Source organism: Magnetospirillum sp. XM-1, from assembly GCF_001511835.1.
Lineage (GTDB): Bacteria > Pseudomonadota > Alphaproteobacteria > Rhodospirillales > Magnetospirillaceae > Phaeospirillum.
In genome coordinates this window covers 837,651-1,067,519 of record NZ_LN997848.1, presented here as the reverse complement: position 1 = coordinate 1,067,519, position 229,869 = coordinate 837,651, and the positions used below count along the sequence as shown (strand labels likewise).

Sequence of the window (229,869 nt, the reverse complement as noted above, 5' to 3'; positions counted from 1 at the left end):
CTGGCCTGGATCATTCCCGCCTGGGTGATGTTCGAGATCGTGCCCACCAAGCTGCCCCATTACGTGCTGCCCACCTTCCCCGCTTTGGCGCTGCTGATGGCCGTCGCCGTGGTGGGACGCGCCCCCGATCTGCTTTCCCGGCCGGCGAAGGTCTGGTACGGAATCTGGTGCCTGATCGGGCTGGTGCTGGCGGCGGCCGTGGTGGTCGCGCCGCAGCAATTCGCCATTTCCTTCCCGGTGATGAGCATTCCGTCGGCCCTGCTGGTGGCCGGCACGGCGCTGGCCGCCGGCTGGCTGGCCTTCAGGGAGCGGATGCGCCCGGCGGTGATGGCCCTGGTGCTCACCGCGGTGACCAGCTTCCAGGTGGTGTTCGAAGGGGTGCTGCCCGGCCTCGACTATCTGTTCGTCAGCCGCCAGGCCGCCGAACTGGTGGCCGAGCGCCCCCATCGCGGCGCGGTGGTGGTGGCCGGCTATGCCGAGCCCAGCCTGGTGTTCTATCTCGGCACCGACACGGTGCTGACCAGCGGCGAGGCCGCCGCCCAGCACCTGACCAACGGCCCGGCGGCGCTCACCCTGGTGTCCGACCGCGAGGAGGAGAAGTTCTATGCCGCCGCCGCCCGCATCGGCGTCAAGCCGGTGGTGGTGGGCGTGGTCAAGGGCTTCAACTATTCCCGCGGCAAGAAGGTGACGCTCACCGCCTATGCCGTGGAGGGAAGCGTGCCATGAGGGCCCTGGATGTCATCGTCCGCCAATGGGAGAAGGGTGGCGACCGCGTCGCCCTGGTCTGGGAGGAACTGACCGGCTTCCGTTCGTTCACCGCCGGACAGTGGGAACGCACGGTCCGCCGCCCCCGGACCTGGGGCACCATCTACTGCGCCCTGGTGGTGGTGATCGGCTATTTTCTCCTCGACCGGCCGCTGGCCCGCTTTCTCAAGGCCCGGGTGACCGGCGAGTTCGAGGGTTTCTGGAAGACCGTCACCCATCTGGGCCTGGGCGGGGTGTGGCTGTTTCCCGCCGGCATCCTGACGCTGGGCCTAATCCTGTCCATGCTGGCCGCACCGGTTGGCGAAAAGCGCGACCGCCTGCGCCGCGCCGCGTGGGTTCCCGGCTTCCTGTTCCTTGCCATGGCGGCGTCGGGCATCGCGGGCAACATCATCAAGGTGCTGGTGGGCCGCACCCGCCCGGCCATGCTGTTCGACAGCAACGTCTACGACTTCGTGCCGCTGACCCGGGGCTATCTCACCAATTCGTTCCCGTCGGGCCACTCCCAGGCCATCTTCGCCGCCATGACGGCGCTGGCCCTGATCTTCCCGCGCTACGACCTGGCCTTTCTCACCGTGGCGCTGCTGGTGGCGCTCTCGCGGGTGCTGACCACCGTGCATTTCCTGTCGGACGTGGTGGCCGGGGCCTGGCTGGGCGTCATGGTCACCCTGGCGCTGCATTCCCTGCTGACCCGGCGCGGCATCGACGTCCGCGTCCGCTTCGAGCGGGACAAGAAACTGGCGGAGTAAGGGCGCCCGCTGCTGCAGGCGCCCCTTTCCATTATCAATGCCCGCCCAGCCGGGCCTCCTGGGCATGCTCGTGGGCCTCGCCCACCGTGGCGTCGTGCTCGGCCGGGGTCTCGGGATGGGCCATCTGCTTGACGAGCAGCCCGCCCGCCGCGATCAGGCCGGGAATGGCGATGATGGTGAACATCTCGGCGAATCCCAGCTGACGCCGCGACAGCTCGGCCACCAGCATGGAGCCGACGATGCCGCCGAAGCGGCCCATGCCCAGCATCCAGGCCACCCCGGTGGCGCGCCCCGAGGTGGGGTAGAAGCCGGCGGCGAGCGCCGGCATGGAGGACTGGGCGGTGTTCATCAAGGTGCCCGCCACCAGGACCAGGACCACCAGGACGCCCACATTGCCCACCGCCTGGCCGATGGCGAAGATGAACAGCGCGGTGGCCACGTAGCCGGCGGCGATCACCTTGTTGCCGTTGGCGCGGTCCATCAGCCAGCCGAAGAAGATGGCGCCGACGCCGCCCAGGGGGAACAGGGCCGAGATCAGGGTGGCGGTCTTGGGGTCCAGGCCGGCATCCTTCAAGAGCAGCGGCATCCAGTTGATCAGGCCGTAGAAGATCACCAGCCCCATGAAATAGGCCAGCCACATCATCACCGAGCCCACCAGATAGCTCTTGGACAGCACCAGGCCCAGCCCGGTCTTGGCCGTGGCCGCCGCCTTGGGCGCCGCTTCGACCAGGACGAAGTCGCGGGCCCCGGCGGCAGAGGCCGAGATGCGGGCCAGCACCTTGGTGATGCGCTCGGCCGGCTGCTTGCGGGCCACCATGTAGCGGATGGATTCCGGCAAGGAAACGGCCATCAGCGCCACCAGGGCCAGGGGCGCGACGCCACCCAGCACCAGCACCGAGCGCCAGCCCCATTGCGGAATCATCCAGGCGGCAAGGAAGCCGCCCAGGGCGGCGCCCAGGGGAAAGCCCGCGAACATGGCGTTGGTGATCAGCGAGCGGCGATGGTCGGGGCAGTATTCGCTGATCAGGGTGACGGCGTTGGGCATGGCCGCACCCAGGCCGATGCCGGTGACGAAGCGCATGACCGTCAACTCGTCCAGACTGCCGGCATAGGCGCAGGCGAAGCTGGCCAGGGCGAACAGCAGGGTCGAGGCGGTCAGCACCAGCCGGCGGCCGAAGCGGTCGGCCAGCGGCCCGGCCGACAGGGCACCGGCCGCCAGACCGAACAGGGCGGCCGACAGCACCGGGCCCAGTGCCGGCTTGCTGATGCCCCATTCCTTGAGCAGGGAGGGCGCGATATAGCCGATGGCCGCCGTGTCGAAGCCGTCGAGCAGCACCACGAAGAAGCACAGCGCGAAAACCGTCCACTGATAGGGCGAGAAGCGGCTCTCGTTTAGAAAAGTCTGGATATTCAGTGTGTTGCTCTGGGTCATTCCTTGGCTTCCATCCGGTTTTCGGCCCGATTTCGGGCAAGAGGGGGGCGTCGGGCCTCGTAATGGGCCCTTGACGTCACTGCTTGTCTGGAGCGGGGATCAGTCCTCGAAGGGCAATCCCACGTAGTTTTCCGCCAGGGTGGTACGCCCGGCCAGGGAGTGGACGACGTAGTCCAGCTCGGCCTCCAGCGCCCGCTGCTCGAAGGGCGGCGTGTCGGGGAATTTGTGCAGAAGGTTGGTCATCCACCACGAGAAGCGCTCGGCCTTCCATACCCGGCGCAGACAGCGCTCGGAATAGCGGTCGATGCCTTCGTTCGAGCCGCCGTAATACTCGATCAGGGCGTGACCGAGATAGCGCACGTCCGAGGCCGCCAGATTGAGGCCCTTGGCCCCGGTGGGCGGCACGATGTGGGCGGCGTCGCCGGCCAGGAACATGCGGCCGAAGCGCATGGGCTCGGCCACGAAGCTCCGAAGCGGCGCGATGCTTTTTTCGAGCGACGGGCCGGTGACCAGATTGGCGCGGGCCTCGTCGTCGAGACGCGCGCGCAGCTCGTCCCAGAACCGCTCGTCGGACCAGTCCTCCACCTTCTCGGATAGCGGCACCTGGACGTAATAGCGCGACCGGGTCTTGGAGCGCATGGAGCACAGCGCAAAGCCCCGCTCGCTCTTGGCGTAGATCAGTTCGTCGCACACCGGTGGCGTGTCCGACAGCAGGCCCAGCCAGCCGAAGGGATAGACCCGCTCGAAATTGCGGATGGAGCCCTTGGGCACCGAGGCGCGGCACACGCCGTGGAAGCCGTCGCAGCCGGCGATGAAGTCGCATTCGATCTCGTGGCGCACCCCGTCCTTGAGGTAGGTGACGCGGGGCCGGTCGGTGTCGAAATCGTGGACCGCCACCTCCTTGGCCTCGTAGACGGTCTTCAATCCAGCCGCCGCCCGGGCGTCCATCAGGTCGCGGGTCAGCTCGGTCTGGCCGTAGATCATCACCTCCTTGCCGCCGGTCAGTCCGTGCAGGTCGATGCGGTGACGCTTAGCCCCGATCAGCAGCTCGATGCCGTGGTGGGGCAGGCCTTGCGCATGCATGCGCCCCCCCACCCCGGCCTCGTCCAGGAGGTCGACGCAGACCTGCTCCAGCACGCCGGCCCGGATGCGGCCCAGCACGTACTCGCCGGTATGGGCCTCGAGGATGATGGCGTCGATGCCGGCCTTGGCCAGCAGCTGGCCGAGGATGAGACCGGAGGGACCGGCCCCGATGATGGCGACTTGGACTCTCATGTTCGCTCCTTTTCCGGGCCCGCTTTCTGGCGAGCGGGCCCGGTATTCAAGCCTCTACACCGTCTCCATGGCCAGCAGGCCGGCGGCGGTGTTGGAGATGGGGATGTGGTAGTTGGTGTGGACGGTCCGGACCTTGTCGCCCAGCGCACCGCGGCAGGTGACCCAGTTGAGCAGCTCGACGCCCTGGGTGCCGGTCAGCTCGACGATGTCGGGGACGGAATACTGGCTGATCCAGTCGGGATCGGTGACCAGCTTGTCCATGAATTCCAGGTCGAACTTCTTGTTGATGAAGCCGGCCCGCTTGCCGTCCAGCTGGTGCGACAGTCCGCCGGTGCCCAGCACCACCACGCGGGCGTCGCTATCCCACGCCTCGATGGCCTTGCCGATGGCGCGGCCGAAGGCCAGGCAGCGCTTAGGGCTGGGCAGCGGGAACTGCACGGTGTTCTGGCAGATGGGCACGGTGCGGATGGTCTTAGGCCCGCGCTCCGGCCACAGCATTTCGATGGGCAGGGTGAAGGCGTGGTCCACCAGCATTTCCTGGCAGGTGGTGAGGTCGAATTCCGCCTCGATCAGCTGGTCGACCAGATGCCACGACAGGTCCACGTCTCCGGCGAAGGGGGCCACGGTGGGAATACCCCAGCCCTCGTCGGCGTTGTGGTACTCGGGGGCGGCGCCGATGGCGAAGGTGGGCATCTTGTCGAGGAAGAAGTTCAGGCCGTGGTCGTTGTAGACCACCACCGCCACGTCCGGCTTGACCTTGTCGAGCCAGGCCTGGACCGGCGGGAAGCCGTCGAAGAAGGGCTTCCAATAGGGCTCCTGCTGCAGGTTGCCCGCGATGGCGCGGCCCAAATAGGGCACATGGGTGACGTTGATGCCGCCGACGATCTTGGCCATTCCTATTCCCTCCCCGCGGCGACCAGCTTCGCCTGGAATTCTTCCTTGGTGACGCCGGTCTGCTGCGCGCCGACGTCCTGCATGTCCAGCTTGTAGATGCCGCCCAGCTTGGCGATGAAATAGGCGTTGCCGCCCGCCGCCAGCATGTCGAGGACCTGCAGGCTGAGGACCGCCTTCTTCTGCTCGTCGTTCAGGCTGAACTTGTCGCAATAGGCGGCCGGATCTTTCAGGAAGTCCTGGCGGTTGCGTTCGGAATTGAACGAGTAGCACATCTTGTTGAGCGCATAACCCTTGCGAGCCATATCCCCGTCGAAGATGGTCGTTCCGGGGATCACCCGTTTCGTCTTGGTGCTCATGTTTCGGTTCCCTCTCTAGAACTCTTCGGTGTCGATGTCGGCCTGGGTTGCCGCGTTGTAGCGGGTCCCGGTCACGGTGTTCTGATTGATGAGCCGGTCCAGCCGGGCGATGGTGTCCGCAGACAGGCGAATGCCGTCGGCGCCCAGGTCCTCGTCCAGATGGGCGGCGGATTTGGTGCCGAACAGGGCGACGATATGCTCGCCCTTGGCCAGGACCCAGGCCAGGGCCAGCTGGGCGGGGGTGCAGCCCATTTCCGCCGCGATGGCCTTGTAGCCGTCCAGCAGACGCAGATTGGCGGCGTAGGGTTCGGGCTCGAAGCGCGGCATCTGGCGGCGGATGTCCTTGGCCTCCAACTGCGTCGCCGGGTCGGTGAGCGCTCCGGTGAGGAAGGCGCGCGCCAGGGGACTGAAGGCGACGAAGGCGATACCCAGTTCGCGGCAGGTCTCCAGCACCTTGATCTCGGGATTGCGGGTCCACAGCGAGTATTCGCTCTGCACCGCCGCGATGGGATGGACCGCATGAGCGCGGTGGATGGTGGCGGCCGAGACCTCGGACAGGCCCAGCGCACGGACCTTGCCTTGCCGCACCAGTTCGGCCATGGCCCCGACGCTGTCCTCGATATCCACCTTGGGGTCCAGGCGGTGGAGGTAATAGAGGTCGATGATTTCGGTCCCCAGGCGCTTGAGGCTCTCCTCGCAGGTGCGGCGGATGGCGGCCGGGCTGCCGTCGATGACGCGCTTGCCGTCCACGCCGAACATGCCGCACTTACTGGCCAGGGTGATGCGGTGGCGGTGGGGGGCCAGCACCGGCCCCACCAGGCTTTCGTTGGCGCCGAAGCCGTACAGCGCCGCCGTGTCGAAGAAATCCACGCCGGAATCGAGCGCCCGATGCAGCAGCGCCACCGCATCCTCCTTGGCGGGCGGCGTGCCGTAGGCATGGCTGAGATTCATGCAGCCAAGGGCCAGGGCGGAAACGGTGAAGGGGCCGACGCGGCGCTGTTCCATGATGGGCCTACTTCAGCTGCTGCTCGAGGGCGTGGAGCGTGCGGTAGCAGGGCAGCACCCGGGCGACGGAGGCGTTGGGCTCGCGCCCCTCGCGGATGGCGGCCAGGAATTCGCGGTCCTGCAGCTCGATGCCGTTCATGGAGACGTCCACCTTAGTGACGTCGACGACCTTGTCCTTGCCGTCCACCAGATCGTCATAGCGGGCGATGTAGGTGCCCGTGTCGCCGATGTAGCGGAAGAAGGTGCCCAGCGGCCCGTCGTTGTTGAACGACAGCGATAGGGTGCAGATGGCCCCGGTGCTGCTCTTCAACTGGATCGACATGTCCATGGCGATGCCCAGTTCCGGATGAATGGGACCCTGGACGGCATTGGCGGCGACGATCTCGCCTTGCGTCTGATAGGCGAACAGGTCCACCGTGTGGGCGGCGTGGTGCCACAGCAGATGGTCGGTCCAGCAGCGGGGCTGGCCCAGCGCATTGATGTTGGTGCGGCGGAAGAAGTAGGTCTGCACATCCATCTGCTGGATGTTGAACTCACCGCCGGTGATCTTGTTGTGGACCCACTGGTGGGAAGGGTTGAAGCGCCGCGTGTGGCCGCACATGGCGACCTTGCCTGCCTTCTTCTGGGCCGCAACCACGGCCTCGGCGTCGGCCAGGGAATCGGCCAGGGGGATTTCCACCATCACATGCTTGCCGGCCTTGAGGCAGGCCATGGCCTGGGAGGCATGCAGCTGGGTCGGCGTGGTCAGGATGACCGCGTCCACTTGCGGAAGGGCAAGGGCATCGGCCAGATCGTGGGCCACATGGGCGATGCCGTACTTGGCGGCGATCTCCTCGGGCTTGTCTTCGGCCCGGCTGACCAGCGAGACGACATTGGCGCCGTCGATCACTTTCAGCGCGTCCAGATGCTTGACGCCGAAGGCGCCGGCCCCGACCAGGGCGATGTTGACGGGCTTGCTCATGGGTTCTCCAGGATCAGATGGCCGACGGCGGTGTTGCTGGCCGGCACGTGGTAGAAACGGTGGACGAGCTTGGGCGCCTTGCCTGGGGCCATGGCGCCGCGGGCGATCAGCCACATGACCAGCTCGATGCCTTCCGACCCGGCCTCGCGCACATAGTCGATGTGCGGCACCTGGGCCTGACCCTCCGGATCATTGATCAGACGGTCGAGGAAGGCGTTGTCGAAGTCCCGGTTGATCAGTCCGGCACGCGGTCCCTGCAACTGGTGGCTCATGCCGCCGGTGCCCCAGACCTGCACGTTCAAGGGCCGGTCGAAGGACTCGATGGCCTTCCGGATGGCCTTGCCCAGGGCAAAGCAGCGCCGCCCCGACGGCACCGGGTACTGCACCACGTTGACGGCGACGGGAATGACCGGACAGGGCCAGGACTCGGGCTGGCCGAACATCAGCGACAGCGGCACGGTCAGGCCGTGGTCCACATCCATCTTGTTGACGATGGTAAGATCGAAATCGTCCTGGATCACCGACTGGGCGATATGGGCGGCCAGTTCGGGATGGCCCTGGACCACCGGAACGGGGCGCTTCCCCCAGCCCTCGTCGGCGGGCTGGAACTCCGCCGCGCAACAGATGGCGAAGGTGGGGATCATCTCCAGGCTGAAAGCGGTGGCGTGGTCGTTGTAGACCAGGACGATCACGTCGGGCGTGTTGTCGGCCATCCACTGCTTGGAGGGCTCATAGCCGGCGAACAGGGGCTGCCAGTAGGGCTCGCCCGCCTTGCCCAGGTCCAGCGCCGCGCCGATGGCAGGCACGTGCGAGGTGTAGACGCTGGCGGTAACGCGGGCCTTGCCCGGCCCCGGCTTCGCCCCGGTCCGATCGGCGGTGCTGCGGTTGCCCTCGATGGAGCGCCCGCCGGCCAGCATCATGGCGCGGTATTCCTCCTCGCTCAGGCCGGTCATGGAGCCGGCCATCTGCTGGAACGACTTCCCGTCGGTGGCGCCGATCTTGGCCAGGAAGTAGATGTTGCCGCCCGCCGCGATACAGCGGTTGAGGTCGCGGGCCAGCACCGCCTGCTTCTGCTCCTCGGTCATGGGCCATTGATCGAGATAGGCGCGCTCGTCCGCCAAAAAGCGGGCGCGGTTCTCAGGCCTCATCAGCGACATGCAGAACTGGTTGAGGTGATAGCCCCGGCGCGACTGGTCGGCGTCGAAGATGGTGGTGCCGGGAATGTCGAGATAGGGCTTGTCGAGCGCCATGGTCACTCCTCCGGCCAGTAAAGGCGCATGGGATTGTCCACCAGCAGCTTCCGCTGAAGCTCCGCCGTGGGCGCGATATGGGGGATGAAGTCCACCAGCAGCCCGTCGTCGGGCATGTGGTCCTTGAGATTGGGATGGGGCCAGTCGGTACCCCACAGCACCCGGTCGGGGAAGGTCTCGACGATGCGCTTTGCAAAGGGCACCACGTCGGCATAGGCGGCGCGCTGACCCCCCAGGGCCTTGGGCCCGGTCACCGACAGGCGCTCGGGACAGCTGACCTTGCTCCACACATTGGGGTAGTCGCGCATGAACTTGACGAACAGTTCGAATTCCGGCCCGTCCACCGGCTTGGTCACGTCGGGGCGGCCCATGTGGTCAACCACGACGGTGGTTGGCAGCGCCGTGAAGAAATCCCACAGCTCGGGCAAATCCACCGCCTCGAAATAGATCACCACGTGCCAGCCCAACGGCGCGATGCGCGCCGCGATCTCCATCAGCTCGTCCTTGGGCGTGAAGTCCACCAGCCGCTTCACGAAGTTGAAGCGCACTCCCCGCACCCCGGCTTCGTGCATCTCGGCCAGCTCGGCATCGGTGACGGAACGCTTCACCGTGGCGATGCCGCGCGCCTTGCCCTGGGAGGCTTTCAGCGCGTCGACCATGGCGCGATTGTCGGCGCCGTGGCAGGTGGCCTGGACCACCACGTTGCGGGCGAAGCCCAGATGGTCGCGCAAGCTGAACAGCTGATCCTTGGACGCGTCGCACGGCGTGTACTTGCGCTCGGGCGCGAAGGGAAACAGGTGGCCGGGGCCGAAGACGTGGCAATGGGCATCCACAGCGCCCGGCGGCGGGGTGAAGGCGGGCTTGGAGGGGCCGGCATACCAGTCGAGCCAGCCGGGGGTCTTCTCGAAGGTCATGACTTGTCCTTCTCAAAAGCGATGATGCGGTCGGCTTCGATCCGCCAGTCGCCCGAACGCGCGAAGCCGGCGGCGGATTTGGGGCCGAACACGCCCTCGTCGGCCAGATCGGCAACCCAGGCCTGGCGCTCAGCGGTGCCGGCGGCGGAAAAGGGGTCGAGCCCGGCTTCGCGCACCGTGCGGGCCACTTCACGCACTTCCTCGGCGCGGCGGCGGCCGTGTTGGATCACCCGCTGGAAGAAATAGGCGCCCAGCTTTTCCCACTCCATGGCGGGGAAGGTCTCTTCCAGCGAAGCGATCACCGCATCCTCGACGCCATAGGCCCGGGCGGTGGTGAAGCTTTCGATCACCATGGCCTCCAGGCCCTTGATCATCACGGACCGGCACATCTTGGTGGCGGACGCCACGCCCAACCGGTCCGACGCCACCTTGGGCGCGAAGCCCAGACCGCTCAGCAGCAGTTCCAGCCCCGCAGCCTCGGGACCGCCCAGCAGCAGCGGCACCTTGATGCGATAAGGCGGCACCGAGGTCATCACCGCGCCTTCGACGAAGCGACCGCCAGCAGCAGTGACCAGTCCCGCCGCCTCGATCTTGGCCTTGGGCGAGGCCGAGTTGAAATCCAGGAACCACGTCCCGGCCCGAATCCCCGGCGCGCAAGCCGCCGCCACCGGCACCGCCTGCGACGCGGTCACCGCCGAGATCACCAGGGTGGACAGGGCCGCCAGTTCGGCATGGCCGCCGGTCAGTTCCACCCCGAAGCGGGCGGCGTGCTCCACCAGTTCACCACCGGCCGGACCATTCAGCTTGATGTCGTAGGCCAGGACACGCATGCCCTGGGCCCGCAGATCCTCAGCGAGGATGCGGCCGACCTCGCCATAGCCGATCAGGCCGATGGAAAGATCAGTCGACATACTTGAGACCCGCCTTTTCCAGGGCTTCGCGCATCTTGTACATGTCGAGGCCCAGTTCACCGGAAGCCAGGCGCTGGCGCTTGGCCGCCTCGTTGTCCTCGCGGGCCTGGGCCGCGTCGGCGGCCTGTTGCGCGATGGCGGCAGGCACCACCACCACGCCGTCGTCGTCGGCGACCACCACGTCGCCGGGATTGACGCTTGCTCCGGCGCAGACCACCGGAATGTTCACCGAGCCCAGCGTGGCCTTGATGGTGCCCTTGGCGCTGATGGCCTTGGAGAAGACGGGGAAGTTCATGGCGGTGAGGTCCTTGACGTCCCTCACCCCGGCGTCGATCACCAGACCGACGGCGCCACGCGCCCGGAACGAGGTGGCCAGCAAATCGCCGAAGAAGCCGTCGGTGCAGTCGGCGGTGATGGCGGCGACCACCACGTCGCCGGGCTGAATCTGCTCGGCCACCACGTGCATCATCCAGTTGTCACCGGGATGCAGCAGCACGGTCACCGCCGTGCCGCACAAATGCGCGCCGGTGTAGATGGGACGCATATAAGGCTTCATCAGCCCGACCCGGCCCATGGCTTCGTGGATGGTGGCGACGCCGAATTTCGACAGTTTCTCCACCGCCGCCTTGTCGGCCCGGACGATGTTGCGCTTGACGATGCCGAGGTTGTTCATGGGTACGTTCCTTTCATTGCCTCAATCGCCGGCGCTTCGCTTGGCTTTCGCGGCATAAGCCGCGGCGCGCTTTGCGCTTGCCGCCTCGCCGTCGGCTCGTCGGTTCACAGCCCCTTTGCCTTGAGCGCCGCGTCGAGACGGGGATAGACCCGCCTTGCATTGCCCTCGTAGACCTTGAAGCGGTCTTCCGCCGACAGGTTCAGCGTCGCCTCGATGTAGCGCTTAGTGTCGTCGTAATAGTGCCCGGTCTCGGGATCGATACCGCGGACCGCGCCGATCATCTCGGAGGCGAACAGGATGTTGTCCACCGGGATCACCTTGGTCAGCAGGTCGATGCCCGGCTGGTGGTAGACGCAGGTGTCGAAGAAGATGTTGTTGAGCAGGTGGTCGCGCAGCAGGGGCTTCTTCAGCTCCTGCGCCAGGCCCCGGAAGCGGCCCCAGTGATAGGGCACCGCGCCGCCGCCGTGCGGAATGACGAACTTGAGGTCGGGGAAGTCCTTGAACAAATCCGAGGTCAGGCACTGCATGAACGCCGTGGTATCGGCGTTGAGGTAATGGGCGCCCGTGGTGTGGAAGCAGGCATTGCACGAGGTGGATACGTGGATCATGGCCGGCAGGCCGTATTCCACCATGGCCTCGTAGATGGGGTACCAGTGGCGGTCGGACAGCGGCGGCGAGGTCCAGTGCCCGCCCGACGGATCGGGATTGAGGTTGATGGCGACGAAGCCGTATTCCTTCACGCACTTCTCGATCTCTGGGACGCAGGTCTTGGGGTCCACGCCCGGACTTTGCGGCAGCATGGCCGCGCCGATGAAATTGTCGGGGAACAGCTTGGCCACACGGGCGCACAGCTCGTTGCAGATAGCGGCCCAGGTCGACGACGTCTGGAAATCGCCGATATGGTGCGCCATGAAACTGGCCCTGGGCGAGAAGATGGTGAGGTCGGAACCGCGCTCCTTCATCTTGGCCAGCTGGTTGGTGACGATGGTTTCGCGCAGATCATCGTCGCTGATCTTAAGTTCCGCGACCTTGGGCGCCTGGGACGAGTCCTTGAGGCCGGCGATCTGGCGGTTGCGCCATTCCTCCAGCGCCTTGGGCGCGGTGGTGTAATGGCCGTGAATGTCGATGATCATGCGGGTTTTCCTTCCCAGACGGAGGCGGGGATCATCACCTCGCCCTTCATGAGCAGCCTTGCGGTGCGCAAAAGCGCGGCGCGGACGACCTTCTGCGGGTCTTGCGGATCGAGCTCCAGCTCGACGCTGAACTCGCCGGTGGGATGCTCGACGGCGATGGTCTTCGCCGCGCCGTCGGGCACCTTGGCCAGGCCGTCGGCGACGCTGCCCTCCAGCACGCAGGCGGTGGCCACCGTCACGGCGGCCAGCACGCCGATGGCGTCATGACAGACATGGGGAATGAAGCAGCGGGTTCCCACCGCGCCACCCGCACTCGGCGGGGCGATCAGGCACATCTTGGGGTAATTCTTCTCGGCGACGTTGCCCAGGCCCATCAGGTGGCCGGCCAGCAGACGCAGCCCCTCGATGCGGGTCTTGAGCTCGGTGTCGGCATTGAGGGATTCGACGCTTTCGGCGCCGGTACGGCCCACTTCCGTGGCGCGGAACAGCACCATGGGCATGCCGTTGTCGATGCAGGTGACCTCGATGCCGTCGATCAGGTTCTTGACCGAGCCGGTGGGCAGCAGGCCGGAACAGACGGAACCGGCGGTATCGAGGAAGTTGATGGCGATGGGCGCGGACGTGCCGGGCACCCCGTCGATGCGGGCGTCGCCATCGTATTCCACCCGGCCGCCGGGGGTCTGGACGGTGATGTCGCAGGCCATGCCGGTGTTGAGCGTGAGTACGCGCAGCGTGGTGGTCTCGCCCTGGGGTGCTGCCAGCCCACGTTCCAGCGCGAAGGGCACCACCGCGGCCAGCATGTTGCCGCAATTGGGCGTGGTATCGACCGTGTCCTTGTCGGGCTGCAACTGGGCGAACAGGAAGTCGAGATCGATGCCGGGCACCATGCTGGGCCGCACGATCCCCACCTTCGACGTCAGGGGATGGCCGCCGCCCAACCCGTCGATCTGGCGCGCATGGGGCGAGCCCATGATCGCCAGCAGCACCTTGTCCCGGAGCGCCGTGTCCGCCGGCAGGTCGCTTTCCAGAAAGAACGGACCACGGGATGTGCCGCCGCGCATGAACAGGCAGGGGATCGAGGTTTGCATCGGTCGGGCCTCCCAGCTTTCGACCTTGCCATGGTGACAAAATCGCGCCCGCCCACCAAGCCCCCCGGGGGCACTTTCAGCTATAGCAAATTGCTATAACTGGAACCGTTTCAGCCAATTTCGGTTTTGACCAAATCCCGCAACAGCACCATGGCGCGCCGCCCCAGCGGCGTGATCGGCTTGTGGGCGGAGACCGCCATGAACAAGGTGCTGGCCACCGAAGGGTCCACCAGACGGCGCAGGCTGAAATCGCCGGCGCGCCGCCACGAGGCCAGCGCCGTCTCGGTCAGCACCGCATGGCCGTGGCCGGCGGCCACCAGATCGAGGATGGAGGGGATGGACGACACCTCCATCACCACCTTGAGCCGCACGCCGGCGAAGGCCGCCTGGGTCTCCAGCAGCTTGCGCATGGCGTGCGAACGTTCGGGCAGGATCAGGGGATAGGCGCCCAGCTCGGCCCAGCGCAGGGTCCGGGAACTCTCGCCCGCCGGGCCGACCAGCCCCAGAGGTTCATCGAGCAGGCGCGACACCTCGATGGCCGGGTTGGGCTCGGGATTGTGGACCAGGCCCAGATCGACCCGGCCGGTGGCGATCCATTCGGTGACATGGGTGGACAGGCCCTCGACCACGGCGAGGCGGGCCTTGGGCAGGGTGGCGCGGAAGCCTTCCACCAGGGGCAGGATCAGGCGGCGTCCGATGCTGGGCGGCAGGCCGATGACGATGCGCCCCGCCGGCTCGCCGCGCGCCGATTCCATGTCCTCGGTGGCCCGCTCCACCGATTGCAGGATGCCCACCGCATGCTCGAACAGGCGCGACCCGGCCTCGGTCAGCGCCACGCCGCGCCCGGTGCGGATCAAGAGGTTGGTGGAAAGATCGGTTTCCAGCTGGCGCACCTGGCGCGACAAAGCGGGCTGGGCGATGTCCAAGACCATGGCCGCCTTGCTGAAGCTGCCCAGCTCGGCCACGCGGACGAAATATTCCAGCTGCTTGAGGTTCAAGGGGGCCTCCGGACTCAACCGTCCGGCCATGATCTCATGCGCCGCCCCCCGGAGCAAATCCGGGGGGCGGCCAGAGCGTCAAACCTAGGCGACCTTCTTCTCGCGCAGGAAGGCGGCGATCTTGCCGTCCTCGTGGCGGATATGGTCCTTCAGCCAGCCGGCGACGAACTGGAACAGCTTGCCGGTGGCGCCCTCCTTGCCGGCCTCCACCTCGCGCTTCAGGCCTTCGAACTTGTCGAAGAACTCGCGGTGGCGGCGGCGATGCTCCTCGATGCCCGGGAAGGCGTTGCGGGTCATCACCTCTTCCTCGTCCTTGAAGTGGGGCTCGAAGGACTTGGCCACCTGCCCCAGGATGCCCTGGATGGCGGCGGCGCCGTTGCCGCTCATCATCTCGCCGTAGAAGCGGTTGATTTCGGCGTACATATCCTGGTGATGCCGGTCGATGGAGGCCACGCCGGTGTTCAGCGCGTTGTCCCATTCCAGGATCTTCATGTCGGCCTTGTCGGCGCGCACCTGATGCAGGAAGCGGGCGACCTCGGCGCGCAGATACTCGGCCTGCTTGGACAGGTCGGTGGCCGATTCGCTGATCTGCTCGGCGGCGTGGCCGGTCTCGCGCGCGGCCTGTTCCACCGAATTGATGTTGCTCGACACCTCGGCGGTGCCGGCGGCGGCCTGTTCGACGTTGCGGGCGATCTCCGCGGTGGCGGCGGTCTGTTCCTGCACGGCGGAGGCGACCGAGGCGCTGATCTCGCCCATCTCCGAAATGACCTTGGAGATGGTGTCGATGGCCTTCACCGCGTTGCCGGTGCCTTCCTGAACCGCCTTGATCTGGCTGGCGATCTCGTCGGTGGCCTTGGCGGTCTGGTTGGCGAGGTTCTTGACCTCGTTGGCGACCACCGCGAAGCCCTTGCCGGCGTCGCCGGCCCGCGCCGCCTCGATGGTGGCGTTCAGAGCCAGCAGGTTGGTCTGGGCGGCGATATCGTTGATCAGCACCACCACCTCGCCGATGCGGCCGACATTCTCGGACAGGGCGCGGACCTGCGACGTGGTGTTGTCGGCCTCCTGTTCGGCCCGGCTGGCGACGGCCTGCGAGCGTTCCACCTGCTTGGCGATTTCCGAGATGGAGGCGGCCAGTTCCTCGGTGGCGGCGGCCACCGTCTCGACATTGGCCGAGGCCTGGGTCGCCGCCGAGGCGACGGTGGTGGCCTGGGCGCTGGTCTCGTGGGCGGTGCCGGCCATCTGGCTGGACGCGCCCTGCAGCTCGGTGGCGGCCGAGGTCACCGTCTGGACCACCTTGCCGACGCTTTCCTCGAAGGTGTCGGCCATGTGATGGAGCGCCGCCTTGCGGTCGGTTTCGGCCTTGGCCTTGTTCGCCTCCTGCTCGGCCTGCAGCTTGTCCATCTTGAGGGTGTTTTCCTTGAAGATCTCCATGGCCTGGGCCATGGCGCCGATCTCGTCGGTGCGCTCGCGCGCCGGGATGTCGACGGTCTTGTTGCCCTTGGACAATTCGGTCATGGCCCCGGTCATGGCGGACAGCGGCACGACGATGGAGCGCGCGATCAGCCAGGACAGCAGCACGGCCAGACCCACGGCGATGGCCGAGCCCGTCCAGGTGATGGAGGAACTGCGCGACATGGCGGACTCGGTGTCCTCCTTCTGGTGATGCATGGCCTCGTCCTGGGACTTGACCGTCTGATCGGCCAGGTCGGCGAACTGGGCGGCCATGGCGGCCATGTCCTTGAACACCAGGGTGTCCAGCGCGTGGGTGGCGACGACCACCTGGGCGAAGGCGGCACTATAGGCCTTGGCGTTGGCCTCGGCCTCGCCGGCCAGGCGCTTGCGCTCGGGGTTGCGCAGCCGCTTGGTCAGCGCCTCAGCCTCCTTGACGAAATCGGCGACCTCCTTCTCGGCCACCTTGACCAACTCGTCGCTGGGATCGGCCAGATACTTGATGGCGTTGACCCGGGCCAGCATCAGCGATTCCTGCGCGATTCCGGCCAGGGCGGCCGCCTCGTAATCGCCGTCGTCCATGGCGGTCTTGATGATCTGGGTCAGATCCTTGCGCGCCGCCACGCCAACCACGTTCATGCGGCCCTCAACCAGATCCAGCTTGCTCTTGCGCAGGTCGGCGACCTTGTCGAAACCGGCCATGTAGGCGGTGAACAGCTCCTGCATCTTGGTCAGGCTGGCCTTGCGCCCCGGATCGGCGGTCGCGGCAATGGCTTCCGGCAGGGTCTTGGCGATGGCCGGCTGAATCCGGCGGATCTGCTCCAGGGTCTTGGGGTCGGCATTGTCGGCGAAGACGATGACGTTGCGGCGGATATTGGCGAAGTTGCCGTTGACGCTCAACACCCGCTGGGCGTTGTCGGAGACGCCGGCATATTTGTCGATTTGCGTTTTCGATGAACCCAGGGTAGAAATGGAAATTCCAGCGAGCGCCAAAAGAAGCAGGACAATGAGGCCGAAACCTGCGTAAATCCGTCCGGAAACGTTGAGATTAGCCATGGTCTGATTCCCCAAATAGAGGCGTCGGCCCCGCCTAATTGCATATGCGGCGACAAATACCTAGCTGTGAAGTCTCAGGAGGTTGCCCACTCGATCTGAACCGAGGAAGCTGAAGTTGCGACACTTTGGCTATCCCAGGAGGATCGAATGGGCATCCACAAGAATGCGCTGCTGACCCCGGCAGGTCGAGGAATTCTGGTGCGGCGGGTTTTGGACGAAAAGCTCACCCCCATGGCGGTGGCCACCGCTATGGGGGTGAGCTCGCGGACCGTTCGCAAGTGGGTCAAACGTTTTAAGAGTGAAGGGCTGTGCGGCCTTCAGGATCGGTCATCGCGTCCGCACCGGTCCCCGACACGAACGCCCGTGCCCCTTGCCGAGCAAATTGCGGTGCTACGGCGCCGGCGCCTGACAGGCGAGCAGATCGGGGCCTTGGTTGGGCGGTCCAAGGCGACAGTCTTCCGCATCCTCGGTCGCCTGGGCATGAACCGCCTGAAGTCACTGGAACCGGCTCCGCCGATTGTGCGCTACCAACGCGACGCGCCGGGGGAAATGATCCACCTCGATACCAAGAAGCTGGGGAAATTCAGGGCGGCCGGACATCGCTTTACCGGCGTCCGCACTGCCATGGGCAGAAGCCGCGGGATCGGCTGGGAGTGCGTCCACGTCTGCATCGACGACGCTTCCCGCGTTGCCTTCAGCAAGATCATGGCCGATGAAAAGCAGGAAACCGCCGCCTCCTTCCTGGAGGCCGCCCTGGCCTATTACAAGACCCTGGGCGTGACCGTCCAGCGCGTCATGACCGACAACGGCTCCTGCTACAAATCCAAGGTGTTCCGCGAGGCTTGCGCCCGACATGGCCTTAAGCATATCCGCACCAGGCCCTACACGCCCAAAACCAACGGCAAGGCTGAACGTTTCATCCAGACCGCGCTTCGCGAATGGGCTTATGCCCAAGCCTACGAAACATCAGACCAGCGCGCCGAAGAACTGCCGCGATGGCTCCACCGATACAACTGGCATCGGCCTCATGGTAGCCTCAAGGCGCAGACACCCATCAGCCGAATCGGTCTGACCGGGAACAACCTCATGCGACTCCACACCTAGCCTTTTAGCATAAGCCCTGGCGCGCATAAGGGTAATCCGTGAATTTGCGTATTTTGGAACTAGATGAAACAAAGCTTCATAACATATAAGTCATACACCTCTTTAAGCCCAAACACCTTCTCCCCATGTGGGTAATCACCGGCACAAGCGGGAGGGGGCCATGCGGCGGATCTATCTGTTCCCGATCATCGCGATGTTCTGGACGGGCGAAGCCGCCGCCCAGTGCAGCCCCGCCCCCCGTGCCGACCTCAGGGCCTGCGACTTCTCGGGCGCCATGCTGGAGAACGCCGATTTACGCGGCGCCAAGCTGGACGGAGTGCGTTTCGCCAAGGCCAACCTGAAATGGGCCAATCTGGCCGGGGCCAGCCTGAAGGGGGCGGTGTTCGCCGGGGCCGACCTGTTCCACGCCACCTTCGACGGAGCGGAAATGGGCGGGGCCGACCTCAGCGACACCTACCTGTTCGGCGCCAATCTGATCGGCACCAAGCTGATGGGAGCCGATTTCAAGGGCGCCTATCTCAAGGACGTGCTGATGGAGCGGGCCGATTTATCGGGGGCCAGGCTGTCCGGCGTCTACATGCTGCGCGGGGTGTTCGAGGAAGCCCGGCTGGTGGGAGCCGACCTGTCGGGGGCCGACATGACCGGCGCGGCGGCCGAAGGGGCCGATTTCACCGACGCCAACCTCAAGGGCGCGCGGCTGTCGGGAGCCTCGGCGCGCTTCGCCCGCTTCGTGCGGGCCGAGCTGGACGGGGCCGACTTCGCCAAGGCCGACCTGCTGCACACGGTGTTCGACGAAGCCCGCCACGTGCCGCCGGGGGTGACCGAGACCCTGGCCATCCTGTTCGCCGCGGAGGAAAGGCGGTAGGACGAAAGCGGGCGGGACGCCCGCGCTCCGGTTGGTTGGAGCGCGGGCGTCCCGCCCGCACCGATCATTCCGCCGCCGGCTTGGCCTGCTGGGCGGCGTTGCCCGGTTCGGTGTGGTAGATCTCGGCGCCCTCGGCCACGAACTTCTCGCTCATCTCGGCCATGCCCTGTTCGGCGGCGAAATCGCGCACCTCCTGGCTGATCTTCATGGAGCAGAATTTCGGGCCGCACATGGAGCAGAAATGGGCCAGCTTGGCGCCTTCCGCCGGCAGGTGCTGGTCATGGAAAGCCAGCGCCTTCTCCGGGTCCAGCGACAGGTTGAACTGGTCCTTCCAGCGGAACTCGAAGCGGGCCTTGGACAGGGCATTGTCGCGCACCTGGGCGCCGGGATGACCCTTGGCCAGATCGGCGGCATGGGCGGCCAGCTTGTAGGTGACCACGCCTTCGCGCACGTCCTGCTTGTCGGGCAGGCCCAGATGCTCCTTGGGCGTCACGTAGCAGAGCATGGCGGTGCCGAACCAGCCGATCATGGCCGCGCCGATGGCCGAGGTGATGTGGTCGTAGCCCGGCGCGATGTCGGTAACCAGCGGCCCGAGGGTGTAGAACGGCGCCTCGCCGCACAGCTCGATCTGCTTCTCGACGTTCTTCTTGATCTTGTGCATGGGCACGTGGCCGGGACCCTCGATGATCACCTGGCAGTCGTGGGCCCAGGCCTTGTGGGTCAGCTCGCCCAGGGTCTCCAGCTCGCCGAACTGGGCGGCGTCGTTGGCGTCGGCGATGGAGCCGGGCCGCAACCCGTCGCCCAGCGAGAAGCCCACGTCATAGGCCTTCAACAGTTCGCAGATGTCCTCGAAGTGGGTGTAGAGGAAGTTCTCCTTGTGGTGCGCCAGGCACCACTTGGCCATGATCGAGCCGCCGCGCGACACGATGCCGGTGGTCCGCTTCGCCGTCAGCGGGATGTAGCGCAGCAGCACGCCGGCATGGATGGTGAAATAGTCCACGCCCTGCTCGGCCTGCTCGATCAGGGTGTCGCGGAAGATGTCCCAGGTCAGCTCCTCGGCCTTGCCGTCCACCTTCTCCAGCGCCTGATAGATCGGCACGGTGCCGATGGGAACGGGGCTGTTGCGGATGATCCATTCGCGGGTGGCGTGGATGTGGCGGCCCGTCGACAGGTCCATGACGGTGTCGGCGCCCCAGCGGGTGGCCCACACCATCTTCTCCACCTCCTCCTCCACCGAGGAGGCCACGGCGGAATTGCCGATATTGGCGTTGATCTTGGTGAGGAAGTTGCGCCCGATGATCATGGGCTCGGCTTCCGGGTGGTTGACGTTGGCCGGCAGCACGGCGCGGCCGCGCGCAATCTCGGCGCGCACGAATTCCGGGGTCACCTCGTCGGGGATGTCGGCGCCGAAATCCTCGCCGTCGCGCACCACCTGGGCGTGCAGCTCGGCCCGCTTCATGTTCTCGCGGATGGCCACGTATTCCATCTCGGGCGTGATGATGCCGGCCCGGGCATAGGCCAGCTGGGTCGGCGCCTTGCCCGCCTTGGCGCGCAGGGGGCGCAGGCCAAGGGCGGCGCGGTCGAACACCGGCACGCCGATCACCTCGCCGGGCTTGAGGCCGTCATCCTCGGGCTTGTGGGCCCGGCCCTCGTAATGCTCGACGTCGCCGCGTTCCAGGATCCACTTTTCCCGCAGGCGCGGCACGCCCTTGGTGATGTCCACCGACAGCGCCGGATCGGTATAGGGGCCAGAGCAGTCGTAGACCCGAACCGGCGGCTCGCCGCAGCCCGGCGTCTGGTCGATCTCGCGCATGGCCACCCGGATGTCGGGGCGCGACCCCTCGACGTAAATCTTGCGCGAACCCGGCAGGGCTCCGGTGGTGATCTTCAGGGCGGACTCGGACATCGGCGTGCTTCCTCGCTTGGGCGGCGGGCAGGGTCCGGGCGAAAGGCGGGCGGAAGCTTGGATAAGGTCCGATCCCTTCGCCGGAATGACCCGGATCAGGTTCCAAGGGTCGCCGGCACATGGACCGGCCTCTCAGCCCCCTAAAGGGCTCCCCTTCGGAAAGATGCAAAGATTGGGCTTGTCCCGCCCCGGAAGTCAAGCTTTGCAAGACCTTACTTTACCGCCGGGATTGGTTAATCCAGGGTCTGGCGGTACTGCTTCATGGCCAGTGCGGCGCTGGCCAGCACGAAGGCGATGATCGGCCACATCTCGGGCCAGATCTCGGCCACGCCGTTGCCTTTCAAGAGAATGCCGCGCACCACGCGCAGGAAATGGGTCAGCGGAAAGATCTCGCCGATCCACTGGGCCCAGACCGGCATGCCACGGAACGGAAACATGAAGCCCGACAGCAGAATGGAGGGCAGGAAGAAGAAGAAGCTCATCTGCATGGCCTGCAACTGGTTGCGGGCCACGGTGGAAAAGGTGAAGCCCACCGTCAGGTTGGACGCGATGAACAGCAAAAGCGCCACGGTCAGAAGCGTCAGGCTGCCCATCAGCGGCACCCCGAACATCCAGCGGCCCGAGGCGACGATGACCACCACCTGGACATAGCCCACCCCGATATAGGGCAGGATCTTGCCGACCATCACCTCCAGCGGCCGTACCGGCATGGCCAGCAGGTTTTCCATGGTGCCGCGCTCGCGCTCGCGCGTCACCGCCAGCGCCGTCATCATGACCATGGTCATGGTGAGGATCACCCCCATCAGTCCAGGCACGATGTTGTACTGGCTGATGCCTTCCGGGTTGTAGCGCCGGTGGACGCGCAGATCGACGGGATCGGGCTGCGCCTTCAGGTGCGCCAGCGGGCCGGCAAGTTCGGCATCGAAGACGTTGCGTACCAGCGCGGCGGCCGCCGCCACCGCGTTGGAGGCGGACGCCGGGTCGGTGGCGTCGGCCTCCAGCAGCACGGCCGGCCGCTCGCCGCGCGCCAGGGCGGCCTCGAACCCGGCCGGTACGGTCACCACGAACTGGGCATCGCCGGTGGCCAGCCAGCGCTCGGCCTCGGCTTCGGAGCGGACCTCGCCCACCACGCGGAAATACGAGGAATTGCCCAACCCCGCCACCAGGGCGCGGGCGAAGGGGCCGGCCTCCTGCACATTGACCAGGGTGGGCAGCGCCTTGGGATCGGAATTGATGGCATAGCCGAACAGCACCAGTTGCAGCAGCGGCACCAGCACCATCATGGCGAAGGTCAGGCGGTCGCGGCGCATCTGGATGACCTCCTTGACCATCACCGCCATCAGCCGCGACCAGGAGAAGGACCCGTTCATCGGAAATTGTCCTCCGCCTGGCCCATCAGGTGGATGAACACGTCCTCCAGGCTGGGCTCGGTGCGGCTCCACACCAAAGAGGGCTGGTGGCGCCAGGGCGCGATGGCGGCTTCCAGGGCGGCCCCGTCGGTGCCGCTCACATGCAGCGCGTTGCCGAAGGGCGCCGCCATGGCGATGCCGGGCCGCCCCTCCATGCTGGATGCCAGCCGGTCGGCGCCGTCGCCTTCCACCAGCCAGGTCACCAGGCCCGAGCCCTTGATCACCTCGGCCACCGTGCCGCGCACCATCAGGCGGCCATAGGCGAGATAGCTGATCTCGTGGCAGCGCTCGGCCTCGTCCATGTAATGGGTGCTGACCAGCACGGTCATGCCGTCGGCAGCCAGCCGGTGGATATGGTCCCAGAAATCGCGCCGCGCCTTGGGATCGACGCCGGCGGTGGGCTCGTCGAGCAGCAGCAGCTCGGGCTCGTGCAGCACGCAGGCGGCCAGGGCCAGACGCTGCTTCCAGCCCCCCGACAGCGTCCCGGCCAGCTGGCGGCGACGCTCGGCCAGACCGAGACCTTCCAGCGCTTCGTCGACCCGCTGCCTGCGGCGGTCCAGGCCGTAGACGCGGGCGACGAAATCCAGGTTCTCGGCGATGGTCAGGTCCTCGTAGAACGAGAACTTCTGGGTCATGTAGCCGACCCGGCGCTTGATCTCGTCCGCCTGTGTCCGGATGTCGAGGCCAAGGCAGGTGCCCCGCCCGGCATCGGGGGTCAGCAGGCCGCACAGCATGCGGATGGTGGTGGTCTTGCCCGAACCGTTGGGCCCCAGAAAGCCGAAGATGCGCCCCTTAGGCACCAGGATGGAGAAGTCGCGGACCACGGCGCGGCCCGAAAAGCGCTTCTCCAGCCCCTGGACGTCGATGGCCGCCGCGCCGTTCACTTGGCCGGCACCACGACGTCCACCGGCTGGCCGGGATTAAGCGCCAGCCCGGCCGCCCTGGCCTCGACGCGGAACACCAGCTTGTCGCGGCTTTCCACGGAATAGATGACCGGGGGCGTGTATTCCGCCTGGGCGGCGATGAAGCTCACCTTCGCCTCTCCGGCGGCGCAGCGGTCGCAGCCATAGCCGATTGCGTCCCCCACCTTCAGCGCGCCCAGCCGGGGCTCGGGCAGAAAGAACACCAGCTTGACGTTGCCCGGCGGCAGCAGCGACACCACCGGCTGCCCGGCGGGCACGAACTCGCCGGGGCGGTAATAGACCTTCTCCACCAGTGCGTCGGCGGGGGCCAGGGGGGCAAGGTCGGCCAGACGCTTTTCCGCCTTGGCCAGTTCCAGACGCTTCTGGCCCACCAGGGCGTCCTGCGCCGCGATCTCGTCGGGCCGGGCCCCTAAGAGCGCGGTGCGGTACTCGGCTTCCAGGCGGCGCACCTGGGCGCGGTCGCGCTCCAGCGCCGCCCTGGCCTCGTCCAATCTGGCGCGCGAGGCGAAGTCGTTGCGCGCCAGCACGTCCTGGCGCTTCAAGGTCACCTCGGACAGCCTGAGCGCCGCCTGGGCCTGGGCCTTCTGCTCGGCGATGGATTTCAGTTCGTCGGGCCGCTTGCCCTTGTGCAAATCGGCCAGCTGCGCCTCGGCCCGCTCCAGATCGGCCCTGGCCTGATCGCGGGCGGCGCGCTCGATGACGGTATCCAGCGCGAACAGCGGCGCGCCGGCCGCTACCCGATCACCGTCCTTCACCATGATTTGGGCCAAAAGACCGGACCCGGTCGGGCCGATTCGCACATATTCGCCCTCGGCATAGCCCTGCAGGCGCAGGGGCTCGGCCACGGCAAGGGTGGGCAGCAGGCAGAGGAGACAGGCGGCCAGGGCTTTCATGCCGCCAGAATCTTCGGGCAAGCCCCCACTGTCAATCGGGCTTACGCCGCTGCCTTTTCCCCGATAGCCACCAGGGTGCGCTCCAGGCGCGCGCCCTCCGGGTCGGCCAGGGCGGCGGCACGGGCATTGGCCAGCGCGTCCAGGGCGAAGGCCAGCGGCCAGCGCCCGGCGGCCGCCGGGGCGATGACGCCATCGCGGATACGCTGGAAATTGGCGGTACCGCGTCTCCAGGTCTCGCCATAGCCCTTGATCAGGCGGGCGCATTCGGCGACTTCGATGCCGAGAGCGGGCGACAGGCGGGCGGCGGCGGCCAAGGCGGCCAGCCAGTCCTCGATTCCCGCCTGCTCCTGGGTGAAGCGGTGGGAGAAGCGCCGCCAGGGCTTGAGGCCCGCCAGCAGCCGCAGCGAGGCATAGCCCAGAATGCCGTTGGCATTGACCTGACGCCCCCAGGCCACCTTGTCGGCCCAGCCGCCCCGGTGGGCGGCATCGAGAATGGGCCGGGCCAGGAAGCCGGGCAGCAGGGCGCAGACCTCTTCCAGGCCGGGCTTGAGGAAGTCCTTGACCACCACCGGCTGGCCGGGGCGGGCGGCGATCTCGGCACGGATACGCTCCAGGCGCTCGGGCGCTGTCTTCAGGCGCGCCACATGGATGACGTCCTCGAAGCTCATGCGCACCGCCAGATATTTGGCGGCGCGGGCCAGCACCGCCTCGTCGCTGGTGGCGGCGGCCAGGGCCTCCAGCCGCTCGGCGTAAAGCCGGGCGTAGCGGACATCCTGATAGGCGACCAGACGCTTCACCCCTTCCTGGGCCACGGCGCGGGCGCCCGCCGGCAGGACGTCGAGCCGGGCGAACACCGCCTCGGCCCCCGCCACCTCGGCATGGGGGCGCTTGTGGGAGGCGGGCGGCGCGGCGGGAACCTCGCCCCGGGCCGCCGCCAGCCCCAGGCGGAAGCCCTTGAGGTTGCTTTCCACCGCCTTGCCCGAGGCGACAATCTGCTCTTCGAAGGTCTCAGGCGGAATGGGCAGACGGCCGCTGCCCGCCACCGCGCCCAGCAACACGGCGTTGATCACGCAGCCCGCCGATCTGGCCGCCTGCTCCATGTCGAACAGCAGGCGGTCGCTTGTGCCGGCGGCGATGGCGGCCAGCAAGTGCTCGGAATCATAGCGGCCGTCGCCCATCTCCATCTTCTCGGCCATCGCGTGGACCCGGTGGGTCGAGGCGATCAGATGGGTGCGGTCGGGGCCGGACCAGCCCCGCGTTACGCTGCGCGCCGCCTCCATCAGCTCGGTGGCGACGATCAAATCCACCTCGCCCACCGACGGCGACAGGGCCAGGATCGGCTCGGCATCGCCCAGCTCGGCCAGGGGCGTGGGGAAGATCTCGACGTAATAGGTGGTGGCGCCGGTGCGCTGGGCCACGCCCGGCACCGAGGTGCTTTGCACCGCGAGGCCCGAGGCGTTGGCCGCCTCGACAATCCAGTCGGTGAGCACGCCGCCGCCCTCGCCGCCCATGGCGGCGACGACCAGGCACAGGGGACGGGTCGCGACGTTCATGCCGCCCTCCTTCCAAACGAGAACAAATTGACAACAATGTCGTTGGCGGCTAGGCTTTGCCCATCAACGCCACCACTCCGTCCAGCAACAGGCCGCCCCCGTCGGGCGGCCTTTTTCATTGGAGAGCCGCCATGCCGAACCCTTACGACCCCGCCCAGCCCCGCGACGATCACGGCCGCTGGTCCGAGACCGCGTCCGAGCACGGATATGTGGTCAAGGACATCGACGCCAAGATGGCGAAGGCCATCGCCGGCGGTAAGCAGGTAGGCGAAAGCAAGGAATGCGTCGCCCTGGTCAAGCATCTGGCCCCCGAAGTGGGCCGTGCCGCCGACTGGCACGAAGGCCCTCCCATTCTGAGCTACGGCAATCCGCCGCTGGAACGCGGCACGCCCATCGCCACCTTCGAGAACTATCGATATCCGAACCGGGCCAGGGGCAATCATGCCGCCATCTTCCTGGAATACGGCCTCCACGAGGGGCAGACCGGGATGTGGGTGCTGGACCAGTCGAACGGGCTTGAGCCGGATCGACGGCATATTCCGTTCCGGGGCCGAGCCGAACGGTACTCGGTTATCAAACGCAAGTGAGTGTGGCAGCATGATGATGGAGACATCGCCATGCTGCGTTTTCTGTCCATGCTTGTCCTCATCCTCACCACCACTCCGGCGTTTCCCGGGGTGGTGGAATGCCCACTGAAGGATCCCGAGAACCCCACGCACATATTGAGTGGGGCGGGAAGCAATGCCGGCGACGAAATGGATGCCGACGTCGTGCGGCGAGGAGACATCTGGCATGAAACCGAATACCTGGAAAAATGGCATGTGAGGGACGCCAAACTGACCTGTTCCTATCGCGGTCCCCAGGGCCGTGGCCGCAGTATCGTTCTCAAGGTCCCCGGCCTGATGCTCCGCTGCGACTACTTGGCCCAGGACGTCCTGAAACCCCAGCCCGTGGAGCCCGGCACCGGCGGCCCCGTCGAGACCCGCTTCCTGCGCGTCTGGTGTACGTCGCGCCCCTAGATTCATGCCCGCGCCCTCCCCTGCATCCAGCCGATGACCCGGCGGCGCAAACCGTCCAGCCAGAGGTCGAAGCGGCTGGGGTTCTGAATCACCTCGGCCCGCCAGAAGGAGGGACAGAGTGCTGCGGCGTGGGCCACCTCGCCGCACAGCCCGCAGCCGACGCAGGACTGGATCACCGAGGCGACCGGATCGTCCCGCAACGGGTCGGGGTTGGGCTTGATGGTCAGCGACGGGCAGCCCGACAGCCGGATGCAGGCGTGGTCGCCGGAACAGATGTCGTCATCGACGCCATAGCGCACGCGCACCACCCGTTCCCCCGCCTTCAGCTTGGCGGCGTCCTCGGCCTTGACGCGGCGCTGGCGGGCCAGCTGGCATTCGCCATCGGCGATGATGACCCGCAGGCCCTTGCCCGCCCCCTTGATGGCGTCCTTGAGCGTCTCGCGCATGGTGGCGACCGAGTAGGAGCGCACCTTGCGCAGCCACTTCACCCCCATGACCTTCAGCGTCGCCTCGATGTCCATGGGGGTTTCGTTGCGATGTCCCTCGGCCAGGGTCGAGGGCATGAATTGCTGCCCCGTCGCCGAGGTGTAGCCGTTCTGCAGGATGACCAGCACGCCGTCGCCCTTGTTGAACAGGTTGCCGGCCACGCCCGAGATGATGCCGTTGTGCCAGAAGCCGCCATCGCCCATCACCGCCACCGGCCGCTTGCCGGTGACCGCGCCCACCGCCGCCGAGGAGGCGAGGCTCATGCCGAAGCCTAAGATGGAATTGCCCATGGAGAACGGCGGCAGGGTGCCGAAGGAATGGCAACCGATATCGGCGGAAACGTGAGTCTGGCCCACCTCCTTCTGCGCCAGCTTCAAGGCGCTGAACACCGGACGCTCGGGACAGCCGGTGCAAAAGCCGGGCGGGCGGCCGGGTAAATCCTTGTCCAGCAGGGTGGAGGCCGCCTTGCGCCGCGCGTCAACCTGATTGACGATGGCCTGGGCCGGTTCGGAGCCCAGGAATTTCGCCAGCCCGGCGGCCAGCACGTCGGCGGTGTACTCGCCGGCCTGGGGCAGGCAGTCCTTGCCATGAAGCTCCGTCTGGATGTCGGCCTGGCGCATCATCAGCGACAGGGTCTGTTCCAGGTATTCCGGCGTGCCTTCCTCGACCATCAGCACCGATTGCTTGCCGGCGCAGAACTCCGCCACCTCCTCGGGCACCAGCGGCCAGGTGACGTTGAGGCAGTAGATGGGGATCTGGGAATGACCCAGCGCGTCGGCGAGCCCAAGCTTGGCCAGGGCGCGCATCAGGGAATTGTAGAGGCCGCCCTGGACGATGATGCCCACGTCCGAACGGCTGCCGGGGAAGAGTTCGTTGAGTTGATGCTCGCGGATGAAGGCGCGTGCCGCCGGCAGGCGATGCGCCACCTTGGCCGCCTCGTGGGCGAAGGTGCTGGGCGGATGGGACAGCCGCCCATAATCGAAGGCGGCGGGGGCCTGCAGCGCGGCGCCCGGCTTGTTGGCCTTGGTCTTGAAGCTGCCGGTGACGTGGCAGGCCTTGATGCGCAACTCCACCATCACCGGGGTGTTACTGGCCTCCGACAGTTCGAAGCCCTTTTCCACCATATGGACGATGGTGGGCAGATGGGGGCGCGGGTCTAAGAGCCACAGGGACGACTTCATGGCGAAGGCGTGGCTGCGCTCCTGAATAACGCTTGCCCCGTCGCCGTAATCCTCGCCGATGATAATCAGCGCGCCGCCGATGACGCCGGGCGAGGCCAGGTTGGACAGCGCATCCGAGGCCACGTTGGTGCCCACCACCGATTTCCAGGTGACCGCGCCCCGCACCGGATAGGCCAGCGAGGCAGCCAGCAAAGCGGCCGCCCCGGCCTCGTTGGTGGCAGCCTCCACATGCACGCCCAGCTCGGCCAGCAGGTCCTCGGCGTCGATCAGCACGTCCATCAGGTGCGAGACGGGCGCGCCCTGATAGCCGCCCACATAGGTGACGCCCGATTGCAGCAGCGCCTTGGTCACCGCCAGGATGCCCTCGCCCCGGAAGGTCTCGCCTTCGCCTAAGCGCAGCAACCCGATTTCATGCTGGAACGACCGTTCGGCCATGCCGCCCTCCTGAAAGTCATTCCAAATACATGTAGGGACGATACATCAAGGAATCACCGCCCCAGGAACTTCGGCGCCCGCTTTTCCATGAAGGCCCGCACCCCTTCGGCATAATCGTGGGTGCGCCCCGCTTCGGCCTGGAGGTCGCGTTCCAGGTCCAGCTGGGCGTCCAGCGTATTGGCGCCGGACCGGGCCAGGGCCTTCTTCATGAGGGCGAGGCCCCGTGTCGGCTGGGACGCCAGTTGGGCCGCCATGGCCAGCACCTGGGGCAACAGCTGGTCGTCATCGACGCATTGCCAGATCATGCCCCACTGGGCGGCCTGCTCGGCCGTCACCTTGTCGCCCAGCATCATCAGCGCCGTGGCCCGGGCATTGCCCACCAGACGCGGCAGGGTCCAGGTGCCGCCCGAATCGGGGACCAGGCCCACCTTGCAGAAGCTCTGGACGAAGGCGGCGGATTTGGCCGCCACCACGATGTCGCAGGCCAGCGCCAGATTGGCGCCTGCGCCGGCGGCAACGCCGTTGACGGCGCAGATCACCGGCATGGGCAGGGCCTTGATGGCCCGGATCAGCGGGTTGTAGCGGGCGTCGAGCGATTCCCCCAGGTCGGGGGGCGGATCGCCGGGCTTGGACACCCGGTCGGACAGGTCCTGGCCGGCGCAAAAGCCCTTGCCCGCCCCGGTGATCACCAGACAGCGCGTGCCGTCCTCGGCCGCGTGGGCGATGGCGGATCGAAGCGCCCCATGCATGGCGACATTGAAGGCGTTGACGCGTTCGGGACGGTTCAGGGTGATGGTGGTGACATCGCCCGAGCGGGCGACCAGAACGGATTCGGTCATTATGCGGCGGCCTCCGCCAGTTGGGCGCGATAGGCTTCGAGGCGGGCCCGCATGGGACCGGGCATGGGAACCGCCTTCACCTTTTCCTGATCGGCGACGACGCAGACGAAGCTGGTCTCGAAGGCGACCACGTCGTCGCCGCGCTTGCCGATGGTGCGGAAATGGATGGAGGAGCCGCCCACCTTGTCGACCAGCACCGCGATGTCCACCCGGTCGCCGGGGCGTAAGGGGGCCTTGATCTCCATGCCGATCTTGACGAAGGGCGTGCCCAAGCCGTGCTCCTTGTTGATGGTGTACCAGTCATAGCCGATGACGTCGGCCATGAAGACTTCCAGCGCCTCCATGGCGTATTCCAGGAAGCGCGGCGTGTAGACGATGCGCGCCGCGTCCGAATCGCCGAAATGGACCCGGCGACGATGGACGAAGACGCCGCCCTCGATGGCCTCGATCTCTTCCAGCTCAGTAGGTTTCGACATGGTAGCGCCCTTCCTCGCGCATGCGCGGCCGCAGGCCCGCCCAGTCCAGGCCGTGCAGGCGGCAGATATCGGCGAAGGCCTCGTCGCAGCCCTGCTCCATGCCCTTCAGGCCGCAGATGAACACGTGGGTCTTGTCCGATCCCAGCAGGGCGGCCAGTTCGTCGGCCCGCTCGCGCAGCTTGTCCTGGACGTATTGCTTGGGCTGCTCGGGCACCCGCGAGAAGGCCAGGTTCACGTCGATCAGGCTTTTGGGCAGCTTCATCAGCGGCCCGAAATAGGGAAGCTCTTCCGGCGTGCGGGCGCCGAAGAACAGCATCAGCTTGCCCGAGGCATCCTGGGCATTGCGGCGGCGGCGTTCGGTGAAGCCCCGGAAGGGCGCCGCCCCGGTGCCGGTGCAGATCATGATGATGTTGGCATCCGGGTCGTCGGGCATCAGGAAAGCCTGGCCGAAGGGACCGGCCACGCTCACCTCGTCGCCCTTCTTCAGGTCGCAGACATAGTTGGAGCCGATACCGCCCGGCACCCTTTTCACCGTCAGCGCCAGATTGTTGAAGCCGGTGCGCTCGCCTTCCCGGGGGGACGCGATGGAGTAAAGCCTGATGTTGTAGGCGCGGCCCTTGGCGTCGGTGCCCGGCGGCACGATGCCGATGCTCTGGCCTTCCAGGAAGGGAAAGGCGTTGTGCGAGAAGTCGAGCACCACGTGGTGGATGTCGGATTCGGTGCCGTCGCCGGTGATGCGCATGTTGCCGGCGACCCGCGCGGTCACCGGCTTTTCGCGGGAATAGAGGTTGGTGTAGGGCTTGGCCGCGCTGGCGGGCGGCGGCACCGACGGCCCCGTCGTCGCCGTGGCGGCGGCCAGCAGGTCACTCACCTCCTCGGGGGCCAGGGCGGGCGCTTCGGCCTCGCCGGGGCCGGTCTCGCCCACCGGCAATTCCTCCCAGCCATACTGGTCGTCGATGCTCCAGGGCCTGGACACCAGCAGCCAGTTGTCGATGGCCCCGGTGGGGCACGGCGAGACGCAGGCACGGCAGAAATTGCACTTCTCGGCCATCACCACGTAGTTGTTGCGGTCGTGGGTGATGGCGTCCTGGGGGCAGGTTTCCTCGCAGGTGTTGCAGCGGATGCAGACCACCGGGTCGATGAGATGCTGGCGTTTGAGTTCCATGGCGGCGGCCCTTTCCGAATCTCCCTCCCCCGGCTTTGCTGGGGGAGGGGCGGGGTGGGGGCCCTCCTCCCAGCCTCCCCCCACCTGTGGCGGGGGGAGGGGTTTTGTCTTACGCAAACCGGACGTAGTCGAAGTCCACCGCCTGGTTGTTGATGCCACGGGCCGGCGGAGCGATCCAGTTGGCGAACTTGCCGGGCTGGGTCACCGCGCCGCCCATCAGCGACTGGACATAGGCCAGGTCGGACTGGGACGGCAGCCACTCGTCGCGGCGGCGTTCGAACTCTTCCGTCGAGATGACCTTGCCGGACGGATCGACCGCGATGTCGGAGAAGTGGCCGATGGCGCGGTTGAAGGCCAGGTGCGGCAGGGTCAGCCTGAAATCGATGCCGTACTTGGCGATGATCTTGTTCCAGCGCTCGACGCCCTTGGCCACGTCCTCGGCCCAGTCCAGGCGCAGACGCTCGTTGAGCGCGTTCAAGGCCGGGACCTCGATGGCCTGGAAGCCGCCGCTCACCGGATGGAGCACCGAGTAGGTGGTGTTTTCCAGCTGGTGGTCGTCGCCGATCTTGGTCTCCTCGAAGCGGCCCTTGAGGCCCATGTTGTACGAGGTCGCCGCGTTGGTGGAGACTTCGGCGCCGTAGAGGTCCGAGGTCACCGAGTAGTGGAAGTTGAGGTAGCGCTGGATGGTGGGCAGGTCAATGACGCCGAACTTGCGGACGTCGTCGGTGCGGTTCTCCTTCATCACCTGGCAGGCGCGCTCGATGATGCGGCCCACGCCGGATTCACCCACGAACATGTGGTGGGCTTCCTCGGTCAGCATGAAGCGGCAGGACCGCGACAGCGGATCGAAGCCGGATTCGGCGAGCGCGCACAGCTGGTACTTGCCGTCGCGGTCGGTGATGAAGGTGAACATGAAGAAGGCCAGCCAGTCGGCAGTCTTTTCGTTGAAGGCGCCCAGGATGCGCGGCTTGTCCTCGTCACCCGAGCGGCGCTGCAGCATCTCCTCGGCCTCTTCGCGGCCGTCCTTGCCGAAATGGGCGTGCAGCAGGTAGACCATGGCCCACAGGTGGCGGCCTTCCTCCACATTGACCTGGAACAGGTTGCGCAGGTCGTAGAGCGAGGGGCAGCACTTGCCCAGCAGGCGCTGCTGCTCCACCGAGGCCGGCTCGGTATCGCCCTGAACGGTGATCAGGCGGCGCAGCATGGCGCGGTATTCGCCGGGAACCTCCTGCCAGGCGTCCTCGCCCTTGTGGGCGCCGAAATTGACCTTGCGGTCCTTCTCCGGCGGCGCCAGGAAGATGCCCCAGCGGTAATCCTCCATCTTCACATGGCCGAACTGGGCCCAGCCGTCGGGCTCGGCCGAGATGGCGGTGCGCAGGTAGACCTCGGAAGTGGCGGTGCCCTCGGGCCCCATTTCCTTCCACCAGTCGATGTAGTGGGGCTGCCAGGATTCCAGGGCGCGCTGCAGCTTCCGGTCCTCGGACAGGTTGACGTTGTTGGGGATCTTTTCGGCGTAATTGATCGAGGACATGACGGTTACACCCTTTCCTGATTGTAGGCGGCACGCTTGCCGGTGCCGTAGAGCTTGAGCGCTCCGCCATCGCCGACGGCGTTGGGGCGCTGGAAGATCCAGTTCTGCCAGGCGGTCAAGCGGCCGAAGATCTTGGTTTCCATGGTTTCGGGGCCGGCGAAGCGCAGATTGGCTTCCATGCCGGTGAGCGAATCGGGCGAGAAGGCGGCCCGCTCCTCGATCATCAGACGGATCTCGTCCTCCCAATCGATGTCGTCGGGCGTGCCGGTAACCAGGCCAAGCTTGGCCGCCGCGGCGGCGTCCAGATCCTGGCCGATGGTGTCACGCGCCTTGGCGACACTGTCGGGCTCGCCCAGGAAGCGGGTGGCGAGGCGCGAGATGCCGTTGCCCATGGGCAGGCCTTCGAAGTTGAGGCCGGAGAGACGGATAGTCGCCTCGGGGGCGGGATTGTCCTCGAAGGTGCCGTCCAGCATGAAGGAACGGTCGGCGGCGAACAGGATCTCGGCGACGAAGCCGGCGAAGCAGGAACCGGGCTCGACCAGGGCGAACAGGGTGCGGCTGGTGACATCCAGCCTCTTCATGGTCCGCTTCCAGTAGAGCAGGGTTTCGCGCACCAGCCAGTCCGAAGCCCCGAACTTCTGCAACGCGGCGTCGTAGCCCATCACCAGACCGGCATCGCCTTGGGTGCGGAACACCCAGGTGGCGACGGTGATCTCGTTGGCGCGCAGGTGCAGGATGGCATCGTCCAGCTCGCGCGCCAGCGCCAGGGGATAGAAGTCCACGCCTTGGGCCTTGATGGCGGCCAGCCCCTCGGGACAGGCGGAATTCGGGCCCTTGATCGTGATGTTGGCGGCCCGCGTGTCGCGGTCGAAGACGATGTCGATGTGGGGGTAGCTGACGCGGTCGGCGTCGATGACGCGGGCGACGGGGATGAGCGTCACGCCCTTCTCGCCCGTCGGGCGGTCGGACTTGGCGGCCAGCTGGGCGGCGCGTTCATCCACGGCGGCCTTGAACTTCGACGAGGGGACCACCTCGTCCACCAGCCGCCACTCCACGGCGCGCTTGCCCTTCACGCCCTCCTCGATGGAGCAGAAGATGTCGGCCAGGTCGCGGCGGACCTTGCGCTTGTCCACCACGCGGGTCAGCCCGCCGGTGCCGGGCAGCACGGCCAGCAGCGGCACTTCGGGCAGCGAGACCGCCGTGTTGCCGTCGTCGACCATCATGATGTAGTCGGTGGCCAGAGCCAGTTCGTAGCCGCCGCCGGCCGCCGTACCGCTGACCGCGCACAGATAGGTCTGGCGCGAGTTCTCGGTGGCGTCCTCGATGGAGTTGCGGGTCTCGTTGGTGAACTTGCAGAAGTTCACCTTGTGGCCGTGGGAAGAGACGCCCAGCATCTTGATGTTGGCGCCGGCGCAGAAGATCTTCGGGTTGGCGGACGCCATCACCACGGCGCGCACTTCCGGATGCTCGAAGCGCAGGCGCTGCACGGCGTCGTACAGCTCGATGTCCACGCCGAGATCATAGGAATTCATCTTCAGCTCGTAGCCCGGCGCCAGGGTCGAAGCCGGGTCCACATCCATGGTCAGCGTCGCCACCGGGCCGTTGAACGACAGCTTCCAGTGGCGATAGCTCTCGGGGGAGGTTTGAAAGTTGATCATGGGCGTGCCGCCTCGGTTGGAATGACTGAATGCATTATAGTGCAGGTTTGGAATCGTTCGCAAGAGCAATTTGGTATTAAAGTACCGTTTTGCCGATTGCCTTGCATTATCCTGCATGTGGGGAGGCGCGCCTCGCTTGTCATCCCGAGCGCAAGCGAGGGATCTTTCAGCCGCTGGCGGCCGCCGATATCGGGTGAAAGACCCTTCGCCACCGGCTCAGGGTGACAAAACGATCAGAGCGCGACCACCGCCGCGCCCTCGGTCATGGCGTCGAGCATGGCCCGGCTGCCCTGGATGGCCGAGCGCTGCATGTAGAAGCGCAAGCCGCGAAGCCCACCCAGTTCCTCGCCGCCGCCGGCCCGGCCCGGTCCGCCGTGGACGCAATGGGGCATGACCACGCCGTGGCCGGAATGGCTGGACGCCACCGAACCATCCACCACCAGGACCCGGCCGTGATGGGTGGCGATAGCCGGAACGAAGGCGGCCAGGAAGGCCCCGTCGCCCGAGAACACCGAGGCCGCCAGCGAGCCGCCGCCCCTCCGGGCCAGTTCCACCGCCTGCTCGACGCCGTCATAGGGCATCAGGGTGGCGACGGGGCCGAACACCTCGATCTCGTGAATGGCCTTGGCGGCAAGGGGGTCGTTGCACAGCAGCAACGTCGGCGGTACGAAGCAACCACCATCGTCGTTACCGCCGCCCGCCACCACCTGGGCCTCGGCCTTCAGCCTGTCCAGCCCGGCCCAGGCGGCCTGGGCCTGGGAGCGGCTGACCAGCGGGCCCATGCGCACGCCCTCGGTACGGGGATCGCCCATTACCGCCTTGGCCAGGGCGGCTTTCAGCGCCTCGACCACCGCGTCGGCGCGGTTGCCCGGCACCAGCACCCGGCGGATGGCGGTGCATTTCTGCCCGGCCTTGACGGTCATCTCGCGCGACACTTCCTTGATGAAGGCGGCGAATTCGGCCGAATCGGGCGCAGCGTCCGGCCCCAGGGCACAGAGGTTCAAGGAATCCGCCTCCACCGCGAAGCGGATGTTGGAACGGATGACGTTGGGGTGCGAGCGCAGCTGCTCCGCCGTGTCGGCCGAGCCGGTGAAGGCCACCACGTCGCCGGGCTGCAAATGGTCCATCAGGTCGCGCCCGCCGCCGCACAACAGCGAGATCGCGCCTTCGGGCAGCACGCCGGCCGCCACCACATCCCTGACCATCTCGTAGGCCAAGAGACAGGTGGCGGTGGCGGGCTTGGCCAGGAAGGGCACGCCGGCCAGCAGGCTTACCGCCGCCTTCTCCCACAGCCCCCAGGAGGGGAAGTTGAAGGCGTTGATGTGGACGGCCACCTGGGCCGAACTGGTCCAGATATGGCGGCCGCGGAAGGCCTCGTCCTTGGTCAGCTGGTCGTCGGAGGCCTCGGCCAGAATTTTTGCCTCGCCCAGCTTGCGTCCGATGGAGGCGTAGTATTTGAGCGTGCCGATGCCGCCGTCCACGTCGAGCGTCGCATCCATCGCCGTGTTGCCGGAATTGGCCAGCGCGATGGCGTTATAGCGCTCGCGGTTCTCGGCCAGCACGCCGGCCACCGCGTTGATCAGCCCGGCGCGAGCGGCGAAGGTGAGCGCACGCAGCGCCGGTCCGCCCTTGGTCCGGGCATAGGCCAGCGCCTCTGCCATGTCCAGGCCGTCGCCGGACGCGGTGGCCAGCACCTCGCCGCTGACCGGGTCCTTCAACTGCGCGCCCGAACCGGCGCCGTCCTGCCAACGCCCGGCGAGATAGCTCTGCAAGCGGATCATGGGATCATCCTATGGATTTGACGAAGCGCGTGATGGCGGCGAGCGTCGCCACGGGCTGGTCCTTGTGGGGGGAATGGCGGCAGCCGTCGAGCAGCACCACTTCGGCGCCCGCCCCGGCCTTGGCCTCGATGGATTCGTATTGGACATGGCTGCCGTATTCGTCGTCACGGCCCTGGATCACCATCACCGGCACCCGAATGCCGGGCAGGAACTCTTCCAGGTTCCATTTCATGAAATCGGGATCGAGCCAGGCGCCGTTCCAGCCCCAGAAGGCGCAATCGACGTTGTCCCCATGCAGCTTCATCAGGCGTTGGCGCAGATCGCCGGTCTCGTACGCCACCTTGGCCTGGCGGATAGAGGCGACGCAGATCTCCTCGTTCATCACGTGGGGCGCCAGGCAGACCACGCCCACGATATCGGGGGCCTGGGTGCCGCCGGCATGGATCAAGGCGATGGAGGCGCCGTCGGAATGGCCCACCAGCACCACCGGCCCCAGGTCAAGGTGCTCGAGCAGATGGGTCAGCACGTCCAGGCCCTCGTGATGCATGTAGGTGAGAGGACGGGGCAGATTGACGGGACTGGACCGGCCATAGCCCCGGCGGGAATAGATGAACACCCCGCATCCCGTCGCCTCGGCCACCTGATCGGGGAAATCGCGCCAGATGCCGACGCAGCCCAGGCCTTCGTGCAGGAAGACCAGGGTGGGCCGTCCCGGCGTGCGGGGGTGGACCCAGCGGTATTCCAGCCGCTGGTCACCCATGTCGATCATGCCGTGCTGATGCTCACGCCACATGGGCTCGTCCTCACTTGGGCCGCGAGAAATCGATCTGCCCGTCGGGCAGCAGGTAGAGCACCAGGGCGGCGCCCTCGGTCAGGGTCGGACGGTGGGCGGTGTCGGGGCCATAGACCAGCCAGCCGCGCGGCGCGCCGTCGAACTTGGCACCCGGATCGATGGACATGATCATGTCGATCTCGCCTAGGGGGTGGCGGTGGCGCGGCCCCACCACATCCTTCATGTGGACCACGTCGATGGAAAAGCCCGACAATTCGGCGTCGGCCTCGGCGACCCTGCCGTAGCGGATGCCGCCATGCTCGTTCTCGCACATCCAGCCTTCGGCGATAGCCTTATGACAGGCCGCCTCGATGGACTTGAACACCTCACCGCCCTCGGGGAAGCGGGCATTCAGCACGCCCGCCAGGGAGTCATCGACCGGCAGCCCGGCGATGGAAGAGGTTACCTGCGCCACCAGCGCCTTGAATGCGGACTTGGACACGGCCGATCGCTCCCGTTGAGATGAACGACCGGAACTATATCACCTGAATTGCCGCCTTAGAAGCATTATAATGCATATAGCCGAACGGCAGAGACCTTCAGTTCGGGAATCTTCGCCACCGGGTCCAGCACCGGATTGGTCAGCAGGTTGGCCGCCGCCTCGGTGAAGCAGAAGGGCATGAACAGCGCGCCGGGCTCGAGCCGCGAATCCGCCGCCGCCACCGCCTGGATGCTGCCGCGCCGGCTTTCCAGACGCACCATGGCGCCCTCGTCCAGCCCCAGGCGGGCCATGTCCACGGGACTGACATTGACCGCCGGCACGCCTTGCAGGGTGTCGAGCACCCCTGAGCGCCGCGTCATGGAACCGGTGTGCCAATGTTCCAGCACCCGCCCGGTGGACAGCAGGAAGGGGAAGGCCGCGTCGGGAACTTCCGCCGGGGCGAGGCCCGAGGCGGGAACCAGCCGGGCCTTGCCGGTCTCGGTGGGGAAGGCATCGTCGAACAGGATGGCCTTGCCCGCCGGATAGGTGATGCCGCCTTCGCCTTCCAGCCGGTCCCAGGTGATGCCGGCGAGCGAGCCCATCAGGCCCCGCATCTCGTCGAACACGGCTTTGGGGCCGTCATAGCTCCAGGGCAGGCCCAGACGCCTCGCCATCTCGGCAATGATCCACAAATCGGGCCGCGCCTCGCCCGGCGGGTCGATGACCTGGCGGCCCAGCTGCACGTGGCGGTCGGTGTTGGTGAAGGTGCCGGTCTTTTCGAAGAAGCTGGACGCCGGCAGCACCACGTCGGCCAGCATGGCGGTCTCGGTGAGGAAGATGTCCTGGACCACCAGATGGTCGAGACCCGCCAGCGCGCCCCTTGCATGGGCGAGGTCGGGATCGGACATGGCCGGGTTCTCGCCCTCCACGTACATGCCGCGAATCTCGCCCTTTTCCGCCGCCTTCATCATTTCGACCACGGTCAGGCCGGGGACGGAATCCAGCGCCAGCCCCCAGCCGGCCTCGAAGCGGCCTCGCGCCGCCTCCATCCCCACCCGGCCGTAATCGGGCAGCATCATGGGGATCAGCCCGGCATCCGACGCGCCCTGGACGTTGTTCTGTCCCCGCAACGGATGCAGGCCGGACCCCGCCTTGCCCACCTGCCCGCACAGCAGGGCCAGCGCGATCAGGCAACGGGAATTGTCGGTGCCGTGGCTGTGCTGCGACACCCCCATGCCCCACAGGATCATGGCAGAGGCGGCGCGGGCATAAAGGCGCGCCACCGCCCGGATGGCGCCGGCATCGATGCCGCAGACCGGGGCCATGGCTTCGGGGGAATAGGCGTCGAGATGTGCGGCCAGCTCGGCGAAGCCGATGGTGCGCGCCGCCACGAAATCCTTGTCGTACAGCTCCTCGGCGACGATGACGTGCAGCAGGGCGTTGAGCAGCGCCACGTCGGTGCCGTTGTTGAATTTCAGGTGATGGCTGGCGAAGCGGGTCAGCGCCTGGCCCCGGGGGTCGAGGATCACCAGCCGCGCCCCCTTCTTCACGGCGTTCTTGATGAAGCTAGCCGCCACCGGATGGTTGGCGGACGGGTTGGCGCCGATCAGGATGATCACCTCGGCGTTTGCCACCTCAGCCACCGGCGCGGTGACGGCGCCCGACCCGATGCCTTCCAGGAGCGCCGCCACCGAGGAGGCGTGGCACAGCCGGGTGCAGTGGTCGACGTTGTTGGACTTAAAGCCGGTGCGCACCAGCTTCTGGAACAGATAGGCCTCCTCGTTGGAGCCCTTGGCCGAGCCCAGTCCCGCCAGCGATTCCTTGGGCAGCCGTTTGAGCCCCGCGGCGGCGAAATCCAGCGCCTCGTCCCAGGTGGCAGGGCGGAAATGGGTAAAGGGATCGGCCGGATCGATCAGTTCCTTGGGCGCGCCTTCCTTGCGGATCAGCGGCACGGTCAGGCGCTGGGGATGGCGGGAATAGTCGAAGCCGAAGCGGCCCTTGACGCACAGGCGTTCGTGGTTGGCCAGTCCGTCGCGTCCCGTGGCGGCGATGATCTCGTCGCCCGTCACATGGTAGGTGACCTGGCAGCCGACGCCGCAATAGGGACACAGGCTGTCGACGCTGCGCTCGGCCTTAACCGGGCCGCCCGCCGGCAGCAGCGCGCCGGTAGGGCAGGCCTGGACGCATTCGCCGCAGCCGACGCAGGAACTGGCCCCCATGGGATCATTGAAGTCGAAGGTGATGCGGCTCTCCGCCCCCCTTCCGCTCATGCCGATCACGTCGTTGACCTGCACCTCGCGGCAGGCGCGCAGGCACAGCGTGCAGTGGATGCAGGCGTCAAGCCGCACTGCCATGGCCGGGTGGGACGCGTCGAGGCGGATGGGAGCGGCGGTAGGAGCGAAGCGGCTCTTCGTCACCCCCACCTGCCCGGCCCAGCGCTTAAAGGCCGAGTCGGGATCGGGCGAGGCGTGATCGGCCAGCAGCAGCTCGAACACCAGCTTGCGCGCCTTCTCCACCCGCTCGCCCCGGCTGATCACCACCATGCCGGGGGAAGGCGTGCGGCGACACGACGCCGCCAGGGCGCGTTCGCCCTTGATCTCGACGACGCAGGCGCGGCAATTGCCCTCGGGCGCAAAGCCGGGCCGGTCGGTGTGGCACAGGTGCGGCAGCGTGTTGCCCAAACGCTTGGACACCTGCCACAGGGTCTCACCGTCTTCGGCCTCCACCTCGGCTCCGTCCAGGGTGAAGCGGATCATCTCGCCACCTCCGGGAAGTGACGCAACAGGCTCTGCCACACATTGGGCGCCGCCTGGCCCAACCCGCAGATGGAGGCATCACGCATCACGCTCGCCAGATCATGCAGCAGGTCCCGGTCCCAATCCGGCCGGGCCAGCAGGTCCACCGACTTGGCGGTGCCCACCCGGCAGGGGGTACACTGGCCGCAGCTTTCATGGGCGAAGAAGCGCGCAAGGTCCAGCGCCGCCGCCCGCAGGTCGTCGGCCTGGGAGAACACCACCACCGCCGCCGAGCCGATGAAGCCGCCATGCTCCTCGATGGCGCCGAAGGCTAAGGGCGGCGTCAGGTGGGCGGGCAAAAAGCCGCCCGAGGCGCCGCCCGGCAGATAGGCGGAGAGGCGATGCCCCGCTTCCATGCCGCCGCAGAATTCCTCGATCAGCTCGGTGATGGTGATGCCGTTGGGGGCGATCTTGACCCCCGGCTCGCTGACCCGGCCCGAGACGGAATAGGTGCGAAAGCCCTGGTGTCCGTTGCGGCCCGCACGAGCGAACAATTCCGCCCCCTCGGCCAGGATGCGGCTGACCCAGTAGAGGGTCTCGACGTTGTTGACCAGGGTGGGCCGTCCGAACAGCCCGACCTCCGCCACATAGGGCGGACGCTGGCGCGGGTAGCCGCGCTTGCCTTCCAGGCTTTCGATCAGCGCCGATTCCTCGCCGCAGACATAGGCGCCGGCGCCCCGGCGCAGGTGGATTGTCACGCCGCCGGGCAGCCGGCGAATCGCCTCGCCCAGGGCTTTATGCAGGTCTGCATACTCGTCGCGGAGATAGATATAGGCCTCGTCCGCCTCCACCGCCCAGGCGGCGACGAGCGTGCCTTCCAGGACACGGGCGGCGTGATGCTCCAGGAACCAGCGGTCCTTGAAGGTGCCGGGCTCGCCCTCGTCGGCGTTGACCACCACCAGGCGCGGCGCGGCTTGCGCCGCCACGCTCCGCCACTTGCGGGCGGTGGGAAAGCCCGCCCCGCCCATGCCGCGCAGGCCCGCCTTATCCAGTTCGGCCAGCGCCTCGTCGCGGGGCAACTCGCCCGACAGGCAGCGGGCCAGGACGGGATAATCATAGGCGGGCGACGCCGCCGTGACTTGGGCCGAAGCCAGGGCCGCCGCCACCTTGCCCCCGTCGGCCGCCCGCACCGGAACCTTGCCGGCCAGGGCGGCGGGGGCGTGGTCGCACAATCCCATGCAGGGCGCGTCCTCCACCGCCACGCCCTCGGGCAGGCCGTTCATGTCGAGGGGACGCATGGCGCAGGCCGGGCCGGTGCAGCGGCGCACCACGGCCTTGGGCGCCGTCTCGTCGTCACCCAGCAGACGGAAATGGGCGTAGAAACTGGCCACCTCCTGCACCTCGGCGGGGGCAAGGCGCATCTCCTCGGCCAGGGCGGCCAAGTGGCGGCGATGCAGGCCGCCGAAGCGATCCTGCAGCACGTGCAGGTTCTCGATCAGCAGGTCGCGGCGGCGGAAATCCGCGGGCAGCAGCGAGACGATCTCGGCCACGGATTGGGGCGAGGCGGCGGCGGGGCCGAGACGGCGGTGGGTGCGGGGGGCGGCGCTCATGCCATGCACTATAGTGCATGTGTGCGAAGAATCACAGTCCCAGATGCGGGGCGCACAGGCGCGACAATTCCTCGACGCTGTCGGCGATGGCGCGGCCCGAGGTGTTGAGCACCGCGTCGGCCCGGCCATAGAGATGGCGCCGGGCATCGAGGATGGTGCGCAGATCCTCCATGGCCGCCATCTGCTGGCCGGCGATGGGGCGCATGTCGCCCTGGCCCATGACGCGGCGCATGTGGTCCTCCGGGCTGGCCTGGACCCAGACGGTGAAGCACGATTGCAGCAGCAATTCGAAGGTGCGGGGCTCGGAGACCAGGGACCCACCGGCCTCCAGCACCATGGAGGGGTAGCCCTCCACCGTATTCTCCAGGGCGGAGTATTCCAGCTTGCGATAGCCCTTCTGGCCCATGGACAGCAGGATCTCGGTCATGTCCATGCCGGCCAGCTGCTCGATCACCGAGGTGATGCGCACGAAGGGCGCGCCGAAGCGTTCGGCCACCGCCTGGCCCAGCGTGGTCTTGCCGGCGCCGCGCAAGCCGATCAGCGCCACCCGGCGCTTGAGCTTCAAGCCCCGCTTGAAATTCTGGCGCAGCAGGACATAGGCCTCGGATTGCTGGTCGGGGCTCAGCTGGTCGAGGAACTTCTTGGCCAGCGGCAGGTCGGGGTGGCTGGCCTCGGATTCCGCCTCGATCATCTCGGTGATGGGGGTATCCATGGCCTGGGCCAGCAGCCACAGGATGTTGACGCTGACATTGGCCTGCCCGCCCTCCAACTGGGCGAGGTAGCGTTCGGAAATGCCGGCATGGTTGGACAGATCCTTGCGCGACATGCCGCGCCGGGCGCGGAAGCGCTTGACCCGATCCCCCAGCCGTCTGGCGAGAACGGCGAATTCCGCCTGTTCGACCATGTTTCCCGTACCCGAACCTCAGTTTTGCCCGACCTTCAGTGAAGCACGGGAGTGCCGGATTGGCTAGTGCCGACATGCATTATGATGCATGAAATAGGCATCTCACACCCGCCATAAACCGAACGGCACCACCTTGTTGCCCACGTCGTGGCCGATATCGGCGCGGCCGAGATAGGCGATGCCCGAGCGCTGGCACCAGGCCCGCGCCACCTCTTCCTCGCTTTGTCCGAAATCGGGCCGGTTGGGCGGAATGTCGGAACAGCGGCCCAGCTTCAGCCCCGCCACCCAGCGCATGGCCGGGTTGCCGGTCAGCTGGAACAGGTCGCGGTCGATGCGGTACATGTATTCCGAAACCTCCTCGACCATCAGCACATGGCCCGACAGATCGGGCTGCCAGGGCGTGCCCATCAGATGGCACAGAATGGTGAGGTTGAAGGCCGCCGCCGGCACTTCCGCCGACAGGGACGGCTCCAGCGCCTGAGGATTGCGCTCTACCAGGAAGGAGAGCGCCCGAGCCACCGCCGCCTCGCCGCCCGCGCGGATGACGTCCACCGGCATGGGACCGTGGGCGAGGCGGGTGAATCCCCTTCCATACAGCGCGCCCAGCAGCGAACCGGCGTCGGAATAGCCCATGTAGACCTTGTGGCGCGCCACCTCGCCCAGGGCGGGCAGCACGGCTTCGATCAGGCGGCAGGCGCCGTAGCCGCCGCGCGCGAACCACAGGGCGTCCAGGCTTTCGTCATTGGCGGTCTGGACGAAGGCGGCGGCGCGGCTTTCGTCGGAGCCGGCGAAATGGCCGCGGCTTTCGAAGCATTGGGGATGGAACACCAGTTCCACCCGCCCGCCGGGATAGAGGCGGCCGGCCAGCGCCGTCACCCGCTCGGCCACGTCGCGGTCGATGGCGGAGCCCGGCGCGACGACGCCGATCCTGGTCTTGCGCTCAGCCATCCCCGCCGATTCCCTTGCCGTGTGGAGCGGCGAATTGTAGCCTCCGCCTATGGAGCACGACACCCCCTATTTCTTTTGCGGCATCGGCGGCAGCGGCATGCTGCCCCTGGCCCTGATCGTCCATGCCCGCGGCTTCGCCGTCGCCGGGTCCGACCGCTCGCTGGATCAGGGGCGCCTGGCGCCCAAGTTCGAATACCTGCAAGGATTGGGCATCCGCCTGTTTCCCCAGGACGGCAGCGGAATCACCGATCCCGCCCAGGTGCTGGTCACCTCGGCGGCGGTGGAAGACAGCGTGCCCGACGTGGTGGCGGCCCGCGCCCTGGGCGCCGCCCACCTCACCCGGCCGCAATTGCTGGCCCGCCTGTTCAACGAGGCAAAGCTTCCCATCGGCATCGCCGGCACCAGCGGCAAGTCCACCACCACCGGCATGCTGGGCTGGATTCTGGAACGCTGCGGCCACCGGCCCACCGTGATGAACGGCGCGGTGATGAAGAATTTCGTCCGCCCCGAATCACCCTTTTCCAGCGCCCTGGTGGGCGATGGCCCGGCCTTCGTCGCCGAGGTGGACGAAAGCGACGGCTCCATCGCCAATTACACCCCTTGGATAGCGGTGGTGAACAACATCGCGCTGGACCACAAGTCCATGGAGGAACTGCGCCGCCTGTTCGCCGACTTCACCGCCAAGGCGGAAGTGGCGGTGCTCAACCTCGACAATGACGAGACGGCGGCGCTGGCCGCCACCTTGCCGGCGGACAAGGTCAGGACCTACAGCCTGTCCGACCAGGACGCCGACCTGCTGGCCCAAGACGTGACGCCCGCCCCCGACGGCATCGGCTTCAAGGTGCGCGAGAAGGGGGGCCAAACGGTGGCGGTCAGGCTGCTGGTGCCCGGGCGCCACAACGTCGCCAACGCCCTGGCCGCCCTGGCCGCCGCGCGGGCCGCCGGAGCAAGCCTGGAGGATGCCGCCGCCGCCCTGGCTGAATTTTCCGGCGTGCGCCGCCGTCTAGAGACGGTGGGGACCAAGGGCGGCGTCACGGTGATCGACGATTTCGCCCACAACCCCGACAAGATCGCCGCCACCCTTTCCACCCTGCACGACTGGCCGGGCCGCCTGCTGGTGATGTTCCAGCCCCACGGCTTCGGGCCGCTGCGCCTGATGAAGGACGAGTTCATCGCCTGCTTCGCCGAGCGGCTGGGCCCCGACGACCTGCTGGTGATGCCCGACCCGGCCTATTTCGGCGGCACCGTGGACCGCTCGGTAACCAGCGCCCACATCGCCGAGGGAATCGGGCGGCGCGCCCTGGCCTTGGGCGAGCGCGCCGCCTGCGGCGACTTCCTGGTGGAAAATGCCCGTCCCGGCGACCGCATCGTGGTGATGGGCGCGCGCGACGACACGCTGTCCCAGTTCGCCGCCGAGATCCTGGACCGGCTGAAGCCATAGAAAAAGGCGGGAAGGTAGCCTTCCCGCCTTTGTCGTCATGCCGTGAAGCGGGCTTACTTGGCGCCCATGATGTCCACGTAGGCGATGCCGGCGGTGGCGCCGATACCGATCTGGCCGCCCAGACCCACGGGAACCAGGACGAAGTCGTTGCCGACGCCGACCAGACCCGCCTGCGCCGCCAGGCCGACGCCCACGGTCACCGAGGCCTTGGCGCCGACGTAATAGCCCTGCAGGCTGTTCTTGTCGGTGGCGGTGCCGCCGATCACCAGGTAGGCCATGCCGTCCATGTGCTCGATCTCGAGATCGACGCCGAACAGGATGCCGCTCTTGCCGGTATACTTGGACGGGCCGCCGACGCCGTTGTACTCGCAGGTCACCGGATTGCGGGAATGGAGCACATAGGTGATGCCTGCGCCGGACTTGCTGCAGGTCAGCACGCCCAGCACCACGCCACCCTCGGCGCGGGCCTCATGGCCGAAGGCGAACAGCGCCGCCAAGGCGACAACAGTCGAAGCAATCCACTTTTTCATCGACCCCTCCATATTCTGTCTGTCCTGCGCCTTATGCGGAAGTCGAGCCAAGACATGTCCCCTCGACCCGACGGCACGGACCTCGGGGAGTATGGCATAGATTCCTGTTATGGGAAGTGGAATGCCTTGTCTGATTGTAACATTTACAAGTCAACTCTTGCTGCGCTGCGGCATGACTAGCCCTGGAAATTGAACCGCTCACCGATTCTGCAACCCCTTATCCAGTCGCGGCAGGCGGCGGCGGCGGCATGGCCCTCGGGTGGCGCCCAGGCGGCGAAATCGGCCTCGGTGGTCGGCTGGTAGGGGCCGGGCTTGACCTCGACCACCTGGGTTCCCGGCGCGCCCGACACCAGGGAATGCCAGGTGCCGGCGGGGATCTCCACCACGCGGGTCGCGTCATCGGCCAGTTCGATGCGGCGCTCGACCGCGCCGTCTTCGGCGAAGGTCAACAAAGAGCAGCGGCCTTGCAGCAGGATGAAGGTCTCGAACTGGGCGGGATGGCGGTGGGCGCGGATATAGGTGTCCGGCTCGAAGGCGATCACCATGCGCTGGACCGGATCCGCGGGCTCGCCGTGCAGGTTGAGGTTGAGCCGCCGACGCGGCAATTGGGCGGCCCTGGCGGAAAGCTCCGCCAATTCGGAAGCTTCGATCACCCTCATGAACGGGTCTCCCTTCGCTCGATCATCCTGAAGATGGGGGGCGCCAGCATGATCACCAGCACCACCCGGACCACGTGATGGGTGGAGACGAAGGCCACGTCCTGGCCCAGCGCCAGCGCCACCAGGCACATCTCGGCGATGCCGCCCGGTACGAAGGCCAGCAGCAGGACGCCGAAGGAAAGTTCGCTCCAGCCCGCCAGCAGGGCGGCGGCACCGGCCGACAGGACCAGCATGATGGCGGTGGCGCCGAGCGCCGGGCGGGCCATGACGGCCATCTCCTTCCACGACAGGCCGCGGAAGCGGCAGCCGATGGCGGCGCCCGTCACCAGCTGGGCCAGCACCACCAGCTCGGCCGGCGGCCGAAAGGCGGTCAGCCCGGCCAGATGCAGCCCGGCGCTGGCCATCATGGGCCCGGTCAGCATCCAGGCGGGCAGGCGGGCCAGATGGGCGAGGACGGCGCCGGCCACCGCCGAGCCCAGCATGACCAGGGCGTCCATGCCGCCCAGATCGGCGAGGCGCCCCATGCTCTCGCCCATGGGCACCGAATGGACATGGGCGATCAGCCGGTAGCCGAACGGCACGGTGAAGACGATCAGCAGGATGCGCAAGCTGTGGGACAGCGCGATGGTCCGCTCGTCGCCGCCCAGCGCGCCGCCGGTCAGCACCATCTCGTTGATGCCGCCGGGCGCGGCGGCGAAGAAGGCGGTGACCCGGCTCATGCCGGCGGCGCGCCGCAGATAGGCGGTGACCAGCACCGCCGTCGCCGCCATGGCCAGCAGCAAGACAATCAGGGAATCGCTCCACCGTCCGATACGCCCCAGCAGATCGGGGGAAAAGGCGCTGCCCAGCATCAGGCCGAGCACGCCGATCATCACGCTGCGCAGATTGGCCGGAATTTCCGGCTTCCATCCGCCGAGGGCCGCCAGAGTGGTAGCGGTCAACGCGCCCAGCATCCACGGCAGCGGCAGATCGATAAGGAAGAACAGGCTTCCCCCCGCCGTGCCCAGCCCCAAGGCGACGGCCCAGGACCTCACTCTCCTCATCACGGCAGGAACTGCTCGGTGATGATGCGTTCCTCCAGATTGTGCTCGGGATCGAACAGCAGGACCAGGTCGCAGGAGCGGTCCTCGCGCACTTCCACCTCGAGCACGTCGCGGGCCTCGGTGGAATCGGCCACGGCGCTGACCGGGCGCTTGCCCGCTTCCAATACCTCGAACACCACCTTGGCGGTGTGGGGCAACAGCGCGCCGCGCCAGCGCCGGGGGCGGAAGGCGGAAATAGGGGTCAGAGCCGCGATGCCGGCACCCAAGGGAATGATCGGGCCGTGGGCCGACAGGTTGTAGGCGGTGCTGCCCGCCGGGGTGGACAGCAAGATGCCGTCGCAGATCAGCTCGTCCATGCGGATCTTGCCGTCGATGCGGATGCGCAGCTTGGCCGCCTGCCGGGTCTCGCGCAGCAGCGAGACCTCGTTGATGGCCAGGGCGTCCACCTCCTCGCCCGAGGCGCAGCGCGCCTTCATGCGCAAGGGGTGGAGGATCACCTGCTCGGCCTTGGACAGCCGCTCGATCAGCCCGTGCTCGCGGTAGACGTTCATCAGGAAGCCGACGCTGCCCCGGTTCATGCCGTAGATGGGCACCCGGCGGGCCACGAAGCGGTGCAGCATCTCCAGCATGAAGCCGTCGCCGCCCAGCGCGACGATCAGGTCGGCCTCCTCGGGCGGCACGTGGGGATAGCGGTCTTGCAGGCGGGTCAGCGCCGCCTGGGCGGCCTCGGTCTCGGCGGCGACGAAGGCGATGGAATTGAAGGTCATCGTCCTCAGCGCTCCCCGCGCAACCGCTTGCCCATGTAGCGCCCCCAGGCCGACAGCGCCCGCAAGGGACGGCGGATGGGACGGCGGATCAGGTCCCAGGTGCTGGGCGCCACCGAGCGGCCCATCTTGTTGTTGTCGGTGGTGGCCGTGGCCTCATGGGCCAGATCCACCAGGAAACCGGCGGCGCGCACCCGGCGGCACCAGTCGGAATCCTCGCCCTCGGACCAGCCGAGATTTTCGTCCAGCGGCACCGAAGCCAGGATGTCGCGCCGGGCGATGAACAGCCCGCCGTCGATATAGGGCTCGCCCCGGTTCAGGAATTCATGATAGCGCGCCCGGGGGTAGTCGATGGGCACGTTGAAGCGCGTCGCCATGCGGTTGGGGTCGGTGGCGTCGGAGATGACGTAGTCGAGATAGGCGCAAGGCCGCCCCTTCACCTGGGTGAACACCGCCGGGGTTAGCACGTCGAACTCGCGCGGCAACGCCGCCAGGCAGCCGTGATCAAGGCGGATGCGGGCATGCAGCACCAGCACCTTGTCGAAGCGGAATTGGGTGGCCAGGAAGTTCTTCTTGGCCGAGATCAGGAAGCGCGGGCCGGGCGGGGTCTCGAACTCCACGTAACGCACATGGGGCCAGGGAGCCAGGAAGGCGAGGTCGCGCTTAGGCCCGCAGACCAGAATCTCGCCCGTCTCGGCGTTCAGTTCCGGCTGGGCGTGCAGCCCGTCCAGGCAGCGGGCCAGCGCCGGCAATTCGCCGTCATTGCCGGAAAAGATCAGCCCCGCCGACCAGCCTGCCTCGGGCAGCGGACGGGTGCGGGTGAAGGTGAACCGGAAGGATCTGGCATCCATCTCCACCAATTGGGCGTCGCCCGCCAGCACCTTGAACACCAGCCGGCGCACCTGGGCGAAGGGCATCTCCCAGGTCTCGGCCAGGGCCGGGCCGTCGTCCTGAACCACCAGGGTTCCGCCGGGCTTGGTGGCCCACAGGGCGTATTTCAGCGCATGGGGCAGCAGGTTGCGGCACTTGAAGCGGCCGGTGCGCAGCTCGACCGCGTCAAGATCGCGGCAATGCTTGGCTTTGACGAGGGTCTCGATGCTGTCGATGATCACGGCGGCGGCTTTTGGTCAAGGGACGGTCGGGTTGCGTGGGAACAGGGAATTTGCTATCCAAACCCAGCGGTTTATCCGCCAATCGATTTGCCGCGATGGCGGCATAAAGGTCAATCCCAATTCCGAGGTCCCATGGGCGCGCGGATTCTGGCTCATCGCGGAGCCTGGCGGCAAAAGGCCGAACAGAACCGCCCCGACTGCCTCGCCAGCGCCTTGCGGTCCGGGTTCGGCATCGAGACCGATTTGCGCGACCGTCTGGGTGAGGTGGTGGTTTCCCACGACATCCCTGGCGCCGACGCCCCCCTGCTCTCCCAGTGCTGGGGCGAATGGCTGGACCTAGCCTCGCCCGAACGCATCCTGGCGCTCAACGTCAAGGCCGACGGGCTGGCCGAGATCATGGCCCCGCTGGTGGCGGGCCGCGCTGGCGACTACTTCTTCTTCGACATGTCGGTGCCCGACATGCGCCACTATCTACGCTTCGGGCTTACCACCTTCACCCGCCATTCCGATGCCGAGCCGTCGCCCGCCTATTACGCCGCCTCGGCCGGGGTGTGGATGGACGAGCTGGAAAGCGAATGGATCAAGGCCGCCGACGTCCAGGCCCATCTGGATTCCGGCAAGCAGGTCGCCCTGGTGTCGGGCGAGCTGCATCGCCGGGATCACGGCCCCATCTGGGAGCTGGCCCGGCGCTTCCGCCATGACGACCGCGTGATGATCTGCACCGATCTTCCCGCCCAATTGCAGGAGTTCCTCGCGTGAGCCGCATCCGCGCCGTTCTGTTCGACCTCGACGGCGTCCTGGTGGACGCCCGCGAGTGGCACTGGGAGGCGCTGAACCAGGCGCTGCGCCTGTTCGGCTACGAGATCGGCAGAGAAGAGCACCTGACCACCTTCGACGGCCTGCCGACCCGCAAGAAGCTGGCCTATCTGCACGAGCACCGGGGCTTTCCCAAAGGACTGGCCGGGGTGATCAACGAGCTGAAGCAGGTCTACACCAAGCAGCTGATCGCCACCCATTGCTTCCCCGTCTTCCACATCGAATACGCGGTATCGCGCCTGAAGACCGAAGCCTACAAGCTGGCGGTCTGCACCAATTCCATCCGCGAGACCTGCGACATGATGCTGGGCCAGTCGGGTCTGCTGGACTATTTCGACATCACGCTCTCCAACCAGGATTGCGCCAAGCCGAAACCCGATCCCGACATCTACGTCACCGCCATGGCCCGCCTCGGCGTCGCGCCGGCCGAGACGGTGATCGTCGAGGACAACGATTACGGCGTGCAGGCGGCCACCGCCTCGGGCGCCCATGTGCTGCGGGTGGCCGACCCCAGCGAGGTGACCTATTGGAACATCCGCAGCCGCATCCGTCAGGTGGAGGCCGCGTCATGATCCAGATCCTCATGCCCATCGCTGGTTCCGCCCGGCCCTTCCACGAGATGGGCCAGAAATTCCCCAAGCCGATGATCGAGGTGCTGGGCCACCCCATGGTGGAATACGCCATCCGCTCGTCCAGGCCCGCCGGCGACCATCGCTTCATCTTCGTCACCAACGCCGCCGACCGCCAGGAATTCCACTTGGATTCGGTCCTGAAGCTCTTGGCGCCCGGCTGCACCATCGTCCAGACGGAACGGCCCACCGGCGGCGCGCTGTGCACCGCCATGCTGGCCGTGGACCATATCGACCGCGAGGCGCCCCTTCTGGTGTGCAACGGCGACCAGTGGACCACGAAGGGCATCCAGCCAGCCCTGGACGATTTCCGCGCCCGCGACCTGGATGTCGGCATCGTCACCTTCACCTCCATGCATCCGCGCTGGTCCTTCGTGCGCGTCGACGAGGACGGCATGGTGGTGGAGACCGCCGAGAAGAACCCCATTAGCAACCACGCCACCGTGGGGGCCTATTACTACCGCAACGGCGGCATGTTCATCCGCGCCGCCGAGAAGGCGCTGCTGAAGAACACCCTGGTCAACAACCAGTTCTTCATCGTGCCCTCCATCAACCAGCTGATCCTGGAAGGGGCGCGCGTCGGCCAGCACAAGATTCCCAATGCCGAGTTCCATCCGCTGGGCATTCCCGAGGACGTGTCGCACTTCCTCACCCACTTCCAGACCTCGCCGCTCGACCAATGACCAAGCCGATCACGATCGTCATTCCCATGGCCGGCGAGGGCTCGCGCTTCGCCAAGGCGGGATACGCCAAGCCCAAGCCGTTCATCGACGTGCTGGGCCGCCCCATGATCCGCCACGTCATCGACAACGTGGCCTATCCGGGCGCCGACACCCTTCTGATCGCGCGCAAGGCCCATTGCGAGGCCGAGCCCGGCGTGGTGGACGAGCTGAAGTCGGCCGGCATCCGCTTCCACCTGCTCGACGGCCTGACCGAGGGTACCGCCTGCACCCTGCTGGCCGCCTGGGACAAGATGGACCCCGACGCCCCCATGCTGGTGGCCAATTCCGACCAGTTCGTCGACGGCGGCGCGGCCGCCATGCTGGATGACGCCCTTTCGCGCGATCTCGACGGCTCCATCATGGTGTTCAGGTCCGAACCCCACCCCAAATGGTCCTACGCCAAGCTGGGCACCGACGGGCTGGTGGAAAAGGTGGCGGAAAAGGACCCCATCAGCGAATGGGCCACGGTGGGCCTTTACTACTTCAAGTCGGCGCGGGCCTTCCGCCAGGCGGCCGAGGCGATGATCCAAGCCAACGACCGGGTCAACAACGAGTTCTACACCTGCCCGGTCTACAACTACGCCATCCGGGCCGGAGCCAGGGTGGGCGTGTGGGAGATCGCCCAGAACGCCATGCACGGCCTGGGCACCCCTGAGGATCTGGACGCCTTCATCGCCCTGCGGACCTCCGCCTCCGCCTGATGCTGTTCAATTCGGCGCCCTTCCTGTTTGCGTTCCTGCCCCTGGCGCTCGCCGGGTTCTTGGGCATCCGGCAGGTGGGGGGATGGCGTCCGGCCATGGCCTTCCTGACGCTCGCCTCCATCGTCTTCTATGCCTGGTGGAATCCGGCCTATGCCTGGCCGCTGGCCGTGTCCATCGCCGCCAACTTCACCCTGGGCCAGGCCATCGCCCGGACCCGCGACACACGCTGGGGCGGCTGGGTGCTGGCGCTGGGCATCGCGCTCAACCTCGCCTTCCTGGGCGTGTTCAAATACGAGCGCTTCTTCGCCGAATCCGTCGCCCCGCTGCTGGGCCTGATGATCGAGGCCAAGGGCCTGAACCTGCCCTTGGGCGTGTCGTTCTTCACCTTCACCCAGATCGCCTATCTGGTGGACGTGCGGCGCAAGCTGGCCCAGGACGGCGACGCGCTCAGCTACACCCTGTTCGTCACCTTCTTTCCCCACCTGATCGCCGGGCCCATCATCCACCACAAGGAGATGATGCCCCAGTTCCGCCAGCCCCGCCGGCAGAGCTCGACGTCGGAAAATCTGGTGGCCGGCCTGTCGCTGTTCGCCATCGGCCTGTTCAAGAAGGCGGTGATCGCCGATTGGGTGGCGTCCTACGTCGCGCCGGGCTTTTCCGCCGCCGCCTCGGGCCAGGAGTTGAGCCTGGGGGCCGCCTGGACCTGCGCCCTGGCCTATACGGTGCAGATCTATTTCGACTTCTCGGGCTATTCCGACATGGCGGTGGGACTGGCGCGGCTGTTCGGCATCGACCTGCCGGTCAACTTCAATTCGCCCTACAAGGCCACCAACATCATCGAGTTCTGGCGGCGCTGGCACATGACGCTGTCGCGCTTCCTGCGCGACTACCTGTACTTCCCGCTGGGCGGCGGACGAAGCGGCCCGGTACGCCGCCACGTCAACCTGATGGTTGTCATGGCCCTGGGTGGGCTGTGGCACGGCGCCGCCTGGACCTTCGTCGCCTGGGGCTGCCTGCACGGGCTGATGCTGGTGGGCAACCACCTGTGGCGCGAAGTGCGGCCCCATCCGCCGGGGCAAAAGGAAATGATCGCCGGCTGGGTGCTGACCCAAGTGCTGGTGATCGCCGCCTGGGTGTTCTTCCGCGCCGCCAATTTCGACGCCGCCCTGATCGTGCTGAAGGGCATGGCGGGGCTGGGCGGCGGTGCGGCCAAGGTGGCCTGGGACGGTCTGGCCCTGTCGCTGGCCCTGCTGGCGTTCTGCGCCCTGGCGCCCAACAGCCAGCAGATCTTGCAGGCCACCGAGCCCGGGCTGGAGCCGGTGGAGCGGCCGCAGCGTTTCGCCTGGGCTCCCACCACCCGCTGGGCCTGGGCCTTGGCCGCCATGCTGGCCGTTTCCGTCATGACCCTGTGGCGGACCAGCGAATTCCTTTATTACCAGTTCTGACATGAGCCAGCCCCGCCCCCTCTCGCAGCGCCGTTTTCTTTTCACCCTGCTGGGCGGGGTGGTGGCGGTACTGGCGTTGGGCGCGGCTTTCAACTTCATCGTCGATCCCTATGCCAGCTTCCGCTGGGGCGACATCAAGGGCTTCAACGACCAGAAGACGCTCAGGCGCGACGGCGGCCGCGTCAACAAGGCGCTGATCCTGGGCCACACCAAATTCGACGTGCTGTTCTACGGCACCTCGCGGGGCGAGATGGGCTTCGACCCCCAATCCCCGGCCCTGGGCGGCGCGTTCGCCTTCAACGCCTCGCTGTCCGATTCCAACATGGCCGAGCTGGCCCGCGCCGCCCAATACGCCGCCCGCCACCAATCGCCCCGGCTGGTGGTGGTGGGCCTCGACCTGATGATGTTCGGCGAACGCACCGCCACCAGCGGCGATTTCGAGCGCTCGGGCTTTGCCGGCGCCTCGCCCTGGCCGGTCTATGTCCGCCGCCTGCTGGCCTTGCAGGCCTTCGACGATTCCGGCTGGGTGCTGTTCAGCTCGATCAAGCGCATGCGCCAGTCCTTCGCAAAGGACGGCAGCTACGACATCGGGGCGCGCAAGAAGAGCTTCGACCACCGGGCCGAGATGGGTTCCGTGCTGCGCGCCCAGCTGGCTCCGGCCACCACGGACAAGACCTATGCCGGCTTCCATTACGCGCCCGAGCGGATGGAGGATCTGAAGCACCTGCTGGCCGCCTTCGACAACGGCAAGACCCGGGTGGTGCTGGTGGTCACCCCCATCCACGCCAAGGTGCTGGAGGCCAAGGCCGCCGCCGGCCTGATGCCCGCCTGGGAGCAGTGGAAGCGCGATCTGGCCGCCATGGTGGCGACGTCCAGGGCCGAGCTGTGGGATTTCAGCGGCTACAACCAGGTCACCACCGAGGAGATCCCCCGGTCGCCGGACCAACGCATGCGCTGGTACTGGGACGGCTCGCACTTCACCAAGGCGGCGGGCGATCTGATCCTGGAGCGGGTGCTGACGGCCAAGGGCGACGACTCCTTCGGCATCCGCCTCACCCCCGACAATGTCGAGATGGTGATCGAGCGCATCCGCACCGAACGGGCGGCCTATGTCGCGTCGCACCCGGACGAGGTGGCCGAAGTGGCGGCCATCGCAGCGCGGGCCGGCCGTTAACGCATTCGGGGGCAATCGCCCGCCCGCGCAGCGGAAAAATTCAGCCGCCGGTGACGCTCATATGGCGGCCCACGGCGGGCTTGGCATCGCGGTCGATGATGAAGTCGTGGCCCTTGGGCTTCCTGGAGATGGCCTCGGTGATGGCGGCCTCCAGCAACTGGTCGCCCTCGCTGGCCCGCAAGGGGGTGCGCAGATCGGCGGCGTCCTCTTGGCCTAAGCACATGTACAGCGTGCCGGTGCAGGTCACCCGCACCCGGTTGCAGGTCTCGCAGAAATTGTGGGTCATCGGCGTGATGAAGCCGATGCGACCGCCGGTTTCGGCCACCCGCACATAGCGGGCCGGACCGCCGGTGCGGTAGTCGATGTCCGACAGCGTGAAGCGATGCTCCAGACGCTTGCGCACCAGCGACAGCGGCAGATACTGCTCGGTGCGGTCGGAATGGATGTCGCCCATGGGCATGGTCTCGATGAAGGTGATGTCGAAGCCGTGACGACCGCACCATTCCACCAGATGCTCGTGCTCGTCCTCGTTGCCGCCCTTTAAGGCCACGGTGTTGATCTTGACCGCCAGCCCGGCGGCCTTGGCGGCGAAGATGCCGTCCAACACCTGATCCAGCTTGCCCCAGCGGGTGATGGCCTCGAACTTGGCCGGATCAAGGCTGTCCAGCGAGACGTTGAGGCGCCGCACCCCGGCGGCGGCCAGGTCGTCGGCGTACTTGGCCAGCTGGGTGGCGTTGGTGGTCAGCGTCAGTTCGTCCAGCTCGCCCGATTTCACCAGGCGGCCCAGATTGGTGATCAGGCTCATGATGTTGCGCCGGACCAGGGGCTCGCCGCCGGTGAGCCGCAGCTTGCGCACGCCGGCGCGCACGAAGGCGCCACACAGGCGCTCCAGTTCCTCCAGCGACAGGATGTCGGCCTTGGGCAGGAAATGCATGTCCTCGGCCATGCAGTAGACGCAGCGCAGATCGCAGCGGTCGGTCACCGACACGCGCAGATAGCTGACCTTGCGTCCAAACGGATCGATCATGACGCATCCTCCATGCCCCTCGGCGGGGGCTTGCTGTAATGATATATATGCTGCCTGCGTCGAAAACGAGTCTTGGCGTTGGTCAAGACATCGATAAAAGGGAGGAGAAGTCCCCATGTCCCCGTCCCCCCAATCCAGCCAGCCGGCCATCGGCGCGGTGATCTACCCGCCCGGCAAGCCGCCGGAGAAGCTGCTGGCCGATTTCGCCGCCGAACTGGCGGCGCGCGGCTTCCGCCTGGGGGGATTGCTGCAGGACACGGCTCGCGACGAGACCGGCCGCAAGACCGACATGACGGTGACCGAGATCGACACCGGCCGCAAACTTTCCATCGGCCAGAGCCTGGGCAAGGCGTCGAAGGCCTGCATCCTGGATTCCCAGGCCCTGGCCGAGGCCTCGGGCTCGGTGCGCCGGGCCATCGAAAGCCATGCCGACCTGCTGTTCATCAACAAGTTCTCCAAGTCCGAGATGGAGGGCGAGGGCCTGGCCGGCGACATGCTGGCCGCCGTGGCCGAGGGCGTGCCGGTGCTGACCGCCGTGCCGGGCGTGCTGATCGAGGAATGGACCGAATTCACCGGCGGCCAGACCGAACTGATCGCGCCCAGCATGGCGGCGCTGTGGCGCTGGTGGGGGCCGGGACGGCTTTACGCCGACCTCGCCAACGGCGTCGAGGATTGCCCCGTCAAGCGGGTGGTGGTCGGCCTCAACTGGACCATGGTGGAGACGGCCACCGGCATCGGGCTGGCCCAGACGCCGGAACGCGGCACGCCCGGCTGCAACGCCACCAGCCATGCCGGCAAGCGCACCCAAGGGGGGCTGAAGGCCCTGGCCGGGCTGGTCCATTCCACCGATCCCTTCGATCAGGCCTTAGGCATGGCCGCCTGCAACGCCCATTACAACCGCTCCGACCTTCGGCTTCCCGACGGCAACGGCCTGGAAAGCTTCGGGGCCAAGGGCGGCGGCACCGTGGTGATCGGCGCCTTCCCCGGCATCCATGACCGCCTGCCCGGCGCCAAGGTCATCGACCGCAAGCCGGCGCCCGGCCAGTACCCGGAACAGGCGGCGGAATGGCTGCTGCCGGCGGCCGAAGCCGCCATCATCACCGCCTCGACGCTGGCCAACCGCTCGCTGCCCGGCCTGTTGCGCCTGGCCCGCTTCGCCCGGGTGGCGCTGGTGGGCCCCGGAGCGCCCTTGACCGACCGCCTGTTCACCTACGGCATCGAGGTCAGCTCCGGCCTGGTGGCCGAGGACCCGGACGGCCTGGCCCGCGCCGTCGCCGAGGGCGGCGGCGCCAAGGACCTGAAACGCCACTGCCGCCAGGCGACGGCGCGCAAGGCCGCCCCATGATCGCACTGTTCGGGACGAACAATTCCTGATACTTCCCTCAAGGGGCAAAGGGCAAAGGGACGAATTTGCGGATTTCCTGGTCACTGGGGGCCTGGCGGCCGATGATGCGGCAGATGGCCGATAGGGGAACGGTGGCGATCACCATCGACGACGCCCCCATGCCCGACACCACCCCGGCCATGCTCGACCTTCTGGACCACTTCGGGGCCAAGGCCACCTTCTTCATGAGCGGCTGTCGCGCCGCCGATGCGCCCGATCTGATCGCCGAGACCGTCAGGCGCGGCCATGCCGTCTACGCCCATGGCTGGGACCACGTCCGCCTCGACCGCGAGCCCACGTCGCGCTTGCTCGACGACATGGAGCGCTGTGAGGCGCTGCTTTCCGTCCACCGTCCCACGCCTCAGCCCTATCTGGTGCGGCTGCCCTATAACGGCGGGCGGCGCTCGGCCCGCATCCACCGGGCCCTGGCCAGGTGGCGCCCCGGCTGCGCCCTGGTCCATTGGGGCCCCAGCACCGAGGACCACATGACGGCCACCCGCTGCACTTCCGCCGACGACGTGGAAGCGGAATGCCGCAAAGACGTGGAGCGCCTGCTGGCCGATCCGCGCCTTGCGGGCGGCATCCTGCTCATGCACGACCAGCCCATCAACGAGCGCCCCGGTTCCCAGTTCAAGCCCGCCGTCACCGTCACCATGTTGCGCCTGCTGCTGGAAGGTCTCGCCCAGCGGTCCTTGCGCTCGGTCACCCTGCCGCCGCCGCCGCCCCAGGCGTGGTGGCAACGCTTCATCCTGGCCTGAAAGAGGGACGGTCCTTGCGCATTCTCCACACCATTCCGGGACGCAATTGGGGCGGCATGGAGCATCGCACCATCGAGCAGGTGCGCTGGCTGAAGACCCACGGCCATGACGTCTGGCTGGCCTCGCCGGCGGACGGCGAATCCTTCAAGCGCGCCCAGGCCGCCGGCCTGCCGGTGATCGACTTCGATTTCGACCGCCCCTGGAAGCCCGCCACCATCCGTGCATTGCGCAAGCTGCTGATCGAGAAGCGGGTCGAGGTGGTGGACACCCACGTGACCCGCGACGCCAAGACCGCGTGCGCCTGCCTCGACCTAGTGGCGGTGGTGCGCTCGCGCCACGTCAACCAACCCTTGAAGGGCGGCATGATCCGCCGCGCCCAATGGCGGCTGGGCGCCGACCACATCATCACCGTGGCCGAATGCACCCGGAGCCAATTGCTGGGAATCGGGCTGGCCGATCCCAAGCGCTCGGTCTCCATCGGCGGCTGGGCCGACGAACGCTTCTTCGACCTGCCCGATCCCATCGCCACCCGTGCCAAACTACGGGCGGAGTTGGGCCTTCCCGAGGACGCCTATGCCTGGGTCTGCGTCGGCATGATCCGCCCCGACAAGGGCCAGGACCATCTGCTGGCCGCCCTGGCCCTGCTGCGGGACAAAGGACTTACCCCCTGGCTGGCCATCGTCGGCTCGGCCACCAAGGAGTGCGCCGATTACGAGCGCGGCCTGCACGCGCAGTTGAGCGCGGCCGGGCTGGCCGGACAGGTGGTGTTCACCGGCTATCGCGACGACGTCTCGGAACTGATGCAGATGGGCGACGCGGTGGTGATTCCCTCTCTGACCGAGGCGCAGCCCCGCGTCGCCGTCCAGGCCTTCGCGGTGGGCAAGCCGGTGGTGGCCAGCAATGTGGGCGGCGTGCCCGAGATCGTGCTGGACCACCAAACCGGCCTGCTGGTTCCCCCCGCCGATCCCGGAAGGCTGGCCGAGGCCATGGCCCTGGTCATGACCGACCACGGCACGACGGCGCGCATGGCCGCCGCCGCGCGGTCCATGGCGGAAAAGGACATGCGCTTCGACAACCGCATGGCCCAGACGCTGGAGGTCTACCGCACCGCCATGGCCCATGCCCGCAAACGCATCCTTCCCCGCTTCAAGGGGGTGACATGAGACGCCGGATGATCTGCGGGCGGGACGCCCGCGCTCCAAACCGCCCCCCGTTCCAGGAGCGCGGCCGTCCCGGCCGCATTTCGCCATGAGCACGCTCACCGCCCTGGTGGTGGTCTGCAACGAGGAAAAGCGCCTGCCCGCCTGCCTGGACAAGCTGCGCTTCGCGGACAAGGTGGTGGTGGTGCTGGACAAATGCACCGACGGAACCAAGGACATCGCGCTGGCCTTCGGAGCGAAGATCGTCGAGGGGCGCTGGGACCTGGAAGGCGACCGCCGCAACACCGGCATTGCCGCCTGCGACACCGAATGGGTGCTGGAGGTGGACGCCGACGAGCACGTGCCCCCCGCCTTGGCCGAGGAGATTCGCCGCACCATCGCCGCCACGTCCTTCGACTGGCACGAAATCCCGGTGGACAATTACATCGGCGAGCGTCTGGTCCGCCACGGCTGGGGCGCTTCCTACGGCAAGGCCGCCTATCCCGGCCTGTTCAGGAAGAATGCCAAGACCTGGGGCCGTGACCGCGTCCATCCCTCGCTGGTTTGGCGGGGCAAGAAGGGGCCCATGCTGCACAACCGGCTGCAGCATTACGTGGACAAGAATATCTCGGACATGATCCGGCGGCTGGATTCCTATTCCACCGCCAAGGCCCGCGACCTGCGCGACCGGGGCGAGACCTGGGGCTCGACGGCGTCCAACATTCGCCGGCTGGTCTCGCGCTTCTTCAAATGCTATGTGCGGCGCGGCGGCTGGCGTGAAGGCGGCTACGGCCTGATCATCGCCATCTGCGCCGGGCTCTATCCCCTGCTGTCCCACTTCAAAGCAAAGTACGAGAAGGAATAGCGCCCATGGCCCGCATCGTCATGACCGACGACGGCATCACCTTCGACGGCGCGACACTGGAGGAGCGGCCGCTTGGCGGGGCCGAGACCTCGTTCATCGAGATGGCCAACGCCCTTGCCGCGCGCGGCCACGACGTGCTGGTCTGCAACAAGTGCGAGGGCGAACGCGTCCACCGGGGCGTCACCTGGCGGCCGCTGTCAAAGGGCGTGCCCGATAGCGCCGATCTCTACATCGCCAATCGCGGCGACAAGCTGATCCGCCTGTGCCCCGGCGCCCGGCGCACCATCTTCTGGATTCACAATCCCGCCGGCTATCTGATGAAGTGGCGCTATCAGTGGAAGCTGGCGTTGCGCCTGCCGGTGATCGTCTTTTCGGGGGCCAGCCACGCCTCCACCTATCCTTCCTTCGCCATGGCCGGCGGGCGGGAAACCGTACCCTATGGCCTGACCGACCTGTTCTGCCACGCCACAGAACGCGCCGAGCCGCCGCCGCCCCGCGTGGTCTTCACCTCCAATCCCATGCGGAGCCTGGACTGGCTGCTGGATCTGTGGGAGCGGCGCATCCGCCCATTGGTGCCCAATGCCGAGCTGCACGTCTTCGCCGGCACCGCTACCTACGGCGCGGCCGGAGCGGCCAAGGCGGACCGCATGGGGGTGGTGCTGGACAAGGCCGCCGCCATGGCCGCCCAGGGCGTGATCCTGCGCGGACCCGTGCCGAAGACCCAGCTGGTCGGCGAGCTGGCCGCCGCCCGTGCGCTGCTTTATCGCGGCGACATCGGCGAGACCTTCTGCTCGGCGGTGGCCGAGGCCCAGGCCATGGGCGTGCCCGCCGTGCTGGGCGACATCGCCTGCATGAACGAGCGGGTGATCGAGGGCGAGACCGGCTATTGCGTGAAGGATGATGAAACCTTTGTGCGTCATGCTGTGGCCATCCTCGGCGACGACGCGCTGTGGCGGCGCCTACACCACGCCTGCCTGGAACGGCAGCGCGCCTGGCGCTGGGATCAGGCGGCGGCCGAGTTCGAGCGTATCGGACGGTTGGGATAGGTTAGGCCCAAAGGGCCGCGCCGCTTATGCGGCGGGAGGCAAGGGCGCCCGCGCCCGCCCGCCGACTGAGGGCGATCCCAGTGATCGGTTGCGATCAGTGGGATCTGGTATAAGGGCTTCAAGCCGCGAAAGAGCGGAAAGGGGACGTCATGAAGTATGATCGCAAGCGGGTTCTGGTCACCGGCGGCGCCGGGTTCCTCGGCTCCCACCTCTGCGAGCGGCTGCTGGCCGAAGGCTGCGACGTGCTGTGTGTCGACAACTTCTTCACCGGCACCAAGGCCAACATCGCCCATCTGCTCGACAATCCCTATTTCGAGATGATGCGCCACGACGTCACCTTCCCCCTTTACGTCGAGGTGGACGAGATCTTCAACCTGGCCTGCCCGGCGTCGCCCATCCACTATCAGCGCGATCCCGTCCAGACCACCAAGACCAGCGTGCACGGCGCCATCAACATGCTGGGCCTGGCCAAGCGCGTGGGGGCGAAGATCTTCCAGTCCTCCACCTCCGAGGTTTATGGCGACCCCGACGTCCATCCCCAGCCGGAAAGCTATCGCGGCAACGTCAATCCCATCGGCCCGCGCGCCTGCTACGACGAGGGCAAGCGCTGCGCCGAGACGCTGTTCTTCGATTACTGGCGCCAGCACAAGCTGCGCATCAAGGTGGCGCGCATCTTCAACACCTATGGCCCGCGCATGCATCCCGACGACGGCCGCGTGGTGTCCAACTTCATCATGCAGGCGCTGCAGGGCCAGCCCATCACGCTCTACGGCGACGGCAGCCAGACCCGCTCGTTCTGCTATGTGGACGATTTGATCGAGGGATTCATCCGCCTGATGAACAGCCCCGACGACATCACCGGCCCCATCAACCTGGGCAACCCGCGCGAGATGACCATTCGCCAGCTGGCCGAGCTGGTGGTCAAGATGACCGGCGCCAAGTCCGAGATCATCTACAAGCCCCTGCCCGCCGACGATCCCATGCAAAGAAAGCCCGACATCACCCTGGCCAAGGCCGTGCTGAACGATTGGGAACCCAAGGTGGCGCTGGAAACCGGCCTGGAAAAGACCATCGCCTATTTCAAGGGCAAGATCGCCGGCTAGAACGCCGAAACGGAGGCTTCCTTGGCGATTCGGCCCAGGAAGCAGCGCCGCCAGGACTCGACCATCAGCGGCCGCCACAGCACCCAACCCAGATGGGTCTGGCCCGCCCGGAAGCGCCGGACGGCGCCGCGCCACCAGCCGACATTCCAGCACCCGGCGGCGGCGAAGGACGGATCCTCGATCACCCGCTCCGCCTCATCCACCAGTCCCTGGGCAAACCACGCGTCCTGGGGCGGCAGGAAACCCTGCTTGTTCCAGCGGGTCCGCACCGGTTCGGGCAGGATGCCCTTCATGGCTTCCCTCAGCAGCCGCTTGGTCTGGGCGTCCCCCATCAAGAGCCGGGGATCAAGCGACAGGGCGAATTCGGCGATACGATGGTCGCAGAACGGCAACCGCACCTCGCGTGAATGCGCCATGGAATTGCGGTCGCCATAGCGCAGCAGCACCGGCAGATGCGTGCTGAACGAATCCCGCATCAGCTCGGCGGCCAGGGGCGACCAGCCGACCGACGGCAAGGGCGAAGCGTTGGCCTCGGCCACCTGCACGGCCAGATCGGAGGTCAGGCCGAACAGCAGGTCGCTGCCCCCTCCGCTCCGGCAGGCCAGCCAGTGGCGCAGGCGCGGCGGCAAGGCCTTGGAGAAGGCCTGGCGCGGACTGTCCAACGCCCCGGGATAGCGGGCGCGGATGGCCGCCTCCTCGCCCCTGCGCTCCCCCATGGGCAGTCCGGCCAGATAGCGGGCGAAATACTGCTCGTAGCCGCCCAGGATCTCGTCGGCGCCCTGGCCGTCCAGCAACACGGTGACGCCCTGCTCACGGGCCAGCCGGAAAACGCAGTACTGGGCGTACTGGCTGGCGCTGCCCACCGGCAATTCGTTGGCCCACAGGAAATCGGGCAGGTCGGCCAGCAGGCCGGCGGCGGTGGGCTCGACCTGATGGACCGCCGCGCCCGCCGCCTCGGCCGTGTGGCGGGCAAACTCCCACTCATCGGCCCTGGTTCCCGGGAAACGGCCGGTGAAGACGTGATAGGACGCGTCCTCGCCCAACAGGCCTCGCGCCAGCATGATGATCGAGCCGGAATCCAGCCCGCCCGAAAGGCAGGACCCCACCGGAACGTCGGAACGCAGCCGCAGGCGCACCGAATCGCGCAGCAAGTCCCGAAACCGCGCCGCCGCCTCGTCCATGCCGATTCCGGCCAGGGCGGAATCGCGCTCCAAGGTCCAGAAGCGGTCGATCCGGTAGTTCAGGCCGTCAAGGTCGAGGGTCAGGCGTTCGCCCGGCAGCAATTGGAGGATGGCGGGAAACAGGGTGGCGCGCTCGTCGTCCAGCCCGGTCGCCGGACGATGGGCGAAACGCAGCAGGGGCAACAGGCTGAAGGCGCGGTCGACCTCGGACAGGGCCAGCAGCGCCTTGTATTCCGAGGCGAAGGCGAACAGGCCGGGCCGGGCGGCGAACAGAAACGGCTTTTCCCCGAACCGGTCGCGGGCGCAGACCATGATCCGGCGCCGCGTGTCCAGGATCGCCATGGCGAACATGCCGTTGAAGCGGCCGAAGCAATCGGCGCCCCACCGCCCATAGGCCGCCAGGACCACCTCGGTGTCGCTGCCGCCATGGAACGCCTCGCCCAGCGCCGCCAGTTCGGCCCTGAGCTCGACGAAATTATAGATTTCGCCATTGAAGACGATGACCAGCCCGTCCCGCTCCATGGGTTGGCGCCCGGCCGGACTGGTGTCGAGGATGGACAGCCGCCGATGCCCCAGCACCGCATGGCCGCCGCCGGAGGACCACAAGCCCCCGTCGTCGGGACCGCGATGGACAAGCCGGTCGGTCATGGCTTCGACCGCCCCGGTGTTCACCGGCCTGTCGGCGATGATGCCCGCGATACCGCACATAGAGGCTGAATCCCCAACTGATACAGGTCCCGTGTACTCCAGCCCCGGACGGCACGCAAGCCGCCCGGCAATTGCCCTTATTCCCCGGATCGGGTAAGGGTTGCCCCATGAAACGCCGCCCGCCCGCCACGCCCCGCGCCATCGCCGTCGATCTGCTGTCCGCCGTGCTCGACAAGGGCCGCCTGCTCGACGAGGTTCTAGACGATTCCCGCCTCGCCAGCCTGGACGAGCGCGACAGAGGCTTCGTGCGCATGCTGCTGGGCACCAGCTTGCGCCGCCTGGGCCAGATCGACGATCTGATCGCCCATTGCGTCGAAAAGCCCATGCGGGCCGGCGCCGCCTGGGCCGAGCACGCTCTGCGGCTGGGCATCTGCCAGTTGCTGTTCCTGGACATGCCCCCCCACGCCGCCATCTCCACCACGGTGGATCTGGTCAAGGGCGGCTCGCAGGCCGGCTTCGCCAAGCTTTTGAACGCCGTGCTGCGCCGCCTGGACCGCGAGGGACGCGAAAAGGTCGAAGCCCAGGACGCCGCCTTGCTCAACACGCCGGAATGGCTGTGGCGCTCGTGGGTCCGGGCCTATGGCGAGGAGACGGCGCGGGCCATCGCCAGCGCCCATCTGGCCGAGGCGCCGGTGGACATCACCGTCGCCGCCGACGGCCAAGGCTGGGCCGAGAAGCTGGAAGCGGAAATCCTGCCCACCGGCTCGTTGCGCCGCGCCGCCGGCGGGTCCATCGCCGCCCTGCCCGGCTTCGACCAGGCCGCATGGTGGGTGCAGGACGCCGCCGCCGCCCTGCCCGCCCGCCTGCTGGGCGACGTGCGGGGCAAATCCGTCGCCGATCTGTGCGCCGCGCCGGGCGGCAAGGCGTTGCAGCTGGCCGTCGCCGGCGCCCAGGTCACCGCCGTCGACAGATCGGGCAAGCGTCTGGTCCGCCTTGGCGAAAACCTCAAGCGCCTGGGGCTGTCCGCCACGGTGGTCGAGGCCGATGCCGGGGCCTGGACGCCGCCCCAGCCCTTCGACGCCATTCTGCTGGACGCCCCCTGCTCGGCCACCGGCACGCTGCGCCGCCATCCCGACGTGGCCCGGCACAAGACCCCCGCCGAGGTGATGAAGCTGGCCGGAGTGCAGGCCCGCCTGCTCCGGGCCGCCATCCCCATGCTGAAGCCGGGCGGCACCCTGGTCTATTGCACCTGCTCGCTGGAGCCGGAAGAGGGCGCCGAGCAGATCGCCGCCCTGCTGGCCGAGGGCGCGCCGCTCAAGCGCATCCCCATCCGGCCCGAGGAGGTGGGAGGCATGGCGGAACTGATCACCGCCGACGGCGACCTGCGCACCCTGCCCTGCCATCTTGCCGGGCAGGGCGGCATGGATGCATTCTTCGCCGCGCGTTTGGAGAAGATTTCATGAAGCGCTTCGTCCTCATCGACCGCGACGGCACCATCAACGTCGAAAAACATTACCTGTCCGATCCCGATCAGCTGGAGCTCTATCCCGGCGTGGGCAACGCCATCCGCCGGCTGAACATGCTGGGCCTCGGCGTGGTGGTGGTCACCAACCAGTCGGGGATCGCGCGCGGCTATTTCGACCTGACCCGGCTGGAGGAGATTCACGACCGCCTGTACCGCCTGCTGGAAGCGGAAGGCGCCATGATCGACGGGCTCTACATTTGCCCCCACGGCCCCGACGACGATTGCGCCTGCCGCAAGCCGCTGCCCGGCATGGTGACCCAAGCGGTGGCCGACCACCATTTCGACCCCGCCCAGTCGTTCATGATCGGCGACAAGGAAGTAGACGTGGAAATCGGCCATGCGGTCGGCGCCAAGAGCTTCCTGGTCCGTACCGGCCACGGGCACAAATTCGTCGAGGGCACCAAGGCCGATTACGTGGTGGACGACCTCCCCCAGGCGGTTGATGTCATCGAGAAGATGCTGGCATGCGCATCCTTTTCCTGACCGAGAATTTTCCGCCCGAAACCAACGCCGCCGCCACGCGGGTGTCGGAACGGGCGCTTTATTGGATTCGGGCTGGCCATGAGGTGACGGTGCTGACCTCGGCCCCCAACTTTCCCGGCGGCAAGCTGTTCGACGGCTGGGAGAACCGCTGGCGCCAGGTCACCGACCACCAGGGCATCCGGGTGGTCCGCGTCAAGACCTACATCGCCCCCAACGAGGGCTTCGCCAGGCGCATCATCGACTTCCTGTCCTTCATGGTCATGGCGGTGGCGGTCGGCCTGTTCGAAAAGCGCCCCGACGTGGTGGTCTCCACCAGCCCGCAATTCTTCGCCGCCGTGGGCGGCTGGGTCCTGGCCGGCTTGCGCCGCGCTCCCTTCGTCTTCGAACTGGGCGACCTTTGGCCGCGCTCCATCACCGCCGTGGGCGCCATGAAGGACAGCCCGGTCATCCGCGCCATCGAGGCCCTCGAACTGTTCCTTTATCGCCGCTCGGCCGCCGTGGTGGCCCTGACCCGGGCGTTCAAGGCCGACCTGGCCCAACGCCGCATTCCGGCCGAGAAGATCGCCGTGGTGATCAACGGCGTCGACCTGCCCCGCTACGCACCGCGCCCCAGGGACGAGGCGCTGGAGGCCGAATGGGGCCTGGGGGGCAAGTTCGTCATCGGCTATGTGGGCACCCACGGCATGGCCCACGGCCTGATCAACGTGCTGGACGCCGCCGAGCGGCTGAAGGACACCGCCCCTCATATCCGCTTCCTGCTGGTGGGCAACGGCGCCGAGCGCCAGATGCTGAAGGACGAAGCGGCGCGGCGCAATCTCTCCAACGTGGTGTTCGGCCCACCCCAGCCCAAGGACCGCATGCCCGCCGTGTGGTCGCTGTGCGACGTGGCGCTGATCCATCTGAAGGATTCGCCCGCCTTCGCCGAGGTGATCCCGTCCAAGATGTTCGAGGCCATGGGCATGGGCCTGCCGCTGCTGCTGGTGGCGCCCCGGGGCGAGGCGTCCCACATCGTCGAGGCCGACCGGGCCGGGCTGTTCGTGCCCGCCGCCGACCCGGACGGGCTGGCCGCCGCGGCGCGCCGCCTGGCCGACGACCACGCCGAGCGCAAGATTTTGGCCGAGGCCAGCCTGGCCGCCGCCTCGACCCACACCCGCGAGCGCCAGGCTGAACTGTTCATCCAGGTGCTGGATCTGGTCGTCGCCGGGCGCGGCCCCACCCAAGCCGGCACGGTCGAGGGCTAGAGTCCCTTATCTTTTCGTTGACGGGGAGGGGCAGCCTTGTCCACAACCCCATCCAGATACGTCGTTAGGAGCCCCGTTCCATGTCCACCCCGTCGTCGCGGATCGCCGTCATCGGCCTGGGCTATGTCGGCCTGCCGCTGGCCGTAGCCATCGCCCGCCACTTCCCCACCATCGGGTTCGACATCGACCAGGGCCGCATCGCCGAGCTGCACAAGGGCCAGGACCGCACCGGCGAGGTGGAGACCGCGCGCCTGCGGGCCAGCACCATGCGGCTGTCGGCCAAGTCCGAGGACATCGCCGGCCAGGACGTCTACATCGTCACCGTGCCCACCCCGGTGGATGCGGACAACCGCCCCGACCTGAAGCCGGTGCTGTCGGCCTGCCGCTCGGTGGGCCAGGCCATGAGGAAGGGCGCGGTGGTGGTGTTCGAAAGCACCGTCTATCCCGGCGTCACCGAAGATATCTGCGGGCCCGAGCTGGAAAAGCATTCGGGGCTCAAATGCGGCACCGACTTCTTCCTGGGCTACAGCCCCGAGCGCATCAATCCCGGCGACCGCGAGCACACCGTGGACCGCATCACCAAGGTGATTGCCGGCCAGACCCCCGAGGTGACGGCGCTGCTGGCCCGCGTCTACGGCTCGGTGACCACGGGCGGCGTGTTCCCCGCCGCCTCCATCAAGGTGGCCGAAGCCGCCAAGGTAATCGAGAACGCCCAGCGCGACATCAACATCGCCTTCATCAACGAGGTGACCATGATCTTCCAGAAGCTGGGAATCTCGGTCTACGACGTGCTGGACGCCTCGGCCACCAAGTGGAACTTCCTCAATTTCAAGCCGGGTCTGGTGGGCGGCCACTGCATCGGCGTCGACCCCTTCTACCTGGCCCAGTGCGCCCAGGACAACGGCCACCATCCCGAGATCATCCTGTCGGGGCGGCGCATCAACGACGGCATGGGCGAGTGGATCGCCGAACGGATTTCGGCCCAGCTTGCCGGCCCGTCGCGCATCCTGGTCCTCGGCCTGACCTTCAAGGAAAACGTCCCCGATCTCAGGAATTCCAAGGTGGTGGATGTGATCCGCGCGCTTCGGGCCAGGGGACACGCCGTGGACGTCCACGACCCCTTCGCCGACCCCACCGAGGCCGAGCACGAATATTCCGAGACCCTGATGCCCAGCCTGGAAGGCGCCCAGGGCTACGACTGCTTGGTGGGCGCCGTGCCGCATCAGCCCTATGTCGCCTTCTCGGACGAAAGCTTCGCCACCCTGGTGCGGGACGGCGGGCTGGTGGCCGACGTCAAGGGCATGTGGCGCGGCATGGACATCCCCGACACCCTCCGACTCTGGCGGTTATAGCCATTGCGCATCCTGTTCGTCACCGCCAGCCGCATCGGCGATGCGGTGCTGTCCACCGGGTTGCTGGCCCATCTGGCGGAGCAGCATCCCCGGGCCCGCTTCACGGTAGCCTGCGGTCAAGCGGCGGCGGGATTGTTCCAACCAGCCCCCTTCGTGGAGAAGGTCATCCCCATGGTCAAGCGCCGGCGCGCCGGCCATTGGGTCGACCTGTGGCGGCAGACGGCGGGAACCTACTGGCATCAGGTGATCGACCTGCGTGGCTCGGGCCTGGGCTGGCTGGTGCCGACGTTCAGGCGCAAGATCATCAAGTCCTCGTGGGAGCCCAGGCACCGGCTGCTGCATCTTTCCGCCCTGCTGGGCATCGACCGGCCGCTGGCGCCCGTCCTGTGGTCCACCCCTGCCCAGGAGGCCGAGGCCGCCCGGCTGATGGGCGACGGCCCCGTCCTGGCGCTGGGCCCCGGCGCCAATTGGGCGCCCAAGCAATGGCCGGCCGAGCGCTTCGCCCAGCTGGCCCGACAGCTGACCGGCGAAGGCGGCATCCTGGCCGGAGCCAGGGTGGCGCTGTTCGGCTCCGAGTCCGAGCGTCCGTCCCTTCGGCCCCTGATCGAATCCGTTCCGGCAGAGCGTCGCATCGACCTGATCGGCAAGGTGGACCTGGCCACCCTTCATGCCTGCCTCAAGCGGGCCAGCCTGTATGTGGGCAACGATTCCGGCCTGATGCACATCGCGGCGGCCTCGGGCACGCCGACGCTGGGGCTGTTCGGTCCGTCGTCGGAAGTGTTCTACGGCCCCTTCGGCCCCCGCTGCGCCTCGGTGCGCGGCCCGCGTTCGTTCGAAGACATTTGCCACGCCCCCGATTTCGACCACCGCCGCTCCGACTGCCTGATGCTGGACCTCGGCGTGGATCAGGTCGTCGGGGCCGTCGGGAGCCTGTGGGCGACGACACACCCGTAACCCATGGCAATGCCCGCTTGCATTGCTGTCGAACCTGTGGCTAGAACTGCCCCCAACCGGCCCTGACGCGACCCAGAGGTATTCCTTGTCTGAAGCCAATCAGTCCATCAAGGTCAGCGTCATCATTCCCGCCTACAACGAGGAAAAGACCATCGCCCAGGTGCTGGAGCGGGTGCGCACTCAGGCCGTTCCCGGCATCGAGCTGGAAATCGTGGTGGTCAATGACGGCTCCAAGGACCGCACCAAGGAGATCCTCGACGCGCGGCCCGAGCTGTACGACCGGGTGGTGCATCAGGCCAATGGCGGCAAGGGTGCGGCGGTCAAGGCGGGGCTGGCGGTGGCCGGCGGCGATTTCGTGCTGTTCCAGGACGCCGACCTGGAATACGACCCCGACGATTACGCCCGCCTGTTGAAACCGGTGCGCGATTTCGGTGCCGACGTGGTGATGGGGTCGCGCTTCGCCGCGCCCGAGTACACCAGGGTGTTCTATTTCTGGCACAAGATCGGCAACTGGGCGATCACCTTCCTGTTCAACGTGCTGAACAACACCACCTTCAGCGACATCTATTCCTGCTATCTGTGCTACCGCCGCTCGCTGGTGGACGGCGCGGCCTTGCGCACCATGGGCTGGGAGCAGCACGCCGAGATTCTGTCCAAGGCGGTGGCGGCGGGCCGGGTGTTCTACGAAACGCCCATCTCGTATCACGGCCGCACCTACGCCGAAGGCAAGAAGATCAAGGCCCACCACATCATCGCGGTGTTCGCCACCATCATCCGCGAACGCTTCGTCCGCTAGGGAGACCGATTGCATGTCCCACGACCACTACCACGACATCGAGCCGGTAACCGAGGAGGAGAAGCTCTCCTGGCCGCCCTTCGACAAGGTCGTAAAGCTGGAGAAGGCCTTCACCGACGCGCGCGGCACCATCCAGCCGCTGGTCGACCGGCTGATGAAGAGCGCGGTGCTGATCGAGTCCAAGAAGGGGTCCTTGCGCGCCAACCACTACCACAAGACCGACTGGCATTACTGCTACGTGGTGTCGGGCTCCATCGAGTACTGGCACCGCCCCACCGGCTCCACTGAGGAGCCGAGCAGGATGATCGTCAAGGCGGGCGAGATGATGTTCACGCCGCCCATGGTCGATCACGGCATGGTGTTCCCCGAGGATTGCACCTTCCTGACGCTGTCGCGCAATTCCCGCGATCAGGCCGCCTACGAGGCCGACGTGGTGCGCATCGACCTGCTGGCCACCGAGGGCCTGACCTCGTGGAAGCCGGGCGACAAGTAAGACCATGAGTCACCACCGCCGCGACACCTGCCGCCTGTGCGGCTCGAAGCGCCTGACCGAGGTGGTCAGGCTGGCCCCCACGCCGCCGGCCAATGCCTTCGTCCCGGCTTCGGACCTGGACAAGGCGCAGGAGCGCTTCCCGCTCGACGTGTTCTTCTGCGAGGATTGCGCCCATGTCCAACTGCTGGACGTGGTCGATCCCCGCGTGTTGTTCGAGCATTACGTCTACGTCTCAGGCACCTCGCCTGTCTTCGTGAAGCATTTCGAGGATTACGCCGCCTTCGTCATGGAGCGGTTCAAGCCGGTGGCGGGCGGGCTGGTGCTGGACATCGGCTCCAACGACGGCACCTTGCTGTCCTTCTTCCAGAAGGCCGGCATGCGGGTGCTGGGCATCGATCCGGCCCAGGAAATCTCGGCGGAAGCTACGGCGCGCGGCATTCCCACCATCTGCGGCTTCTTCGGGGCCGACAAGGGCACCGAGATCGCGGCCGCTCACGGCAAGGCCGAGGTGATCACCGCCAACAACGTCTTCGCCCATATCGACGACCTGTCGGGAGTGGTGGACGGAGTGCGCGGCCTGCTGTCGCCTTCCGGCGTGTTCGTCTTCGAGGTGTCCTATCTGGTGGACGTGTTCGAGAACACCCTGTTCGACACCATCTACCACGAGCATCTGGACTACCACTCGGTGGGTCCGCTGATCCGCTTCTTCGCCGCCAAGGGCATGGAGCTGGTCGAAGCCATCCGGGTCGGCTCGCACGGCGGGTCCTTGCGCGGCATCGCCCAGCTCAAGGGCGGCCCGCACAAGGTGGGCGCCTCGGTGGCCGAGGCGGTGGCGCTTGAGGAGAAGCTGGGCCTGGACAAGGCCGCGACGCTTTCCAAATTCGCCGCCGACATCGAGGCACTGGGCGCCGAGCTGAATGCCCTGCTGAAGACGCTCAAGGCCCAAGGCAAGCGCATCGGCGGCTTCGGCGCGCCGGCCAAGGCCACCACGCTGATGTACCATTTCGGCATCGGCCCCGAGTTGATCGACTTCATCATCGACGATTCGCCGCTCAAGCAGGGGCTCTATTCCCCCGGTATGCACATCCCGGTGGTGTCGTCGGCGGACGGCTTCGCCAAAAAGCCCGATTACCTGGTGATCCTGGCCTGGAACTTCGCCCAGGCCATCATCGGCAAGAACGCCGCCTTCCGCACCGGTGGCGGCAAATTCATCATCCCTATCCCCAAGGTCGAGGTCGTCTGATGGCCGAATTTCTACTGAAGTCCGATATCGCCGAGATCTGCGAGCGCCTGGGCGACACCGCCCACGACTTCGCCGGCAAGACCGTGCTGCTGACCGGCGGGCGCGGCTTTCTCGGCCGCTATTTCATGGAGATCTTCGCCTATCTCAACGCCCACGTGCTGAAGAAGCCGGTGAAACTGGTCGCCGCCGACAACCTGATCTCGGCGGGCAAGGAAGGCGCCAACGTCACCGATTATCCCCATACCGAGTTCCTGAAGCACGACGTGATTCAGCCGCTGAAGTGGAAGGGTGCGCTCGACTACGTCATCCACGCCGCCGGTATCGCCAGCCCGTTCTATTACCGCGCCCATCCGCTGGCCACCCTGGAAGTGGCCATCACCGGCACGCGGCGCATGCTGGAACTGGCCCAGGAGCACGGGGCCCGCTTCACCTTCTTCTCGTCGTCCGAGATCTACGGCGATCCCGATCCCAAGCACGTGCCCACGCCGGAAAGCTATCGCGGCCACGTGTCCTGCCAGGGCCCGCGCGCCTGCTACGACGAGTCCAAGCGGGTCGGCGAGACGCTGTGCTACATCTTCCACGGCGAGCACGGCACCAAGACCAATACCATCCGCCCGTTCAACGTGTTCGGCCCAGGCATGCAGGAGACCGATTACCGGGTGCTGCCCAATTTCGCCAGCCGTATCAAGGGCGGTTATCCGCTCAACGTCTATGGCTCGGGCAACCAGACGCGCACCTTCTGCTACATCACCGACGCCATGGTCGGCTTCCTGCTGGTGATTCTGCGCGGCGTGCCGGGCGAGGCCTACAACATCGGCAATCCCAAGCCGGAAATCTCCATGGTGGACCTGGTCGAGCGCATTTCCCAGGTGACCGGCAAGCCGGTGGCCCACAACGTCATCGAGTACCCGGATTCCTATCCCGCCGACGAACCCAACCGCCGCTGCCCCGACATCCGCAAGGCCAAGCTGCAGCTCAAGTTCGAGCCCAGCGTCGACCTCAACGAAGGCCTGCGCCGTTTCCTGACCTGGGCCGACGGTGTCTATACCGGCGAGCAGTAACACCCCTGTCCGCCTCGCCCTGATCGGGGCGGGGCGCTGGGGGCGGAACTATATCCGCACCATCGCCGGACTGCCCGGTACGGCGTTGGTGCGCCTGGCCAGTTCCAACCCGGACAGCCGCACCATTGTCCCGCCGGATTGCACGGTGGACAGTGACTGGCGCGCCGTCGTCACCGCCCCGGAGGTCGAGGCGGTCATCGTTTCCACTCCGCCCGCCAGCCATGCCGAGATCACCCTGGCGGCCATCGCCGCCGGCAAGGCGGTGCTGGTGGAAAAGCCCCTGACCTTGGATGTGGCGGAAGCCGAGACCATCGCCCGGGCGGCGCGAGATGCCGGTGTGATGGTCTGGGTCGAGCACACCCAATTGTTCAACCCCGCCTGGATGGCGCTCAAGGCCGCGTTGACGTCCATCGGTCCGATCCTGGCCGTCCGCTCGGAAGCCGGCAATCACGGCCCCTACCGCAAGGGCGGCGTCCCCATGCTGTGGGACTGGGGCTCCCATGATGTTGCCCAGATCCTCGACCTGATGGGCCGCGATCCGGATTCGGTGTCGGCCGCCTGGACGGCACGGGGAGAAAAAGAGGGGGGTGATGCCGGCGACGTAACCCTGACCCTCCGGTTCGGCTCCGTCGAGGCTCGGACCCGGCTGTGCAACACCATGGACAAGTGCCGGCGGCTGGCGGTTCATGGCGAGCGGGGCGTGCTGCTGTTCGACGACGTGGCCATGAACAAGCTTACCCGCCATCCGCCGTCACCGGGTTTCCCTTGGCCGGCGGGCATCGGAGAGCCCCTGGCGGTGGAGCCGGAAATGCCGCTGGCCCGCGCCGTCCGCCTGTTCACCCAGGCGGTGCGCGCCCCCGCCTCCGGTCCCAGTCCGCTGGACCTGGGGCTGCGGGTGGTCCGGGTGCTGGCGGCAAGCGGCTGAAGTCCCTTGTCCCGGCCCGGCCCGACGTTTAGTTAAGGACCGCCCTTCCATCGTCGTGGAACATCCGCCATGTCCAAAGAAGCCCCCGTGATCCTTGGCACGCGCCGGTTCGACATCCGGGATCAGGAGGTCTTCGCGCGGCTGTCCGGCGATGGCAACCCCATTCATATGGACGCCTTGGCGGCGCGGCGTTCCATCGTCGGCGACGTGGTGGTGCATGGAATCCACACGGTGTTGTGGGCGCTGGAGCAATTGGCCCAATCCCCCGCCTGCCCCGATGGCATCGGCAGCCTGGAAGTGCAGTTTCCCCACCCGGTCTATCTCGGCGAGGAGATCAGCCTGCGGCTGCGCCGCCACGATGGCGCCGATCTGCGCCTTGCCGTCGTGGCCGGCGACAAGGTTGCCGCCTCCATCCGCCTGGGCGGTGCGGCGCTGCCGCAAGCCTCCGACGAGGTGCGGGACTCTGTCCTGGCCCCGCCTGCCGCTCCCCGGGACATCGCCTTCGATGATCTTGCCGGTCAGCACGGCACCGTCCCCCATGTGGTGTCGGCCGATGACTTCGTCTCGATCTTCCCCACCGCCGCCGCCCGGTTCGGCGCGCCGGTCCTGCGGGATCTGGCGGCCTGCTCGCAACTGGTGGGGGTGTATTGCCCGGGGTTGCGATCGGTCTTTTCCCGCCTTGCCTTGCGCTGGCATCATCGCGGTCTGACGCCCCCCCTGGAATACCGGGTCACCGACACGGATTCCCGCTTCAGCATGGTCACCATGACGGTGGGCAACGGCGCCTTCGATGGCACCATCCAGGCGTTCTCGCCCCCGCCCCCGCCAAGCCAGCCGTCATTGGCCGATCTGGCCCGACACGTCGCGCCCGACGCCTTCGCCGGACAGACCGCGCTGGTGGTCGGCGGTTCGCGCGGGCTGGGCGAACTGACCGCCAAAGCCATCGCCGCCGGCGGCGGTCGGACCTGGGTGACCTATGCGGTGGGGCGAGACGATGCCGAGCGCGTCGTGGAGGAAATCCGCCGTTTCGGAGGAGAGTCCCAGTGCTTCGCCTACGACGTCACCCAGCCGGCGGCGACGCAACTGGCCGGGCTGGGGCCGAACCGTCCCAGCCATGTCTACTACTTCGCTACCGGCTACATCTCGCGCGCCCGGACCATGGCCTTCGACGCCGCCCTGCTGGAGCGTTTCATGGCCTTTTACGTCCAGGGCTATCACGCCCTGCTTCAAGCCTTGTGGGATGGGGGGGCCAGAGACGTGACCGGCTTCTACCCGTCGTCCGTCTTCGTCACGGAACGGCCCAGGGGCATGACCGAATACGCCATGGCCAAGGCCGCCGGCGAAATCCTGGTGGCCGACCTGGAAACCCTGTTTCCCGGCTATCGCTCCCATGGAGTCCGCCTGCCCCGGCTGCTCACCGACCAGACGGCCGAGATCCTGCGGCAGGGCCTGCCCCCGGCGATCGACGTGCTCCTGCCGGAATTGCTCGCCATTCGGGGAGGGGCTGCCAGGTAACCCCCCATGACCCTCGCCCCTCGGCAAGAGACGGAAAAACGCGCGTTTCCACCATCCGTTTGCCCCGGCCTGTCCGCGGCGTGATTGATCCATCGCACCCGGACATGGTATATACCCCCGCCCTGTCCGAACCCCATCCGCGAGGAAAATCGTGAATATTTACGAGAGGTTGACACCGATCTTCCAGGATGTGTTCGACAATGACGACGTGATCGCCACCCCCACGCTGACCGCCGCCGAGGTCGAGGGCTGGGACTCCTTATCGCATATCCGCCTAGTGGTCGCCGTCGAGTCCGAGTTCGGAATCAAGTTCAGTATCTCTGAGCTGACCGGCCTCAAGAATGTGGGCGCCATGGTGGCCTTGATCGAGGCGAAGACCTCCTGATGCCCCGCCGGTCGCCGTGACCAATCCGTCCACCCTGCCCTGGCTTGCGCCGCCGCCCGCCGATTTTCGCGAAAAGGCCCGGACGGCCGCCGATGGCCCCGCCTTGCGCGCCCTGGCCGGCTTCGCCCTCGATGCCAACAAGGCCGCCGCCCTGGCCAAGGCGGCCGACCGCCTGCGGCCCGGCGGCATCGCGGGTCTGGATCCCGTGCGCCTGGGCCTGCTGTCCAATGCCACCACCGACCTGATCGTTCCCGCCCTGGTGGCGGCGGGATTGCGCCACGGCCTGCTGCTCGACGTGGTGACCGGGTCCTATGGGCAGCTGTTCCAGCAGGCCAACGACCCCGAGTCCGAGATCAACCGGGCGCGGCCCGATCTGGTGCTGCTGGCGCTCGACCACCGCGGGCTGGGCCTTGCCGCCGGCCAGCCGGACGGCGTGACCCGCGCCCTGGCCGAACTAGATGGACTCCGCCGCGGCCTTGCTGCCCATTGCCGCGCCCCGGCCATTTTCCAGACCATCGCCGTCCCGCCCGAGCCCCTGTTCGGCAGCCTGGACGCCCGCCAGCCGACGACCCTGCGCCGCATGGCCGCCGACTTCAACGCCGGACTGGTGACGGGTCTGGAGAACGGTACCGACTACCTCCTGGATGTGGCCGGGCTGGCGGAATCCGTGGGCACCGCCCAATGGCATGACCCCGGACAGTGGTTCCTGGCCAAGTTACCCTTCGCCCAGGGCCTCGTCCCCCTCTATGCCGAACACGTCGCCCGTTTGCTGGCGGCCGTAAAGGGCCGGTCGCGTAAATGCCTGGTCCTCGACCTGGATAACACCCTATGGGGTGGAGTGATCGGCGATGACGGCCTGGACGGCATCGTGGTGGGCCAGGGCGACGGGCTGGGCGAAGCCCATCTGGCCGTCCAGCATCTGGCCCTGGAACTGAACCGGCGCGGCGTGGTGCTGGCCGTCTGTTCCAAGAACGACGACGCCAATGCCCGCCTGCCGTTCCGCGCCCACCCCGACATGGCGCTGCGCGAGGAGCACATTGCGGTCTTCCAGGCTAACTGGTCGGACAAGGCCAGCAATATCGAAGCCATCGCCCGCCGTCTCGACCTCGGTCTCGACGCCATGGTGTTGTTGGATGACAACCCCGCCGAGCGAGCCCAGGTGCGCGCCGCCCTGCCCATGGTGGCGGTGCCCGAGCTGCCGGCCGATCCGGCGCAGTTTGGCCGCATCCTGTCCTGGGCCGGCTATTTCGAGGCAGTGGCCTTTTCCGCCGACGACCGCAAGCGGGCCGAGCAGTACCGCGCCAATGCCGAGCGGGCCCAGTTGAAGGAGACAGTCCGCGACCTGGGCGACTACCTGGCCTCGCTGGAGATGACCCTTTCCGTCGCGCCTTTCGATTCCGCCGGACGCGGCCGTATCGCCCAGCTGATCAACAAGTCCAACCAGTTCAACCTGACCACCCGCCGCCGTACCGAGGCCGAACTTGCCGAACTGGCGGCCGATCCCTCGGTCTTCACCCTGCAGGCGCGCCTGGTGGACCGCTTCGGCGACAACGGCATGATCGGCGTGACCATCTGCCGACCGGCCGCCGCCGACTGGGAGATCGACACCTGGCTGATGAGCTGTCGGGTGCTTGGCCGCAAGGTCGAGAACGCCGTGCTGGCCGAAATCGCCGCGGCCGCCAGAGCTGCCGGCGTGGCGGGGGTGATCGGCCGCTTCATCGCTTCGGGACGCAACGAGATGGTGCGCGACCATTACGCCCGGCTGGGTTTCACGCCGCTGGGCGATCAGCCGGACGGCTCGACCCTGTGGCGGCTGGATCTGGCAGGGTGGCAGGCCCCGGCCCTGCCCATGCGCGTCGAGCGGCGGCCGGAGACGGTCCGATGAAGACCCTTCGCCTGTCCCCTGCCCTGTCCCTGGCCTGGCTGATGGTCAAGCTGGTCGTCGGGGTATTGCTGGCGGTCAATCTGGGGGAGGCGGTGGTCATTGCCTATCAGCAGTTCTAGCCGTGCGCTCGGCGCCCTGCTCTTGCTGCTGGCCATTGTGTCCGGCGCGGAGATGCTGGCCCGGACGGTGCTTTTCCCCCATTACCGGGCGCTGTCGCCCGATGTGGTCGGTCCCAACCCCTATTTCGGCACCTATACCCGGCCCAACCTGGCCGAGCGCCGGTTCAGCCCCGGCAATTTCGACGTGGTCAACCGGACCAATTCCTATGGCCTGCGCGGCCGCGAGCAGGGGTTCGAGGACGACCTGAACGGCATTTGGGTATCGGGGGAATCCAACGCCTTCGGCACCGCTCTCGACGACGACCAGATCCTTTCGGCGCGGCTTCAGCAGCGGGGCTACCACGTGGCCAATCTGGCCAACGAAGGCGGTGGTCCCGGCACCCAGTACCCGGTGATGCGCAAGCTGGCGGATCTGGGGTTCCGGCCTAAGATGGTGGTCTATGTCATGACCCTCAATGACGGCATCCAGGCCTATGGTCCGCTGGATGCCGAGCCGGCGGCCGTGCCCCTGCCCCTGGCCCATCAGACATTGACGGCCAGCATCGGGCGGCTTTTCCGCATCGAGATGATCAAGCCCATGGGCCTCAAGACCACCTTGCTCCGGTCCAGCGCCCTTTATTGCTGGATCAAGCTCAAAGCCACCGAGGCCCCGCTGGTGCAGGCGTGGATGACCCGGATCGGCGCGGTTCGCGACATCGATCTGGTGCCGAGCGGCAACCCCGACCTGATGCGGCGCGACCCTGGCCCCCTCGACCCGTTGTTCGACCAGACCGCCGACGCCGTCGCCCAGATGCGCGATCTGGTGGAGGGGCGGCTGGGAGCCCGCTTCATGGTCGTGCTGCTGCCCGCCCACCATGCGCTTTATCCGTCGCGCTTCGGGAAATACGCGGCCCATGCCGGGCTGGACCGCGCCCTCTATGATCCCGACCGACCCATACGGCGTCTGACCCAGGCGCTGGAAGCCCGCCACGTGGCCTGGCTGGATTCCACGCCGGCCCTTCGCGCCGCCGGCGACCCCCAACTGATCTTTCCCAATGACGGTCATTTCAACGCCAAGGGTCACGCCATCCTGGCCGATCTTGTGGCTGCGTTCCTGCCCCGGCCGGAGGCGCGCCCATGATCGGCCCACTGCCCCCCCTGGCTGCCGACGGCATCGGCTTCGCCAGCCTGGCCTCGCTGTGTATCCTGGCCGCATGGTACGCCCCGGCCGCCTTTCCCCTCGTCCTGGCCACGGCCAGCGCGGTGGTGGCGCTCAGTTGGCTGCACGGCCTCGATCTGGCCGTGCTGGCCGTCTTCCTGGTACCGCCCTACGCGGTCGCCCGCTGGACCTGGGGACGGCCCGAACGCGCCGACGGCAAGGTAATCGTCGCGGCCATCGCCCTCCAGACCGCCATGTTCCTGGTAATCAAGGGCTATCCCGGAGCCAGCCTGCTGCAGCCGTGGGCGCAGCCGGTCGCGGTGGTCGGAATTTCCTACATGCTGTTCCGCCAGTTGCAGCTGATGATCGATGCGCCCAATATGGGCGATGTGAAGCTGACCCCGTACCGCTACCTGACGTGGCTGTTGGCCTTCTGGACCCTGCTGGCGGGGCCGATCCAACGCTACGGCGACTTCGTCGCGGGCCTGAAGGGCGTCCACCGCCCCGGCCGCGACGAGGCCCTGGCGGCCGCCCACCGGGCGGTCAACGGCTTCATCAAGGCCTTCGTCCTGGCCCCCGTGCTGCTGGGACCGTCCAAGGTGACCCTGCTGGCGCGGCCGGGCAGCGACTGGCTCGATCTCGCCGTGATCTTCTACACGTTCCCGTTCTACCTCTACCTGAACTTCGCCGGCTATACCGACATGATGATCGGCATCGCCCGGCTTTGCGGCTTCACCACCCTGCCCGAGAATTTCAACGCCCCCTATCTGGCACGGAACTGCCAGGAATTCTGGGGACGCTGGCATATGTCGCTGAGCAGCTGGATTCGCGACTATCTGTTCGCACCGCTGTCGCTCGCCATCCACCGGCGGCTGCCGGCCAGGTTCCACTCGCTGGCCCTGGCCGCGGCGGTGATGATGACCTTCGTGGTGGTCGGCGCCTGGCACGGCACCACCGGCGCCTTCATCGTGTTCGGCCTGATGCATGGCGTCGGCGTGCTGGCGGTGGCGGTCTGGGACGGCCTGCTGAAGAAGCGACTGGGCCGGGCGGCGCGCAAGGCCTTCGTGGAAAGACCCTGGGTCCGTGTGACCGCCACCGTCCTGACCTTCCACTACGTGGCGGCGGCCATGGCGCTGGTCAACAACTCCCTGGAGGAGATCACCGTCAGCCTGTCGGCGTTCCTGCGCCTTTGACCCGCTCAAGAGCTGCGACGGCGCGGCGGCCGTAATCGGCCCAGGTGAAGCCGGCGACCACGGCGCGGCGGCCGGCGGCGGCCATGGCTTCGCGATGGCGGGGATTATCCAGGGCGCGGCGCAGCCCCGCTTCCAGAGCGGTACCGTCACCGGGGGCCACCAGAATGGGCAGGGCGTCGGGAACGTCCACGGCACCGGTGGCGGTGCTGGCCACCACCGGCAGTCCCGCCGCCATGGCCTGGAGCACCACCATGCCGAACCCCTCTTCCATAGACGGCAAGCAGAACAGGTCGGCGTCGGCGAAGGCTCGGACCAACGCCTCTCCCCGCAATGGCCCATGCAGATGCACCCGCTCGCCCGGCCATCGCGTCAACAGGGGTTGGAACGCGGACTCCACGGGGCCGACCAGATGCAGTTCGGCATCGCCACCCAGGCGCGCGAAAGCGTCCAGCAGCCAGGGCACGCCCTTGCGCACCCCCACCTGGCCGACGAACAGGATGCGCGGCGGCCCTGGACGGCGCGACGGCACCACGCGTGCAAAGCGCTCCAGGTCCACGCCATAGGGATTGACGGCCACCTTGGCCGCATCCACCCCTTGGGGGGCGAACGTGGCGGCGGCGGCGGACGAACCGGTGACCACCAGATCGGCGAGGGCATATTCCTCGACCTCGCGGGCCATCAGGCGCGGATCGATGCCGGCGAACCGTAGGCCCAGCCGGGCGTGGGCCTCGGCCAGCACGGCGTTCTGATGGACGATATGGGTCGAGCCGCGCTCGATCACCACCGCCATGCCGCGGCGGCGTGCCTCGCGCACCGCCTCCAGCGAGGCTCCACTCCACCCCACCAGGATATCGGCTCCTTGGGGCAGCGTGGCGGCGGCGAAGGCGCCGAAGCGGCGGGCGATCAGATGGTCGGGCGTGGCGACGCCCAGCTTGCCGCACAGGCGCCGCAGCGCCTCCAGCCAGGGCGCGGTGCGCAAGGCCACGCCCTCGGGCAGAAAGTGCCGCGCCACCATGGCGGGATAGGTGGTGGCCAATTGGGCCAGACAGCCGTGACGGGACAGTTCCCCCGCCAGCTCGAAGGCGTGGAAACGGCCATGGACACATAAGGCGACCTTCATCGCGCCCTCCCCGCCGCGCGGGTCAGCACCGCTTCCAGCTTCACGGCCTGGGCCGCCCAGGTGTAACCCGCCAGAACGCCGCGATCCACGCCGGTTCCCTGGGCAGTCCGTCCCCGCCAGGTGCGTTCCAGGGCCTGGGCCAGGGCCTCGGAATCCGGGCACAGGCTCAAGTCTCCGCCGCAAGTGGCGGCGATATCGACCGCTTCGGCGGTTTCGGTTGGAAAGGCGGCGATGGGGCGGTCGGCGGCCAGCAGTTCGAACACCTTGTGGTGGAACCAGCCGGGCTGGCCCACCATCCGGCCGTAAAGGTTCAGAAAGGCCTGCCGCTGCAGCCCGGCCAGATCTCCCAGGGCAATAAACGGCCGGATATCGAGACCGCAACGCCCCTTCAGGGCGGCGGCCTCCCGCCTGACCAGTTCATGCTCGCCACCGGCATAGGTGAACACGATTTCACGCCGCGCGTCGTCGGGCAGGTGGTCGAGAAAACGGCCGATCCCGGCCATCATGCCATCCAGCCAGCCATAGCTGCTGCCGGTGACAGTGATGCGGAACGGCAGGGAGGGCGGCGCCGGCGTCAGCAATTCTTCCGGAATCCCGCTGTAGATGGCGGTCTTTGGCAGGCGAAAATGCCGGCCGGAATTATCCAGGTGCCCCTGGGACAGGCCGGTACAGGCGGCGGCATCGGCGAAGCGCCGCGCCACCAGCCCGCTGACCGGACGGGGCACGAAGGCCTCCCACACGTCCTTGATGTCCATGACCCAGGGGCAGCGGGACAGGGCGGCAATTCCCCGGGCAATGGACCAGGCGTCGGTATTGCCGAACGTTCCCCAGGTCACCTCGGGCCGGAACACCTCGGCCAACAGGGGCCAATAGGCGGCGCTGCCTTCGCGCCAGTCGGTGAAGACCCCGCCATGACGCAGGTAATGCCCGGCCAGCACCAAACGGCGGAGCGGACGCGGCAGACCGCCGTTCCGCGCCGCCGCCAGCAGCGGCAAGGGGCGGGACGGGCATGCCAGAAGAAACGGCTGGCGCCAGTCGTGGACGGCCAAGGCTGCCGCCACATGCGCCGGATCGGCGGGAGGCTCGGTCGGATCAAGGGCGCCGGTCAGCAGAACGACCCGGTGACCCAGCTCGGCCAGGGCTGCAGCAAAGCGCGCCACCCGCACCGCTCCGATGACCGGCGCGTCGGGGTGATGGTGGTTGACCGCGACGATCCGCATCACCGCACGCTCCGCCGGATGGCAAGGCCGGTAATCAGGGTTGTCGCCGAAAGGACGGCCACCGCCGACATGACGATACCCAGCCTGGCCGCCGACGCATCGCCGGCCACCAGCAGGCAGCCCAAGCCGAAGATGACGTATTGCATCGCCCGCCCGGTCAGCAGCAGGGCGTTTTGGCGCTGCGCCAGACAATAGGCGCGCACCAACTCGAACATGCTGTAGCCCAGGACCACGCCGGCCATGGCCGCCATGACCGGTCCGGCCTCGCGCCAGCCCGCCCCGAACAGCCAGGGAATCACCACGTCGGCAAAGGTCCAGGCCCCCGCCGCGGCGCCGGCCAGCAGCAGGAACAGCAGGCCTCCGATCCGCACCAGGGTATGAAACGCGTCATGCCCCCCGACGCGGCAGAAGACGTTGCCGGCCAATCGCACCACCACCGGGGACAGAAGCTGGTGAGGCACCAGAGCGAGACGCTGCGCCTGAACGAACAATCCGGTACCGTGGGTGCCGCACAGCATGCCCACAGCCAGGGTCACCAGACGCTGGAACCCGCCGTCGACGATGCCGTCCAGCCACGGAACCCGTGTCGCGGTCAACAGGCCACGCCATTCCGCCAGACTGACCCACCGCAACGGCCAGCGGGGAATGGCGCCAATCCTCAACATCATGGCGAGACGCACCACCACCACCACCGCCTCGCGCAGATAGAGGCTGGCCACCCCCGCCCCGGCCAGGGCCAGAAGCAACGCCGCCGCGTGCCCGGTGACCTGCGAGCCGGTCTCGATGGCGGTCAGGTGGCGATAGGGCATGCCGCGTTCGAAGAAGGTGGTCACCGAGTTGAGCCAGTGACCCAGCGCCAGGGTCAGGATCAGGGGAAAGACCCACAGGGACGAGATGCCGACCATGGCCTGCCAGATCAGCATGAGGACCAGGGAAAACACCGCCTCGATGGCCATGGCCGAGTTGAGGCGGTAGCGGAAGTCTTCGGTGTACTCGTCATCCCGGGCCAGGATCGCCAGCGTGCCGAGGCAGGGGGAAAAGATGACCTGCACCAAGCCGACACTGGCAAGAGCCAGGGCGAAGCCGCCGAAATCGGCCGGCACTAGGAGCCGCATCAAAATCAGTTGACTGGCGAACCCCGCCAACGACTGCACCAAGGAACTGCCCATGAGCAGCGCACCGTTACGCAGGAACGCCCGGCCCAACCCCAACTCAGCCGGTCCGTTATCGGAGGATGGCTCAGCCCCGTGGTTCATCAGCGCCGCATGGTCTCGAACAGCCCGATCAGACGGTCGACGTGATCGGACCATTGCAGGTCGGACAGCACCCGCGTCCGGCCGTCCACGGCAAGCCGCTGGCGCAGGGCCGGATCGGCGTCAAGGGCTAGGACCTGCTTCAGCATCTCCTCGGGCCGGAAGGGCGTGGCGTAAAGGGCGCAATCGCCGCAAACCTCGCGCGCCACCGGCGTGTCGGCGACCACCACCGGCAGACCGGAACTCAGCGCTTCGGCCATGGGATGACCGAAAGTCTCGGCCACCGCCGGAAAAACGAAAACGTCGTGACTGTTGTAAAGCTCGGGCAGTTGGTGATACGGCACCTTGCAAAGGGTCAGCTTACCCGCCGCCGAGAGGCGCTCCATGGCCCGCAGGTCAAGGGCGCCGCCCGGCGAGTTGGCCGCGTCTTCCATCTGCATGGTAATGGTGGCATGCGCCCGGATGCCGGCCGCCTCCAGCCGCTCCACCAGACGGCAAACATCACCCGGCGACTTATGGGGGTAATAGACCGACACGTACAGCAGGCGAAGCACCCCATCCTCGCGCCATATGCGGGATCGCTCGTTCAGATTGAAGACGCCGTCCAGGGTGCCATAACGATTGACCACGACCTTTTCGGCGCTTTCCGGCTGCCATTGGGCCAGCAGATCCTTCATGGCCTGGGAGGGAGCCATCACCTTGTCGGCCCAGATCATGGACTGCAGCATCAGCTTGCGCCGCATGAAGCGCCATGCGGCCAGCTTGATCCCCTGGCTGGGGGCGACGAAATGGAGATAGAAGGGGTCGAACAGGCCCCCCTCCCGCATCAGCAGAAGCTGCGGCACCGGCGAGCGCCGTATGCCGAAATTGGCCGACGAGAACAAGACGTCGGGATTGACCCGCGCCACGACCTTCGGCCAGACCAGTTGCTCCCACAGCAGGCGATGGGTGGGGTTGTAATTGGCGACCGGGTGGCGGATCGCCTCGATTCCCTCGGGAAGATCGAATTCCGGCGAGACCGCCACCACCACCTTGACACCACGGTCACGAAGCGACTTCAGCATATTGCTGGTATAGGTGAGGATGCCGCCACGCTTGGCGGAAAAGGCGTTCATCAGGATTCTCATGACGGACTCTTCGCGGCGGCAAGCACCCGTTCGAGGACTTCCCCATGGCCGAGCCCCAGGTCGCGGACCCGGGCGCGGCCGGCGGCGGCCACGGCGGCGCGGCCCGCATCGTCGGCCAGCCAACGGCGGCACTGGGCCACCAGCTCGTCGTCATCGCCGAAATAGGCCGCCGCATACTCGGACGGCAGCAGGGCCGCCATCTCGTCCGACCGTTCGTGCATCATGAACGCTCCGCACGCAGGAATCTCGATGGATCGGGTGGTCTGCCGATCCCGGTTGAAATGCCGCAGAAAGCATAGGTTGATCTTGCTGGCGCACAATACCCGGACATAATCCTCGCCGTATACCGGCTTGTTCTCCACCACGAGTCCGGGATGGGCGCCGACCAGACCGCCCCAGCCATTGCCCCACACCCGACATGTCAGCCCCGCCCGGGCGAGACGGAGAAGACTGGCGGCGCGCGGCGCCTCGAAAGTGCCGACAAAGCTGATGTCGGCGCCGAAGCGCGCCCGCTCCCCGGCATTGATCGCCAGGGGCCGGTGAAGCGACGGGTCGTAGGAATTGTTGACGAACAGAACCCGCCGCGCGCCGCGCGCCGGCATCTCCCCGGGCTCGGCGTTGAACGACTTGGTGGTCACCCACAGATCGAACTGGGGAATGGCGGCCGCCAGCCAGCGGGTCAGATGACGGGGATTGACCATGTCATCTTCCGAAATCCACACCAGCGCCAGGTCGGGATTGGCGGCTTTCATCGCCTGCAGGGTGCGGCGGCGCACGGTGCGGGCATTGTCGAACAGGGCCAGATCGAACTGGCGCGCGTCCAGGCCCGCCAGGGCGGCATTGACGCCGGCCAGATCGAAGGGAACCCGCAGGCGATAGCTGATGCGGTAGGCCAACGACGGCGCCCGCTCGCAGGAATGCCCCTCGGGCGTCGAGGGCACGAAGCGCACCGAGTGGCCCAACTGGCGCAAAGCCTCGAGCCGCTGCAGCGAGCGCGAGCCCGGAACCGATTCGGCGACGAACAGGATTCTCATGCGGAGCCTCCCCGCTGTCCGGTCACATCTCCCAGGGCCTGCTGCAACCCCTTAAGATCGGCGTTGAAATCCCAGCCTTCGATCCGGCGGCGCGCCTGCCCGCCCAAGTCTTGCGCGTGCGGCAGGACCCAGCGCAAGGCATCGGCCAGGGCCTCCACGTCACCCGGCGGCACCATGGCCCCCACCTGCCCGTCCACCAGATCATGGGCAGCGCCGCATTGGGTGCTGGCAATGACAGCGGTACCGCAGGCCATGGCCTCGTTGATGGCCAAGCCCCAGGCCTCACGCTCGGCGGCCAGGACGAAAACATCGGCCAGGGCGTAAAGCGCCGGCATCTCGGTCTGATTGCGAAAGCCGAGGAAATGGACATCCTCTCCCGCCGCCGCCGTCAGTTCGGCCGCCATCTCACCATCTCCGACGAAGACCAGCACGGGGCGGCCCTCGTGCGTGGGAAAGGCCTTCCGCCAGGCGGCGAGCAACGTATGCGGGTGCTTGCGGCGGCTGAGTTTGCCAGCGTACAGCACCACTTGCCGCCCGTCCGGCAGACCGAGCCGCGCGCGCAGATCGGGCGGCGCGGCGGCAGCATGGCGGGCGAAGAAGGCGTTGTCGACGGCATAGGGTATGGAGAACACCCGGTCGGGCGGCACCCCGAGACGGGCGTAATAGCGGGCGTTGCAGCTGCCGATGGCGAGGAAGCCGCGGCACAGGCGGAACAGGGTCCCGAGAGCGGCGCGCTTGGCCGCACCCCGCCAGCCGGGGCCATCGGGCATGGCGCCGTCCCAGTTCTCCCCCCGCATCAGCACGGGGCGCCGCAGCAGCTTGGCGGCCAGCAGCACCGCCTTCATCCGCCAGCCCTGCCAACCGTGCAGCCAGACCACGTCGGCCGCCCGCAGCTCGCGGCCGAGGGTGGCGGGGTCGAACCGCGCATGCTCGTACCCCTCCAGCAGCGGCACGTCCCAGTGCACGACGCGGCCGAAGCCGGGGTCCATCGCCCCATCGGGATAACGCAGGAACAGCACACGCAGATGAATGCCGGCTTGGGCAGCGATCAGCCGCAGCAGGGGGGCCTGGTACTGGATGGGGTGGCTGACCACGTAGAGCAGGCGGATCACGGCTCGTCCCCCCACCGTCGCCGCCAGTTGTCCGCCAGCCCCTCCTCGAAGGCCGCCAGCCCGAACCGCTCCACCGCCAGAGCACGCGCCGCCCCCGACATGGCGTCCCGCGCCGGCCGGTCGGCGACGATCGCCGCGATACGCTCGGCCAGGGACTTTGCATCTCCTTGCGAGAACCAGCCGGTCTGCCCGTCGATGACATAGTCGTCGGGTCCGTATCCCCGGGCCGCCGCGACCACCGGTACGCCGCAGGCCATGGCCTCGACCCCGACGATGCCCAGCCCCTCCTGCGCCGAAGGCAGGGCGAAGACGTCCAGGCTCTGGTAGAAGGCCGGCAAGCCTTCCGCCGGAACATGGCCGAGGAACTCGACCTCGCCGGCGATTCCCAGCCGTCCGGCCAGGGCCGGCAACTCCGGCGGCGCCTCGCCGGCCAGCCGCAGCCGGACGGGCACACCGGACCGGCGCATTTCGGCCACCGCCTCGAGCAACAGCGGCACCCGCTTGCGCGGATCGCCCAACCGCCCGGCAAAGCCGATGGTGCCGGGCTCGGCCGGTCGGGCCGGGGGCGTGAAGGCGTCAGAATCCGTGGGAATTGGCAGCAGATGGGGGTCGGTGCCGCCCTGTCCGGCCAGGGTCCGGCAGGTGTATCGGCTCACCCCCATGACCGAGCAGAGGGGCGAGGCCAGGACCCGGCGCTGCTGGGCGAGGAGCAGGGGGCGGACCACACTACGGTCCATCAGGCGCCGCCCCCATCCCATGGCCTCGACCCGGTCCCTGCGATCGTCATCCACCGGACAGGCGCACCACAGCAGATGGGGAACATCGCACTCCACCAGGATATTGGCCACCAGCGGCGTCCCGCCGATGGCCAGATGCCGGTCGTGGCGGGCCACCAACTCCCGCCAGGGAGCCGAGATTGCGGTATAGGGGGCCTCCAGCTCGGGGAAGCGGCAGCCGATCGCATGACAGGCAAAGTCGTCCCAGCACCGGCCTTCTGCCTGTCCGGGCCGCGCGCCGCGGAACAGCCGCCAGGATGGAACCACCAGATCCGGGTGGTCGCTCAGCGTGGCGTAGTAGGCGACGGTCACCGTCCAGCCCAACCGGCGCAGGCGGCCGGCCATGATGGCGGCCTTGGCCGGCACGCCGCCCCGGAAGGGCGGAAGAGTCACCAGCAGCAGCGACCCGCGGCTCATGGTCAGCGGGCCGATTCTTTGAAAATCCCCGCCAACCGCTCGGCGCAGCGGACCCAGGAAAAGTCGGCGGCACGGCGCACGGCGCGCTCGGAAAGCTCTGCCCGCCGGGCCGGATCGGTCAGCAGGACCTCCACCGCCCGGCACATGGAATCCACGTCCTCGGGATCGAAATATTCCACGGCATCGCCGGCGATTTCCGGCATGGCGGTACGGTTGGAACAGGCCGTGGGCGTTCCGCAGGCCAGGGCTTCGACCAGGGGATTGCCGAAGGTCTCCACCGTCGATGGAAAGACGAAGATACGGCAGCTCTGATAGAGGCGGCACAGTTCGGACGGCCGGACATGGCCGAGAAAGGTGACCTTGTCGCCCACCCCCCGCTCGGCCACCGTGGCGTAAAGATCCGCCGCGTACCCGGTATCCAGCGGCTTGCCGGCGATGGTCAGCGTCAGGTCAGGATAGCGTTCCAGCAATCGGCAGAACGCATCGAGCAAGGTGTGGTAATTCTTCTGAATATAGATGTCGCCGACGGCCAGCAGCGCATTGCCACGTTCCCCGTTTCCCGGATGGAACTCAGGATTGATGCCGTGATTGACCACCGTGATCTTGGACTTCAGCCAGGTGAAGGGCCATCGGGTCAGGCTGGACACCGTGTAATTGGACACTGCCACGACCCGCCTTGCCACGAACATAGACACCAGGGTCATGAACGCCACCGCCGCCCAGTAGGCGATCTTGGTGGGGCGGGCTTCCTTCATGACCACCGAGAGGGAATTGCGGGCCAGCAGAATGCTGTGGCGCGCCATGAGCGGGCCATAATTAGCCGGCGAATAGACCACGTCGGCCTCTACGATCCGGGCCACCAGGGGCAGCACGAATTGCTCCCACAAGAAGGTGCGCGACATGCTCTCGCCGAACCGGAAGATGTGCAGGCGGGCAAAGTCGGCCAAGCCCTCGTACTGGTTCAATTGATTGGCATGCAGGACGAGGTGCAGTTCCAGTTGCGGATCTCTGGCCAGCAGCGGGACGATGTTGCTGAGATAGGTGAAGCCGCCGCCTGATTTCGAGTGCAGCGCATTGATCAGAACCCGCACGGAAAGACACCCTTCGAACGCATTGACTGTACGGCACAGGCGCACCTGCCCCAGAAAACGGGGCACCTTCCTCCGGCCGAGGACTCGGGATGACTGACGCGAATCCCTGATTTGTAGGGGATCGAACGCCCCAGCACAATGGGCATTTCACCCGCCTGGGGCGGACTTTCCCTGCGGAAACGGTGCCTTGGACGGCGCGGCGATAAAGCGCCGAAACTCCTCCAGGCTGATCCAGCCCAGCCTGGAGGCGTCCCTGATGCGGCCGTCATAGATGCTGCGATAGAACGAGCAGCCCCGGCAGCTTTCGGGGAAATCCCCCGCCTGCTGCCGTTCGATCAGCCCGGCATAGGCCCGGTTGTCGGCCGACAGGATGGTGGCCAGGCTGTCGCGGTTCAGATTGCCAATGATCAGATCGTCGCGCACGGCGCGGCAGGCGCAGGCGTTGACCCGTCCGTCCGCCAGGATCTGGACGTTGAAGAAGGGCTGGATGCACGCCCCGTTCTTGGGTACGAGGCGCCCCTGGATCAGCCGCATGTCGAGGCCGCCGAGATCCGCCTCGCTCACCAACCCGCCCCAATCGTCAAGATCGTTCTGCACCGCCACCGGCACCCCAAGCGACGCCAGCCGGCGAAGAAGGACGTGCAGCGGCCCGTCGTATGAAGCGTCCAGGCCATAGCCGCACTCGCTGCGCATGCACAAGGAAAGGCCGGGCAGGACGCCCCGGGCCCGCACGATGACCTCCAAGGTCGCCAGATTGTCGAGCAGGCGGCGAAACTGGACTTCGCCGCGTCCGGTGATGCGCTCGAACGTCGGAAGGTCATGGCCGTAAAGGCTGACCACGAACAGCTTCAGGCGCGGCATGGACAATATCTCATCCAGTTGGACCGCGTCGGCGCCGATGAGATTGGTGTAGAGCAGGATTCCCGCCTCGGACCCGGCCTGCCCGTCCAGGGCGGCGTCGAGCAGGCGGAGCTTGTCCAGGATGGACTTGTCCATGAACACGTCGCCGTTGATCGGCGTCAGGACGATGTCGGCGAAACCCATGGCCAGCGCCTGGGTTACGTAATCACGGAACCGGTCGATCTCCATTACCCGCCGGGGCCGCAACCCCAGTCGATAGGTGCAGAAGCTGCACTCGAGGTTGCAGTGACTGGTCGGCTCGATGAACATGTAGGTGCGCGGATGCGGGACGTGGCTGCGCCCCAGCAGGCGGCCGATGGCCGTGTGAAGGGCCGTGGTGACCGATAGCCGCAGGGAGGCCAGCAGGTTGACGGCTTTCATGGCGGCCGTTCAGGTCGAGCGGGCCAGGCGTGCCGCCAACCGCCGCCGCAATCCACCCAGATCGCCGGTGGCCGCCATGCGCCCCACCAGCCACAGACGCCGCAGCCAGACCAGGGCGGGATTGGCGCAGAAATCCAGCTGATAGCGCCAGGCCGCCAGGCCGTTGACCATCGCCCCCAGGACCGGATTGCTCCGTTCGCACGACCGCTTGGCCAGCCACCAGACCAGGGCGGTATTCCAAGGAATCAGGTAGATGCAGTTTTCCAGAATGGTCTTGCGGTCAAAGTGGGTGACGTCCGGCTTGTAGATCCAGTTATAGAGGGTGCGGTCCGCGACCTTGTCCTCGGTCAGGTCGGCGGCACTGATCAGGCCTTCCTTCAGGGCCCGCTCGGTCAGGGGATAATGCGGAAAATACTGCATAAGATACGTATTGAGCTTGAGCGGTTGGGGCATGGCGGCCAGCAGGCGGATGCTCTCTTCCTGGGCCTCGGCGGTATCGAAGGGATTGCCCAGGATCAGGTCGCACTGCACCTGGACGCCGCATTCGGCCAGCATGCGGGCCTTTTCCAGCAATTCCACGTTCTTGCCCGGGCGCTTCAGCACATCGGTACGAATCTCGTCGGATCCGGACTGGATGCCGAAATGCATCTCGTAGAGCCCGGCCTCGACCAGGGCGCGGACGTTCTTCTCCTTGATCAGCTTGGGAACCAGTTCGCAATTGAACGGCGGCCCGCCAGCCTGACGGTAGGCTTCGCTGAACTCCCGCGTCCAGTCGTCGAAGACTCCGAATACCTCGTCGTTGAAACTGGCAAAGCGTGCCTTGGGCTGACGGGCCATCCGGTCCATGACCTGGGCGATGACGTTGGCGGGACTGCGCAGCCGCACGAAACGTCCATTGCCGCGATTCATGGGAATCAGCAGTGAATTGACGCAGTAGCTGCACATGTAGACACAGCCGCGCCCGGCCATGACCAGGATTTCCTCAGCCTCCATCTCCGGGTCGCTCTCGTAGAGGCGACCGTATTCGATGAAGTGCATCTGCGGCTCGCCATAGGCCTCGAAGGGAATGAGGTCCAGGTCCTGGATCAGCATGCGCTGGCCCATGTCCACCGTCCGGCCTTCGGCATCCCGATGCCATAATCCCTGGATGCCCGAGAAATCCCGCGATCCGGCCCGCAGCCGCTCGAAGAGGTCGAGCACCACCAGCTCGCCCTCGCCCTTGCAGACGTAGTCGGCGTAGCCAAGCGCCTCGTCCGGCGAGATGGTCGGGTGCTTGCCGCCCGCCACCACCGGAGCATCGGTGATCTCGCGCACCGCCGCGATGACGCGCCGCGCCGCCGGCACATAGGGGGCCAACACGCTGACGGCCACCATGTCGGGGTCGATGCGGCGCAACAGCGCCTTCAGATAGCCGATCTCGTCTTCGGTGATGGGGGTATGGCGGTTGGTCAGATTGTCCTTGAAGAACACCGCGTGTGAATCGATCCCCGACTGGCGGGCCAACTGGTGGAAGCCGCGCACCGGAAACGACTTGAAGCAGTAAAGGGAAATGAACAGGACTCGCGGCCCGCCCGCCGGAGACGACGTCCAGGGCGGGGTGGCGGCAACCTTCGCCAATTGGGCCAGGGTCTGATCAGTATCGGAGGATACGGGCATCGACATGGAGGCTATATAGCCCATCGGCCCTGGAAATTCACCCAAAACACCCCGCCCGCTGACAGCTGGGCGAAAAGGCTTTCGGTTTACTTCCGCGTACCAACGCGATAGAACCGGGACCGTTCAGATTTTACCGGGAAGCACGGCGTGACCCCGAGTTTGCTGTTACAGGCGGGGCTGGGACCACTGCTCGCAGCGCATCCCCTCGCTTGCCTGGACGTGGGGTCGCGGGGCGGATTCGAGTCCGACCTTCTACCCATCGCCGGCGCCGTGGATGCCATTGGCTTCGAACCCGAGCCCGCCGCCTTCCGGGCCGTTTCCGGCCAGGGAAGCGGCCCCTGGCGGTCACTGCGCCATCTGCCCCATGCCCTGGCGGGAACCACCGGCGAACGAACCCTCTACGTCCCCCAGGATCCGGCAAGCTCGTCGCTGCTGCGCCACGACCCCGCCATCGCCGGCGCATTCGGCAAGCGGCATTTTTCCCAGCTCGATCATGCCGTCGCGGTTCAGACCCGCGTGCTGGACGACGTGCTCGACGAGGCGAACGTCACGAACCCCGCCTATCTCAAGCTTGACGTGGAAGGGGCGGAACTGGAAATCCTCGAGGCCGCCCCCAGGGCCCTCGAGCATCTGCTGACCGTCAAGGCCGAGGTTTCGTTTCTGCCCTTCCGTCACGGACAGCCCCTGGCCGGGGACGTGGAGGCATTCCTGCGGGGCCACGACTTCGTCCTGATGGACCTGATGCGTCCCCACCACTGGCGGGTCCACGGCTATGTGGCCCACCCCCAGGCCGCCGCTCAGACCATTCCCTATTCCCGCGGCCAGTTGGTCCAGGGCGACTTCCTGTTCTTCCGCTCGCCCGATTCCGTCCAATCCATGGAGCGCCGCCTGCAATTGGCGGCCCTGGCCATGGCCCACGGCCATTTCGATTTCGCCGGCCGAATTCTGCTGGAACCCGCCACGACCACCTGGCTGGCACGGACCCATGGATGCGACGCATCCGGGCTTCTCGACCGCTGCTCGCAAGCCTTCGGCCGGACGGTGTGGCGCCACAAGGCGGCACAGCACCTCCGCCGCATGGTGACCTTCGCCCGCTCGTGGACGGCGTTGTGGGGACGGCGCGCGCCATGACGCCGCCGGGCCTGTCGTCCGAAACCATAGCGGTCTGGCTGCTGGCCGCGGCGGCCTTCGTCTTTCCGTTCCTGGCCGTCGTCGCCCCCCTGGGCATCACGGTCGAACTGGCCATTCTGGGCACGGCGGTTCTGCCCTTTGTCATCCGCGTCCGGGCGTGGCGCCACCTTCCCGTCACCCTCCTGGCCCTGCTCGTCGCCCTGGTGTCATGGGCCGCCATCAGCAGCCTGTGGGCCGAGATGCCGCAACAGGCCGCCACCGCCACCCTGCGCCTCCTGGGAATTTTCCTGGCGGGACTGTCCAGCCTGGCCGCCGGGCTGGCGCTCGCCCCCACCGCGCTTCGACCGGTCCGCATCGCCCTGCTGGCGGGCTTCGGGCTGGTGGCCGCCCCCTTGCTGGCCGATCAGTTGGCGGGTCAGTTGCTCACAGACTGGACCGATCTGCCGACCCGCCTGACCGAGACGCATCCGGTCAAGCGGGGCATCGTCATCCTGGCCCTGCTGATCTGGCCGATACGCATCATGATGCGCCGCCGGTTCACCGTCCCGGTCCAGGGACTGGCCATCGCCGCCATGATCACCCTTGTGATGTTCGGCCACAGTTCCACCGCCAAACTCGCCACCGGCGCGGGCATCGCGGTCACCCTGGCCCTCATGCTTGCACCGCGCCGGGGGCCGGGCATGGTCGGCGCCCTGCTGGTGGCTGCCACCCTGGCCATTCCACTGGCAGCCTCTCACCTGCCGTCGCCCCGCCATACCTTCCAGCATTGGACCTTCCTGGCGCCATCGGCTCATCATCGGGTCACCATTTGGGGGTTCACCGCCCAGCGCATTGCCGAGCGTCCCATCCTGGGCTGGGGCATGGATGCCTCGCGCGGTTTTCCCGGAGGCGATCAGGAGGTGGTGGTGCGCCGCTATGTAGAGGGGGTAAGGGTCGCAGAACTGACCGAGCCCGTGCTGCCCCTTCACCCCCACAGTGCGGTGCTTCAGCTCTGGCTCGAGCTTGGCGCGGTCGGCGCGGTAATGTTCGGCGTCTTTCTCGTCTGGCTGCTGTCGCGCGTCGCGCGCCCGCCCGCCGCCCTAAGGGGAGACATGGCGGCAGCGGCCATGGCCGCCTTCATCATGGCGGCGGGAAGCTTCGGATTCTGGCAGGGATGGTGGCAGTCTTCCTTCTGGCTGACCGCAGTCTTCACACTTCTCGCCATGAAGGACGGCAGCGCCGCTGCCGGGCTGGACCATACTCTTTCCCCACCTGAACGGAACGAAAGCCTGCGACCATGAGGGAATGGCTGATCGAGCACCTGATCTGTCCCACCTGCCCCGGCGAGGTCGGGCTGTCCCTGTCCGTCACCGCACGCGAAGGCGACGACATCCTTGAGGGGGAACTGGCCTGCCCGGCCTGCGACGCCCGATTCCCCGTGCGGGGCGGTGTACCGCGCTTCACGCCGGCGGGGGCCGATTATTGCGGCAATTTCGGGTTCCAGTGGAATAAGTGGCGAGCTTTGCAGATCGACCGCCTCAGCGGCCACCAATTGTCGGCGGGGCGTTTTTTCGGAGACAGCGGCTGGGACCCGGCCTGGCTGGAGGGCAAGCTGATCCTTGACGCCGGATGCGGGGCGGGCCGCTTCTCCGACGTGGCGGCCTCGGCCGGCGCGCGGGTGATCGCCTGCGACCTTTCCTCCGCCGTCAACGCCTGCCGCGAGACCACCGCCGCCTGGGACGGGCGGGTCCAGCCCATTCAGGCGTCGATTTTCGACCTGCCGTTACGGCGCGGCATCTTCGACGGGGTGTTCTGCATGGGCGTGATCCAGCACACCCCCGACCCAAAGCGACTGATGAGCGGGCTGCCCGCCTTTCTCAAGCCGGGAGGGCGGTTGGCCTATAATTTCTACGAGGCAGATTTCTGGCCCTGGCTTCAGGGAATCAAATACGCACTGCGCCTTGTCACGCCCCATCTTCCCACCGGGGCCACCCTGGCGCTTTCGCGGGCCCTGGTCCGGGTGTTCTTTCCCCTGACGGCGGCTTTCGCCCGCCTTCCGGTGTTTCGGACACTGAACGTGATGATTCCCATCTGCCCGGTCCACGACAGCGTGCTGACGCCGGAGCAGCGCTATGCCTGGACGGTACTCGATACCTTCGACTGGTATTCGCCGCGCTATGAAAAGCGGCAGAAGCACAAGGAGGTCATCCGGCTGCTTACCGATGCGGGAATGACCGAGGTCACCGGGCGGGCGGGTGCGGTCATAGCCAGGGCCCCCACGAGAGGCTAGCGGATGAAGCCCGCATCGCCGCCCGCTGGTCCCGCCCTCATGGCCGCAATCGCGACGCTGGTTCCGCTGTCGCTTTGCCCCTTGTGGCTGGCGCTCCTGCCACCGGGCGGCTTCTGGCTGGCCCGTGGCCTTGCCGCCGTGGGCGGTGCGGCGACGCTTGCCGCCATGGCCCAAGGGCGGGACGCCGGGAACAGGCCTCCCCTTGTGCTGGTCTCGCCCGCCGTCATGCTGCCTCTACTGGCCCTGGTGTTCTACAGCCTGGTCCCCGCCTTTTACGTGGAATCGACGTTCGGCGGGCCGCTTCCCATTCCACCGGGCGTCCCCGCCCGGGTTCTGCATGAACAGTTCGGCTACTATGCCGCCTATGCCGCCGCCTCGCAGGCCGAGGCCTGGGTCCTGGCCTTTGCCTGCATCGGCCTGTTGCTTGCCATGGCCTTCGACCGGATCATCCCGCACCGCACCGAACCCGACCAGCCGTCACCGGCCCTCGGCTGGGGCCTCGCCCTGGTTTGCGGCGGCGGCGCGGCCTTTCAGGTGGCGAAGACGCTTTCCACCTTGGCCCTGGCGGACGTTCTGCCGCCCCTAGTGATGTTCGGCATGGCGCTGCTGAGTCAGGCGCCCATCCGGCGCGCGCCCTGGATCGCGGCCGGGCTGGTGGCGGGAGCGGCCTTGCTGTTCCCCTACCACATCAAGTCCCTGGTATTCTTTTCCGTGGCACTGCTGTTGACCGCCTTTTGCCGGTCCCGCGGATGGATGCGGATCGCCATCGCCGCAATGCTGCTGCTTTCCCCGATAGCGGGAGCCGGTGCCGTGATGCTGCCGCGTGGAGCCATTCCCAATCTGGCCGGCAAGATCGTCTACCGCCAATCCGAGACGGTGTTCTGCCTGGACTTCGCCCTGCGCGACGCGGCGGCGGGCGGCGGGGAGTGGCGGGCCGGGCCGTTCTACTTCGTCTCGGCCCTGGTTCCACGGATCCTGTGGCCCGACAAGCCGTCACTGTCCCACGGCGGGGCGTTCAGCGAATTCTGCGGGGTGGAGATTCCGGGGCATTCCGCCTCCATCACCTTGCTGGGCGAGCCGGCCTTGCGCGGCGGGGCATGGGGCATGGCGGCAGCCGGGCTGGTCCTGGCCGGCCTGTCGGCCGCCGTCATCGCCGCCTGGAAGCGCGGTGGCATGATCGTGACCGCCCTGGCCCTCGGGCTGACTCCCTGGCTGATCGATTTCGACCAGCATTTCGCCATGTACGTCGCCAATCTGGCCAAGGGGCTGCTGGCGACATTGCCCGTGGCCCTGGTGATCGGATACGTCACCCGGCGGCAGGCGGCGAGCCGCGCTTCACCCTGAGCCGGACCGTCACGCCCCGTCGCGGTCGCGGCCGGCCGATTCCAGCTGGCTGAGGCGCATATAGCTGATCTGGTCGGCGATGAAACCCTGCAACACCAAGATCAGGCCCGCCAGGACCAGGACCACGGAAAGGGACGGAAAGCCCAGGCCGTGCGCCAGGGCCAGAATCAGGCCATAGGCCAGGCCGACGCCGGCCAGTAACGCGCCCACGGGCAGGAATACCCTGAGCGGCGCGAACAGCATGATCATGCGCATGACCAGGATCAGGGCCTGCAGCCCATCACCCAGCACCACCTTGCTGGTGCCGATGCGGGGCCGGGTGGTCACCGGCTCGAAGGCGACGGGGTAGTCGCGCTGAATCATGATCATGGTCGAGGTCATGCTGGCGCTGTAGCGGTTGGGCAGCAACGACAGGTAGGGCAGGATGACGTCCCGGCGAAAGACCCGCAGACCGCAATTGAGGTCGGTCCCCGCCCCCAGGCCGAGGGACCAGGCCAGAGCCCTGATAATGGCCTTGCCGAAGGTGCGGAACCGGCTGGTGCCCGCCGGCCGCTGGCCGATGACGGCCACCACCCGCTCGGAATCCAGACGCCGCGCCATGGCGATCAGATTCTCCACCTTGTGCTCGTTGTCGGCGTCAAACCACGCGACGTAGTCGCGCCCGGCGGCGCGCATGCCGGCCTTGAGCGCCGCGCCGTAGCCCCGGTTGAACGGCTGGCGCAGCACCGTGATTCCCGCCACCGTGGCGGCGCGCTCTCCGGTCCGGTCGGCGCTGCCATCATCGACGACGATGATTTCGGCGTCGGGCAGAGCCTCGCGCAATCCCTGGAGGGTGGGAACGATGCCGTCCTCCTCGTTGTAGGCCGGGATGACGATACTCAGCCGGGATGACCAGGAAGATACGGGAAGAGAGGGATCAACGGACATGGGACAGCGTTTCCTTCCACGCCGCAAACGTCAGGATGGGCCACAGACCATACCCCAGGCTGCGCTCCCTGTCGCGGTGCTGGCGCCAGAGGCGGCGAACGGAATCCGGCCGCAGCCAGGGGGCCAGATTCTCGGCCCGCTCGTCGAGCAGAGTCCGGCACAGGGGCGCCAGGGATTGGCGCAGCATGCGGTCGATAGGCAGGTTGAATCCCTTCTTGCGGCCCTCGGTGACCTCGGGCGGAAGCCCCATCCCCGCCAGGGCACGGCGCAACGGCCGCTTACCCTGACCCAGGCCGGAATACAGAATTCCCGCGTCCATGCGGCCCGCCAGATCCATGATCGCCGTCGACAGAAAGGGCACCCGGATTTCCAGGCCGTGAGCCATGCTCATGCGATCCACCTTGACCAGCATGTCGGCAGGAAGGTAGTAGCGCTGATCGGCCAGCAGGCAGCGATCCATGATGGGTCCATCCTCCCCCATGGCCGCCGCATAGCCCGCCGACGGATCGGCGGCGGCTTCCCCGGCCAGGGCGGGGCCGCGAATCTCGTCCAGTTGGACATCGGGAATCAGGCGGCGCCATTCGCAATGGGGCTCCGGCGCGGCAAGCCCCAGCAGGAAACGCGACAGCACCGCCACGGGCGGCAATCTCCGCTCGTCGGCTCCGCCCAGATGGGCCAGGGACGCTCCCAGCCGGGCGGCGAGGCCTCGGGGAACCGCCGGGCGCAGCCAGCGCGCCAGGCGGCTGGCGCCATAGGTGGGATAGCCGGCGAAGAATTCGTCGGCACCGTCGCCTGACAGCGCCACCGTCACATGCCGGCGGATCTCGGCACACAGGCGGTAAAGGGCGAAGGCGCTGGAATCCGACAACTGGCCATCCAGATGGTGAACCATGGCCCGAAACGTCGCCTCGGCCCCCTCATCCACATCCACCGGCACGGGAGTCAGCCCGGCCCCCACCTGACGGGCGACCAGAGACGCCATCGGCGTCTCGTCGTGACTGCCCTCGGTGAAGCTGGCGACAAAGGCCGGCACATCCGCCGAGTGGCCGGTGACCGCGGTGATCAGCGAGCTGTCGATGCCACCGCTTTGCAGAACGCCGACAGGCACTTCGCTGACCAGCATGCCCGACACGGTGGACGGCCAGAGATCGGTGAAGGCAGCAACCGCCTCGTCCAGGCGATGGATCTGGGAATGGCGGGTCGGCTGCCAGAAGCGGCGGGCAACCCAGTCGCGGCCATCCCAGACCTCGACGGTCCCGGGCGCAATCTGCTCGACGCCCTCCAGCAGGCTGGTCTCCGGCCCGGCGTAGCCATGGGCGAAAAAGCGGTTCAGGGCGGCCGGCGAGAAGGCCGGAACCGCGTCGAGTGCGGGGAGCAACCCCTTGATCTCGCTGGCGAAGGCAAAGCCTCCGGCATGGCATTGGCGATAAAGCGGCTTGATGCCGGCACCGTCGCGGGCCAGGGCCAGGGTATTGCGCCGCCGGTCCCAGATGGCCACGGCGAACATACCGTCCAGCCGGCCGAACAGCTCCTCGCCCCAGGCCAGCCACCCGGCCAGCAGGGTTTCGGTATCGCAGGCGGTGCGGAATTCGTAGCCGGTCTCGCGCCGGATGGCCTGGCGCAGCGGAGCGTCGTTATAGATTTCGCCGTTATAGCTGATCACCGCCCGCCCGGCGGGATCGGCCATGGGCTGGGCTCCATCGGTGCCAAGCCCGCGGATGGCCAGGCGGCAATGGCCAAGGGCCATGGAGCCCTCTGTCCATATCCCGTCGCCGTCGGGGCCGCGATGGGCCACCGCCCTGATCATGGCCGCAACCCGGGATCCCTCGACAGGCCGTCCTTCGAAGTGGTAAACGCCGACGATCCCGCACATGGGACCATGTTATAGCAGCGGAGACCGATCTTGGAAACGCGGACCCAACCAGCGGCCAAGGGAATGGCCGGAACGTTGCCGCCGGCCCGGGCGCTGCTGCGGCCCAAGCCGCTTGGACAGCAGGTGATCGACCTGCTGGGGGCTCCGTTGCGCATGGTGGTCCTGCCCGACCTGGCCTCGGAGCAGCTGGGCCTGACCTCGCTGCGCTGCGAGCGCTTTTCCGCCGTTCTGCCCCAGATGCGCGGGCGGTGCCTGGATGTGGGGGCCGGCGACAACGTCTTGCTGCGCCTCTACGAAAGCGGCGGCGGCCCGCCGGGCAATGTGGGCGTCGACGTGGTCGATTGGGGCGGCGGCTGCGTCCTGGTGCCGTCGGCCGACCGGCTCCCCTTCGCCGACGCCAGCTTCGACACCGTGACCTTCGTGGCCTGCCTGAACCACATCGTCGAGCGGGCTGGCGCCCTGGCCGAGGCGCACCGCGTGCTGCGCCCCGGCGGCCGGGTGGTGCTGACCATGATCGGCCGCACCCTGGGCGAGTTGGGTCATCGGCTGTGGTGGTATTCCGAGGACAAGCACCGCGAGGAGGAGGAGGGCGAAACCGGCGGCCTGAACCCGGCGGAGATGATCGACCTCCTGGGCGGGGCCGGCTTCGTCAATCTGCACCAGACCAGCTTCGTCTATGGCCTCAATCGCCTCTATGTGGCCGAACGGGCCAGCACCCGGTAGCGGCCACCGGCATGGATCACCGCCCAGCCGGACAGGGGCGGCGGCTCCAGATCGGTAACGATGATGCCGGCGCCCAGTTCGTCGGCGGTCGCGACGAGGCTCCGCCAGTCCATGGAGCGGTGGGCCTCGTTCAACCGCTCGCTCAGCTCCAGCCAGCGGTCCAACACGCCGTGATTGGCATAGCCCAGGGCGGTGCCGCCATCCTTGAAGCAGAAGGCCACCGGCAGCAACGCCCCGTAGCGCACCGCCAGGACAGCGTCGAGGCCCTCATAGCGATCGACGAAAGGCAGGACCGGCGTTCCCCGCGCGACCTTGTCCCGCAAGGCCGCCAGCATGGCCCGACGATCGAGCCATTCCCCCGACGGGCATGACAGGCGCCCCGACGCCAGGCAGTCGGCGACGGCCCGTACCGGCAGCCCGCCGGGCTTGTTCACCACCAGCCAGACACAGGCCACGGCCCCGATGAGCAGGCCTCCTCTCCGCCGCGGCATTCGTCCCGCCGCCTCCACCGCGCCCCACAGCCCGAAGACCATCAGGATCGGCACGCCGTAGCGCATGTTGCGGATGGAATCGATCTCCACCGGCAGAAGCTGGAAATGCCGCCCGATGGCCTGCTCCAGCAAGGTCACCCCCAGCGAGGTCGCCACCACCAGGACCATCCAGGCCGTCAGCAGGACAAGACGCCGCCGCTGATGGGGGGCCAGAACCCAGACGGCCATGGCGCCTAACACCCCCCAGGCGGGAACGAACCAGCGGGCCCGCCATTGGGAAAGCATCGTCTGGGCATAGACCAGCCCATCCATGAAGATGGTGCCGAACAGCCGGTGCTGGCGGGCGATGGCCTCGGCATAATCGGCCGTGGCACCATGCTGGTGGCCGGTCAGGTAGTTGATGCCGAAGGGCACGATGACGGCGACGAACACAACCCCCGCCGCCACCAGCCTCCACACCCAGACCGCCGCCGGCGCTCCCCCGGGCCCCCGCAGCGCCAGGGTCAGCCAGGAGGCCAGGGCCACGGACGGCGTACTGACCGGATGGACATACATGGACAGCCCATGCAGGCCGAACAGCCGGAACCAGCCCTTCGGCGAATCGGCGGCGCCCAGCAGGCCGATCAGCAGGAAGGGCAGGATCGCCTGAAACAGGAAGCGTGGCTCGGCGTCGACATAGGTGCCGTAATAATCGATGGTCAACGGCACCGTGCCGAACGACAACAGCCCCAGGGCCAGCGCCCCGCCACCTTGCCCGAACAGCAATCGGCCCAGGCGCCAGTATCCCTCGGCCTGCAGCCACATGACCGGCCACAACAGCACCACGAAGGCGGTGCCGAAATCCCCCAGCAGCGAGGCCAGCCCCATCAGCAGCGGAATGTGGAGGATGGCGTAGAAGCGGAAATTCTCGGTATTGGCCAGGACCATGTCGCCATGCCATTGGCCGGGATGGCTCCAGGCGGCGGCGAAGGACGCGATGTTGCCCGCGTCGGGTCCGAGAAAGGTGAACGGAACCATTCCCCGCCACCAGACCAGGGTCAGCAGGGCGGAGATCCCCGCGTAAAGAATGGAAATTGCCGCCCGCGACCCGAACCGCGCCATCAGGGCCAACGCTCGGGGCTCTTGCCGCCAGGGAAGGGGAACTGATCGATCACCGTCCAGGTGCTTCCCTCACGATGCAGCAGGAAGGCGGAATTGACCGGCTCCAGTCCCAGGGCGGCGGCCCCGGAATAGACAAATGCCCAATGGGCGGGCTGCGCGTCCAGCCATGGGGGCGCCTCACTCCGCGTGAAGGCGGACATGAAGGAATCCACCGTCACCCGTCCGCTCCACTCGTAGGACGCCATGACTCCGGCGAGACCGGTGCCCTGGGGGTCGATCACCACCGCATGCTCGCCCGCCGGCATCATGGCTCCGGCCTGATGCAGGGATTGGCGCAGGAACGGCTTGGTCCGGTCATGATCGAAGCGGATCTGGCCGACGGCAAGCAGCGGCCCCGCCAGAACCAGAACCAAGGCGAGCCGCGCCGCCATCCGCGCGGCGGCCAGATGCCCGACCCGCGCCAGTCCCCGGCCGACCAGGATGGCCGCCGGCAGCATGACCACCAGGCCGAGATGGGTGTTGTAGCGCCAGTACGAGGCGACGTGCAGGGCTTCGTAATCGCCGAACACCACCACGTAAGTGACCAGAAGGAACAGGTTGTAGCCGAGGAAGGCCAGCCCGGCCATGACGCACAGGCGGTCCAGACGGTCGCGGTCGCGCAGGAAACCGCGCAGCCCCAGCACCACCATGATCAGGGCGAGGCCGAAATAGCCGCCCTTGTTGCCGGCCACGTCCAGCATGGCCAGCAGGATCTGGGGAATCTCGGCCACGTGCCACCGGTCCATGGGCTGAATCACCATTTCGCGCCCGGCGAGAAGGTGATCGACATGCCATCGCCACAGCCCCGAGACCAGGGCCGGGGGAATGACCATGAACACCCATTGGAGCAGGAACAGGCCCTTCCAGCCGTCCCGGCGCAGGGCAAGCACGCCGGCGGCGCCCAGAATACAGCCGAACAGAGCGGCATTGCCCGGCTTGACCCCCATCAGCGCCGCACCCACCAGCCCAAAGGCCAGGGCCAGCCGGTGGCGGGACACCCGGTCGCCATCGCCCGCCACCCGCTCCCCCAGCAGGGCCAGAACGGCTGCCAGGAAAGCGGTCGCTACGTCGGCATAGGCGGAAAAGGCCAGTTTGTGCACGAAGGTGGGAGACGCCACGGTGGCGGCCAGCAGGGCCACCGCGGCGGCGGCCGGTCCCAGCCGGCCGGCCGACGGCTCGCCGCGCGCCAGCCCGGCCAGCAGCATGGCGAATAGCGCCAGCAGCAGCACGTTGAGCAACGCGGGCACCGCTTCCGAGAAGCCCGACAGCGTCATGGCGGCAAGGCCGACCATGGGCCAGCCATAGGGGTAGGCGGCGCAGCAGGTCGCCATGACCGGAACGGCCGGACCACCCGGAACCGCATGGTTGACCTGGACATAGCGGAAGGCATGAAGCCAGTGGCTGAACTCATCCCATTCCGAGCCGCGGCGGTCCGACAGCAGCAGCAGCAGGGGCAAGGCCATCGCCAGGACCGGCAACCCGACACCGGCCCATTGTCCCAGTTCACGGCGATCCCGGATCAGGCAGGCCGCAGCGGCCACGGCGATCACGAGCAGGCCAAGGCGCAAATCCAACCCGGCGACACCAAAGGCGGTCCCCACCAGAATCAGCCCGCCCATGCCGGCGCCGAAGGCCAGCGCCGGCTCGGACCGGGGCAGCAGCAACCGCCCGGCCAGGGCGACGACGACGATGGCTGCCACCGAGGCGGCGACGACACCGGGTTGCGGGGAGACCCGGCCAAGCAGAGCCCAGGAATCAGACAAATAGGAGGCGATCGCCATGAATCGTACTGTCCTTGCCGCAACGAGGAACCTAGATATCCGCAGCCGAAAGTGAAGTCCAGAGCCCTAAGGCTGCGCGGACTTGACCCTGCGGCCGCTCTCCCTTAATCAGAGGCATTCGGCACCCCGGCAGCAGCCGGGTCCTCCGGGGAATGGATATCCATGAGACTGCCGCCGCTGTCGCGTGCCTATCTGGCGTTCGCCCACGATGTGGTGATGGCGGCGCTGTCCTTCGTGGTGGCGCTCTATCTGCGCCTGGGCGAAGACACCTGGATCTGGTGGGATCGCCTCGATCTGGGGCTGGCCACGGCCCTGTTCACCTTGATCGCGGCCCCGATCTTCGTGTCCCAGCGGCTTTATCGCGGCGTCTGGCGCTATGCCTCGGTCAACGATCTGATGGCCCTGACGCGGGCCGCGACGCTGACCATCCTGGTCTTTCTCGCCCTGCTGTTCCTGACCACCCGGCTGCAGTCCCTGCCGCGCTCGGTGCTGCTGATCAACTGGTTCGTGCTGCTGGCCCTGCTGGGCGGGCCACGCTTCGTCTACCGGATGTTCAAGGACCATCGCCAGAGCCGCAAGCGCGCCGAAAGCGACCATGCCCGCGTCCCGGTGCTGCTGGTCGGCGCCGGCGACGAGGCCGAGCTGTTCCTGCGCGCCGCCCGTTCCCCCGACGCCGAATACCGGGCGGTCGGACTGCTGAGTTCGCGTGGCGCGCGGGTGGGCCGCCACATCCACGGCATCGACGTGCTGGGCTCCACCGACGAGATGGCCGATGTGGTTATGTCGCTGCGCCAGAAGGGCCAGGCGCCGCAGCGCCTGGTCATCACCGACCACCGTCTGGATGGTGCCGAGGTGCGGGCGTTGCTGGACGAGGCCGACCGGCTGGGCATGACCCTGGCCCGCATTCCGCGCCTGATGGAGTTGAAGGACGGGGTGGAGGAGCGCGTCACCATGCGCCCCATCGCCGTCGAGGATCTGCTGGGCCGGCCCCAGGCGGTGCTGGACCGCCCGGCCATGGAGTCCATGATCAAGGGCCGCCGCGTCCTGGTCACCGGCGCCGGTGGCTCCATCGGCAGCGAACTGGTGCGCCAGATCAGCGATTTCGGCCCGGCCTCGCTGGTGCTGTTCGAGGCTTGCGAGTTCAATCTCTACGCCATCGACCAGGAAATCACCGCCCGCCAGCCCGGCCTGGAGCTGATCCCGCTGCTGGGCGACGTGCGTGACGCGGCGCGGGTCAGCGGGGCGATGGCGGCCCACCGCCCCGATCTGGTGTTCCACGCCGCGGCGCTCAAGCACGTGCCCATGGTCGAGTACAATCCCGACGAGGGCATTCTGACCAATTGCGTCGGCACCCGTCAGGTCGCCGATGCCTGCCGCGCCAACGGCGTTTCCCTGATGGTGCAGATCTCCACCGACAAGGCGGTCAATCCCACCAATGTGATGGGCGCCACCAAGCGGGTCGCCGAGATGTACGCCCAGGCCCTGGATCTGGCGGAAGGCGAGCAAGGCGGCACCCGCTTCGTCACCGTGCGCTTCGGCAACGTGCTGGGCTCCACTGGCTCGGTGGTGCCGCTGTTCCAGAAGCAGCTGGCCGAAGGCGGGCCGCTCACCGTGACCCACCCCGACATGACCCGCTATTTCATGACGGTCAGGGAAGCTGTGGAACTGGTGCTGCAGGCCTCGGCCTTCGGCATCGGTCATCCGGCCTATCGCGGCAAGATCTTCGTCCTCGACATGGGCGAGCCGGTCAAGATCGTCCATCTCGCCCGCCAGATGATCCGCCTGGCCGGGCTGCGCCCCGACATTGACGTCAAGATCGCCTTTACCGGGCTGCGCCCCGGCGAGAAGCTGTTCGAAGAGCTGTTCCACGGCTCCGAGCCCACCGTCAGCACGGAAATGCCCGGCATCCTGGTGGCCGAGCCGCGCTCCGCCGATGCCGTCGAACTGGGCGCCGCCATCGACGGCCTCGCCCGGCTTTGCCGCGACCATGACGCCGACGGCGCCCTGGCCGCCCTGTGCCACGTGGTCCCGGAATATACCGTTACCCCAAACACCCCCGTTCTTGCCCCCCAAGACTGACCTGCCCCCGGAGAACTGCCTGCCATGTCCGATATCCGCCCCGTCCGCCGCGCCCTGCTTTCGGTTTCCGACAAGACCGGCCTGATCGAGTTCGCCCGTTTCCTGACCAAGTCGGGCGTCGAACTGCTGTCCACCGGCGGCACCGCCAAGGCCATGCGCGACGCCGGCCTGGCGGTGATCGACGTCTCCGACTTCACCGGCTTCCCCGAGATGCTGGACGGCCGGGTCAAGACCCTGCATCCCAAGGTGCATGGCGGCCTGCTGGGCATCCGCGGCAACGCCGAGCACGAGAAGGCCATGGCGGCCCACGGCATCAAGGAAATCGACCTCCTGGTGGTTAACCTCTACCCCTTCGAGGAGACGGTGGCCAAGGGCGCCGATTACGAGACCTGCGTCGAGAACATCGACATCGGCGGCCCCGCCATGATCCGCGCCGCCTCCAAGAACCATGACTCGGTCACCGTGGTGGTGGACGTCGAGGATTACGCCGTGGTGCAGTCCGAGATGGAGGCCAACAAGGGCGGCACCACCCTGGGCCTGAGGAAGCGTCTGGCCGCCACGGCCTATGCGCGGACCGGCGCCTACGACGCCGCCATCAGCCAGTGGTTCGCGCGTGAATTGGGCGACACCTTCCCGCGCCGCGTGGTGGTGGCGGGCGAGTTGAAGCAGTCGCTGCGTTACGGCGAGAACCCGCACCAGGCCGCCGCCTTCTACACCAACGGCTCGTCCCGCGCCGGCGTGGCCACGGCGCGTCAGCTGCAGGGCAAGGAACTCTCCTACAACAACCTGAACGACACCGACGCCGCCTTCGAGCTGGCCGCCGAGTTCGACCAGCCGGCCATCGCCATCATCAAGCACGCCAATCCCTGCGGCGTGTCGGTGGGCACGGATCTCAAGAGCGCCTATCTGCGGGCGCTGGCCTGCGATCCGGTCTCGGCCTTCGGCGGCATCGTCGCCATGAACCGCCGCCTGGACAAGGTCACCGCCGAGGAGATCGCCAAGCTGTTCACCGAAGTGGTGATTGCGCCCGAGGCCGATGACGACGCCGTCGCCGTCTTCGCCGCCAAGAAGAACCTGCGCCTGCTGGTCACCGGCGGCATGCCCGACCCCTCCGAGCCCGGCATGACGCTGCGCCCGGTGGCCGGCGGCTATCTGTTCCAGACCAAGGACAACGGCCGCGTCATGGCCGCCGATCTCAAGGTGGTGACCAAGCGGGCGCCCACCGAGCGCGAACTGGCCGACCTGCTCACCGCCTTCCGCATCTGCAAGCACGTCAAGTCCAACGCCATCATCTACGTCAAGGACGGCGCCACCGTGGGCATCGGGGCGGGGCAGATGAGCCGGGTGGATTCGTCGCGCATCGCCGCCTGGAAGGCCCAGGAGGCGGCCACCGCCGCCGGCCTGTCCGAGCCCCAGACCATCGGTTCGGTGGTGGCGTCGGATGCCTTCTTCCCCTTCGCCGACGGTCTGCTGGCGGCGGCGGCGGCGGGTGCGACCGCGGTGATCCAGCCGGGTGGCTCCATGCGCGACGCCGAGGTGATCGCGGCGGCCGACGAGAAGGGCCTGGCCATGGTCTTCACCGGTATGCGCCACTTCCGGCACTGAGGGCTTCGGGGCGAGCCGTTCCGACGGTTCGCCCCAGCCATCGGCACCCTTGGGGGAACGCCATGGACCCAGCGACGAACGACCGCGCCGCCGAGCAGGAGCAACGCTCCTACTACAACGCCATCGCCGACACCTACGATTCCCACTTTGCCAGCCCCCAGGCCCTGGCTTATCGCAATCGCCTGTATTCCCGCATATTCGCCGGAATTGACCTTTCTGGGGCGCGGGTGCTCGACGTCGCCTGCGGCGGGGGCGAAAATTCCGTGTTCTTCCGGGAACGGGGATGCGACGTGGTGGGTGTGGATATTTCCGACGCCCAGTGCCGCATCTTTCGCCGCCGCTTTCCGGGATCGCTGGTGGTGACCGGTTCCATGGCGGAACTGGCCTTCGCCGAAGAAACCTTCGACGTGGTGGTCACCGAATCCCTCCACCACAGCCACCCGCACCTGGAGCGGACCCTGGCGGAGATTTCCAGGGTCCTCAGGCCCGGTGGGCATTTCCTGTTATGGGAGCCCGAGGTCGGATCCATCTTCGACCGGGCGCGCAAGCTGTGGTACCGGCTCGATCCCAGCTATTTTCAAGACAACGAGCAGTCCATCGACATCGAGCAGGTGGTCTCGACGCTGCAAGACCGCTTTACGGTGGAGCGGACGGAATATGGCGGTAACGTCGCCCATCTCTTCGTGCTGAATTCCATGCATTTCCGCATCCCGCCACGTCTTGTCGGCCTCTATGCCCGGGGCGCCATGGCGCTGGAGTTCCTTCTGAACAGGCTGGCCACCCGTTTGTTGTCGATGTGGGTTCTTTGCCTGCTGCGAAAGAAGGATGCCGCCCGGTGAACGGCCTGTTGTCCCCCCTGCTCGCCCGAATGCGGATCGGCACCGTCCGACCCTTCTTGCGTGGCCGGGTTCTGGATTATGGATGCGGCCGGGGACGGCTTTGCGATCTGGTGCCGGCCGGGCAATTCGTCGGCCTGGATGCCGATGCGGCAGCCCTGGCCGAGGCGCGGCGCCTCCATCCCGGCCATGTGTTCCAGGCGGTGGAGACCTTGGGGGACATATCCGGATTTGATACCATCATCGCCATGGCGGTGATCGGCTATATCCCCGATCTGGAGGGATTGTTCGCCTCCTTCGCCGAGCGGCTGAACCAGGGGGGACGCATCGTGGTGACCTCGCCCACGCCCCAGGCCAATGCCTTACACCGGATCGGGGCGCGATTGGGCGTGTTCGGCTCGGATACCTACCAGAGCGCCGCCGCCCTGCCCGACCGGCCCCGGATCGAGCAGGCGGCCCGGAGCGCCGGATTGCGCCTCGTCCATTACGCTCGCTTCATGCTTGGCCTCAACCAGATCGCCGTGTTCGAAGCACGGGCGCCGGACGGAAAGGACGGCCCATGAGCGCTTGGCCACGCTTCAAGTTCTACGGGACGCCGCGCATCTTCCTTCAGGCCGCCGGGGAGATTCTAGGCGGGACCATTCACAAGGGCGACGACGTGGCGCGGCTGGAGGCCGAGATCGCCCGGCTGACCGGGCGGCGCCATGCCATCGCCACGCCCCAGGCGCGGGTGGGCCTGTTTCTGATCCTCGAGGCGCTTCTGGCGCGCACGGAGCGGCGCAAGGTCGTGCTGTCGCCCTACACCATCTACGACGTAGTCAACATGGTGGTGTGCGCCCGCGGCGTTCCGGTCTTCGCCGACGTCGATCCCCGGACCGGCAATCTCGATCCCGATCAGGTGGCTGCCCTGATCGACGATGGCGTGGCGGCGGTGCTGTCCACCCACCTGCACGGCATCATGGCCGATCTCGGGCGTCTTGCCGCCGTCTGCGAGGCCGCAGGCATTCCCCTGCTGGAAGACGCCGCCCAGGCCTTTGGTGGGCGCTGGCAGGGCCGCGCCGCCGGAGGCGTGGGCCACGCCGCCATGTTCAGCCTGGGGCGGGCCAAGAACATCAACTGCTTCTATGGCGGCGTTGTTGTCACCGACGACGATGCCCTGGCCGCCTCGATCCGCGCTCATATGGCGGATTGGCCGGACCTTGCCACCTCCTTCCTGGTCAAGCGGATCATCCACTGCGCCATCATCGCCCTGGCGGTGTCGCGGGCGATATTTCCCTGGCTGACCCGGCACGTTTTCCGAAGCCTGGCCATTCGGGGAGAGCGCAAGGGCGCCGCCCTGTTCTCCACCGAGCGCAACCCCCTTCTTCGCAGCCACCTGCCGCCGGATTGGCAGCGCCGCCTGACCCCCATGCAGGCCCGCATGGCCCTCGACCAATTGCGCCGCGCCGACGCCGATCAGGTCCACCGGCTGCGTCTGGCCCGGCTTTACCGCGACGGTCTGGCCGATCTGCCCCAAGTGGGATTGCCCCGACCCCTGCCCGGGGCGGACGACATCTTCATGCCCTTTCCCATCCAGGTCGCCGACCGGCTGGCCTTGCAGGAATATCTGCTGAACGCCGGACTGGACGTGGTGGTTCAGCATATCGGCAATTGCGCCGACTATCCGGTCTTCGCCCCGTTCCACCGCGATTGCCCCCAGGCGCGTCAGGTGGCAAAATCCGTGCTGCTGCTGCCGACCTATCCGGAATACCCCGAGGTCGAGGCCCGCCGGATCGTCCGCGCCATCCGCGATTTCTACAAAGCGCCGCCGGAGAGCTGAAAGCCATGACACTCCAAAGCGGGACGCCCGGCTTCAAGCTGTTCGTCATCGTTCCCGCCTTCAACGAAGAGCATTCCATCGCGGCGGCCATCACCGCCCTGCGCACCGTCGAGAGCGGCATCAGGGATCTGGGCGGCGACCTCGCCATCCTGGTGGTCGATGACGGCTCCACCGACCGCACGGCGGACGCCGCCCGGGACGCCGGAGTGGATGTCCTGGTGTCCCATCGCATCAACCGGGGCCTAGGCGCCGCGGTACGGACCGGCATCACCGAGGCCATCGCCCGCGGCGCCGATCTGGTGGTCAAGTTCGATGCCGACCTGCAGCATGACCCGGCGGATATCACGCCCCTGATCCTCCCCATCCTGGATGGGTGCTCCGATGTGGTCTACGGCCATCGCCACAGCCGCATCAGCTATCGCATGCCGCTGGTCCGCAAGCTGGGCAACCTGTTCTTCAACCGGCTGATGAGCTATCTGACGGGACAGAAGGTGACGGACGGCCAGCCGGGCATCATCGCCCTGGGCGCCGATTACCTTGGGACCTTCCACATTCCCGGCGACTACAACTATGCCCAGCAGATCCTGCTGGACGCCTATTTCAAGGGCATGCGCTTTTCCCAGGTGGACGTGTCCTTCCGGCCGAGGACCAGCGGCCGGTCGTTCATCTCGCTGAAGTATCCCTTCATCGCGCTCAGCCAGATTCTCATCATTCTGGCCATGTATGCCCCCATGCGGGTGTTCGGGCGGTTCGGACTGGCCTTCGGGCTGGCCGGGACGGCGCTGTTTTTCGTCGAACTGGCGCTTTACTTCCTGGGGCTGGCCGACAAGCCGGTCGGCAACGTCAATCTGGTCTTAGGGCTGGTCATCCTGGGCAGCCAGTCCCTGTGTTTCGGCATCATCGCCGAACTGATCCGCCAGCAACGGAAAAGCTAGGCCGATGACGCCGGGCGCCGGGCCATCGCCACGCATTGCCGTCATCGGTTCCGGCGCGGCCGCGGCCGGCGCCTTGCTGGGCGTCGAGCGCAGCTTTCCCGATGCCGAGGTCTGGCTGTTCGAGCGTCGCGAGCCCCCCGAGTTCCCCCCCTTTCCGCCACCATCGGCCGACCCGGATTTCGACTATCAGCGGCGACTCGCCCGACTGACACGTCGGCGCTACGGTCTGGCCTTTCCTCCGCCCAAGACCCATTTCGGGGTCAAGTGCCCGGGGATCGAGGTCTCCGGCTGGGGCCGCCTGTGGGAGAGCCGCGAGCGCGGCGGCCTGACCCGTCATTGGGGCGGCGTGACGGCACGGTTCGGTCCGGCTGAACTGCGCCGCTGGCCCGTTGAGGCCGCCGAACTGGCTCCGTTCTACGACCGGGCCGCCGAGGAGATGGGAGTGTGCTCCCCCGATGCCGGGTCCAGCCGCCCCCCCATCCGCCCGATTCCCGCCGTGCGCGACCTGATGGCCACCCTGGCCGGAACCGAGGGCGGTGGGGGCGGCCTGACCCTAACCCCCAATCTGCCGGCCATGGCGCTGGAGACCCGGCCCGGAGAGGCGCGGCGCTGCACCTACACGGGTGGTTGCATGGCCGGTTGCCCCCGCGATTCCGTGTATTCCGCCGCCCGGACCATCGACCGCATGGTGGCGGGCGGCGTGGTGTCAAAGGTCGTGCCGGCCAGGGTCCTGGCCATGGACCTCGCCACCCGGACCCTGGCCCTGGAAGAGGGCGAAGCGGGACCGTTCGACCTGATCCTGGTCGCCGCCGGATGCCTGGGAACGGGACAGATTCTGCTGCGCTCGCTGCCGGGCCTGGAATATTTGGACCTGCTGGACAATCCCGTCTTCACCTTCCCGATCCTCGCCCATGGCGGAACCTCGGAGAGGGGAGAGGGATATTTCGGCCTGACCAACGCCTGCATCACGGTGACGCCCGCCGACCCGGCCCTGCCGGCCGCCACGGTTCAGGTCTATCCCGCCATGGATCACCTGTGGCAATCCCTGGTCCCCGGCATCCTTTGGCCGTTGGCCGCACCGTTCGGCCGATTACTGCGCCGGCATGTCCTGATCGGGCGGCTTTATCTGCACTCGGACCATGGTTCGGTGGTGCGGATGCAATCGGCCGCCGACGGCTCGTTGCGCCTGTCTCTGGGGCAGGCGGGGGGATTGCCCGAAGGCCTGTGGCCGGCCCTGCGCCGTGCCTTCCACCTCAAAGGGTTCCGGGTCCCCAATCTGCCGCCGCTGCGCCAGAAGACCAGTTCCCACTATGCCGGGACCCTGCCCTACGGCACCCATGGCCTGGGCGCCGACGGCTGCCTGCGGCCCGGCATCCATCTGTGCGACGCCACGGTGTTTCCCGACGGCCCCGCCGCCTCGCCAACGCTCACCATCATGGCCAATGCCATGCGCACCGCCATGGCGGCCCAGCCGGCGCCCTAGCGGCGCAGGCCGTCAGGGCGAAGGGCAGGCGAAGCGGCCGCTGCCGCCTCTCACCAGGACCGTTCCGCTGAAATCGGCCGGACAGGCGGGGGCGAGGAAGGGTCTGACCGCGTCGGCCAGAGCGGGGGTCAGCGAAAGCGCCCAAAGGATGTCGGACCGGGCCAGCGCCTGGTCAAGGTTGGGAAACGGGCAGTCCAGGCCGGCGAACCGGATGGACTCGCCGTACCCCGTCGCCAGGCAATACTCGAAGGGCAGTGTCGCGCCGTCGGAATTGAGCAGGTAGTGGCGGGTGGGATAATGGGGATAGGGATAGCCGAATTCCGCCAGCTGCAGCACGCGGGCCTTGTCCGGGCGGTTGGCCAGCGCCCGCCGCAAGGCCGGCTCCGTGGCCACGATCGCCTCGCCGGTGGCGGCGAAGGCCCGGCCGTTGTCACGCAGCCCGATCTCGGCCAGATCGTGGGAAAGCCGCCACGCTTGCCACCCCGCCAGGAGCAGGATCGCGGCGCCCGCCAGGGCGGTGTAGCCCCTAAGCCGGATCAGGCGCGGAGCCAGTTCCAGGGCCAGCACCATCAGGCCGACGGCGTGCAGCACCCTGAGCGGCACCAGGATATAGCGCTCCAGCGATGACAGGTAATAATTGAAGTTCACCGGGCAGGTCTGGTAGCTCCAGAACAACGCACCGAGATACAGGGCGAAATAGGCCAGCACGGCGAGGATGGCGGCGCGCGACGCGGCGCGCGCCAGCCCCAGGCCCAGCCCGGCCAGGGCGACCACACTCAGCGGCACCTTGTAGGAGCCATAATAGGCGGCCACCGCCCGGACATACTCGGACAAGGGACCGGCCCGGTCGACCGCAAGGTCGGCAATCCCCTTCACCGACAGATAGCTGCCAAGGCTGGTGGAGCAGCTGCTGCCAGGGGCCATACGCGCCCAGATCAGGTAGACGGCCGCCACCGGCGCGGCAAGGAGGATCATGTCGAAGACGGCGGGAGCCAGACGGCGGCGCAAATCCCGCCAGCAGGAGAGCAGCGGCCACGCCGCCGCCAGGGCAAGAGCGGGAACCGCCACGATCCCCGCCGCCTTGATCAGGTAGCCCTGGGCCGCCATCAGACCGGCGGCCGCCAACAATCCCCGCCGCTCCTCCCCCTTGGCCCAGGCGGTCCACAGCAACAGCAGGAACACCGCGCTTTCGGCATAGACCTGGGGCTGCTCCGACAACAGGTTCAGGGGCAAAAGCCGCCAGCTGATCTCCACGGCAAGGGCGAACAGGACGAAACCCCAGGAACTCAGGCGGTCCAGACGGGACCGGGCGATGTCGAACACCAGGCCGAGAAAGGCCACGTGCAGCGCGAAGGGAACCAGCCCGGCCATATCCTGGCTGAACCGCCCCGCCAGGACCGAAGGCAGGCTCAGCAGCGCCGGCCAGGCCGGCGGATAGGATGGATTGGAAAAAAGGATATGGGGCGCGAATTGCCAGCGCGCCAGGAACAGCTGCTTGGCCGGCGTCAGCCAGTTGATGAACTCGTCATCGCCCCAGGGGACGTAGCTCACGCCACCACGGACCAGGACGAGGATGGAAAAAGCGGCGGTGAACACGAGCAGCGGATGAAGCAGATCGGCCGGGACCGGCCGGCACCGCCACAATCCGCCGAGCCCCAGGCCGAACAGGCCCCAGGCCAGCGGCGCCAGGGGCAAGCCGGCGACGGAATGGCCCACCATCAAGGCCATGGAAACCAGGGCGATCCCAACGCAGGCCCTTACCCCGGCTCCCATGCCCGGCAACGCCCAGGTGCCGAGGCCGAGCGCTGAGAGCAGCAATGCCGGGGCAACGGTCAGGTTCAGCATCTGCATGGGTCCGGCTCGATCCTATGGGGAGAGGCGCTCCGCCAGGACGGCGGCGATACGTTCGCCCGCCTTGCCGTCCCAGAATTCCGGAATCCGGCCACGCTTTCCGCCGCTGTCCAGGACCTCGCGCCACGCGGCCAGCAGCAGGGCGGGATCGGTGCCGACCACCGTATTGGTCCCCTCGGTCACCGTGATTGGCCGTTCGGTATTCTCGCGCACCGTGATGCAGGGTACGCCCAGCGCGGTGGTTTCTTCCTGCACGCCGCCGGAATCGGTGACCACCAGACGGGCCCCCGCCATCAGCCCCAGCATCTCCAGATAGCCGGCGGGCGACAGCAGGACCGTATTGGCGTTGCTCAGGCGGTCCATCAGCCCCGCCGCCTCGATCCTGGCCCGGGTGCGGGGATGAATGGGGAAAACCAGCGGCGTCCGTGGGGCGATTTCGGCCAGAGTATCGAGCAGGCGGGTCAGGACTACCGGATCGTCCACGTTGGACGGACGATGCAGGGTCACCAGGGCGTAGCCCGTCCGGAAGGCCGCTCCCGCCGCTTCCAGGGTCGTGGCGGCCGGCACGGCGCGGGGCCGGTTCATCACCAGGGTGTCGATCATCACGTTCCCGACGAAATGCACGCGGGCCGGGTCGATGCCCTCGCGGGTCAGATTAGCCAGGGCGTCGCGCTCGGTGGTGAACAGCAGATCGGAAATCTGGTCGGTCAGCACCCGGTTGATCTCTTCCGGCATGGCGCGATCATAGGATCGCAGGCCCGCCTCCACGTGAACCACCGTCACGCCCTTCTTGGCCGCCACCAGGGCGCAGGCGATGGTGGAGTTCACGTCGCCGACCACCAGCAGGGCCCGCGGCGCCATGTCGTCCAGCACCGGCTCGAAGCGCCGCATGATCTCGGCGGTCTGCTGGGCATGGCTGCCCGAGCCCACTTCCAGGTTCACGTCCGGCCGGGGCAGGCCCAGATCGGCGAAGAACCGGTCGTTCATGGCCTCGTCGTAATGCTGGCCGGTATGAACCAGGGGCGCCGCCAAGCCGGCTTCCTTCAACGCGAGGATGACCGGCCCGATCTTCATGAAATTGGGTCGGGCGCCGACGACGCACAGAACCTTGGGAGCAGCCATGGCGAAGCCTTCAGAACCGGCGCAGGGCGACCAGATCGCCCGGCATGTGACTCATGCGGACATACTGGGCCAGCACATGCATCAGCGACTGATGGCAATCCTCCACCACGCCGTAATTGTCGGCGTCCACGTGCAGCGCCACGTCGGCCAGATCCCGCGTCCGCCCGCCCTCGAAGCCGGTGAGCGCGATGGACTTCATGCCGATCTCGCGGGCCTTGAGGATAGCACGCGTCACGTTTTCCGAATTGCCCGACGAACTGATGGTAATCAGCACATCGCCTTTGCGGCCGAGCAGCCCCAGCTGGTACGAGAACACCTCGGCATAGTCGATGTCGTTGGCGATGGCGGTCAACATTTCCACCGTCGCCGACAGCGAATGGACGCGGGGTTTCAGGCCCGTATCGGTGCAGACGCCCTTGGTGTGGTCGCAGACCAGATGGTTGGAGATGGCCGCCGACCCGCCATTGCCGCAGGCATAGAGCTGGGCGTCGGCGGCCAGCGCCTCGGTCAGAAGACGGGCGGCCACCGCCAGATCGTCGTGCGAGACCGTCGCCAACGCCCGGGTCACCTGCGCCGCATAAGCGTCGAGAAAGCCGCCGATATGGGGAAAGCTCTGATCGGGAAAACTCATGTGACCTACTCGTCTCGCGTTTGACTGGGCGACAACAGGGGTGCCAAGGCGGTGGCCCAGGCCGCCAGAAGCCACATGGTGCATTGCCACCAGCTTTGCCAAAACCCGAAGCTGACCGATGAAATGACGGTCACCCCCACCACCAGGGCGCCCGCGCAGACCGCCAAGGCCGTCGAGCGGCCCGCCCCCACGGCCAGCGGCCCCAGGCGCGCCAGCAGAACGGCGAATAATAGGGCACCAACACCCCCCAGTTCCAGCCACCATTGCAGCACTGCGTTATGGGGGTGGAGGGGGAGCTTCTGCTCCGTCACAGGGAGACGGTTACCGCTGCCCCGGGGATATTCGAAATATACAATCTGGTCATCTTCGCCGCCAGGTATCGCGCGGGCGGAATCCATGCCCCAGCCCAGAACGGGACGTTCCTGGATACGGGCCGTCACGAAGCCCCAGATGGTCAAGCGATGGTGCGACGAATATGGCAGGAAAGACCAGTCGGCGCTGACCTGGGGCGTCGGCAACATGGACGTGCCCAACGGGACAAGGATTGCCAACGAGGCGAGAAACGCCCCCAGGCCGATCCCCATCGACCGGGACGGCCTGCGGAACGCGACCAGCGCCAACACATCGATGACCAACAGAACCTTGGTGGCCAGGGCCTTGGCCGCCAGCATCATGGCCACCCCAAGCAATCCGGCCACCGATGCCGCCCGCCGGCGCCCCTGGACCCACAGCATGGCCAAAACGGGCACCGCCATCAGACCGGTGACGGTGACCCCCCGGTTGAACACCTGAATCGCCAGACGATAGGGATAGGAATCCCCGCTCTCCAGGGACACCAGAAGCGCCGCGATCCTGCGGCCACTCACCAGACCGACGACAAACAGAACCATGCCCAGCACGATTCCGGCCAGCATCGCGGCGCCGACGCGGCGGATACCCTGGTTGTCGAGCCGCCGGGCGGCGCCGACCAGGACCACACCGGCAAAGGTGTTCAGGCCCAGCTGGGCGGCGGAAAACATCGAGCGGGCGGGATCAACGGCCCAGAACGAGGTCAGGGCGGCCCAGCCGCAGATCAGAGCGAGAATGACGGACAGCGAACGGGGAAAGGCCATCCAGACCTTGTCCCGCCACCCATGGACCAGCACGAACAGGGCGGTCAGCGCGAACAGCGGCGACAGCCCCATGGGGGCCCAAAGGCCTACGCCAGGCGCGAACAACGCGGCAAAAGCCAGTCCGTGGGATGCATCCCAGGGGCGGGCCGCAGCCCGGCGCCAATCGGAAAATTTGAGCATCGTCATGCCGGCACTGCCATGGGCTTTGAATTCATACGCGCGGCACGCTCCCAGGACTCGAGCACCAGCAGCGACCAGATCTTCAGGGAATGATCACGCCGCCCGCCCGCCTGTTCGGCCAGCAGGGCCGCCACCGCGGGCGGTGCCAGACCCAATTCCTCCAGCCGCTTAGGCGTCAGGCGCTCGGCAACCATAGCCTTCAAGGGACCTTGCAGCCACATGCCGAGCGGTGGATTGAAGCCCAGCTTGGGCCGGTCGACGACGGAGCCGGGCAGCAGCTTGCGGGCCACGGCCCGCAGCAGGGTCTTCTTGCCCTCGGCAAAGCGCAGGCCGGCATCCAGCCGTCCCGCCGCCTCGATCACCCGATGGTCGAGCAGCGGCAAGCGTAGTTCCAGGGCGTGGGCCATGCTCATGGCGTCGCCATAGGCCAGCAAGTTTCCAGGCAGGAAAGTAGCCAGATCGGTTTCCTGCATGGCGTCCAGGGCGTCCCGCGACACCACATCGCCATAGCGCGCCGCGATGGGGCTGGTGGGCGTCATCGCGAGCCGCAATAGCTCCCTACGTTCGGCGGGCGAGAAATACTCCACCCAGGCGGCGTAGGTTTCTGCGCCGTCCAGCCCGACGCTGGCCAGAAATTCGCGGGCCCGGCGCCAGGCGTGGCGGCCGTCGCTGCGCTCGGGGATAAGACGGGCCAGGGGCGCCAGCAGGTTGCGGCGCAGAACGCCGGGCAGCAGGCGCACCTTCTCGGCCAGCAAGCCCCCCTGATAGCGGGGATAGCCGGCAAACACCTCGTCGCCGCCATCGCCCACCAGGGCGACGGTGACGTGCTGGCGGGCCAGGCGCGACAGATCGCCGACCAGCAGGGCGGTGGGATTGCCGAAGGGCTCGCCGAACCGCTCGATCATGGCGTCCAGGCCGTCGGCCAGACCGGGCGAGGCGGGCAGTTCCACATGGCGGCTGCCCACATGGGCGGCGACTTGGGCGGCGGCGTCCCGCTCATCGTAATGGACCTCGTCGAAGGTCATGGTGAAGGTACGCACCGGCTCGGCGGCGGCCTCGGCCATCAGGGCGGCCACCACCGAGGAATCGATGCCCCCCGACAGGAAGCAGCCCACCGGCACGTCCGAGACCAGGCAATCCTTCACCGCCCGGCGCAGCACCGGCAGCAATTCCTCGACCGCCGCTTCGATGCCGGGGCGCCGGCCGCCACCATAGACCGGCCGCCACCAGGATCCGATCTCGACCGCCTTGCCCGGGCTCCAGGCCAGCCACGAACCGGGCGCCAGCTTGCGGATACCGGCATGGATGGTGCGGGGCGCCGGAACGTACAGACAGGCGAGGTATTCGGACAGCGCCTCGCGATCCAGGGACAGATCGATGCCCGGCACGGCGCGCAGGGCGTGAATCTCGGAGGCGAAGGCGAACCCGCCGTCGGGCAGCGCCGCCCAGACCAGGGGCTTGATCCCCACCCGGTCGCGGGCCAGCAGCAATTGCCGCGTCTGGCGGTCCCACAGGGCGAAGGCGAACATGCCCACCAACTTCGCCAGACAATCGACCCCGTCGCGCATCAGGAGGCGCAGCAGCACCTCGGTATCGCTGACGCTGGAAAAGCGCTCGCCCTTGGCCTCCAACTCCGCCCGAAGTTGAGCGTGGTTGTAGATCTCGCCGTTATAGGCCAGCACCCAACGGCCGCAGGGCGATGCCATGGGCTGGGCGGCGGCGGCGGACAAGTCGATCACCGCCAGCCGGGCGTGAACCAGCCCCACGCCGCATTCCGGATCGGTCCAGCGTCCCTGGCCGTCCGGGCCGCGATGGGCCAAGCGCGCGAGAAGAGACGCCAGGGTGGCCGGATCGGCTGCGCTGGCGCCAGCGATGCCGCACATGACGGTTCCATCCTTCAGGTTCGACGGAAGGTTCTTTACGCGGTTCCCGGACCGATGTCACCCGTTTAACGGGCCGGGCGCCGGTCGAGAATTAGCGGCGCAGCAAGGAGGCAATCCGACGCGCCGCGGAAAGGAGTCCCAGTCCTTCCAGCCAACCCTTGATACGTTCACGCCGTTCATACCGCCGGATCACCGCCGCCACGCGGGCATATTCCCCGCCAAGATCAGGAAGCGGCGCCGAGGGCGCCTCCACCCGGAAGAGAATCGCGAAATGAATCCCCCTGGGAATCTCGGCCATGACGGCCAGACCGGCCTTTGCCATGGCCGTAACCAGTGTCGCCTTGGAGAAGGTGTAATTGTGGGCCGATTGCAGCGTTCCCAGGCAGAACGAGTCTACGTCGGGAACTTCGATGTAGACGTAACGCGGTGACAGCAGGGAGAGAAGCTGCCGAACCTCGCCGATCGGATCGCGGAAATGTTCCACCACGTGAGACAGGAGCAGCAGATCCGCCGTCTCGCCGGCCAAGGCGCGTTCCGCCACCCCCTGGCGAATGTCCATGCCGGCGGCCCGCCCCGCTTCGGTCAGGGCGGGGCTGTAATCACAGCCGATCACCCGCTTGCCGGCCTGATGGAAGCTCCACAGGTTCCAGCCGGCCCCACACCCCACTTCGGCAACCGCATTGATGGAGCTCAGGTCCAGATGGGCCGCGATGGCCTCCCCCCGCGAAGCGCACGAACGCGCCTGCCTCTCGAATTTGTCCGGGGTATGCGGCAGTTGCCTAGCGCCGCCATACAGCTCGCGATAGGCATCGCTGCCATAGAACCAGATCAGGCTTTCTTCCGTCATCCGCGGCTGGGACTGCATCAATCCGCATTTGCGGCACAGAACGGTATCCTGGACGATGCGGTATCGATCCAGCGATGCGACCATATCAAACTCGTCGCTACCGCAGAGGCAGGGAACCCGCTCCATGGTCAGCGCGCCTGAAGCCAACCGCCGATTGATGTCGTCCACCAGCGCTTGCTGGTTGGCGTCAAGCTCCTCGCTGCCGGGATGGGTCGGCGAATAGAAGATGGGATGGCGGGTAAGGGGCGGCATGACGATCGAACTCCACAACGCCCTAACCGGGCAGACAGTCTTTAGCATCGCGACGCCCGGGACGCCAGAATTCGAGGGCGGCGGTCCTCCTCACATTGAACCGCACCGCCCGGACGTGTAGTGTCTGGCCGCGCCACCACACAACAACGGGAGAGGGCCGATGCCGGTCACCGAAACGGTCAAGCTGGGCAAGGACGTGCGGATCTTCCAGCCCGATCTGGTGAACCTCTACGGCTGTTCCATCGGCGACGAGACCAAGATCGGCGCCTTTGTCGAGATCCAGGGTGGCGCCACCATCGGAGCGCGCTGCAAGATCTCGTCCCACAGCTTCGTCTGCGAGGGCGTCACCATCGAGGACGAGGTGTTCGTCGGCCATGGCGTGATGTTCACCAACGACGTCTATCCCCGCGCCACCACGCCCGACGGCGCCCTGGCCACCGCCGCCGACTGGACCTGCAGCCCGACCGTGGTGAAGCGCCGCGCCTCCATCGGCTCGGGCGCCACCATCCTGCCCAATCTCACCATCGGCGAGAACGCCCTGGTGGCGGCGGGCGCCGTGGTCACCAAGGACGTGCCCGCCAACGTCATCGTCGCCGGCGTTCCGGCGGTGGTGGTGGGCGAAGTGGCGGACAAGCGCTAAAAGATGGCCGATATCTCCTCTTACGCCTATCGCTGGCCCCATGGCGATCTTGCGGCCGATTCCCACTGGTCGCCCACGCCTTCGGGCCGCTTCCTGACCCGCTCCATGCCGGAAAGCCTGGCCGATCTGGAAGGCGATTCCCGCTGGCCGTCGTTCTTCCCCTGTCCGCTGGTGCTGGTCACCACCCGGGACGGCGACAGGGTGCTGATGGAGAAGGTGGTGGGGGCCTCGGTGGTCAACCGCTTCCCCTATACCCTGGCGCTCAGCTTCTGCACCCAGTCGCTGTCCAGCCGCCATTACGTGCGCCGCACCTTCATCGACGCCCTGGAGCGCTCGGGCTCGGCCGCGGTGCAGTTCCTGCCCCCCGGCCCGGCGCTGGACGCCGCCATGAAGGCCATTCTGGAGGGGCCGGAGGAGCATACCGACCAGCGCATCCGGGCCAGCGGCCTTGCCACCCGCCCGGCGCGGACCAACGATGCCCCGGTCTTCGCCGACGCCCACATGGTCTATGAATGCCGGCTGGTGAAGCCCGGCCGCGACTTCGAGGGCGTCGCCATCAATGCGCGCCCCTATGCCGACGTGGGCAGCCACCGCATCTTCTTCCTGGAGATCAACTCCATCCAGTTGCGCCGGGACATCGCCCGGGGCCAAAGCCAGATTCACTGGCGCGCCCTGCCGCTGTTCACCCCCGTGCTCGACTCCACGACCGCCGCCACCGGCGACGCGGACGAGGCTCTGAAGCGCCTGGGCTACGTCAAGGGCTACACGCCGCGCTACGCCTTCCCCAGCGCCGGCACCACCGCCTTCGAGGCCGATGGCGAGGCCGACGGCATGGCCTACAAGGATCTGGCGCCGCTGCCCGAGGATCAGGTGGAGGTGGACAACGACCGCGCCCGCTGGCCGTGCTTCTTCCCCTCCTCGGTGGGAATGATCACCAGCTGGACCGCCGACGGCAAGGCCAACGTCATGCCCTGCGGCTCGACCACCATCGTCAGCCGCCATCCCCTGGTGGTGGCGCCCTGCGTGTCCTACGCCGCCATCAACGACCGCTATGCACGGCGCCAGTCCCTGGACGACATCCGCCGCTTGGGCCGCTTCGGCTGCGGCGTGCCGTTCATCAGCGAGGCCATGGTCGACGCCATCCGCTATTCCGGCAACGTCTCCATCGTCGATGACGGCGACAAGCTGGGCCATGCCGGCCTCTCCCTGGCCGAAGGCGGCGCCAGCCCGCTGATCGACCAGATGCCGGTGCATTTCGACTGCAAGGTGACGGGCGAGATCCGCCTGGGCACCCATGTGATGTTCTTGGGCGAGGTTGAGCGCCTGTTCGTGCGCGCCGACGTCTCGCCCGCCAACCCGCTGGAATGGATTCCCTGGGCCGATGTGCGGCCGGTGGAAGGAGCTTAAAGCATGAGCGGTAGGATTCTGGTGACCGGCGGGGCCGGCTTCATCGGCAGCCATCTGGTGGACCTGCTGGTCTCCCAGGGCCAGGCGGTCACCGTGCTGGACGACTTCTCCACCGGCGAGCACGACAATCTGGCGGAAGCCGGCGGGGCAGGCAACGTGCGGGTCGTGACCGGCACCATCCTGGACCGCGAGGCGGTCGCCGCCGCCATGGAGGGCTGCGACCGGGTCTTCCATCTGGCGGTGCAATGCGTGCGCAAATCCCTGGGCCAGCCCGTCGAGAACCACGACGTCAACGCCACCGGCACCCTGTATCTGCTGGAAGAGGCGAGAAAGCGCAAGGTGTCGCGCTTCGTCTATTGCTCGTCATCCGAGGTTTACGGCAATGGCCGCGACAGCTTGCTGAACGAGGACAAAACGGTGTGCGAGCCGGTCACCGTCTATGGTGCCGCCAAGCTGGCGGGCGAGCTGTACGCCAAGGCCTATCACCGCACCTACGGCCTACCCACCGTGGTGGTGCGCCCGTTCAATTCCTATGGCCCGCGCGAGCATTACAAGGGCCAGAGGGCCGAGGTGATCCCCCGCTTCCTGATCCGGGTGCTGAACGGCCTGCCCCCCACCATCTTCGGCGACGGCAGTGCCGGGCGCGACTTCACCTATGTGACCGAGACCGCCCGCGGCCTGTTCATGGCGGCCGAGTGCGACGCCCTGATCGGCCGCGAGATCAACATCGCCTATGGCCGCATGGTGACGGTGAAAGAGGTGGCGGAATCCATCACGCGGCTGTGCCAGCGCCCCGACATCGCCCCCAGCTACGGCCCCGGCCGTCCCGGCGACGTCAAGGCCCTGCACGCCGACACCGCGCTGGCCCGCTCGCTGCTGGGCTTCGAGGCCAAAATCGGCTTCGAGCAGGGCCTGGAAACCTATATCGACTGGTTCACCCGCCGCCACCCCGACGTGAAGGGACTGCTGGAGGACAAGGTGGAGAACTGGGAGCTGCCCAAATAGGCCGGGCCCTCAGGGCCGCTTGACGATGATCAGCCTTGCGTCCTTGAAGCGGATTACCCGCTCGACCCAGGGCTGGTCCTCGAAGGCGCGGAACTCGGCGGGTGGAATGGCCGAACCGCCCTCCACGTAGACAGAGTAATCCAGGCGAGAGCTGAGATAGAGATTGGGCCAATCCAATCGCGCCAGCAGCCCGGCCATGTCGGGCGACGCCCGCAGGCTGTCCTGGATATCGGCGTTCCAGAAATCCAAGTCCTGGCGCAGCGAACCGCCGATGTAATTGCGCAGCCCCATCCCCGGTTCGCAATAGAAATACATGAGCGGGCGCGATGCCATGCGCGCGGTGGAAACGCCCTCCGCCGCCAGGGCCACGGCAATGCCCCGATCGATCACATGATCGTTGTAGTAGCCCCGGGCCCAGGCCAGCAGCCGCCCCGGACCGAACCCGGCCGCCGGTCCCGCCAGCCCCCAAAGAACCAGCACGGCAACGGCGGCCTTGATCCCGCGACCGATCAGCCGTTCTCCCCACCGGCCCGGGATCAGCCATCTCGCGGCGAACGCCGGATAGAAGGCCCCGAACAGCGCCGCCAGCAGATAGGGCTTGTTGGTGACGCTGGACGTACGATAGCTGGTGAGAATCTCCAGGGACAGGGGCAGCAGCATCACCGCAATGGGCGCCAGCATGATCCAGAGCCGGCGCGGCCGCCCGAGGCAGCGCCCCCGGTCCGCGATCAGCAGACCCAGCAAACCCGCCAGCCACAGGGTGCGGGGACCGATCAGGGTCCAGCGATTGTCGGTCATCAGGCCCCAGTCGTGGAGGGCGCCCCGCAGGTGATAGGTCCAGCCGCTCCCCCCCATGGACAGCAGCCGGCCGCCCGGATAGAAGGCGGTCGGGTTCAGGATATAGTAGATTTCCCGCAGCGCCAGCAGCCCCAGGAGCCCGCCGATGGCAACCCAGGCCGGCCACCAGCCCAAGGCGCGCCGCAAGCCCCATCGGGACCAGGCCACGCCGGCCAGCCCCATCATCAGCAAGGCGGCGAACAGGGCGGCGTAATGGCGGGCCAGAACCAGAAAGGCGGCGGCGCAGCAGGCGGTCAAGATGGTGCGCCGCCCGGCGGGACGGACGGCGAGCCCGGTCAGGATCAGGCTGCCGCCCAGAATCATGACCGTGTCGCCCCAATGGCGGCCGATGCCGGCCTGAACCTGGAAATCGGCCACCAGCAGGAACGCCAGGGACGCCAGATAGACGAGTTGGGCCGCGGGACGCCCGCGCAGGACGCTCAGGGGCAGCAGCACCGCCAGCCCGATTCCCAGAATCGAGGTGGCGAGGTACGGCGGATAGAACTGGCCGGTGCCCAGCCCCCCGGCCAGGGCCGCCACACCCACCATGTCGACTGAATAGAACAGGCCGCCGACCGCGCCGGTGCCGAACCGGAAGTCCTCGGGCCACAGGAAGAGGCCGGCGGAGAAGGACTCGCCGAGATAAAGCGGCACCCAGCCCAACTGCGACGACAGACCGGTCGAGGGCTCGACCTGTATTATCCGAAGCACCCAGAAGGCGCCGCCGAGCAGGATCATCAACAGCAGGTCGGTCCGGGACAGCCGGCCGCGCGGCAAGGGCCGGGGCAACGCCCAGCGGGGCAGGAGCACCGTCAGGAGCACCGCCAGGCCGGCGGTCAGCGGCAGGTGCCAGGCGATGGGGGCGCGCTCCCCCCGCAGCAGGAACAAGGCCAGATCGGCGGCGGCGGTCAGGGTGAGCAGGCCGAAGGCGGCCCCTTCCACGCCCGACCGCCCCAACCCCCGCGAGATGAGCAGAGCGGCAGCCAGATAGACCGCCACCCACAAGGCGGTTGGCGCCTCGTGCGGTCCGGTCAGGAGCAGCGACAGGGCAAGGCCGGTATCAGCGAACATCACGGACGGAAGCGGTGAAATCGGACTTGGCCGCCAGATTGCCGTCCCGGTCATGGACCGGGCTGACGATACCGAGCGTCATGCTGCGTGGCCCTTCAGCACGGCGCGCAGGGATGCAACCACGTAGTCCTGGTCGTCGTGGCCGAGTTGCGGATGGAGCGGTAGCCCCAGATTGCGGGCGTAGACCTCCTCGCTGACCGGCAGGGCGAAGCGGGAGGGCGAAGCGGCGTGGGCCTTTTCCAGGTGACAGCAGAAGGTGGAGCGGCGGGTCTGAATTCCCGCATCCTGCATTCCCTGCATCACCACCGTACGGTCGACCCCCTTGGGCAGCAGGACGCCGAAGGTCTGCCAGGTGGTCCGGGCATAGGCCGGCTCGACCGGCAATTCGACGCCGGGAATGTCGGCCAGCAACTCGAGATAGCGGCGCCCCAGGGCCCGGCGGGCCTCGACAATGTCGTCCAGGCGCTTCAATTGCTCGCGCGCCACGGCCGCCTGGATGTCGGTCATGCGGTAATTGTAGCCCACCTCGTCGAAGGTCTCGATGATCACCTGGGATGAGCTGGAACGGGCCAGATCGGAAACGCTCATGGCATGCTGGCGCCACATGCGGGCCTTGCGGTCCAATTCCGCGTCATTGGTGGTGATGACGCCGCCGTCGCCCGAGGTCAGGACCTTCCTGGGATGCAGCGAGAAACAGGCGGCCAGCCCCCGGGGCCTGCCGATGCGCTCCCAGCTTTCGCCGATCCGGATTTCACTGCCGATGGCGCAGGCCGCGTCCTCGATCACCGGAAGGCCGTGACGGTCCGCCACGGCCATGATGCCCGTCAGGTCGCAGGGCATGCCGAACTGGTGGACACAGAGAATGGCCTTGGTCTTGGGGGTAATCGCGCCTTCGATCCGCGCCGGATCCATGTTCCAGGTCCCGGGCTCGATGTCGATGAACACCGGCCAGGCCCCCAGATAGCGGATCGCATTGGCCGTAGCCAGGAACGAATAGCTGACGGTGACGACTTCGTCGCCCGGCCCCACATCCGCCGCCTGAAGCGCCAGGTGAAGGGCCGTGGTGCAATTGGAGACGGCGACGCAATGGGTGCTGCCCACCGCCTGCGCGAATTCGCTTTCGAAGCCGGCGACGCGAGGTCCCTGGGTGACCCAGCCCGACATGACGGTATCGTAGGCGGCCTGAGCCTCCTCCGTCCCCAGCAGCGGCTTGGAAAACTGGACGAACCTGCTTTTCGACATCATATCGCCTTTCGCGAAGCGCAGCCCCTACATAAGCCTACGTCTCGCGCTTGCCAAGGCCAACATGGAGACGCCGGGCGAGGGCGCCCCCCCTTCATGCGTGGGACGGATCAGATGCCGGCCTAGTCCTTCGCCCCGCCATCGCCGGCATCGAAGCCGATGCTTTCATCGACGATATAGCGCGGGCGGCGCCTGGCTTCGTCCAGCCCGCGCCAGACATATTCGCCCAGCACGCCCAGCATGGTGATCTGCACCCCGCCGACGAGCAGGATCACGACCATCAGGGAAGTCCAACCGGGAACCGAAACCCCCATGAACACGTATCTGAGGGCGATCACCGCGGCATAGAGGAGCCCCAGCAGGGCCAGCACCACCCCCATCGCCGACATAGCGCGGATGGGGACATAGGAATAGGCGGTGAAGACATCGACGATCAGCTTGATCTTCTTGCCGAGCGTCCATTTGCTGGTGCCGCGCGTGCGTTCCTGCCGCTCCACCGCCAGGGTATCCATGCGAAAACCTGCGGTGGCAAAGAAGCCGTCGATGGTCAGGTTGCGCTCGGGATTGGATTTAAGCGCCCGCAGCGCCTTGGCTCCCACCAGCATCATGCTCGAACCGCCGGGGGGCAGGTTGCGGCTGACCACCGCATGGGCCAGGGCGTGGTAGATGTTGGCGAAGGCCTGGGTCAGCACCCCTTCAGCCCGCGACTTGCGCACCGCCCACACCACCTGAACATTGCCGACGCATTTCTCCAGCATGGCGGGAATGGCCGAGGGCGGGTCCTGAAGGTCGCAAGCGGTAAAGCAGGCGTAGTCGCCGGTGGCGGCTTCCATGCCGGCACGGATCGCCATATGGGCGCCCACATTGGTCAACAGCTTGATGACGCGCACATCGGCGTGGCACGCGGCCAAAGCCTGAAGGTGCTCGAAGGAATCATCGCGACTGCCGTCGTCGACGAAGATCATTTCCAGGACGCAGTCGGGCAAGGCCGACAGAATGGCCGAACGGATGCCCTCGCACGCGGCATGGACGCCTTCGCCCTCGTTATAGACGGGAATGACAATGGAGAGTTTCATGACCCTGCCGAAAAAGAGGGGGGAAGCATAGCCCGCAACCGCGCCACCACGTCCGGTGTCGGCACTTCGTCCCCCTGACCGACCGGCCGCAGCGGCCGGCAGGGATTACCTAGCGCCACCACGCCGGCCGGAAGATCGCGGACCACCACCGAGCCGGCCCCGGTCATGGTTCCCTCGCCGATCCGGACTTCCGGGATGACCGAGGTGCCGGCCCCTAGAAAACAATGGTCGGCAATCCGGGCGCAACCGCAAAGTGACACGCCCGGCGCCAGCAGGACGTTATGGCCGATGACGCCGTGATGTTCCACGGTGACGCCGCCATGGGCGGTGAAAAGGTCACCGATCACCGCTTCGGCGCCGATGAAGACACCGCCCATCACCAGGGCGCCGTCACCGATGACGGCGGTGGGCGAGACATGGGCCGAGGGCGAGACCAGACGGGCGATGGGAACGGCGGCGCGGCGCAGCTCCGCCACCACCTCGCAGGCCCGCCACGACCGGTAGGTTCCCAGGGCGATGAAGGCATGGACATCGCTGCCGGCCAGGGCGCGGCATCCGTCCTCGACCGACCCAAGGATCGGCGCGCCGCCCGGACCGGTCTCATCTGCCGGTCGGCCATCGTCGTAATAGCCATCCAGGCGATAGACCCCGGAGAACTCCCAGCCGAGCAGGTCGGCCACCACCCTGGCCCGCATGCCGGCACCGAAGATACGCAGTGGGATGGCTGGGGCCACGGTTCCCTCCCTCACCCAGGCAAGCGATCGAAAGGATAGACGAAGAACCAGGGAAATGCCGCCGCCAATCCCTCGCGGCCCAATCGGGCCAACCGGTCCAGCGGACACAGCGCGACCACATGGATGCGAAAGGGGCTCTCCTCGCTGTTCCAGCGTTGCTTGAAGTGATAGACGCCGCAATCGCGGTTGGGCGAGCCCTCCCAATTCCACCATTGCCGTCCGGCGGCACGGGCATCGGCGGCGGCACGGTCGATCAACAGCGATCCAGGCTGCAGCGCGCGGGCATCGGCCAGGGTGCAGGGCATGTAATAGCTGACGATCCGGGGCCCCCAGAGATTTAGAAGCCCCGCCACCATGCGGCCCTCATGATAGGCGAAGAGAAAGCGGGCCTCCCCGGGGGACCGGGCCAGGGTTTCGACCACCGAGAACGGCTTCTGCGGGATTCCGGCATCGGCGCAGTTCTGGCGATAGAGCCCGTAGAACTCGGCCAACCGGTCGCCGTCGACGCCATCCTCGACTGTCACCCCCAGGGTGGCGGCCCGACGGATGTCGTAGCGCAGCCCCTTGGACCATGGCCGGCCGTCCAATGCGGTCAGCTGGGTGAAGCGCTCGACCACCTCGCCCTGGCCCAAGGCCTGGGCATACAGCGCCGCATCCCGCCCGAACAGCGGAGTATAGACGACCATGGCGAGAGGGTTTGATTCGGCCAGAAGCCGCTGACGCGCCGCCTCCAGGAGAGCGGGAACCGCGGCTTCCGCCTCGGCCTCGGAACAGATCACGCCGCCATTGGGGCCGAAAAACGGCAGGGAAGCCAGAACGGAGCCTTCCGGCGCCCGCTTGAGGATCGTGGGCAGCACCGCCACCAGACGTCCATGGCGGCGCAAGGCCAGGGTCATCGGTTCCCCTACCCCCAAGTCGGACAACAGGTCGCGATAGAAGGGATAGTGATAGGCAAGCACCGGAAAGCCGCCCGAGCCTCCCAGTCCGTCGAGAAAAGCGGTCAGCTCCCCGTCATCGGCACCGGTCAGCAGGACGGAATCCACCGGTCCTACCCACCAGCCTGCTTCACCGCCCGGATCACCGCGTCCACCTGAGCCGCTTCAAGCTCGGCGAACATGGGCAGCGACAGCCATTCGCTGGCAATCTGTTCCGTCACCGGCAGATCGCCAGCCTTGTAGCCCAGGTCGGCATAGGCGGTCTGAAGATGGACCGGCACCGGATAATGAATGCCGGTGGATACCCCCGCCTCCTGCAACTTGGCCTGAAGCCCGTCGCGGTCGGCGCTGCGGATGGCATAGACGTGGTAGACGTGGCGGCAATGGACCGGCGGCTTGGGAATGCCGATGCCCAGACCGGCCAGACCGGCCTCATAGCGGGCGGCCACGGCGCGGCGACCCTCGGTCCAGCCTTCGATGTACTTGAGCTTGACGCGCAACACGGCGGCCTGGATCTCGTCCAGGCGGGCGTTGAAGCCCTTCAGCACGTGGTCGTACTTCTTGGCCTGCCCCCAGTCGCGCAGCATGCGCACCGTCTTCATGATCTCGGGATCGTTGGAGACGATGGCCCCGCCTTCGCCATAGGCGCCGAGATTCTTGCCGGGATAGAAGCTGAAGCAGCCCACATGGCCGATGGAGCCGGCGCGGCGGCCCTTGTACTCGGCGCCATGGGCCTGGGCGCAATCCTCGACGACCTTGAGACCGTGCTTGGCGGCGACGGCCATGATGGGGTCCATGTCGGCCATCAGACCGTGCAGATGGACCGGCAGGATGGCCTTGGTCTTCGGCGTGATGGCCGCCTCGATCTTGGCCGGGTCCATGGTCCAGGTGACGGGGTCCACATCGACGAAGACCGGCTTGGCGTTGGCATAGAGAATGGCCGCCGTGGTGGCCACGAAGGTGGCGCCGACGGTGATCACCTCGTCGCCCGGCTTGATGCCGGCGGCCAGCAGGGCCAGATGCAGCGCCGTGGTGCCCGAATTGACGCCGGCGGCGTCGGCCACGCCGCAATAGGCGGCGAATTCCGCCTCGAAGGGCTTGCCCTCGGGACCGGCGCCCACATAGGCGCCGCTGTCGACTACCTTCATGATGGCGGCACCGACCTCGTCCTTGATCTGACGGTACTGGGCCTTGAGGTCGAGAAAGGGAATCATCTGGTACGTCTCCAAACTCAGCGTTCCACGGCCACCGAGGCGCCGCGCTGGGCCAGCGACTTGGACGCGGCCTCCAGCACCTTGACCACGTTGTAGCCCATCTCGCCATCGGTCAGCGGTGTCGCACCGGTCTCGATGCAATCGGCGAAATGCCGGACCTCGGCCGCCAGGGCCTCGGTCCCGGCCAGTTGCGGGGCCAGCATGTCGCCGGTGCGATAGCCGGCGATCAGCTTGTTGATCTGCTCCTGGTCGTCGTTCAGGACGATGCCCTTGTCGTAGATCTTGATCTTCTCCGACGGCTCCAGCTCGTTGAAGACCACCATCTTCTTCGAGCCCGAGATCAGGGTCTGACGCACTTTGACCGGGGCCAGCCAGTTGACGTTGATGTGGGCGATGGTCGAATCCTCGAAGAACATCGTCAGGTAGGCGATGTTCTCGGGCGCCCCCGGCACATGGCTGATGCCCGTGGCCGATACCGCCACCGGCACCTTGCCCAGCACGTATTCGATGATGGACAGGTCATGGACCGCCAGATCCCACAGCACGTTCACGTCGTGCTGGAACAGGCCCAGATTGACCCGCACCGAGTCGTAATAATAGATATCGCCCAGTTCGCCGGTCTGGACCAGGTCGCGCATCTTCTGCACGGCGGGGGTATAGATGAAGGTGTGATCGACCATCAAGGTCAGGTTGCGCTTGGCCGCCTCGTCGATCAGGCGGCGACAATCGGCCGCCGATGCCGCCATGGGCTTTTCCACCAGCACATGCTTGCCGGCCTGAAGCGCCGCCAGGGCCAGATCGAAATGGTATTGCACCGGCGTCGAGATGGCCACCGCGTCGATGTCGGTGGCGGCGAACAGGTCGGCGGGGTTGGTGGTCGTGCGGATACCGGGATAGGAGCGCTCGGCCACCGCCAGACGCTTGGGCTCCAAATCGGCCACCGCGACCATCTTGGTGCGGTCCGAGGTCGCGAAGTTGCGGACGAGATTGGGCCCCCAGTAACCGTAACCGATAACGCCGACTTTGATCATGGTGGTCAGGGGCTCCGATGGGGGCTGAAAAGCGCCGCGATACTGGAACAATCGCGGGCGCCGGTCAAAACCAATTCACGCGCGGGGGCCGGGCAGAGCCCGGAGCGACAGCAAAAACGCAGGCAGCAGACGGATCTGAAACGGCCAGAGCAGGGCTGAACGGGCCAGCAGCGACAATGCCGCCGGGCCGCGGCCCAATTTCTGTTCCGTCCGGGCCGCGCCATAGACGATGCGCGCCCTGGCACGCCGCCCCCGCCAGCCGCCCTTGCCGGGCAGGGCGGGGAGATGGCGCTCCAGCACGGTCAGCGAGGCCTCCATGTGGCGCGCCACACCCTTTGAATTCTGCTCGCCGTGAAGGCGGTAGTAGCCCACGGGCTGCGGGATGCAGGTCATACGCGCCCCCAGGGCCGCCAGACGCAGCCACAGGTCGGCGTCCTCGGCGGTAATGACCTCGCGATCCTCGCAAAAGCCGCCCGCCCGCTCCAGCAAGGCCCGGCGCACCAGCACCGCCGACGGCGACAGGCAATTGCCGTCCAGCAGCAGACGCTCGAAACGGCAGCGCTCGGCCGGGGCCGCTTGGGTTCGGTTGACGATGGCCCCATCCTTCAGGAAATGCTCGGGGTGGGAGACCAGATCGACGCCGTCGGTGACCGCCGCCAGGCACAGTTCCAGCTTGTTGGGCGCCCACAGGTCATCGGAATCGAGAAACGCCACCCACTCGGCCCTGGCCGCCCGGATGCCGACATTGCGCGATGCGGCGATGACGCCCTGGTTGGCAAAGTCGATCAGCTGGATGCGGGGATCGCCATAGGCCAGAACCACATCACGGGTATGGTCGGCCGAGAAATTGTTCACCACGATGCATTCCCAGTCGGCCACGGTTTGAGCGCGGACCGAATCCAGGCATTCCTTCAGGAAGTCCGCCTGGTTGTAAGTGGGAATGACGATGGAGACGCGTGGGCTCATCAGCCGTGCTTCAGCGCCCAGTCGTAGGGAATGGCCGGATCGAAGGGATCGATGCGCTTCATCTCGGTGGGGTCATGGGGCATGTCGGCGCAATTGGCCAGCAGCGCCGTCTGGGTCCCGATGCACTTCCAGCCATTGATCAGCAGCGGCGGAATTTGAACCAGAACGTAATTCAGGTCGCCCATGACGATTTCCTGCAGCACGCCCTTGGTCGGGCTGTCGGCGCGGTCGTCGTAGCAGACCAGCTTGATCATGCCCTGGATGCAGCAATAATTCTGGGCCTGCTTGGTGTGCAGGTGCCACGCCTTGATCACGCCCGGATAGGCGGTGGCGAAGTAGATCTCGCCGAACTTGTCGAAATGGGGCGCGTCGGCGCGGAGCATGTGCATGATCGTGCCGCGCTCGTCGGGAATTTTGCGCAGCGGGATGATGTTGAGGCCGTGAATCTTCGACGACATGAGCACTTCCTTGTTTTGAGCGGCCTTACTTCTTCCAGCGCAGGCTGTCGTCCACCGAGCCGGTGTCGATCAGGTGCTTGATCTGCTTCAGGCGGATATAGCGGCGTCCCTGAAACTCGTCCAGGGTCAGGCCGTGGGCGCGGTAGGCGTCCACCAGCTCGCGGGCGCCGGCCGCCACCGTCCACTTCAGGGGGAAGTCGGGGAAGGCCTTGGCATATTTGTCGAAGCTGACCCGATAGGAGCGCGGATCGGGATTGTTGCCGCCGGCATAGGTGACCTCGGCTTCGGGCACCGCCGCCTTGACGAAGCCGGCGATGTCGCGCACCTGATAATTCTCGCTGTTCAGGCCGACATTGAAGCCCTGGTCGTGCACCACCTCGACGGGGGCGGCCAGCACGGCGGCGACGGCGCGGCTGATGTCCTCGATATGGACCACCGGGCGCCAGGGGCTGCCGTCGCTCATGATGTTGATCTTGCCGGTGGTCACCGCCCAGGCGCACAGATTGTTCAAGACGATGTCGAGGCGCAGCCGGGGGCTGGCGCCGAACGCCGTGGCGTTGCGCATGTAGGTGGGCGAGAAGCCGGGACCGGCCAGGGCGGCCAGGGCCTCCTCGCACTTGACCTTGCTGATGGCGTAGGCGGTCAGCGGCGCGAAGGGCGCCGTCTCGTCGACGAAGCCGGTAAAGCCCGAGGACCCGTAGATGGAGCAAGACGAGGCGTAGACGAAGCGCTTCACCCCGGCGGCCTTGGCGTATTCGGCCAGCTTGATGGTGGCCCGCAGGTTGATGTCGTAGGTCCAGTCGTCGTTGATGTCGCCCATGGGGTCGTTGGAGAGCGCGGCCAGATGGACGATGGCGTCGAAACCTTCCAGATGCTTCGGCTCGACGTCGCGGATGTCGACCTTCAGCTCGGGACACGGCGCCTTGGCCTCGTCGAACTCGCAGCCGACGAAATAGTCGGTGTCGAGGCCGACGCAATCATGCCCGGCCGCACTCAGCACCCGCAGCATGATCGGGCCGATATAGCCGTTGTGACCGGTAACCAGGACGCGCATGGCAAAGAACTCCGTCAGCCAAAGGCCTTGCGGCACAAAATCAGGGTTTGATCGATCTCGGATGCGAGGTCACGGGACGCGGCGAATCCGGCCGCCGCCAGCCGGTCCACCCGGAAGTCCAGGGGATCGGCCACCTCGCCCGGCTTGGGATCCGGGCGCTCCAGCACCGGCCGGAAGCCCAGCACCGCCTCGGCGCGGGCCTGAATCAGGTCGGCGAGATCGCGGATGGAGGAGGAATGCCCAACACCCAGGTTGAAGATGCCATCGCCCAGCTTGGGCCCGTCGACCTCCAGCAGGAACCGGACGGCGCGGGCCACCTCGGCCATGGGGATGAAGTCGCGCAGCGCCACGCCGCTGCTCTTCAGCACCATCTTGCCGCTGCTGCCCACCTGGCGGCACAGATCGTTGGCCACCAGGGTCCAGCGATTGATCAGCGGATCGGCGGGCGCCCCCAGGGCGTTGGACAGCCGCAGACAGGCCGCCTGGATGCGGCCCTTGCCGGCTTCCGCCAGGATGTAGTCCTCGGCCACCTTGTGGCTGATGCCATAGGGATGCACCGGCCGGCAGATCATACTCTCCTCGATCCGCCCGATCAGCGGCTCGCCATAGACCCGGGCGGTGGAGAAATAGAGAAAGCGGCCGACACCAGCCTTCAGGGCCGCCTGCAGCAGCCGCACCGTATCGACGCCGTTGGCTTCCAGCGCGCCCACCGGATCGGTGGTGCAGTCCACCTCGTTCATGGCCGACAGGTGGACCAGGGCGGATACACCCTGGCAGACCGCCAGCAGAGCGGTATCGTCGGACGGCGCAAGGCGCACCACCTCGGCATCCTTGGCCCAGTCGGGCCAGGATTCCGGGCCCCGCCTGGTGGTGATGCGCACCGTCTTGCCCTGAGCGATCAGGTGCCGCGCGATGCGCCCACCCAGATAGCCGAAGCCGCCGGTGAGAAGGATCGGACTCATTCCCACGACTTCCACGGCGCCTTACCGCTATCCCACAGATCGCGCAGCAGACTCCAGTCGCGATAGGTGTCCATGCACTGCCAGAAGCCGTGATGTTCAAAGACCATCATCTCGCCCGCCGCCACCAGGGCGCGGACCGGGCCGACCTCGAACACCAGATCCTCGCGGTCGTCGAGATAGTCGAAGATCTCGCGCCGGCAGACGAAATAGCCGCCCGAGATCATGCCGGACGTGGTCTGGGACTTCTCGTTGAAGCCCTGGACCCGGCCACCCTCGTGCTCGATCTCGCCGAAGCGGCCCGGCGGATGGACGCCGGTCACCGTCAGGATCTTGCCGTGGGACTTGTGGAAGGCCAGCAGGGCGTCCAGATCCACGTCGGAAACGCCGTCGCCGTAGGTCAGCAGGAAGTTCTCGTCGTCGCCCAGGTACTTCCTGATACGCTTGATGCGCGCCCCGGTCATGGCGTTCAGCCCGGTCTCGGCCAGGGTGACGTTCCAGTCGTCGTGGCGCACTTCACCGTGATAGGTGATCTGCTTTTCGGCGCCCAGCGCGATGGTGAAGTCACCGCCGTGGATGTCGTAGTTCAGGAAAAACTGCTTCACGGCGTGGCTCTTATAGCCCAGGCACAGGACGAAATCCTTGTGGCCCGCCGCCGAGTAGCTCTTCATGATGTGCCAGACGATGGGCAGATTGCCGATGGGAATCATCGGCTTGGGGATGTCGTCGGCCACGTCGCGGATGCGCGTCCCGAAACCGCCGCACAGAATGACCACTTTCATAAACCCGAACCTCGTCTGAACCACACCCCGGACATCTCCACCCGGTTGCTGCGGATATTCCCGTAAGTGCCCCCGCCGTTCAAGTTCCGTCTACAGCCGGGCCAGAACCTTCAGCCAGTTCCACCACCAAAATCGGGATGTCAGGGCATAACGCTCGGCAAAGCGCCGCCGCGCGGCCTGAACATCCGGATCGTTCCACCAGACCGGCACGTCCGCCCACACCCGGTTGACATGGGCGGCGGCGGCAGCCGGATCGTGATGCAGGATGCCGACGCGGCGCAACTCGGCGAAAAACGGTTCCGCCTGACGGGCCATCGGCCAGGCCTCGGCCTGCCACAGCAATACCGTCGGCACATTAGCGGCCATCACGGCAAGCATGGAGGTAATGGGATGGTCGATGACCGCCAGACGGCACGACAGCAGGGCGGGATCCAGGTCGCCCTCGACCAGGGGCAGGGAAAAGCCCCGCTGTCTGAGATGATCCTCGTCCCTCAGCACCTCTGGCTTGCGGCGATAGGGGCGGTAATGGGCGGCGGCCAGCGGAGTCGGATCGAGCCCCCCCAGGAAGGCCGTCTTCATCCGGCGGTACTCCAGATAATGGGTCGGCTTGGGCAGCCAGCCCAGCCGGGTGCCGTGCACCAGCATGGCCCCCCCCACCATCAACAACCGTCCGTCATCCTCGCCGCGGCGGCCCGCCAGCCGCGACAGCGCGGGCGAGGGTATGGGAACGAAACGTCCGGCAAGGTCTTCCTGCGCCGTCCAGCCCCAGGTCAGGAAGGCATCATAGGGATATTCCGTCTCGGCGCCGACCATCATGGCCTTCGCTGTGCCGTAGATGCCGCCATGCTGGACGCTGACCAGCCGTTCGCCCCGTTCGTGGGCCAGGGCATGGGTCAGCCGCCGGCGATCCTCCTCGGTGTCCAGGGCATCGACGCACAGCCGGCCGGGGAAATAGCGGTGGGCCAGGGCCCGTGCTTCCAGCGCGGGAAAGTCCTCGGCGAAACTCCGGGGCAGCAACCGGCCCAGGAAGTCGTCCAGCAACGCCAGGAACGCGGCGGGGAATACCGCCGAGACCGGACCGCCGGCGGGATCGTAATGGTGACGGGCCGCCCGGCGGGGCAGCAGCGCGGCCCAGGCGGACAGCAGAAGGCGGTGGGAAATCGGGGCACCGGGCACGCTGTCCACCGGCAGACGTCCCAGCACGCGGCGGATGAGGGAGCGGCCGGGAGCGGCTCCGCTCTGGGGCCGGGCGGGTCCCAGGGCCGGGGCCGGGGCCGTTTCCAGACGCCAGGCCGGGGGCGCCAGCCGCGCCACCATGGCCGAGGTCAGCCGGAAGTCCCAGGCGGGATCGGCGAAGCTCTCGGTCAGTCCTTCGCAGCCGTTCACCGGCCACCGCTCCGCCACGTCGGCACAGACGACCACCGTCAACGCCCGGTCGCGGTACAGGCGGGCGACCTCCTCCACCTGGCGGTAGCGCTGCCATAGCGGCGGGATGCAGATGGTCAGCCACTTCATCAGCAGCACCCGCCAGAATCCCAGGCTGTAATTCCGTCCGTGCCGGGTGTTGAGGCGCCCGGCCCATACCGGCAGCAGGGCGTTGGCCAGCCGTTTGGCGTCGCGGTCGGCGCCGGTCCAGTCGTCGGGGGTGGGGAAGGGGTCGGCGAAGGGAAGGTCGTCCCAGCCGGGGTGGCGTTCCTCGACTCCGGCGAAGCACCACGGTCCCAGGGCGACATCGCGGCCCGGATCGAAATCGTCGGGGGCGGGCCCTAGGATCAGGCGCCCCTCGTCCTCCTGGGCCAGCGGTTCCGGCAAGGATTCCGGTCGGGTCAACGGGGGCTCAGCCCTTGCGGAACTTGGCCAGCCGCTGTCCGCGCACCTTCTGCACCACGTCGCGCAGGGGCTGCTGCATCATCTCGGGCAGCATGTGGAAGGCGGAGCGTGCCGCGCTGGCGGCGACGAACTGGCCGAGGGAATTGTCACCGGCCTGATGTTCCTTCAGGCAAGCGTCCAGTTGCAGCAGGAAGCTTTCCGCCTCGGCGAAGCCGCGCTCGCGCACCTTGGGTAGGCTGCGTTCGATCTGTCCGAACATCAGGTCGAACTGCTCGCGGGTGAAGTGAAGATACTGCTTCTGGAAGGAATAGGTCTGATAGGGATTGGCCACCAGGCCGATCAGGGGTTCGGCATCCAGCGACAGGCCGAGGTCGATGAACTTCTCGATCTGCCCGCAATTGACGCTGTTGACGGTCATGCTGACGGTGAAGACGAAGTCCCGGCGGCGCTTCAGCTCCTGGAGACGCTTCAGGTTGGCCATGACGCCGTTCCAATCGGCGGTGCGGCCGCGCTTGCGCAGAAGCTCGAACGCCTCGGCATCGGCGGCGTCCAGGGAAACCGCCAGAAGCCCCAGCCGGCGCTGTGACAGCACGTCGAAGATGCGGTCGGTCAGCAAGGTGGCGTTGGTGACGAAGAAATAGCGGCAGCCCTGGTCGATATCGGCGTTCTCGACGAAATCCAGCACCGGCTTGAACAGGAACGGTTCGCCGCCGAAGGGGAAAACCACCTGAAACACCTTGGCCATCCGCCGGACCTCTTCTAGGAAGCGTTCCGGCAGCTTCTGGTTCTGAGTGGCGTCCTCGCGCTGGAAACAGTGGTAGCAGTCGAGATTGCAGGCGAAGGAATAGGCGAAGCGCATCCAGCGGGGCAGCGATTCCAGCTTCAGCAGGCCGGCCTCGAATTCCCGCTCGTTCAATTCGGCATTGGCCTTGGCGGGACCGCCTTCCTCCATGTCGGCGAGCCAGTCCATCCGCTGGTAACCCTTGCCGCCATAGATCACCGGGCAGGTATGCGGGCAAAGCGCCAGGGCGCCCCGGTCGCGCATCTCGCGGCGCATCTTCTGGAAACCTTCCCCGTTCCAGATCTCCTCGATGGTGCCGTCCGCCAGGTTGCCCAACACCGTGCCGTTGTCGCAGCACATGGTCACGTCGCCGTTGGGATTGTTGACCTCGAAGTGGGTCCAGGGGTGGTTGCAGACGAACTTGCTCATGCGGCTCTCTGTTCAGGACCCGGCCAGATGGGGCCGGGAGTGTACTGCATATGGGAAACGGGGGGCATCACATTCCAGGGGGAAGGAGCGATACGCTGCGCCTACCAGCCGGTATAACGCGACGCCAGCGACAAGTCCCGCTCGCAGAAGAAGGCGGCAAAACCCTCGTAATCCACCTTGCGCCACAACGGTTCAGTCAGGCGCAGCGGGCCGCGCGCCGGATATTGCCGGTAAAGGCGGGTCCATACCGTCTTGTACCCGGCCAGATAGGCCAGCAGGCGCCAGTCCTCAGGCGAGAATTCGAAAATATGGACCATTTCCGGAGTCAGGCGATCCGGCAGGCGGTCCAGCCCCGCCCGCACCTCGATGCCGCCGAAGCGGCTGTGCCGTTGCAGCGGCACGGTAAACAGCAGGTGCCGGGCGGTGCCGCGGGTCGCCAGCCCGTGCATGAAGCGCACCGGATCGGTCAGGTGCTCCACCATCTCGAACGACATGAACAGGTCGGGGCGGATGCCCTCCAGGTCCATTTCCTCGGCCCGGCACAGCAACGCCTCGCCGCCCTTGGCGCGGACTTTCTCCACCGCCACCGGGTCCAGGTTGACGCTGATCACCTTGTCCACCAGGCCGGGGGAAGCCACGTCCTTCAGGTAAAGGGCGTGGTTGCCAGACGAATCGCCGATGTCGGCCAGCACCATGTCCTTGCCGCCCACCGCCGCCAGCGCGTCCAAGATGCACTGGACCTGGAAGGCGTGCAGGCCGCGCATCTTGCGTTCCCAGTAACGCTCGTACTCGCCCCGGTCGAAGCCGTCGGTGTACTGGTCCGACACGTCGGGCAACGCCCGGCGCAGGCGCTCGACCATGGGGGCCAGCCCCTGCTGGCGGATGGCGGCGTCGATGCTGGCCCCCGACAGCGACTGATACAGCCGGGTGGTGTCCAGCCCCAGACCGCGCAGGGCCAACTTCACCATGGAAAACGCGCTCATCCCTGCCCCTTGTAGTCCAGCGGGTCGCGGAAATCGTCCAGTCCGGCGATGGCGGCGCGGCCCATGGCCAGCACCGCCTCCTCGGCCGAGCCGCCCACATGGGGCGTGCACAGGAAGTTGGGCAGGCCGATCAGAGCGCGGTCCTCGGGCGGTTCGATGGCGAACACGTCGAACGCCGCCCCGGCCAGCCTTCCATCCTCCAGCATGCCGCGCAGCGCCGTCTCGTCCACCAGGCCGCCGCGTGCCGCGTTGATTAGGATGGCGCCGGGCCGCATCAGGGCCAGACGCTCTGCCGATAGCATATCGCGGGTCGAAGCGTCCAGCGGCAGGTGCAAGGTGACGATGTCGGCCTCGGCCAGCAGGGGTTCCAGCCCGTGCGGCTCCACCCCCGTCTCGGCGTAGAACTCGGGAAAGTCCTTGATGTCGTGGGCCAGCACCCGGCAGCCGAAGGCCTTCAGCAGCCGCGCCAGATCCTTGCCGATATGGCCGCAGCCGACGATGCCCACCACCCGATCGCTCAGCTGGCGGCCCATCAGCTGACGCCAGCCGCCATCGCGAATCAGGGCGTTGCCCTGGGGGATGTGACGCAGCAGGGCGATCATGAAGGCGATCACCAGTTCGGAGACCGAGCGCCGGTTGACGCCACCGGTCCAGCCCAGCCGTTTGCCCAGCCGGCTCATGACGGCCAGATCGATCATATCGAGGCCGACGCCGTACTTGCCCACCACCTTCAAGTCGGACAGGCGTTCCAGCACCTCGGCCGACAGGGTTTCCAGGGCGGTGATCGCCTTGTCGTGGCCCGACAGGAACTCCACCAGCGCCTCACCGGACAGCGAGACGCCCGCGTCGTTGAAGGTGACGCGCTCATAGCGGGCCAGCAGCTCGGCGCGCAGCACCGGGTGCTTCGAGAACGAGCGGGACGCCACCGCCACGCGGGTCGTGGTGTCGGTCATGTCCGGCCTTCCGTGAAATAGCGGGCGCAGATGGCCCGGAAATTGTCGTCGGCGGCATGGACGCCCCGGAACACCTTGCCGTCCTTGTCGGGCAGGATCAGGGTGACGCTGCCCGATCCGGTATTCTTCTTGTCCTTGGCCAGCGCGGCCATGAAGCGGTCCAGCGGCACGGGCGTCGCCTGATAGCCGGCGTAGTTCTTGGCCAGAACCGAATGGGCGGCCCGGAAATGGGCTTCGGTGCCGATCCCTAAATGCCAGCTGGTCCAGTTGGCCATGTCCATTCCCATGCTGACGGCGATGCCGTGGGGCACGGCGAAATCGGTGGCCGCTTCGATGGCGTGGCCGAAGGAATGACCCAGGTTGAACACCAGGCGCGGGCCGGTGTCGAACTCGTCGATCTCGATATAGCCCTTCTTGATCTCCAGCGCCCGGTGGATGGTGGCGATCATGGCGTCCCGCTCGGTGAACAGCCGGCCGTAGCGCCCGGCCAGGGCGGTGAAGTCCTTTGGTCCGCTGATGGCGTGGACCTTCAGCATCTCGCCCACGCCGGAGCGCACCTCGCGCGGGTCCAAGGTGTCGAGGAAGGTGGTGGCGATGACCACCTCGTTGGGCGGCGTGAAGGTGCCCAGGATATTCTTGGCGTCGCCGCAATTGATGCTGGATTTGGAGCCGATGCAGGAATCGCACTGGGCCAGCAGGGTGGTGGGATAGAACCGCCACTTCACGCCACGCAGCATGGTGGCGGCCAGGAAGCAGGTGATGTCCTGGATGATGCCGCCGCCGATGGCGATCAGCAGGTGATCGCGGCGTAGACCCCTGTCCACCAGATGCTGGACGTAGGCGGGAAAGCATTCCAGCGACTTGTTGGGTTCGACCGCCTCGATCAGCAGGACCGAGCGATGCGCCAGGATGGCGCCCATGCGCTCGCGGTACAACTCGGCCACGCGGGCATCGATGATGAAATGGGCGTCGGCGGGCACGGCGGCGTTCAGACGCTCCAGGCCCTGCTCGTCGAACTGGACGTGGTACGGCCCCTTGTGGGACGCGATGGTCATGGCCTCAGACACGGGTGAAGCCTCCATCGATGACTAGGTTCTGGCCGCTGATATAGGTGTTCTCGGGCCCGGCCAGCCAGGCGACGAAGGCGGCGATCTCCTCGGGGCGGCCCAGGCGGCGGGCGGGAACCTGGGCGGTCAACTCCTTGATGCCGTCCTTGCCCAGCACCTGGCGGGTCAACTCGGTGTCGATGAAGCCGGGCGCCACGCAATTGGCCAGGACACCGAACTGGGCCACCTCGGCGGCCAGGGCGGCGGTCAGTCCGTCCACGGCGAACTTGCTGGCGGAATAGGCGCCGCGGCCGGCCCGCGAGATGCGGCCCCAGATGGAGCTGATGGTGACGATGCGGCCCCAGCCCCTGGCCTGCATGCCCGGCACCACGGCGCGGGCCAGCAGGAAGGGCGCGGTGACGTTGACCTGCTGGATGCGGGCAAAGTCAGCGGGGTCGATCTCGGCGAAGGGGCTGACCTTGTTGATGCCGGCGTTGTTGACCAGGATGTCGACGCCCAGCCCCGCCGCCTCCGCCGCGAAGGCGGCGGTAGCCTCGGAATCGGCGAAATCCGCCGCCAGATAGCGGCTGCCCGCCGGCCCTTCGCCGCCGGGAAGGGTACCGGTGACGATCACCTGGGCGCCATCGGCCAGCAGGCGAGCGGCGATGGCGGCCCCGATGCCGCGGGTGCCGCCGGTGACCAGGGCAAGCTTGCCGGCCAGGGGCGTCATGGCGCTAGTACTTCCCCCACAGCGGGTCACCCTTCATGGCCGCCTCGACGATGCCGATGTCGTGGGGGCTGTCCACCGAGAAGCTGGGGCGGAAGGGATAGGGCGCGATGTGCTGGTGATGGCCGTAATCGTAGAGGCGGTTGGAATCGCACGCCTCCTTGATCTCCAGCGGGCTAGGGGGCAGTTCGGTGAACAGCTTCAGGAAGTCCCACTTGAAGCCGAAGATGCCGTAGATACGCTTGGCCTCCAGCTCGGGGCCGAAGGTCTTGCAATGGGGGATGGGCTGGCGCGAGGTGTAAAGAACCCGGCCGTTGAGGTCGTGGATGATCTTCAGCGCGTCGGGATTGCGGAACTGGGCCTCGTCGACGATGTCCATGGCCAGCATGGTGCCGCGTACCTCGGCCCGCTCCTCCAGCGGCTTGATGGTGGCGGCGATCATGTCGGGGTGCATCATGGGCTCGTCGCCCTGGACGTTCAGCACGATGTCGCCGTCCTCCACCGGGACGCCGCACTTGGTGGCCGCCTCGGCCACCCGGTCGAGCGCGCGGGTGTGCTTGTCCGAGGTCATGATCACCGGATAGCCCTTGGACTCGCCGAACGCCCTGATCTCCTCGTCGCAGGTGCAGATGGCTAGGGCGTCCCAGCGGCCGAACAGCTTGGCGCGCTCGAAGACATGCTCGATCATGGGACGGCCGAAAATAGGAAACAGCGGCTTGCCGGGAAAGCGGCTGGCGGCCATGCGGGCCGGGATAAGGCCGATAATGCGGGTCATGGGGACTCTCTCCTCAATTCTCGTCGCTTAAGCCCCAGCGGGACTTCCACTCGGGATCGGCGCAATAAATTCGATAGACCAGCCGCATGGTCTCCAGGGCATCGTTGGATGACCCGGCGGCGATGGCGCCGCCCCTCAAGACGGCATCGGCGAATTCGGCGATCTCGTCGGCCCAGCTGGGGTCGCGGTTGTAGCGGGTGGTCTGTTCCTTGGGGTCGCCATTGTCCTCGTCGTCGGCCCACACCACGCTCAGGGTCTCGGCGCCATAGCTCTTGGAACCCGACAGGATGCCCGACAGGATCAGGGCGCCCTTCTCCAGAGTGATCTCCAGATTAAAGCGATGCCGCCACTGTGTGGCGGTGGAATGAAGCATGGCGACCACACCGCTGCGCGAGCGCATCAGGGCATAGGCGTTGTCTTCGATGTCGTGCTTCCAGAAATCGTTGGTGACGATGGCCTTGACCTCGTCGAACTCGCCGCCGAACAGGCGCATCAGGTCCACCATGTGGATACCCTGGTCCAGCAAAATGCCGCCGCCCGCCACGGCGCGCTGGGTTCGCCAGTCGGAGTGGGCGCCGTAGGAGATGAACTGGCTCTTGCCGTAGACGCCGCGCATGTTGATCACGCGGCCCAGCTCGCCCGATGCCATCAGCGCCAGCGCGTCGCGCACCGAATCGTGATAGCGGTGGTTGAAGCCGTATTTAAGCTTCAGCCCCGGGTGGCGGGCCTCGCAGGCGATCACCCGCTCGATATCGGCCACGTCGCGCCCGGGAGGCTTCTCGCAGAAGACGTGCAGCCCCTTGTCCAGCCCGGCACAGGTCACATCGGCGGCCACATCGTTGGTGAGGCAGACAAACAGGGCATCCAGTTGCTCGGCCTCGATAAGGCGCTGGGCGTTGGTGTAATGGCGCAGGCCATCGGCCATCACCCCCTCACCTTCGAAGGTGCGGTCGCAGACGGCGACGGTGACCATGTCGTCGCGCTGGTCGATGAACTGGCGGCGGCGCTTGCCCACGACGCCATACCCGGCGATTCCGACCCGCAGCTTGCTCATCTCAGGGCGCGGGCGTGCGGTAGAGGTTGGAAACGGCGTCGTTGGCGCGGCCCAGGCGCGGCGACTGTTCTTCTGAATCCACGCTGGTCCAGGCGCCATTGGCCTCGTCCGAGCGATAGAACGAGTGCCACAGCTTGAGCGAAGCCAGGCAATCCTCACGCGTCACGTCGAAGGGCCGCACGCCGTTCAGATCGGCCACCAGATTGGCGTAAACCGTGGTGTGGCCAAAGCCGTAGGCATCGGGAATTTTTTCCGAATAGGTGGCGCAGGCCGAGGGGTCGGGGGTGAAGACCTGCAGCTCGTTCACCGCCCAGCCGCCCAGCTGAGCCAGGCCGTTCGAGCCGACGATGGACACCGAGGCCTCGAAATCGTCGGGCCTTGCCGCCGTGGTGACTTCCAGCGATCCCACCGCCTTGCCGGGATAGGTGAAGGTGGAGACCACGGTATCCTCCACCTCGATATCGGCGCCGAGCGTGCGCATGGTGGCGCTGACCTTGTCCACCTCGCCACCCAGGAAGCGCAGCAGGTCCACGTGGTGGATGCCCTGGTTGGAGATGGCGCCGCCGTCATGGCTGAAGGTTCCGCGCCAGGGCGACAGATCGTAATAGCGCTGCGGCCGGCACCAGCGCAGTCGTACGTTCATGATGCGGATATCGCCCAGCTCGCCGTTGGACAGCGCCTCCTTGACCTTGCGGACGGCCTTGTTGTGGCGATTCTGGAACACCGGGAAGATCTTCACACCCTTCTTCGCCGCCTCGTCATAGGCCACGTGCAGCTGCTCGGGCCGCATGAAGGTGGGCTTTTCCATGATGATGTGCTTGCCGTAGCGGGTCAGCACGTCCATGCCATGCTCGAAATGCATGCCCGACGGCGTGATGATGGCCACCACATCGATCTCGGGCATGGATTGGAGCATGGTGTGGTAATTGGTGAAGAAGGGAATGCCGTATTCGGCGCCATAGGCCTTGGCCTTGTCCTCCACCAGATCGCACACGGCCACGATCTCGCCGCCCTCGACCTTGGCGATGGAGCGCAGGTGATGCCCGGCGACGCGGCCGCAGCCGATCAGCGCTACCTTGACCGTCTTCATGAGTATCCCTCTCCCTTGACGACGCCCCGGATGGTTTCGATCACCGGGTTGAACAGCTCCACCGTGGTGGAGGAAAAGCGCGAGAAACCCTTGAGGCAGGGCTCCGCAAAATCCTTGCGATAATAAACGATGGGCGCCAGGGCGGCGTGAATCGCCTCGGCCCGGGCCCCGAAAGCCACATGCAGGAAATTGCCTTGGCCCTTAAGCGTCCGGAAGCCCAGTTGGTCCATGGCGGCCAGGAAGTGGGCCTTGCCGGCGCTGATCCGCGCCACCGAAGCCCGCATGGCGTCTTCATGGTCGAGCATGCGCTCGAACACCGAGGCCGACAGGGCGCCGACCTCGTACATGGCACGGACCTTGTGAAGCATCACCGCCACGTCGGGATGCGCCGCCGCATAGCCCACGCGGACGCCGGCCATGCCCCAGGCCTTGCCGGTGGAGCGGCAGACCACCAGATGGGGATAGTCCATGACCCAGGGCAGCACCGTCTCGGCGTGGAAGGGGTAATAGGCTTCGTCGATAAGAATTAGCGCCCCCACATCGCCCGCCGCCTCGATGATGCGGCGCAGGTCCGCCAGGGAGAACACCGTGCCGGTAGGGCTGTCGGGATTGGGCAGTCCGACCAGCTTCGGCCGGGATTCGCGGATGGCGGCGATGACGTCGTCGGCGTGCAGCACCGGCCCGTCATTGGAAGGGCGGTACTCCAGCCCGGTGACCTCGGCGCCGTACATGCGGGAATAGACACCGTACATGGCGAAGGTGGGAACCGTGTGCAGTACCCGGTCGCCGGGCGCGATATAGGCCTCGAACACCGCCCGGATCGCCCCGTCCGAACCCGGGGTCAGCAGTAGGCACTGGGGCGGCACACCCAGCATGGGGGCCAGTTTGCGGTAGACAGGACCCAGATCGGGATAGGTGAAGCCGGCATCGGCGGGCACCGAGGCGATGACCGAGCGCACCAGATCGATCATCGCCGGATCGGTGTTCTCGTTCTTGTCGAGCCACAATTTGCCCGGATCACGCGGATTGTTGCCGACCCAGTCGGGACGGGTCAGGCCTGAATCGGCGACTTCGGGGCGGGGGGACGGTGGGGCGAAACGGGGTACGCTCATGGGGCGGCCTTGGGGCTAGGGTAGCGCTTGGCGCCACACGTCATGATCCACGGGGGCAAAAACTTGCTCGCGCGCGATGGCGGGCGGCGGCGCGGCGGCTTCGATTGCGGCCGCCAATCCGGCCTCGTCGGCGGCGGGGACGTTAACGGTGTTTGGCAGAATATCGTGGGCGATGCAACCAGCGGCGATGAAGCGAATGGTGGGCAGGCCAAAAAGCACCGACTCCAGCCCCACGGTCGTCGCTGCATAGACCACCGCCGAGACCGCCGGTTGCCCCGCCAGGCCCGTGGTAGCCCGCGTCACCCATTCATCCTCGGAAACCGGGACGTCATAGATGGGGTGGGGGCGGATCAGGATTCTTCGCCCCAATCGGCGCGCCACGCGTGCCACCGCGCCAACCATCCTGGCGGCCATGGACACATCGCCGGGCAGGGCGACGAACACCGGCGCCTCCCCATCCCAGCGCGGTCCGGGCGAAGGGGTGAAGCGCAATGCCCCGGCCACCCGGCTGCGCCCCTCCGGCAGTCCCCAGCGGGTCAGGCCTTCGCGGGTCAGGGAACCGGTACACAGCACCAGATCGGGCAGGCTCCCAAGCCCGTCGGGATTGGCATCCACATGATGATTTAGCTCGAACCGCCCGACCGAGGAATGCTGATAGCCGGCACTGGCCACTCCCAGCCGCCGCGCCGCCCGCGCCAGATCACGTTCCCAGCCATGATTTTCCCAGGGCCAAGCCACGGCGAGAGGCCTCACCGCTTCGAGCCAACGCCGCTGGCAATGAATCTGCCAGGCGATGGCGGCCCCCTGGGCAGTGGCGGCTTCGTGTGCCGCCGCCCTGCGCACCAACCAGCCCCAGGGACCATTCATCATCTCGGCGCGCGGCCGCCAGCGCGCAAACGGCAGCCGGGTGACGGCGAAGATCGCCGAACCCCATCCATGCAGGCTGAAGCTGCGGCCGTCCCCGTTCAGACGCCTCGCCTCGTCCGGCGGGCAATCCACATGCAGCACCCTGCATAAGTCCGTCCGTTCCCGCATCAGGGAGCCGAAATAGGCGTCGGTGCCATCGGGACCCGATTGGGGATTGCCATAGGACAGCAGCCAGGAGCCACCTTGCCTTGGCAGTGCAGGTAGCCTTAAACACCGCCCGGCGGCCCGCAGGCCATAGCGGAGCCGGGCGGCGAAGCCCCGCAGACGGGAAAGCCGACCGGTCAGGGGCGGCGGCGGAGCGGCGACGACGCCTGGCAATGCGGACAAATGACGGTAGAGCCAGGGATCGGCACAGACGAGGACGGTTTTGCGTCCCTCGCTTGCCCAGGCCTCAGCCAATCGGCTCCAGGCCATCATCAGGCCCAGGTCCGAGACATTGGCGGCCGCCGACGGTGTATGGGCCAGAACCGCCGACGGATCGGCGCCCAAGGTCCGGCACAGGGCCAGCAGGTCGGGGATGGCGGCAACGAAGGCCGCTTCCAACTCGCCCCCCACCTCGCGGCGCCCGGGGGCGTCCGATTCCTCGCCCTCCGGGGAAACCGCAACCCAGGACTCGCCGTCTTCCAGGCCGGATGCGGCTAGGGCAGGGACGAGCCTCAGGGCCATGGCCTCAGAACCACTCCTCCAGCCGGTCCAGGGCCACCCAGAAACCTTCGCCGTCGTTCTTGTGACCCTGCCAGATTTCCGGAATGAAGCTGGCCTGGGGCGCCAGACGGTCCAGCTGGCGGGCCATGGCGGCGAAGTCGATGTCGCCGGTGCCGATCTGGATGCCCTCGCCGTCCACCCCCTTGGCGTCGGCCAGATGCAGGTGGGCCACATAAGGGCCGACCTCTTCCATGAAGCCGCTGAAGGTGGTCTTCAGATGAGTACAGGCCAGCTTGGAATGCGACACGTCCAGGCAGATGCGCATGTCGTGGCGCTTGCAGAAACCGACGATGTCGGCGGCGCTCACGAACAGGTTGTGATAGCGCTGGCCGCCGAAATGCCAGGGATAGGGCGGCATGGTCTGGGGGATGATTTCCACGCCGTCCATGTCGAGACGGGCCAGACTGTCGTCCAGCAGGGTGTGCAAATGCGCGACCTGATCCGCCGACAGGTGCGCATCCATGGAAAAGCCGCCGACATTGGTGACGATCTGCGGCCGCTTGGTGCGTGGGAACCACTGCTTCAGGCGCCGGGTCAGGTCGATCACCCGCTGCAGGTTGGCGATGGATTGGGCGCGGTAGGCTTCATCCTCCGAGCACAGGTCCAGCACATGGTCGCCGGCGAACAGCTCCGGCGAGTGGATGACGAAATCCACGTCCAGGGGCTGGTCGAAGAAGGGAGCAAGATCCAGATCCATGTCCACATAGCTGAGATGGAACTCGATCAGCGGCATGTCGGTCATGGGCAGCAGGGTGCGGTAGTCGTGATAGCGCACCGGCAACCCCCAGGGACGGCGGAACTTGAAGGGACGCGGCCTGGCGTCGGAATCCGAGATGTCGCTGGCGAAGAAAAAGTCGCCGGCCTTCATGGCCCGCTTGGCCTTGCGCCCCACCAGCCTGGAACGCTGGTTGGGCTGCAATCCCTTGCCGGGGCTGCGCACCACCAGCATATCGTCCCGAATTTCCGCCCCCGCGGCGATGTCGCAATTGATGATCAGGCTCTTGGCCAGGGTCTCGCGATTCATCATCTCGCCCTGGGTCAGGCCGCGCGCCTCGGCCGTACCCATGGATTCCTCCACCTGGCCGATTGCATCGACCATGGCGCGGAATTCCTCGGGCAGCAGGCTGACCTTGTGGTCGTTGCCTTCCAGGGACTTGTCCAGGGTGAAATGCTTCTCCACCACCTTGGCGCCACGGGCCACGGCCGCCAGCACCACCGCATAACCGCGTTCATGGCCGGAATAGCCCACCAGGCATTCGCCGATGGACTTGAGCCGATCCATATAGGCCAGGTTGATGTCCTTGAATGGCGCCGGATAGGTGGAGTTGCAATGGAGCAACACGTACTGGGCGCCGTGCTGACGCAGTACCTCCACCGCCTCGATGATCTCGGCTTCCACCGACATGCCGGTCGACAGCAGCAGCGGCCGCCCGGTATCGGCGATGGCGGCCAGGAGCTGGTGGTTGGTGAGATCGGCCGATGCCGCCTTATAGGCGGCGATGCCATAGCGCTCCAACGCCTCGACGCTGGCCAGATCCCATGGCGTGCACAGGGGAATCAGCCCCTTGGCCTTGCAATGGTCGAAGGCCTTGAACAGTTCCTCGGGCTTCAGCGAAAAGCGCGACAGCAGGTCCAGGGTGTACTGCGAGCCCAGATCCTCGGACGCGTCGGTATGGTCGCCGGCATTGGCGTAGAGGCTGGCAAGGTCGCGCATCTGGAACTTGGCGCAATGGGCCCCGGCCCCGGCCGCCTCGTCGATGAGGCGGATCGCCATGTCCAGGCTGCCCTGGTGGTTGTTGCCGATCTCGGCGATGATGAAGGCGGACGACGATTCCTCGAGCCGGAAGCCGCCGAGGTCCAGAACCGGCCGCCGGGCGCGGGCCACACCCACCAGATGACCGTAATCATCGACCAGGGGCACGAAGGCGATCCTGGAATCCAGCATGGATTCAATGGCATGGCGGTCGGCGCCCAGGCGGGCGGAAAGGAAGTCGCCATTGGCAACATTGGCCACCGCGATACCGAGATCCACCGGATCGGCGGCCACCAGCCAGCGCCGGACGTCGCCATCGGTCAGCACGCCTTCGAGACGCCCGGTCTCGTCCACGGCGAAGACCACCCTCTCCTTGTTCTCGTTGATCTTCACCAACGCGTTCTTCAGCGTGTCCTCGGAGAAGACCAGATATTTGGCGATGTTCTTGTCGATGATCATGTGGATCGGCTCATCCAAAGCGGCGGGTCATCAAGAGATCGATGACCACCAGGTCGATTTCGTCGTCGATGTCGAAAGCGGCGCTGGCGGTCATTTCGTAAAGGGCGATACGCCCGCCCAGGCGGTTATCGAACCGCTCCAGCACCCAGGGCTTGAACACGTAGATGGAGCCGTTCTCCACGAACTGGGCTTCCAGGTCCTGGCGACGCGGGCGGTGGGCGGGGTCGTAGTTGATGGCTTCGGGACCCTGGGCTCCCTGGCGCCAGAGAAAGCGATGGGAGCGCGACACCGACAGCAGGGAATCAGCCTCCTCGCGGTTCAGGGTCGCTACCGCGCCATCGATATCGCCCTTGGCCCGCAGCGGCGCGGTGGCCTGCAAGAAGACCACCAGATCGAATTCCCCGGCCGCGCGCATCACCGGCAAGGCGTGGTGGATCACCGCTTCGGAACTGACCGTGTCGCCGGAAATGTCCTCGGGCCGGTGGATGACGTGGGCGCCGGCGGCCTCGGACACGTCGCGGATTTCCGCGTCATCCGTGCTGACATAGACTCGGTCAACCGAGCTTGACGCCAAGGCTTGGCGGATGGTGTGGACCACCAGCGGCGCGCCGCCCACCTCGCGCAGGTTCTTGCGCAGGATGCCCTTGGAGCCGCCCCGGGCGGGAATGATGGCGACGGCCCGGCTCATAGCGAGAATCCGTCGTCATCGACGATGTCGTCCTTGATCTCTTTGGACGCGCGGAAGAACCGAATATCGTACATGGTGAAACCGTCCTGTTTAGTCGGTTTTCGCCTCCAGGCGATCGCTCATCAGCAATTCGGCCAGACGAAAATCCAGAAGACTATCGATATCGACCGAACGCTCCGTGGGCATGACATAGCCCAAGGTAACGCCCGCTTTCCAGAAATTCCGCTCGCGCCGCAGCCAGCCGGTCTCGGCGACGTAGACGGCGCCGTTGGGTGCCCAGGCCTCGGGAAGGTCCTGACGGCGACGACCCTCATCGTCTCGAGGTATCAGCGGCCGGGTGGTGCCGTCGGAATCCATGAGAAACATCCAGTAGGGATTCTTGCCCGGCTCGCACAAGGTAGCCGCCGCCGGAGCGGCGCGCTCCAGGCAAAGGCGGATACAGCCGTCGATATCGGCGGCGATGCGCAGCGGCGAGGTGGCCTGCAGCAGAACCACGTGGCTGGGCTCTTCCTCCAAGTTATCGAGGGCGTGGAAGATCGCGTCGTAAATATCGGCCGTGTCCGACGCCAGTTCCACCGGCCGCAGGAACGGTACTTCGGCTCCAGCGGCCCGCGCGGCCTCGGCGATGGCGGGATCGTCGGTGCTGACCACCACGCGATCGACCAGGGAGGCTCCCATCGCAGCCTCCACCGACCAGGCGATAACGGGACGCCCTGCCAGTTGCCGGATATTCTTGCCGGGCAACCCCTTAGAGCCGCCACGGGCACAGATCAGGGCAAGGATACGGCCAGATCCGGTCGCGGACATCAATGTCTCTCCACTGCCGTCTGCCGATAGTGCTTCCACTCCACGTCCCACAGGCCGCCGGTAGCCGCGTTCGGCCGCCGGACCCGACTTTCACCTTCCGCCTCGGCATAACGCTCGACGGCCAGGTCCAGGGCCTTGTCGTGGCCGTGCTCGGCCCTCAGGCGCATATAGTCACCGATCAGTTTGCCCGCCCGCGCCGGCCCCATGCCGTCACAAAACCCATCGATCCAGGAGCGCCACACGCCCACATCGCCGATACTGGAATCACCGGCGGCCACTCGTTCGACCGCCTGGCAAAAAGATTCGACCGTCGTGTGGACGAGACCGGCGGCGATACCGGACTCTCGCAATGGGCAATGCACCAGTCCGGTCAAGTCCAACTGGACCAAGGGACGGCCGCGGAGGCTTGCAAGAACCGCTGCGGTATTGATGGGATAGCCGATGACCAGGTCGGCGGCGAGACCGACCACTCCCACCTTTTCTTTCGGCTCCGTGATCAAGCAGCGCCCTTGATCCACCAGCGCATCCAGACGCCTGCCAAGGGCGGCTCCGTATCGACCGGGCTGCGACTTCTTCGGCTTGATTATCAGAGCCCAGTCTTCGTGCCGCTCGACCATGTCGACCGCCGCTTCGATGAAGCGCAGCACGTGATCTTCGGAGTTATAGGCCAGCGGGTGATGAGAGGTATCGAACCCGGCGATGACAAAGCGTGTTGTCGGCGACAGACGGGCGCGCAAGGTATCCGCCCTGGCTGCATCACCAACGGCGACACTATCCGAGCCTACCGGCCCCACCTCGACGATCGCCTTAAAATTGGTCCCCGCCGCGGGAAAGTAATCCCGGTCATAGGGACCCCAGGCGGGGATCAGATCGGCGCTGGCCCAGAAGTGCCGGGCGATCAGAAACGGCAATACGGACCACAATCCCCAGACCACGATGGCATTGGCCTGATTGGCGGCCAGACGCAGGGTCACGGCCTCGGGGCCGAAATCAGCGTAGTGGTGAATGGCCGCAACATTGTGGCGGCGCATGAGATCGCCATAGGCCCGGAAGGCCACCCCGTTCGATACGGCCAACACCCAATGCATCCAGCCCACCACGTCCGGTCGGCGTGGCAACAGGCCGCTCGCCCGGCCGAACGCCTCGGCGATGGCCCGCTTTGGATCGGTAAGATGGGCAAGGATGCTGGCGCCATCGATCCACCCCCACCCCTTGTCGGCCACCTTGCGCCGCAGTGGCTCATCGGCCACTGCGTCGGAACGGTCGCAATACAGCACAACCTGGGCCGGAGCCAGCCCGCTGGTCGGCTCCCAGTACAAGTGGCCGCCATCGGGATGACTGTTGATACTGGGCCAGGAGGCCTGCTCCAGAATGATACCGTTTTCGCGGGCACGCGGGTCCACGGCACAGGTCTCGTTGCGGTGGCCGGCCAAGAGACGGAGCCAGTGGCGGGGATGGCCCGGGAGAAAACGCAGGCACTCGATCATGCCCGAAAGCGCCGGAAGGGCACGCACCCGGAAATCCGGTGATGCCCGCTTGTTCATCTGGCTCGCCGTGAATCGTCCGACGACGGGAAAGGCGACGTGGCAAATGGCCTTTACCCCGGCGCGCCCTTCCAGACTGGCGGCAACGCCGGAGACAAAAGCAACGGCGTGTCGGTTGAAGGTGATGAAATACGCCCCCAGGATCCGGCGGAAGTCCTTCGTCTGGCACCATGTGGGCGATGTCGGGCAGGACTCGGCGAAGGCCGCCGAAATCTCCAGCAGCCCGCGTTCCTGACTGTAGACCAACGCCTGCCCTTCCTGGACCGGGCCCGCGAATTGCACCGAACGCTGGGCACGCGCCACAGACAGACCGGTCAGCCGCTCGATCATCCGCGCCAGTTCTTCGGCTGAAGAACTCCACTCCGGCGAGATGAACACCTTGTCACGGACTCCGTATCGCAACAATCCAAACAGAAGGTGTCCAACGCCCATGCGTTCGAACCAAATCTCTAGGACGCTCACCAGGACACCTCGCGACAACCAGTCATATACACTCTCACCCCTCCAGGCCTTCACCGGCCCCGGCGAAGAACTTCCATTTCATCCTGATCGCTGGAAATCGAACCGATGTCTTCCCTGACGATCCTGCGGAGGGATTTGTAGGTGAAATGACCGCCCCGCCAGTTCCTGCGCAACAACCACCGCAGGGTTTCGGCAATCTGCCGCCCGGCGCAACCAACCCCCACACGCCTGGCGTTTTTAGCCAAGACCATCAGGGGGATCAGACGACGCAAACGATGGAACAGAATCGGATAGCAGATCATCGCCAAGCCGAGATTGCCCTGCCGTAACAACGCCCACAATGAGGGAAGGGCGTTCTGATCATCCACTTCCATGGCGTCGCGGGAACCATGCATGGAATCCACCGTCATGGACGTATCGACCAGACGCTTGGGGTTGGCGAAATAGCCGTCGTCATTCCGCTTTTTCCTGAAATAATTGGCGTCGTTCAGCAGCACCTTGTGGTAGTGCCCCAGCCCGAACTTGACGACATAGGCGTAATTGACCTCCACCGTCATCCGCGGCCGCCAGCTTTGACAGATCAGCGACGGAAAATCCGTCAGATTGAGTGTGGTCACCTCGTCGTGGGCATCGTGATCGGAAATGGAGAGGAGATATCTCTCCTCTCCATCGAGATCGAGAGGGATATGGCCGCACGAACGCGCGAATTCGTACAGGGGGGTCCCGGGAAGGGCCTGGGCGTAGTTGATGGAGAGATCGTTGGGGTTCTGTTCCGGTCGAAGGGTCTGGCCGTATTTGCAGAACTCGATGGTCTCCCGCACCGTCTCGGGAGTCTCGCCGGGCATGCCGAGGACGATCTGGATGGGGGCCTGGATTCCCGCCTCGATGGTCCAGCGGATGGCGTTGCGGTTGTCCTCGATGGTGGTTTTCTTCTCCATCACCTCCAGCATGCGCGGGCTGCCGGTTTCCATCCCATAGGCGATGAAGCGGCAACCGGCGTCTTGCATCATGGCGATGATTTCGGGGGACACGCAGTTGACCCGCATGCCACCCACCCGCCACAGCAGGTCCAGCGGCTTCAGCCGGGCGCACAATTCGGTCAGCCAACGCTTGTCGGTGCCGAAATTCTCGTCGCCGAACGAAATGAAGCCCACATCGTGGTCGCGCACCAGGGTCTCGATCTGGTGCATGATGCGGTCGATGGGAATATAACGGATCCCCTTGTCGAAACGATGACAGAAGGTGCAACGGGCGACACATCCCTTGGCTCCGGGAATGATGGCCAGCTTTTTGTCGCGACGGTGCGGCTGCCATGCCATCTGGTCGAACTTGAATTCCGATGACTGGCACTCACCGTCGATGAACAGAGGATTGATATAGGTCTCGACGTCATCGCAGGCCGCCACCAGATCGGCGATGTCATAGTCGTAGATCTCGTCACGGCTGAGCGGGGCTTCGAAGCCGGTCGTCCGCAACCGGCCATCGCCGTCGAGCAGGGCGAGACCGGGAATGTCGAGGAAGTCGGCCGGACGACGCGTGGTCTCGGCGCGACGCAGCACGTTCACGAAGACCCGCTCGCCCTCGCCGATACAGCACAGATCCGCCCCCGCCTTCCGCAGAAGGATTTCCGCCGACGCCGCCAGGTTGCCGCCGACCACCACCAGGGTGTCGGGAAACAGGCGCTTGATGTCGCCGCACAGGCGTTTGGCATAGGCGTAGGCGGTGGAGACAACCGCGCTGATCCCCACCACATCCGGCCGCACTTTTTCCAAGTGCTCCAGCACCGCGCCGTAATCCGGGCGATTGCCGTCGATATGGTAGAACTGGGCGGAGGGAAACCCGTTCTTGCGGGCTGCCTTCAACAGGGACAACGCGCCAATGGGCGGGAAATTCGTCGGCCGGACGCGAATCGGAGTGGTAAGAAGAAGAATGTTCATGACGTGACCTTGTCAGCAACGACACGACGGAGGGGCTTGTTCCGTCGCCAGACGGCTCTGGGGGGCGAACTCGGGCCTATCCCGTCCACATCCGGCGCATTCCTCAACGGAACACATCGTGGAAATCCAGGTTGGCCCGATCGAAATCGTCCAATCGGCCGATATCGAGCCAGTATTCCCGTATGGGAAACACGGCGCAGTCCCGACCGCCATCCATCAGGGTCTGATAGATTTGCGGCATATTGTGCGGCTGTCCGGGCTTGACCAGATCCAGCACCTCTGGATTGAGGACATAGATACCGGCATTGACGAAATTACGCACCACCGGCTTTTCCTCAATGCCCTTGAGACGGGTCCCCTCCACCTCGACGACCCCATAGGGTACCTCGAAATGGTATTCCCGCACGGCCATGGTGGCTGCCACCCGGTGTTCCCGGTGGAAGGCCAGCAACTGCTTGAAGTCAACGGTGGTCAAGATATCGCCATTCATGACGATCAGCGGCTCCGAGGGCGTGCCGGGCAACAGGCCCAGAGCCCCGGCGGTCCCCAACTGCCGATCCTCGCGAAGGTAACGGATGGAAACCCCGAGGGCCGAACCGTCGCCAAAATGGCTTTCGACCTGTTCGGCCCGGTAATTCACCGAGATGAAGAAGTTCCTGAAGCCCGCCTCGATGAAGTTCTTGAGAATAGTCTCCAGGATGGGGCGCGGTCCCACGGGCAGCAACGGCTTGGGAACATCCTGAGTCAGCGGACGCAGACGGCGGCCCTCGCCGCCCGCCATCAGCACCACCCAGTTGTCGCGGCCGTCCAGAGCCAGCATCTGCTCCAGCGTCTTCAGGCCGACCACCCGGCCGTCGCCATCGAGCAACGGCATCTGGGAGATTTGCAGGCGGCGCATGGTGGCCAGCAGCACGCTGGCCTCGTCTTCCACCCGACCATGGTGGAACCGGGGGTTCATGACCTCGCTGGAAGGAGAATCCAGCGGGAGTCCACGCAGAAGGCCCCGGCGAATATCCCCGTCGGTGATGGTGCCGAGCAGACGGGATTGCCCGTCGACCACCAGCACGATCTGCATGGCGCCGAGGTCCAGCGCCTTGATCGCGTCGAAGACCGGCGTCGTGGGAGAAACCAGCGTGTCTTGCCAGCGTTTCATGGGAGCCCCCCCTCGGGCAGGCAGGCTTGATGCAACATGAGGCCCAGGCCCTCCTCGAGCCCGACCCGAGGTGTGTAACCCAAAGCGGCAGCCGCACGCGAGCCCTTCAGTCGGAATCGGTCGACAGGTGGCCGCCCGGCCTCGCCCTCCAATTCCCGCACACTCCCCGATCCGGCGACCCGCACACAGGCGCGGGCCAGATCGCCCACGGACACCTGGCCCGGACCGGCCACATTGAAGACTCCCGACGACGGCGCCTCCAGGACCGCGGCCACCGCCCTCGCCACATCAAAGGCATGGACCAGATTGACGCTGTCGGCGGCGGGAGGCGCGACTTCCAGAACATCTCCGGCGCGGGCCCGGGCCAGGAAGTCCGCCACCAGTTTGCCGCCGGGCATGCCCCAGCCATAGACGGCCGTCGGGCGGATAACGGTGCGCAGCAAGCCCTGGGCGGCAAGATGAGCGAGGGCCTGTTCGGCCAGTTGCTTGCTCAGACCATAGAGCCCACCCAGCGGCCGGACGCTCATGGGGGCGTCCTCATCCACCGGCTCCGTGGTTTCGCCATAAACGGAACCGCTGGACAGGAAGATCAGGGGCTTATCCCGCGACGCGGCCCACTGGCCGAGGACCAGGGTGGCACGGAGGTTGACATCCATCAGGGCTGCGGCATCGGCCCCCGGCAAGGCCGCCCCCAGATGGACCACGGCATCCGCATGGGCGAACAGCCCGTCCAACTGGTCGGGATGACGCCACTCGGCCAATTCCGACGGATACCACGCCACGTCTGCTTCCGGGCGGCAACGCGAAGTGGCAGTCACCGCATGGCCGTTTCTGGCCAGCAGCGCAAGCAGATGGCGCCCGATCAGTCCCGACGCGCCGGTGACTCCGATCATGCCCAATCGCGAACCACCCCCCGGGGCAGGGCATGATCGAGATCGGTGGCGGCGACGCCGTCGAGGAAGACCTCCTCCAGATAGCGCAGGGCCAGGCCGGACCCGATCCTGGGCGGTGCCAGGGTTTCCCCCAGCAGGTAGCTGCGCAGCGCGAAGGCCGGCTCGTTGAAGCCGAAATGGGCCCGCACCGCCGTGGTCCCGGAAAAACGCGCGTTCAGCTCGAAGGGGATGGGACCATCGGGACCATCCCGGAGTTGCACGTTGAGCGACCCCAGGCTGGGGACCCGCTCCCCGATGGCCAGCAGCATGGGATGGAGCCAGTGGTAGTCACCCACCTCGACGACCCAGGACGAACCGCCGCGCAAGGTTCGCCGGGCGGTCAGGGGGCCGAGCAGACTGCCGTCGGCGGCCCGGAACACCGCGCAGGTGTATTCATGGGCCAGACCGTCGCCCTCGCTTCCGGCAAAGGCCTGCAGCATCAGGTTAGGCACCTGGGAAAACAGGCGGCGCAGGTCGGCCTCGTCCTTGACGATGTGAACATTGCGGCTCGACGTGCCGGTCCGGCTTTTCAGAACCACCGGATAGCCATTAGTCACCGCCCAGGCGGCCGCCTCGTCCACATGGGCAGGCAAGCAGGCGGCGGCGTGGGGCAACCCGTTGGCTCGCAGGAACTCGGTGGTCAGCCACTTATCGTTGGCCATTTCCACAGTGGACAACGGTGAGGCCATCACCTTGCAGCCTGTGCGCGCCTCGATGGTGTCGCGGTGACGCGCGAAGAACGCCAGATCGAATTCCGAGCCGATCATCACCATGTGGAAACCGCCCTGCGATAATAGGGCGACGAAGCACTCCAGCGCGTCGGCGTCTTCCACCCGTGGAATCAGAGTGGCCTCGTCCGCCAGAAAAAGACCGGCATTAAGAGGGGCGATGTCACCCGACACCACCGTCACCGGCAGTCCCGAAATTCGCAGGGCCTTGATGATACCCTGGCCGACTCCGCTGCCGCCGCCGGTCACCAATACACGGATGTTTTTCACTGGACTTCCCTTTGCAACAAGCGGCCGATCAGCCCCACTTCGTCGGGAGTATGGGCGTTGGATCCCAGGGATAGGGGCGCTCCCGCCTTACGGCAAGCTTCGATCAGCGCCCAAGGGTCGGGGTGGTAACGGGCATTGACCTCGAACGCCACCCCGGTGGCCGCCGCCTTGTCCACCAGGGCCTGAAACAGCTCCCACGGCGGTGATGTCTTGAAGCGGGCGATACTCATACCGAAGGGATGGCCGAGGATGTCCACCGCCGGATTGTCCATGGCCGCCAGGGAAAGCCGGAACTCGATATCGACCGCCTGCTCCGGGCTGTAATTGCCGGTGGTGCCGGTGGTGATGCCGCTTTCGCCTGGAAAGCGGTGGACGCTGGCCATCACCAGATCGCATTCGGCCAGAATAGCCGGCACCGTATCGACGGCCCCGCCGAAATCTTCGATCTTGCACTCCACTCCCACCAGGGCGCGGCAACGCTGATCAGATATGGCCCGCACCTCGGCGGCGAAGCGAGGGAACCAGTCGACGCTGCTCTTGCGGGCGTGCTCGCTGAACAAGATGGTCTTCAGTCCCTCGGCCACGGCGCGGGCATGCATCTCCGCCACCGGGGCGGAGCCATCGGTCCAGGTGGTGTGCATGTGCAGATCCACCGGGGGAATAACGCCGAGCGGAAAACCACCGGTAATTACGTTCAGTGTCCGGGCCATAGCTCAGCCCACCAGAGGCAGCAGCCGTTCGGCCGGCAGGCCGTGAACCTGCTGGGCGAAACGGCGGATGGCCGGCAGGAACGTCACCGCCGAGACATAGATGGCATCGTGGGCGGGATAGGACGGGTCGCCGGAGCCGAGGATCGGCGTGGGACAGGCGGGAAGGAACTGACCCACCTTGCTGTCGTCACCGTCGAAGACCCGAATGGCCGGATGATCTCCCAGCCCAGTCAGGGCGAGAAAGCTGTTGAGGCCGTTGGTGGCACCGTGAAAGGCCACCGTCTCCCCCGCCTGAAGACGGGCGGAAATCTCGCCGCCGGTTCGCAGCAGCAGCGAATCCAGCATCCCGGCAGCGTGGCGCAGCAGGTCCTCCTCCCACAGGTCCCCGGGATGGGCCAGCGGCTCCGGCGGATGCTCCAGCACGGCCACGAAGGCTCCGGCGCGGCGCTCCAGCCCCTGGACCGCCAATCCCGCCGCCTGCGCCGCCCAGCGTGAAGATCGCTCGGTGAAATAGCTGAGATGCTCGTGCATCAGGGCGTTGATATCGCCCTCATTCAGGTTCTGCTCGGTATCGGGATAGGTCATCAACACCAGGCCACCCGGTGCCAGGTGACGCCGCGCCGCCGCCAGGACGGCGACGGGATCGGGAACGTGCTCCAGGCAGTTGAAGCCGATGATGAGGTCGAACCGACGCCCCTGGAGGGCCGGAGCGGGGAAATAGTCGCGAACCACCTCAATCCGTCCGCCATCCTCGCGCACCGCCGGATCGACTATGGTGTAGGTCGGCCCCTCGCCGAAGCGGGCCAGCAGCTTTTCACCCACATAGGTGCTGCCCGCCCCCACTTCGAGGATGGTGCGCGGCGCCCGGCCGGTCCAATTTTCCATGACTGCCGCCACCTTGGAATCGCCCAGGCTGTCGGCCCAGGCGCTGGCGCCCGGCGGCTTGGTCAGAAAGGCGTAGTCATCCCCGGCATAGGATTTCAATACCTCGGCAACCACCTCGGCCTCGGTGGTCTGGCGAATCGGTCCCGGTCCGGTGAAGCCCAGGCGAAAGGGAAAACGGCGTTGTACGCCCGGCTCCTTCCGCACGCCCTGCCACAGCGGCAGATCGGCGATGGACAGGGTCAGGCCGGGGCCCGTGCCAGAAAGAACAGCGCTCATGCCAAATCGCTCCAAGCCAGAAGAGTCCCTTCCGCCACGGCGCGGGTCAGTCGCCGCCCCACCACCATGTCCACCTGCATGGGGGAAATGCCGCCGCCGGGACGCAGGGCGATCAGATCATCCTCGGCCATCACGGCCCCCGCCTCCAGGGCGCGGGCGGCGAACAGGCTGCGGCGAGCCACGGCGCGGGTATCCTCCTCGGCGGCCACCGGACGCTTGCAGCCGTCGCCCAGACCCTTCTCGACCCGACGGATGACGGCCACCAGGGCGCCCAGATCGGCGGGCGACACCGAGGCCAGATGATCGGGACCCGGCAGCGAGCGGTCCAGGGTGAAATGCTTCTCGATGCAGCAGGCGCCAAGCGCCACGGCGGCGATGGCCGCCTCGAACCCCTCGGTATGGTCGGAATAGCCCACCGGCCGGCGGAAGGCCGCCGCCAGGGTGGCCATGGCCCGCAGATTGGCGCTTTCCACCGGGGCCGGATAGGCCGAGGTGCAGTGAAGCAGCATCAGGTCGCGGCAACCGGCCCGCTCCAGGATGTCGACCGCCGCCGCCACCTCCACCAGGGCGCCCATGCCGGTGGACAGGATCACCGGCCGCCCGGTGGCGGCCACCCGGCGCAACAGCAGGGGGTTGGTGATTTCCCCCGATGGCAGCTTGAAGGCGGGAACGTCGAGCCGGTCAAGCACATCGACGCTGTCCAGGTCGAAAGGCGTCGACATGAACAATATTCCGGCCTGGGCGCAGTGGGCAGACAGTTCGGCGAACGCCTCGGGAGCCAGCTGAAATCCGCGGACCATGTCCAGCTGGCTTTGCTCGCCGCCGGTGCTGGCCTTCTGGTAGGCGGCCTTGGGCGCCTGGGCCGACACCACTTTCTCCGCCGTGAAGGTCTGGAACTTCACCGCGTCGGCGCCCGCCTGCGCCGCCATGTCCACCAGCCGGTGAGCCAGGGCCAGATCACCGTTGTGATTGACGCCCGCCTCGGCGATCACGAAACAGGGGCAGCCTGGGCCGACCCGGCGGTTACCGATGGTGAAGGACTGAATCACGGCGTTACTCCCGCCCCGCCGTCTCCGGCAAGGTCGATGAACCCCTTGTGCAGCAACGCGGGGAAATCCTCGATTCCGGCCAGCACCCGAACAATACGCTGCGCCGAGCGGCCGTCGCCATAGGGATTGGTCACGTCCCCGCAATCCATGGCCATGGCCCGGTCCATGGCGGCCCGGATGGCGGCGCTATCGGGCGCGCAGTCGATCACCGAAGCAGCGCGCGGCCGACCGTTCTGGCGGGTCCCGATATTGACGGTGACGACACCCAGCGACGGGATTTCTAGCAGGCCGCTCGACGAATTGCCCACCACCGCATCGCACAGCCGGGCGGTGCTCATATAGAGCTGCGAGCCCAGGGAGGTCCGAAGGATGGCGTTAGGATGCGCCCCAACAAAGGCCTCCAGCGCCACCATCAATTCGCGGCTGTCGTTATCGGCATTGGGGGCCGTCATGATGATTCCCACCTCCTCCCCCAAAGATTCCAGGGCGGCCAGCATTTCGGTCCAGCCACGCCGCCCCTCCTCCGGGTCCAGCGTCACCGGGTGATAGGTCACCAGCACATTGCGGGGCCGCAGGCTGAAATTCAGCCGCGCCTCCACCTCGACCCGCTCCAGAAAGACTGTACGCCGCAGATGGTCGAGGCTGGCGTTGCCGGCCAGGTGAATCCGCCCGGGGGCCTCCCCCATTTGCCGCAGGCGACGCGCGGAATCGGCGATGATGGGAAAATGCAGATGGGCCATCTTGGTGATGGCATGGCGAATGGCGTCGTCGAAGGCGCCCTCGGTCACGTCGCCGCCGCCGATATGGGCGATGGGAATCCGCGCCACCACGGCGGCCTGAACCGCCGCCATCAGCTCGAAGCGGTCGCCCCAGACCACCACGATGTCGGGTCTCAGGCGCTCGAAGGCGTCGGCGAAGCCGATGGTGCCAAGGCCCATGGACTTGGCGATGGCCGTGCCGGTATCCCCCGACAGCAGCATCTCCACCTTGGCGGCGATGGCAAAGCCATCGGCCTCGATGACTTTCCAGGTAGAACCGTATTCGGGAGACAGGTGCATGCCGGTGACCACCAGCTGCAACTCAAGATCGGGATGGGCATCGATTTCCTTCAACACCCAGAACAACGGTCCGTATTCGGCCCGTGTCCCGGTAACGACACAGATCCGCTTCATCCCAGCACCTCTTCCACCGCAGCCACCACCGATTCCAGCTCCGCCTCGGTCAGGGCCGTGGAGCAAGGCAGGGTGACGATGCGGTCCCATACGGATTCCGTCACCGTCATGGACGTGCGCAATGCCTCGGCGAAAGCCGGCTGCAGATGCATGGGCCGCCAGAACGGACGGGCGTCAATTCCCCGGTCGCGCAGCCCGGCCCGCAAGGCGGCCATGGATTCCGCCCGCTCCAGCACGAAGCCGGAGAACCAGCATTCGCTCTCCGCCCATTGGGGCTGGGGAAAGGGGCCGACGTCCGGCCGACCGGCGAAGGCGGCGTCATAGGCGGCGCGGATGCGGCGCTTGGCGGCGACGAATTCGTCCAACCGCTCCAGTTGGGCACAGCCCACCGCCGCCTGCAGATTGGTCATGCGATAGTTGAAGCCCACCCGGTCATGCAGGTAGTCGGGACTGACCCGCGCCGTGGTGGTCAGATGGCGCACCAGAGCCAGCAGGTCGGGATCGGTGCCGATGACCGCGCCGCCACCGCCGGCGGTCACCGTCTTGTTGCCGTTGAACGACACCACCGAGAGATCGGCGCCCAACTGGGCAATACGGCGGCCACGATAGCGACAGCCCAGGGCGGCGGCGGCATCGGCCACCACCTTGAGGCCATGGGCCCGGGCGACGGAAACGATGGCGTCCATGTCGGCGGGGCAGCCGAGCACATGCACCGGCAGCACCGCCGCCACCCGCCGGCCGCTGGCCCGGTGGCGCAGGACATCGCCGTCTCGTACCGTCTCGACCTCCAGCACCCGTTGAAGCAGGGCGGGATCCAGGGTCCAGCTTTCCGCCGTCACGTCCAGCAGCCACGGCGTGGCGCCGCAATGGGCAACGGCATTGGCGCTGGCCACGAAAGTGAAGGCCGGCATGATCACCAGATCGTCCCGCTCCACGCCCACGGCGGTCAGGGCGGCGTGCAGGCCGGTGGTCCCGGCCGAGGTGGCCACGGCACGCACCTGCGACCCGGCGGCGACGGCCACCATATCCTCCAGCCGATCGACGAAGGGGCCGACCGAAGACACGAAGGTGCTATCCACGCATTCCTGAAGATAGCGGGCCTCGTTGCCCGTCAGATTGGGAACGCAAAGTGGAATCACGGAAAATCCCCCGATGCTCAGATGGTGTAACGGTCGGCGCGATAGCGGGCCAGATTGGCCGGATCGGAGAACCAGCGCACGGTTTCGGCCAGTCCGCGGCGAAAGCCTTCCAGTCCGCCATGGGCCGGCTGCCAGCCCAGCAGGCGGGCCGCCTTGTCCGTACCGGCGAACAGGCGCTCCACCTCGCTCTTTTCCGGCCGCAGGCGCTGGTCGTCGCAGGTGATGTCCACCTGGGCGCCCATAACCTCGGCGATCAGCCGGGCGGTGTCGCCGATGGAAATCTCGAAGCCCGAGCCGATATTGATCACCTCGCCCAGTACCGCTTCCGGGGCATCCAGCATGGCGATGAAACCCGCGGCCGTATCGGCCACATGGGAGAAATCGCGGGTGGGATGCAGGGCCCCCAATTTGAGCGTCCGGGCTCCGGCCGCGATCTGGGTGATGATGGTGGGGATGACGGCCCGGGCCGACTGGCGGGGTCCGTAAGTGTTGAACGGCCGCAGCACCGTGACCGGCGTGGCGAAAGAGCGGTGATAGGACAACGCCATCTGGTCGGCGCCGATCTTGGTGGCCGAATAGGGGGATTGCCCCTGCAGCGGATGGTCCTCGTCGATGGGCACGTAGCGGGCGGTGCCGTAGACCTCGCTGGTGGAGGTGCACACCACCCGGGAAACCCCCAGATCGCGTGCCGCCTGAACCACGTTCAGCGTCCCGGTGACGTTGGTTTCCACATAGGTGGCGGGCGAGTGATAGGAATAGGGAATGGCGATCAGCGCCGCCAGATGCAAGACTGCGTCGCAGCCCTCCATGGCTTTGCGCACCCCGTGGGGATCGCGGATATCGCCCAGGAAGACGTCGAGCGAATTCCTGACCGCCGGTTCCGCGGCATCCAGCCAGCCCCAGGACCCGAAGGAATTATAAAGGGCGAAGGCGCGCACGTCATAGCCGCGCCGCACCAGTTCTTCGGTCAGATGCGAGCCGATGAAGCCATCGGCCCCGGTAACCAGAATCTTCTTAAGCGGTGGCATTGGACTCATCCGTCAGAACAGGGAAGCCCGATAAGCTTGAAAGGCGCCGGGATCATCGGGCGACCAGGGTGCGAAGTCACCATCCTCGGCGCGGAAGGGACCATTGGTGACTTCGTGGATCACCGCGAATTCCGTCTCCGGGACCAACATGTGCCAGATGGGCGCCGCAACCCGGTAGAGAAACGCACTGTCCCCGCCCGGCGGTTCCATGGGAATGCGATGGGTCACACGACCTTCATCGTCAAATAGCACCACCAGGATACGGCCCTCGATCACATGGAATGATTCGGTCTTGGTCAGGTGGCGGTGAGGCCGGACGAAGCTGTCACGGCAAAAGGCGATGACCATCTCATGCAGCGGGTCCTCCGGCGTGCGATGCAGGCACAGACGCGAGCGGCGCAGCGGGGCGTTCACCGCCTCGGCTTTCAAGGTCTCGAGGATGTCGTGCCCGACCAGCGCGACATCCTCGGTATTATAGATCACGGCGGGCATAGGACTCACTTTTCGTTGGGGCGAGTCGGCTACGACGACACGGAAAGCTCCTTGTCACCGAACGTTGTCGAAGGTACTTGCCAAATTGATCCGCAACCGCTCGAACATCTGTTCCGGCGTCAGCGTCACCCGCCCGATACCATGGGTCTCGTCCTTGGTCACCTTGACCAGCAGGAATGCCGGCCGGGGCGCGCCGCCACACAGGGTGGCGACGGCGCGATCCAGACCCTCCCGGTCCCCGGCCCTCAGCACGGTGGCATAGCCGGCGGCGGCGGCCATAGCCGCAAGGTCGACACGATCACTGATGGAACGCTGGTCGCCTGTGGAGCCGTAGACTTCGTTGTCGAGGACGACATGGGTGAAGTTCGCCGGACGGCGCTCGCCAACCATGGCCAGCAGCCCCATATGCATCAGCACATTACCGTCACCGTCCAGCACCAGCACCTTGGCCTCGGGGCGCCCTTCGGCGACGCCCAGGCCGATGGCCCCGGCCAGACCCATGGACCCGACCATGTAGAAGTTGAGCGGCGTCTCATGAGCGGTGAACAATTCGCGCGATATCATGCCGTTGGCGCCGATGACGGCGTGATCGGCGAAGGCTTCGGCGACGGCCGCGACGGCCTGGGCTCTGGTCATCATCACTTCATCATCCCCGGACGAATGATCAACGCCGCCGGCCGATCAGCCGCCAGGCCGGCGGCGCGGGCGACGTCTTCGGCGAAAGTCTCGGCTTCGGCCACCACATAGGGCAGGCCGAGCGTATCCATAAGCTGCAAGGTCGTGCGCCCCATGATCAGGTGCTCGATGGCATCCTTGCCGTCGTGGCCACGCCACCCCACAACGATCAGGGTCGGCGAGGCATACAGCATGGACAGCGAGGCCAGGGCATTGATGGCTTCGCCGAAACCCGAGTTCTGCATCAGCATGCAGACCTTGCGACCGGCCATGGCCGCCCCGAAGGCGATGCCGCAGGCCAGCGACTCATTGACCGAGACCACATAGTCCACGTCGGGATCGGCTTCCAGAATCTGGAACGTCCCCTTCATGGTCGAATCGGGCACCCCGGTGAAAAAATCGTACCCCAATTGCTTCAACTGGTCGCAAAACACGTTCGATTTCATGTGGTATTTCCAGCAGACGGTGAATGGGTTCCGCGGATGTCGTCGGAGGGCGAAATAGCCTGATGGACGAAATTCCGGCCTTTTAAAACTTCACGTCATCGGCGAATACCGATCTTCATCAAATGGCCTTTTCCGGTGCTTCAATTCGCTGAAAATCGGCCATGACGTTGTCGGGGAGGATCGCCGTACCCTCCAGATTCTGCCTGAAAAAGGTAATGGCGATCAATGCCCGGCGGATGATCAGGACCGGCATCGCGCAGACCGACCCCACGTAGCGCAGGAGGTTGACCGCAACATACACCACCGCTGCCGCCGGCAACAGCGGCCGCAGCACCCAATGGCGCCGAGCAAGTCGCTGGGCCGCCAAGACAAAGCGCTTGTACCATCGCCGACGATGCAGTTCGAGGCCCTGGTTGTACCACTTGTGACGGTAATAAGCGTTGAAGCCATAGTCGATCAGTTCGCGCCGCCCCACGCCCTCATCCCAGGCGGAGCGCAGGAAACCGGACCATGTCGCCGCTGTCAGATACTTGCGCAGCACCTCACGCTCATAACTCATGGGCTTGAACGCAGCGACCATGAAGCGCCAGCGGTCGCGGACGGTTTCAGGGTCGGCAACCGGAACATAGCCATATTTCGCGATATAGCCCTGAAAGACGCCGTCCAGCACGGCACGGTCGACCGAATCGATCTTGTCGATCCACTGGGTGGAAGCGACGCTGGCGTTGGGCTTGTTGGACAGCCTCTTGCCGTAGATCTTGTCGCCCCACCACAGCAGCCCGCCGAACGTGCAGGTCCGCAGAACGGGATCATCTTCGATCCCCAGAAATTGGGCGGTGGACCACATCAGACGGTCGAGATCGAAAACCATGTCCTCATGACGGATCGCCCGCACCGTGGCTAGGTCCAGGCCGCGCAGGCGTTCCAGACTATCCACCATGTAGTTCCAGACGTTGCACAAAAAGAACCGGCGCATATAGACCACGCCGTCGGTGGCATCCAAGCGTTCCTGGTCAAGCCTGACCGTGCTCCAGAACCTTCCCGTGAGGTTGGACCGAGGGTCGCGCACCAGGACCAGACTCAGCATGTCGGGGAAATCCGCCGCCAGCATGGCGATGTATTCGTGCACATGGAGATGGTAGACTAGAACCCGCTTTTTGCTCAGATCCTCGCCGCGGGCAAAGGCATAGGCCCAGTGGACCGCCACCAGGAAGATCCCTGGCTCCATGGGCCTGCCATCGAGCAGATGCAGCAGATAGCGGCGGAACAGTGCCTCGTCGATCTGGATGAACTGATCCTGGTTGGGTCCGAGGGTGGTGAGGCCATCCGACGCGGGGATCCGCCGCGAGTCCAAAAGAGCCGCATGCTTCAAGCAAAGCAGATCCACCGCCGCAGACCAGCTCCAATTCTCGCCCAGATCGCTGCGCCACTGATGCCAGTGGGGATAGAGATACATCAACTGATAGCCGGGGATCATCAGGACCTGGGGATGGCCGTCGAGAAACCCCTGGAACAGCTTGCTGCCGCTGCCGTTGCCGGTGCCGAAACACACCATGCGCACCGCGGGCAATTCGGATAGGCGCGGCCAGGCCGAGGAATTGGTCATTGGGGCCCCGCCGAAGAATCGCGGGATGCCCGGCTGTCGGAACCGATGTCGTTCAGTCCGTAGGCTTGGTATGTGGCCAATTCACCCGGAATCATGTTCGACAATCTCCTCGTGCCGCCCATATCCACGCGGATCACATCAGATCGGCATATTTCAGGGCGAAACGCGGAGCCAACGGAGCGGCGTACTCAATATAGGGATCATCGCCCAGATACGTTCTGGAGAACAGTTCCTGTGCCTCGCGCGCACCAGCCGGCATCCCGCGGCCCTCGATACTGTCCAGGACATCCAGGCACAGGTCGAGAAGCTCATCCTCACTGTTCTCCACCCATTCCAAGCCCGCGGTCACGTAGGTCTCCGAGACGTAAAGACCCCGTTCCCCGCGGACCAGCCGGCTGCCGCTAATCAGCCCCATCTCCCGCAACTCCCGAAAGGAGACGTTCGCCTCCTCGCCCTTCCTGCGCAGAAGTTTCGGAATATACAGCCCGTCGCTCTTCATGGGAAAACCGCCGAATGGGCTCATGTTATGCACGCCGTATGGGACGTCAAACAGGTGGGGTAGATAGTAAATTCCGGAATTTCCGGGCAGCATAAAGCGACAACACGATGAGAGATAAAGATCTAGAAAATCATCATGATACTTCGTCATGTCAATAACCCGCTCATGCTTGTAGTCTAGCTCGACTTCCACATGTACGCCCATCCTGATAACGTGTCCGCCAAGTTCCAGAATATGGTCTATGACTTTGTTAAATCTGTTGATGTCGCTGTTGCGATAGTCGTGATAAGTGTTGTCCCGGTTCGGCTGGACCGCATGGTGAAAACCACGGTCGCGCGCGTGGATGGTGACGAACCAGTCGTCAGGGCCAATGCCGTGACGGGCCAGCATCTCCTTTCCCCGCTCCAATTCGGATCGGTCGAGGCGGACATGGTGGCGCCCCTGGGAATATTCGGGATAGGCATGCCAGCCCGCCCGCTCGATCTGAGTGTCGTAGACGCCTGCGCGCCGGATGGCCGCCGACGTCAGATTGAACAACCGGTTGGCGGTGTGATTGGTAATCAGGTTGACGTGACGCCCAAGCAGCGACGCCAGGTAGTTGTTGGCGGGTGGACCACAGAAAAAGACAAAGACGTCCTTTTTGTCGTACTTCCCGAGACTCTTGCACCGCAGGTGGAAGTCGATATGGATGATGAGGTGTCCGAGGGCCTTGGAGGTCACTTCGAACACATGAAGGCGGAAGAACGGCCTGGACACCGCAATCAGCAGCAGCACCAGCCCCGACAGAAGCGGCTGGAGGAGCCGGCGCAACAGATATGCGAGTTTCCGCGTCATTTCGGCCCACGCCGCGGCAAGCCGACACGCCCCACCGGCACTTCAGCCCTAGACCGCATTCGGCCGCCTGCCGAAAAACTCACCGATCGTGGCGGCGACGTAATGCATCTGTTGATCGTCGACCTTTTCGCTGGCCGGAATGCACAACGACAGGGACAGCATACGGCGAGCATTGGGGAAGGCCGCCTTGCGGTGGGCATGGGCCGGCTGTTCGGGCATCAGGGGCAGATGCTGAACCCGGCTTTCAATACCCCGCTCGGCAAGAAACGCCTGCAGTTCGTCGCGACGGGGCGTCAGAATGGTGTAGGTGTAGAATGCATCGGCACGCAATTCGTCGCGCGGTGGCGTCCCGACGATGCCTGCCAGCGCACGGTCGTAAAACGATGCGACAGCGTTGCGGCGGGCCAAGACCGAGTCAATGCGGTCCAGACGGACCATCAGCATAGCCGCCTGGACGGTATCGAGGCGGCCGTTATGGCTGACCTGGATGCAGGTGCCGGCTTCGCCAAGTCCGTTGTAGCGCAGAGCGCGCAGATGCTTGGCCACATTCTCGTCATCGGTAAGGACAGCACCAGCCTCGCCCAGGGAGGCCAGGGTCTTCATGCAATTCATGCTGAAGCAGCCGACTCGCCCAAAGGTACCGACAGAGCGCCCCCGGAAGGTGGCACCGAAGGCCTGGGCGCAATCCTCGATAACGTCCAGCCCGTGGCGATTGGCAATAGCCATGATGGCATCCATGTCGCATGCCCGACCAGCCCAGTGCACGGGAATGATGGCGCGGGTGCGCGGAGTAATCAGTGCTTCGATGCTGGACGGGTCGAGACAGAGATCCTCGCCGATATCAGCGAACACCGGCTCCAAGCCATTGATGGCAATCGCGTTGGCCGTAGCGATGAACGACAGGGGCGTGGTGATGATTTCATCGCCGGAAGCATATCCCATGGCGCGAATAGCCAGCACCAGCGCGTCGGTGCCGGAATTGACCCCGACCGCATGGCCGCGACCGATGCGCGAGGCCAGCCTGGCTTCAAATTGAGCCACCTCGGGACCAAGGACGATACGGCCATGCTGGAGTACCGTATCGACGGCGGCCAGCAGGTCCTGACGCTCGGCCTGATCGGCGACACGCAGGTCGAGGAATGGAACGGTGATAGACATACTTTCTCCCCAGGGCGATCACTCGAACGCGACAATGCCGAAATCGCCGTCATGGCCCGCCAAGCCGTGGAACCATCGCCACTCTTCCAGAGTACGGAAATTTTGGCAGATTAGTTATCCGTAAGGTAGATTGGTCTTCTCGTTTTCATTGGGCTAATATTCGGCACATAGGCTGGAATATCCAGGCAACCCATACCGTGTTTAGGGGCGCGTGTACGTAGCCGGGGACGGCTGCGGAACAACGGTGGCCTTGGACGTAGTTCAGCGGATGGCTCTGGCTTTCTTTCCTGCGCACAAAACAATAAGATAATGCGCCATGGGAGAATAGCCGGTATGCAGTGTCTCGTCGTTCATACCGAACAAAAATACATTTTCAAAATAGCGAGACATTGTAGCCACAAGAGCCCCGCTGTCCTTAAGGTTGATATGGCCCATACGCGACGATTCGGATGCGTACTTTTCAGCGGTGATGTTCGGCACACCGATGATCGCCACGCCGTCATCCTTGAGATTGTTGACCAAATTATCCAGATAGACGCTTTCCAATTCCGGCCGGACATGCTCGAAAACGTCCATGGAATAGGCTGCGTCAAACTTCTGCTCGGCCACATAGGATGACGCAAAGTCCACCGTCAGAAAGTCCACGTTTTTCAGAAAGCGGAGGCGGCGGCGGCAACCTTCGATCAGTCGCGGCTCCATGTCGATGGCCGTAACATGACCAACGGTATCGGCAACCACAGGCAAGGCGAACCCTTCGCCGCATCCGATCTCCAGAACACGCTCCTTGCCGGCCAACATCTTGGAGCAGAATTTGTATCTGGCGAGGACAAAGCCGAGGCGCTTGGGGTCTTCCACGATATTGCTGGAAAAGCGTGGCCCCATTTCGACGATGGTAGAATCAAAAAGCTCGTCGATATGACGCTCCAACTCTTCGGACACGTACAGCCCCTTGCTCATACCAACTCCCTCAGACAAAGTTTCGGTGGTCATCTGCCAGATTTATGTAGTCGAGCAATGCCAGGTTCTTGAGATGAGCGACACAATGATGGTTGCAATGGACCGATGGGTTGAGCGCGAACATCCGCTCGCGGTTCTCGTCCGAGAACCAGAAGTCCTTGAAGGAACGATCCTTAATCGACCCCAACATGCCGCTTTCGGTATAGGCTTTGTCCTGGCAAGTGTAAACGCAGCTATCTGCACCAATGACTGTCAGGAACGTCAGGAACGGACAAGTATCGTATCCCTTCTCAAAACGTTCGTCTGTCTCGTGGTAATGGTTCACCACCTGGAAGCGGTCATCGCCAAGCATTTTGGCCCGCTCCAACTGGGCCGAGACCGTTGCTGAAATGTCCGCGTGGTAGCGGTTGTTTTCAGCCCCATCATTGGACACGACAGCCGCAGCGACTTTTACGTGGTTGACCCCGACATCCTTCAGCATGGAACAGACGTCGTAGAGATGGGCGGCGTTATCCTTACCAACGATGAAGCTGGTCCCCAGCAGACAGGGCGACCCAAGAGCGACAAAGCGGCGCATGTTGTCGAGCAGCCGGGTGAACGCACCCTCCGGCACTCCCCTGGACTTTGAGTAGCTGGCATCATCCCAGCCATCCAGGGACACCCGGAGCCAAGTACCATGCGTGGCGAAAGCCTCCGCCATCCGCCCAGCCAGATTGGATCCGTTGGTCAGCGCGGCAACCCGCACGCCGCCGGTCGCCAAACGCTCGACCACCTCGGGCAGTGCCTTGTAGATGAGGGGCTCGCCCCCGCCGGAGAAGGTAACCGCCTTGACACCCATCTCAACGATGTCGCCGGCGATTTCCATCAGCTTGGCTTCGGGAATGCGATCGCGCAGATCGATATCGTTGCCAAGTTGCAGATTGTCGACGCGATAGGCGCAGTACCAGCAGTTATGGTTGCAGTGGTTGACCGGCTTGATCCGAATATGGACCGGGGCCACCACCTCCCTGCGGCGAACGGCCTCGATATGAGACTGATACCCCAGGAATTTCAGATTGCTGTAAACAGTGCTCATGAACTGATGCCGGTTCTTGCTGCGAAAGGTGCCGGTCGAGACGACAGCGGGACGTAAGGCAATGATTCGGCCTGATCGGTGCGGCTTGCCGAGGCCGGTTCATAGCATGAACGGTCAAAAAAATTCAACCCTTTTCCCCCCCCGCCAGCGCCGGAAGGAGCTCCCTGTTGCGACGGCAAAAATCCGCGCCGACATAGCCTGGAAAGCCGGTCATGGGATGGTTGTGTGGGAATAGCCCCCGAAAGGCGGCCTGCAGCGCCGCATCGTCAGCTTCGCCCTTCCAACTTCCGTCGATGCGGGCATTCATTTCCATCACCGCTCCAAGGACTTCTTCGGGAGAGTTATTGACGATATCGATTCCTTCTGCCTTCAGTTTGGCGAAGTGATCGATGCCGGCCCGATGCCAATCCCAGCCCCGGTCGACCATTTCCTGCCAGCGCATGAACCGTTCTTCGTGGCGGTGCCAATATTTCTTTAAAATAAAGATATCGTCGGCCTGACGGCCGGGCTCGGCCAAAGGCACCATATCCACATTACAAATGGGCACATCAAAGATCTTAGCATAGAAGAATACCGCAGCGGTACAGCCCAGGAAGAACTTGCTCCGCCCTGCCAGATATACATCCGCGAATTCGGCATCCGGCAGGTGCCGCCGGAAACGCGACGCGTAGTCGATAATCATCGGATTATCCGTGACAAGCGGCCCCACGACCTGGGCTCCCATGCGCACCACCCAGATACCTTGCGATGTCAGCCAGTCGGCGGCGACCAGATAGTTCTGGATGTCGCAGTCTCTGAAATCGTTAAGCGCCAAGGGATTCTCGATGTGACGGATAAAGTCGGGATTATCGGTATGGGCCAGATCACGAGCATGCATGCAAACCCAACGCGCCCCCTCGGGGATACCGAGGATACGCAGGATCTCGCGGCCACGACGCTCCTCCTCCGGCATCAGGACGTGCCTGCCAGAAACGGCCTGCCAAGTCTCCCATTCCACCATGAAGCCGGTGTGACTGAGATTGAGCCAAAGAGGCAGCCGGGCGGGGGGACCGGCGCGGGTGGGTTCGGTCGGCACCGGCCCCTTTTCCTGGATACGCTTCAGCCAGACCCACAGCAGGTCACTGCAGACCACCGGCAACCGGCGGCGGATCATGGTGAGCACTTGCCGATTCACCGGATTAGTCCCGGAAACCAGGATGTGATACTCGCGCGGGTCATACATGCCGCGATCACGTGTTCTGATGTAATACTCCATCGCCCCGACCAGGCGACCCAGCGAGCGATGGCCGATCAGGCCAATCCGAATGGTAACGAACGGGCTCGCCAACAAGACGATCCCCTTAAGAAGCAGCGAAAGAACATCAACCAGCACCGCTTCGAGGCGGTCCCCAGGCTTCGTATGCGTCATCAAAGAGATCCCCTGACGTCATGGGTGAATTGATATTGCCGTCGTCATGCCGCACCCCGATTATACGCTGAAATTCAGGAGACGACTTTCGATGATGGATTCATGGACCTTCGGGCTAGTCCTACTTGCTGCGCTTCTGCACGCTTCATGGAATACCCTGATCAAGGTCAGCCACGACAAACTCGCCATGCAGGCGCTGGTTTGCGTCGGGGCGGGTCTGGCGGCCTTGCCGGCAGCCCTGTTCGTCCCCCTCCCCGATGCGGCCTGCCTCCCCTTCCTGGCGGTATCGCTGGTGGTGCACGTCATCTATTGCAGCACCCTGGTTCTTGCCTATCACAACGGCGACCTCAGCCTGGTCTATCCCGTGGCCCGGGGCAGCGCCCCGGCCCTGGTGGCGCTTGGCGCCTGGCTGGTGGCAGGCGAAGCCGGCTCGTCCGCGGAAGTGGCCGGCGTGGCGTTGATTTCAGCGGCCATCGTCGGAACCGCCGTGACGCCGCTGCTGGGACGCAACGCCACCGCCGGCGAGACTCGCGCCCTGGCCCTGGCCCTGGCCACTGCGGTGGGAATCGCCGCCTATTCGGTCATTGATGGGCTAGGGGTGCGACGTACCACGAACGCCATTTCGTATGTCCTGTGGCTGCATATCCTTGAAGCGGTGCCGCTCATGTCGGCCACCTTGTGGCTGCGGCGCAAGGCCCTGGCCCAGGCCTTCCCCCGCCGTGCCTTGATCACCGGACTAGGCGGTGGTGTCGTGTCCCTGGTCGCCTACGGCATCGTCATCTGGGCCATGCAGTCACAGGCCATGGCCCATGTGGCGGCCCTGCGCGAAACCAGCGTCATCCTGGCGGCTGCCATCGGTGCGCTGGCGCTTGGCGAGCCGTTTGGACGGCGCCGCGTGGCCGCCGCCTTCGCAGTCTGCTGCGGCGCCGCCCTGATTCACTGGGGTTAGGCCATTGGGCCATAAACTCATTGACGCGCGTCTCCCCCGGCTCACGGTGGCCCGGCGATCAGCGTCGGGTTCCCCGAGGGCCCGATTGCTAAATGCCGCGCTTGCCCAGGAAATAAGCGACATGATGCTGTTGCAGAAGCTCCGTTGCTTGCGGAGCAACACGGCTCTTGATTACCTTGAGCCCACCTCTGCGCAGAATATTCGGATAATTATGAATTAGAACATAATCATTATCCGAGCCATAATAATAGGTTGCCGGCTTCTCTTCATCCGTAAATTCATAGAACTTACCTGTCCTGCGGCTGAAACCACAAGGCTCCCACAGCGCCACATATCCGATCTTTGCATCCCCCAGCGCCTTGAATAGCTTATCCATAAACATGGGTAGAAAAATATGGAGAACATTCACAAATACAATTACAGCGCCATTGTATAGATCAGGATTTTCCTCAATATTCTTGAAGATGTCATCCACATCAACATAAGAAAGATTGCTTCTCTCTGAAGAATTAAATTCCTTGGCGTTTGACTCTGACTGGCGACGGTCGAGGCCGACCACGTTGACAGCGGGGCAAGCCGCTGCCACTTCGCTTTCTAGCCACCCATATCCGGATCCGACGTTGATGACGGTCTTTATGGAGGGATCTTCAGCAATCAGAGTGATCAACTCATTCCGCATGAAATGTGCGCGAAATGTAGTTTCATGCTGTTCTGGACTAAACTCCAGAATAACCTTCCGGTACCCTCTCCACAGACGGGCATCATAGTCGGGATCATAAATATCGAATGATCTCTCCAGCGGATTTGACTCGAGGTCAGCCATATATTTATTAATTGCTTTTACATTGCGCTCTTGCTTCTGAGCAATACACAGACATCTGTGCAGTACCTTGACAAAAAGATGGCCGATGAAGAATTTAAATCTACACATAATTGATGGTTTACTTTTCATGGCACACCCCGCACCCTAAATCAATGCACTGATTTCCCATCAGTACAAAGTCGATATTTTTAACAAACTTCAAAATACATGTGGCTATCCGGTGGATCAGATTTCTGCGCAGGTGGCGATTGCCGCGCTTGCTGATGCCGAGCCGTCTAGGTTTGCCGCCTGTGGTCATCTGGCGCGACACCGGCCCGAGCCAAGCGGTCATATCCCGGCCACGGGCAAACGCGCCGCCAGTGCCATCGCGTTGATGGCGCAGATGCCGGGCACCGAGGTCGGCCGACGGAACGCCTCGTCGGTACGGGCCAAGAAGATGAACTTCGGTGTCGGAGGCAGTGATCCGCTCGTCCAACCTCTGCCATTCCTCGCGCAGATCGCGGAGCAACGTGCGGATGCACTCGCTCCAGCCCGACGCCTCGTCGGCCAGAATGCCGGGTTGTTCCTTTTCCAACTTCTGTCGCCCCTGCGCCATGATGAGGCCACGCCCCAACAGCAGTGCCCATAGGTGGTTAACGCTCCTCTCCCCCTCGCAAAGAGCAGCGATCTTATCCGATCGCTTCGAGAGCGGACCATCCCAGAATCATCCATCCTGCGGAGCGGGAAGCCTAAGCTACCAAAGTAGTGCTAGGCCAGACGGCCGAACAGCGGCGGCTGGCCGTCCCTCAGCACGCGTCGGATTTCCTCGGCGACCCGGGTGCGCTGGCTGCGCTCGGCGGTATCAGACAAAAAGGCCCGGTGGGACGTCACCACCACGTTGTCGAAGCCCAGGATCTGGCGGTTGATGGGATGCTCGTTGGGATCCTCGGGCGTGAACACGTCCGAGCCATAGCCGCCCAGCCGTCCCTCGCGCAAGGAATCCAGGACGGCCTCGGGCTGCACAAGATTGCCGCGCGCCGTATTGACCAGCAGGGCTCCCTGTCGGATCGAGGCGATGCTTTCGCGGTTGATCATGAACTTGCTGCCGTCGTCGAGCAGGGCATGGATGACCACCACATCGCTTTGGCCCAGCAGGTCTTCCAGGCGATCGCACTTGGTGACGCCGTAGCCGCGCATCAGGTCGTTATGGACGTAAGGATCGTAGGCCAGGACCCGCCCATAAAACGCCTGCAGCTTGCGCGCGCTGGCCCGCCCGATGCGGCCGAAGCCGATGATGCCGGCAGTCAGATCATTGGTCCGCCGGGGATAGCCGCCGTCGAAAATATTCCAGGTGCCGCCTTTCAGGCGCTGATTCTGCAGGCACAACTGACGCTCCAGGGCCAGCACCAGGGACAGGGTGTGGGTCGTGACCTCATCCACGCAGTAATCGGGAACATTCAGCCCATAGATACCGTTGGCGGCCAGCAACGGTGCATTGAGGTTGTCGAAGCCGACACCCTGGCGCGCCACCACCTTGCAACTCGGCTTGATGGCGGCCACCACCTCGGGCGTGATCTGGGCGCGATAGATGACAAGGGCATCCGCGCCGCGGACCAGATCAAGGAAGGCCGGGCCTTCCTTGACGAAGGCCCCGGCCTCGTAGCGGCCAAGGACCAACTCGGCCTCGGAACCATAAACCGCACGCTCGAGCGCAGCGGAGCCCGGATCGATCTCGCCATCGGCGCCGACCGCCCACATGGGGTCGGTATAGACGATCTTGAAGGCGCTCATGGCAGCACAACCGTTTTCACGATGGTCATCTCCTGTATGGCGTATTTGACGCCCTCGCGACCGAGACCGCTTTTCTTGACGCCGCCGAAGGGGATATTCGGAGCCTCGAATTGCGGGCCGCCATTGATGATCACTGCCCCCGTGCGCAGGCTCCGAATGGCGGTCATCGCACGACCGATGTCGCGGGTGAACAGTCCGGTCTGCAAGCCATAGGGCGTGGCGTTGGCCAGTTCCAGGGCGTGCTCGAAATCACGAACCCGGATGATGGGCGCGCAAGGACCGAAGGTCTCCGCCTGAACCAATGGCGCGGTATGATCCACGTGGTCGATCACCGTGGGCCAGTACTGGGCACCTTCACGACGGTGACCATAGGCCACCTTGGCGCCGCCGCTCACCGCATCGGCGACACGCCGCTCGATTTCCAGGGCGGCGCCCTCGTTGATCACGGTACCCATGTCGGTCTGGGGATCCCAGGGGTCCCCGACCTTCATGCGCCCGGCCTCGGCGGCCAGGGCGGCAGCGAAGGCATCGGCCACGGCCTCGTGCACCAGCAGACGCTTGATGCCGCGGCACGACTGGCCCGACGTGGCGAAGGCCCCGGGGGCCGCAACCTTCACCGCTGCCGCCAGGTCGGCATCCTCCATCACCATCAACGCGCCGGAATCCCCCAGTTCGAAGGCGGTGCGGATCATCCCGGCCTTACGGGCGATATGTTCGCCGACAGCACCGCTGCCGGTGAATGTCACCATATCCACATGGGGACAGGTGACCAGGGCATCGCCGATTTCGGCGGGATCACCGGTGACCACCGAGACCATTTCCGGCGGCAATCCACACTCGATCAGAGTGCGGACGAAACGCAGGGCGGTCAGCGGTGTCTTTTCGGACGGTTTCAAGATAACGCTGCAATTGGCGGCAATGGCCGGGCCCAACTTCACCACCACCTGATTCAGCGGCCGGTTGAAGGGAGTGATGGCGCAAACCAGACCGACGGGTTCGCGCAGGGTGAAGGCGATATTGGGCCCGTTGCTCGACGTGACGTCGGTTTCCATGCTCTCGCCGGTGATTCGCTTGGCTTCCTCGGCGCAGACCCGCAGTTGAGTGACTGCACGCGCCACCTCGCGGCCAGCCTCTTTCAAGGCCAGACCCGATTCGGCAACGATGGAACGGGCGAAATCGGCGGCTTCCGCCTCGACCCGATCGGCAGTGCGGGCCAGGATACCCGCCCGCTCGAACGCCGTCAGGGGCGAACGGTAAGCCTGGGCCAGGGCAGCGGCTTCAATGGCCTGGGCGGCGGTGGCACGGGCGATGGTGCCGGCCACCTTGGCATCCCAGGGGCTGCGGATGTCCGAAACCCGGTCACCCTCCAGCCACCGTCCTCCGATCAGCAGGGACTGCATCATTTCTCGGCTCCAGCGTCATAGCCCCAGTCGGCCAGATCGTGGCGGCCGCGCTTCAGGGTATCGGCTAGTTCGAAGGTGTTCGACAGTTCGAACTGGTTGAGATAGCTCACGCCCTCACCATTGCCCATCTTGACCAGCGAACCCTGGCCGGCGAAGGAGTGGCGGACATAGGGACCGATCCACAGGGCGTCACGATACTCCAGGGAGCGGCTTTGCACCGATCCGTCCTCGGCCATCCAGCGCAAGGTCATGGCCCCGCCCGATACCAGATAATGGGTGGCGCTGGGTTCAACCAGATCCAGTTCGGCCTGATCCTCCGGCTTGGCGACCTTCATGAACAGGCCGATCATGTCGGGCACCCGGGCGCCCATGGCCAGGGACGCGACGGTGTAGCTCTTGTAGGGACGGATGGAAGCCACCGAATCCTCGATGGACGCCCAGGTCTTGCCGACGGAGTCGTTGGCGTGAACAGGGGCCAGCAGCAGCCGCCAATCACAGCCCAGCGTGCCGCCCAGCCGCTTCAGTTCGGGGATGGCGATGGCGTCCTCGTCACCGTCCAGGAAGGCGGTCAGCGCATTCAGCCCGATGCCGCTGGCCTTGGACAGGCTCGCGGCGTCGAAGCCCCGGCGATCCATATGGGTCAGCAAGGTGCGCCCAGGGAACGACTTACCCTCATAGGAGCCGAGCATTTCCTTGAAGGCATGGTCCGACCAGGCGTTGCTTTGGGCCAGGAACGCCTCGAGGCTGGTCTTGATGGTATAAGACAGGATCTGCGCCGGCTGCGTTCCCGCCAGGGAGTAGGTGTGCGGGCAGAACGACGGCTCCACGTAGGAATCTCCCAGCACCCAGGACTCGGCGCCGCGATTGTGGTGCATCACCTGCCACGTATCGTTGTTCAGCCCCTCGTCGTAGCGGCCATCCCAGCGGCCATTGATGTCGCCCGGCCCGATATTGACGGTAATGGCCGGTTCGAGATGGCCGTTGTTCTGCTTGGGCAGCTTGTCGGCCGGGCACAGGATGTCGAGAATTACCGGGCAGATCAGGCCCTTGGGGGACGGCAGCGTGTAGTAATTATAGAAATGGATCCCGTCGCGGTCCACCGGGCGGCAGGTCGCTTCCACGTCCTTGCGCGATGCGTAAATGACCGCCGGCAAGCTGTCGTCGCCACTGAGGTAACCTTCCGGCACATGCAGAGCACCAGCCAGCCGTTGTGCGGCGTCTGACTCGAGGCCACCCGTTCCCGTCAGCAAGCGATCGATGTCGGCGGTGGTCAGGCCCGCCCGCTCGGCCGCCATGATCGGCGTGACCTTGCGCGCGTTAAGCCAATGCATCAGCTTGTAGCGGTTAATGGTGATCGTCATTTAGCATTCTCCTTTCTTTGGTCGGGGACGACCAATCGGGACAGCAAATCACTCACCTGGGCCGGTGACATGGCCCGAGGATTGTTGCGGAAGCGAGCGTATCGCACCGCCTCGGTGGAAAGAATGACAGGATCGACAGAGCATTGGTCATAGGTCGGCAGGCCAAGGCCCCTGATCATGCCGGTTATGACCCTGTCGGCATCCTCTGCCGTCTCGGCGCCCAGCGCCGACACCAGCCGGGCGATGATCGCCCGAACCCTGGCGGAACCGCGGGGATCGTTGCAGTCGGATTCAGACGTCCGAGCGTTGAAACGGGTCAGCGCGCCCAGGGTAAGGGCGCAGGCGTGGCCGTGCAGCAGGTCGTACAGCAAGGTCAGGGGATAGGACACGGCGTGGGAGACCGTCGTCTGCCCCGTAGCGATGCACAACCCGGCCAGTGTGGCCGCTCTCATCACCGCCTCGCGGAAGACCGGATTGGCCGGCTCGGCAACCAGAGGTAGCAGATTGGTGGCCAGAAGACCGGCGGCGGCGACACCCTGGTCGCTGGATTCATCCGTGGAATTGACCGACCAAGCGCCCTCCATGGCGTGGCACAGGGCGTCCAACCCCCCCACCGCCAGTGCTGAGGCCGGGGCCGAAAGCAGGGTGTCGGGGTCAACCACCGCAGCCGCCGGATAAAGGTCGGTATCGGCGAACGAATGCTTCAACCTTGTGGCAGGCTCCCACACCGTGGCATAGGGCGTGACTTCCGACCCGGTGCCGCCGGTGGTGGGGACCGCGACCACCGGCAAGGCAGGACAGGTGCGCCCCTGGACCAGGGCCTGCTCCACCGAGCAGCCGGCATTGACAAGCGCCGCAACCACCTTGGCCGTATCGAGGGTGCTGCCACCACCGACGGCGACGATCATTTCGGCGCGCCAGTCCCGCGCAACCTCCAGAATCGGTGCGATGGACTCCGGGGTCGGATTAGCCACGGTGTTTTCCACGTTCAGGCAACGGCGCCCCGCCATGGCGGCATCCACCTTTGCCAGCCACGGCTTGTGGCTTCCCCGGCGGCCGGACAGCACCAGAATGCGACCGGCACCGGCGGTCTCCGCCACTTCGTCGACCGCCAGACCCAGCTGGTCGAGGGCACCCAGGCCGAACCGTATCCGGGTCCTGTCGGTGGCAGGGAACATCATGGAGCGATCATCCAATGGCGCCGGAGACGAAGACCTTCGCCAGCTCGGTGGTCGGGTGGGCGAAAAGATGGTCGGTGGGCCCCGCCTCGACGACGCGGCCATCGAACATGAAAATGGTCTGCCGGGAAATGCGCTTGGCCTGCTGCGTGTTATGGGTGACGACGATGATGGTGTATTCACCGGCCAGATCGCCGATCAGCTGTTCGATCCGTCCCGTGGCAATGGGATCGATGGTCGAACAGGGCTCGTCCATCAGCAGGACTTCCGGCGCATTGGCCAGACTGCGGGCGATGCACAGACGCTGCTGCTGACCGCCCGACAGGCGCGAAGCCGGATCGTCAAGACGATCGCGCACCTCTTCCAGCAGCCCCACCTTGGCCAGCAACCCCTCGGCGAAGGCCCGCATGCCGGTGCCGGGAATACCGCCGTGATACCTGGGGCCGAACAGCACATTCTCGATGATCGACATGGGAAACAGGACCGGGCGTTGATGCACGATGCCGACCCGCCGGCGAATCTCCATGGGATCGCATCCGGGAGCGTAGATGTCGGTCCCCCGCAGAGCCACCGTACCGGAATGAATGACGGCGCCGGGGTGAAGCTCGAAGGTGCGATTCAGCGTGCGCAGCAGTGTGCTCTTGCCACAACCCGACGGCCCCATGATGGCGGTGACCGTCCGCTCTGGAAAATGGGCGAAGACGTCGTGCAGCACCTGCTTGCCATGATAGCTAGCCACCATGCCGGCGACCTCGATGATGGTTCCGTCGGAGGCTGGCGGACGCGACGGCGGCACCAAATCCGACCGGAGTGGCTGGTCGTCCGCCCGCATTATGTCCTTGGTCATGCCGCCCTCAACAGACGCTTGAGCAGCATGGCGCCGATATTGACCGCCAACAACACGACGACCAGCACCAGGGCGGTACCGAAGGCGTGATCAAAGGACACGCCTTCGCCGCTGAGGTAATAAAGATGAGTGGCCAAGGTCATCACCGGAGCATCCAGTGTGGGGGTTCCACGGGTGAAGACTGTGCTTGCCGTATAGAGAACCGGCGCCGCCGAACCGAAGGCATGGCCCGCAGCCAAAACCGACGCGGAGACAATGCCCGGCCATGCCTTGGCCAGCGTTACCCGGCGAGTGACGTAGGAACGGGTCACGCCCAATGCCAAGGCGGCTTCCCGGTACTGCCAGTGTACGGCGCGCAGCGCCTCGTCAGCACCAATCAGGACGATAGGGAACATCATCAGCCCCAGGGTTAGGCCTCCGGCCAGCAGCGACACCTTGAGCGCCAGCAGAACCACCAGAAACGAATAGCCGAACAGCCCCCAAAGAATGGCCGGTATGCCAGCAAAGCATTCCGCTAGGAACCGCACCACGGCCAACAGCCTGGGATTGCGGCCGAATTCCACAAGATAGACGGCACCCGCGATACCCAACGGCACCGCCACCAGGGAGCCGACCGCCAGAAGTGCCAGCGACCCCACCATGGCGGGAAGGATGCCGCCGCTGCTGCCCAGGGGCAAACCCGCCGGACCGGTGGTCAGAAAAGCAATGCTGATGACGCCCCAGCCCTTGACCACCAACATGGCGATGATCGCCGCCGGCAAGGCCGCACCGGTCAGACCGATGACCCAGGCTGAAACGGTAAACAGCTGGTCGGCCACCCTATGACGCGGCATGACGGGTCATCCGGTGTTTCAACGCCCAGATTCCAGAATTGACCGCCACGGACATAACCATCAGCAGGGCCCCGGCCGCAAACAGCGCCTGATATTTTGCGCCCCCCGCTCCGGCCTCTCCCAATTCAGTAGCGATCAGCGCGGTCAGGGGTTGCCCCCGATCGAATGGCGACAAGGGGATGGTGGTCGCGTTGCCCGAGAGCATCAGCACCGCCAGGGTCTCGCCCAGGGCTCGGGCCAACCCCAGGGCCACGGCCGTAAATAGTCCGGTGGCGGCCGCGGGAATCACCACGCGACGAATCACATGAAACCGGGTGGTTCCATGGGCCAGCGCCGCCTCGCGCAGATCGAAGGGGACGTTCTGGAATGCCTCGGCCGAGGTCCCGCCCACATAGGGAAGAATCATCACCGCCAACACCAGCCCGGCAGCCAGCATGGACTCGCCCGTCGCCATGCCGAAAGACTGCTCCAACCATGGCAACAGGGCGACATAGCCGAAAAAGCCGTAAACCACCGACGGAATGCCGGCCAGCAGGTCGAGACAGGGCCGTACCACCGCTCTGACCGGCGGCTGCGCCACCTCGGACAGGAACAAGCCGATGATCAGGCCGACGGGAACTGCCAGGGCCATGGCCAGGGCAGTCACCGCCACGGTCGATACCCAGGCGTGGATCAGACCAAAACTGGGCGTGATACCGCTAGGCTGCCAGCGGTCAAGGAACAGAAGCCGCCCTAAGCCGGTCGTCGCGATCACCGGAGCGGATTCCAACAAGACGTAGCTGGCCGCGAACAAAATGGTGCCGCCACACAACACCAGCGCCGCCATAGCTGACGCCCCGGCGATCGCATCACGATACCGGCCCACCTTGGTTTACCGCGCCGCGCCGATAAACCCATTGGCCGTCACCACTTTCTGGCAATCGGTCATCAGGTAATCGAGGAATCGGCGGACATTGGCCGTGGGGGCCGCGCGGCTCACCAGCAGCATCGGGCGAGCCAGGGTATAACTGCCGTTGTTGATGGCCTCTACGGTGGGGGGAACCCCCTCGTAGGCGAACAGGCCGATCTCGGCATCGCCCTGAGCCAGCCCGACCGAAATATAGCCCATGGCCGCCGGGCTGCGCTCGAGCTTCTTGGCCAGATTGCCCTGAGAGGGCATCTGCAGCGCCTTCGCGGAGATGGCCTTGTCGCCCATGACCGCCCGCTGGATGATTTCGGCGGAACCAGCGCCGGCATCACGCACCAGCAACACCACCTCGGTGGCCGGCAAGCCCGCGGCGATTTCCGCGTAGGTGGCTTTCTCACCGGATAGAATGGCTGCGACATCGGCGCGGCTCAACTGGTTCCGTCCGGCCTTGAGCAGCGGATTGTCCTTGTTCGCGGCGAACGCGACGGCATCGGTCCCCACGCGCAAAGCTTGAAACTCGCCCAGCGCCTTCTTTTCCTCAGCCTTCAATTCACGCGACACCAAGCCGACATCAACCGTGCCGTTGACGACGGCCTGGACGCCGAATCCCGATCCACCGCCACTGACGAAAATGACGATGTCCTTTTTGGCCAAGCTCGGATCGGCCTTATCCCAGGTCTTGTACTTCTCCATGAAGTCCGAGGCGCAGGTGGAGACCGACGGCAGCAACGTGGTCGATCCGCCAAGGCGGATCTCATCCGCCGCGCCCGCTGCGCCGGGCGCCAAGAGAGCAAGGCACAAGGAAAGGGTAGACAGCGTCGTCTTCATGTTTTTTCTCTCACTCATAAAAAACCTGGCGCGGTTCGGCCAGCGTCGCTCCCGCCCTGTGGGCTTCGACTAGCTTGACCAGATGGTCACGCAACTCGGTACGGATGATGCCGTCCAGTTCACCGAAGCGCTTTTCCAACAGGAAACGGCGAACGTCGCGACCGTTGAGCAGGCGGATGTCGCGGCCAGAGTGGCGGCAACTCCGTTCCGTGGTGATCTTGCCGCAGACCTTGCACCAGCGCGGTTCGGAGATCGCCATGATGCGAATGTCGAGGTCGGTAATTTCCTCGAAGATCTGCTGTGAACCATATCGCGGGTAGTAACTGCCGATACCGGCATGGTCTCGTCCGACAATGAAGTGGGTAAACCCCTGATTTTGCGCCACTGTCGCCTGTAAGAACGCCTCGCGCGGGCCGGCATAGATGGGCGGCAGCCGCATATTGGCCAGAAAGGCCCGGTTCTCAGGAAAATACGTGGCGATCATGTGCTCGTAGGCATCGAAAACGATCTCGGGCACGAAACTACCCTTCACCTGCGCCCCGGTGATAACATTGATACCCAGGATGTCGGTCGTTTCCAGGGCGATAGTGTGCAGATATTCGTGGCCGATATGGGAGATGTTGCGTGTGGAGAAGGCGGTGGCGGTACGCACGCCCGCCGCAGCCAGCATGTCCCGAGTTTCCGCCGGAAAGCGCTGGTGCAGGAAGCGTGGCAGAGCCGCACCGTCCACGAAGACCGGACCGCCAAGACAGACCTTCGGCTTGAGTCGGAAGCCAGCGACACCCGGATGCTCGGCGTCGGTGGTGGCGAAGGTCGATCGGCAATAGGCGTTGGCATCTGGGGTAAAGACAGAGCTTACCTCCATGACCGCCAAGGGCTTGTTTTCGGCGGTCACCAGGGCAATGTGGCCCCCCGGGGCCACATCCTTGACGGAATCCGCTCCCACATGGAGAAGAATCGGAATGGTCCAGGCTGGCCCGCCGGGCAGACGGGACTGTCCCAGCACGCCGTTCAACTCGGCCTCGGTCATGAATCCGGTTAGCGGGCTGTAACACCCCACAGCAATGTTGCACAGGTTAATGAGCGCGTCGTGGCTGAGCGCCACGTGCGCCACAACCCGTCCCAGGCGAGCGGAAAACTCGTCGGGGGGCACCAGGCGGTCAACCAACGTCCCACCATAGGGAGATGACAGGGCCCGCATGGGATTATGCTGCCGGATTCAGGTTAAAGGCGCGGTCAACCATGGACTTGAAGATTTCGGCATCATTGCTACCGAGATCACGATACCGCTCGGTAATCATGGATTCCAGCGACGTCAGGCCGGCACCATGCTGACCGCGCAGCTTGGGATTGAACAATGTGTGCACCGGCAGCCACGACTCGGCCGCGGCGTGCATGCCGGCGACGATTAGCGGGAACTTCCAGAACAGCTTCTCCATCTCGTAGGCGGTTTCCGGCGAAACGTCCTCGGGATGGCCGCCGTTATCGAGATAGCGGGTGATGTAGGCGCAGGTGTCACGGAGCTGATCCGTCCAGCCGCCATGGGCCGGCACGCGCTCGTTGACCAGTTCCAGCATCAGTTCGGCATTCTTGGGGGTCAGCCCCAGCCATTTGGGATCGATGCCCAGGGTGTACTCCGCCACCTGGGTTTCCAGGAAGGGGAAGCGCGCTTCGATGGGACCGCGATTCATGAAAATGATCGAGGCGCGACGCATCATATTTTCGTAGATGGCATTCATGAACATCAGGCGGCTTTGCACCCGCACCTGCACGTCATGGGTGGCCTTCAGCTCCTTCCAGGCGTCGTAGGCGCCCAGAAGCTCGTCAACACCGTGCCCGCCAATGGTCACCTTGAAGCCGTCCTGGTGCATGACGGGCGCCAGGTAGTAGTAGATGGGCAGCGGATAGACCGACAGCGCCTTGATCTTGCGCATCTCGAAGGTTTCGATGATGTCGGGCAGATCCTCGACCACCTGGGCGCCCGGAGCCCGCACCTCCTTCAGCGTGAGGCCGATGGCCTTGAAGCCCTCGGCGGCGATGCGGGCGCGGCGGACGTCCTCGGACACGTAGTTGTCGATGGCGAAGACGTAGGAGACCGGCTTGTAGCTGACACGCTCGAAGTCGATGCTGGAAAAGACGTAATAGGACGTCATCAGGCTGTCGATGCCGCCCGACAGCATGGTGCAGATCGGCACATCGCCCATGGTGCGGTTGGCGGCCGAACGCTTCAGCCGGCGGTGCAGCTCCAGGCCGACATTCAACAGCTCGGCGGTGCTCTTGCGCGGCGTCGGCTTGTAATATTGCTCGATCTTCAGCTCGAAGGTGTCGAGGTCAAGGATGGCGCGATGACCAGGCACCAGTTCCACCGGCAGGTCCAGGTTCATCCAGCCCAGCGGCTTCATCCCCTTGAGCTCGCTGGAAAACACGAAGATGCGGCGCTCGCGGTCATGGAAATAGAACAGCGGCACCCGGCCCGGCCAGTCGCGGGAGATCAGCAACTGGTTGCGGTTCTCGTCGTGAACGGCCACCGCGAACATGGAATCATAGGTCAGGTTATCGTCGACGAAAGCCGGTCCCATGGCCTCGTAGCGGCGCAGCCATACCTCGGTATCACCGTCGGTGTCGAAGCCGACACCTTCAGCCGACATGGTCTTCTTCAGCTCGGCGAAGTTGAAGATTTCGCCGTTGAAGACCAGACGGACGCGGCCATCGGCCGATTCATAGGGTTGATCCGATTCACCGGCCACCACGCCGGCCTTGTGGGATTCCTTGACCAGATGGCGACGGCTCCCCAGCACCACATCGCCATACTGGCTGACCTTGATGCCGTCATTGCCGCGCCGGATGTTGCCGAGACAGGCCTTGGCCTCGTCGACGGTCACCCCAACTCCACCAAAGATTCCGCACATGACTAGACCCCTGTTTTGACGATACGCAAAGGATAGCGGGGAAGGATGCGTTCCTGCACGACTTCCCACAGCTCTTCCAACATTTCCCCAGGCGAATGCGTCCCGCTGTCGAAGACCACGGTCGGATTGGTGGGGGTTTCATAGGGAATGTCGACGCCGACGACGTTATGGGCGTCGGCACCTTCGGCATAAACGCTCTTGGTATCGCGGCGACGGCATTCTTCGATCGGACAGCGCAGATAGACCTCGACGTAGTTCTCGAGCTCTTCGCGGCAGCGGCGCCGGTCCTCCTCGAAGGGATGGATGATCGCCACGATGGGCAAGATGCCCTGACGGGCGATCAGCTTGGCCAGAGCCATTACCCGCCCGGTCTGGCGGCGACGGCTCTCCGGGTCGTATCCGAGCCGTTCGGGAAAAACCGACCGCACCTCGTCGCCGTCCAGCAGCATGCACGGATAACCGCGCTCCTCCAGGCGATTGACCAAAAGGCGGGCCAGGGTCGATTTTCCCGCCGAAGACAGGCCGGCGATCCAGATATTTCCAGGATTTTGCGCCATTACAAGCCCTCCAGCCCGGTCTTCACGGTGCGCACAATGCCCTCGGCGTCCAGACCAAAACTGGCCAGCAGATGCTCTTGCGAACCGTAGTCCTTGACGAAGGCGTCGGGGATGCCCAGGCGGCGGACACGGGGCGGGCGGGCCATGTCGAAGTCAGCCAGCGCTTCCAGCACGGCGCTTCCCAGACCGCCGACGACGGAGTGCTCCTCTACCGTGACGACAAGCCGCACGCCCTCCATCTGGGCCCGCAGGGTCTCGGTATCCAGCGGCTTGATGGTATGCATGTGCAGCACCCGGCACGGAATGCCCTGGGCCGCCAGGGATTCGGCCGCGGCCAGAGCCTGGGTGGTGGCGATGCCGGTAGACACCAGCAGAACCTCGCCGCCGGATCGCCGCACAATGGCTTTGCCGATGCGGAAGTCGTCGTCAGAGCGCGAAATGACCTGATCGCCGCCCTTGCCCAGACGGATATACATGGGGTCCGGCCAGTCGAGGCTCTGTTCCATCAGCCGGACCATCTCGTCGGCATCGCTGACCGCCACCACCGTCATATTGGGCAAGGCCCGCATGATGGCCATGTCCTCGACCGCGAGGTGCGTCGGCCCCAGAGGGGCGTAGACCATACCGCCACCGCTGGCGATCAGCCGCGCGGGCAGTTTGTGGAGGCACAGATCCACCGCCACCTGCTCGAAGCAGCGGCGGGTGAGGAAGGTGGCGATGGTGTTGACGTAGGGGATGAACCCCTCCATGGCCATGCCGGCGGCCATGCCGATGATGTTCTGCTCGGCCACGCCTTCCATGAAGAAACGCTCGGGCATCTCCTTCTTCATGGCGCCGAGGGTACCGACGCCAAGGTCGGAGCCCACGAACACCACCCGCGCGTCACGGCGGGCCAACTCATGAACCATGTCCAGGGATGTCTTGCGCATCAGATCGTCTCCAGCGCGGCATACATTTCGGCGATCTGCGGCGCCGGAATCTTGGATTTGTGATGCCATGCCGGATCATTCTCGGCAAACGGCACTCCGCGGCCCTTGACTGTATGACAGATCAGCGCCCTGGGCCGCCCCTCGGGATCCGGGGTCCCCAGAGCCCGGCGCAAAGCCGCAAGATCGTGGCCATCGACCTCCTGGGTGGCAAACCCGAAAGCCCGCCACTTGTCGGCCAGCGGCTCCAGCGGCTGGACCTCGGAAACGAAGCCGTAGGACTGGATCTTGTTGAAGTCCACAAGGGCGGTGAGATTGGCGAGGCCGTGCTTACCGGCAGCCATGGCCGCCTCCCACACCGAACCCTCGTTGATCTCGCCGTCGCCCATGGCGACGAACACCCGGGCGGCCGATTTCTTGATCCGCAAGCCGAGCGCCATGCCCACACCGATGGACAGGCCATGGCCCAGCGCACCGGTCGATGCCTCGACACCGGGGACCTTGCCGGCCTCCGGGTGGCCACCCAGATAGGTGCCGGCACGGCAAAAGCGCACCAGCTCGACCTCAGGGAAATAACCTTTGTCCGCCAGGATGGCGTAAAGCGCCAGGCAACCGTGACCCTTGGACAGGATAAAGCGATCCCGGCCCTCCCAACGCGGTTCGGCCGGGCGGTGGCTCATCACGTCATCGTAGAGAACCCGCACGATCTCGATCAAAGACATGGACGAGCCGAGATGGCCGCGGCCGCCGCCATCCAGCGCCTGGATCACCAGCCGACGCAAATGCCTTGAACGCTCGTCAAGGGCCGGCACTGGGACCGCATGAGTCATGGTTGGGCTCCGCAAAAGTAAAGAGGGTTCATAGTCTGAACGCTGCTTCGTCGTCAATGTCCAAGCCGTCGACCGCCATGGCGACAAAGCGCCGGGCCTTGGCCAGCTGCGCCCGCAACACCTTGTCGCGCTCGGCGCCTGTGGCGAAGGAAAGTCTGGCCCAGCGCTCAGGCAGGAAAGGATTGAGGACGATCAGTGCCCAGCGCAGGGCATAAAGCGGCAACAATGCTTGCAGGCGGTCCGCGAAGCCTTCGTCGGCGCCATAAAGGGCGATGAAGGCGGCCCTGATCTCCGAACGCTCGGCCCCGTCCAGTACCATGGCGGGATGGAGGATAGTGTCGGCCGCCAGCTTGACCGGGTCGTCCCAGCCGAAATACTCGAAATCCAGAAACACCAGACTGCCGTCCGCGCGACGCAGCGCGTTATGGGTCCCGAAGTCGGACGGACTGAGGCTCCGCCGCTCGGCGGCCAGATCGGCGTCGAAATCCCAGCCGAGCCGGTCATACTCGCCGCGTGCCGCCGAGACCGCCGACGCAACGGCCGGACCAAGCTGCTGGTCCAGAAAGGACGCCACCCGGGAATCGGCGGCACCGGCAGCGCTGTTCAGGCGCACCAGACGCCTCTCCACCTGGGCCGTCAGTTCCGCCGCGGACAGGCAGGCCTCGGAAGCCAGAGGCAGAGCCCTTGCGTCCGGTCGCGACGACAGATTCCGCAAGATGGCGACAAAACCCGCCAATAGCGCCATGTCGCCTGGCTGGCGGGTCAGCGGCGGCCCGCCATCGATCCAGCTGTAGACAGCCACACCCGCCTGCGGATCAGCGACCAGGGCCCTCGGCACGTTTGAGACACCGTGCTCCCCCAGATAGCGGAGAGCCGCGAATTCGGCGGCCAGACGGTCACGCGTATCGCCCGGATGGCGGAAATAGCATTTCACCGCCAGGGGACCATCCGGCGTCTCGGCACGGTACAGCCGGTTATTGCCGCCCTGACCGCCGCGCACCAGAGCGGACACCGCAAGCCCGGTGAGGCGCGCCACCAGGGCCGCCAGCGCGGCGGTGTCCTCAGCTGGGAGGGAAGACGGCGTCATGAATTTCGGCCCAGCCGGGATAACTGGCAAACGGCCCATGGCCAAGGCCGGCAGCCGCCCCGGCCAAGTGCAGGCGGCGGCAGGCGGAGGGAAAGCCGGGGTCCAGGAGCACTTCCTCCAGATCGTCGATGAAGACGTCGCAGCCCAGAGCCTTGATACGGGCGATCTTGCCCGCGCGGGTCGGTTCGAAGAAGGCATCGGCCACGGCGAAGCCCCCAGGCTCGAAGAAGCCCTTGGCCGTCATCCAGGCACGGGCGGCATCGTGCAGCCGGGTCCGGGTGGGATCGAAATGGCCGAATTCGGTCTTGTGGCTGACCACCACCACGGGAACACCCCCGGCCCGACAGCGATGCAGGAAGCGGTCGGCGCCCTCGATCAGCTCGGCCTGGGGCATGCGCGGGCCGTAGACCTCGCCCTGCAACTCCATCCACTTGAGCTCGCCATCCGCCAAGCCCCGGACCGCATCGCGGACCGCGCGCTTGCCGCCTTCGAACCCTGCCGGCAGCCAGCCGCGCCCTCCGGCGGCGGCCACGAAGACGTGGTCGTAGCCGGCCAGGGTATTGTCGAAATCGATGCCGATCAGCACCGGGCGGCCCCTATTTCAGGCTCACCTGCTGCATGCGCTTGATGTTGAAGTACATCGGGTTGTTCAGCGGATCGACCAGCTTTCCGGTCTTCATGGCCTCGACTAGGCCGCGCACCGCGTCCTCGATGGTGTATTTTAGCTCGAAGCCGATATCGTCCCGAATTTTCTTGCCCGACACGTGATAGGAGCGCGGATCGTTGGTCGGCAGGGTCTCGATCTCCACCTGTCCCACCACCTTGCGGACGATTTCCGCCAGTTCGGAGATGGGAAAGTTGGTGTCGCCGGCATTCCAGATCTTGCCGTCGATCTTCTCGGCCGGCTGCTGCAGCAGGTGCAGATAGCAGCGCACCATGTCGTCGATATGGATGTTCGGGCGCTTCTGCGGACCGCCGGTGACGCGGATCTTCCCGTTATTGACCGCCTGATTGGTGAAGATGTTGACCACCACGTCCAGGCGCTGGCGCTTGGCATAGCCGCACACCGTCGAGGGGCGGATGGTGCAGACGGTAAATCCCGGCTGGCGCTCGGCCTCCAGCTCCTGCTCGCACAGGGCCTTGAACTTGGAGTAGTCGGTCAGGGGCTCGAGCGGCAGGTCCTCGGTGACCTCCGGCTCGTCCTTGACGCCGTAGACCGAGGACGACGAAGCGTAGATGAACCGCTTGACGCCCTCCGCCTTGGCGGCCCGCACCATAGGCCGGAAGGCGTCGTAGTTGATGCTGCGGCCCAGATTAGGATCAAGATCATAGGACGGGTCGTTGGAGATGCACGCCAGATGAATGACGCAGTCGCACCCCTTCAAGGCGTCCTCGACCACCTTGATGTCGCGGATGTCGCCCTTGACCTCGCGCAGATTGGGACCGCGCAGATCGGCGAACAGATCCTCGCCATAGAGATACAGGTCGAGGACAGTGACCTTGTGACCCTCGGCCAACAGCTTGGGCACCAGGGCGCTACCCACATAGCCGGCTCCGCCGGTCACCAACACGTTCCAGGTCTGAGTCATTCTTGGGTCTTCCTCGAAGATCACTTCAACAGGGCGGTGACGAACTTCACCAGCGGCACTTTTTCCACCGATTTGCGATGGCCGACGATGCCCACCTTCATGGCCCCGGCGGCGTTGCCGATAAAGCCCACATGCTCCATGGAACCACCCGCCGCCACCAGCGGACTGGTCACCGCCAGAAACGCGTCGCCGGCGCCCACCGTGTCCACCACCTGCTTGGTGAAGGCGGGGATGCGGTGCATCTCGGTGGCGCAGTCATAGGTATAGCAACCGTGCCCGCCGTGAGTGACGATCATGCGGGGGCATTCGATCCGCTTGGGCAACATGGTGCCCACCACGTCGCGAATATCGGAGAACTTGTCACCGACCGCCAGCCGGGCCTCCGGGGCGTCGATACAAACATAATCGGCCTTCGGATACTTCGTGATCATATTGAAGCCGAAATTGCCGCTGTTGGTCTGCGCATTGACGGCCAGAAAGCGGGAATGCTTGACCAATGCGTCGATGGTGGACGGTCCGACGAGGCCATGGCCGAAATCGGTGACGATGACCACATCGAATTCCGGGGCGCGGTCGGCAATGAGCCTGTTCAGCTGCATGGCCTCCATATTCGCCAGCGGCACGTCGTCCATGAAGTAAACTTCGAACAACTTGCGCACGTAATTGGATTCGACGAAGCGGGTCTTGCGCGTGGTCGGACGCCCGACCATGGCGACCGAGGTCAAGCGGACGTTTTCGCGCAGACTGGACTTGATGAACGCCTCCTCGTCGGAGGCCTCGCCCAGGCCGGTGATGACCTCCACCTCGCGGCAGAAGCTCGCCACATGGTTGGCGGCGGCGATCACACCACCCGCATACTCTTCTCGCCCCTGAAACAGGGTCGCGATGATATTTTCCTTCTGCGCCTTACCCTGCGGCGTCACGAACTGGTACTCGTCCATGATGGTGTCGCCCACCAGCAGGACCTTCATGTCCTTAACCTTCTCGATCAGGTCGAGAATGTCCTCAAGGGCATTCCGCTCACGAAGCGAGTTAAGGCAGTCGCGCAGGGGGGGGTCGTAGACGTCGAGATAGCGGTTGATCAGCGAGGACGAACTGAAGGTGATGTCCTTGGTGAAAACGATCCGGCCGCCGTGGCGCTCGACCGCTTCGCGCTCCGAGTTGATCTTGCCGGTGATATCTTCCTCGGGATTCTCGTAGTCACTGCCCTTGACGTAGATGTCAGGCTTGATGGCCTCCAGAACCGCCTCAGCGCTGGAGGCATGATTGACTCCGACGCCATCGACACAGCCCAGTGCGGCCAGCATCTCCGCACGCATATTCTCCGAGAAGATGGGGCGGCCCGGACCCTTATTGACGAATCGGTCCGCGGTCAGGGTGACGAACAGCATATCGCCTTCGCGCCGCGCCGCCTCCACATGGCGGACATGTCCCAGATGGACCAGATCGAAGACACCGTGGCAAAGGACCACGGTCTTACCCGCGGCACGCGCCTCGACCGCACGCGCCGCCAGGGACTCGACGGACTGGACCTTGTCACGGGCCGAAAGCGGCAGGGAAGAAGTGTCGTTGCTCATGTGCGATAATCTCTAACTGTCAGCCGTTGGCGTCTTTGCCCAGATACTTGAACCAATCGCGGGTGGCTTCACCGATGGTCTCGGGCGTCCACACCGGGGCATCCCGCCAGCCGTCGATATGCTGCAACAGGATTCTGACCCCTTCCTCCAGGGGAACCTTAGGCTTCCAGCCCAGTGTCCGCTTGATCTTGGCGATGTCGGCCCAGGTGCAATCGGGCTCACCCGGCCGCTTGGGGATATGCAGCTTGTCGCCGCCGAGAATCTCGATGATACGATTGACACTGTAGGTTCCATCGGAGCCCACATTAAAGATCTCGCCGCCGACATCCGAGTTTGCCGCGGTAACGAAGGCGTCCGCCACGTCGGCCACGAACGTGAAGTCCCTGGTCTGGCTGCCGTCGCCCACCACGGTATAGGCCTTGCCTGCCAGCCTCTGGGCCAGGAAGACCCCGAACATGGCACCATAGGTTCCCGCGGTGCGATGACGCGGGCCGTAGACGTTGAACAGCCGCAGCGACACCGCCGGCAGGTCGTAGGTTTTAGCCCAATGCATCACGTACTGCTCGCCCACCCACTTGGTCAAGGCATAAGGGTACATGGGCGAGGGCGGCGCCGTTTCCGGGGTGGGGTAGGTCTCGGGAATGCCGTAGCACGACGACGAGGCGGCATAGACGAAACGCTTGACCCCGGCGGCGCGGGCCGCCTCCAGCACCGCGATGGTGCCATCCACGTTGGCTCGATGGTAAAGCATGGGATTTTGGATCGACGGCACGATATCGGCCATGGCGGCCAGGTGGAAGACGCGGTCCGCCCCGACGAACAGCGGCCTGATAAGGTCGGCATCCGCCACGTCGGCACGGTGGATCACGAGCCTGTCCGGCGCCGATGCCAGGGCATCAGCCAGATTTTCCTCTCGCCCATTGGCGAAATTATCGATGACCGAGACCCGGTGCCCATCTGCCAGCAGACGATCGATGAGATGGCTGCCGATGAAACCGGCACCACCGGTGACGATACAGTGAAGTGAGGGAGAGGCGTTCGTCACGTTGAGCATTTCCTATGGGGTCGAGGTGGTCAGCGCCAAGGCCGCGACCAGTTTCTGAAAATCGGCGTTCCTGGCATGAAGCTCGTCGAAAGTTCCGCTGTCTGCGATACGGCCACGATTGATCATCAGCAGGCGGTCGCAGTGGCGGACCGTACTGAGCCGGTGGGCGATGATGATGACAGTTTTGCTCCGATGCAAGGCTTCAACAGCGGCGCTGATTTCGCGCTCGGTGATGGGATCGAGCGCGGACGTCGCCTCGTCAAGCACCAGCAGATCGGGATCATGGTACAGGGCTCGGGCAATGCCGATCCGCTGGCGCTGACCACCGGACAGGCGGATTCCGTCCTCGGCCAGTCTGGTGTCCAGTCCTTCCGGCAGTTCCTCGATGAACTCATCCAATCGGGCCTGGGCCAGTGCGCGGCGCACGGCTTGCTCGTCAATTTCGTCGTCGGCCATGCCGAAGGCGACATTGCGGCGTACCGTATCGTCGGTGATGAAGATGCTTTGCGGTACATAGCCCACCGCCCCGTGCCAGCCACCTCCGGTTTTGATCTCCCTACCGTCCAGCAAGATCTTACCGTCCGACGGTATCAGCAATCCCAAGATGATATCGACAAGAGTGCTTTTCCCAGCGCCGGACGGCCCCACCAGACCGATGGTGTCTCCCTTTTCGATCCGCAGGTCCACATCGGTGACGGCAGCCTCGGCGGCATCGGGGTATCGGAAACTGACTTTCTTCAGTTCCAGCGCCGAACGAAGCTCTGGGCGAGCGGCGGGATAACCGGAAACCACCTGGGTCGGACTGTCGAGCATGTCATGGATCAAGGCTTCAAGAGGAGCGCTGCTGACCTTGAACTCGGTGAGGGCCAGGGTCATGCGGTTGACCGAGGGCATCAGCCGGAATGCCGCCGCGGCGAACACTCCCAGCTTGGGCAGAAGGTCCACCGATCCGCCCTCACGCCATGCCATGATCAAGATCAGGACGATCATCCCGATCATCATGGACACTTCCACCGAAAGACGCGGAACCTGCGAAACCGCCTGGATCGAGCGCTGCAGCCGGACAACCTGCTCGCTTTGGCGGGCAAAGCGGTTGACGAAGAAAGCCTCGCGCCCGAGAACCCGACTGTCCTTGACGCCGTTCAGCGCCTCTTGCGCCGCCAGTTCCACAGCCATGCTGCTCCGCATCCGTTCTGCGCTCCATCCGTGCAACAGCCGGCCAGCAACGGCATAGAAAATCCCCGTCATCCCGATCAGCAGCGCGGCGGCGGTAAGCGTGGCCAAAGGCTCGATGACCAGCAAGGCCCCTCCGATGATACACACTACCAAGGTCTCGGTGCTCAGGCTCAGCACGGCGATCAAGGCGTTGAACAGGTCCTGCGGCAGTACGCGAACATTGCGGATCATCTCCGCCGAATTACGCTCCAAATGCATGGAATAGGGCGACGCCATATAGTGGGCCAGCAATCGGGTGCTGTAACGCGCCACATTGCCAAAGCTGATGGTATATTGAACAAGGTAGAAGCACATCAGGTAGGCGTTCTTCACCACAAACAGGACAATCAGCCCCAATCCCGCTGCCAGCATGACATCCCGATGCTCCAGCGGCCCCAGCCACTCGGTCAGGGTCGCCATCCAGCTAAATCCGTATATCCAGTTGGGATCGGTGATGATCTTGATAAACGGAAAGACAAGCCCGACGCCCATGGCTTCGAATAAGGCGCCGATCAGGGTCATGACGGCCAGCAAGGCGAATTGCCGCCGCGCCTGAACGTCAAGCAGGGAAATGATGCGGGAAAGACCGTTCAAGGGGCACCCACATGATCAAGAAGGCCCTGAAGATAGCGCCCATACTGCGACGTGGCGACGGGCCGGATCAGGTCGGCCAGGGCGTCACGATCGATGAAGCCCATGCGATAGGCGACCTCTTCGGGACAGGCGACGCCGGTGCCCTGCAGGCTTTGGATGGTGTGGACGAACTGGCTGGCGGTGGCCAGCGCCTCGGGCGTGCCCACGTCGAGCCAGCTGATGCCGCGACCCAGCAACTCCACCGAAAGCCCGCCCCGCTCCAGGTAGACGCTGTTGAGATGGCTGATCTCCAGTTCGCCGCGGGCCGACGGCTTCAACGTGGCGGCCACCTGACAGACATCCGCGTCGTAGAAATAAAGCCCAGTTACCGCCCAGTTGGATTTGGGCGCCTTGGGCTTCTCCTCGATGGAGATGGCGGTTCCGGCGGCATCGAAAGTCACCACGCCGAAACGCTCGGGATCACGCACCGTATGGGCGAACACCGTCGCCCCGCGCCCCTCGGCCGCCTGCTGGACCAGCGGAGGCAGCCCGTGGCCGTAGAAGATATTGTCGCCCAGCATCAGGCCGACGCGCGCCCCATCGATGAAGTCCTCGCCGATGAGGAAAGCCTGGGGCAGACCGGCCGGCTTGGGCTGTTCGGCATAGCTGAGGCTGATGCCCCAGCGGCGACCATCGCCCAGCAGACGCTCGAAGCGCGGCAGGTCCTCCGGCGTGGAGATGATCAAGATGTCGCGAATGCCGCCCAGCATCAGGGTGGTGAGCGGATAATAGATCATCGGCTTGTCGAAAACCGGCAGCAGATGCTTGTTGGTCACCAGGGTCAGCGGATGCAGCCGGGTACCGGTGCCGCCGGCGAGAACAATGCCTTTGGTGGGAAGACGGGTCACGCGGAGGCCTTTCGTTCGAACAAGGTGCCATCGGTCTTGCGGGCCAGGGCGCGGGGCAGGCGGGCGGCGGCGTCTTCCACCACCTTGGCGCACCAATCCCCATTGGCCAGATACCATTCGACGGTCTTGGCCAGGCCGCTCTCGAAGGTTTCCCGCGGGCTCCATTCCAGTTCCGCGCGAATTCGGGCGATATTCATGGCATAGCGGCGATCATGACCCGGCCGGTCGGTGACATGGCGGATCAACTCGGCGTGGGAGCGGCCCCCGATACGGGGGCGGAGAGCGTCGAGACGGTCGCAAAGCGTCTGCACGACCTCCATGTTGGTGCGCTCCGATTCTCCGCCGACACAGTACACCTCGCCGGGACGGCCGCGCTCGACGATGGTCGCCAGCGCACGCGCGTGGTCCTCCACATGAAGCCAGTCGCGAACCTGGCAGCCGTCACCGTAGACAGGCAGCGGCTTGCCCTCGATCGCATTGAGGATCATCAGCGGAATGAGCTTTTCGGGAAACTGCCGCGGGCCGTAATTGTTGGAGCAGTTGGACACCAGCACGGGCAGGCCGTAGGTGTGGCTCCAGGCCCGCGCCAGATGATCCGACGCCGCCTTAGTGGCGGAATAGGGCGAACTGGGCTGATAGCGGGAATTCTCGTCAAACGATTCGCCGGGCTCAAGGCTGCCGAACACCTCGTCGGTGGACACATGCAGGAAGCGGAACGTCTCCCGCGCATCGCCGTCGAGCCGGACCCGATAGGCGGCCGCCACCTCCAACATGGTGAAGGTCCCAAGAACGTTGGTCCGCACGAACTCGCCGGCACTGGCGATGGACCGGTCCACGTGGGATTCCGCCGCCAGATGCATGATGACGGTGGGCTGGAACTGCTCGACCACCGCCTCGACCTGTGCCCGCTCGGCAATGTCGCCCTGCACGAAGGAATGGTTGGGGTGATCCAGCCAGCCGTCGAGATTGGCCAGATGGCCGGCATAGGTCAGCTTGTCGAAGGTGACAACCAAATGGCCTGTGCCCAGCAGTTGACCCACCAGGGCCGAGCCAATGAAACCGGCCCCACCCGTCACCAGAACACGCCAACCGCCCTTTGGGTTTTCCGTCTTCATAGGCGCCTTAAACTCCTCGTCCACGCAGACGGTCCAACATCGGCTTCAAGCCGGCGAACCTCACCAAATTTGCCGCGAACAAACGCTTTTCCGCCCACAACTTACCGGGCAGAGCCTTCCAGAAGCCGAGATAACGAGCGCTGTCTCTCATAGCGCGCCAAGCTGAGGCTGGGCGTAATTCAGCGAAGTTGCCCGCAAACACGTCGGCCGCAGTTCTCACGGCTTTCGTTTCGATGAACACCGTAACCTTTCGCGCTGCAGCAGCGCCGAAGGCATCGGCCCAACGCCGCTCTAGACCAAAGCCCTCCAGCAGGCTGCGGCTGTAGGCCAGAGAAACCCAGCCTCGCTTACGCAAGGCCTTGTTCAGTTGGCCCTCGTGATAGCCCCAATACATGAAGGCGCCGGAATCATAGCCGGTAACGCCAAAAGCAACGACGCCATACAGAAGATGCTGCTCAAAGCTCTCGTGGAACCCACCCGCCGCTTCCAGGACGTCACGCCGCATGACGAAGCAGAAGCCGGGGCTGCCGAATACCGGCTTGCCATCGATCACCGCCAAGGCCATCTCGTGTCCCGGCATGAAACGAGGGCGCTGGTTGAGGGCCGCCGCAGAGGTTTCGCTGCCGTCGGGACGCACGCCCACGGAAAGGCCGATGGCCGTGGTGCAGGCGGGATTTTCTCGGAACAGCGCCACCATCCGCTCGAAGAAATCGGGGGCCAGCCAGTCGTCATCGGCCTGATGGAAGATCAGGTCGCCTTTGGCCGCCGCCAGACCGGCGTTATAGCAATGGCGAATGGTCACATGGGGATCGTCCCAACTGAATTGATTCTCGGCGAAGCGAACCAGCTGGATGCGGGGATCGGCGGCCTCGAGTTCCGCCAGGACCGTCTTGGTCTCCGGGGTCGAGCCATTATCCACCAGGATGATGTCCAGATTATCATAGGTCTGGTTGCGCACCGCCTCTACCGCGCGGCGCAACATGGCCGGGCGGTAATAGGTGTCGATGACGATGCTGACCAGAGGCCGGTCGGGCAGGGGTTTCATGAAAGGGTGCGCCCCCCGGCCCCGGCAAGCCGGCGGACCGTGTCCTCAATTCCCCTTTCCACCGACCCCTTGAACTCGAAACCGGTGTCGCGGAACCGCCGGTTGGCCACCTCGTAGCTGAGCTGGTTCATGATGCGGGCGTCGACGAATCCCACCTCCAAGTCGGGCACATGCACCCGAATGGCGTCGACGATCTGGCGCACCGTGCAATTGGCGGTCAGCACGTTGTGGATTCGCCCGTCGAACAGACCCTTGCCGATGATGTGGGACACGGCCCGGATGCAGTCGGCGAGATCGAGATAGGGGCGCTTCTGATCATAGGCGGTGGACCAGACGGTCAGCTTCTGCCCCATGACCGCCTGCCAGCAGAACTTGTTGACCGCGGTATGAAAGCGCATGCCGGGCGAGGTGCCGAAGATGGTGCCGAAACGGCAGGTGATGAATTTGAGGCCGCTCTTGCCCATCTCGGCCAGCAGCGCCTCTTCCTTCAGCTTGCAGTCGGCATAGGGACTTTGCGGCGCCAACTCGTCAGGGCCGCAATCTTCGTCCACCACCTCGTTCTGGGTGCCATAAACACTGGTGGAGGAGGGGTGAACCAGGGGCACGCCCGCCTTCAGGCAGGCTTCGGCGATGGTCTTGGTGGCGTGGAAATTGTTGATTTCCAATTCGTCCTTGCGGTCGAAACTGCCCGCCGCATCGGTCATGGCCGCCAGTTGCACCACTGCGTCGGCGCCAGTGATCAGCGGCGCCAGGTCCATGGTGGTGACGTCGCCTTCGACAAAGCGGTACCGTCCCGAAGCCGGCAAGTCGAACAGCGAGGCATAGCGCTGGGTGGAGAGATTATCGATCATGACCACGTCAAGACCGGGAAAATGGCTGGAAAGGCCTCGAATGAGGCCCGAGCCGATATGGCCCAGCGCGCCGGCAACCACGATCTTCATGCGTCTCACGCCTCCTTGGGCAAGGCTGCGCGCCAAGCCAGAAACTGGTCGAATTCGCGAAGGTAATCGCCTTCGTCATAGGGCTGGTCGCAAAGAACCATCAGGATCGTCCCCGGTTCCTCGTAAACCTGCTCCGCCCAGAGACCAGGCGGAATATGCAGACAGTCGCCGAGCCGCTCCAGCGTAAAGATCCGCGGGGCCCCACCATCGGAAACCGACACCGATATCCGTCCACCGAGACAGATCAGCAATTGATGGCATTCCCTGTGGGCATGATGGCCACGCTTCACACCGGGCGCCACACCGGCCACCACAAAGGTCCGCCTGATGGGGAAGGGAACGTGGCGTCCGCCTTCCGCCACCATCAGGACGCCGGAATCATCGCTGATCACCTGGGTCCTGGAAACATGAAGGGTGGACGTCGAAATAGGTCCGCTCATTGCATCCTCGTCAGCGCCTGGATCGTCCGGTCGATGCCATCCACCAGCTCCGTGGCGGCGCCCCAGCCGGCGAGAGTCCGCAGGCGATCCGGCGATCCCACGAAATCTCGAAACTCGATGGCATGGGCCGAAGCCGGCCAGGGGACCGAGACCAGCGGTACCGGCTCGCGGCCCACGGCCAGCGACACCCGGCGGGCCGCCAAGCCAAAGGCCTCAGCCAGGCTGTAGCCTCGACCACTGGCGACCATCATGGGCTGGCCGGTCCAGCAGGCCGGGGAAAGGGCGGCGGCCATGAACGCCGCCACCACGTCGTCCAGGTGGACATAGTCGCGCAAGGGCGCTCCGTCGCCGTACAGAGTGATGGGCTCGCCGGCCAGGGCCTTGCGCACCATGCGGTCCAGAATGCCGCGATCAACCGCACCCTGGCCCGTCGGTCCCAGGCCATAAACATTGGCAAGGCGTAACGCGCAGCCCTTGACGAACCCCTCGCGCTGGTCCTGGGCCAGTTGCATCTCGGCCATCAGCTTATGGGCATCGTAGTGGGAAAGGGGATGAACGGAAGCGCCGTCGGAAACGGGAAGACGGTCCTGGATTCCAAAAACGGTGCAACTGCTGGCGGCCACCACCACGGGAACCCGGCCGGCCTTGCGAAAGGCCTGGGCCAGATGGGCCAGCGGCAGCACATTCGCCTCCAGGCTGGCCGGCGGATCGGCCAGGGCGGCATAGGTGCTGGTCTCGCCCGCCAGATGAAAGACGGTCTCCGCCTCGACCACGGATCCGCTCCAGGTCTCCGTCCGGCGGGGGTCGCCGATCACGTCCCGGGCGCCCCTCATGGGGGCCAGTTCCCGACGGCTCAGGCGGATGACCTGGGCTCCGGCCGAGACCAGCGCGGCGGCCAGAGCCGATCCGATATATCCGCCGGCGCCGGTAACGAGAACGGTCCTGTCCTGCCAGAGGGTCATAGCTTTTCGAACAACAGATGGCAGGCGTGCTGCAGACGGTACTCGGGCGGGAAATTGTCCATGGGCAGCGGGCCCTGCTTGCCCAGGAAGGTACCGACGAACGGCGCCTTGAAGATCAGCCGGAAGCCCTGGGATTCAACCTGGCCGATGACATCGCCCAGATTGAGAAACCAGTGGGGAATCTTGTCGCCGAAACAGTTCTGGGCCGTGGCGAAGGCGGGGAAATCGCCGGCCAGCAGATCGGAAAGCAGCACATGGCGTGGCCGGTACCCGCACAAACGGGTCAGCAAACCCCGCCAATCGCTGATATAGGGCAGGACGCTGCCGAGATGGAGCAGGTCGAACCTTTCCTGATCAGGTGGCAGGTCGGGCCGGAATATCGGAGCAGGGGCCTCGGGAAACAGATAGCGCCCGGCATCGCACAGACGGTCATTGTCGACGATGACGTAGTCAAGGCGCTCGGGAGACACCACGTCGCACAGCGCGGGAACGAAGCCGTTCCCCAGCCCGCCGCCGAAATCCAGGATTCGAAAACGCTCGCGGCCCGCCGCCGCCATGGCGATGACCACGGGCAGCACGTAATCGCGGCACTTGGCGCTTTCGGGGAGTTGGCCGGAGTTGCGGAGAGTGTCCAGCTCGGCAACGATCCTGGCCCGGTTGCGGTCCCGCCAGAAATCCGTATCGAAGCCGCCGCCGCTCTTTTCCACATCGTCGTAGTGGTCGTAGACGCCTTCCCAGATGAAGAATTCAGACACGGGCGGTCTTCCTGACCGCATCGATGACCGTATCCACCTGGGCATCGCTTAGTTCGGGATAGATGGGCAAGGTCATGATCTCGGACACCGCCCGCTCGGTCTCCAGCAGCCTGTCGGCGCCCGCCAGACGCGAAAGATAGGCCGGCTGCTGATGCGCGGCGAGGAGATAGTGGACGGCGGCCCCCACCTGCTCGTCTCGCAAAGCCGCTATCCGGGCGTCCCGGCCGGGTGTCCGCACCACGTAGAGATGAAAAACATGGTGGCAGTCAGGGCGCTGAGCCGGCCTCGCCAGCAGGCCTTCCAAGGCCGCTCCATACCGGTCGGCAATGGCCCGGCGGCGGTCGTTATCGGCGTCCAGATAAGGCAGTTTGGCCCGCAGGATGGCGGCCTGAATCTCGTCCAGGCGGGAATTGACGCCGGCCACATGGCTGACCCGGTCGCCGCGCCAGCCGTATTCGCGCAAGGATCGCAGGCTCTGAGCCAAGGCGTCCGAGCCGGTCACCACCGCGCCGCCGTCACCGACCGCACCCAGATTCTTGGTGGGGTAGAAGCTGAAGCAGCCCACATCGCCCAAGGTGCCCACCCGCCGGCCCTTGTAACGGCCCCCGGTGGCCTGGGCGCAATCCTCGACGACCTTGAGGCCGTGGCGCCGGGCGATGCCGAGAATGGCATCCATGTCGGCGGCCTGACCATAGAGATGCACGGCCACAACGGCCCTGGTCCGGGGCGTGACGGCCGCCTCCAGCGCCACGGGATCCATGGTGTAGTGGACCGGATCGATGTCGATCAGCAGGGGCTCGGCACCGGCCATCTCGATGGCGGCGATGGTGGCCACCGCCGTATGGGACGGCGCGGCCACCTGATCGCCGGGACCGATCCCCAAGGCGCGGAGGGCCAGAGCCAGGGCGTCGGTGCCGGAATTGACGCCCACAGCATGGGTCGTCCCCAGATATTCGGCGAATTCCCGCTCGAAGGCATCCACCTCCCGACCCAGCACGTACCAGCCGCTATCGAGAACACGGGCGATGGCCTGATCGATTTCGGCCCGATGCGCCTGGACCTGGGCACCGGGATTGGAGAACAGGATCACGCCACCACTCCGACGGAGGGGACATAGACGATCCACTGCCCCCCGGCCGCCTTGAAGGCGTCTTCCTTCTCCAGGATCTCCGCCTTGTGGTTCCAGGCGAACAGCAAGGCGTAGTCGGGATAGCGGGCGGTAAAGTCCCCGTAGGGCTTCACCGGGATGTGCATGCCGGGCGTCAGCTTGCCCTGCTTGATGGGCGTGGTGTCGGAGATGAACTCGATCAGGTCGGGACCGATCCCGGTATAATTGAGAACGGTGGTGCTCTTCGACGTGGCGCCGTAGCCGACCACCCGCTTGCCTTCGTCCTTGAGACGGGTCAGCAGGGCGACCAGTTCGCGCTTGGAGGTCTCGCAGTTGGCGCGGAACCGTTCGTAGGTGGCGGCCTTGTCCAAGCCTTGCGCCGCTTCCTTGGCCAGCAGGGCCTCGACCGCGGGGGCCACGGGGCGTGAGCCCACCGGGGCCAGGGTATAGCGCATGGAGCCGCCATGGGTGACCTGGGGCTCCACGTTGACCAGATCCAGGCCGTGGCGGGCGAAGGCGTTCTTGACCGAGATGGCCGAGAAGACGAAGACGTGTTCGTCGTAGATCTGGTCGTAGGACGTCTTTTCGATGACGTCACCCAGATAGGGATCTTCGAAGATCAGCACGCCGTCGGGCTTGAGCAGTGCCTCCACGCCCTTGGCCACGCCATGCAGGTCGGGAATATGGCACATGACATTGGCGGCCTGGATCACGTCGGCGGGGCCGTGCTCGGCCCGGATCTTCAAGGCGGTGTCGCGCCCGAAGAAGGCGCACAGGGTGTTGACTCCCTGGGCGCGCGCCGCCGCGGCCACGTTCTCGGACGGCTCGCAGCCCAGATGGCGGATGCCCTTGGCGGCAAAGTTCCTGAGCATGATGCCGTCATTGCTGCCGAGCTCGACCACGAAGGGGTCGGAGCGGCCCGCCAGGATCGTCGCCATCACCTGCTCGGCCATACGCTGGAAATGCAGCTGCATGTAGCGCGAGGTCCCCGAGAAGAAGGCGTAGTTCTCGTGGAACATCATCTCGGGGGCCGGCTGCTCGACGATCTGCAGCATGCCGCACTCGGGGCAGAAGGCGGGCGCCAGCTCGAAGAAGTGCTCCTGGGCGAACTGATCCGGGGTCAGGAAGCCGTTGGCGATGGGCATGCGGCCAAAGGTCATGAAGGCCTTGATAGGCGCATTGCAAATGCGGCATTGGGTCACTTAGCGTTGGTCCTTCCAGATAGGTCCCCGGTGCCGGCCGGACGGCCGTCGATGGCAGCAGCCCTGAACGCCGCCAGGGTCAGACCGGCTTCGTCCTTGGGCGACAAATTCGGCTCCAGATCCGGCCAAGCAATGGCCAGATCCGGGTCATTCCAGCGGATAGTCCATTGCCCGCCAGGATCGTAGACGTCGTCCAGGGCATAAATCATCTCGCTGTTGTCTTCCAGCGCCATGAAGCCGTGGGCGAGACCACGGCCGATCCACAGCATGCGACGGTTCCCGGCGGACAGCACCACGTGAATATGGCGGCCGAAGGTGGGAGATTGCGGGCGCACATCGGCCACCACGTCAAAGACGGAACCGCCCACCACCCGCACCAGCTTGCCCTGAGTCCGGGGGAGCTGGATGTGCAGGCCGCGCACCGTGCCCTTGCGCGAGATCGAGTGGCTGTGCTGCACGAAGGCGTTGGCCATGCCCACGGCGGCGCAGATCTCCGGGTTCAGGGCGTCGAAAAATGTGCCGCGTTCATCGTGGAACCGGCGAGGCTCGAGGATCAGCACGTCGGAAAGGGCGGTGGATTCGATATGCACGTGCGATCTCTGTTAAAGCCATATCCCAGGCAAGCTACCGCAGTCCGGGTGAAAACCTTCCACCGGGCTGATTCGACGGATTCGTCCGTGCCATACCGCCGGTCACGACCCGGCGCGCACGGCCTCCAGCGGCACCCGCACCCGGACCTGCCGGCCAAGCAGATCCAGCAGCAGGACCACCCTGTTCATGTCGTCGAGCCCCTGAAACAGCCCTAACTGCTCGGCCAGCGGCCCCTCGACAATCTCCAGGCGCTGACCCGAGGCGAAGGGTGCCGCTTCGCCCAGGCTAACCAGCCCGCTGTCGTCCTCGCGGCCGCGGATTTCATCGATAACCATCTGCCCCAGCGGCACCGGCATTCCGCCGCGACAGACCAGGGAATGCACTCCGACGGTCGAGCGGATGCTGAACCATGGCGTCAGTTCCGGGTCCATGCGTAGAAACAGATAGCGGGGAAACAGCGGCGCCTTCACCCACTCCACCTTGCGGGCATGGCTGCGGCGCTTGGAATATTGCGGCAGGTAGATGTCGAAATGCTGCCGCTGCAGATGGCTGGCGGCGGTTTTCTCAGCATTGGCGTGGGTATGCACCACGAACCACGATTCCATCACCGTCCCCCGTTTTCGGGCGTGGACAGCCCCAGAAGCGCCGGAGCCGCCAGACGCTGATGCCCCAGTTCCGCCGCATAGGAATCGTAGACCGCCTGGGCCCCCTGCAGCGCGGTGATGACAATTCCATCCACCCGATTGGCGGCGGCCAGGGACGGCAACACCGGCAAACCGGCCAGCAGCGGGTCGCCCTGGGCCACCGGGTCGATCACTCCGACCAGTTCGATATTGGTACCGGTGGCGCAAAGGGCCATGATCTCGGCCAGTTCGGACGCGCCGACCAGGGCGACGCGCCGCCAGCCCCGCTGGGCGGCGTCATCTAGGACCTGACGGCACTGGCTGCGGGCATTGCGGAAGAAGTCGAAGGACTGCGCCAGATAGTCGCCGGTCAGGCGGGCCTTCTCGGAAAAGCCCGCAGGCGTGAGATAATAGAGATAGCGGTTGGGCGGCGCCTGTGAAACCTTGATCAGGCCCTTCTTGACGCAACGCTTCAGGTAGCCGTTGGCCAGGCCAAGGGCGATTCCCAGATTGGTCGCGATCTCACGTTGGGTCGCCCGGCTGTCCCGATGGACTTCGCTGAGAAGGTCAAGAATGATCTGCTGTTCGTTGGGAGGCATGCCCCGACAGGCTCTTTCCGCACCAAGCTTGTTCACGGCGCGAACATTAGGTCATCGCTCGTCATTTTGTCAACCGGATCACCACCGTGAGAGGGACCGATCCCCCTTGGCAGAAAAGGGGGAAATTTTGCTCGCCGGCGGCTTGATTGAACGGTCCTGCATGCGGCAAGGGCTATCAGCGTCTGACCTGGGCCAATGAGCGGGAAGAGGGCGGCCGGGCGCGGGCCAATGCCGCGCCGAACCAGACGGAATGCGTTCGGCACAGGCGCAACCGCAAGCTGAACCGGCTGCTTCAGTTCCGGGGCGACAACAGCCTGGCCGCCAGCTCGGTCAGCAGTTGCCCAGGATCGAGAATATCGCTGTCGAGGATAAGCTCGGCATGCTCGGGGTCCTCGAAGGGAATGTCGACCCCGACCACGTTGCGCTTCTCGCCCCGGATGGCCGGCAGGTAAAGCTTCTTGCCGTCGCGGTTAATGCGCTCCTTGATGTCGCAGCGCAGGTAAACCTCGGCATAGCCGCCGAGTTCGGCCCGGCAGAACACCCGATCGGCCTCGAAGGGATGGATCAGCGCCACCACGGGAATCACCCCCTGGCGCTGAATCCAGCGGGTCAAAGACAATACCCGCATGGTCTGGCGAGAACGCGACACCCGGTCATAACCCAGCTTGGCGTCGAAAAGATCTCGAACCTCGTCGCCGTCCACCAGCATGGCGGCCCGGCCTTGGACCCGCAAATGCTCCACCACCAGCCGCGCCAGTGTCGTCTTGCCCGAACACGGCGGTCCGATGATCCACAGATTCAAATCGCTGGTACTCATGATCGGGTCACTATCATTGGTTTCGGGATAGAGGCCAAAAATTCCGTTTCCCTCAGCTTCGCGGCCCGGCGGCCGGTTCGTCGTCGGGTTCGCCCCCCGGCAGGTAACGGCGCTCGGCCTCGAACAACTCGTCGTAATTCATCAGATTGAACACATCCTTGACGGTCGGCAACTTCTCTTCGATGCCGACCAGGCTGCGGGTGGTGGCGATATGGCGGCAGGTCTCGCGCATGGCGACGATGGCCGCCCGCATATTGTGATTGGCCCAGATGACCAGCGACACGCCGGCCTTCTCGAACACCTCGGTCGGCGTTCTGTAATACATGGTGGGCACTACCACCAGAGGACGCTGGTGGTGCCAGCGATCGGCGAATTCAAGAATCTCCGCCGGATCGGCCTTCTTCGAGTGGATAAGAATGGCGTCGGCGCCAGCTTCGGCATAGGCATGGGCCCGGTCGAGGGCCTCGTTGACGCCCTTGCCGGCGATCAGGGCCTCGACACGGGCGATGACGCTGAAATTGGGATCGCTCTGGCTGTCCTTGCACGCCGCGATCTTGCCGCAGAACTCGGCGACGTCGGCCAGTTCCTGCTCTTCGCCGATGAAAGAATTGGTCTTGGGGAAGATTTTGTCTTCCAGGCACACCGCGGCCACATGCCGCTGGCACAGCTTGCGCACCAGCATGCGGGCATTATTGAAATTGCCGTAACCGGTATCACCGTCAACCACGATGGGGATCGATGTGGCATCGGCCATGTATTCGACGATATCGAGGACCTGGGTCCACGAGGCCTCGTTGCAGTCGCGCAGGCCCAGCGAGGTGGCGATGGACAGTCCCGAAGCCCAGATACCTTCAAAGCCGGCCTGTTCGACGATACGCGCCGACAGGCCGTTATGGGCTTCCATCAGGAACGACGCGGACGGCTGGGCCAGCATCTGCCGGAAGCGACCGGAACGGCTGACATTGCCTACCATGTGGGGATCCACAGGAACCATTGCGTAGACCTCTTTCAAGCTAGGCGAGGCGGCTGGGGAGGGCCGCGACCGGTGGGGCGGCGGGCAGACGCTCATATTTGGTGAAAATCTGGTGCGGCACGGGCATTGGAGGCTGTTCGGCACGGCTGTGAACCGGCCTGATTACGCCACCGCCACAGCGGTATCTCCGTCGAACACGGAAGGGGGAGCGCGTTCCCCCGCCGGAAACCAATCGGGTTCTCCGGACAAGGTCTGGATACTGCGCGGGTCGGGATTAGTCAAGACTCTCATGGCCCAGCTATGGCCTGACCGCGATGATCCATCCAGCCCGCCGCCGCGACAGAGCCAACCTCCGGCGATCCGCAGACCGGTGGCATGTCAGGCTGGTGGCCGGAGACCATCAGCCGCCGCGGATGGCCATCGAGGAAGTCTCGGCGAGGAGGCCCTGGAACAGTTCGCCACCGCTGCCATCGCCGAGGCGCGGCCGCCCGATGGTGTCAAACGACAAGGAATCTGCCCTTGTATTCGCTTGCGAGCCGTCGCCCGATGGCATCACCGGCCTTGCCGTACGGAAGGATGACCGTATCCGCCGCCGTCAGCTCCCGCGGGTGAATAATAGCACGCCCAAAGAACGTCTGCCCGGCCTTACCGGGATTCTCGTCGACGAAATAGGCGGCGTCGGCTCCTAGGATGTCGCCGGCCAGGGCGGCCTCGACTGTGGTCCCCAGCACGCCGTAACGGCCGCCTCCGGCCAGTTTGGCCAGCCCCTCGCCGGTGGCGACGATCTCATCGAGGGCCGCAAACACCGCGTCGCATACCGGACCGGAAGCCAGCGCCGACCCAGGTTCGGCGGCAGGCGTGGCGAAACCGAGGGCGTCGCGAGCGGCCCAGTCTCGCTCCAGCGGTTCATAGGCGAAGCCGATGTGATGGAGCACGGCCGCCATTCCCTGCGTGGTGAAGAAATGGTGTTGATTGCCTAATAGCAGCACCGCCGGCTTGCGCGCCACGTCGGGAACCTGGATGAGGACGAAACCGCCCGGCAGCAGCCGCTCGCGCAAGAAGGCGCCAAGGGCGCCCAGATCACGCACGTATTGCAGCGAATAGGACAGAACGATGGCGTCGAAGCGGCCGGGAATTGCATCGCGTGCTCCGCCAATCCACGCCACGCCCGCCGGATAGCTGGCCGGTGGGCGGTCGCCGACGTCGTAGCCGACCAGATCCATGTCACCGCGGCGTTCAGCCAGGCAGCCGAGAAGAGCACCGTCGTGGCAGCCGAAATCCAGCAGCCGGGAATGCGGCGCCATCCGCGCCATCAGCAGTTCGGCTTGCAGGACGTGCCGCGCCGTCGGTGCCGGCCGGTCCTTGACGTGAACGGTCTGCGGCACCTGGCGACGGTCGATGTAGTCGGCGCTCTTGAAGCTGCCGTCGATCCGCGCCGCCTCGGTTGCGCTGAGAAGGCGGTGGCTGGCGCCGCAGGCCTGGCAGACGCCCAATCGCCAATCGGCGTGGACAATCGAGACCGCAATCGACACGTCGATGATCGGCAGCGGCACGGCGCGCGCCACGACAGCGCCGGTGCCACACAGCAGGCATCGCACCTCGGTCGTACTCATGATCTGGAATCCTTGATTGTATCCATAATTTCCCGGCGGGCTCCTCCAGGAAACCCAATCACCCGCCGCGCTCGTGCGCGAATGCACTCGTGACGCCGCAGGTCCAAGGGCGGCGGGCCGAACATACAACGGTCGTCGGGCAATGCACTACATTCCCGCAGCCATAGAGTCTTCGAATTGCCCATCTGCATCTCCTGGCTGTTGGGGGCCTGGCAACCCAGATCAAGACTGTCGGTGTGCGGCGTGTAGATCCTCGCCGATGACGGCGAGCACCGGCACCAGGGCGTCGGTGCCGGACTTGATGCTGACCGCCAGGGTGCGGCCGATGCATTCGGCCAACAGGGATTCGAAGCGGGCCGCCCCGGGCCCGAGCGCCAAGCGGCCGTGACGCAGAACCGCGTCCACCGCCGCCGGCAACTCGTGGTGCCCGTGATCGTCAGTCACCCGCAGATCAATCCTGACGATCACGGGGCCACCTTAGGCGCGGATGCGGTTCCGGCCGGTTTCATCCTCGTTATGATGCAGGCCCAGCTTGCGGCGGGTCTGGCGGCGATGCTCCTCCAGCCCGGCCGGCGACAGCATGTACATCTCGGCCACCTTGGCACACTTCTCCGGCGTCTTGAAGTTGATGCGGTCCCACTCATAGGCACGCAGGACCTTGAGTTCCGTCGGGGTGAACTCGTCGGTGGCGATGAAGCCCTCTCCATAGCCGAAGAAGCGCTCGTCCGTGAATGAGAAGTCCGGCGGCAGCAGGCCCTGGTCATTGGCCATGTGATAGAGATCGGTGCCGGGCTGCGGCGTGGCGATATGGAAATGACAAAGATCGATATCCATTTCCTCGGCGAAGCGGAAGGTCTGGCGGATCTCCTCCCAGGTCTCACCCGGCATGCCGAGGACAAAGTTGGCACCGATATCCATGCCGGCGTCGCGACACATCTTGACCACTTTGGGAACGATATCGAGCTTGAAGGGCTTGCGGATCAGTTCCTTCAGCACCCGCGGCGATCCCGACTCGATCGAAATGATGATCTTCGAACAGCCAGTCTCGCGCATCAGCGCCAGCAGCGGCGGATCGAGGTGCCAAGCCGAGACGTTGGCGTGGTGCCAAGTCAGCTTCGGGTTATTTTTTCGCCGCTCGCCGATGCCGCGAATGATGATTTCCACCCTTTCACGGTCATAGAGGAACAAATCATCGATGAAGATCAGGTGATTGATGTCGTAGCGGGCGATCAGATAGTCGATGTCCTCAAGAATCCGGTGAGGGTCGTAATAGGCGATGCCGCGTCCCTGGGTAATCTTGTTCGCGCAGAATGAACAGTTATGGGGGCAACCGCGCGACGACATCAGCATGAACGTCTTACCCGGCCCGTTGGCCATGAAGTCGATATGCTCCTGATCCAGATAGGGGGTCAGATCGAAGGCGCTGTAATCGGGATGGGTAAGATCGAGTCCATACTTCTTCTTGATCTGGACCACGTTGCAGGGCGGCGGGACGACGCGGACCGTACCCTCGTCGCGATAGGCGATGCCCTCGGTCTTGCGGATGCCTTCCTCGTCACCCGCCAGGGCCAGCTTCATGAAGTCGTCCAGGCGGTGTTCGGCATGGCCCAGGAAGCAATAGGTGATGTTGGGATCCTGCATCACCCGCTTGGGCATTAGCGAAGCATAGGGGCCGCCGACCACCGTCAGCACTCCGGGCTTGGCCTCGCGCGCCAGGGCGAAGGTGGTATGGGTCTGGCGGCTGTATTCCAATGAAACCGCCGAGACCAGGACCGCGTCGGGAGAGATGGCGCGGATGCGGTCGCGCACCTGATCCATTTCGAGATCTTCGCCGTTGGCGTCGAGAATCTCGAAGTCAAAATCATGTTTCAGAATGGCCGTAAGGACGAAGGCGGCGTTATTGGCGATCCGCCACGGCCGGCGCTCATGCCAGCGGCTGTTGGGCAGTACCAGGAGGACCTTATCCTTCTTCGACATCTGACATCATCTCCGTCATTCGAAATAGATGAAACCGTGATCACCATCATAACCGGCCAGATCGTAGAACCACCGCCATTCCTCGGGCGTGTAGAAGCTGTGGCAGGTCAGCTGCCAGTAAAGTAAATTGGCCTTTTCGCGTTCATTTCGCCAGCTTTCCACACACAGCCACTTGGGACCACGGGCCACCCGCACCATTTCCTTCAATGCTGCCATCAACTGGAAGTTGATCAGGTTGTGGAACGTATTAATGGACAATACGAAGTCGAAGTGGCGGTCCGGCCAGGGCAGGCGGCAGCTACAATCACCCTGCACTAGGAAGGGGCGGACCTCTTCCTTGGCGTGTTCGATGGCATAGACCGAAATGTCGAGGCCCACCACTTCGATGCCGGGTACCACCTGAGTCAGTTCATGGAGCAGGAAGGCCTTGCCACAGCCGATGTCCAACACCCGCATTCCCGCCTTCAGCCCGTAATGGGCGACCATCGCCTCGGCCACTGGGCGCCAACGACCGTCGTAACGCATGCCGCCATAGCCGAAGCGGCGGTCACCATCCCAGTAATCGTAGCCCCATTGCTTGGCGACAGCGGCGCACTCAGCCTTGTCGTATTCGACCACACGCTGCACGTAGTCTCGGGTCGTGGCCTTATGCAAAGGCGCCAGAAAATCGATTTCGGTCATGTTGGGGTGACGACCCGATCGCATGGGAGCGGGCGGAGCGGAATCCACGCCCGGCGAGGCGCTCCCTGTAGCATAAACATTTTCATTGGTCAAGATTTACACAGGCCGCGCCCTTGCCACGGATCGGTTTGTCCATGTGGCCCAGAGGGGCAGCCCCCCTGACTGCCTTTCCAGCAGCGCTCCGGCTTGGGTGCCCGGAACACGTCCGGCCAAGATAAGACCTATGATCCAATCGGAACTTCGACTTCGGCACCCTGGGCATTCCCGACACTTGATCGTCGTCAAGGCCCCTGCGCTCTTGCCTGCCCAGGCTCTCAGCGCTTGCCCAGTTGCACCAAGGCATGGTCGGCCCCATGACTGAATTCCTCCCTTCCGTCTGCCCCCACGATTGCCCCAGCACCTGCGCACTGGACGTGGAACGCCTGGACCCCCGCACAATCGGCCGTGTTCGGGGCTCGGCCCGCAACACCTATACCGATGGAGTGATCTGCGCCAAGGTGGCACGTTATGCCCAGCGGGTGCATCATCCTGACCGCCTGACCACGCCATTGCGTCGGATCGGAGCCAAGGGCGAAGGACGGTTCGAACCCATAAGCTGGGATGATGCCCTACACTCGGTTGCCGATGCCTTCTCTTCGGCCGCCGCTCAATTTGGAGAGGAATCCGTCTGGCCCTACTACTATGCCGGCACCATGGGGCTGGTTCAGCGCGACGGCATCAACCGCCTACGCCATGTGCTTGGCTATTCCGGCGAGAAAACCACCATATGCAACTACCTTGCGGATATGGGGTGGCTGGCCGGCGCCGGGGTGAAGCACGGCCTCGACCCCCGCGAAATGGCCGAAGCCGATCTAGTGATCCTGTGGGGCAGCAATGCCGTCCATACCCAGATCAACGCCATATCCTGGGCTAACCGGGCCCGCAGAGCCAGGCAAGCGCCCCTGGTGGTGGTGGATTGTTACCGCACGCCTACCGCAGAGGCTGCCGATATTCACCTGATGCCCCGCCCGGGAACCGATGGCGCCCTGGCAACGGCGGTGATGCACGTCCTGCTGCGCGATGGCCACGCCGATCGGGACTACATGGCCACCCACACCGATTTCTCTCGGGAGCTCGAGGCACATCTGGCATCCCGCTCTCCCCATTGGGCGGAAGCCATTACCGGAATCCCCGCCTGCGAGATCGAATCCTTCGCCCGGCTTTATGGAACCACACCGCGCAGTTTCCTGCGTCTGGGCTACGGCTTCACCCGCAGCCGGAATGGAGCGGCAGCCATGCATGCCGCGTCCTGCCTGCCCGCCATGACCGGGGCCTGGCGCCATCTTGGCGGCGGCGCGCTTTATTCCAATGCCGCCATTTATCACCTGGATACAACCGTGATCGAGGGAACCGACTGCCGGAAGGCCTCGGTGCGGATGTTGGACCAGACCCGCATCGGCCCCATTCTCACCGGTGACCGCGGCGACCTGGGCGATGGTCCACCGGTAGCCGCCATGCTGGTACAGAACACTAACCCGGCGGTGGTTGCTCCCGACAGTAATCTGGTCCGGCGCGGCTTGGCACGCGACGACCTGTTTTTGTGCGTGCACGAACAGTTCATGACCGAGACGGCGCGTTTCGCCGACATCGTTCTGCCCGCAACCACCTTCCTGGAGCACGACGACCTTTATCGCGGCGGAGGCCATACCTATCTAGGGGTCGCACGAGCCTTAATCGAGCCCCATGGCCAATCCCGCTCCAACCATGAGGTAATTTGTGCCTTGGCAGAGCTTTTGGAAGCCGACCATCCCGGCTTTCACATGACGGCTTGGGAACTGGTGGACACCACATTACGGCGTTCGGGCTGGCCCGGGGCAGATGAGGTTCTGGCAGCGGGTGGTCATGATTGTGCCCTGGATTTCCCCACTGCTCATTTCGCCACCGGATTCGGGCACAAGGATGGTCGCTTCCACTTCAGCCCCGATTGGGCAGCCTTGGGGGCCGATCATACCAAATTGCCCACCTTTCCTGACCATTGTACGGTGATCGAGGCCGCCGATGCGGACCATCCTTTTCGGCTGGTAACCCCACCTGCCCGCAGTTTTCTGAATACCACTTTCACCGAAACACCCGCCGGCCGCGCCGCCGAGGGCCGCCCCACCGCCCTCGTCCACCCCAAGGATTGCCAACAGTTGGGCCTGGAGGAAGGAATGCTGGTACGCCTTGGCAATGCCAGGGGCGAGGTGCTGGCGACGCTACGACCGTTTGACGGCCTGCGGCCCGGAGTGGTGGTCGTGGAAGGGCTCTGGCCCAATGCCGACTTCTCCGGAGGTCTGGGTATCAACCATCTGACCAGCGCCGATCCTGGCATGCCTGGGGGCGGCGGGGTTTTCCACGATACCGCCATCTGGTTGCAGCCCGCTTGACCGTCGTCACAGTAAGACGGCGTCCGATCTCTTAAGTTCCGCCGCGGAACAGACACCCCTTGTCCCAAAGGCGGCGCTTTTCCCAAGGAGTTTCCTGCCCCCTTGCCAACGGCCGCTGGCCCTTGGAAATGGCTGTCGGACAGCTGCAGGTCTCATCTTCAGTCGAAGATCCGCCGGTGCCGCAACAGGTTCCAGTCGTTCACGACCATCCCTACCACCCTCCCGCCAATCTCATTCACCGTGGATTGGGGCGGTTCGAGATTCTCGACCTGAACCCGGCCATGGTGGAGCACATCCCATCCCTGTGCGCGACCATGGCGGAAGAAGGCCGGACGGGTCTCAGTGTCCACCTTCCGGTATTCCGCCCTCACTGGGCGCCTCAGTGCCATACCCATTGGTATTTTCTGCATGCCGACGGGGAGCGCCGGGAGCACTCGTTCCGATTGCTAGAACACGGCTTGGCCTGGGCTAGTCGGCTGAACGCCGATTATGCGGTTTGCCATCTCACCTTCGGCGAAACGGATACCACCGATCCGATCGAGGCTCGGCGTCTGGCTCATGCAGCCTGCAAACGCATCGCCGCCGCGGCTCGCTCGCATGGTGTGATGGTGGATGTGGAATTCGCCGCCTACAGCGATGGTTTTCACTCCGCAGAGGGCTTTATGGAGGCGCTGGCAGACCTGCCGGAACTGGGAATCTGCCTGGATGTGGGACACCTATGGATCGGCGCCGCACGACGCTGTCGTGATCCGCTCAAGGATGCCGCCATCCTGGCTTCCCGCATCCGCTCCATGCATCTGTGGCACGGACGGTCCGGCCTGCGCGAAAGGCGCCCCCTGCATCCCGACAATCAAGCAAAAGATGGCTGGTTCGATATCCCGGCGCTCCTGGACACGGTTCTCGGCCAGGCCCCTTACCCGGCCATCATCTTTGAATACCCCGTTGATCGGGTCACCTCAGACATTCAGCAAGGCTACGACTGGATTGCCGGACTGCTCGGCGCCCCGTGGCAAAGGAGCCGACCATGAAGGAATTTCGGGTACTGTTGATCAACAGCAACACTATGCTTGATACGTTGATCACGGCAGGAATCGGCGTCCTGGCCGGTTGTGTCAAAGAGGCTGGATTCGGTATCCGTCTGTTCGACACCACTTTCTATCGCACCGCCGACATCACCGGCGACGAGGCCCGCGCCCGGGCCTTGCAGGTCCGCCCCACCCGACTCGAGGATTTTGGGGTCGCTCCCGCCGATGTGGACGTAGTCGAGGACTTTGTCCGGGTGGTCGAAGAGTACAAGCCCGATCTGATCGGCCTGTCCTGTATCGAGGTGACCTGGGAACTGGGCGCAAGATTGCTGGAGGCTGTCGCCGGGCGGGGAATTCCCACCGTAGCCGGCGGTCCCTTTCCCACATTCGCTCCCGAGATGTGCATCCGCCACCCGGCGGTGGACATGGTGTGCGTCGGCGAGGGTGAGGAGGCCCTGGTTGAACTGTGCCAGCGCCTGCGTGACGGCCAGGATCATTCGGACGTACTCAACCTCTGGGTCAAGCAGAACGGTAAGGTCTACAAGAATGCCGTCCGTCCCCCGGTGGACCTGACGAGCCTGCCGCCGCAGGATTGGGAAGTCTATGACCGTCGCCGCTTCTGGAAGCCCATGGGTGGCCGGGTTTCGGTCACTGGGGCGTTCGAGATGAACCGGGGTTGCCCCTATTCCTGCACCTACTGCATCAATTCCGGATACAATGAGCTCTACTCGGATAAATATTACCGCGAAAAGAATATCGATCGCCTGATCGACGAGATGGTCGAGAAGAAGGAACGCTACCAACTGGCCTATTGCTACTTAGTGGCGGAAAGCTTCCTAACCACCCCTTTGAAGCGGATTGAACGCTTCGTCCAGTTGTATCGCGAGAAGGTCAATCTGCCGTTCTGGGTGGAAGTCCGTCCCGAATCGGTAACCCGCGAAAAGATCGACCTGCTGGTCGGCATCGGCTGCGAAAGCGTCAGCGTCGGGGTAGAAAGCGGTAATTATGACCTGCGCAAGAACGTGCTCGGCCGCCTGATCAGCGACGACACCATTTTGCGAGCCTTCGACGTGCTACGCGAGACCAAGCTGCGGATTTCGGCCAACAATGTCATCGGGTTTCCCGGCGAGACCCGCGAAATGATCTTCGAAACCATCGAGTTGGACCGCAAGATTGCCCCCGATGGGGTGATCGTGGGCTATTTCAGCCCCTACAAGGGCAGCAAGCTGCGCGAGGTCTGCGAATTGGAGGGCCTGATCAGAGAGGACGAAATCGCCGGCGATTACCGGGTCGGCCCCACCCTTGATATGCCGCAGATGAGCAAAGTCGAGCTGTCGGGACTGCATCGCACCTTCCCGCTCTATGTCAAATTCCCCCGCGAGGAATGGGGCGACATCCGCCGGGCCGAAGCCGACACTCCCGAAGGCAATGCCCTGTTCATGGAATACACCGAGCGTTACCGCCGGGAATTCCTGAAATGAGCAGCGCGCCGCTTCCTCGCCGGCTACTGTTGACGCCGGGGCCACTGTCGGTGGCGTCGGCGACTCGGGCGGCCATGTTGACCGATTACGGCTCGCGGGAGGAAAGCTTCCTGGCCCTGACCGGCAGCATCCGTTCCCGGCTGGAAGCCTTGGCGGGGGCCGGCGACAGCCATGTCTGCGTCCCTATTCAAGGCAGCGGCACCTTCGCGGTGGAAGCGACCTTGGGCACCTTGCTGCGCCCCACAGATATGCTCCTGATCTTGGCCAACGGCGTCTATGGCCGGCGAATGGCTGAAATCTGCCGCCGGCTTGGCCGCCCTCATCAGGTCATGGAATTCCCCGAAACCGAACCGGTCTCGGCCAAGGCGCTGGATGACGCCCTGGCGGCCTCGCCCCACATGACCCATGTGTCGGTAGTGTGGTGCGAGACCACATCGGGAATCCTCAATCCCCTCGACGATATCGCCCATGTCGCCGCCGCCCGTGGGAAAAAGCTGATCGTCGATGCCATCAGCGCCTTTGGCGCCCTGCCCCTGGACCTCAGCACCCTACCGGCAGAAGCGGTGGTGGGCTCGGCCAATAAATGCCTGGAAGGTGTCCCCGGCCTGGCCTTCGTGCTGGCCGACAAGGCGACCCTGTCGGCAGCCGCGGGCAATTGCCCCAGCCTGTCCCTGGATTTGCACGACCAGTGGACGGGTTTTACCAAGACCGGGCAGTGGCGTTTCACCCCTCCAACCCATGTGATCGCCGCATTGGATCAGGCCCTGATTACCCTGGAGGCCGAAGGCGGTCCCGCCGCCCGGCTGCTCCGCTATAGCCGAAACCGGGACCGGCTGGTCGAGGCGATGACGCGATTGGGATTCGAGCCGCTGCTGCCGCTATCGCTGCAATCGCCCATCATCGTCTCTTTTCACATGCCCTCCGCCCCGGATTTTTGTTTTTCCACCTTCTATCACCTGCTCGAAAAGCGTCAGGTGGTGATTTATCCGGGCAAGCTGACCCAGGGCGAAACCTTTCGAATGGGCTGTATCGGCGACCTTGATATCGCCGATATGGAGCGGGCCGTCGCCATGGTGGCCGAAGTACTCGGGACAATGAAGCGGGAGAAAATCAAATGCTGAGAGCCGTCATCCTTGCCGCCGGCCGCGGCCTGCGGCTGGGAAGCCCCCTGGGCGACCAGCCCAAGATCATGCTGTCCTTCGGTGGCAAGACCTTGCTGAAACGCCATCTTGCCATGCTGCAAGGTTTCGGCGTGAACGAGGTGGTAATCGCCACCGGTTTTCACGCCGGAATTATCGAGCAAGCCTTGGCTGGACACCCCGGAATCCGAACTATTTCCAATCCCGATTTTGAACGGGGCAGTGTCGTCACCCTGCATCGTCTGGGGCCGGCCCTGACCGCCGGCGGCGACGTGCTGGTGATGGACGCCGACGTCTTGTGTCACCCCGATATGGTCCGACCGTTGCTCGAACCTGGCGACGACATCCGGTTCCTGCTGGACCGAGATTTCGAGCCGGGCGACGAGCCGGTCAAATTACTGCTCGACAATGGTAAACCGGTGGAGTTTCGAAAGAAGGTTGATCCCGTACGCCACGACACCGTCGGTGAATCGGTCGGCTTCTTCCGTTTTTCCGCCACCATGGCCGGACGCTTGGCGAAGCGAGCTGCCGAATACGTGGCCGCCGGACGCCTGGATGAGCCATATGAGGAGGTCATTCGCGATCTGGTCCTGGCTGGAACCGGCCGCCAGACCGCATCGGACATCACCGGCCTGCCCTGGGTCGAAATCGACTTTCCCGCCGATGTGGAACGGGCCGCCACCGACATTCTACCCCGCCTTCCAAACTGAAAGCGAATATCAGCCCGCCCGGTGGATCAGTTCCGCCGTTTCGATGCCCTGATGCACCGGAAAGCACAGCAGATGGGCTCGCAGGGCCAGGGCGCGGGCATGGCTGGCGGGGGCGGCCTTCACTTCGGGAGCTAGGTCGGGCCAGCTTTCCACGGGAATACCCCGGCCGCGATAGACCTCGAAGCGCTGGGAGGCGACGTCCGGCGACCCGCACCGCATGACCAGCCGGTAAGGGGTGGCGGATCCCGGGTCGAACAGCGGCTCCCAACCGGCGACCCGGTTCAGGACCTCCAGCAGGGCCAGGGCGTTGCGCCGCCGCCGGGCCACCACCCGGGGCAGGGACGGGCGGACCGCGGCCAGCAGGGCAAGGGCCCGAGGAGCCAGGGTGGGCGTGTCGGGCAGGTGGCCCTCGGGCGGATCATCCTCGAAGCGCTGGGGTCCCTGGCGGGTGGCCGGCGGCAGCAGCCAGCCGGGCGCCACCTTCTGAATCAGCCGCTTGGCCAGCCAGCCGCGCAATGAGGGCGAAGAGCCCGGCGGCGCAGCGAGGGCCTCGTCGGGCGCGCGGCACACCACCAGACCACCCTGGGGCACCGCCAAGTGCTTGTGCGGGCTCCACAGCACGAAGTCGCCGGTCTGACCCACACCGTCCATGGGCGCCAGCACATGGGCGCAATCCTCGATCAGCAGGGCACCCGCCTGGCGACAGAATTCAAGGGCCGCACCCATGGCGGCGGGCAGGCCGAAATAATGCACCGCCAGGACCAGATCGGGCGCCTCAGCCAGGGCCAGATGGCGGCATTCCTGCCAATCGGGCTCCAGATCGAGGCCCACGGGGTAGAAAATCGGGGAAATGCCGTCCCGTCGCACCGGGTCAAGGCTGGCGTTGCAGAAATAGTCGGGCACCCAGAGCCGGGGCGGACGACCGTGCCGGCGGCGCCAGGAGGCGACGATGGCGGCCAGGCCGTGGGCGGAGCGCGAAAACCATACCGCCTTGTCGGCGGGCAAGGTCCAGGGCGCGGCCGCCACGTCGCCATCTGTCGCGACACCCAGCAGCGCCGCCAGATCCATCCAGCCGGGCAGCGGGGCGCCGGTGATCATGACGCCATCTCTTCCAGGCGGCGCAGGCGGCCTCGGTAGAGGGGGGCCATCCCGCCTTCCGCCGCCAGCAGGCGCAATGCGGGCGGAGCGCCAAGATCGACGGATTCCGCCGGCAGGGCCAGGGGATGGCTGCCGGCATGGGCCAAACCCCGCACGCCCGACCGGCATAAGGGAAAGTGGCGGCCGATGATTCCGAGAGCAGTCCTATCGATATTGGCCACATCGCCGAAAGGAAAGGCGAACCAGGGCGAGGTCTGCCCCAAGACAGCCGCCATGCGGGTCTTGGCGATTCCGACCTCGTCCTCCAGCTCCCCGGCCTCGAGTCCGACCAGGGAAACGTGCCGGGCGGAATGACAGCCGATTTCATGGCCCGACGCAGCCAATCCCTTGAGCTGCTCCCAATCCATCAGGTCCAGGCCGTCCGCCCCCCGTCTGCCGCGAAAGATGTTGGCGCCGATGGCCGCCCGGCGGTCTTCCGGCGCCATGTCCACCAATGCAGGGCAGACGAAGAACAGCGCCTTGACCCCCAGCGGGTCCAGGATCTCCCGGGTCAGCCGGAAGTTGGACCGAAAGCCATCGTCGAAGCTCAGCAGAACCGGGGCCTTGCCGTCCGCGGGTGCCCCCCCAGCCAGGCGGGCCTCGGCCTGGCCGGGGGTGATCAAGCCGGCACTTCGTTGCAGTACGGCAATGAGATCCGCCAGGGCGGCGAACTGCGCCTCGGGCACGTCGTGCAGAATCAGGATCCGTACCGCGCCCGGCGGATTGGCGCGCAGGGGGCCAGTGGCACGCCAGGCGGCCAGGGCCAGGGGAGCGGCCAAAGTGCGCAGGCTCATGATGGCGCTCCGTCGGCCAGGGCCAGGGTGCGGCCCACTTTGTAGCGGACCAGCCGGGCCAGGGGATTGATCCCGAGGCAATCAACCTCTTCGGCCAGTCGATAGGGAATTCCGCACACTCCTTCCTTGAAATCCCGAATCCCCGCCGGCGTACGTTCGGGGTCCAGGCCTCCCAGATCCAGGAATTCAGCACCCCGCCGCTTCACGTCCACCAGGGCCCGCCACAGCAGCAGTTGGCCGGCGCCCAGGCGCCGCCCGGCCTCGGTGCCATAGCCCGCCAGGTATTCGGCGCCCTTGGCGTAGCGGGCCATCAGCACGCCGCCCACCACCTCGTCCCCGACACGGGCCACATAGGCCAGCGGACGCAGATGCTCCAGGCTGCGCTCATTCAGGGCGGCCAGAAGGGCGGGGGTCACCGTGGTCGGCACCCGGCGCTCCGCCAGGAAACGGCCGTAGCCGACGAGGAAATCGCCAAGATCGTCCTCGGCGTCATCGACCGCCGGGCCTTCCCGCTCGGCCTTGTTCAGGGTGTTGCGCCACTTGCCGCTCAGGCCCTTGCGCAGCACCGCCTCATCAGGGCGCAGGTCCAGCAGGGCGGACGCCCAGCCCAACCGTGACGCCGGGCGAAATCCCGGCGGTGGCGCCTGATCGGCCACGGCCGGGGCGACCCGCAGATAGAACCCCCGGGCGCCGTAATGCCGGCGCAGGGCGGCGAAAGCCGGAGCGGAATCCCGGCCCGGAGCTAGAAGCGGGCCGCGATTGATCCAGGCGAGGCCACCCAGACCCAGGGGCAGATGGCGGATCATCACCTGCACCATTCCCACCAGAAGACCGGCCTCGCGGTACTCCAGCCGCTCCACCTGCCAGCCGCCCTCGTCCACCTTGGCGGCGCCATAGGCCCAGCTTTGCAGCAGGTTGGCCCCGGCAAAGCCGCCCAAGGCCGCTTCCCAGGCCGGTTGGTCCATGGTGGTGGGGGCCAGACTGATCATGCCTGAAACGCCCCATGAACCTGCCGCGCCCAGCCGCGCAGGCTGGACGCCCCCAGCCATTGCGCCACGGGAACGAAGAAACCGGTCTTGGGCCGGTTCAGCAATTCGGGCGGTAGGGCCGGACGGGCGCAAGCCGCCATGTCCTGCTTGCCCGGCGGGCGAGCGCCGCGCGCCAGGGGCAGCACGGCGCGCAGCAGATCCACATCCACCAGGGGCACGCGGATTTCCAGGGAATGGGCCATGCCGGCCCAGTCGCTGTCGCGCAGCAGCTGATTGCGCATGTAGAACCCGGTCTCCAGGGCCGAAACCCGCAGCCTCGGCGACGATATTCCGCCGGCGGCCGCCTCGAGACGGGCTGGGGCCGCCAGCGCCTTCCAGCCGTCCCGCGCCATGTCGGGGTCCATCACCCCAGGCAACTCCCAGGGCATGAACAGGGCGCGGCGCAGCAGATAGGCATCGCCGAAGCTGGTGCCCCATTCCAGCAGCCCCGCCGTCTTGGGCGAGGCAAAGCAGCCGATCCACGGACTGAGGCCCATGCGCAAAACCTTCCCCAGGCCACGCAAGGGCCGCAGGGGACCAAGCGCCCCGACCAGACGGGGAATCTGGGAAAAGGAATCATAGCCGCCGAACAATTCGTCGCCACCCAGGCCCGATAGCGCCACCTTCAATCCCGAACGGGCGGCGGCGCGGGCCACGAACCAGGTGTTGACCCCGTCGACGCTGGGCTGGTCCATGTCGGCCAGCAATTGGCCGCGCGCCTGGGCAAAATCGGCGGCGGTCACCCGGCTGGTGGTATGATCCAGGCGGTAATGGGCGGCCACCCGCTCGGCCAGGGGAACTTCGTCCTGGGGCTTGCCCTCGAATTCGGCGAATCCCAGGGTGATGGAGTTCACCGGCCCCTCGCTCGCCTCGCGCACCAGGGCCGCCAGGGTGGTGGAATCCAGCCCACCCGATAGGAACAGCCCCACCGGCACGTCCGCTTCCAGGTGGGCCTTGACGCTGCCGGCCAGGGCCGCGTGCAACATATCGATATCGAAATTTCTCTCGCCCGCCGCCGCCAATTCCTGGCCCAGGTCAAAGAAGCGGCCTTCGTCACGTCGCCCCGCCTCGTCCTGCCACAGCCAGGACCCGGCGGGCAGGGGGCGGATGGAACGGTACAGGGTATGGGGCTCGGGCACATGGCCCCACAGAAAGAAGCCGGCATGGCCGGCGGGATCGGGTGCGGTTTCGATGGCGCCGCCGGCCAGCAGCGCCTTGACCTGGGACGCCGCCCGCAGGCAGCCACCCTGATCGGAGACATAAAGGGGCTTGATGCCGAAGGAATCGCGGGCCAGCAGCATGCCCCGGGCCTCATGGTCCCACAGCGCCAGGGCGAACATGCCGCGCAGGCGGGGCAGCACGGCCTTGCCCCAATGCCGCCAGCCCTCCAGGATCACCTCGGTATCGGTGTGGGAGCGGAACACCGCCCCCAGGCTCTCCAGCTCTGCCCGCAAGGCGCGGTAATTGTAGATCTCGCCGTTGAACACCAGGGCGAGCCGCCCGTCGGCGCTGGCCATGGGCTGGGCCCCGGCCGGCGACAGATCGATGATGGCCAGACGCCGATGGGCCAGGCCGACCCGGCCGCCGGGCGAGACCCAGCTAGCGGCGCCGTCGGGGCCACGCAGCCGCATGGCGTCGCGGATTCGGGTCAGTTCGTCGCCTTGAACCGGCGCAGCCTCGGGCTGATAGGCGAAGATGGCGGCCAGACCGCACATGGAGCTTGGTTTCCGGAAAAGGAAGTTGGTCCGTATATATCGCGCCGGGATCAGCCTAGGCTAGGCCTTTGCTTGACATCCCCTACCCGCTTCAGTACCTCAGGACCGACCTCAAGGGCCAGGGTGGCTAGGGTGACGGGTATCGTTGTCTACGATCTGGAATACACCACCTGGACCGGAGCGCGCGAGCGTCGATGGTCGGGACCCGGCGAACACCGCGAAGTAGTGCAGATCGGAGCCGTCCGCCTCGACGACGGCGCCGAATTGTCCCTGCTGGTCAAGCCCCGCATCAATCCGCGCTTAAGCGCCTATTTCACCGATCTGACCGGCGTCACCCAGGATCAGGTGGATCGCCACGGAATGGACTTTCCCGAGGCCCTCGGCCAGCTGGCCGATTTTGCCACCGGCGCCCGGCTGGCCTCCAACGGTGCCGACGAGGACGTATTGCGCGAGAATTGCGACCTCAACGGCACCGACTTTCCCTTCGACCGGCGCTGCCGCGACCTGGCGCCGCTGCTGATGGCCGCCGCCGGCGCCCAGGCCCACATCTACAGCTGCGAGATGGCCGCCACCTTCGGTCTGGCGACCGACCAGCAATCCCATGATGCTTTGGGCGATGCCCGTCAGGTAGCCCAGGTGCTTCGCCATCTGTTCAAGACCGGGCGCGTCCTTCCGTCCGATCTGCTATAAGGTCCGTTATGAAGCAAGTCATCCAAAGCACCCGCAGCGGCAAGCTCTCCCTGAAGCAGGTCCCCGACCCCAGGGTCCGGGCCGGTCATGTCCTGGTCGCCACCCGGGCCTCGCTGATCAGCGCCGGTACCGAGCGCATGGTCATCGACTTCGCCCGCAAAAGCCTGGCCGCCAAGGCCTCGGCCCGCCCCGACCTGGTACGCAAGGTGCTGGACAAGGCACGGCGCGACGGGCTGATCTCCACCTTCAAGGCGGTGATGGCCCGCCTGGACGAGCCCCTGCCGCTGGGCTATTCCGCCGCCGGCACCATCTCGGCCGTCGGCGCCGGGCTGGAGGGCGCCTTCGCCGCCGGCCAGCGGGTGGCCATGGCCGGAGCCGGGCTGGCCAATCACGCCGAGCTGAACGTGGTGCCACGCAATCTGGTGGCCGCCGTCCCCGACGACGTCACCGACGAGGAGGCCGCCTTCGGCACGGTGGGCGCCATCGCCATGGCCGGCATGCGCTCGCTGGGCGCGCAATTGGGCGACGTGGTGGCGGTGCTGGGCGTCGGACTGGTGGGACAGCTGGCGGTGCAATTGCTGGCGCTGCAGGGCGCCCGGGTCATCGCGCTCGATGTCAACCCGGAACGACTGGCCCTGGCCAAGGCCATGGGGGCCGAACTGACCTGGGTGCTGGGCGAGCACGGCCTGAGCGAGGCGGTGGCGGCGCTGACCGGCGGCGTCGGCTGCGACTCGGTGCTGATCGCCGCGGCGACCGAGTCGTCGGAACCCCTGGCCCTGGCCGCCGAACTGGCCCGCGACCGCGCCAAGGTCGTCCTGGTGGGCAAGACCGGTACCGAATTCGACTATGCCGCCTATATGAAGAAAGAGCTGACGCTGTCCGTGTCGCGCTCCTACGGCCCCGGACGCTACGACGAGGATTTCGAATCCCGCGGCGTCAAGTATCCGGTGGGCTGGGTGCGCTGGACCGAGGCCGAGAACCTGCGCGAATGCGTCCGCCTGATGAGCCGGTCGCTCCCCCGCCGCCTGGACGTGGGGGCGCTGATCACCCATCGTTTCGCCTTCGACGACGCGGAAGACGCCTACCGTCTGGTCACCGGCGGCTCCGAGCCCCATCTGGGCGTGGTTCTCAACTATGGCGAAGGACAGGCCAGAGCCGAATCCAAGGTCTTCCCGGCGACCAAGGCCGCAGCCGGACGCTGCACCATGGGGGTGATTGGCGCCGGCAATTTCGCCCGCACCGTCCTGCTGCCCGAGCTGGCGCGCCTGCCCAACGTGGAGCTGCGGACGCTATGCACCCAGCGCGGCCAGACCGCCGAGCATGGCCAGCAGACCTTCGGCTTCGCCAACGCCACCACCGACGTGGATCTGGTGCTGAACGACCCTTCCATCAACGCGGTGCTGGTGGCCACCCGTCACGGCAACCACGCCGAGATGACCGCCCGGGTTCTGGCGACCGGCAAGTCGGTTCTGGTGGAAAAGCCCCTGGCGCTGGACCGGGATCAGCTCAACCGGGTGATCACCGCCCGGCAAGGCTCGCCCGGCTTCTTCACAATCGGCTTCAACCGCCGCTTCGCGCCGCTGACCCTCAAGGCCCGCGCCCATCTGGCCCGCCATCCCGGCCCCAAGGTGCTGATGCTGCGGGTCAATGCCGGCGCCTTGCCGGCGGAAAGCTGGGTCAATGCCGCCGAGGAAGGGGGCGGACGCATTCTGGGCGAGCTTTGCCACTTCATCGACCTCGCCCGCGTCCTGGCCGGTTCACCCATCGCCACGGTCCAGGCGGAAAGCGCCGCCGTGACCCATGGCGGCTGTAACGACCTGTCCGTCACCCTCGCCTTCAAGGACGGCTCCTTGGCCACCATCGTCTACACCGCCCAGGGCGATACCGCCCACAGCAAGGAACGCTTCGAGTGTTTCGCAGGCGGAACGGTGGCGGTGATCGACAATTTCCTGACGCTGGCCATTACCCAGGGCGGCCGCACCCGGACGGAAAAGTCCATGGGCCAGGACAAGGGCCATCGCGCCGAGCTGGACGCCTTCGTCCGCGCCGTGGCCAATGGCGGCCCGGCCCCCGCCGACGAGGCCGAACTGGTCGAGACCAGCCTAGCCACTATTGCCGTACTGGAGAGCCTGCGGGACGGCCGCCGGATCGGCCTGGAGGACTAGCGGTGGCGGTCCAGACGCTGACGGAGATCGGGCAGGCTTCCCTTTGGGCGGCTTTGGCGACCTTCGCCGCCAGTCTGGGAGCCACCCGCGCCGTGCTGGTCTGGCTGCGCCACCGGCAGATCCTCGACCATCCCAACGAGCGCTCCAGCCACAGCCTGCCCACGCCCCGGGGCGGCGGGCTGGCGGTCACGCCGGTCACCGTGGCGGCGTTGATCCTGGCCGCCTTCGCCGTCCCCGGCCAGCCCACCGCCCTGGCGGCCGGTGCCCTGGTGCTGATGGCCATCTCCTGGGTGGACGACCGCAAGGGACTGGCGCCGCTCCCCCGCTTCCTGGCCCAGGCCGCCGTCATCGCCGCCAGCCTGATCGGCCTCGGCGCCGAGGCCCTGGCCTTCCAGGGCCTGCTGCCCCTGTGGGCGGACCGCCTGCTGATCGGCCTGGGCTGGCTGTGGTTCGTCAATCTCTACAATTTCATGGACGGCATCGACGGCATCACCGGCGTGGAGAGCGCCGCCATCGGCCTGGGCCTGGCGGCCATCGCCGCCGTGATCGGCCTGGGCGGGCTGCTGCCACCCGCCCTGATCATCGCCGCCGCCGCCCTGGGCTTTCTGGTGTGGAACTGGCACCCGGCCCGTATCTTCCTGGGTGATTCCGGCTCCATCCCCCTGGGTTTCCTGCTGGGTGGGCTGCTGGTGCAGCTGGCGGTTGCCGGGCACTTGGCCGCCGCCCTGATTCTACCCGCCTATTACCTGGCCGACGCCACCATCACCCTGCTGTGGCGCCTCGGGGACGGCGAGCGCATCTGGCAGGCCCACCGCCGCCATTTCTACCAGCGCGCCGTGCGCGGCGGCCAAAGCCACGCCCGGGTATCGCTGCTGATCCTGGGCGGTAATGTCCTGCTGGTCGGCGCCGCCCTGCTGGCCGCCCTCGGTCATGCCGTCCCGGCGGTGGTCGCCGCCGTGCTGGTGGTCGGCGCGATGCTGGCGCAGATGACCCGCTGGGCGGGAGGAATCCTGCGATGACCATCCTGGTTACCGGCGCCAACGGCTTTGTCGGCCAGCCCCTGTGCCGCCGGCTGGTCGAACTGGGCCACGCGGTCGCCGGCGCGGTACGCGGCCAGCCCCATCTGCCCCACCGCGTCCTGCCGCGACCAGCCGGGCGGCTGGCCGCGGATGGCGACTGGAATGCCGCCCTTCAGGGAATGCAGGCGGTGGTGCATCTGGCCGCCCGCGTCCATGTGATGCACGACACCTCCCACGATCCCCTGGCCGAGTTCCGAGCCGCCAATGTGGCGGGAACCCTGCGGCTGGCCGAGCAGGCGGCAGGCGCGGGCATCGGTCATCTGGTGTTCCTCAGCTCCATCAAGGCCAATGGCGAGGAAACCACCGGCACGCTCTTCGGCCCCCTGAACGCCGCCCCGGTGGACCCTTACGGCATCTCCAAGCTGGAGGCCGAGCGGGGACTGGCCGACATCGCCGCCCGTACCGGGCTGGCGGTGACGGTTCTGCGCCCGCCCCTGGTCTACGGCCCCGGAGTGAAGGGCAATTTCCGCTCGCTGATCGGCCTGGTCGATCGCGGCCTGCCG

Annotated in this window: 208 protein-coding genes and 1 riboswitch (2 of these 209 running past the window's edge); of the genes, 60 read left to right on the top strand and 148 right to left on the bottom strand. The window is 65.9% G+C overall.

Features of this window, described 5'->3' with window-relative positions; translation table 11 throughout:
* Both XM1_RS05080 and XM1_RS05075 read left to right on the top strand, forming a co-directional pair.
* On the top strand, window positions 1-726 hold the 3' end of the coding sequence (locus tag XM1_RS05080; protein WP_068430738.1) for a glycosyltransferase family 39 protein. 918 nt of this gene lie to the left of the window's left edge; 726 of the gene's 1,644 nt are visible here — the last part of the coding sequence; its start codon lies off the left edge, out of view; it ends in the stop codon at window positions 724-726.
* Window positions 723-1,511: a phosphatase PAP2 family protein gene (locus XM1_RS05075; RefSeq protein WP_068430736.1), complete on the top strand. Its 789-nt coding sequence runs from the start codon at window positions 723-725 to the stop codon at window positions 1,509-1,511. Before XM1_RS05080 ends, XM1_RS05075 begins: the two co-directional genes overlap by 4 nt.
* Before the next feature lie 34 nt (window positions 1,512-1,545).
* Here XM1_RS05075 and XM1_RS05070 read toward each other — a convergent pair whose 3' ends face one another.
* From XM1_RS05070 to XM1_RS05005, 14 genes are all read right to left on the bottom strand, one after another.
* Window positions 1,546-2,943 carry an MFS transporter gene (locus XM1_RS05070; RefSeq protein WP_068430733.1) on the bottom strand — a complete coding sequence of 466 codons (1,398 nt, stop codon included), beginning with the start codon at window positions 2,941-2,943 and terminating at the stop codon, window positions 1,546-1,548.
* Between the two features lie 99 nt (window positions 2,944-3,042).
* Window positions 3,043-4,218, bottom strand: coding sequence for a 4-hydroxybenzoate 3-monooxygenase (pobA, locus tag XM1_RS05065; protein WP_068430730.1), 1,176 nt, complete (start codon window positions 4,216-4,218; stop codon window positions 3,043-3,045).
* Between the two features lie 54 nt (window positions 4,219-4,272).
* Complete coding sequence (locus tag XM1_RS05060; RefSeq protein ID WP_068430727.1) at window positions 4,273-5,112, bottom strand: class III extradiol dioxygenase family protein; 840 nt, start codon at window positions 5,110-5,112, stop codon at window positions 4,273-4,275.
* Window positions 5,113-5,114: 2 nt separating this feature from the next.
* The gene (locus XM1_RS05055) at window positions 5,115-5,468 is read right to left on the bottom strand and encodes a protocatechuate 4,5-dioxygenase subunit alpha (RefSeq protein ID WP_068430725.1); all 354 of its coding nucleotides are present in this window, start codon (window positions 5,466-5,468) and stop codon (window positions 5,115-5,117) included.
* Between the two features lie 15 nt (window positions 5,469-5,483).
* Complete coding sequence (locus XM1_RS05050) at window positions 5,484-6,473, bottom strand: aldo/keto reductase (protein ID WP_068430722.1); 990 nt, start codon at window positions 6,471-6,473, stop codon at window positions 5,484-5,486.
* Between the two features lie 7 nt (window positions 6,474-6,480).
* The gene (locus XM1_RS05045) at window positions 6,481-7,434 is read right to left on the bottom strand and encodes a Gfo/Idh/MocA family oxidoreductase (protein WP_068430718.1); all 954 of its coding nucleotides are present in this window, start codon (window positions 7,432-7,434) and stop codon (window positions 6,481-6,483) included.
* Window positions 7,431-8,684: a protocatechuate 4,5-dioxygenase subunit alpha gene (ligA, locus tag XM1_RS05040; RefSeq protein ID WP_068430715.1), complete on the bottom strand. Its 1,254-nt coding sequence runs from the start codon at window positions 8,682-8,684 to the stop codon at window positions 7,431-7,433. The genes XM1_RS05045 and ligA overlap by 4 nt, the downstream gene beginning before the upstream one ends.
* A 2-nt stretch (window positions 8,685-8,686) precedes the next feature.
* Complete coding sequence (locus XM1_RS05035; RefSeq protein WP_068430712.1) at window positions 8,687-9,598, bottom strand: amidohydrolase family protein; 912 nt, start codon at window positions 9,596-9,598, stop codon at window positions 8,687-8,689.
* Entirely contained in the window at window positions 9,595-10,509 is a 915-nt protein-coding gene (locus tag XM1_RS05030; protein ID WP_068430708.1) for an NAD(P)-dependent oxidoreductase, read from the bottom strand. Before XM1_RS05030 ends, XM1_RS05035 begins: the two co-directional genes overlap by 4 nt.
* A complete protein-coding gene (ligK, locus tag XM1_RS05025; RefSeq protein ID WP_068430704.1) occupies window positions 10,499-11,182 on the bottom strand; it encodes a 4-carboxy-4-hydroxy-2-oxoadipate aldolase/oxaloacetate decarboxylase in 684 nt (227 codons plus the stop codon). The genes XM1_RS05030 and ligK overlap by 11 nt, the downstream gene beginning before the upstream one ends.
* A gap of 104 nt (window positions 11,183-11,286) precedes the next feature.
* The gene (locus tag XM1_RS05020; protein ID WP_068430701.1) at window positions 11,287-12,315 is read right to left on the bottom strand and encodes an amidohydrolase family protein; all 1,029 of its coding nucleotides are present in this window, start codon (window positions 12,313-12,315) and stop codon (window positions 11,287-11,289) included.
* Window positions 12,312-13,403: a 4-oxalomesaconate tautomerase gene (locus XM1_RS05015; protein WP_068430698.1), complete on the bottom strand. Its 1,092-nt coding sequence runs from the start codon at window positions 13,401-13,403 to the stop codon at window positions 12,312-12,314. The genes XM1_RS05020 and XM1_RS05015 overlap by 4 nt, the downstream gene beginning before the upstream one ends.
* Before the next feature lie 110 nt (window positions 13,404-13,513).
* Complete coding sequence (locus tag XM1_RS05010; protein WP_068430695.1) at window positions 13,514-14,401, bottom strand: LysR family transcriptional regulator; 888 nt, start codon at window positions 14,399-14,401, stop codon at window positions 13,514-13,516.
* An 84-nt stretch (window positions 14,402-14,485) separates the two neighbouring features.
* The gene (locus XM1_RS05005; protein ID WP_068430691.1) at window positions 14,486-16,906 is read right to left on the bottom strand and encodes a bacteriohemerythrin; all 2,421 of its coding nucleotides are present in this window, start codon (window positions 16,904-16,906) and stop codon (window positions 14,486-14,488) included.
* A gap of 147 nt (window positions 16,907-17,053) precedes the next feature.
* On the opposite strand from XM1_RS05005, the gene XM1_RS05000 reads away from it, so the two are divergent.
* Both XM1_RS05000 and XM1_RS04995 read left to right on the top strand, forming a co-directional pair.
* Window positions 17,054-18,010 carry an IS481 family transposase gene (locus XM1_RS05000; protein WP_068430688.1) on the top strand — a complete coding sequence of 319 codons (957 nt, stop codon included), beginning with the start codon at window positions 17,054-17,056 and terminating at the stop codon, window positions 18,008-18,010.
* 160 nt (window positions 18,011-18,170) lie between these two features.
* Window positions 18,171-18,875, top strand: coding sequence for a pentapeptide repeat-containing protein (locus XM1_RS04995; RefSeq protein ID WP_068430685.1), 705 nt, complete (start codon window positions 18,171-18,173; stop codon window positions 18,873-18,875).
* Between the two features lie 64 nt (window positions 18,876-18,939).
* On the opposite strand, the gene thiC is transcribed toward XM1_RS04995, so the two are convergent.
* From thiC to XM1_RS04970, 5 genes are all read right to left on the bottom strand, one after another.
* The gene (gene thiC / locus XM1_RS04990) at window positions 18,940-20,781 is read right to left on the bottom strand and encodes a phosphomethylpyrimidine synthase ThiC (RefSeq protein WP_068430682.1); all 1,842 of its coding nucleotides are present in this window, start codon (window positions 20,779-20,781) and stop codon (window positions 18,940-18,942) included.
* A gap of 55 nt (window positions 20,782-20,836) precedes the next feature.
* Window positions 20,837-20,946: riboswitch (TPP riboswitch) on the bottom strand.
* Window positions 20,947-21,014: 68 nt separating this feature from the next.
* Entirely contained in the window at window positions 21,015-22,151 is a 1,137-nt protein-coding gene (locus XM1_RS04985) for an ABC transporter permease (protein ID WP_068430679.1), read from the bottom strand.
* Window positions 22,148-23,074 (bottom strand): ABC transporter ATP-binding protein, encoded by a 927-nt coding sequence (locus tag XM1_RS04980; RefSeq protein ID WP_068430676.1) that lies wholly within the window; start codon window positions 23,072-23,074, stop codon window positions 22,148-22,150. Before XM1_RS04980 ends, XM1_RS04985 begins: the two co-directional genes overlap by 4 nt.
* Window positions 23,071-24,006, bottom strand: a complete 936-nt coding sequence (locus XM1_RS04975; RefSeq protein WP_068430674.1) for an HlyD family secretion protein — start codon at window positions 24,004-24,006, stop codon at window positions 23,071-23,073. The genes XM1_RS04980 and XM1_RS04975 overlap by 4 nt, the downstream gene beginning before the upstream one ends.
* A 41-nt stretch (window positions 24,007-24,047) precedes the next feature.
* Window positions 24,048-25,559 (bottom strand): indolepyruvate oxidoreductase subunit beta family protein, encoded by a 1,512-nt coding sequence (locus tag XM1_RS04970; protein WP_082700383.1) that lies wholly within the window; start codon window positions 25,557-25,559, stop codon window positions 24,048-24,050.
* A gap of 131 nt (window positions 25,560-25,690) precedes the next feature.
* On the opposite strand from XM1_RS04970, the gene XM1_RS04965 reads away from it, so the two are divergent.
* Both XM1_RS04965 and XM1_RS04960 read left to right on the top strand, forming a co-directional pair.
* Window positions 25,691-26,146, top strand: a complete 456-nt coding sequence (locus XM1_RS04965) for a BPSL0067 family protein (protein ID WP_068430671.1) — start codon at window positions 25,691-25,693, stop codon at window positions 26,144-26,146.
* 30 nt (window positions 26,147-26,176) lie between these two features.
* A complete protein-coding gene (locus tag XM1_RS04960) occupies window positions 26,177-26,578 on the top strand; it encodes a hypothetical protein (RefSeq protein ID WP_068430668.1) in 402 nt (133 codons plus the stop codon).
* A gap of 2 nt (window positions 26,579-26,580) precedes the next feature.
* On the opposite strand, the gene XM1_RS04955 is transcribed toward XM1_RS04960, so the two are convergent.
* From XM1_RS04955 to XM1_RS04895, 13 genes are all read right to left on the bottom strand, one after another.
* Entirely contained in the window at window positions 26,581-28,680 is a 2,100-nt protein-coding gene (locus XM1_RS04955) for an indolepyruvate ferredoxin oxidoreductase subunit alpha (RefSeq protein WP_068430665.1), read from the bottom strand.
* Window positions 28,681-28,733: 53 nt separating this feature from the next.
* Entirely contained in the window at window positions 28,734-29,519 is a 786-nt protein-coding gene (gene paaG, locus XM1_RS04950; RefSeq protein ID WP_068430662.1) for a 2-(1,2-epoxy-1,2-dihydrophenyl)acetyl-CoA isomerase PaaG, read from the bottom strand.
* Window positions 29,519-29,995 carry a thioesterase family protein gene (locus XM1_RS04945; protein WP_068430659.1) on the bottom strand — a complete coding sequence of 159 codons (477 nt, stop codon included), beginning with the start codon at window positions 29,993-29,995 and terminating at the stop codon, window positions 29,519-29,521. Before XM1_RS04945 ends, paaG begins: the two co-directional genes overlap by 1 nt.
* Window positions 29,979-31,160, bottom strand: coding sequence for a benzoyl-CoA 2,3-epoxidase subunit BoxA (gene boxA, locus XM1_RS04940; RefSeq protein WP_068430656.1), 1,182 nt, complete (start codon window positions 31,158-31,160; stop codon window positions 29,979-29,981). The genes XM1_RS04945 and boxA overlap by 17 nt, the downstream gene beginning before the upstream one ends.
* 109 nt (window positions 31,161-31,269) lie before the next feature.
* Window positions 31,270-32,691 (bottom strand): benzoyl-CoA 2,3-epoxidase subunit BoxB, encoded by a 1,422-nt coding sequence (boxB, locus tag XM1_RS04935; RefSeq protein ID WP_068430653.1) that lies wholly within the window; start codon window positions 32,689-32,691, stop codon window positions 31,270-31,272.
* A gap of 5 nt (window positions 32,692-32,696) precedes the next feature.
* Window positions 32,697-34,349, bottom strand: a complete 1,653-nt coding sequence (boxC, locus tag XM1_RS04930) for a 2,3-epoxybenzoyl-CoA dihydrolase (protein ID WP_068430650.1) — start codon at window positions 34,347-34,349, stop codon at window positions 32,697-32,699.
* Between the two features lie 233 nt (window positions 34,350-34,582).
* Window positions 34,583-36,130 (bottom strand): 3,4-dehydroadipyl-CoA semialdehyde dehydrogenase, encoded by a 1,548-nt coding sequence (locus XM1_RS04925; protein ID WP_068430647.1) that lies wholly within the window; start codon window positions 36,128-36,130, stop codon window positions 34,583-34,585.
* Window positions 36,131-36,134: 4 nt separating this feature from the next.
* Window positions 36,135-36,923 (bottom strand): alpha/beta fold hydrolase, encoded by a 789-nt coding sequence (locus XM1_RS04920; RefSeq protein WP_068430643.1) that lies wholly within the window; start codon window positions 36,921-36,923, stop codon window positions 36,135-36,137.
* Window positions 36,924-36,933: 10 nt separating this feature from the next.
* Entirely contained in the window at window positions 36,934-37,404 is a 471-nt protein-coding gene (locus XM1_RS04915; RefSeq protein WP_068430640.1) for a DUF4863 family protein, read from the bottom strand.
* Window positions 37,405-37,469: 65 nt separating this feature from the next.
* The gene (gene fdhF, locus XM1_RS04910; protein WP_068430637.1) at window positions 37,470-40,139 is read right to left on the bottom strand and encodes a formate dehydrogenase subunit alpha; all 2,670 of its coding nucleotides are present in this window, start codon (window positions 40,137-40,139) and stop codon (window positions 37,470-37,472) included.
* Window positions 40,136-41,728, bottom strand: coding sequence for an NADH-ubiquinone oxidoreductase-F iron-sulfur binding region domain-containing protein (locus XM1_RS04905; protein WP_068430634.1), 1,593 nt, complete (start codon window positions 41,726-41,728; stop codon window positions 40,136-40,138). Before XM1_RS04905 ends, fdhF begins: the two co-directional genes overlap by 4 nt.
* Window positions 41,729-41,759: 31 nt before the next feature.
* Window positions 41,760-42,632 (bottom strand): helix-turn-helix transcriptional regulator, encoded by an 873-nt coding sequence (locus tag XM1_RS04900; protein WP_068430632.1) that lies wholly within the window; start codon window positions 42,630-42,632, stop codon window positions 41,760-41,762.
* Between the two features lie 102 nt (window positions 42,633-42,734).
* On the bottom strand, window positions 42,735-43,580 hold the full coding sequence (locus XM1_RS04895; protein ID WP_068430629.1) for an LD-carboxypeptidase: 846 nt from the start codon (window positions 43,578-43,580) through the stop codon (window positions 42,735-42,737).
* Between the two features lie 49 nt (window positions 43,581-43,629).
* On the opposite strand from XM1_RS04895, the gene XM1_RS04890 reads away from it, so the two are divergent.
* Window positions 43,630-45,021 carry a Mur ligase family protein gene (locus XM1_RS04890; RefSeq protein ID WP_068430626.1) on the top strand — a complete coding sequence of 464 codons (1,392 nt, stop codon included), beginning with the start codon at window positions 43,630-43,632 and terminating at the stop codon, window positions 45,019-45,021.
* 53 nt (window positions 45,022-45,074) lie between these two features.
* Here XM1_RS04890 and XM1_RS04885 read toward each other — a convergent pair whose 3' ends face one another.
* From XM1_RS04885 to XM1_RS04865, 5 genes are all read right to left on the bottom strand, one after another.
* Window positions 45,075-45,551 carry a DUF992 domain-containing protein gene (locus XM1_RS04885; protein WP_068430622.1) on the bottom strand — a complete coding sequence of 159 codons (477 nt, stop codon included), beginning with the start codon at window positions 45,549-45,551 and terminating at the stop codon, window positions 45,075-45,077.
* A gap of 176 nt (window positions 45,552-45,727) precedes the next feature.
* Complete coding sequence (locus XM1_RS04880; RefSeq protein ID WP_068430620.1) at window positions 45,728-46,210, bottom strand: WbuC family cupin fold metalloprotein; 483 nt, start codon at window positions 46,208-46,210, stop codon at window positions 45,728-45,730.
* Window positions 46,207-47,253, bottom strand: coding sequence for an AbrB family transcriptional regulator (locus XM1_RS04875; RefSeq protein ID WP_068430617.1), 1,047 nt, complete (start codon window positions 47,251-47,253; stop codon window positions 46,207-46,209). The genes XM1_RS04880 and XM1_RS04875 overlap by 4 nt, the downstream gene beginning before the upstream one ends.
* Window positions 47,253-48,020, bottom strand: a complete 768-nt coding sequence (locus XM1_RS04870; RefSeq protein WP_068430614.1) for an NAD kinase — start codon at window positions 48,018-48,020, stop codon at window positions 47,253-47,255. The genes XM1_RS04875 and XM1_RS04870 overlap by 1 nt, the downstream gene beginning before the upstream one ends.
* A 5-nt stretch (window positions 48,021-48,025) precedes the next feature.
* Window positions 48,026-49,129, bottom strand: coding sequence for a glycosyltransferase family 2 protein (locus XM1_RS04865; RefSeq protein WP_068430611.1), 1,104 nt, complete (start codon window positions 49,127-49,129; stop codon window positions 48,026-48,028).
* A 132-nt stretch (window positions 49,130-49,261) separates the two neighbouring features.
* Here XM1_RS04865 and XM1_RS04860 point away from each other — a divergent pair, with 132 nt between their 5' ends.
* Genes XM1_RS04860 through XM1_RS04835 form a run of 6 tightly spaced genes read left to right on the top strand, consistent with a single transcriptional unit; the run spans window position 49,262 to window position 54,616 of the window.
* Window positions 49,262-49,888, top strand: coding sequence for a hypothetical protein (locus XM1_RS04860; RefSeq protein ID WP_068430608.1), 627 nt, complete (start codon window positions 49,262-49,264; stop codon window positions 49,886-49,888).
* The gene (locus tag XM1_RS04855) at window positions 49,885-50,517 is read left to right on the top strand and encodes an HAD family phosphatase (RefSeq protein ID WP_068430605.1); all 633 of its coding nucleotides are present in this window, start codon (window positions 49,885-49,887) and stop codon (window positions 50,515-50,517) included. Before XM1_RS04860 ends, XM1_RS04855 begins: the two co-directional genes overlap by 4 nt.
* Window positions 50,514-51,257 carry a glycosyltransferase family 2 protein gene (locus tag XM1_RS04850; protein WP_068430603.1) on the top strand — a complete coding sequence of 248 codons (744 nt, stop codon included), beginning with the start codon at window positions 50,514-50,516 and terminating at the stop codon, window positions 51,255-51,257. Before XM1_RS04855 ends, XM1_RS04850 begins: the two co-directional genes overlap by 4 nt.
* Window positions 51,254-51,997: a glycosyltransferase family 2 protein gene (locus tag XM1_RS04845; RefSeq protein ID WP_082700381.1), complete on the top strand. Its 744-nt coding sequence runs from the start codon at window positions 51,254-51,256 to the stop codon at window positions 51,995-51,997. Before XM1_RS04850 ends, XM1_RS04845 begins: the two co-directional genes overlap by 4 nt.
* Window positions 51,997-53,442, top strand: coding sequence for an MBOAT family protein (locus XM1_RS04840; protein ID WP_068430600.1), 1,446 nt, complete (start codon window positions 51,997-51,999; stop codon window positions 53,440-53,442). Before XM1_RS04845 ends, XM1_RS04840 begins: the two co-directional genes overlap by 1 nt.
* A 1-nt stretch (window position 53,443) precedes the next feature.
* Window positions 53,444-54,616 (top strand): hypothetical protein, encoded by a 1,173-nt coding sequence (locus XM1_RS04835; RefSeq protein ID WP_068430597.1) that lies wholly within the window; start codon window positions 53,444-53,446, stop codon window positions 54,614-54,616.
* Between the two features lie 40 nt (window positions 54,617-54,656).
* Here the strand turns inward: XM1_RS04835 and moaA are convergent, their stop codons facing one another.
* The gene (moaA, locus tag XM1_RS04830) at window positions 54,657-55,643 is read right to left on the bottom strand and encodes a GTP 3',8-cyclase MoaA (protein WP_068430594.1); all 987 of its coding nucleotides are present in this window, start codon (window positions 55,641-55,643) and stop codon (window positions 54,657-54,659) included.
* Between the two features lie 115 nt (window positions 55,644-55,758).
* Between moaA and XM1_RS04825 the strand changes: the two genes are divergently transcribed.
* The 6 genes from XM1_RS04825 to XM1_RS04800 all read left to right on the top strand — a co-directional run bounded on the left by XM1_RS04825 (window position 55,759) and on the right by XM1_RS04800 (window position 61,938).
* A complete protein-coding gene (locus tag XM1_RS04825; RefSeq protein ID WP_068430591.1) occupies window positions 55,759-56,988 on the top strand; it encodes a DUF2478 domain-containing protein in 1,230 nt (409 codons plus the stop codon).
* 113 nt (window positions 56,989-57,101) lie between these two features.
* The gene (locus tag XM1_RS04820; RefSeq protein WP_231920689.1) at window positions 57,102-57,785 is read left to right on the top strand and encodes a polysaccharide deacetylase family protein; all 684 of its coding nucleotides are present in this window, start codon (window positions 57,102-57,104) and stop codon (window positions 57,783-57,785) included.
* A 14-nt stretch (window positions 57,786-57,799) separates the two neighbouring features.
* Complete coding sequence (locus XM1_RS04815; protein ID WP_068430586.1) at window positions 57,800-58,948, top strand: glycosyltransferase family 4 protein; 1,149 nt, start codon at window positions 57,800-57,802, stop codon at window positions 58,946-58,948.
* A gap of 85 nt (window positions 58,949-59,033) precedes the next feature.
* Complete coding sequence (locus XM1_RS04810; RefSeq protein WP_068430583.1) at window positions 59,034-59,789, top strand: glycosyltransferase family 2 protein; 756 nt, start codon at window positions 59,034-59,036, stop codon at window positions 59,787-59,789.
* Between the two features lie 5 nt (window positions 59,790-59,794).
* Complete coding sequence (locus XM1_RS04805) at window positions 59,795-60,835, top strand: glycosyltransferase (protein WP_068430580.1); 1,041 nt, start codon at window positions 59,795-59,797, stop codon at window positions 60,833-60,835.
* Between the two features lie 149 nt (window positions 60,836-60,984).
* Window positions 60,985-61,938 carry a UDP-glucuronic acid decarboxylase family protein gene (locus tag XM1_RS04800; RefSeq protein ID WP_068430577.1) on the top strand — a complete coding sequence of 318 codons (954 nt, stop codon included), beginning with the start codon at window positions 60,985-60,987 and terminating at the stop codon, window positions 61,936-61,938.
* On the opposite strand, the gene asnB (XM1_RS04795) is transcribed toward XM1_RS04800, so the two are convergent.
* Window positions 61,935-63,827 (bottom strand): asparagine synthase (glutamine-hydrolyzing), encoded by a 1,893-nt coding sequence (gene asnB / locus XM1_RS04795; RefSeq protein ID WP_068430574.1) that lies wholly within the window; start codon window positions 63,825-63,827, stop codon window positions 61,935-61,937. The two genes, XM1_RS04800 and asnB (XM1_RS04795), sit on opposite strands and share 4 nt — an antisense overlap.
* A 107-nt stretch (window positions 63,828-63,934) precedes the next feature.
* On the opposite strand from asnB (XM1_RS04795), the gene XM1_RS04790 reads away from it, so the two are divergent.
* From XM1_RS04790 to XM1_RS04720, 16 genes are all read left to right on the top strand, one after another.
* Complete coding sequence (locus tag XM1_RS04790) at window positions 63,935-65,230, top strand: RsmB/NOP family class I SAM-dependent RNA methyltransferase (RefSeq protein ID WP_068430571.1); 1,296 nt, start codon at window positions 63,935-63,937, stop codon at window positions 65,228-65,230.
* Complete coding sequence (gmhB, locus tag XM1_RS04785) at window positions 65,227-65,775, top strand: D-glycero-beta-D-manno-heptose 1,7-bisphosphate 7-phosphatase (RefSeq protein WP_068430560.1); 549 nt, start codon at window positions 65,227-65,229, stop codon at window positions 65,773-65,775. The genes XM1_RS04790 and gmhB overlap by 4 nt, the downstream gene beginning before the upstream one ends.
* The gene (locus XM1_RS04780; RefSeq protein ID WP_068430557.1) at window positions 65,757-67,016 is read left to right on the top strand and encodes a glycosyltransferase family 4 protein; all 1,260 of its coding nucleotides are present in this window, start codon (window positions 65,757-65,759) and stop codon (window positions 67,014-67,016) included. Before gmhB ends, XM1_RS04780 begins: the two co-directional genes overlap by 19 nt.
* Window positions 67,017-67,096: 80 nt before the next feature.
* Window positions 67,097-68,368 carry a nucleotide sugar dehydrogenase gene (locus XM1_RS04775; RefSeq protein ID WP_068430554.1) on the top strand — a complete coding sequence of 424 codons (1,272 nt, stop codon included), beginning with the start codon at window positions 67,097-67,099 and terminating at the stop codon, window positions 68,366-68,368.
* 3 nt (window positions 68,369-68,371) lie between these two features.
* A complete protein-coding gene (locus XM1_RS04770) occupies window positions 68,372-69,322 on the top strand; it encodes a glycosyltransferase family 9 protein (protein ID WP_068430551.1) in 951 nt (316 codons plus the stop codon).
* Window positions 69,323-69,407: 85 nt separating this feature from the next.
* Complete coding sequence (locus XM1_RS04765; RefSeq protein WP_068430548.1) at window positions 69,408-70,118, top strand: glycosyltransferase family 2 protein; 711 nt, start codon at window positions 69,408-69,410, stop codon at window positions 70,116-70,118.
* A gap of 13 nt (window positions 70,119-70,131) precedes the next feature.
* Window positions 70,132-70,611: a cupin domain-containing protein gene (locus XM1_RS04760; protein ID WP_068430544.1), complete on the top strand. Its 480-nt coding sequence runs from the start codon at window positions 70,132-70,134 to the stop codon at window positions 70,609-70,611.
* Window positions 70,612-70,615: 4 nt separating this feature from the next.
* Window positions 70,616-71,854 (top strand): class I SAM-dependent methyltransferase, encoded by a 1,239-nt coding sequence (locus XM1_RS04755; protein WP_068430542.1) that lies wholly within the window; start codon window positions 70,616-70,618, stop codon window positions 71,852-71,854.
* Window positions 71,854-72,915, top strand: a complete 1,062-nt coding sequence (locus XM1_RS04750; protein WP_068430538.1) for an NAD-dependent epimerase/dehydratase family protein — start codon at window positions 71,854-71,856, stop codon at window positions 72,913-72,915. Before XM1_RS04755 ends, XM1_RS04750 begins: the two co-directional genes overlap by 1 nt.
* Window positions 72,893-73,840 (top strand): Gfo/Idh/MocA family protein, encoded by a 948-nt coding sequence (locus tag XM1_RS04745; RefSeq protein ID WP_082700380.1) that lies wholly within the window; start codon window positions 72,893-72,895, stop codon window positions 73,838-73,840. The genes XM1_RS04750 and XM1_RS04745 overlap by 23 nt, the downstream gene beginning before the upstream one ends.
* Window positions 73,841-73,909: 69 nt before the next feature.
* Window positions 73,910-75,355, top strand: a complete 1,446-nt coding sequence (locus XM1_RS04740) for an SDR family NAD(P)-dependent oxidoreductase (RefSeq protein ID WP_068430531.1) — start codon at window positions 73,910-73,912, stop codon at window positions 75,353-75,355.
* Window positions 75,356-75,506: 151 nt separating this feature from the next.
* Window positions 75,507-75,740 (top strand): acyl carrier protein, encoded by a 234-nt coding sequence (locus XM1_RS04735; protein ID WP_197603107.1) that lies wholly within the window; start codon window positions 75,507-75,509, stop codon window positions 75,738-75,740.
* 16 nt (window positions 75,741-75,756) lie between these two features.
* Entirely contained in the window at window positions 75,757-77,625 is a 1,869-nt protein-coding gene (locus XM1_RS04730; RefSeq protein ID WP_068430525.1) for an HAD family hydrolase, read from the top strand.
* The gene (locus tag XM1_RS25125) at window positions 77,622-77,744 is read left to right on the top strand and encodes a hypothetical protein (protein ID WP_255360607.1); all 123 of its coding nucleotides are present in this window, start codon (window positions 77,622-77,624) and stop codon (window positions 77,742-77,744) included. Before XM1_RS04730 ends, XM1_RS25125 begins: the two co-directional genes overlap by 4 nt.
* Window positions 77,725-78,864 (top strand): hypothetical protein, encoded by a 1,140-nt coding sequence (locus XM1_RS04725; protein WP_156428649.1) that lies wholly within the window; start codon window positions 77,725-77,727, stop codon window positions 78,862-78,864. The genes XM1_RS25125 and XM1_RS04725 overlap by 20 nt, the downstream gene beginning before the upstream one ends.
* Window positions 78,861-80,075, top strand: coding sequence for an MBOAT family O-acyltransferase (locus XM1_RS04720; protein WP_068430521.1), 1,215 nt, complete (start codon window positions 78,861-78,863; stop codon window positions 80,073-80,075). The genes XM1_RS04725 and XM1_RS04720 overlap by 4 nt, the downstream gene beginning before the upstream one ends.
* Here XM1_RS04720 and XM1_RS04715 read toward each other — a convergent pair.
* From XM1_RS04715 to XM1_RS04670, 10 genes are all read right to left on the bottom strand, one after another.
* The gene (locus XM1_RS04715) at window positions 80,047-81,195 is read right to left on the bottom strand and encodes a glycosyltransferase family 4 protein (RefSeq protein ID WP_068430518.1); all 1,149 of its coding nucleotides are present in this window, start codon (window positions 81,193-81,195) and stop codon (window positions 80,047-80,049) included. The genes XM1_RS04720 and XM1_RS04715 overlap by 29 nt on opposite strands.
* Window positions 81,192-82,418, bottom strand: coding sequence for a hypothetical protein (locus XM1_RS04710; RefSeq protein WP_156428648.1), 1,227 nt, complete (start codon window positions 82,416-82,418; stop codon window positions 81,192-81,194). The genes XM1_RS04715 and XM1_RS04710 overlap by 4 nt, the downstream gene beginning before the upstream one ends.
* On the bottom strand, window positions 82,415-83,671 hold the full coding sequence (locus tag XM1_RS04705) for an oligosaccharide flippase family protein (RefSeq protein ID WP_369816040.1): 1,257 nt from the start codon (window positions 83,669-83,671) through the stop codon (window positions 82,415-82,417). The genes XM1_RS04710 and XM1_RS04705 overlap by 4 nt, the downstream gene beginning before the upstream one ends.
* Window positions 83,671-84,795 (bottom strand): glycosyltransferase, encoded by a 1,125-nt coding sequence (locus XM1_RS04700; protein ID WP_082700379.1) that lies wholly within the window; start codon window positions 84,793-84,795, stop codon window positions 83,671-83,673. Before XM1_RS04700 ends, XM1_RS04705 begins: the two co-directional genes overlap by 1 nt.
* Window positions 84,792-85,829, bottom strand: coding sequence for a glycosyltransferase (locus XM1_RS04695; RefSeq protein ID WP_068430507.1), 1,038 nt, complete (start codon window positions 85,827-85,829; stop codon window positions 84,792-84,794). The genes XM1_RS04700 and XM1_RS04695 overlap by 4 nt, the downstream gene beginning before the upstream one ends.
* Window positions 85,826-86,941, bottom strand: a complete 1,116-nt coding sequence (locus tag XM1_RS04690) for a glycosyltransferase family 4 protein (RefSeq protein ID WP_068430504.1) — start codon at window positions 86,939-86,941, stop codon at window positions 85,826-85,828. Before XM1_RS04690 ends, XM1_RS04695 begins: the two co-directional genes overlap by 4 nt.
* Window positions 86,938-88,134 (bottom strand): glycosyltransferase family 4 protein, encoded by a 1,197-nt coding sequence (locus tag XM1_RS04685; protein ID WP_068430501.1) that lies wholly within the window; start codon window positions 88,132-88,134, stop codon window positions 86,938-86,940. The genes XM1_RS04690 and XM1_RS04685 overlap by 4 nt, the downstream gene beginning before the upstream one ends.
* Before the next feature lie 2 nt (window positions 88,135-88,136).
* Window positions 88,137-89,225: a glycosyltransferase family 1 protein gene (locus XM1_RS04680; RefSeq protein WP_068430498.1), complete on the bottom strand. Its 1,089-nt coding sequence runs from the start codon at window positions 89,223-89,225 to the stop codon at window positions 88,137-88,139.
* Between the two features lie 147 nt (window positions 89,226-89,372).
* The gene (locus XM1_RS04675) at window positions 89,373-90,506 is read right to left on the bottom strand and encodes an SPASM domain-containing protein (protein WP_068430495.1); all 1,134 of its coding nucleotides are present in this window, start codon (window positions 90,504-90,506) and stop codon (window positions 89,373-89,375) included.
* Between the two features lie 9 nt (window positions 90,507-90,515).
* A complete protein-coding gene (locus XM1_RS04670; RefSeq protein WP_172821887.1) occupies window positions 90,516-92,168 on the bottom strand; it encodes a radical SAM protein in 1,653 nt (550 codons plus the stop codon).
* A gap of 141 nt (window positions 92,169-92,309) precedes the next feature.
* Here XM1_RS04670 and XM1_RS04665 point away from each other — a divergent pair, with 141 nt between their 5' ends.
* From XM1_RS04665 to XM1_RS04650, 4 genes are read left to right on the top strand one after another with little or no spacing between them, the layout of a single operon-like run.
* Window positions 92,310-93,293: an FkbM family methyltransferase gene (locus tag XM1_RS04665; RefSeq protein WP_082700378.1), complete on the top strand. Its 984-nt coding sequence runs from the start codon at window positions 92,310-92,312 to the stop codon at window positions 93,291-93,293.
* Window positions 93,290-94,573, top strand: coding sequence for an O-antigen ligase (locus tag XM1_RS04660; protein WP_172821886.1), 1,284 nt, complete (start codon window positions 93,290-93,292; stop codon window positions 94,571-94,573). The genes XM1_RS04665 and XM1_RS04660 overlap by 4 nt, the downstream gene beginning before the upstream one ends.
* Window positions 94,570-95,562, top strand: a complete 993-nt coding sequence (locus XM1_RS04655; protein WP_068430483.1) for a methyltransferase domain-containing protein — start codon at window positions 94,570-94,572, stop codon at window positions 95,560-95,562. The genes XM1_RS04660 and XM1_RS04655 overlap by 4 nt, the downstream gene beginning before the upstream one ends.
* 3 nt (window positions 95,563-95,565) lie before the next feature.
* Window positions 95,566-96,906, top strand: coding sequence for a hypothetical protein (locus XM1_RS04650; protein WP_156428647.1), 1,341 nt, complete (start codon window positions 95,566-95,568; stop codon window positions 96,904-96,906).
* 9 nt (window positions 96,907-96,915) lie between these two features.
* Here XM1_RS04650 and XM1_RS04645 read toward each other — a convergent pair whose 3' ends face one another.
* Together XM1_RS04645 and asnB (XM1_RS04640) are read right to left on the bottom strand one after the other, a co-directional pair.
* Complete coding sequence (locus XM1_RS04645; protein WP_068430478.1) at window positions 96,916-97,833, bottom strand: glycosyltransferase family 2 protein; 918 nt, start codon at window positions 97,831-97,833, stop codon at window positions 96,916-96,918.
* Complete coding sequence (gene asnB / locus XM1_RS04640; RefSeq protein WP_082700376.1) at window positions 97,823-99,706, bottom strand: asparagine synthase (glutamine-hydrolyzing); 1,884 nt, start codon at window positions 99,704-99,706, stop codon at window positions 97,823-97,825. The genes XM1_RS04645 and asnB (XM1_RS04640) overlap by 11 nt, the downstream gene beginning before the upstream one ends.
* A 30-nt stretch (window positions 99,707-99,736) precedes the next feature.
* Here asnB (XM1_RS04640) and XM1_RS04635 point away from each other — a divergent pair, with 30 nt between their 5' ends.
* Window positions 99,737-100,429, top strand: coding sequence for a class I SAM-dependent methyltransferase (locus tag XM1_RS04635; protein ID WP_231920688.1), 693 nt, complete (start codon window positions 99,737-99,739; stop codon window positions 100,427-100,429).
* Here XM1_RS04635 and XM1_RS04630 read toward each other — a convergent pair.
* Window positions 100,399-102,021, bottom strand: coding sequence for a hypothetical protein (locus tag XM1_RS04630; RefSeq protein ID WP_156428646.1), 1,623 nt, complete (start codon window positions 102,019-102,021; stop codon window positions 100,399-100,401). The genes XM1_RS04635 and XM1_RS04630 overlap by 31 nt on opposite strands.
* A complete protein-coding gene (locus XM1_RS04625) occupies window positions 102,021-103,841 on the bottom strand; it encodes a hypothetical protein (protein WP_068430466.1) in 1,821 nt (606 codons plus the stop codon). Before XM1_RS04625 ends, XM1_RS04630 begins: the two co-directional genes overlap by 1 nt.
* Before the next feature lie 162 nt (window positions 103,842-104,003).
* Between XM1_RS04625 and XM1_RS04620 the strand changes: the two genes are divergently transcribed.
* The 7 genes from XM1_RS04620 (at window position 104,004) to XM1_RS04590 (ending at window position 112,598) form a co-directional block, all read left to right on the top strand.
* Window positions 104,004-105,920, top strand: a complete 1,917-nt coding sequence (locus tag XM1_RS04620; RefSeq protein ID WP_068430462.1) for a nucleoside-diphosphate sugar epimerase/dehydratase — start codon at window positions 104,004-104,006, stop codon at window positions 105,918-105,920.
* Window positions 105,921-105,944: 24 nt separating this feature from the next.
* The gene (gene purH / locus XM1_RS04615) at window positions 105,945-107,525 is read left to right on the top strand and encodes a bifunctional phosphoribosylaminoimidazolecarboxamide formyltransferase/IMP cyclohydrolase (protein WP_068430459.1); all 1,581 of its coding nucleotides are present in this window, start codon (window positions 105,945-105,947) and stop codon (window positions 107,523-107,525) included.
* A 62-nt stretch (window positions 107,526-107,587) separates the two neighbouring features.
* A complete protein-coding gene (locus XM1_RS04610) occupies window positions 107,588-108,364 on the top strand; it encodes a class I SAM-dependent methyltransferase (RefSeq protein ID WP_068430456.1) in 777 nt (258 codons plus the stop codon).
* The gene (locus XM1_RS04605; RefSeq protein ID WP_068430454.1) at window positions 108,361-108,924 is read left to right on the top strand and encodes a methyltransferase domain-containing protein; all 564 of its coding nucleotides are present in this window, start codon (window positions 108,361-108,363) and stop codon (window positions 108,922-108,924) included. Before XM1_RS04610 ends, XM1_RS04605 begins: the two co-directional genes overlap by 4 nt.
* Entirely contained in the window at window positions 108,921-110,180 is a 1,260-nt protein-coding gene (locus XM1_RS04600) for a DegT/DnrJ/EryC1/StrS aminotransferase family protein (protein WP_068430451.1), read from the top strand. Before XM1_RS04605 ends, XM1_RS04600 begins: the two co-directional genes overlap by 4 nt.
* A gap of 5 nt (window positions 110,181-110,185) precedes the next feature.
* Entirely contained in the window at window positions 110,186-111,115 is a 930-nt protein-coding gene (locus XM1_RS04595; protein ID WP_068430448.1) for a glycosyltransferase family 2 protein, read from the top strand.
* A gap of 4 nt (window positions 111,116-111,119) precedes the next feature.
* Window positions 111,120-112,598, top strand: a complete 1,479-nt coding sequence (locus XM1_RS04590; RefSeq protein WP_068430445.1) for a hypothetical protein — start codon at window positions 111,120-111,122, stop codon at window positions 112,596-112,598.
* 12 nt (window positions 112,599-112,610) lie between these two features.
* Here the strand turns inward: XM1_RS04590 and XM1_RS04585 are convergent, their stop codons facing one another.
* The 6 genes from XM1_RS04585 to XM1_RS04560 form a co-directional block, all read right to left on the bottom strand.
* Window positions 112,611-114,449, bottom strand: coding sequence for a hypothetical protein (locus XM1_RS04585; protein ID WP_068430443.1), 1,839 nt, complete (start codon window positions 114,447-114,449; stop codon window positions 112,611-112,613).
* Between the two features lie 15 nt (window positions 114,450-114,464).
* Window positions 114,465-115,571, bottom strand: a complete 1,107-nt coding sequence (wecB, locus tag XM1_RS04580; protein WP_068430440.1) for a non-hydrolyzing UDP-N-acetylglucosamine 2-epimerase — start codon at window positions 115,569-115,571, stop codon at window positions 114,465-114,467.
* A 10-nt stretch (window positions 115,572-115,581) separates the two neighbouring features.
* The gene (locus XM1_RS04575; protein WP_068430436.1) at window positions 115,582-116,202 is read right to left on the bottom strand and encodes an SIS domain-containing protein; all 621 of its coding nucleotides are present in this window, start codon (window positions 116,200-116,202) and stop codon (window positions 115,582-115,584) included.
* 5 nt (window positions 116,203-116,207) lie between these two features.
* Window positions 116,208-117,386 carry an O-antigen ligase gene (locus tag XM1_RS04570; protein WP_068430433.1) on the bottom strand — a complete coding sequence of 393 codons (1,179 nt, stop codon included), beginning with the start codon at window positions 117,384-117,386 and terminating at the stop codon, window positions 116,208-116,210.
* Between the two features lie 110 nt (window positions 117,387-117,496).
* Window positions 117,497-119,377, bottom strand: a complete 1,881-nt coding sequence (gene asnB, locus XM1_RS04565; protein WP_068430430.1) for an asparagine synthase (glutamine-hydrolyzing) — start codon at window positions 119,375-119,377, stop codon at window positions 117,497-117,499.
* 91 nt (window positions 119,378-119,468) lie between these two features.
* Window positions 119,469-120,476 (bottom strand): bifunctional 2-polyprenyl-6-hydroxyphenol methylase/3-demethylubiquinol 3-O-methyltransferase UbiG, encoded by a 1,008-nt coding sequence (locus XM1_RS04560; protein ID WP_068430426.1) that lies wholly within the window; start codon window positions 120,474-120,476, stop codon window positions 119,469-119,471.
* Between the two features lie 160 nt (window positions 120,477-120,636).
* Here XM1_RS04560 and XM1_RS25200 point away from each other — a divergent pair, with 160 nt between their 5' ends.
* From XM1_RS25200 to XM1_RS04545, 3 genes are read left to right on the top strand one after another with little or no spacing between them, the layout of a single operon-like run.
* Window positions 120,637-121,116, top strand: a complete 480-nt coding sequence (locus XM1_RS25200) for an acyltransferase (RefSeq protein ID WP_068430423.1) — start codon at window positions 120,637-120,639, stop codon at window positions 121,114-121,116.
* A gap of 3 nt (window positions 121,117-121,119) precedes the next feature.
* Entirely contained in the window at window positions 121,120-122,523 is a 1,404-nt protein-coding gene (locus XM1_RS04550) for a flavin reductase (RefSeq protein ID WP_068430420.1), read from the top strand.
* 3 nt (window positions 122,524-122,526) lie between these two features.
* Window positions 122,527-123,528 (top strand): NAD-dependent epimerase/dehydratase family protein, encoded by a 1,002-nt coding sequence (locus XM1_RS04545; RefSeq protein WP_068430417.1) that lies wholly within the window; start codon window positions 122,527-122,529, stop codon window positions 123,526-123,528.
* A 9-nt stretch (window positions 123,529-123,537) separates the two neighbouring features.
* Here the strand turns inward: XM1_RS04545 and XM1_RS04540 are convergent, their stop codons facing one another.
* The 46 genes from XM1_RS04540 to XM1_RS04315 all read right to left on the bottom strand — a co-directional run bounded on the left by XM1_RS04540 (window position 123,538) and on the right by XM1_RS04315 (window position 174,441).
* On the bottom strand, window positions 123,538-125,439 hold the full coding sequence (locus tag XM1_RS04540; RefSeq protein WP_156428645.1) for a hypothetical protein: 1,902 nt from the start codon (window positions 125,437-125,439) through the stop codon (window positions 123,538-123,540).
* 75 nt (window positions 125,440-125,514) lie between these two features.
* Window positions 125,515-126,681: a DegT/DnrJ/EryC1/StrS aminotransferase family protein gene (locus XM1_RS04535; protein ID WP_197603106.1), complete on the bottom strand. Its 1,167-nt coding sequence runs from the start codon at window positions 126,679-126,681 to the stop codon at window positions 125,515-125,517.
* Window positions 126,682-126,800: 119 nt separating this feature from the next.
* Complete coding sequence (locus tag XM1_RS04530) at window positions 126,801-127,754, bottom strand: glycosyltransferase family 2 protein (protein WP_068430411.1); 954 nt, start codon at window positions 127,752-127,754, stop codon at window positions 126,801-126,803.
* The gene (locus XM1_RS04525) at window positions 127,751-128,488 is read right to left on the bottom strand and encodes a hypothetical protein (RefSeq protein WP_068430408.1); all 738 of its coding nucleotides are present in this window, start codon (window positions 128,486-128,488) and stop codon (window positions 127,751-127,753) included. Before XM1_RS04525 ends, XM1_RS04530 begins: the two co-directional genes overlap by 4 nt.
* Before the next feature lie 11 nt (window positions 128,489-128,499).
* Window positions 128,500-129,531: a GNAT family N-acetyltransferase gene (locus XM1_RS04520; protein ID WP_068430404.1), complete on the bottom strand. Its 1,032-nt coding sequence runs from the start codon at window positions 129,529-129,531 to the stop codon at window positions 128,500-128,502.
* A gap of 5 nt (window positions 129,532-129,536) precedes the next feature.
* Window positions 129,537-130,637, bottom strand: coding sequence for a DegT/DnrJ/EryC1/StrS aminotransferase family protein (locus tag XM1_RS04515; protein ID WP_068437490.1), 1,101 nt, complete (start codon window positions 130,635-130,637; stop codon window positions 129,537-129,539).
* Window positions 130,638-130,654: 17 nt separating this feature from the next.
* Window positions 130,655-131,668 (bottom strand): Gfo/Idh/MocA family protein, encoded by a 1,014-nt coding sequence (locus XM1_RS04510; protein WP_068430399.1) that lies wholly within the window; start codon window positions 131,666-131,668, stop codon window positions 130,655-130,657.
* Between the two features lie 75 nt (window positions 131,669-131,743).
* Window positions 131,744-132,634: a glycosyltransferase gene (locus tag XM1_RS04505; protein ID WP_068430396.1), complete on the bottom strand. Its 891-nt coding sequence runs from the start codon at window positions 132,632-132,634 to the stop codon at window positions 131,744-131,746.
* A complete protein-coding gene (locus tag XM1_RS04500) occupies window positions 132,634-133,092 on the bottom strand; it encodes a dTDP-4-dehydrorhamnose 3,5-epimerase family protein (protein ID WP_068430392.1) in 459 nt (152 codons plus the stop codon). The genes XM1_RS04505 and XM1_RS04500 overlap by 1 nt, the downstream gene beginning before the upstream one ends.
* Before the next feature lie 25 nt (window positions 133,093-133,117).
* Complete coding sequence (locus tag XM1_RS04495; protein ID WP_068430388.1) at window positions 133,118-134,146, bottom strand: NAD(P)-dependent oxidoreductase; 1,029 nt, start codon at window positions 134,144-134,146, stop codon at window positions 133,118-133,120.
* A 14-nt stretch (window positions 134,147-134,160) separates the two neighbouring features.
* Window positions 134,161-135,108 carry an SDR family oxidoreductase gene (locus tag XM1_RS04490; protein WP_068430384.1) on the bottom strand — a complete coding sequence of 316 codons (948 nt, stop codon included), beginning with the start codon at window positions 135,106-135,108 and terminating at the stop codon, window positions 134,161-134,163.
* Window positions 135,105-135,887 (bottom strand): glucose-1-phosphate cytidylyltransferase, encoded by a 783-nt coding sequence (gene rfbF, locus XM1_RS04485; RefSeq protein WP_068430381.1) that lies wholly within the window; start codon window positions 135,885-135,887, stop codon window positions 135,105-135,107. The genes XM1_RS04490 and rfbF overlap by 4 nt, the downstream gene beginning before the upstream one ends.
* A gap of 90 nt (window positions 135,888-135,977) precedes the next feature.
* Complete coding sequence (locus XM1_RS04480) at window positions 135,978-137,717, bottom strand: LIC12162 family protein (protein WP_082700373.1); 1,740 nt, start codon at window positions 137,715-137,717, stop codon at window positions 135,978-135,980.
* A 7-nt stretch (window positions 137,718-137,724) separates the two neighbouring features.
* The gene (locus XM1_RS04475; RefSeq protein WP_068430375.1) at window positions 137,725-138,927 is read right to left on the bottom strand and encodes a radical SAM/SPASM domain-containing protein; all 1,203 of its coding nucleotides are present in this window, start codon (window positions 138,925-138,927) and stop codon (window positions 137,725-137,727) included.
* A gap of 101 nt (window positions 138,928-139,028) precedes the next feature.
* Window positions 139,029-139,910 (bottom strand): methyltransferase domain-containing protein, encoded by an 882-nt coding sequence (locus XM1_RS04470; protein WP_068430372.1) that lies wholly within the window; start codon window positions 139,908-139,910, stop codon window positions 139,029-139,031.
* Complete coding sequence (locus XM1_RS04465) at window positions 139,907-140,863, bottom strand: phosphoglycerate dehydrogenase (protein WP_068430370.1); 957 nt, start codon at window positions 140,861-140,863, stop codon at window positions 139,907-139,909. Before XM1_RS04465 ends, XM1_RS04470 begins: the two co-directional genes overlap by 4 nt.
* Window positions 140,860-141,930, bottom strand: coding sequence for an AroB-related putative sugar phosphate phospholyase (cyclizing) (locus XM1_RS04460; protein ID WP_231920687.1), 1,071 nt, complete (start codon window positions 141,928-141,930; stop codon window positions 140,860-140,862). The genes XM1_RS04465 and XM1_RS04460 overlap by 4 nt, the downstream gene beginning before the upstream one ends.
* On the bottom strand, window positions 141,923-142,639 hold the full coding sequence (locus XM1_RS04455; RefSeq protein WP_068430364.1) for an SDR family NAD(P)-dependent oxidoreductase: 717 nt from the start codon (window positions 142,637-142,639) through the stop codon (window positions 141,923-141,925). Before XM1_RS04455 ends, XM1_RS04460 begins: the two co-directional genes overlap by 8 nt.
* Before the next feature lie 4 nt (window positions 142,640-142,643).
* Window positions 142,644-143,411: a 3-deoxy-manno-octulosonate cytidylyltransferase gene (locus XM1_RS04450; protein ID WP_068430361.1), complete on the bottom strand. Its 768-nt coding sequence runs from the start codon at window positions 143,409-143,411 to the stop codon at window positions 142,644-142,646.
* Between the two features lie 13 nt (window positions 143,412-143,424).
* Window positions 143,425-144,465, bottom strand: a complete 1,041-nt coding sequence (locus XM1_RS04445) for a Gfo/Idh/MocA family protein (RefSeq protein ID WP_068430358.1) — start codon at window positions 144,463-144,465, stop codon at window positions 143,425-143,427.
* A gap of 1 nt (window position 144,466) precedes the next feature.
* On the bottom strand, window positions 144,467-145,555 hold the full coding sequence (locus XM1_RS04440) for a Gfo/Idh/MocA family protein (protein ID WP_068430355.1): 1,089 nt from the start codon (window positions 145,553-145,555) through the stop codon (window positions 144,467-144,469).
* Window positions 145,552-146,667, bottom strand: a complete 1,116-nt coding sequence (locus tag XM1_RS04435; protein ID WP_068430352.1) for a histidinol-phosphate transaminase — start codon at window positions 146,665-146,667, stop codon at window positions 145,552-145,554. Before XM1_RS04435 ends, XM1_RS04440 begins: the two co-directional genes overlap by 4 nt.
* A 15-nt stretch (window positions 146,668-146,682) precedes the next feature.
* Window positions 146,683-148,260: a hypothetical protein gene (locus XM1_RS04430; RefSeq protein ID WP_068430349.1), complete on the bottom strand. Its 1,578-nt coding sequence runs from the start codon at window positions 148,258-148,260 to the stop codon at window positions 146,683-146,685.
* A 4-nt stretch (window positions 148,261-148,264) separates the two neighbouring features.
* Complete coding sequence (locus XM1_RS04425) at window positions 148,265-150,511, bottom strand: N-acetylneuraminate synthase family protein (protein ID WP_068430346.1); 2,247 nt, start codon at window positions 150,509-150,511, stop codon at window positions 148,265-148,267.
* A gap of 10 nt (window positions 150,512-150,521) precedes the next feature.
* Window positions 150,522-151,199, bottom strand: a complete 678-nt coding sequence (locus XM1_RS04420) for a cytidylyltransferase domain-containing protein (RefSeq protein ID WP_068430343.1) — start codon at window positions 151,197-151,199, stop codon at window positions 150,522-150,524.
* A gap of 90 nt (window positions 151,200-151,289) precedes the next feature.
* Window positions 151,290-152,006 carry a cytidylyltransferase domain-containing protein gene (locus XM1_RS04415; RefSeq protein WP_068430340.1) on the bottom strand — a complete coding sequence of 239 codons (717 nt, stop codon included), beginning with the start codon at window positions 152,004-152,006 and terminating at the stop codon, window positions 151,290-151,292.
* Window positions 152,006-154,012: a hypothetical protein gene (locus XM1_RS04410; RefSeq protein ID WP_156428644.1), complete on the bottom strand. Its 2,007-nt coding sequence runs from the start codon at window positions 154,010-154,012 to the stop codon at window positions 152,006-152,008. The genes XM1_RS04415 and XM1_RS04410 overlap by 1 nt, the downstream gene beginning before the upstream one ends.
* A 50-nt stretch (window positions 154,013-154,062) precedes the next feature.
* Window positions 154,063-155,949, bottom strand: a complete 1,887-nt coding sequence (locus XM1_RS04405) for a radical SAM protein (RefSeq protein ID WP_068430331.1) — start codon at window positions 155,947-155,949, stop codon at window positions 154,063-154,065.
* Between the two features lie 103 nt (window positions 155,950-156,052).
* The gene (locus XM1_RS04400; protein WP_068430329.1) at window positions 156,053-157,102 is read right to left on the bottom strand and encodes a nucleotidyltransferase family protein; all 1,050 of its coding nucleotides are present in this window, start codon (window positions 157,100-157,102) and stop codon (window positions 156,053-156,055) included.
* A complete protein-coding gene (locus tag XM1_RS04395) occupies window positions 157,099-157,995 on the bottom strand; it encodes an NAD(P)-dependent oxidoreductase (protein WP_082700372.1) in 897 nt (298 codons plus the stop codon). Before XM1_RS04395 ends, XM1_RS04400 begins: the two co-directional genes overlap by 4 nt.
* Window positions 157,992-159,032, bottom strand: a complete 1,041-nt coding sequence (locus XM1_RS04390) for an ATP-grasp domain-containing protein (protein WP_172821885.1) — start codon at window positions 159,030-159,032, stop codon at window positions 157,992-157,994. The genes XM1_RS04395 and XM1_RS04390 overlap by 4 nt, the downstream gene beginning before the upstream one ends.
* Entirely contained in the window at window positions 159,029-159,673 is a 645-nt protein-coding gene (locus XM1_RS04385; RefSeq protein WP_068430319.1) for a PHP domain-containing protein, read from the bottom strand. Before XM1_RS04385 ends, XM1_RS04390 begins: the two co-directional genes overlap by 4 nt.
* 72 nt (window positions 159,674-159,745) lie before the next feature.
* Window positions 159,746-160,903, bottom strand: coding sequence for a class I SAM-dependent methyltransferase (locus XM1_RS04380; RefSeq protein ID WP_068430316.1), 1,158 nt, complete (start codon window positions 160,901-160,903; stop codon window positions 159,746-159,748).
* Complete coding sequence (gene neuB / locus XM1_RS04375; RefSeq protein ID WP_068430313.1) at window positions 160,900-161,952, bottom strand: N-acetylneuraminate synthase; 1,053 nt, start codon at window positions 161,950-161,952, stop codon at window positions 160,900-160,902. Before neuB ends, XM1_RS04380 begins: the two co-directional genes overlap by 4 nt.
* On the bottom strand, window positions 161,949-163,124 hold the full coding sequence (neuC, locus tag XM1_RS04370) for a UDP-N-acetylglucosamine 2-epimerase (protein ID WP_068430310.1): 1,176 nt from the start codon (window positions 163,122-163,124) through the stop codon (window positions 161,949-161,951). The genes neuB and neuC overlap by 4 nt, the downstream gene beginning before the upstream one ends.
* On the bottom strand, window positions 163,121-164,263 hold the full coding sequence (locus tag XM1_RS04365) for a DegT/DnrJ/EryC1/StrS family aminotransferase (RefSeq protein WP_068430307.1): 1,143 nt from the start codon (window positions 164,261-164,263) through the stop codon (window positions 163,121-163,123). Before XM1_RS04365 ends, neuC begins: the two co-directional genes overlap by 4 nt.
* Before the next feature lie 17 nt (window positions 164,264-164,280).
* Window positions 164,281-165,291, bottom strand: a complete 1,011-nt coding sequence (locus XM1_RS04360; RefSeq protein WP_068430304.1) for an NAD-dependent 4,6-dehydratase LegB — start codon at window positions 165,289-165,291, stop codon at window positions 164,281-164,283.
* Between the two features lie 12 nt (window positions 165,292-165,303).
* The gene (locus XM1_RS04355) at window positions 165,304-165,783 is read right to left on the bottom strand and encodes a WbuC family cupin fold metalloprotein (protein WP_068430301.1); all 480 of its coding nucleotides are present in this window, start codon (window positions 165,781-165,783) and stop codon (window positions 165,304-165,306) included.
* Window positions 165,784-165,837: 54 nt separating this feature from the next.
* On the bottom strand, window positions 165,838-166,422 hold the full coding sequence (locus tag XM1_RS04350) for a thiamine pyrophosphate-dependent enzyme (RefSeq protein ID WP_068430298.1): 585 nt from the start codon (window positions 166,420-166,422) through the stop codon (window positions 165,838-165,840).
* Complete coding sequence (locus XM1_RS04345; RefSeq protein ID WP_068430295.1) at window positions 166,422-166,904, bottom strand: thiamine pyrophosphate-binding protein; 483 nt, start codon at window positions 166,902-166,904, stop codon at window positions 166,422-166,424. The genes XM1_RS04350 and XM1_RS04345 overlap by 1 nt, the downstream gene beginning before the upstream one ends.
* A gap of 118 nt (window positions 166,905-167,022) precedes the next feature.
* Window positions 167,023-168,510: a sulfotransferase gene (locus tag XM1_RS04340; RefSeq protein WP_068430292.1), complete on the bottom strand. Its 1,488-nt coding sequence runs from the start codon at window positions 168,508-168,510 to the stop codon at window positions 167,023-167,025.
* 133 nt (window positions 168,511-168,643) lie between these two features.
* The gene (locus XM1_RS04335; RefSeq protein WP_068430289.1) at window positions 168,644-169,843 is read right to left on the bottom strand and encodes a TIGR04372 family glycosyltransferase; all 1,200 of its coding nucleotides are present in this window, start codon (window positions 169,841-169,843) and stop codon (window positions 168,644-168,646) included.
* A gap of 48 nt (window positions 169,844-169,891) precedes the next feature.
* Window positions 169,892-171,001 (bottom strand): DegT/DnrJ/EryC1/StrS aminotransferase family protein, encoded by a 1,110-nt coding sequence (locus XM1_RS04330; RefSeq protein WP_068430286.1) that lies wholly within the window; start codon window positions 170,999-171,001, stop codon window positions 169,892-169,894.
* Window positions 171,002-171,262: 261 nt separating this feature from the next.
* Complete coding sequence (locus XM1_RS04325; RefSeq protein ID WP_068430283.1) at window positions 171,263-171,958, bottom strand: bifunctional 2-polyprenyl-6-hydroxyphenol methylase/3-demethylubiquinol 3-O-methyltransferase UbiG; 696 nt, start codon at window positions 171,956-171,958, stop codon at window positions 171,263-171,265.
* Between the two features lie 10 nt (window positions 171,959-171,968).
* A complete protein-coding gene (locus XM1_RS04320; protein ID WP_068430280.1) occupies window positions 171,969-173,033 on the bottom strand; it encodes a radical SAM/SPASM domain-containing protein in 1,065 nt (354 codons plus the stop codon).
* Window positions 173,034-173,157: 124 nt separating this feature from the next.
* The gene (locus tag XM1_RS04315) at window positions 173,158-174,441 is read right to left on the bottom strand and encodes a TIGR04372 family glycosyltransferase (protein WP_068430277.1); all 1,284 of its coding nucleotides are present in this window, start codon (window positions 174,439-174,441) and stop codon (window positions 173,158-173,160) included.
* 91 nt (window positions 174,442-174,532) lie between these two features.
* On the opposite strand from XM1_RS04315, the gene XM1_RS04310 reads away from it, so the two are divergent.
* The gene (locus XM1_RS04310) at window positions 174,533-175,390 is read left to right on the top strand and encodes an EamA family transporter (protein ID WP_156428642.1); all 858 of its coding nucleotides are present in this window, start codon (window positions 174,533-174,535) and stop codon (window positions 175,388-175,390) included.
* Window positions 175,391-175,478: 88 nt separating this feature from the next.
* On the opposite strand, the gene XM1_RS23860 is transcribed toward XM1_RS04310, so the two are convergent.
* The 39 genes from XM1_RS23860 to XM1_RS04120 form a co-directional block, all read right to left on the bottom strand.
* The gene (locus XM1_RS23860) at window positions 175,479-176,342 is read right to left on the bottom strand and encodes a hypothetical protein (RefSeq protein ID WP_156428641.1); all 864 of its coding nucleotides are present in this window, start codon (window positions 176,340-176,342) and stop codon (window positions 175,479-175,481) included.
* Window positions 176,332-176,787, bottom strand: a complete 456-nt coding sequence (locus XM1_RS04305; RefSeq protein WP_172821884.1) for a transposase — start codon at window positions 176,785-176,787, stop codon at window positions 176,332-176,334. Before XM1_RS04305 ends, XM1_RS23860 begins: the two co-directional genes overlap by 11 nt.
* Before the next feature lie 173 nt (window positions 176,788-176,960).
* Window positions 176,961-177,983, bottom strand: a complete 1,023-nt coding sequence (locus tag XM1_RS04300) for a C-terminal binding protein (RefSeq protein WP_082700367.1) — start codon at window positions 177,981-177,983, stop codon at window positions 176,961-176,963.
* A complete protein-coding gene (locus XM1_RS04295) occupies window positions 177,980-179,386 on the bottom strand; it encodes an aldehyde dehydrogenase family protein (protein ID WP_197603104.1) in 1,407 nt (468 codons plus the stop codon). Before XM1_RS04295 ends, XM1_RS04300 begins: the two co-directional genes overlap by 4 nt.
* The gene (locus tag XM1_RS04290; RefSeq protein ID WP_068430268.1) at window positions 179,383-180,747 is read right to left on the bottom strand and encodes a hypothetical protein; all 1,365 of its coding nucleotides are present in this window, start codon (window positions 180,745-180,747) and stop codon (window positions 179,383-179,385) included. The genes XM1_RS04295 and XM1_RS04290 overlap by 4 nt, the downstream gene beginning before the upstream one ends.
* The gene (locus tag XM1_RS04285; RefSeq protein ID WP_068430265.1) at window positions 180,744-181,928 is read right to left on the bottom strand and encodes a phosphonoacetaldehyde reductase; all 1,185 of its coding nucleotides are present in this window, start codon (window positions 181,926-181,928) and stop codon (window positions 180,744-180,746) included. Before XM1_RS04285 ends, XM1_RS04290 begins: the two co-directional genes overlap by 4 nt.
* 7 nt (window positions 181,929-181,935) lie before the next feature.
* Window positions 181,936-182,772 carry a phosphate ABC transporter ATP-binding protein gene (locus XM1_RS04280; protein ID WP_156428639.1) on the bottom strand — a complete coding sequence of 279 codons (837 nt, stop codon included), beginning with the start codon at window positions 182,770-182,772 and terminating at the stop codon, window positions 181,936-181,938.
* Window positions 182,769-183,590: a phosphate ABC transporter permease PstA gene (gene pstA / locus XM1_RS04275; RefSeq protein WP_068430262.1), complete on the bottom strand. Its 822-nt coding sequence runs from the start codon at window positions 183,588-183,590 to the stop codon at window positions 182,769-182,771. The genes XM1_RS04280 and pstA overlap by 4 nt, the downstream gene beginning before the upstream one ends.
* Window position 183,591: 1 nt before the next feature.
* Window positions 183,592-184,431, bottom strand: a complete 840-nt coding sequence (gene pstC, locus XM1_RS04270; RefSeq protein ID WP_068430259.1) for a phosphate ABC transporter permease subunit PstC — start codon at window positions 184,429-184,431, stop codon at window positions 183,592-183,594.
* A 45-nt stretch (window positions 184,432-184,476) separates the two neighbouring features.
* On the bottom strand, window positions 184,477-185,340 hold the full coding sequence (locus XM1_RS04265) for a substrate-binding domain-containing protein (protein ID WP_172821883.1): 864 nt from the start codon (window positions 185,338-185,340) through the stop codon (window positions 184,477-184,479).
* A 10-nt stretch (window positions 185,341-185,350) separates the two neighbouring features.
* Entirely contained in the window at window positions 185,351-186,541 is a 1,191-nt protein-coding gene (locus XM1_RS04260; RefSeq protein ID WP_068430253.1) for a hypothetical protein, read from the bottom strand.
* 4 nt (window positions 186,542-186,545) lie between these two features.
* Window positions 186,546-188,222 carry an asparagine synthetase B gene (locus XM1_RS04255; protein ID WP_068430249.1) on the bottom strand — a complete coding sequence of 559 codons (1,677 nt, stop codon included), beginning with the start codon at window positions 188,220-188,222 and terminating at the stop codon, window positions 186,546-186,548.
* 29 nt (window positions 188,223-188,251) lie between these two features.
* Window positions 188,252-188,806, bottom strand: coding sequence for an adenylyl-sulfate kinase (locus XM1_RS04250; RefSeq protein ID WP_068430246.1), 555 nt, complete (start codon window positions 188,804-188,806; stop codon window positions 188,252-188,254).
* Window positions 188,806-189,735, bottom strand: coding sequence for a transketolase family protein (locus XM1_RS04245; RefSeq protein ID WP_068430243.1), 930 nt, complete (start codon window positions 189,733-189,735; stop codon window positions 188,806-188,808). Before XM1_RS04245 ends, XM1_RS04250 begins: the two co-directional genes overlap by 1 nt.
* Window positions 189,735-190,562 carry a transketolase gene (locus XM1_RS04240; RefSeq protein ID WP_068430240.1) on the bottom strand — a complete coding sequence of 276 codons (828 nt, stop codon included), beginning with the start codon at window positions 190,560-190,562 and terminating at the stop codon, window positions 189,735-189,737. The genes XM1_RS04245 and XM1_RS04240 overlap by 1 nt, the downstream gene beginning before the upstream one ends.
* A 28-nt stretch (window positions 190,563-190,590) precedes the next feature.
* A complete protein-coding gene (locus XM1_RS04235) occupies window positions 190,591-191,649 on the bottom strand; it encodes a phosphotransferase (protein ID WP_068430237.1) in 1,059 nt (352 codons plus the stop codon).
* The gene (locus XM1_RS04230) at window positions 191,624-192,235 is read right to left on the bottom strand and encodes a hypothetical protein (RefSeq protein WP_068430234.1); all 612 of its coding nucleotides are present in this window, start codon (window positions 192,233-192,235) and stop codon (window positions 191,624-191,626) included. The genes XM1_RS04235 and XM1_RS04230 overlap by 26 nt, the downstream gene beginning before the upstream one ends.
* Before the next feature lie 10 nt (window positions 192,236-192,245).
* Complete coding sequence (locus XM1_RS04225) at window positions 192,246-193,238, bottom strand: NAD(P)-dependent oxidoreductase (protein ID WP_068430231.1); 993 nt, start codon at window positions 193,236-193,238, stop codon at window positions 192,246-192,248.
* A gap of 20 nt (window positions 193,239-193,258) precedes the next feature.
* Complete coding sequence (locus tag XM1_RS04220; protein WP_068430228.1) at window positions 193,259-194,815, bottom strand: PfkB family carbohydrate kinase; 1,557 nt, start codon at window positions 194,813-194,815, stop codon at window positions 193,259-193,261.
* A gap of 19 nt (window positions 194,816-194,834) precedes the next feature.
* Window positions 194,835-195,869 (bottom strand): SDR family oxidoreductase, encoded by a 1,035-nt coding sequence (locus XM1_RS04215; RefSeq protein WP_068430225.1) that lies wholly within the window; start codon window positions 195,867-195,869, stop codon window positions 194,835-194,837.
* Window positions 195,870-195,872: 3 nt separating this feature from the next.
* Window positions 195,873-197,669: an ABC transporter ATP-binding protein gene (locus XM1_RS04210; RefSeq protein WP_068430222.1), complete on the bottom strand. Its 1,797-nt coding sequence runs from the start codon at window positions 197,667-197,669 to the stop codon at window positions 195,873-195,875.
* Entirely contained in the window at window positions 197,666-198,556 is an 891-nt protein-coding gene (gene rfbA, locus XM1_RS04205; RefSeq protein ID WP_068430220.1) for a glucose-1-phosphate thymidylyltransferase RfbA, read from the bottom strand. The genes XM1_RS04210 and rfbA overlap by 4 nt, the downstream gene beginning before the upstream one ends.
* A complete protein-coding gene (rfbB, locus tag XM1_RS04200) occupies window positions 198,553-199,671 on the bottom strand; it encodes a dTDP-glucose 4,6-dehydratase (RefSeq protein WP_068430217.1) in 1,119 nt (372 codons plus the stop codon). The genes rfbA and rfbB overlap by 4 nt, the downstream gene beginning before the upstream one ends.
* 7 nt (window positions 199,672-199,678) lie before the next feature.
* On the bottom strand, window positions 199,679-200,716 hold the full coding sequence (locus XM1_RS04195) for a glycosyltransferase family 2 protein (protein ID WP_068430214.1): 1,038 nt from the start codon (window positions 200,714-200,716) through the stop codon (window positions 199,679-199,681).
* A complete protein-coding gene (locus XM1_RS04190; protein WP_068430211.1) occupies window positions 200,713-201,657 on the bottom strand; it encodes an SDR family oxidoreductase in 945 nt (314 codons plus the stop codon). The genes XM1_RS04195 and XM1_RS04190 overlap by 4 nt, the downstream gene beginning before the upstream one ends.
* 5 nt (window positions 201,658-201,662) lie before the next feature.
* Window positions 201,663-202,097 carry an FdtA/QdtA family cupin domain-containing protein gene (locus XM1_RS04185; RefSeq protein WP_068430209.1) on the bottom strand — a complete coding sequence of 145 codons (435 nt, stop codon included), beginning with the start codon at window positions 202,095-202,097 and terminating at the stop codon, window positions 201,663-201,665.
* On the bottom strand, window positions 202,094-203,059 hold the full coding sequence (locus tag XM1_RS04180) for an NAD(P)-dependent oxidoreductase (protein WP_068430206.1): 966 nt from the start codon (window positions 203,057-203,059) through the stop codon (window positions 202,094-202,096). Before XM1_RS04180 ends, XM1_RS04185 begins: the two co-directional genes overlap by 4 nt.
* The gene (locus XM1_RS04175; protein ID WP_068430204.1) at window positions 203,056-203,814 is read right to left on the bottom strand and encodes a methyltransferase, TIGR04325 family; all 759 of its coding nucleotides are present in this window, start codon (window positions 203,812-203,814) and stop codon (window positions 203,056-203,058) included. The genes XM1_RS04180 and XM1_RS04175 overlap by 4 nt, the downstream gene beginning before the upstream one ends.
* Entirely contained in the window at window positions 203,807-204,904 is a 1,098-nt protein-coding gene (locus XM1_RS04170) for a DegT/DnrJ/EryC1/StrS aminotransferase family protein (RefSeq protein ID WP_068430201.1), read from the bottom strand. Before XM1_RS04170 ends, XM1_RS04175 begins: the two co-directional genes overlap by 8 nt.
* The gene (locus tag XM1_RS04165; RefSeq protein ID WP_156428638.1) at window positions 204,901-206,124 is read right to left on the bottom strand and encodes a class I SAM-dependent methyltransferase; all 1,224 of its coding nucleotides are present in this window, start codon (window positions 206,122-206,124) and stop codon (window positions 204,901-204,903) included. The genes XM1_RS04170 and XM1_RS04165 overlap by 4 nt, the downstream gene beginning before the upstream one ends.
* Complete coding sequence (rfbC, locus tag XM1_RS04160) at window positions 206,121-206,714, bottom strand: dTDP-4-dehydrorhamnose 3,5-epimerase (RefSeq protein WP_068430198.1); 594 nt, start codon at window positions 206,712-206,714, stop codon at window positions 206,121-206,123. The genes XM1_RS04165 and rfbC overlap by 4 nt, the downstream gene beginning before the upstream one ends.
* Before the next feature lie 102 nt (window positions 206,715-206,816).
* Entirely contained in the window at window positions 206,817-207,320 is a 504-nt protein-coding gene (locus XM1_RS04155) for a transcription termination/antitermination protein NusG (protein WP_068430195.1), read from the bottom strand.
* The gene (locus XM1_RS04150; protein WP_068430193.1) at window positions 207,320-207,937 is read right to left on the bottom strand and encodes a winged helix-turn-helix transcriptional regulator; all 618 of its coding nucleotides are present in this window, start codon (window positions 207,935-207,937) and stop codon (window positions 207,320-207,322) included. Before XM1_RS04150 ends, XM1_RS04155 begins: the two co-directional genes overlap by 1 nt.
* Before the next feature lie 292 nt (window positions 207,938-208,229).
* Window positions 208,230-208,754: an adenylyl-sulfate kinase gene (locus XM1_RS04145; RefSeq protein WP_068430191.1), complete on the bottom strand. Its 525-nt coding sequence runs from the start codon at window positions 208,752-208,754 to the stop codon at window positions 208,230-208,232.
* A gap of 52 nt (window positions 208,755-208,806) precedes the next feature.
* Window positions 208,807-209,727: a phosphoenolpyruvate mutase gene (gene aepX, locus XM1_RS04140; RefSeq protein WP_231920685.1), complete on the bottom strand. Its 921-nt coding sequence runs from the start codon at window positions 209,725-209,727 to the stop codon at window positions 208,807-208,809.
* A 497-nt stretch (window positions 209,728-210,224) separates the two neighbouring features.
* Window positions 210,225-211,340, bottom strand: a complete 1,116-nt coding sequence (locus XM1_RS04135; protein ID WP_068430189.1) for a methyltransferase domain-containing protein — start codon at window positions 211,338-211,340, stop codon at window positions 210,225-210,227.
* A 222-nt stretch (window positions 211,341-211,562) separates the two neighbouring features.
* Window positions 211,563-211,808 (bottom strand): DegT/DnrJ/EryC1/StrS family aminotransferase, encoded by a 246-nt coding sequence (locus XM1_RS04130; RefSeq protein ID WP_068430187.1) that lies wholly within the window; start codon window positions 211,806-211,808, stop codon window positions 211,563-211,565.
* Between the two features lie 9 nt (window positions 211,809-211,817).
* Window positions 211,818-213,317 carry a radical SAM protein gene (locus XM1_RS04125; RefSeq protein ID WP_068430182.1) on the bottom strand — a complete coding sequence of 500 codons (1,500 nt, stop codon included), beginning with the start codon at window positions 213,315-213,317 and terminating at the stop codon, window positions 211,818-211,820.
* 15 nt (window positions 213,318-213,332) lie between these two features.
* Complete coding sequence (locus XM1_RS04120) at window positions 213,333-213,998, bottom strand: class I SAM-dependent methyltransferase (RefSeq protein ID WP_068430177.1); 666 nt, start codon at window positions 213,996-213,998, stop codon at window positions 213,333-213,335.
* A 353-nt stretch (window positions 213,999-214,351) separates the two neighbouring features.
* On the opposite strand from XM1_RS04120, the gene XM1_RS04115 reads away from it, so the two are divergent.
* The 5 genes from XM1_RS04115 (at window position 214,352) to XM1_RS04095 (ending at window position 220,758) form a co-directional block, all read left to right on the top strand.
* Complete coding sequence (locus tag XM1_RS04115; protein WP_068430174.1) at window positions 214,352-216,403, top strand: molybdopterin oxidoreductase family protein; 2,052 nt, start codon at window positions 214,352-214,354, stop codon at window positions 216,401-216,403.
* A 128-nt stretch (window positions 216,404-216,531) separates the two neighbouring features.
* Window positions 216,532-217,431, top strand: a complete 900-nt coding sequence (locus XM1_RS04110; RefSeq protein ID WP_156428637.1) for a sugar phosphate isomerase/epimerase — start codon at window positions 216,532-216,534, stop codon at window positions 217,429-217,431.
* Entirely contained in the window at window positions 217,428-218,909 is a 1,482-nt protein-coding gene (locus XM1_RS04105; protein ID WP_068430168.1) for a radical SAM protein, read from the top strand. The genes XM1_RS04110 and XM1_RS04105 overlap by 4 nt, the downstream gene beginning before the upstream one ends.
* The gene (locus XM1_RS04100) at window positions 218,906-220,030 is read left to right on the top strand and encodes a 2-aminoethylphosphonate--pyruvate transaminase (RefSeq protein WP_068430165.1); all 1,125 of its coding nucleotides are present in this window, start codon (window positions 218,906-218,908) and stop codon (window positions 220,028-220,030) included. Before XM1_RS04105 ends, XM1_RS04100 begins: the two co-directional genes overlap by 4 nt.
* Window positions 220,024-220,758: an NTP transferase domain-containing protein gene (locus XM1_RS04095; RefSeq protein ID WP_197603102.1), complete on the top strand. Its 735-nt coding sequence runs from the start codon at window positions 220,024-220,026 to the stop codon at window positions 220,756-220,758. Before XM1_RS04100 ends, XM1_RS04095 begins: the two co-directional genes overlap by 7 nt.
* A gap of 9 nt (window positions 220,759-220,767) precedes the next feature.
* Here XM1_RS04095 and XM1_RS04090 read toward each other — a convergent pair whose 3' ends face one another.
* From XM1_RS04090 to asnB (XM1_RS04075), 4 genes are read right to left on the bottom strand one after another with little or no spacing between them, the layout of a single operon-like run.
* Entirely contained in the window at window positions 220,768-221,856 is a 1,089-nt protein-coding gene (locus XM1_RS04090; protein WP_068430161.1) for a DegT/DnrJ/EryC1/StrS family aminotransferase, read from the bottom strand.
* Window positions 221,853-222,689: a polysaccharide deacetylase family protein gene (locus tag XM1_RS04085; RefSeq protein WP_068430159.1), complete on the bottom strand. Its 837-nt coding sequence runs from the start codon at window positions 222,687-222,689 to the stop codon at window positions 221,853-221,855. Before XM1_RS04085 ends, XM1_RS04090 begins: the two co-directional genes overlap by 4 nt.
* The gene (locus tag XM1_RS04080) at window positions 222,686-223,678 is read right to left on the bottom strand and encodes a GNAT family N-acetyltransferase (RefSeq protein ID WP_068430157.1); all 993 of its coding nucleotides are present in this window, start codon (window positions 223,676-223,678) and stop codon (window positions 222,686-222,688) included. The genes XM1_RS04085 and XM1_RS04080 overlap by 4 nt, the downstream gene beginning before the upstream one ends.
* Window positions 223,675-225,432, bottom strand: a complete 1,758-nt coding sequence (gene asnB / locus XM1_RS04075) for an asparagine synthase (glutamine-hydrolyzing) (protein WP_068430155.1) — start codon at window positions 225,430-225,432, stop codon at window positions 223,675-223,677. The genes XM1_RS04080 and asnB (XM1_RS04075) overlap by 4 nt, the downstream gene beginning before the upstream one ends.
* A gap of 132 nt (window positions 225,433-225,564) precedes the next feature.
* Between asnB (XM1_RS04075) and XM1_RS04070 the strand changes: the two genes are divergently transcribed.
* The 4 genes in view from XM1_RS04070 to XM1_RS04055 are tightly spaced (at most 8 nt apart) and all read left to right on the top strand, a layout consistent with a single transcriptional unit that may run on beyond the window.
* Window positions 225,565-226,122: a 3'-5' exonuclease gene (locus XM1_RS04070; RefSeq protein ID WP_068430153.1), complete on the top strand. Its 558-nt coding sequence runs from the start codon at window positions 225,565-225,567 to the stop codon at window positions 226,120-226,122.
* Between the two features lie 8 nt (window positions 226,123-226,130).
* Window positions 226,131-228,287: a bi-domain-containing oxidoreductase gene (locus tag XM1_RS04065; RefSeq protein ID WP_068430150.1), complete on the top strand. Its 2,157-nt coding sequence runs from the start codon at window positions 226,131-226,133 to the stop codon at window positions 228,285-228,287.
* A gap of 2 nt (window positions 228,288-228,289) precedes the next feature.
* Window positions 228,290-229,306 (top strand): glycosyltransferase family 4 protein, encoded by a 1,017-nt coding sequence (locus tag XM1_RS04060; RefSeq protein ID WP_231920684.1) that lies wholly within the window; start codon window positions 228,290-228,292, stop codon window positions 229,304-229,306.
* A protein-coding gene (locus XM1_RS04055; protein WP_068430147.1) for an SDR family oxidoreductase crosses the window boundary here: on the top strand, window positions 229,303-229,869 show its 5' portion. 390 nt of this gene lie beyond the right edge of the window; 567 of the gene's 957 nt are visible here — the first part of the coding sequence; the start codon lies at window positions 229,303-229,305; its stop codon lies beyond the right edge, outside the window. Before XM1_RS04060 ends, XM1_RS04055 begins: the two co-directional genes overlap by 4 nt.

Excerpts from the sequence above, each read along its gene's own strand:
- XM1_RS05075 (WP_068430736.1), top strand. The coding sequence starts at position 723 with ATGAGGGCCCTGGATGTCATCGTCCGCCAATGGGAGAAGGGTGGCGAC.
- XM1_RS05070 (WP_068430733.1), bottom strand. The coding sequence starts at position 2,943 with ATGACCCAGAGCAACACACTGAATATCCAGACTTTTCTAAACGAGAGC.
- pobA (WP_068430730.1), bottom strand. The coding sequence starts at position 4,218 with ATGAGAGTCCAAGTCGCCATCATCGGGGCCGGTCCCTCCGGTCTCATC.
- XM1_RS05060 (WP_068430727.1), bottom strand. The coding sequence starts at position 5,112 with ATGGCCAAGATCGTCGGCGGCATCAACGTCACCCATGTGCCCTATTTG.
- XM1_RS05055 (WP_068430725.1), bottom strand. The coding sequence starts at position 5,468 with ATGAGCACCAAGACGAAACGGGTGATCCCCGGAACGACCATCTTCGAC.
- XM1_RS05050 (WP_068430722.1), bottom strand. The coding sequence starts at position 6,473 with ATGGAACAGCGCCGCGTCGGCCCCTTCACCGTTTCCGCCCTGGCCCTT.
- XM1_RS05045 (WP_068430718.1), bottom strand. The coding sequence starts at position 7,434 with ATGAGCAAGCCCGTCAACATCGCCCTGGTCGGGGCCGGCGCCTTCGGC.
- ligA (WP_068430715.1), bottom strand. The coding sequence starts at position 8,684 with ATGGCGCTCGACAAGCCCTATCTCGACATTCCCGGCACCACCATCTTC.
- XM1_RS05035 (WP_068430712.1), bottom strand. The coding sequence starts at position 9,598 with ATGACCTTCGAGAAGACCCCCGGCTGGCTCGACTGGTATGCCGGCCCC.
- XM1_RS05030 (WP_068430708.1), bottom strand. The coding sequence starts at position 10,509 with ATGTCGACTGATCTTTCCATCGGCCTGATCGGCTATGGCGAGGTCGGC.
- ligK (WP_068430704.1), bottom strand. The coding sequence starts at position 11,182 with ATGAACAACCTCGGCATCGTCAAGCGCAACATCGTCCGGGCCGACAAG.
- XM1_RS05020 (WP_068430701.1), bottom strand. The coding sequence starts at position 12,315 with ATGATCATCGACATTCACGGCCATTACACCACCGCGCCCAAGGCGCTG.
- XM1_RS05015 (WP_068430698.1), bottom strand. The coding sequence starts at position 13,403 with ATGCAAACCTCGATCCCCTGCCTGTTCATGCGCGGCGGCACATCCCGT.
- XM1_RS05005 (WP_068430691.1), bottom strand. The coding sequence starts at position 16,906 with ATGGCTAATCTCAACGTTTCCGGACGGATTTACGCAGGTTTCGGCCTC.
- XM1_RS05000 (WP_068430688.1), top strand. The coding sequence starts at position 17,054 with ATGGGCATCCACAAGAATGCGCTGCTGACCCCGGCAGGTCGAGGAATT.
- XM1_RS04995 (WP_068430685.1), top strand. The coding sequence starts at position 18,171 with ATGCGGCGGATCTATCTGTTCCCGATCATCGCGATGTTCTGGACGGGC.
- thiC (WP_068430682.1), bottom strand. The coding sequence starts at position 20,781 with ATGTCCGAGTCCGCCCTGAAGATCACCACCGGAGCCCTGCCGGGTTCG.
- XM1_RS04985 (WP_068430679.1), bottom strand. The coding sequence starts at position 22,151 with ATGAACGGGTCCTTCTCCTGGTCGCGGCTGATGGCGGTGATGGTCAAG.
- XM1_RS04975 (WP_068430674.1), bottom strand. The coding sequence starts at position 24,006 with ATGAAAGCCCTGGCCGCCTGTCTCCTCTGCCTGCTGCCCACCCTTGCC.
- XM1_RS04970 (WP_082700383.1), bottom strand. The coding sequence starts at position 25,559 with ATGAACGTCGCGACCCGTCCCCTGTGCCTGGTCGTCGCCGCCATGGGC.
- XM1_RS04965 (WP_068430671.1), top strand. The coding sequence starts at position 25,691 with ATGCCGAACCCTTACGACCCCGCCCAGCCCCGCGACGATCACGGCCGC.
- XM1_RS04960 (WP_068430668.1), top strand. The coding sequence starts at position 26,177 with ATGCTGCGTTTTCTGTCCATGCTTGTCCTCATCCTCACCACCACTCCG.
- XM1_RS04955 (WP_068430665.1), bottom strand. The coding sequence starts at position 28,680 with ATGGCCGAACGGTCGTTCCAGCATGAAATCGGGTTGCTGCGCTTAGGC.
- paaG (WP_068430662.1), bottom strand. The coding sequence starts at position 29,519 with ATGACCGAATCCGTTCTGGTCGCCCGCTCGGGCGATGTCACCACCATC.
- XM1_RS04945 (WP_068430659.1), bottom strand. The coding sequence starts at position 29,995 with ATGTCGAAACCTACTGAGCTGGAAGAGATCGAGGCCATCGAGGGCGGC.
- boxA (WP_068430656.1), bottom strand. The coding sequence starts at position 31,160 with ATGGAACTCAAACGCCAGCATCTCATCGACCCGGTGGTCTGCATCCGC.
- boxB (WP_068430653.1), bottom strand. The coding sequence starts at position 32,691 with ATGTCCTCGATCAATTACGCCGAAAAGATCCCCAACAACGTCAACCTG.
- boxC (WP_068430650.1), bottom strand. The coding sequence starts at position 34,349 with ATGATCAACTTTCAAACCTCCCCCGAGAGCTATCGCCACTGGAAGCTG.
- XM1_RS04925 (WP_068430647.1), bottom strand. The coding sequence starts at position 36,130 with ATGATCCGCTTGCAGAGCTATCTCGCCGGGCGTTGGCAGGACGGCGCC.
- XM1_RS04920 (WP_068430643.1), bottom strand. The coding sequence starts at position 36,923 with ATGTGGCGTGAGCATCAGCACGGCATGATCGACATGGGTGACCAGCGG.
- fdhF (WP_068430637.1), bottom strand. The coding sequence starts at position 40,139 with ATGATCCGCTTCACCCTGGACGGAGCCGAGGTGGAGGCCGAAGACGGT.
- XM1_RS04905 (WP_068430634.1), bottom strand. The coding sequence starts at position 41,728 with ATGAGCGCCGCCCCCCGCACCCACCGCCGTCTCGGCCCCGCCGCCGCC.
- XM1_RS04900 (WP_068430632.1), bottom strand. The coding sequence starts at position 42,632 with ATGGTCGAACAGGCGGAATTCGCCGTTCTCGCCAGACGGCTGGGGGAT.
- XM1_RS04895 (WP_068430629.1), bottom strand. The coding sequence starts at position 43,580 with ATGGCTGAGCGCAAGACCAGGATCGGCGTCGTCGCGCCGGGCTCCGCC.
- XM1_RS04890 (WP_068430626.1), top strand. The coding sequence starts at position 43,630 with ATGGAGCACGACACCCCCTATTTCTTTTGCGGCATCGGCGGCAGCGGC.
- XM1_RS04885 (WP_068430622.1), bottom strand. The coding sequence starts at position 45,551 with ATGAAAAAGTGGATTGCTTCGACTGTTGTCGCCTTGGCGGCGCTGTTC.
- XM1_RS04880 (WP_068430620.1), bottom strand. The coding sequence starts at position 46,210 with ATGAGGGTGATCGAAGCTTCCGAATTGGCGGAGCTTTCCGCCAGGGCC.
- XM1_RS04875 (WP_068430617.1), bottom strand. The coding sequence starts at position 47,253 with ATGAGGAGAGTGAGGTCCTGGGCCGTCGCCTTGGGGCTGGGCACGGCG.
- XM1_RS04870 (WP_068430614.1), bottom strand. The coding sequence starts at position 48,020 with ATGACCTTCAATTCCATCGCCTTCGTCGCCGCCGAGACCGAGGCCGCC.
- XM1_RS04860 (WP_068430608.1), top strand. The coding sequence starts at position 49,262 with ATGGGCGCGCGGATTCTGGCTCATCGCGGAGCCTGGCGGCAAAAGGCC.
- XM1_RS04850 (WP_068430603.1), top strand. The coding sequence starts at position 50,514 with ATGATCCAGATCCTCATGCCCATCGCTGGTTCCGCCCGGCCCTTCCAC.
- XM1_RS04845 (WP_082700381.1), top strand. The coding sequence starts at position 51,254 with ATGACCAAGCCGATCACGATCGTCATTCCCATGGCCGGCGAGGGCTCG.
- XM1_RS04840 (WP_068430600.1), top strand. The coding sequence starts at position 51,997 with ATGCTGTTCAATTCGGCGCCCTTCCTGTTTGCGTTCCTGCCCCTGGCG.
- XM1_RS04835 (WP_068430597.1), top strand. The coding sequence starts at position 53,444 with ATGAGCCAGCCCCGCCCCCTCTCGCAGCGCCGTTTTCTTTTCACCCTG.
- moaA (WP_068430594.1), bottom strand. The coding sequence starts at position 55,643 with ATGATCGATCCGTTTGGACGCAAGGTCAGCTATCTGCGCGTGTCGGTG.
- XM1_RS04825 (WP_068430591.1), top strand. The coding sequence starts at position 55,759 with ATGTCCCCGTCCCCCCAATCCAGCCAGCCGGCCATCGGCGCGGTGATC.
- XM1_RS04820 (WP_231920689.1), top strand. The coding sequence starts at position 57,102 with ATGGCCGATAGGGGAACGGTGGCGATCACCATCGACGACGCCCCCATG.
- XM1_RS04810 (WP_068430583.1), top strand. The coding sequence starts at position 59,034 with ATGAGCACGCTCACCGCCCTGGTGGTGGTCTGCAACGAGGAAAAGCGC.
- XM1_RS04805 (WP_068430580.1), top strand. The coding sequence starts at position 59,795 with ATGGCCCGCATCGTCATGACCGACGACGGCATCACCTTCGACGGCGCG.
- XM1_RS04800 (WP_068430577.1), top strand. The coding sequence starts at position 60,985 with ATGAAGTATGATCGCAAGCGGGTTCTGGTCACCGGCGGCGCCGGGTTC.
- asnB (WP_068430574.1), bottom strand. The coding sequence starts at position 63,827 with ATGTGCGGTATCGCGGGCATCATCGCCGACAGGCCGGTGAACACCGGG.
- XM1_RS04790 (WP_068430571.1), top strand. The coding sequence starts at position 63,935 with ATGAAACGCCGCCCGCCCGCCACGCCCCGCGCCATCGCCGTCGATCTG.
- gmhB (WP_068430560.1), top strand. The coding sequence starts at position 65,227 with ATGAAGCGCTTCGTCCTCATCGACCGCGACGGCACCATCAACGTCGAA.
- XM1_RS04780 (WP_068430557.1), top strand. The coding sequence starts at position 65,757 with ATGCGCATCCTTTTCCTGACCGAGAATTTTCCGCCCGAAACCAACGCC.
- XM1_RS04775 (WP_068430554.1), top strand. The coding sequence starts at position 67,097 with ATGTCCACCCCGTCGTCGCGGATCGCCGTCATCGGCCTGGGCTATGTC.
- XM1_RS04760 (WP_068430544.1), top strand. The coding sequence starts at position 70,132 with ATGTCCCACGACCACTACCACGACATCGAGCCGGTAACCGAGGAGGAG.
- XM1_RS04755 (WP_068430542.1), top strand. The coding sequence starts at position 70,616 with ATGAGTCACCACCGCCGCGACACCTGCCGCCTGTGCGGCTCGAAGCGC.
- XM1_RS04750 (WP_068430538.1), top strand. The coding sequence starts at position 71,854 with ATGGCCGAATTTCTACTGAAGTCCGATATCGCCGAGATCTGCGAGCGC.
- XM1_RS04740 (WP_068430531.1), top strand. The coding sequence starts at position 73,910 with ATGTCCAAAGAAGCCCCCGTGATCCTTGGCACGCGCCGGTTCGACATC.
- XM1_RS25125 (WP_255360607.1), top strand. The coding sequence starts at position 77,622 with ATGAAGACCCTTCGCCTGTCCCCTGCCCTGTCCCTGGCCTGGCTGATG.
- XM1_RS04720 (WP_068430521.1), top strand. The coding sequence starts at position 78,861 with ATGATCGGCCCACTGCCCCCCCTGGCTGCCGACGGCATCGGCTTCGCC.
- XM1_RS04715 (WP_068430518.1), bottom strand. The coding sequence starts at position 81,195 with ATGAAGGTCGCCTTATGTGTCCATGGCCGTTTCCACGCCTTCGAGCTG.
- XM1_RS04705 (WP_369816040.1), bottom strand. The coding sequence starts at position 83,671 with ATGAACCACGGGGCTGAGCCATCCTCCGATAACGGACCGGCTGAGTTG.
- XM1_RS04700 (WP_082700379.1), bottom strand. The coding sequence starts at position 84,795 with ATGAGAATCCTGATGAACGCCTTTTCCGCCAAGCGTGGCGGCATCCTC.
- XM1_RS04695 (WP_068430507.1), bottom strand. The coding sequence starts at position 85,829 with ATGAGAATCCTGTTCGTCGCCGAATCGGTTCCGGGCTCGCGCTCGCTG.
- XM1_RS04685 (WP_068430501.1), bottom strand. The coding sequence starts at position 88,134 with ATGAGCCGCGGGTCGCTGCTGCTGGTGACTCTTCCGCCCTTCCGGGGC.
- XM1_RS04675 (WP_068430495.1), bottom strand. The coding sequence starts at position 90,506 with ATGAAAGCCGTCAACCTGCTGGCCTCCCTGCGGCTATCGGTCACCACG.
- XM1_RS04670 (WP_172821887.1), bottom strand. The coding sequence starts at position 92,168 with ATGTCGATGCCCGTATCCTCCGATACTGATCAGACCCTGGCCCAATTG.
- XM1_RS04660 (WP_172821886.1), top strand. The coding sequence starts at position 93,290 with ATGACGCCGCCGGGCCTGTCGTCCGAAACCATAGCGGTCTGGCTGCTG.
- XM1_RS04655 (WP_068430483.1), top strand. The coding sequence starts at position 94,570 with ATGAGGGAATGGCTGATCGAGCACCTGATCTGTCCCACCTGCCCCGGC.
- XM1_RS04650 (WP_156428647.1), top strand. The coding sequence starts at position 95,566 with ATGAAGCCCGCATCGCCGCCCGCTGGTCCCGCCCTCATGGCCGCAATC.
- XM1_RS04645 (WP_068430478.1), bottom strand. The coding sequence starts at position 97,833 with ATGTCCGTTGATCCCTCTCTTCCCGTATCTTCCTGGTCATCCCGGCTG.
- asnB (WP_082700376.1), bottom strand. The coding sequence starts at position 99,706 with ATGTGCGGGATCGTCGGCGTTTACCACTTCGAAGGACGGCCTGTCGAG.
- XM1_RS04630 (WP_156428646.1), bottom strand. The coding sequence starts at position 102,021 with ATGGCGCGGTTCGGGTCGCGGGCGGCAATTTCCATTCTTTACGCGGGG.
- XM1_RS04625 (WP_068430466.1), bottom strand. The coding sequence starts at position 103,841 with ATGGCGATCGCCTCCTATTTGTCTGATTCCTGGGCTCTGCTTGGCCGG.
- XM1_RS04620 (WP_068430462.1), top strand. The coding sequence starts at position 104,004 with ATGAGACTGCCGCCGCTGTCGCGTGCCTATCTGGCGTTCGCCCACGAT.
- purH (WP_068430459.1), top strand. The coding sequence starts at position 105,945 with ATGTCCGATATCCGCCCCGTCCGCCGCGCCCTGCTTTCGGTTTCCGAC.
- XM1_RS04610 (WP_068430456.1), top strand. The coding sequence starts at position 107,588 with ATGGACCCAGCGACGAACGACCGCGCCGCCGAGCAGGAGCAACGCTCC.
- XM1_RS04600 (WP_068430451.1), top strand. The coding sequence starts at position 108,921 with ATGAGCGCTTGGCCACGCTTCAAGTTCTACGGGACGCCGCGCATCTTC.
- XM1_RS04595 (WP_068430448.1), top strand. The coding sequence starts at position 110,186 with ATGACACTCCAAAGCGGGACGCCCGGCTTCAAGCTGTTCGTCATCGTT.
- XM1_RS04590 (WP_068430445.1), top strand. The coding sequence starts at position 111,120 with ATGACGCCGGGCGCCGGGCCATCGCCACGCATTGCCGTCATCGGTTCC.
- XM1_RS04585 (WP_068430443.1), bottom strand. The coding sequence starts at position 114,449 with ATGCAGATGCTGAACCTGACCGTTGCCCCGGCATTGCTGCTCTCAGCG.
- wecB (WP_068430440.1), bottom strand. The coding sequence starts at position 115,571 with ATGGCTGCTCCCAAGGTTCTGTGCGTCGTCGGCGCCCGACCCAATTTC.
- XM1_RS04575 (WP_068430436.1), bottom strand. The coding sequence starts at position 116,202 with ATGAGTTTTCCCGATCAGAGCTTTCCCCATATCGGCGGCTTTCTCGAC.
- XM1_RS04570 (WP_068430433.1), bottom strand. The coding sequence starts at position 117,386 with ATGGGGCTGTCGCCGCTGTTCGCGCTGACCGCCCTGTTCGTGCTGGTC.
- asnB (WP_068430430.1), bottom strand. The coding sequence starts at position 119,377 with ATGTGCGGCATCGCTGGCGCCAGCGCAGCCGATCCGGCCACCCTGGCG.
- XM1_RS04560 (WP_068430426.1), bottom strand. The coding sequence starts at position 120,476 with ATGCCGCCCCTTACCCGCCATCCCATCTTCTATTCGCCGACCCATCCC.
- XM1_RS25200 (WP_068430423.1), top strand. The coding sequence starts at position 120,637 with ATGCCGGTCACCGAAACGGTCAAGCTGGGCAAGGACGTGCGGATCTTC.
- XM1_RS04550 (WP_068430420.1), top strand. The coding sequence starts at position 121,120 with ATGGCCGATATCTCCTCTTACGCCTATCGCTGGCCCCATGGCGATCTT.
- XM1_RS04545 (WP_068430417.1), top strand. The coding sequence starts at position 122,527 with ATGAGCGGTAGGATTCTGGTGACCGGCGGGGCCGGCTTCATCGGCAGC.
- XM1_RS04535 (WP_197603106.1), bottom strand. The coding sequence starts at position 126,681 with ATGATGTCGAAAAGCAGGTTCGTCCAGTTTTCCAAGCCGCTGCTGGGG.
- XM1_RS04530 (WP_068430411.1), bottom strand. The coding sequence starts at position 127,754 with ATGAAACTCTCCATTGTCATTCCCGTCTATAACGAGGGCGAAGGCGTC.
- XM1_RS04515 (WP_068437490.1), bottom strand. The coding sequence starts at position 130,637 with ATGATTCCCTTTCTCGACCTCAAGGCCCAGTACCGTCAGATCAAGGAC.
- XM1_RS04510 (WP_068430399.1), bottom strand. The coding sequence starts at position 131,668 with ATGATCAAAGTCGGCGTTATCGGTTACGGTTACTGGGGGCCCAATCTC.
- XM1_RS04505 (WP_068430396.1), bottom strand. The coding sequence starts at position 132,634 with ATGAGCCCACGCGTCTCCATCGTCATTCCCACTTACAACCAGGCGGAC.
- XM1_RS04500 (WP_068430392.1), bottom strand. The coding sequence starts at position 133,092 with ATGTCGTCGAAGATTCACGGCCTCAACATCATCCCGCTGCGCAAAATT.
- XM1_RS04495 (WP_068430388.1), bottom strand. The coding sequence starts at position 134,146 with ATGCGCGTCCTGGTTACCGGTCACAACGGCTATATCGGCCCGATCATG.
- XM1_RS04490 (WP_068430384.1), bottom strand. The coding sequence starts at position 135,108 with ATGAGTCCGATCCTTCTCACCGGCGGCTTCGGCTATCTGGGTGGGCGC.
- rfbF (WP_068430381.1), bottom strand. The coding sequence starts at position 135,887 with ATGAAAGTGGTCATTCTGTGCGGCGGTTTCGGGACGCGCATCCGCGAC.
- XM1_RS04475 (WP_068430375.1), bottom strand. The coding sequence starts at position 138,927 with ATGAGCAAGTTCGTCTGCAACCACCCCTGGACCCACTTCGAGGTCAAC.
- XM1_RS04470 (WP_068430372.1), bottom strand. The coding sequence starts at position 139,910 with ATGAGCGCGTTTTCCATGGTGAAGTTGGCCCTGCGCGGTCTGGGGCTG.
- XM1_RS04465 (WP_068430370.1), bottom strand. The coding sequence starts at position 140,863 with ATGACCGACACCACGACCCGCGTGGCGGTGGCGTCCCGCTCGTTCTCG.
- XM1_RS04455 (WP_068430364.1), bottom strand. The coding sequence starts at position 142,639 with ATGACGCCCCTGGCCGGCAAGCTTGCCCTGGTCACCGGCGGCACCCGC.
- XM1_RS04450 (WP_068430361.1), bottom strand. The coding sequence starts at position 143,411 with ATGACCCGCATTATCGGCCTTATCCCGGCCCGCATGGCCGCCAGCCGC.
- XM1_RS04445 (WP_068430358.1), bottom strand. The coding sequence starts at position 144,465 with ATGAGCAAGCTGCGGGTCGGAATCGCCGGGTATGGCGTCGTGGGCAAG.
- XM1_RS04440 (WP_068430355.1), bottom strand. The coding sequence starts at position 145,555 with ATGAAGACGGTCAAGGTAGCGCTGATCGGCTGCGGCCGCGTCGCCGGG.
- XM1_RS04435 (WP_068430352.1), bottom strand. The coding sequence starts at position 146,667 with ATGAGCGTACCCCGTTTCGCCCCACCGTCCCCCCGCCCCGAAGTCGCC.
- XM1_RS04430 (WP_068430349.1), bottom strand. The coding sequence starts at position 148,260 with ATGGCCCTGAGGCTCGTCCCTGCCCTAGCCGCATCCGGCCTGGAAGAC.
- XM1_RS04425 (WP_068430346.1), bottom strand. The coding sequence starts at position 150,511 with ATGATCATCGACAAGAACATCGCCAAATATCTGGTCTTCTCCGAGGAC.
- XM1_RS04420 (WP_068430343.1), bottom strand. The coding sequence starts at position 151,199 with ATGAGCCGGGCCGTCGCCATCATTCCCGCCCGGGGCGGCTCCAAGGGC.
- XM1_RS04415 (WP_068430340.1), bottom strand. The coding sequence starts at position 152,006 with ATGTCCGCGACCGGATCTGGCCGTATCCTTGCCCTGATCTGTGCCCGT.
- XM1_RS04405 (WP_068430331.1), bottom strand. The coding sequence starts at position 155,949 with ATGAACATTCTTCTTCTTACCACTCCGATTCGCGTCCGGCCGACGAAT.
- XM1_RS04400 (WP_068430329.1), bottom strand. The coding sequence starts at position 157,102 with ATGAAACGCTGGCAAGACACGCTGGTTTCTCCCACGACGCCGGTCTTC.
- XM1_RS04395 (WP_082700372.1), bottom strand. The coding sequence starts at position 157,995 with ATGATCGGAGTCACCGGCGCGTCGGGACTGATCGGGCGCCATCTGCTT.
- XM1_RS04385 (WP_068430319.1), bottom strand. The coding sequence starts at position 159,673 with ATGCACACCACCTGGACCGATGGCTCCGCCCCGGTGGCGGAGATGCAT.
- XM1_RS04380 (WP_068430316.1), bottom strand. The coding sequence starts at position 160,903 with ATGAGCGCTGTTCTTTCTGGCACGGGCCCCGGCCTGACCCTGTCCATC.
- neuC (WP_068430310.1), bottom strand. The coding sequence starts at position 163,124 with ATGAAGCGGATCTGTGTCGTTACCGGGACACGGGCCGAATACGGACCG.
- XM1_RS04360 (WP_068430304.1), bottom strand. The coding sequence starts at position 165,291 with ATGCCACCGCTTAAGAAGATTCTGGTTACCGGGGCCGATGGCTTCATC.
- XM1_RS04355 (WP_068430301.1), bottom strand. The coding sequence starts at position 165,783 with ATGCCCGCCGTGATCTATAATACCGAGGATGTCGCGCTGGTCGGGCAC.
- XM1_RS04350 (WP_068430298.1), bottom strand. The coding sequence starts at position 166,422 with ATGATGACCAGAGCCCAGGCCGTCGCGGCCGTCGCCGAAGCCTTCGCC.
- XM1_RS04345 (WP_068430295.1), bottom strand. The coding sequence starts at position 166,904 with ATGAAATCGAACGTGTTTTGCGACCAGTTGAAGCAATTGGGGTACGAT.
- XM1_RS04340 (WP_068430292.1), bottom strand. The coding sequence starts at position 168,510 with ATGACCAATTCCTCGGCCTGGCCGCGCCTATCCGAATTGCCCGCGGTG.
- XM1_RS04335 (WP_068430289.1), bottom strand. The coding sequence starts at position 169,843 with ATGACGCGGAAACTCGCATATCTGTTGCGCCGGCTCCTCCAGCCGCTT.
- XM1_RS04330 (WP_068430286.1), bottom strand. The coding sequence starts at position 171,001 with ATGTCTATCACCGTTCCATTCCTCGACCTGCGTGTCGCCGATCAGGCC.
- XM1_RS04325 (WP_068430283.1), bottom strand. The coding sequence starts at position 171,958 with ATGAGCAAGGGGCTGTACGTGTCCGAAGAGTTGGAGCGTCATATCGAC.
- XM1_RS04320 (WP_068430280.1), bottom strand. The coding sequence starts at position 173,033 with ATGAGCACTGTTTACAGCAATCTGAAATTCCTGGGGTATCAGTCTCAT.
- XM1_RS04315 (WP_068430277.1), bottom strand. The coding sequence starts at position 174,441 with ATGACGCATACGAAGCCTGGGGACCGCCTCGAAGCGGTGCTGGTTGAT.
- XM1_RS04310 (WP_156428642.1), top strand. The coding sequence starts at position 174,533 with ATGATGGATTCATGGACCTTCGGGCTAGTCCTACTTGCTGCGCTTCTG.
- XM1_RS23860 (WP_156428641.1), bottom strand. The coding sequence starts at position 176,342 with ATGAAAAGTAAACCATCAATTATGTGTAGATTTAAATTCTTCATCGGC.
- XM1_RS04300 (WP_082700367.1), bottom strand. The coding sequence starts at position 177,983 with ATGAGCGCCTTCAAGATCGTCTATACCGACCCCATGTGGGCGGTCGGC.
- XM1_RS04295 (WP_197603104.1), bottom strand. The coding sequence starts at position 179,386 with ATGATGCAGTCCCTGCTGATCGGAGGACGGTGGCTGGAGGGTGACCGG.
- XM1_RS04290 (WP_068430268.1), bottom strand. The coding sequence starts at position 180,747 with ATGACGATCACCATTAACCGCTACAAGCTGATGCATTGGCTTAACGCG.
- XM1_RS04285 (WP_068430265.1), bottom strand. The coding sequence starts at position 181,928 with ATGATGTTCCCTGCCACCGACAGGACCCGGATACGGTTCGGCCTGGGT.
- XM1_RS04280 (WP_156428639.1), bottom strand. The coding sequence starts at position 182,772 with ATGACCAAGGACATAATGCGGGCGGACGACCAGCCACTCCGGTCGGAT.
- pstC (WP_068430259.1), bottom strand. The coding sequence starts at position 184,431 with ATGGCGGCGCTGGTGTTGTGTGGCGGCACCATTTTGTTCGCGGCCAGC.
- XM1_RS04265 (WP_172821883.1), bottom strand. The coding sequence starts at position 185,340 with ATGAAGACGACGCTGTCTACCCTTTCCTTGTGCCTTGCTCTCTTGGCG.
- XM1_RS04260 (WP_068430253.1), bottom strand. The coding sequence starts at position 186,541 with ATGCGGGCCCTGTCATCTCCCTATGGTGGGACGTTGGTTGACCGCCTG.
- XM1_RS04250 (WP_068430246.1), bottom strand. The coding sequence starts at position 188,806 with ATGGCGCAAAATCCTGGAAATATCTGGATCGCCGGCCTGTCTTCGGCG.
- XM1_RS04245 (WP_068430243.1), bottom strand. The coding sequence starts at position 189,735 with ATGCGCAAGACATCCCTGGACATGGTTCATGAGTTGGCCCGCCGTGAC.
- XM1_RS04240 (WP_068430240.1), bottom strand. The coding sequence starts at position 190,562 with ATGACTCATGCGGTCCCAGTGCCGGCCCTTGACGAGCGTTCAAGGCAT.
- XM1_RS04235 (WP_068430237.1), bottom strand. The coding sequence starts at position 191,649 with ATGACGCCGTCTTCCCTCCCAGCTGAGGACACCGCCGCGCTGGCGGCC.
- XM1_RS04225 (WP_068430231.1), bottom strand. The coding sequence starts at position 193,238 with ATGACTCAGACCTGGAACGTGTTGGTGACCGGCGGAGCCGGCTATGTG.
- XM1_RS04220 (WP_068430228.1), bottom strand. The coding sequence starts at position 194,815 with ATGAGCAACGACACTTCTTCCCTGCCGCTTTCGGCCCGTGACAAGGTC.
- XM1_RS04215 (WP_068430225.1), bottom strand. The coding sequence starts at position 195,869 with ATGCTCAACGTGACGAACGCCTCTCCCTCACTTCACTGTATCGTCACC.
- rfbB (WP_068430217.1), bottom strand. The coding sequence starts at position 199,671 with ATGAAGACGGAAAACCCAAAGGGCGGTTGGCGTGTTCTGGTGACGGGT.
- XM1_RS04195 (WP_068430214.1), bottom strand. The coding sequence starts at position 200,716 with ATGAAACCCCTGCCCGACCGGCCTCTGGTCAGCATCGTCATCGACACC.
- XM1_RS04190 (WP_068430211.1), bottom strand. The coding sequence starts at position 201,657 with ATGAAGATCGTGGTTGCCGGCGCGCTGGGCCATATCGGCTCGGGCCTC.
- XM1_RS04185 (WP_068430209.1), bottom strand. The coding sequence starts at position 202,097 with ATGAGCGGACCTATTTCGACGTCCACCCTTCATGTTTCCAGGACCCAG.
- XM1_RS04180 (WP_068430206.1), bottom strand. The coding sequence starts at position 203,059 with ATGACCCTCTGGCAGGACAGGACCGTTCTCGTTACCGGCGCCGGCGGA.
- XM1_RS04155 (WP_068430195.1), bottom strand. The coding sequence starts at position 207,320 with ATGGAATCGTGGTTCGTGGTGCATACCCACGCCAATGCTGAGAAAACC.
- XM1_RS04150 (WP_068430193.1), bottom strand. The coding sequence starts at position 207,937 with ATGCCTCCCAACGAACAGCAGATCATTCTTGACCTTCTCAGCGAAGTC.
- XM1_RS04145 (WP_068430191.1), bottom strand. The coding sequence starts at position 208,754 with ATGAGTACCAGCGATTTGAATCTGTGGATCATCGGACCGCCGTGTTCG.
- aepX (WP_231920685.1), bottom strand. The coding sequence starts at position 209,727 with ATGGTAGGCAATGTCAGCCGTTCCGGTCGCTTCCGGCAGATGCTGGCC.
- XM1_RS04135 (WP_068430189.1), bottom strand. The coding sequence starts at position 211,340 with ATGAGTACGACCGAGGTGCGATGCCTGCTGTGTGGCACCGGCGCTGTC.
- XM1_RS04125 (WP_068430182.1), bottom strand. The coding sequence starts at position 213,317 with ATGTCGAAGAAGGATAAGGTCCTCCTGGTACTGCCCAACAGCCGCTGG.
- XM1_RS04120 (WP_068430177.1), bottom strand. The coding sequence starts at position 213,998 with ATGACCGAAATCGATTTTCTGGCGCCTTTGCATAAGGCCACGACCCGA.
- XM1_RS04115 (WP_068430174.1), top strand. The coding sequence starts at position 214,352 with ATGACTGAATTCCTCCCTTCCGTCTGCCCCCACGATTGCCCCAGCACC.
- XM1_RS04110 (WP_156428637.1), top strand. The coding sequence starts at position 216,532 with ATGGCTGTCGGACAGCTGCAGGTCTCATCTTCAGTCGAAGATCCGCCG.
- XM1_RS04105 (WP_068430168.1), top strand. The coding sequence starts at position 217,428 with ATGAAGGAATTTCGGGTACTGTTGATCAACAGCAACACTATGCTTGAT.
- XM1_RS04100 (WP_068430165.1), top strand. The coding sequence starts at position 218,906 with ATGAGCAGCGCGCCGCTTCCTCGCCGGCTACTGTTGACGCCGGGGCCA.
- XM1_RS04095 (WP_197603102.1), top strand. The coding sequence starts at position 220,024 with ATGCTGAGAGCCGTCATCCTTGCCGCCGGCCGCGGCCTGCGGCTGGGA.
- XM1_RS04090 (WP_068430161.1), bottom strand. The coding sequence starts at position 221,856 with ATGATCACCGGCGCCCCGCTGCCCGGCTGGATGGATCTGGCGGCGCTG.
- XM1_RS04085 (WP_068430159.1), bottom strand. The coding sequence starts at position 222,689 with ATGAGCCTGCGCACTTTGGCCGCTCCCCTGGCCCTGGCCGCCTGGCGT.
- XM1_RS04080 (WP_068430157.1), bottom strand. The coding sequence starts at position 223,678 with ATGATCAGTCTGGCCCCCACCACCATGGACCAACCGGCCTGGGAAGCG.
- asnB (WP_068430155.1), bottom strand. The coding sequence starts at position 225,432 with ATGTGCGGTCTGGCCGCCATCTTCGCCTATCAGCCCGAGGCTGCGCCG.
- XM1_RS04065 (WP_068430150.1), top strand. The coding sequence starts at position 226,131 with ATGAAGCAAGTCATCCAAAGCACCCGCAGCGGCAAGCTCTCCCTGAAG.